Source organism: Variovorax sp. GW821-FHT06D12 (assembly GCF_059419205.1).
Window position 1 is genome coordinate 109736 of the sequence record NZ_JBWKRI010000003.1, and the last position, 219400, is coordinate 329135.

The 219400-nt window shown below is 69.1% G+C and carries 219 protein-coding genes, 1 tRNA gene and 1 pseudogene (2 of these 221 cut by a window edge); 123 read left to right on the top strand and 98 right to left on the bottom strand.

The window, feature by feature from the left end; translation table 11 throughout:
- From ugpC to ugpB, 4 genes are all read right to left on the bottom strand, one after another.
- Positions 1–369, bottom strand: partial view of a sn-glycerol-3-phosphate ABC transporter ATP-binding protein UgpC gene (gene ugpC / locus AC07SQ_RS11160; protein ID WP_062474484.1) — the 5' portion only. 639 nt of this gene lie to the left of the window's left edge; the window shows 369 of its 1008 coding nt (coding positions 1–369); it begins with the start codon at positions 367–369; its stop codon lies off the left edge, out of view.
- Positions 370–509: 140 nt separating this feature from the next.
- Complete coding sequence (gene ugpE / locus AC07SQ_RS11165) at positions 510–1361, bottom strand: sn-glycerol-3-phosphate ABC transporter permease UgpE (protein WP_062474482.1); 852 nt, start codon at positions 1359–1361, stop codon at positions 510–512.
- A 39-nt stretch (positions 1362–1400) separates the two neighbouring features.
- On the bottom strand, positions 1401–2282 hold the full coding sequence (gene ugpA / locus AC07SQ_RS11170) for a sn-glycerol-3-phosphate ABC transporter permease UgpA (RefSeq protein ID WP_062474481.1): 882 nt from the start codon (positions 2280–2282) through the stop codon (positions 1401–1403).
- Between the two features lie 98 nt (positions 2283–2380).
- Complete coding sequence (ugpB, locus tag AC07SQ_RS11175; protein WP_070063600.1) at positions 2381–3691, bottom strand: sn-glycerol-3-phosphate ABC transporter substrate-binding protein UgpB; 1311 nt, start codon at positions 3689–3691, stop codon at positions 2381–2383.
- A 227-nt stretch (positions 3692–3918) separates the two neighbouring features.
- Between ugpB and serA the strand changes: the two genes are divergently transcribed.
- The 3 genes from serA to AC07SQ_RS11190 all read left to right on the top strand — a co-directional run bounded on the left by serA (position 3919) and on the right by AC07SQ_RS11190 (position 9593).
- Positions 3919–5151 carry a phosphoglycerate dehydrogenase gene (serA, locus tag AC07SQ_RS11180; RefSeq protein ID WP_070063599.1) on the top strand — a complete coding sequence of 411 codons (1233 nt, stop codon included), beginning with the start codon at positions 3919–3921 and terminating at the stop codon, positions 5149–5151.
- Positions 5152–5280: 129 nt separating this feature from the next.
- Positions 5281–9159, top strand: coding sequence for a DUF3683 domain-containing protein (locus tag AC07SQ_RS11185; protein ID WP_495271179.1), 3879 nt, complete (start codon positions 5281–5283; stop codon positions 9157–9159).
- Entirely contained in the window at positions 9156–9593 is a 438-nt protein-coding gene (locus AC07SQ_RS11190; protein WP_307696266.1) for an HIT family protein, read from the top strand. The genes AC07SQ_RS11185 and AC07SQ_RS11190 overlap by 4 nt, the downstream gene beginning before the upstream one ends.
- 15 nt (positions 9594–9608) lie before the next feature.
- On the opposite strand, the gene AC07SQ_RS11195 is transcribed toward AC07SQ_RS11190, so the two are convergent.
- Positions 9609–10406, bottom strand: a complete 798-nt coding sequence (locus AC07SQ_RS11195) for a hypothetical protein (protein WP_495271178.1) — start codon at positions 10404–10406, stop codon at positions 9609–9611.
- 106 nt (positions 10407–10512) lie between these two features.
- Between AC07SQ_RS11195 and AC07SQ_RS11200 the strand changes: the two genes are divergently transcribed.
- The 16 genes from AC07SQ_RS11200 to AC07SQ_RS11275 all read left to right on the top strand — a co-directional run bounded on the left by AC07SQ_RS11200 (position 10513) and on the right by AC07SQ_RS11275 (position 24306).
- Positions 10513–10926, top strand: a complete 414-nt coding sequence (locus tag AC07SQ_RS11200; protein WP_495271177.1) for a gamma-butyrobetaine hydroxylase family protein — start codon at positions 10513–10515, stop codon at positions 10924–10926.
- 168 nt (positions 10927–11094) lie between these two features.
- Positions 11095–11826 (top strand): bifunctional demethylmenaquinone methyltransferase/2-methoxy-6-polyprenyl-1,4-benzoquinol methylase UbiE, encoded by a 732-nt coding sequence (gene ubiE, locus AC07SQ_RS11205; RefSeq protein WP_056578284.1) that lies wholly within the window; start codon positions 11095–11097, stop codon positions 11824–11826.
- Between the two features lie 41 nt (positions 11827–11867).
- Positions 11868–12872 carry a Tim44 domain-containing protein gene (locus tag AC07SQ_RS11210; protein ID WP_495271176.1) on the top strand — a complete coding sequence of 335 codons (1005 nt, stop codon included), beginning with the start codon at positions 11868–11870 and terminating at the stop codon, positions 12870–12872.
- Positions 12873–12929: 57 nt separating this feature from the next.
- Complete coding sequence (locus tag AC07SQ_RS11215) at positions 12930–13487, top strand: ubiquinone biosynthesis accessory factor UbiJ (RefSeq protein ID WP_495271175.1); 558 nt, start codon at positions 12930–12932, stop codon at positions 13485–13487.
- On the top strand, positions 13484–15049 hold the full coding sequence (gene ubiB / locus AC07SQ_RS11220; RefSeq protein ID WP_495271174.1) for a ubiquinone biosynthesis regulatory protein kinase UbiB: 1566 nt from the start codon (positions 13484–13486) through the stop codon (positions 15047–15049). The genes AC07SQ_RS11215 and ubiB overlap by 4 nt, the downstream gene beginning before the upstream one ends.
- A 19-nt stretch (positions 15050–15068) precedes the next feature.
- The gene (locus AC07SQ_RS11225; protein ID WP_495271173.1) at positions 15069–16517 is read left to right on the top strand and encodes a high affinity choline transporter 1; all 1449 of its coding nucleotides are present in this window, start codon (positions 15069–15071) and stop codon (positions 16515–16517) included.
- Between the two features lie 106 nt (positions 16518–16623).
- The gene (locus tag AC07SQ_RS11230) at positions 16624–16965 is read left to right on the top strand and encodes an FmdB family zinc ribbon protein (protein WP_495271172.1); all 342 of its coding nucleotides are present in this window, start codon (positions 16624–16626) and stop codon (positions 16963–16965) included.
- 14 nt (positions 16966–16979) lie between these two features.
- Positions 16980–17612, top strand: coding sequence for a DUF502 domain-containing protein (locus AC07SQ_RS11235; protein ID WP_062477045.1), 633 nt, complete (start codon positions 16980–16982; stop codon positions 17610–17612).
- Positions 17613–17649: 37 nt separating this feature from the next.
- The gene (gene aspS / locus AC07SQ_RS11240; RefSeq protein WP_495271171.1) at positions 17650–19455 is read left to right on the top strand and encodes an aspartate--tRNA ligase; all 1806 of its coding nucleotides are present in this window, start codon (positions 17650–17652) and stop codon (positions 19453–19455) included.
- Between the two features lie 7 nt (positions 19456–19462).
- Entirely contained in the window at positions 19463–19939 is a 477-nt protein-coding gene (nudB, locus tag AC07SQ_RS11245; protein WP_495271170.1) for a dihydroneopterin triphosphate diphosphatase, read from the top strand.
- Entirely contained in the window at positions 19936–20709 is a 774-nt protein-coding gene (locus AC07SQ_RS11250; protein ID WP_487847824.1) for an endonuclease/exonuclease/phosphatase family protein, read from the top strand. Before nudB ends, AC07SQ_RS11250 begins: the two co-directional genes overlap by 4 nt.
- Positions 20710–20782: 73 nt before the next feature.
- Positions 20783–21514: a GTP cyclohydrolase I gene (folE, locus tag AC07SQ_RS11255; protein ID WP_062477056.1), complete on the top strand. Its 732-nt coding sequence runs from the start codon at positions 20783–20785 to the stop codon at positions 21512–21514.
- Between the two features lie 3 nt (positions 21515–21517).
- Complete coding sequence (locus AC07SQ_RS11260; protein ID WP_062477059.1) at positions 21518–21940, top strand: BLUF domain-containing protein; 423 nt, start codon at positions 21518–21520, stop codon at positions 21938–21940.
- Between the two features lie 16 nt (positions 21941–21956).
- Positions 21957–22838, top strand: coding sequence for a DMT family transporter (locus AC07SQ_RS11265; RefSeq protein ID WP_369631685.1), 882 nt, complete (start codon positions 21957–21959; stop codon positions 22836–22838).
- 13 nt (positions 22839–22851) lie between these two features.
- The gene (locus tag AC07SQ_RS11270) at positions 22852–23676 is read left to right on the top strand and encodes a DUF429 domain-containing protein (RefSeq protein ID WP_495271169.1); all 825 of its coding nucleotides are present in this window, start codon (positions 22852–22854) and stop codon (positions 23674–23676) included.
- Between the two features lie 135 nt (positions 23677–23811).
- Entirely contained in the window at positions 23812–24306 is a 495-nt protein-coding gene (locus AC07SQ_RS11275; RefSeq protein ID WP_062477068.1) for a BON domain-containing protein, read from the top strand.
- 80 nt (positions 24307–24386) lie between these two features.
- Here AC07SQ_RS11275 and AC07SQ_RS11280 read toward each other — a convergent pair whose 3' ends face one another.
- From AC07SQ_RS11280 to AC07SQ_RS11300, 5 genes are all read right to left on the bottom strand, one after another.
- Positions 24387–24899, bottom strand: a complete 513-nt coding sequence (locus AC07SQ_RS11280) for a hypothetical protein (protein WP_495271168.1) — start codon at positions 24897–24899, stop codon at positions 24387–24389.
- Positions 24886–25269, bottom strand: coding sequence for a hypothetical protein (locus tag AC07SQ_RS11285; protein WP_495271167.1), 384 nt, complete (start codon positions 25267–25269; stop codon positions 24886–24888). Before AC07SQ_RS11285 ends, AC07SQ_RS11280 begins: the two co-directional genes overlap by 14 nt.
- Positions 25270–25318: 49 nt before the next feature.
- Complete coding sequence (locus tag AC07SQ_RS11290) at positions 25319–25693, bottom strand: hypothetical protein (RefSeq protein WP_062477074.1); 375 nt, start codon at positions 25691–25693, stop codon at positions 25319–25321.
- A gap of 54 nt (positions 25694–25747) precedes the next feature.
- The gene (locus tag AC07SQ_RS11295) at positions 25748–25912 is read right to left on the bottom strand and encodes a DUF1328 domain-containing protein (protein WP_070063586.1); all 165 of its coding nucleotides are present in this window, start codon (positions 25910–25912) and stop codon (positions 25748–25750) included.
- A gap of 205 nt (positions 25913–26117) precedes the next feature.
- Positions 26118–27488 (bottom strand): CHASE3 domain-containing protein, encoded by a 1371-nt coding sequence (locus AC07SQ_RS11300; protein WP_495271166.1) that lies wholly within the window; start codon positions 27486–27488, stop codon positions 26118–26120.
- Positions 27489–27618: 130 nt separating this feature from the next.
- On the opposite strand from AC07SQ_RS11300, the gene AC07SQ_RS11305 reads away from it, so the two are divergent.
- Positions 27619–28251, top strand: a complete 633-nt coding sequence (locus AC07SQ_RS11305) for a response regulator (RefSeq protein WP_007837167.1) — start codon at positions 27619–27621, stop codon at positions 28249–28251.
- Positions 28252–28258: 7 nt separating this feature from the next.
- On the opposite strand, the gene AC07SQ_RS11310 is transcribed toward AC07SQ_RS11305, so the two are convergent.
- A complete protein-coding gene (locus AC07SQ_RS11310; protein WP_062477080.1) occupies positions 28259–28663 on the bottom strand; it encodes a response regulator in 405 nt (134 codons plus the stop codon).
- Between the two features lie 257 nt (positions 28664–28920).
- Here AC07SQ_RS11310 and AC07SQ_RS11315 point away from each other — a divergent pair, with 257 nt between their 5' ends.
- Positions 28921–30942: an AsmA family protein gene (locus tag AC07SQ_RS11315; protein ID WP_495271165.1), complete on the top strand. Its 2022-nt coding sequence runs from the start codon at positions 28921–28923 to the stop codon at positions 30940–30942.
- A 28-nt stretch (positions 30943–30970) separates the two neighbouring features.
- Here the strand turns inward: AC07SQ_RS11315 and AC07SQ_RS11320 are convergent, their stop codons facing one another.
- From AC07SQ_RS11320 to gpmA, 3 genes are all read right to left on the bottom strand, one after another.
- Complete coding sequence (locus AC07SQ_RS11320; protein ID WP_495271164.1) at positions 30971–31735, bottom strand: HesA/MoeB/ThiF family protein; 765 nt, start codon at positions 31733–31735, stop codon at positions 30971–30973.
- A gap of 83 nt (positions 31736–31818) precedes the next feature.
- Positions 31819–33261 carry a S41 family peptidase gene (locus tag AC07SQ_RS11325; protein ID WP_062477129.1) on the bottom strand — a complete coding sequence of 481 codons (1443 nt, stop codon included), beginning with the start codon at positions 33259–33261 and terminating at the stop codon, positions 31819–31821.
- A gap of 123 nt (positions 33262–33384) precedes the next feature.
- Positions 33385–34128 carry a 2,3-diphosphoglycerate-dependent phosphoglycerate mutase gene (gpmA, locus tag AC07SQ_RS11330; RefSeq protein WP_013543140.1) on the bottom strand — a complete coding sequence of 248 codons (744 nt, stop codon included), beginning with the start codon at positions 34126–34128 and terminating at the stop codon, positions 33385–33387.
- 105 nt (positions 34129–34233) lie between these two features.
- Here gpmA and AC07SQ_RS11335 point away from each other — a divergent pair, with 105 nt between their 5' ends.
- From AC07SQ_RS11335 to nadA, 6 genes are all read left to right on the top strand, one after another.
- Positions 34234–34617, top strand: coding sequence for a rhodanese-like domain-containing protein (locus AC07SQ_RS11335; RefSeq protein ID WP_370681259.1), 384 nt, complete (start codon positions 34234–34236; stop codon positions 34615–34617).
- A gap of 20 nt (positions 34618–34637) precedes the next feature.
- Positions 34638–34898, top strand: coding sequence for a glutaredoxin 3 (gene grxC, locus AC07SQ_RS11340; RefSeq protein WP_062477087.1), 261 nt, complete (start codon positions 34638–34640; stop codon positions 34896–34898).
- Positions 34899–35026: 128 nt separating this feature from the next.
- Positions 35027–35491, top strand: coding sequence for a protein-export chaperone SecB (gene secB, locus AC07SQ_RS11345; RefSeq protein WP_056578332.1), 465 nt, complete (start codon positions 35027–35029; stop codon positions 35489–35491).
- 28 nt (positions 35492–35519) lie between these two features.
- Positions 35520–36554, top strand: a complete 1035-nt coding sequence (locus AC07SQ_RS11350) for an NAD(P)H-dependent glycerol-3-phosphate dehydrogenase (RefSeq protein WP_495271163.1) — start codon at positions 35520–35522, stop codon at positions 36552–36554.
- Positions 36555–36575: 21 nt separating this feature from the next.
- Positions 36576–37454 carry a carboxylating nicotinate-nucleotide diphosphorylase gene (gene nadC, locus AC07SQ_RS11355; protein WP_495271162.1) on the top strand — a complete coding sequence of 293 codons (879 nt, stop codon included), beginning with the start codon at positions 36576–36578 and terminating at the stop codon, positions 37452–37454.
- A 6-nt stretch (positions 37455–37460) separates the two neighbouring features.
- Complete coding sequence (nadA, locus tag AC07SQ_RS11360; RefSeq protein WP_495271161.1) at positions 37461–38576, top strand: quinolinate synthase NadA; 1116 nt, start codon at positions 37461–37463, stop codon at positions 38574–38576.
- Positions 38577–38586: 10 nt separating this feature from the next.
- Here the strand turns inward: nadA and AC07SQ_RS11365 are convergent, their stop codons facing one another.
- The 7 genes from AC07SQ_RS11365 to AC07SQ_RS11395 all read right to left on the bottom strand — a co-directional run bounded on the left by AC07SQ_RS11365 (position 38587) and on the right by AC07SQ_RS11395 (position 44180).
- Positions 38587–38949 carry a 6-carboxytetrahydropterin synthase gene (locus AC07SQ_RS11365; RefSeq protein WP_062477101.1) on the bottom strand — a complete coding sequence of 121 codons (363 nt, stop codon included), beginning with the start codon at positions 38947–38949 and terminating at the stop codon, positions 38587–38589.
- A 40-nt stretch (positions 38950–38989) separates the two neighbouring features.
- Entirely contained in the window at positions 38990–39628 is a 639-nt protein-coding gene (gene queE, locus AC07SQ_RS11370; RefSeq protein ID WP_495265159.1) for a 7-carboxy-7-deazaguanine synthase, read from the bottom strand.
- Positions 39625–40467, bottom strand: a complete 843-nt coding sequence (gene panC, locus AC07SQ_RS11375; protein WP_495271160.1) for a pantoate--beta-alanine ligase — start codon at positions 40465–40467, stop codon at positions 39625–39627. The genes queE and panC overlap by 4 nt, the downstream gene beginning before the upstream one ends.
- 19 nt (positions 40468–40486) lie before the next feature.
- Positions 40487–41392, bottom strand: a complete 906-nt coding sequence (gene panB / locus AC07SQ_RS11380) for a 3-methyl-2-oxobutanoate hydroxymethyltransferase (protein ID WP_495271159.1) — start codon at positions 41390–41392, stop codon at positions 40487–40489.
- Positions 41393–41464: 72 nt separating this feature from the next.
- Positions 41465–43048, bottom strand: a complete 1584-nt coding sequence (gene nadB / locus AC07SQ_RS11385; RefSeq protein ID WP_495271158.1) for an L-aspartate oxidase — start codon at positions 43046–43048, stop codon at positions 41465–41467.
- Between the two features lie 20 nt (positions 43049–43068).
- On the bottom strand, positions 43069–43905 hold the full coding sequence (locus AC07SQ_RS11390) for a segregation and condensation protein A (protein WP_056578351.1): 837 nt from the start codon (positions 43903–43905) through the stop codon (positions 43069–43071).
- A gap of 68 nt (positions 43906–43973) precedes the next feature.
- The gene (locus AC07SQ_RS11395; RefSeq protein ID WP_062477114.1) at positions 43974–44180 is read right to left on the bottom strand and encodes a DUF3460 family protein; all 207 of its coding nucleotides are present in this window, start codon (positions 44178–44180) and stop codon (positions 43974–43976) included.
- Between the two features lie 39 nt (positions 44181–44219).
- Between AC07SQ_RS11395 and AC07SQ_RS11400 the strand changes: the two genes are divergently transcribed.
- A complete protein-coding gene (locus AC07SQ_RS11400; RefSeq protein WP_062477116.1) occupies positions 44220–44723 on the top strand; it encodes a hypothetical protein in 504 nt (167 codons plus the stop codon).
- A gap of 8 nt (positions 44724–44731) precedes the next feature.
- Here the strand turns inward: AC07SQ_RS11400 and AC07SQ_RS11405 are convergent, their stop codons facing one another.
- Positions 44732–46411, bottom strand: a complete 1680-nt coding sequence (locus tag AC07SQ_RS11405; RefSeq protein WP_062477119.1) for a SulP family inorganic anion transporter — start codon at positions 46409–46411, stop codon at positions 44732–44734.
- A 134-nt stretch (positions 46412–46545) separates the two neighbouring features.
- Here AC07SQ_RS11405 and AC07SQ_RS11410 point away from each other — a divergent pair, with 134 nt between their 5' ends.
- Entirely contained in the window at positions 46546–48258 is a 1713-nt protein-coding gene (locus AC07SQ_RS11410) for a hydrogenase maturation protein (RefSeq protein WP_495271157.1), read from the top strand.
- 7 nt (positions 48259–48265) lie between these two features.
- Here AC07SQ_RS11410 and AC07SQ_RS11415 read toward each other — a convergent pair whose 3' ends face one another.
- The 4 genes from AC07SQ_RS11415 to AC07SQ_RS11430 are packed head-to-tail and all read right to left on the bottom strand — an operon-like array spanning position 48266 to position 51445.
- The gene (locus AC07SQ_RS11415) at positions 48266–48490 is read right to left on the bottom strand and encodes a hypothetical protein (RefSeq protein ID WP_307696242.1); all 225 of its coding nucleotides are present in this window, start codon (positions 48488–48490) and stop codon (positions 48266–48268) included.
- A complete protein-coding gene (locus AC07SQ_RS11420; RefSeq protein ID WP_495271156.1) occupies positions 48477–49676 on the bottom strand; it encodes a CaiB/BaiF CoA transferase family protein in 1200 nt (399 codons plus the stop codon). Before AC07SQ_RS11420 ends, AC07SQ_RS11415 begins: the two co-directional genes overlap by 14 nt.
- Positions 49673–50647: a Bug family tripartite tricarboxylate transporter substrate binding protein gene (locus AC07SQ_RS11425; RefSeq protein ID WP_369631702.1), complete on the bottom strand. Its 975-nt coding sequence runs from the start codon at positions 50645–50647 to the stop codon at positions 49673–49675. The genes AC07SQ_RS11420 and AC07SQ_RS11425 overlap by 4 nt, the downstream gene beginning before the upstream one ends.
- 42 nt (positions 50648–50689) lie before the next feature.
- Positions 50690–51445 (bottom strand): enoyl-CoA hydratase/isomerase family protein, encoded by a 756-nt coding sequence (locus AC07SQ_RS11430; protein WP_495271155.1) that lies wholly within the window; start codon positions 51443–51445, stop codon positions 50690–50692.
- A 58-nt stretch (positions 51446–51503) separates the two neighbouring features.
- On the opposite strand from AC07SQ_RS11430, the gene AC07SQ_RS11435 reads away from it, so the two are divergent.
- On the top strand, positions 51504–52175 hold the full coding sequence (locus AC07SQ_RS11435; protein ID WP_495271154.1) for a GntR family transcriptional regulator: 672 nt from the start codon (positions 51504–51506) through the stop codon (positions 52173–52175).
- A 20-nt stretch (positions 52176–52195) separates the two neighbouring features.
- Here AC07SQ_RS11435 and metG read toward each other — a convergent pair whose 3' ends face one another.
- Entirely contained in the window at positions 52196–54292 is a 2097-nt protein-coding gene (gene metG / locus AC07SQ_RS11440) for a methionine--tRNA ligase (RefSeq protein WP_354343040.1), read from the bottom strand.
- Between the two features lie 226 nt (positions 54293–54518).
- On the opposite strand from metG, the gene AC07SQ_RS11445 reads away from it, so the two are divergent.
- The 5 genes from AC07SQ_RS11445 to AC07SQ_RS11465 all read left to right on the top strand — a co-directional run bounded on the left by AC07SQ_RS11445 (position 54519) and on the right by AC07SQ_RS11465 (position 57987).
- Entirely contained in the window at positions 54519–55550 is a 1032-nt protein-coding gene (locus AC07SQ_RS11445) for an isocitrate/isopropylmalate dehydrogenase family protein (protein ID WP_495271153.1), read from the top strand.
- A gap of 23 nt (positions 55551–55573) precedes the next feature.
- On the top strand, positions 55574–56299 hold the full coding sequence (locus tag AC07SQ_RS11450) for a phosphodiester glycosidase family protein (protein WP_495271152.1): 726 nt from the start codon (positions 55574–55576) through the stop codon (positions 56297–56299).
- 41 nt (positions 56300–56340) lie between these two features.
- Entirely contained in the window at positions 56341–57042 is a 702-nt protein-coding gene (locus AC07SQ_RS11455; RefSeq protein ID WP_495271151.1) for a YceH family protein, read from the top strand.
- Between the two features lie 85 nt (positions 57043–57127).
- Positions 57128–57583, top strand: a complete 456-nt coding sequence (locus tag AC07SQ_RS11460) for a hypothetical protein (RefSeq protein WP_495271150.1) — start codon at positions 57128–57130, stop codon at positions 57581–57583.
- A gap of 44 nt (positions 57584–57627) precedes the next feature.
- Positions 57628–57987: a hypothetical protein gene (locus AC07SQ_RS11465; RefSeq protein ID WP_307696232.1), complete on the top strand. Its 360-nt coding sequence runs from the start codon at positions 57628–57630 to the stop codon at positions 57985–57987.
- Positions 57988–58014: 27 nt separating this feature from the next.
- On the opposite strand, the gene AC07SQ_RS11470 is transcribed toward AC07SQ_RS11465, so the two are convergent.
- Positions 58015–58488 (bottom strand): Lrp/AsnC family transcriptional regulator, encoded by a 474-nt coding sequence (locus AC07SQ_RS11470; protein WP_495271149.1) that lies wholly within the window; start codon positions 58486–58488, stop codon positions 58015–58017.
- A gap of 91 nt (positions 58489–58579) precedes the next feature.
- Here AC07SQ_RS11470 and AC07SQ_RS11475 point away from each other — a divergent pair, with 91 nt between their 5' ends.
- The 3 genes and pseudogenes from AC07SQ_RS11475 to AC07SQ_RS11485 all read left to right on the top strand — a co-directional run bounded on the left by AC07SQ_RS11475 (position 58580) and on the right by AC07SQ_RS11485 (position 62234).
- Entirely contained in the window at positions 58580–59761 is a 1182-nt protein-coding gene (locus AC07SQ_RS11475; protein ID WP_495271148.1) for a M20 aminoacylase family protein, read from the top strand.
- Between the two features lie 28 nt (positions 59762–59789).
- Positions 59790–60962, top strand: a pseudogene (locus tag AC07SQ_RS11480) (diaminopropionate ammonia-lyase); the annotation flags it as partial.
- 66 nt (positions 60963–61028) lie between these two features.
- Complete coding sequence (locus AC07SQ_RS11485; protein WP_495271236.1) at positions 61029–62234, top strand: M20 family metallo-hydrolase; 1206 nt, start codon at positions 61029–61031, stop codon at positions 62232–62234.
- A 32-nt stretch (positions 62235–62266) separates the two neighbouring features.
- On the opposite strand, the gene AC07SQ_RS11490 is transcribed toward AC07SQ_RS11485, so the two are convergent.
- Complete coding sequence (locus AC07SQ_RS11490; RefSeq protein ID WP_495271147.1) at positions 62267–63472, bottom strand: patatin-like phospholipase family protein; 1206 nt, start codon at positions 63470–63472, stop codon at positions 62267–62269.
- 107 nt (positions 63473–63579) lie between these two features.
- Between AC07SQ_RS11490 and apbC the strand changes: the two genes are divergently transcribed.
- The 4 genes from apbC to tsaA all read left to right on the top strand — a co-directional run bounded on the left by apbC (position 63580) and on the right by tsaA (position 66590).
- Complete coding sequence (apbC, locus tag AC07SQ_RS11495) at positions 63580–64671, top strand: iron-sulfur cluster carrier protein ApbC (protein WP_062478984.1); 1092 nt, start codon at positions 63580–63582, stop codon at positions 64669–64671.
- A 75-nt stretch (positions 64672–64746) separates the two neighbouring features.
- Positions 64747–65697, top strand: a complete 951-nt coding sequence (locus tag AC07SQ_RS11500; protein WP_139700229.1) for a LysR family transcriptional regulator — start codon at positions 64747–64749, stop codon at positions 65695–65697.
- Between the two features lie 51 nt (positions 65698–65748).
- Positions 65749–66096 (top strand): winged helix-turn-helix domain-containing protein, encoded by a 348-nt coding sequence (locus AC07SQ_RS11505; RefSeq protein ID WP_062478989.1) that lies wholly within the window; start codon positions 65749–65751, stop codon positions 66094–66096.
- Positions 66093–66590, top strand: coding sequence for a tRNA (N6-threonylcarbamoyladenosine(37)-N6)-methyltransferase TrmO (gene tsaA, locus AC07SQ_RS11510; RefSeq protein ID WP_495271146.1), 498 nt, complete (start codon positions 66093–66095; stop codon positions 66588–66590). Before AC07SQ_RS11505 ends, tsaA begins: the two co-directional genes overlap by 4 nt.
- Here the strand turns inward: tsaA and AC07SQ_RS11515 are convergent.
- Both AC07SQ_RS11515 and AC07SQ_RS11520 read right to left on the bottom strand, forming a co-directional pair.
- Complete coding sequence (locus AC07SQ_RS11515) at positions 66551–67231, bottom strand: nitroreductase family protein (protein WP_492741186.1); 681 nt, start codon at positions 67229–67231, stop codon at positions 66551–66553. The two genes, tsaA and AC07SQ_RS11515, sit on opposite strands and share 40 nt — an antisense overlap.
- Positions 67228–67467, bottom strand: coding sequence for a hypothetical protein (locus tag AC07SQ_RS11520; protein WP_070061480.1), 240 nt, complete (start codon positions 67465–67467; stop codon positions 67228–67230). The genes AC07SQ_RS11515 and AC07SQ_RS11520 overlap by 4 nt, the downstream gene beginning before the upstream one ends.
- 115 nt (positions 67468–67582) lie before the next feature.
- Here AC07SQ_RS11520 and modB point away from each other — a divergent pair, with 115 nt between their 5' ends.
- The 6 genes from modB to fdhD all read left to right on the top strand — a co-directional run bounded on the left by modB (position 67583) and on the right by fdhD (position 73473).
- A complete protein-coding gene (modB, locus tag AC07SQ_RS11525) occupies positions 67583–68272 on the top strand; it encodes a molybdate ABC transporter permease subunit (protein ID WP_062479002.1) in 690 nt (229 codons plus the stop codon).
- Positions 68273–68300: 28 nt separating this feature from the next.
- Positions 68301–69050 carry a molybdate ABC transporter substrate-binding protein gene (gene modA, locus AC07SQ_RS11530; RefSeq protein ID WP_307586203.1) on the top strand — a complete coding sequence of 250 codons (750 nt, stop codon included), beginning with the start codon at positions 68301–68303 and terminating at the stop codon, positions 69048–69050.
- Complete coding sequence (locus AC07SQ_RS11535) at positions 69047–69838, top strand: ABC transporter ATP-binding protein (RefSeq protein ID WP_495271145.1); 792 nt, start codon at positions 69047–69049, stop codon at positions 69836–69838. Before modA ends, AC07SQ_RS11535 begins: the two co-directional genes overlap by 4 nt.
- Positions 69839–69918: 80 nt before the next feature.
- Positions 69919–72261, top strand: coding sequence for an FdhF/YdeP family oxidoreductase (locus tag AC07SQ_RS11540; protein WP_495271144.1), 2343 nt, complete (start codon positions 69919–69921; stop codon positions 72259–72261).
- Entirely contained in the window at positions 72258–72548 is a 291-nt protein-coding gene (locus AC07SQ_RS11545) for a hypothetical protein (RefSeq protein WP_495271143.1), read from the top strand. Before AC07SQ_RS11540 ends, AC07SQ_RS11545 begins: the two co-directional genes overlap by 4 nt.
- A gap of 19 nt (positions 72549–72567) precedes the next feature.
- The gene (fdhD, locus tag AC07SQ_RS11550) at positions 72568–73473 is read left to right on the top strand and encodes a formate dehydrogenase accessory sulfurtransferase FdhD (protein ID WP_495271142.1); all 906 of its coding nucleotides are present in this window, start codon (positions 72568–72570) and stop codon (positions 73471–73473) included.
- On the opposite strand, the gene mnmH is transcribed toward fdhD, so the two are convergent.
- Genes mnmH through AC07SQ_RS11575 form a run of 5 tightly spaced genes read right to left on the bottom strand, consistent with a single transcriptional unit; the run spans position 73410 to position 77841 of the window.
- A complete protein-coding gene (gene mnmH, locus AC07SQ_RS11555) occupies positions 73410–74477 on the bottom strand; it encodes a tRNA 2-selenouridine(34) synthase MnmH (protein ID WP_495271141.1) in 1068 nt (355 codons plus the stop codon). The two genes, fdhD and mnmH, sit on opposite strands and share 64 nt — an antisense overlap.
- Positions 74478–74512: 35 nt before the next feature.
- Positions 74513–75310: a phosphonate ABC transporter, permease protein PhnE gene (gene phnE / locus AC07SQ_RS11560; RefSeq protein ID WP_495271140.1), complete on the bottom strand. Its 798-nt coding sequence runs from the start codon at positions 75308–75310 to the stop codon at positions 74513–74515.
- Positions 75307–76143 (bottom strand): PhnE/PtxC family ABC transporter permease, encoded by an 837-nt coding sequence (locus AC07SQ_RS11565; protein ID WP_369644444.1) that lies wholly within the window; start codon positions 76141–76143, stop codon positions 75307–75309. Before AC07SQ_RS11565 ends, phnE begins: the two co-directional genes overlap by 4 nt.
- Positions 76140–76964: a phosphonate ABC transporter ATP-binding protein gene (locus tag AC07SQ_RS11570; protein ID WP_495271139.1), complete on the bottom strand. Its 825-nt coding sequence runs from the start codon at positions 76962–76964 to the stop codon at positions 76140–76142. The genes AC07SQ_RS11565 and AC07SQ_RS11570 overlap by 4 nt, the downstream gene beginning before the upstream one ends.
- 13 nt (positions 76965–76977) lie before the next feature.
- A complete protein-coding gene (locus tag AC07SQ_RS11575; RefSeq protein WP_062469048.1) occupies positions 76978–77841 on the bottom strand; it encodes a putative selenate ABC transporter substrate-binding protein in 864 nt (287 codons plus the stop codon).
- A 111-nt stretch (positions 77842–77952) separates the two neighbouring features.
- On the opposite strand from AC07SQ_RS11575, the gene selD reads away from it, so the two are divergent.
- The 3 genes from selD to AC07SQ_RS11590 all read left to right on the top strand — a co-directional run bounded on the left by selD (position 77953) and on the right by AC07SQ_RS11590 (position 83282).
- Positions 77953–79032 carry a selenide, water dikinase SelD gene (selD, locus tag AC07SQ_RS11580; RefSeq protein ID WP_062469051.1) on the top strand — a complete coding sequence of 360 codons (1080 nt, stop codon included), beginning with the start codon at positions 77953–77955 and terminating at the stop codon, positions 79030–79032.
- A 160-nt stretch (positions 79033–79192) separates the two neighbouring features.
- Positions 79193–81709: an ABC transporter permease gene (locus AC07SQ_RS11585; RefSeq protein WP_495271138.1), complete on the top strand. Its 2517-nt coding sequence runs from the start codon at positions 79193–79195 to the stop codon at positions 81707–81709.
- Positions 81710–81815: 106 nt separating this feature from the next.
- The gene (locus tag AC07SQ_RS11590; RefSeq protein WP_159274914.1) at positions 81816–83282 is read left to right on the top strand and encodes an AAA family ATPase; all 1467 of its coding nucleotides are present in this window, start codon (positions 81816–81818) and stop codon (positions 83280–83282) included.
- Positions 83283–83321: 39 nt separating this feature from the next.
- Here AC07SQ_RS11590 and AC07SQ_RS11595 read toward each other — a convergent pair whose 3' ends face one another.
- The 3 genes from AC07SQ_RS11595 to AC07SQ_RS11605 are packed head-to-tail and all read right to left on the bottom strand — an operon-like array spanning position 83322 to position 84861.
- Positions 83322–83645, bottom strand: a complete 324-nt coding sequence (locus AC07SQ_RS11595) for a type II toxin-antitoxin system RelE/ParE family toxin (RefSeq protein WP_495271137.1) — start codon at positions 83643–83645, stop codon at positions 83322–83324.
- A complete protein-coding gene (locus AC07SQ_RS11600; protein WP_070061494.1) occupies positions 83642–83914 on the bottom strand; it encodes a type II toxin-antitoxin system Phd/YefM family antitoxin in 273 nt (90 codons plus the stop codon). Before AC07SQ_RS11600 ends, AC07SQ_RS11595 begins: the two co-directional genes overlap by 4 nt.
- A 44-nt stretch (positions 83915–83958) precedes the next feature.
- On the bottom strand, positions 83959–84861 hold the full coding sequence (locus AC07SQ_RS11605; protein WP_495271235.1) for a LysR family transcriptional regulator: 903 nt from the start codon (positions 84859–84861) through the stop codon (positions 83959–83961).
- 128 nt (positions 84862–84989) lie between these two features.
- Here AC07SQ_RS11605 and AC07SQ_RS11610 point away from each other — a divergent pair, with 128 nt between their 5' ends.
- On the top strand, positions 84990–86516 hold the full coding sequence (locus tag AC07SQ_RS11610; protein WP_495271136.1) for an MFS transporter: 1527 nt from the start codon (positions 84990–84992) through the stop codon (positions 86514–86516).
- Positions 86517–86535: 19 nt separating this feature from the next.
- Here AC07SQ_RS11610 and AC07SQ_RS11615 read toward each other — a convergent pair whose 3' ends face one another.
- On the bottom strand, positions 86536–87435 hold the full coding sequence (locus AC07SQ_RS11615) for a LysR family transcriptional regulator (RefSeq protein WP_495271135.1): 900 nt from the start codon (positions 87433–87435) through the stop codon (positions 86536–86538).
- Between the two features lie 126 nt (positions 87436–87561).
- On the opposite strand from AC07SQ_RS11615, the gene AC07SQ_RS11620 reads away from it, so the two are divergent.
- Genes AC07SQ_RS11620 through AC07SQ_RS11635 form a run of 4 tightly spaced genes read left to right on the top strand, consistent with a single transcriptional unit; the run spans position 87562 to position 90075 of the window.
- Positions 87562–88320: an SDR family oxidoreductase gene (locus AC07SQ_RS11620; RefSeq protein ID WP_495271134.1), complete on the top strand. Its 759-nt coding sequence runs from the start codon at positions 87562–87564 to the stop codon at positions 88318–88320.
- Between the two features lie 36 nt (positions 88321–88356).
- Positions 88357–88857, top strand: a complete 501-nt coding sequence (locus AC07SQ_RS11625; RefSeq protein ID WP_495271133.1) for a DUF1097 domain-containing protein — start codon at positions 88357–88359, stop codon at positions 88855–88857.
- Positions 88858–88907: 50 nt separating this feature from the next.
- Positions 88908–89801, top strand: a complete 894-nt coding sequence (locus AC07SQ_RS11630) for an SDR family NAD(P)-dependent oxidoreductase (protein WP_495271132.1) — start codon at positions 88908–88910, stop codon at positions 89799–89801.
- Between the two features lie 49 nt (positions 89802–89850).
- Complete coding sequence (locus AC07SQ_RS11635; protein WP_495271131.1) at positions 89851–90075, top strand: SlyX family protein; 225 nt, start codon at positions 89851–89853, stop codon at positions 90073–90075.
- Positions 90076–90183: 108 nt separating this feature from the next.
- On the opposite strand, the gene trhA is transcribed toward AC07SQ_RS11635, so the two are convergent.
- From trhA to cyoA, 8 genes are all read right to left on the bottom strand, one after another.
- On the bottom strand, positions 90184–90882 hold the full coding sequence (gene trhA, locus AC07SQ_RS11640; protein WP_495271130.1) for a PAQR family membrane homeostasis protein TrhA: 699 nt from the start codon (positions 90880–90882) through the stop codon (positions 90184–90186).
- Between the two features lie 62 nt (positions 90883–90944).
- A complete protein-coding gene (locus AC07SQ_RS11645) occupies positions 90945–91508 on the bottom strand; it encodes a response regulator transcription factor (protein ID WP_354343088.1) in 564 nt (187 codons plus the stop codon).
- On the bottom strand, positions 91505–92902 hold the full coding sequence (locus tag AC07SQ_RS11650; RefSeq protein WP_495271129.1) for an ATP-binding protein: 1398 nt from the start codon (positions 92900–92902) through the stop codon (positions 91505–91507). Before AC07SQ_RS11650 ends, AC07SQ_RS11645 begins: the two co-directional genes overlap by 4 nt.
- Positions 92886–93710: an SURF1 family protein gene (locus tag AC07SQ_RS11655; RefSeq protein ID WP_495260772.1), complete on the bottom strand. Its 825-nt coding sequence runs from the start codon at positions 93708–93710 to the stop codon at positions 92886–92888. The genes AC07SQ_RS11650 and AC07SQ_RS11655 overlap by 17 nt, the downstream gene beginning before the upstream one ends.
- Positions 93710–94132, bottom strand: a complete 423-nt coding sequence (gene cyoD, locus AC07SQ_RS11660; RefSeq protein ID WP_062469089.1) for a cytochrome o ubiquinol oxidase subunit IV — start codon at positions 94130–94132, stop codon at positions 93710–93712. Before cyoD ends, AC07SQ_RS11655 begins: the two co-directional genes overlap by 1 nt.
- Positions 94129–94770 carry a cytochrome o ubiquinol oxidase subunit III gene (cyoC, locus tag AC07SQ_RS11665; protein WP_495271128.1) on the bottom strand — a complete coding sequence of 214 codons (642 nt, stop codon included), beginning with the start codon at positions 94768–94770 and terminating at the stop codon, positions 94129–94131. Before cyoC ends, cyoD begins: the two co-directional genes overlap by 4 nt.
- Positions 94763–96769, bottom strand: a complete 2007-nt coding sequence (gene cyoB, locus AC07SQ_RS11670) for a cytochrome o ubiquinol oxidase subunit I (RefSeq protein ID WP_070061503.1) — start codon at positions 96767–96769, stop codon at positions 94763–94765. The genes cyoC and cyoB overlap by 8 nt, the downstream gene beginning before the upstream one ends.
- Position 96770: 1 nt before the next feature.
- Entirely contained in the window at positions 96771–97796 is a 1026-nt protein-coding gene (gene cyoA, locus AC07SQ_RS11675; protein ID WP_062469097.1) for a ubiquinol oxidase subunit II, read from the bottom strand.
- Between the two features lie 190 nt (positions 97797–97986).
- Between cyoA and AC07SQ_RS11680 the strand changes: the two genes are divergently transcribed.
- The gene (locus AC07SQ_RS11680; protein ID WP_095743978.1) at positions 97987–99327 is read left to right on the top strand and encodes an MFS transporter; all 1341 of its coding nucleotides are present in this window, start codon (positions 97987–97989) and stop codon (positions 99325–99327) included.
- A gap of 79 nt (positions 99328–99406) precedes the next feature.
- The gene (locus AC07SQ_RS11685) at positions 99407–100075 is read left to right on the top strand and encodes an HAD family hydrolase (protein ID WP_070061505.1); all 669 of its coding nucleotides are present in this window, start codon (positions 99407–99409) and stop codon (positions 100073–100075) included.
- Positions 100076–100103: 28 nt separating this feature from the next.
- On the opposite strand, the gene AC07SQ_RS11690 is transcribed toward AC07SQ_RS11685, so the two are convergent.
- The 5 genes from AC07SQ_RS11690 to AC07SQ_RS11710 form a co-directional block, all read right to left on the bottom strand.
- A complete protein-coding gene (locus AC07SQ_RS11690; protein ID WP_495271127.1) occupies positions 100104–101105 on the bottom strand; it encodes an isopenicillin N synthase family dioxygenase in 1002 nt (333 codons plus the stop codon).
- Positions 101102–101845 carry an amino acid ABC transporter ATP-binding protein gene (locus AC07SQ_RS11695; protein WP_070061507.1) on the bottom strand — a complete coding sequence of 248 codons (744 nt, stop codon included), beginning with the start codon at positions 101843–101845 and terminating at the stop codon, positions 101102–101104. The genes AC07SQ_RS11690 and AC07SQ_RS11695 overlap by 4 nt, the downstream gene beginning before the upstream one ends.
- Positions 101842–102552, bottom strand: coding sequence for an amino acid ABC transporter permease (locus AC07SQ_RS11700; RefSeq protein ID WP_056578437.1), 711 nt, complete (start codon positions 102550–102552; stop codon positions 101842–101844). Before AC07SQ_RS11700 ends, AC07SQ_RS11695 begins: the two co-directional genes overlap by 4 nt.
- A 13-nt stretch (positions 102553–102565) precedes the next feature.
- Positions 102566–103261, bottom strand: a complete 696-nt coding sequence (locus tag AC07SQ_RS11705) for an amino acid ABC transporter permease (RefSeq protein WP_056578440.1) — start codon at positions 103259–103261, stop codon at positions 102566–102568.
- A gap of 121 nt (positions 103262–103382) precedes the next feature.
- Complete coding sequence (locus tag AC07SQ_RS11710; protein WP_307586262.1) at positions 103383–104210, bottom strand: ABC transporter substrate-binding protein; 828 nt, start codon at positions 104208–104210, stop codon at positions 103383–103385.
- Positions 104211–104401: 191 nt separating this feature from the next.
- Between AC07SQ_RS11710 and fabV the strand changes: the two genes are divergently transcribed.
- The 4 genes from fabV to AC07SQ_RS11730 all read left to right on the top strand — a co-directional run bounded on the left by fabV (position 104402) and on the right by AC07SQ_RS11730 (position 109504).
- Positions 104402–105598, top strand: a complete 1197-nt coding sequence (gene fabV, locus AC07SQ_RS11715) for an enoyl-ACP reductase FabV (protein WP_495271126.1) — start codon at positions 104402–104404, stop codon at positions 105596–105598.
- A 26-nt stretch (positions 105599–105624) separates the two neighbouring features.
- Positions 105625–106044, top strand: a complete 420-nt coding sequence (locus AC07SQ_RS11720; protein ID WP_056578450.1) for a group II truncated hemoglobin — start codon at positions 105625–105627, stop codon at positions 106042–106044.
- Between the two features lie 31 nt (positions 106045–106075).
- A complete protein-coding gene (locus AC07SQ_RS11725) occupies positions 106076–107299 on the top strand; it encodes an NAD(P)/FAD-dependent oxidoreductase (RefSeq protein ID WP_495271125.1) in 1224 nt (407 codons plus the stop codon).
- Between the two features lie 141 nt (positions 107300–107440).
- Positions 107441–109504, top strand: coding sequence for a bifunctional 2',3'-cyclic-nucleotide 2'-phosphodiesterase/3'-nucleotidase (locus AC07SQ_RS11730; RefSeq protein ID WP_495260894.1), 2064 nt, complete (start codon positions 107441–107443; stop codon positions 109502–109504).
- Positions 109505–109528: 24 nt separating this feature from the next.
- Here the strand turns inward: AC07SQ_RS11730 and AC07SQ_RS11735 are convergent, their stop codons facing one another.
- Entirely contained in the window at positions 109529–110188 is a 660-nt protein-coding gene (locus AC07SQ_RS11735; RefSeq protein WP_159274894.1) for a Smr/MutS family protein, read from the bottom strand.
- A complete protein-coding gene (radC, locus tag AC07SQ_RS11740; RefSeq protein WP_062469128.1) occupies positions 110188–110865 on the bottom strand; it encodes a RadC family protein in 678 nt (225 codons plus the stop codon). Before radC ends, AC07SQ_RS11735 begins: the two co-directional genes overlap by 1 nt.
- A 107-nt stretch (positions 110866–110972) precedes the next feature.
- Between radC and AC07SQ_RS11745 the strand changes: the two genes are divergently transcribed.
- The 5 genes from AC07SQ_RS11745 to AC07SQ_RS11765 all read left to right on the top strand — a co-directional run bounded on the left by AC07SQ_RS11745 (position 110973) and on the right by AC07SQ_RS11765 (position 114885).
- Positions 110973–111416, top strand: a complete 444-nt coding sequence (locus tag AC07SQ_RS11745; RefSeq protein WP_062469447.1) for an FKBP-type peptidyl-prolyl cis-trans isomerase — start codon at positions 110973–110975, stop codon at positions 111414–111416.
- Positions 111413–112381, top strand: coding sequence for a 4-hydroxy-3-methylbut-2-enyl diphosphate reductase (gene ispH, locus AC07SQ_RS11750; RefSeq protein ID WP_307696205.1), 969 nt, complete (start codon positions 111413–111415; stop codon positions 112379–112381). Before AC07SQ_RS11745 ends, ispH begins: the two co-directional genes overlap by 4 nt.
- 5 nt (positions 112382–112386) lie before the next feature.
- Positions 112387–113343 (top strand): threonine/serine dehydratase, encoded by a 957-nt coding sequence (locus tag AC07SQ_RS11755; RefSeq protein WP_435889030.1) that lies wholly within the window; start codon positions 112387–112389, stop codon positions 113341–113343.
- Positions 113344–113406: 63 nt separating this feature from the next.
- A complete protein-coding gene (gene serS, locus AC07SQ_RS11760; RefSeq protein WP_062469134.1) occupies positions 113407–114738 on the top strand; it encodes a serine--tRNA ligase in 1332 nt (443 codons plus the stop codon).
- A 57-nt stretch (positions 114739–114795) separates the two neighbouring features.
- Positions 114796–114885 (top strand) — tRNA-Ser (locus AC07SQ_RS11765).
- 60 nt (positions 114886–114945) lie between these two features.
- Here the strand turns inward: AC07SQ_RS11765 and AC07SQ_RS11770 are convergent.
- The 6 genes from AC07SQ_RS11770 to flgA form a co-directional block, all read right to left on the bottom strand.
- Complete coding sequence (locus AC07SQ_RS11770) at positions 114946–117960, bottom strand: transglycosylase domain-containing protein (RefSeq protein ID WP_495271124.1); 3015 nt, start codon at positions 117958–117960, stop codon at positions 114946–114948.
- Positions 117961–118531: 571 nt separating this feature from the next.
- A complete protein-coding gene (locus AC07SQ_RS11775) occupies positions 118532–119365 on the bottom strand; it encodes a winged helix-turn-helix transcriptional regulator (protein ID WP_495271123.1) in 834 nt (277 codons plus the stop codon).
- Positions 119366–119489: 124 nt separating this feature from the next.
- Positions 119490–119924 carry a YadA-like family protein gene (locus tag AC07SQ_RS11780; protein WP_495271122.1) on the bottom strand — a complete coding sequence of 145 codons (435 nt, stop codon included), beginning with the start codon at positions 119922–119924 and terminating at the stop codon, positions 119490–119492.
- Positions 119925–119933: 9 nt separating this feature from the next.
- Positions 119934–120389, bottom strand: a complete 456-nt coding sequence (locus AC07SQ_RS11785; RefSeq protein ID WP_495271121.1) for a flagella synthesis protein FlgN — start codon at positions 120387–120389, stop codon at positions 119934–119936.
- Positions 120386–120682 (bottom strand): flagellar biosynthesis anti-sigma factor FlgM, encoded by a 297-nt coding sequence (gene flgM / locus AC07SQ_RS11790; protein WP_159278104.1) that lies wholly within the window; start codon positions 120680–120682, stop codon positions 120386–120388. Before flgM ends, AC07SQ_RS11785 begins: the two co-directional genes overlap by 4 nt.
- A gap of 96 nt (positions 120683–120778) precedes the next feature.
- On the bottom strand, positions 120779–121477 hold the full coding sequence (gene flgA / locus AC07SQ_RS11795) for a flagellar basal body P-ring formation chaperone FlgA (protein WP_495271120.1): 699 nt from the start codon (positions 121475–121477) through the stop codon (positions 120779–120781).
- 221 nt (positions 121478–121698) lie between these two features.
- Here flgA and flgB point away from each other — a divergent pair, with 221 nt between their 5' ends.
- The 19 genes from flgB (at position 121699) to AC07SQ_RS11890 (ending at position 141851) form a co-directional block, all read left to right on the top strand.
- A complete protein-coding gene (flgB, locus tag AC07SQ_RS11800; RefSeq protein ID WP_159274363.1) occupies positions 121699–122106 on the top strand; it encodes a flagellar basal body rod protein FlgB in 408 nt (135 codons plus the stop codon).
- Positions 122103–122498: a flagellar basal body rod protein FlgC gene (gene flgC / locus AC07SQ_RS11805; RefSeq protein WP_062469232.1), complete on the top strand. Its 396-nt coding sequence runs from the start codon at positions 122103–122105 to the stop codon at positions 122496–122498. Before flgB ends, flgC begins: the two co-directional genes overlap by 4 nt.
- A gap of 44 nt (positions 122499–122542) precedes the next feature.
- Positions 122543–123229 carry a flagellar hook assembly protein FlgD gene (locus AC07SQ_RS11810; protein ID WP_495271119.1) on the top strand — a complete coding sequence of 229 codons (687 nt, stop codon included), beginning with the start codon at positions 122543–122545 and terminating at the stop codon, positions 123227–123229.
- Between the two features lie 82 nt (positions 123230–123311).
- Positions 123312–124526: a flagellar hook protein FlgE gene (flgE, locus tag AC07SQ_RS11815; RefSeq protein ID WP_095747489.1), complete on the top strand. Its 1215-nt coding sequence runs from the start codon at positions 123312–123314 to the stop codon at positions 124524–124526.
- Positions 124527–124539: 13 nt separating this feature from the next.
- Complete coding sequence (locus tag AC07SQ_RS11820; protein ID WP_070061529.1) at positions 124540–125286, top strand: flagellar basal body rod protein FlgF; 747 nt, start codon at positions 124540–124542, stop codon at positions 125284–125286.
- A gap of 23 nt (positions 125287–125309) precedes the next feature.
- Positions 125310–126092, top strand: coding sequence for a flagellar basal-body rod protein FlgG (flgG, locus tag AC07SQ_RS11825; RefSeq protein ID WP_062469245.1), 783 nt, complete (start codon positions 125310–125312; stop codon positions 126090–126092).
- Complete coding sequence (locus AC07SQ_RS11830) at positions 126092–126787, top strand: flagellar basal body L-ring protein FlgH (RefSeq protein ID WP_095946601.1); 696 nt, start codon at positions 126092–126094, stop codon at positions 126785–126787. Before flgG ends, AC07SQ_RS11830 begins: the two co-directional genes overlap by 1 nt.
- Positions 126787–127908 carry a flagellar basal body P-ring protein FlgI gene (locus tag AC07SQ_RS11835; RefSeq protein ID WP_495271118.1) on the top strand — a complete coding sequence of 374 codons (1122 nt, stop codon included), beginning with the start codon at positions 126787–126789 and terminating at the stop codon, positions 127906–127908. The genes AC07SQ_RS11830 and AC07SQ_RS11835 overlap by 1 nt, the downstream gene beginning before the upstream one ends.
- A gap of 10 nt (positions 127909–127918) precedes the next feature.
- Positions 127919–128911, top strand: coding sequence for a flagellar assembly peptidoglycan hydrolase FlgJ (gene flgJ / locus AC07SQ_RS11840; RefSeq protein ID WP_495271117.1), 993 nt, complete (start codon positions 127919–127921; stop codon positions 128909–128911).
- 70 nt (positions 128912–128981) lie between these two features.
- A complete protein-coding gene (locus tag AC07SQ_RS11845) occupies positions 128982–130547 on the top strand; it encodes a methyl-accepting chemotaxis protein (protein ID WP_495271116.1) in 1566 nt (521 codons plus the stop codon).
- A 7-nt stretch (positions 130548–130554) separates the two neighbouring features.
- Entirely contained in the window at positions 130555–130836 is a 282-nt protein-coding gene (locus AC07SQ_RS11850) for a hypothetical protein (protein WP_495271115.1), read from the top strand.
- 190 nt (positions 130837–131026) lie between these two features.
- On the top strand, positions 131027–132607 hold the full coding sequence (locus AC07SQ_RS11855) for a methyl-accepting chemotaxis protein (RefSeq protein WP_495271114.1): 1581 nt from the start codon (positions 131027–131029) through the stop codon (positions 132605–132607).
- Between the two features lie 16 nt (positions 132608–132623).
- Positions 132624–134246: a methyl-accepting chemotaxis protein gene (locus AC07SQ_RS11860; RefSeq protein WP_495271113.1), complete on the top strand. Its 1623-nt coding sequence runs from the start codon at positions 132624–132626 to the stop codon at positions 134244–134246.
- Positions 134247–134262: 16 nt separating this feature from the next.
- Positions 134263–134787 (top strand): chemotaxis protein CheW, encoded by a 525-nt coding sequence (locus tag AC07SQ_RS11865; RefSeq protein ID WP_070061536.1) that lies wholly within the window; start codon positions 134263–134265, stop codon positions 134785–134787.
- Positions 134788–134797: 10 nt separating this feature from the next.
- On the top strand, positions 134798–136516 hold the full coding sequence (locus tag AC07SQ_RS11870) for a methyl-accepting chemotaxis protein (protein WP_159274371.1): 1719 nt from the start codon (positions 134798–134800) through the stop codon (positions 136514–136516).
- 123 nt (positions 136517–136639) lie between these two features.
- Entirely contained in the window at positions 136640–138592 is a 1953-nt protein-coding gene (gene flgK, locus AC07SQ_RS11875) for a flagellar hook-associated protein FlgK (RefSeq protein WP_495271112.1), read from the top strand.
- A 34-nt stretch (positions 138593–138626) separates the two neighbouring features.
- On the top strand, positions 138627–139838 hold the full coding sequence (gene flgL / locus AC07SQ_RS11880; RefSeq protein WP_495271111.1) for a flagellar hook-associated protein FlgL: 1212 nt from the start codon (positions 138627–138629) through the stop codon (positions 139836–139838).
- Between the two features lie 146 nt (positions 139839–139984).
- On the top strand, positions 139985–140608 hold the full coding sequence (locus tag AC07SQ_RS11885; protein ID WP_495271110.1) for a pentapeptide repeat-containing protein: 624 nt from the start codon (positions 139985–139987) through the stop codon (positions 140606–140608).
- Between the two features lie 184 nt (positions 140609–140792).
- The gene (locus AC07SQ_RS11890) at positions 140793–141851 is read left to right on the top strand and encodes a hypothetical protein (RefSeq protein WP_495271109.1); all 1059 of its coding nucleotides are present in this window, start codon (positions 140793–140795) and stop codon (positions 141849–141851) included.
- 23 nt (positions 141852–141874) lie between these two features.
- On the opposite strand, the gene kdsA is transcribed toward AC07SQ_RS11890, so the two are convergent.
- A complete protein-coding gene (gene kdsA / locus AC07SQ_RS11895; RefSeq protein WP_495271108.1) occupies positions 141875–142726 on the bottom strand; it encodes a 3-deoxy-8-phosphooctulonate synthase in 852 nt (283 codons plus the stop codon).
- A gap of 169 nt (positions 142727–142895) precedes the next feature.
- On the opposite strand from kdsA, the gene AC07SQ_RS11900 reads away from it, so the two are divergent.
- A complete protein-coding gene (locus tag AC07SQ_RS11900; protein WP_495271107.1) occupies positions 142896–143498 on the top strand; it encodes an SMI1/KNR4 family protein in 603 nt (200 codons plus the stop codon).
- 10 nt (positions 143499–143508) lie between these two features.
- On the opposite strand, the gene AC07SQ_RS11905 is transcribed toward AC07SQ_RS11900, so the two are convergent.
- Positions 143509–144366 (bottom strand): LysR family transcriptional regulator, encoded by an 858-nt coding sequence (locus AC07SQ_RS11905; protein ID WP_495271106.1) that lies wholly within the window; start codon positions 144364–144366, stop codon positions 143509–143511.
- Between the two features lie 82 nt (positions 144367–144448).
- Between AC07SQ_RS11905 and AC07SQ_RS11910 the strand changes: the two genes are divergently transcribed.
- On the top strand, positions 144449–144826 hold the full coding sequence (locus AC07SQ_RS11910; protein ID WP_159278087.1) for a tautomerase family protein: 378 nt from the start codon (positions 144449–144451) through the stop codon (positions 144824–144826).
- 135 nt (positions 144827–144961) lie between these two features.
- Here AC07SQ_RS11910 and AC07SQ_RS11915 read toward each other — a convergent pair whose 3' ends face one another.
- Complete coding sequence (locus AC07SQ_RS11915; RefSeq protein WP_495271105.1) at positions 144962–146146, bottom strand: alpha/beta fold hydrolase; 1185 nt, start codon at positions 146144–146146, stop codon at positions 144962–144964.
- A gap of 238 nt (positions 146147–146384) precedes the next feature.
- Here AC07SQ_RS11915 and AC07SQ_RS11920 point away from each other — a divergent pair, with 238 nt between their 5' ends.
- Both AC07SQ_RS11920 and AC07SQ_RS11925 read left to right on the top strand, forming a co-directional pair.
- Positions 146385–147440 (top strand): sensor histidine kinase, encoded by a 1056-nt coding sequence (locus tag AC07SQ_RS11920; protein ID WP_495271104.1) that lies wholly within the window; start codon positions 146385–146387, stop codon positions 147438–147440.
- Complete coding sequence (locus tag AC07SQ_RS11925; protein WP_495271103.1) at positions 147437–148231, top strand: LytR/AlgR family response regulator transcription factor; 795 nt, start codon at positions 147437–147439, stop codon at positions 148229–148231. The genes AC07SQ_RS11920 and AC07SQ_RS11925 overlap by 4 nt, the downstream gene beginning before the upstream one ends.
- 39 nt (positions 148232–148270) lie before the next feature.
- Here AC07SQ_RS11925 and AC07SQ_RS11930 read toward each other — a convergent pair whose 3' ends face one another.
- From AC07SQ_RS11930 to fliF, 14 genes are all read right to left on the bottom strand, one after another.
- Positions 148271–149152, bottom strand: coding sequence for a hypothetical protein (locus AC07SQ_RS11930; protein ID WP_495271102.1), 882 nt, complete (start codon positions 149150–149152; stop codon positions 148271–148273).
- A 110-nt stretch (positions 149153–149262) separates the two neighbouring features.
- Positions 149263–150060: a flagellar biosynthetic protein FliR gene (fliR, locus tag AC07SQ_RS11935; RefSeq protein WP_495271101.1), complete on the bottom strand. Its 798-nt coding sequence runs from the start codon at positions 150058–150060 to the stop codon at positions 149263–149265.
- Positions 150057–150326 carry a flagellar biosynthesis protein FliQ gene (gene fliQ / locus AC07SQ_RS11940; RefSeq protein WP_062469313.1) on the bottom strand — a complete coding sequence of 90 codons (270 nt, stop codon included), beginning with the start codon at positions 150324–150326 and terminating at the stop codon, positions 150057–150059. Before fliQ ends, fliR begins: the two co-directional genes overlap by 4 nt.
- Positions 150323–151081, bottom strand: coding sequence for a flagellar type III secretion system pore protein FliP (gene fliP, locus AC07SQ_RS11945; protein ID WP_495271100.1), 759 nt, complete (start codon positions 151079–151081; stop codon positions 150323–150325). Before fliP ends, fliQ begins: the two co-directional genes overlap by 4 nt.
- Positions 151078–151560, bottom strand: coding sequence for a flagellar biosynthetic protein FliO (gene fliO / locus AC07SQ_RS11950; RefSeq protein WP_495271099.1), 483 nt, complete (start codon positions 151558–151560; stop codon positions 151078–151080). Before fliO ends, fliP begins: the two co-directional genes overlap by 4 nt.
- Positions 151557–151985: a flagellar motor switch protein FliN gene (gene fliN / locus AC07SQ_RS11955; protein WP_062469325.1), complete on the bottom strand. Its 429-nt coding sequence runs from the start codon at positions 151983–151985 to the stop codon at positions 151557–151559. Before fliN ends, fliO begins: the two co-directional genes overlap by 4 nt.
- The gene (gene fliM / locus AC07SQ_RS11960) at positions 151978–152979 is read right to left on the bottom strand and encodes a flagellar motor switch protein FliM (protein ID WP_095946623.1); all 1002 of its coding nucleotides are present in this window, start codon (positions 152977–152979) and stop codon (positions 151978–151980) included. Before fliM ends, fliN begins: the two co-directional genes overlap by 8 nt.
- Positions 152980–153009: 30 nt before the next feature.
- Complete coding sequence (fliL, locus tag AC07SQ_RS11965) at positions 153010–153525, bottom strand: flagellar basal body-associated protein FliL (protein WP_070061553.1); 516 nt, start codon at positions 153523–153525, stop codon at positions 153010–153012.
- A gap of 116 nt (positions 153526–153641) precedes the next feature.
- Complete coding sequence (locus tag AC07SQ_RS11970; protein ID WP_495271098.1) at positions 153642–154973, bottom strand: flagellar hook-length control protein FliK; 1332 nt, start codon at positions 154971–154973, stop codon at positions 153642–153644.
- A gap of 19 nt (positions 154974–154992) precedes the next feature.
- Positions 154993–155451: a flagellar export protein FliJ gene (gene fliJ, locus AC07SQ_RS11975; RefSeq protein ID WP_062469337.1), complete on the bottom strand. Its 459-nt coding sequence runs from the start codon at positions 155449–155451 to the stop codon at positions 154993–154995.
- On the bottom strand, positions 155448–156875 hold the full coding sequence (gene fliI / locus AC07SQ_RS11980) for a flagellar protein export ATPase FliI (RefSeq protein WP_495271097.1): 1428 nt from the start codon (positions 156873–156875) through the stop codon (positions 155448–155450). Before fliI ends, fliJ begins: the two co-directional genes overlap by 4 nt.
- Positions 156876–156879: 4 nt before the next feature.
- A complete protein-coding gene (fliH, locus tag AC07SQ_RS11985; protein WP_495271096.1) occupies positions 156880–157653 on the bottom strand; it encodes a flagellar assembly protein FliH in 774 nt (257 codons plus the stop codon).
- On the bottom strand, positions 157640–158641 hold the full coding sequence (fliG, locus tag AC07SQ_RS11990; protein WP_062469343.1) for a flagellar motor switch protein FliG: 1002 nt from the start codon (positions 158639–158641) through the stop codon (positions 157640–157642). Before fliG ends, fliH begins: the two co-directional genes overlap by 14 nt.
- Complete coding sequence (gene fliF, locus AC07SQ_RS11995; protein ID WP_495271095.1) at positions 158634–160334, bottom strand: flagellar basal-body MS-ring/collar protein FliF; 1701 nt, start codon at positions 160332–160334, stop codon at positions 158634–158636. The genes fliG and fliF overlap by 8 nt, the downstream gene beginning before the upstream one ends.
- 280 nt (positions 160335–160614) lie before the next feature.
- Between fliF and fliE the strand changes: the two genes are divergently transcribed.
- The 24 genes from fliE to AC07SQ_RS12115 all read left to right on the top strand — a co-directional run bounded on the left by fliE (position 160615) and on the right by AC07SQ_RS12115 (position 184586).
- A complete protein-coding gene (fliE, locus tag AC07SQ_RS12000; protein WP_495271094.1) occupies positions 160615–160932 on the top strand; it encodes a flagellar hook-basal body complex protein FliE in 318 nt (105 codons plus the stop codon).
- A 166-nt stretch (positions 160933–161098) separates the two neighbouring features.
- A complete protein-coding gene (locus AC07SQ_RS12005; protein ID WP_095744079.1) occupies positions 161099–162745 on the top strand; it encodes a flagellin N-terminal helical domain-containing protein in 1647 nt (548 codons plus the stop codon).
- A gap of 163 nt (positions 162746–162908) precedes the next feature.
- The gene (locus tag AC07SQ_RS12010) at positions 162909–163274 is read left to right on the top strand and encodes a flagellar protein FlaG (protein WP_139700351.1); all 366 of its coding nucleotides are present in this window, start codon (positions 162909–162911) and stop codon (positions 163272–163274) included.
- A 54-nt stretch (positions 163275–163328) separates the two neighbouring features.
- Positions 163329–164777 carry a flagellar filament capping protein FliD gene (gene fliD, locus AC07SQ_RS12015; RefSeq protein WP_495271093.1) on the top strand — a complete coding sequence of 483 codons (1449 nt, stop codon included), beginning with the start codon at positions 163329–163331 and terminating at the stop codon, positions 164775–164777.
- Between the two features lie 14 nt (positions 164778–164791).
- On the top strand, positions 164792–165211 hold the full coding sequence (gene fliS / locus AC07SQ_RS12020; RefSeq protein ID WP_495271092.1) for a flagellar export chaperone FliS: 420 nt from the start codon (positions 164792–164794) through the stop codon (positions 165209–165211).
- Positions 165211–165576 (top strand): flagellar protein FliT, encoded by a 366-nt coding sequence (locus AC07SQ_RS12025; protein WP_223301366.1) that lies wholly within the window; start codon positions 165211–165213, stop codon positions 165574–165576. Before fliS ends, AC07SQ_RS12025 begins: the two co-directional genes overlap by 1 nt.
- A 31-nt stretch (positions 165577–165607) precedes the next feature.
- Positions 165608–166834 (top strand): flagellar hook-length control protein FliK, encoded by a 1227-nt coding sequence (fliK, locus tag AC07SQ_RS12030; RefSeq protein WP_495271234.1) that lies wholly within the window; start codon positions 165608–165610, stop codon positions 166832–166834.
- A complete protein-coding gene (locus AC07SQ_RS12035) occupies positions 166831–167115 on the top strand; it encodes an EscU/YscU/HrcU family type III secretion system export apparatus switch protein (protein ID WP_062469365.1) in 285 nt (94 codons plus the stop codon). The genes fliK and AC07SQ_RS12035 overlap by 4 nt, the downstream gene beginning before the upstream one ends.
- A 350-nt stretch (positions 167116–167465) precedes the next feature.
- Positions 167466–167834: a flagellar transcriptional regulator FlhD gene (gene flhD, locus AC07SQ_RS12040; RefSeq protein WP_370680118.1), complete on the top strand. Its 369-nt coding sequence runs from the start codon at positions 167466–167468 to the stop codon at positions 167832–167834.
- Positions 167831–168421 carry a flagellar transcriptional regulator FlhC gene (gene flhC / locus AC07SQ_RS12045; RefSeq protein ID WP_070061562.1) on the top strand — a complete coding sequence of 197 codons (591 nt, stop codon included), beginning with the start codon at positions 167831–167833 and terminating at the stop codon, positions 168419–168421. The genes flhD and flhC overlap by 4 nt, the downstream gene beginning before the upstream one ends.
- Before the next feature lie 62 nt (positions 168422–168483).
- On the top strand, positions 168484–169344 hold the full coding sequence (gene motA, locus AC07SQ_RS12050) for a flagellar motor stator protein MotA (protein WP_495271091.1): 861 nt from the start codon (positions 168484–168486) through the stop codon (positions 169342–169344).
- 13 nt (positions 169345–169357) lie between these two features.
- Positions 169358–170266, top strand: a complete 909-nt coding sequence (gene motB, locus AC07SQ_RS12055) for a flagellar motor protein MotB (RefSeq protein ID WP_139700362.1) — start codon at positions 169358–169360, stop codon at positions 170264–170266.
- Positions 170267–170318: 52 nt separating this feature from the next.
- Complete coding sequence (gene cheA, locus AC07SQ_RS12060; protein WP_495271090.1) at positions 170319–172331, top strand: chemotaxis protein CheA; 2013 nt, start codon at positions 170319–170321, stop codon at positions 172329–172331.
- Positions 172332–172353: 22 nt separating this feature from the next.
- Positions 172354–173640, top strand: a complete 1287-nt coding sequence (locus tag AC07SQ_RS12065) for an EAL and HDOD domain-containing protein (RefSeq protein WP_495271089.1) — start codon at positions 172354–172356, stop codon at positions 173638–173640.
- Positions 173641–173698: 58 nt separating this feature from the next.
- On the top strand, positions 173699–174559 hold the full coding sequence (locus AC07SQ_RS12070; RefSeq protein ID WP_223301367.1) for a CheR family methyltransferase: 861 nt from the start codon (positions 173699–173701) through the stop codon (positions 174557–174559).
- Positions 174556–175149: a chemoreceptor glutamine deamidase CheD gene (gene cheD, locus AC07SQ_RS12075; RefSeq protein ID WP_062469392.1), complete on the top strand. Its 594-nt coding sequence runs from the start codon at positions 174556–174558 to the stop codon at positions 175147–175149. The genes AC07SQ_RS12070 and cheD overlap by 4 nt, the downstream gene beginning before the upstream one ends.
- 2 nt (positions 175150–175151) lie before the next feature.
- Positions 175152–176243: a protein-glutamate methylesterase/protein-glutamine glutaminase gene (locus AC07SQ_RS12080; RefSeq protein WP_495271233.1), complete on the top strand. Its 1092-nt coding sequence runs from the start codon at positions 175152–175154 to the stop codon at positions 176241–176243.
- Positions 176244–176280: 37 nt separating this feature from the next.
- Positions 176281–176673: a chemotaxis response regulator CheY gene (cheY, locus tag AC07SQ_RS12085; protein ID WP_056582361.1), complete on the top strand. Its 393-nt coding sequence runs from the start codon at positions 176281–176283 to the stop codon at positions 176671–176673.
- Positions 176670–177314 carry a protein phosphatase CheZ gene (gene cheZ / locus AC07SQ_RS12090; RefSeq protein ID WP_095744087.1) on the top strand — a complete coding sequence of 215 codons (645 nt, stop codon included), beginning with the start codon at positions 176670–176672 and terminating at the stop codon, positions 177312–177314. The genes cheY and cheZ overlap by 4 nt, the downstream gene beginning before the upstream one ends.
- Positions 177315–177448: 134 nt before the next feature.
- Complete coding sequence (gene flhB / locus AC07SQ_RS12095) at positions 177449–178591, top strand: flagellar biosynthesis protein FlhB (RefSeq protein ID WP_495271088.1); 1143 nt, start codon at positions 177449–177451, stop codon at positions 178589–178591.
- Positions 178588–180696, top strand: coding sequence for a flagellar biosynthesis protein FlhA (flhA, locus tag AC07SQ_RS12100; protein WP_495271087.1), 2109 nt, complete (start codon positions 178588–178590; stop codon positions 180694–180696). Before flhB ends, flhA begins: the two co-directional genes overlap by 4 nt.
- Positions 180693–183017, top strand: a complete 2325-nt coding sequence (gene flhF / locus AC07SQ_RS12105) for a flagellar biosynthesis GTPase FlhF (RefSeq protein WP_495271086.1) — start codon at positions 180693–180695, stop codon at positions 183015–183017. Before flhA ends, flhF begins: the two co-directional genes overlap by 4 nt.
- Before the next feature lie 5 nt (positions 183018–183022).
- Positions 183023–183826: a MinD/ParA family ATP-binding protein gene (locus AC07SQ_RS12110; protein ID WP_495271085.1), complete on the top strand. Its 804-nt coding sequence runs from the start codon at positions 183023–183025 to the stop codon at positions 183824–183826.
- 25 nt (positions 183827–183851) lie between these two features.
- On the top strand, positions 183852–184586 hold the full coding sequence (locus AC07SQ_RS12115; protein WP_139704662.1) for an RNA polymerase sigma factor FliA: 735 nt from the start codon (positions 183852–183854) through the stop codon (positions 184584–184586).
- A gap of 6 nt (positions 184587–184592) precedes the next feature.
- Here the strand turns inward: AC07SQ_RS12115 and AC07SQ_RS12120 are convergent, their stop codons facing one another.
- The 5 genes from AC07SQ_RS12120 to AC07SQ_RS12140 all read right to left on the bottom strand — a co-directional run bounded on the left by AC07SQ_RS12120 (position 184593) and on the right by AC07SQ_RS12140 (position 190900).
- The gene (locus AC07SQ_RS12120; RefSeq protein WP_495271084.1) at positions 184593–185456 is read right to left on the bottom strand and encodes an isocitrate lyase/PEP mutase family protein; all 864 of its coding nucleotides are present in this window, start codon (positions 185454–185456) and stop codon (positions 184593–184595) included.
- Positions 185457–185485: 29 nt separating this feature from the next.
- On the bottom strand, positions 185486–186676 hold the full coding sequence (gene prpF / locus AC07SQ_RS12125) for a 2-methylaconitate cis-trans isomerase PrpF (protein WP_495271083.1): 1191 nt from the start codon (positions 186674–186676) through the stop codon (positions 185486–185488).
- A gap of 2 nt (positions 186677–186678) precedes the next feature.
- On the bottom strand, positions 186679–189273 hold the full coding sequence (acnD, locus tag AC07SQ_RS12130; RefSeq protein ID WP_495271082.1) for a Fe/S-dependent 2-methylisocitrate dehydratase AcnD: 2595 nt from the start codon (positions 189271–189273) through the stop codon (positions 186679–186681).
- Positions 189274–189335: 62 nt separating this feature from the next.
- Entirely contained in the window at positions 189336–190493 is a 1158-nt protein-coding gene (gene prpC, locus AC07SQ_RS12135) for a bifunctional 2-methylcitrate synthase/citrate synthase (RefSeq protein ID WP_495271081.1), read from the bottom strand.
- Entirely contained in the window at positions 190490–190900 is a 411-nt protein-coding gene (locus AC07SQ_RS12140) for an acyl-CoA thioesterase (protein WP_495271080.1), read from the bottom strand. The genes prpC and AC07SQ_RS12140 overlap by 4 nt, the downstream gene beginning before the upstream one ends.
- A gap of 120 nt (positions 190901–191020) precedes the next feature.
- Here AC07SQ_RS12140 and AC07SQ_RS12145 point away from each other — a divergent pair, with 120 nt between their 5' ends.
- Positions 191021–192448 carry a short-chain fatty acyl-CoA regulator family protein gene (locus AC07SQ_RS12145; RefSeq protein WP_095744097.1) on the top strand — a complete coding sequence of 476 codons (1428 nt, stop codon included), beginning with the start codon at positions 191021–191023 and terminating at the stop codon, positions 192446–192448.
- Between the two features lie 12 nt (positions 192449–192460).
- Here AC07SQ_RS12145 and AC07SQ_RS12150 read toward each other — a convergent pair whose 3' ends face one another.
- The 4 genes from AC07SQ_RS12150 to AC07SQ_RS12165 form a co-directional block, all read right to left on the bottom strand.
- Entirely contained in the window at positions 192461–193918 is a 1458-nt protein-coding gene (locus tag AC07SQ_RS12150; protein WP_495271079.1) for an efflux transporter outer membrane subunit, read from the bottom strand.
- On the bottom strand, positions 193918–197082 hold the full coding sequence (locus AC07SQ_RS12155) for an efflux RND transporter permease subunit (RefSeq protein WP_495271078.1): 3165 nt from the start codon (positions 197080–197082) through the stop codon (positions 193918–193920). Before AC07SQ_RS12155 ends, AC07SQ_RS12150 begins: the two co-directional genes overlap by 1 nt.
- A gap of 9 nt (positions 197083–197091) precedes the next feature.
- On the bottom strand, positions 197092–198318 hold the full coding sequence (locus tag AC07SQ_RS12160; protein WP_495271077.1) for an efflux RND transporter periplasmic adaptor subunit: 1227 nt from the start codon (positions 198316–198318) through the stop codon (positions 197092–197094).
- 206 nt (positions 198319–198524) lie between these two features.
- The gene (locus AC07SQ_RS12165; RefSeq protein ID WP_495271076.1) at positions 198525–199475 is read right to left on the bottom strand and encodes a LysR substrate-binding domain-containing protein; all 951 of its coding nucleotides are present in this window, start codon (positions 199473–199475) and stop codon (positions 198525–198527) included.
- A gap of 182 nt (positions 199476–199657) precedes the next feature.
- Between AC07SQ_RS12165 and AC07SQ_RS12170 the strand changes: the two genes are divergently transcribed.
- On the top strand, positions 199658–201022 hold the full coding sequence (locus tag AC07SQ_RS12170) for an amidohydrolase (RefSeq protein WP_495271075.1): 1365 nt from the start codon (positions 199658–199660) through the stop codon (positions 201020–201022).
- On the opposite strand, the gene AC07SQ_RS12175 is transcribed toward AC07SQ_RS12170, so the two are convergent.
- The gene (locus AC07SQ_RS12175) at positions 200998–201939 is read right to left on the bottom strand and encodes a LysR family transcriptional regulator (RefSeq protein ID WP_495271074.1); all 942 of its coding nucleotides are present in this window, start codon (positions 201937–201939) and stop codon (positions 200998–201000) included. The two genes, AC07SQ_RS12170 and AC07SQ_RS12175, sit on opposite strands and share 25 nt — an antisense overlap.
- Positions 201940–202083: 144 nt before the next feature.
- Between AC07SQ_RS12175 and AC07SQ_RS12180 the strand changes: the two genes are divergently transcribed.
- Positions 202084–203286 (top strand): MFS transporter, encoded by a 1203-nt coding sequence (locus tag AC07SQ_RS12180; RefSeq protein ID WP_495271073.1) that lies wholly within the window; start codon positions 202084–202086, stop codon positions 203284–203286.
- A 64-nt stretch (positions 203287–203350) separates the two neighbouring features.
- On the opposite strand, the gene AC07SQ_RS12185 is transcribed toward AC07SQ_RS12180, so the two are convergent.
- Positions 203351–203752, bottom strand: a complete 402-nt coding sequence (locus tag AC07SQ_RS12185) for a phage holin family protein (RefSeq protein ID WP_062482043.1) — start codon at positions 203750–203752, stop codon at positions 203351–203353.
- A gap of 198 nt (positions 203753–203950) precedes the next feature.
- On the opposite strand from AC07SQ_RS12185, the gene shkS reads away from it, so the two are divergent.
- The gene (gene shkS / locus AC07SQ_RS12190; protein WP_070061585.1) at positions 203951–205366 is read left to right on the top strand and encodes a surface-behavior sensor histidine kinase ShkS; all 1416 of its coding nucleotides are present in this window, start codon (positions 203951–203953) and stop codon (positions 205364–205366) included.
- Positions 205367–205515: 149 nt separating this feature from the next.
- Here the strand turns inward: shkS and AC07SQ_RS12195 are convergent, their stop codons facing one another.
- The 8 genes from AC07SQ_RS12195 to AC07SQ_RS12230 form a co-directional block, all read right to left on the bottom strand.
- On the bottom strand, positions 205516–206118 hold the full coding sequence (locus AC07SQ_RS12195) for a LuxR C-terminal-related transcriptional regulator (RefSeq protein WP_056578680.1): 603 nt from the start codon (positions 206116–206118) through the stop codon (positions 205516–205518).
- Positions 206119–206194: 76 nt separating this feature from the next.
- Complete coding sequence (locus tag AC07SQ_RS12200; protein ID WP_495271072.1) at positions 206195–207526, bottom strand: tryptophan--tRNA ligase; 1332 nt, start codon at positions 207524–207526, stop codon at positions 206195–206197.
- A gap of 17 nt (positions 207527–207543) precedes the next feature.
- A complete protein-coding gene (locus AC07SQ_RS12205; RefSeq protein ID WP_062482125.1) occupies positions 207544–208215 on the bottom strand; it encodes a site-2 protease family protein in 672 nt (223 codons plus the stop codon).
- 43 nt (positions 208216–208258) lie between these two features.
- Positions 208259–208894, bottom strand: a complete 636-nt coding sequence (locus AC07SQ_RS12210; protein ID WP_095744107.1) for an L-threonylcarbamoyladenylate synthase — start codon at positions 208892–208894, stop codon at positions 208259–208261.
- A 16-nt stretch (positions 208895–208910) separates the two neighbouring features.
- Positions 208911–209888, bottom strand: coding sequence for a DMT family transporter (locus AC07SQ_RS12215; RefSeq protein WP_307694629.1), 978 nt, complete (start codon positions 209886–209888; stop codon positions 208911–208913).
- The gene (locus AC07SQ_RS12220) at positions 209885–210742 is read right to left on the bottom strand and encodes a 3',5'-nucleoside bisphosphate phosphatase (RefSeq protein WP_495271071.1); all 858 of its coding nucleotides are present in this window, start codon (positions 210740–210742) and stop codon (positions 209885–209887) included. Before AC07SQ_RS12220 ends, AC07SQ_RS12215 begins: the two co-directional genes overlap by 4 nt.
- A 120-nt stretch (positions 210743–210862) precedes the next feature.
- Positions 210863–212437: a GMC family oxidoreductase gene (locus AC07SQ_RS12225; protein ID WP_495271070.1), complete on the bottom strand. Its 1575-nt coding sequence runs from the start codon at positions 212435–212437 to the stop codon at positions 210863–210865.
- A gap of 9 nt (positions 212438–212446) precedes the next feature.
- Entirely contained in the window at positions 212447–213433 is a 987-nt protein-coding gene (locus AC07SQ_RS12230) for a Bug family tripartite tricarboxylate transporter substrate binding protein (RefSeq protein ID WP_495271069.1), read from the bottom strand.
- Positions 213434–213540: 107 nt separating this feature from the next.
- Here AC07SQ_RS12230 and AC07SQ_RS12235 point away from each other — a divergent pair, with 107 nt between their 5' ends.
- A complete protein-coding gene (locus tag AC07SQ_RS12235) occupies positions 213541–214485 on the top strand; it encodes a LysR family transcriptional regulator (protein WP_159274417.1) in 945 nt (314 codons plus the stop codon).
- 29 nt (positions 214486–214514) lie between these two features.
- Here AC07SQ_RS12235 and AC07SQ_RS12240 read toward each other — a convergent pair whose 3' ends face one another.
- Positions 214515–215549 carry a transporter gene (locus AC07SQ_RS12240; RefSeq protein ID WP_307694625.1) on the bottom strand — a complete coding sequence of 345 codons (1035 nt, stop codon included), beginning with the start codon at positions 215547–215549 and terminating at the stop codon, positions 214515–214517.
- Positions 215550–215743: 194 nt separating this feature from the next.
- Between AC07SQ_RS12240 and ppk2 the strand changes: the two genes are divergently transcribed.
- The 4 genes from ppk2 to AC07SQ_RS12260 form a co-directional block, all read left to right on the top strand.
- Positions 215744–216670: a polyphosphate kinase 2 gene (gene ppk2, locus AC07SQ_RS12245; protein ID WP_172438226.1), complete on the top strand. Its 927-nt coding sequence runs from the start codon at positions 215744–215746 to the stop codon at positions 216668–216670.
- Between the two features lie 49 nt (positions 216671–216719).
- Complete coding sequence (locus AC07SQ_RS12250) at positions 216720–217754, top strand: extracellular catalytic domain type 1 short-chain-length polyhydroxyalkanoate depolymerase (RefSeq protein WP_495271068.1); 1035 nt, start codon at positions 216720–216722, stop codon at positions 217752–217754.
- A gap of 72 nt (positions 217755–217826) precedes the next feature.
- Positions 217827–219263, top strand: a complete 1437-nt coding sequence (locus AC07SQ_RS12255) for an MFS transporter (RefSeq protein WP_495271067.1) — start codon at positions 217827–217829, stop codon at positions 219261–219263.
- A gap of 45 nt (positions 219264–219308) precedes the next feature.
- A protein-coding gene (locus tag AC07SQ_RS12260) for a nucleotide pyrophosphohydrolase (RefSeq protein ID WP_495271066.1) crosses the window boundary here: on the top strand, positions 219309–219400 show its start. The gene runs 232 nt beyond the window's last position; only the first 92 of its 324 coding nucleotides appear in the window; its start codon is at positions 219309–219311; its stop codon lies off the right edge, out of view.

A 219400-nucleotide genomic window follows, 5' to 3' on the forward strand; every position in this document is an offset into this window, starting at 1 on the left:
CTTGGCGGCCTTGTCGACGCGCACCTTGATCTCGGCCGTCGGCACCTTGGCGATCTTCAGGCCGTAGGCCATGTTCGCGAACACGCTCATGTGCGGGTACAGCGCGTAGTTCTGGAACACCATGGCGATGTCGCGCTCGGAGGGCTCGAGCTGGTTCACGACCTTGCCGCCGATGCAGATTTCGCCGGCCGAGATTTCCTCCAGGCCCGCGACCATGCGCAGCAGCGTCGACTTGCCGCAGCCCGAAGGGCCGACGATGACGATGAATTCGTGGTCGGCGATCTCGGCGCTCACGCCGTGGATGACCTGATTGGCTTTCGGCCCGTGGCCGTAGCGCTTGATGACGTTGCGTAGGGAAAGTGCAGCCATGTTCTTCTCGATTTCGACCTCTATCTCGAGGCACTGTTATTTCCAGAACCACCGCGGAACCGGCTTTGCCGGGCCGCTGGTGGTGCCCCCGGTAGGGGGTTGGCGAAGCGACACGAAGTGCGCGAAGCCTGGGGGCGAGCCTATTTCTCGGTATCAACAAGGCCCTTGACGAACCACTTTTGCATCAGGATCACCACCAGCGCGGGCGGCAGCATCGCCAGGATGGCGGTGGCCATCACGACGTTCCATTCGTTCTGTCCGTCGCCGCCGGCAATCATCCGCTTGATGCCGACCACCACGGGGTACATGTCTTCGCTCGTGGTCGCCAGCAGCGGCCACAGGTACTGGTTCCAGCCGTAGATGAACTGGATCACGAACAGCGCCGCGATCGAGGTCTTGGACAGCGGCAGCAGCACGTCGAAGAAAAAGCGCATGGGGCTCGCGCCATCCATGCGCGACGCTTCGGTGAGCTCGTCGGGCACCGTGAGGAAGAACTGGCGGAACAGGAAGGTCGCCGTGGCCGACGCGATCAGCGGCACCGTCAGGCCCGCGTAGGTGTTCAGCATGTTCAGGTCGGACAGCACCTTGTAGGTGGGCAGGATGCGCACCTCCACCGGCAGCATCAGCGTCACGAAGATGGCCCAGAAGCAGATCTTCTTGAACGGGAAGCGGAAGTACACGATGGCGAAGGCCGACAGCAGCGAGATGGTGATCTTGCCGATGGCGATGACCATGGCCGTCACGAAGCTCACCCACATCATGTGCGCCACCGGGGCGTTGGAGCCCGCGCTGCTCTCGCGCCCGAACAGCGCGCCCTTGTAGCTGTCGACGATGTTCGAGCCGGGTGTCAGGGGCATCGGCGCCTGCACGATCTCCTGGGCCGTGTGCGTGGACGCCACGAACGCCAGGTAGAGCGGGAAGGCGACGATGAACACGCCCAGGATCATGATGACGTGGGCCAGGATGCCCTGCGTGCCGCGTTTCTCAACCATGCTGCGCTCCGCCGAATTCGATTTTTTCTTGTTGCTTCATCAGTACTGCACTTTCTTCTCGACGTAGCGGAACTGGATGACGGTCAGCGCCACCACGATCACCATCAGCACCACCGACTGCGCGGCCGAGCCGCCCAGGTCCAGGCCCTTGAAGCCGTCGTGGTAGACCTTGTAGACCAGGATGGTCGTGTCCTTGCCCGGGCCGCCCTGCGTGGCCGCATCGACGATCGCGAAGGTGTCGAAGAAGGCGTAGACCACGTTGATCACCAGCAGGAAGAAGGTGGTGGGCGACAGCAGCGGGAACTGCACGGTCCAGAAGCGGCGCCACGGGCGCGCGCCGTCGATGGCCGCGGCCTCGATCAGCGACTTCGGGATCGACTGCAGCCCGGCCAGGAAGAACAGGAAGTTGTACGAGATCTGCTTCCACACCGAGGCCATCACGATCAGCGTCATGGCGTGGCCCGAGTCGAGCAGGTGGTTCCAGTTGATGCCGATCTTGCCCAGGGCATAGGCCACCACGCCCAGCGAGGGCGAGAACATGAAGACCCACAGCACGGCCGCCACGGCGGGCGCCACGGCGTACGGCAGGATCAGCATGGTCTTGTAGAACATGCCGCCGCGCACGATGCGGTCGGCGAACACGGCCAGCATCAGCGACAGGCTGATGCCGATGCCGGCCACCAGCACCGAGAACAGCGCGGTGGTCTTGAACGACTCGGCATAGGCCGGGTCGTCGAACAGGTGGCGGAAGTTGTCGAACCCGACGAACTCGACCGACGTGCCGAACGCGTCCTGCTGCTGCAGCGACTGCAACAGCGCCTGGCCGGCCGGCCAGAAGAAAAACACGAGGATCACCGCCATCTGCGGTGTCAGCAGCAGCCAGGGCAACCAGCCCGAGCGAAAGAAAACGCGTTTTTCCATGAAGCCCCTACATAAAAAATCCCGCCCGGCGCACCCTGGAAGAAGGGCGTGCGGGGGCGGGCGATATTAGCCGGACACGGAGCCCGGATCTTCAATCGTTAGCTTTTGTTCGCCTTTTGGAAGCGTTCGAGCTGTTCGTTGCCGCGGGTCACGATCGAATCGAGGGCTTCCTTGGCCGTCTTCTTGCCGCCCCAGACCTGTTCGAGCTCTTCGTCCTCGATGGCACGGATCTGCACGTAGTTGCCCAGGCGGATGCCGCGGCTCTTGTCGGTGACCTTGCGGATCATCTGCGTCACGGCCACGTCGGTGCCGGGGTTCTGCTTGTAGAAGCCCGATTCTTCGGTGAGCTTGTACGAGGCGGTGGTCACCGGCAGGTAGCCGGTGCGCTTGTGGCTGGCGGACTGCACTTCAGGCGTCGAGATGAAGCTGAAGAACTTGGCCACGCCCTTGTACTCGGCGGCCTTCTTGCCCGACATGACCCACAGGCTGGCGCCGCCGATCACGGTGTTCTGCGGTGCGCCCGGCACGTCCGGGTAGTAGGGCAGGGGGGCCAGGCCGTAGGCGAACTTGGCGTTCTTGGCCACGTTGCCGTAGAAGCCCGACGACGTGTTGATCATGGCGCACTCGCCCGACACGAACGAGGCCTCGGGCACGTTGCCACGGCCCTTGTAGATGAACAGGCCCTGCTTGGACATGCTGGCCAGGTTCTCGATGTGGCGCTGGTGCAGGGGCGAATTCACCTTCAGGCGCGCGTCCAGGCCCTGCAGGCCGTTGGCCTTGCTGGCGAACTCGACGTTGTGCCAGGCCGAGAAGCTCTCGACCTGCGTCCAGTTCTGCCAGGCCGTGGTGAACGGGCACTTGTGGCCGCTGGCCTTGAGCTTGGCGGCGGCGGCCACCACTTCGGGCCAGGTGGCGGGCGCCTTGTCGGTGGGCAGGCCGGCGGCCTTGAAGGCGTCCTTGTTGAAATAGAAGATGGTGGTGGAGCTGTTGAACGGGAAGCTCAGCATCTGGCCGTTGGGGGCGGTGTAGTAACCGGCCACGGCGGGGATGTAGGCGGCCGGGTCGAACTTCTCGCCCGCGTCCTTCATGACCTGGCCGACCGGAATGACGGCGCCCTTGCTGGCCATCATGGTGGCGGTGCCCACTTCGAACACCTGCAGGATGTGCGGCGCGTTGCCCGAGCGGAAGGCCGCGATGGAGGCCGTCATGGATTCGTCGTAGGTGCCCTTGAAGGTCGGGACGATCTTGTATTCCTTCTGGCTCTCGTTGAACTGCTTGGCCAGGTCGTTGACCCACTCGTTGTTGACGGCGGTCATGGAATGCCACCACTGGATCTCGGTCTGGGCCTGGGCTGCATTGAACAGCGTGGCGGCCAGCGCCGATGCCAACGCGAGCGTCTTGAATCGCATGAAGACTCCTGAAGGGAAAAAATGGAAAGCGCGAATGCTAGGGCATGTGCGTGACACAGCCGCGTCACATTGGGGCACGGACCGAAGGGTTCCTCCAATCGGGGAAACCCCTTTGGCGTCAAGCCCGGCGCGGGTTGCGGGCCTCATGCTGCGCTGCACCATGCTAGCATCGCCCTCCCTTTTTTGGCCTAGCTTGTCGCCATGGCCGGGGCTTCCTTGAGTACGTCATGAGCAGCAAAACCTCCCTCGACAAAAGCAGGATCAAGTTCCTTTTGCTCGAAGGCATCCACCCCTCGGCCGTGGAGGTGCTGCGCGCCGCCGGCTACACCAACATCGAGTCGCTGCCGGGTGCGTTGCCCGACGCCGAACTCAAGGCCAAGATCGCCGACGTGCACTTCGTGGGCATCCGCTCGCGCACCCAGCTGACGGCCGAGGTGTTCGCCGCCGCGCACAAGCTGGTGGCCGCCGGGTGCTTCTGCATCGGCACCAACCAGGTCGACCTCGAGGCCGCCCGCGAGCACGGCGTGGCCGTGTTCAACGCGCCGTATTCCAACACCCGCTCGGTGGCCGAGCTGGTGCTGGCCGAAGCCATCCTGCTGCTGCGCGGCGTGCCCGAGAAAAGCGCCGTGGCGCACCGCGGCGGCTGGCTCAAGTCGGCCGAGAACGCCTTCGAGATCCGCGGCAAGACGCTGGGCATCGTGGGCTACGGCTCCATCGGCGCGCAGCTGTCGGTGCTGGCCGAGGCGCTGGGCATGCACGTGGCCTTCTACGACGTGGTCACCAAGCTGCCGCTGGGCAACGCGCGCCAGGTGCGCGAGCTGCACCAGCTGCTGGGCCAGAGCGACATCGTGACCCTGCACGTGCCCGAGACCCAGGCCACGCAATGGATGATCGGCGCGGCCGAGATCGCCGCCATGAAGCCGGGCGCCATTTTGCTGAACGCCTCGCGCGGCACCGTGGTCGAGATCGAACCGCTGGCCGAGGCCCTCAAGAGCAAGAAGCTGCTGGGCGCCGCCATCGACGTATTCCCGGTCGAGCCGCGCACCAACAAGGACGAGTTCCAGTCGCCGCTGCGCGGGCTGGACAACGTGATCCTCACGCCGCACATCGGCGGCTCGACCATGGAGGCGCAGGCCAACATCGGGCTCGAAGTGGCCGAGAAGCTGGTCAAGTACAGCGACAACGGCACCTCGACCTCGTCGGTCAACTTCCCCGAGGTGGCGCTGCCGGCACACCCCGGCAAGCACCGCCTGCTGCACATCCACCGCAACGTGCCGGGCGTGCTGTCCGAGATCAACAAGATCTTCTCGGACAACAACATCAACATCTCGTCCCAGTTCCTGCAGACCAACGAGAAGATCGGCTACGTCGTGATGGACATCGACGCCGCCTCGTCCGACCTGGCGCTGGAAAAGCTGGCGAAGGTGGGCGGAACGATCCGCAGCCGCGTCCTGTTCTGAGCCCGCCGGGGCCCCTGCGGGCCCCGCGATAGGGAATAGCGGCCGGGCACGGCAAAGCCCCCGGGGCCTGCCCTAAAATCGACCCCCCGGCTACTTGGGCGCGCAGCGCCTGGCCAAGGGCCCCACCCGATGAATGCTCCGACCGCGTTGAATACGCTGTTGTCACAGGCCGCAGAGCCTGTACGACTGCGCGAGATCCCCTACAACTACACCAGCTTCTCCGACCGGGAGATCGTGATTCGCCTCCTGGGCGAACGCGGCTGGGACCTGCTGCAGACCCTGCGCGCCGAGCGCCGCACCGGCCGATCGGCGCGCATGCTCTACGAGGTGCTGGGCGACATCTGGGTGGTGCAGCGCAACCCCTACCTCGTCGACGACCTGCTCGACAACCCGCGCCGCCGCGGCCAGCTGGTCGACGCCCTGCGCCACCGCCTGGGCGAGGTGCAGAAGCGCCGCACCCCCGACAGCGACCTGCCGCGCGACCAGCTGGTGGGCGAGCTCACCGGGCTCGTCAGCCAGGCCGTCGCCGCCTTCGACGACACCTTCCGCGACGTTGCCGCGCTGCGCCGCAAGGCCACCCGCGTGCTGGGCCGGCTCACGGCCAAGGACAACATCAAGTTCGACGGCCTCTCGCGCGTGTCGCACGTGACCGACGCCACCGACTGGCGCGTCGAGTACCCCTTCGTCGTGCTGTGCCCCGACACCGAGGCCGAGATGGCCCTCTTGGTCAAGGGCTGCATCGAGCTGGGCCTGACCATCATTCCGCGCGGGGGCGGCACCGGCTACACCGGCGGCGCGATCCCGCTGACCTGGAAGAGCGTGGTCATCAACACCGAGAAGCTCGAGGCCATGACCGAGGTCGAGCACGTCGCGCTGCCCGGCCTGGCCGCGCCCGTGCCCACCATCTGGACCGAGGCTGGCGTGGTCACGCAGCGCGTGGCCGACGCGGCCGAGCGCGCGGGCTTCGTGTTCGCGGTCGACCCGACCTCGGCCGAGGCTTCGTGCGTCGGCGGCAACGTCGCCATGAACGCCGGCGGCAAGAAGGCCGTGCTCTGGGGCACGGCGCTGGACAACCTCGCCTCGTGGCGCATGGTCACGCCGCAGGCCGAATGGCTCGAAGTGACCCGCATCGGCCACAACCTGGGCAAGATCCACGACGCCGAGAGCGCCGTGTTCGAGCTGCAGTACTACGCCGCCGACGGCAAGACGAAACTGCGCACCGAGCGCCTGGACATTCCCGGCAAGACCTTCCGCAAGGAAGGCCTGGGCAAGGATGTGACCGACAAGTTCCTCTCGGGCCTGCCGGGCATCCAGAAAGAGGGCTGCGACGGCCTCATCACCAGCTGCCGCTGGGTGGTGCACAAGATGCCGGCGCACACGCGCACCGTGTGCCTCGAGTTCTTCGGCAACGCCAAGGACGCGGTGCCCAGCATCGTCGAGATCAAGGACTTCATGTTCGCCGAGCAGAAGCGCTCGGGCGTGCTGCTGGCCGGCCTCGAACACCTGGACGACCGCTACCTGAAGGCCGTGGGCTACGCCACCAAGTCGAAGAAGCACGGCGGCCTGCCCAAGATGGTGCTGTTCGGCGACATCGCCGGCGACGACGCCGACGCGGTGGCGCGCGTCACCTCGGAAGTGGTGCGCATCGCGAACTCGCGCAGCGGCGAAGGCTTCATTGCCATCAGCCCCGAGGCGCGCAAGAAATTCTGGCTCGACCGCAAGCGCACGGCCGCCATCAGCAAGCACACCAACGCCTTCAAGATCAACGAAGACGTGGTGATCCCGCTGCCGCGCATGGCCGAGTACAGCGACGGCATCGAGCGCATCAACATCGAGCTGTCGCTGCAGAACAAGCTGGCGCTCACCGACGCGCTCGAAGCCTTTCTCACGCGCGGCAACCTGCCGCTGGGCAAGACCGACGACGCGCACGAGATTCCGGCGGCCGAGCTGCTGGAAGACCGCGTGGCGCAGGCCGTGGCGCTGGTGCACGAGGTGCGCGCGCTGTGGGCCGGCTGGCTGCAGAACGTCGACTCGCTGTTCCCGCAACTGCAGGACCACACGTTGCGCGCGAGCTGGAAGACCCAGCTGCGCCAGCCGCTGCAGGAGATTTTTTCGGGCGCCGAGTTCGGGCCGATCCTGACCGAGTGCACCGCCATCCACAAGCAGGTGCTCAAGGGCCGCGTGTGGGTCGCGCTGCACATGCACGCGGGCGACGGCAACGTGCACACCAACCTGCCCGTCAACAGCGACAACTACGAGATGCTGCAGACCGCGCATGCCGCGGTGGTGCGCATCATGGCGCTGGCACGCAGCCTGGACGGCGTGATCTCGGGCGAGCACGGCATCGGCATCACCAAGCTCGAGTTCCTCACCGACGAAGAGCTGCGTCCGTTCACCGAGTACAAGGCCCGGGTCGACCCCGAAGGCCGCTTCAACAAGGGCAAGCTGCTGCGCGCGCCCGCGGGGCAGGCGCAGACCCTGCACGCCGACCTGACCAACGCCTACACGCCGAGCTTCGGCCTCATGGGGCATGAGTCGCTGATCATGCAGCAGAGCGATATCGGCGCCATCGCCGACAGCGTGAAAGACTGCCTGCGCTGCGGCAAGTGCAAGCCGGTGTGCGCCACGCACGTGCCGCGCGCCAACCTGCTGTACAGCCCGCGCAACAAGATCCTCGCGACCTCGCTGCTGGTGGAAGCCTTCCTCTACGAGGAGCAGACCCGGCGCGGCATCAGCATCAAGCACTGGGAAGAGTTCGAGGACGTGGCCGACCACTGCACCGTGTGCCACAAGTGCCTCACGCCGTGCCCGGTGAAGATCGACTTCGGCGACGTGTCGATGAACATGCGCAACCTGCTGCGCAAGATGGGCCAGAAGAGCTTCCGTCCCGGCAACGCGGCCGCGATGTTCTTCCTGAACGCGACCAACCCGCAGACCATCAAGGCGGTGCGCGCGGGCATGGTGGGCGTGGGCTTCAAGGCGCAGCGCCTGGCCAACGACCTGCTGAGCCGCCTCGCGAAGAAGCAGACCGGCGCGCCGCCGGCCACGCTGGGGCCCGCACCCATCAAGGAGCAGGTGATCCACTTCATCAACAAGAAGATGCCGGGCAACCTGCCGAAGAAGACGGCACGCGCGTTGCTCGACATCGAAGATGCGGACTACGTGCCGATCATCCGCAACCCGAAGACGACCACCTCGGAAACCGAGGCGGTCTTCTACTTCCCGGGGTGTGGCTCGGAGCGGCTGTTCTCGCAGGTCGGCCTGGCCACGCAGGCGATGCTCTGGCATGCGGGCGTGCAGACGGTGCTGCCACCGGGCTACCTGTGCTGCGGCTATCCGCAACGCGGCAGCGGCCAGTTCGACAAGGCCGAGAAGATGATCACGGACAACCGCGTGCTCTTCCACCGCGTCGCCAACACGCTCAACTACCTCGACATCAAGACGGTGGTGGTGAGCTGCGGCACCTGCTACGACCAGCTGCAGGGCTACCAGTTCGACAAGATCTTCCCGGGTTGCCGGATCATCGACATCCACGAGTACCTGCTCGAAAAAGGCATCACCCTGGCCGATGCGGGCGGTGGCGGCTACCTGTACCACGACCCCTGCCATTCGCCGATGAAGCAGCAGGACCCGATGAAGACCGTGAAGGCGCTGGTCGGCGACAACGTGCTCAAGAACGACCGCTGCTGCGGCGAGTCGGGCACGCTGGGCGTGTCGCGGCCCGACATCTCGACGCAGATCCGCTTCCGCAAGGAAGAAGAGCTGAAGAAGGGCGAAGCCGCGCTGCGCGACGCCGGCAAGGTCGGCGCGACCGACAACGTGAAGATCCTCACCAGCTGCCCGAGCTGCCTGCAAGGCCTCTCGCGCTACGGCAACGACCTGAACAACGGCCTGCTCGAAGCCGACTACATCGTGGTCGAGATGGCCAACAAGCTGCTCGGCGACGACTGGATGCCGAACTACGTGGCGGCCGCCAACCAGGGCGGCATCGAGCGGGTGCTCGTATGACGGCGGTGGCGGGTTGCCCGCTGTGCGACGCGCCCGGCGGGCGTGTCGTGTTCGAAGGCGCGAAGCTGCGCGTCATCCATGCGCAGGAAGAAGGCTTTCCGGCCTTCTACCGCGTGGTGTGGCAAGACCATGCGGCGGAGTTCTCCGACCTCGACGCGGCCGACCGCGTGCTGTGCATGGAAGCCGTGGTGCGCGTGGAGCAGTGCCTGCGCGACGCGCTGGCGCCCACCAAGCTCAACATCGCCGCGCTCGGCAACATGGTGGCGCACCTGCATTGGCACGTGATCGCGCGCTTCGACTGGGACAGCCATTTCCCCGGTTCGGTCTGGGCTGCCGTGCAACGGACCGCGCCAGCCGAGCGGCTGGCCGCCGTGCAGGCGTTGCTGCCGCAGGCGGAGGCGGACATGGTCCGCCGGCTCGCGACGCTGGCCTGAGGCCTTCGCTTTTTCTTAGTTGGCCGCGGCGGTGCGCGTCGCGCTGCCTGCCTTGCGGTCCGCGCAGGCCTGTTTGAATTCCGGCGTGGCGCGCGTTTCCTTCGAGAAGCGCTTCGAGGCCACGCTGCCATCCCTGCACACGCGATCGAGCTCTGCCTGCGCGCTCTTGTTGCCCGCATGTGCGGCGTGGGCCAGCAGGCGCACCGCGTGGAAGGGCAGTGCGCCCGAGCTGCCAGACGACGCGGTGGTGGTTGCTGGCTGTGGTGTTGCTGCGGCCTTGACGGGTTCGGCTGGCAGCGTGCGTGCCGTGCCCGCAGAGGTCGGCATGCGCTCGACGGCGGTGAAGTCGCCGTTCTTGCCAGCGCGCTCGACCATCTGCCGGTAGCTGTCCATCATGAACGACGTGTCCTTGGGCGTGAGCTCCTTCGCCGGCTTGGCAAGGTAGGCCGCGACCTCGGGTGGCAGCGCGGCGTTCACGGTGCTCAGTTCATGCGCGCCGCCGAAGCCGCGCGAGCCCGCTTGGGCGGCATGTGCTGCGTCGTCGCCCAGCGCCATCGCGCCCTTCGCGGCCACGCCGGTTGCGCCCTCGGCCGCCACCGCACCGGCGCCGACCGCCGCGCCCTTGCCCGCCACGCCGGCCGCCTTGCCGGCCGCCTTGCCGGCGGTCGCGGCCTTGCCTGCTGCCTTACCGATCAGGCTCCAGAAGGCATGGGCGGGCGGGGCGAGGGCGGCGCCCGCGAGCGCGGTGCAGAGAACGAGGGCGGCCCGGTTCGAGCGTGACAGGAGGAGGGGAAAGCGTGTGCGTGACGGCATGCGGCAATGCTAAGCGCAGGCCGCCCGCACGCCGCAGCGGAGCGCGCGGCATACTGCGCGAGTCCTCTCCCTTTTCTCTTTTTCTCTTCTTCCGAACGGATTCCCCATGGCAGGTTTGCAAGCCGGCGCGCCGACGCCCCAATCGATCACCGTGCATGGCCAGTCGCGCGTGCTCGAAGTCGGCTTCTCGGACGGCGCCACCTTCCGCATCCCCTTCGAGCTGATGCGCATCTACTCGCCGTCGGCCGAGGTGCAGGGCCACGGCCCGGGGCAGGAAGTGCTGCAGACCGGCAAGCGCGACGTCGATCTGGTCGGGCTCGAGCCGGTGGGCAACTACGCGGTGCAGCCGGCCTTCAGCGATGGCCACAACTCCGGCATCTACACCTGGAGCCTGCTGTACGACCTGGGCTCCCGGCAGGCTGAGCTGTGGGCCGACTACGAGCGGCGCCTGGCCGCGGCCGGCGTGGACCGCGATGCGCCGATGGCCGACAAGGGCGGCAGCGCCTGCAGCAGTCACTGAGCGCGAGACCGAGGGTAAACATACCCTGTTGCTATTGAAAAGATAGCCTTACACATAGCAAAGACGCGCGTTGCGGCGGCCCTCCGTTGGAGGAAAAAGCAACAAATGTCCGCCGTGCCCGCGGGGTCGTCGCCTTGAAGGAATGCCTTCCGGCCTAACATCCAGCGCATGAGTACAACCCACTTCGGCTTCGAGAAAGTCGACGAAAGCGAGAAGGCGCAACGCGTTCGCGGCGTCTTCGACTCGGTGGCCTCGCGCTACGACATCATGAACGACCTGATGTCGGCCGGACTGCACCGGGCCTGGAAGGCCTACACCGTGATGGTCGCGAACGTGGGCGAAGGCTCGCGCGTGCTCGACATCGCGGGCGGCACCGGCGACCTCGCGCTCGCCTTCTCCAAGAAGGTCGGCGCCACGGGCCAGGTGGTCCACACCGACATCAACGAAGCCATGCTGCGCACCGGCCGCAACCGCCTGCTCGACGCCGGCGTGGTGCTGCCCACCACGGTCTGCGACGCCGAGAAGCTGCCCTTTCCCGACGACCACTTCGACGTGGTCACCGTGGCCTTCGGTCTGCGCAACATGACGCACAAGGACGTCGCCCTCAAGGAGATGAACCGCGTGCTCAAGCCGCGCGGCAAGCTGCTGGTGCTCGAGTTCTCGAAGGTTGCGAAGCCGCTCACGAAGGCCTACGACTGGTATTCGTTCAACGTGCTGCCGCGCCTGGGCAAGCTCGTGGCCGGCGACGACGCGAGCTACCGCTACCTGGCCGAATCGATCCGGATGCATCCCTCGCAAGAGGAGCTCAAGACCCTCATGAAAGAGGGCGGTTTCGGACATGTGGACTATCACAACATGACGGGGGGAATTGCTGCCCTCCATGTTGGAATCAAGTGTTGATCACGATGACGACGCGAATTTTTCGCTCAAGAGGAGACGGCATGAAGAGTTTGGGTTCTTTGTTCTTGGCAGCAGCACTGGTGCTGGTGAGCGTTCAGGCGGAAGCTGCTCGCATGGGTGGCGGCAAGTCCGTCGGTCGCCAGTCGTCCAACGTGACGCAGCGCCAGGCCACGCAGCCCGCGGCCCCCGCGCAGCAGAACGCGACCAATGCGGCGCCCAAGCCCGCAACGCCCGCCGCCGCTGCACCGAAGCGTCCGTGGGGCGCAATGCTCGGCGGCCTCGCCGCCGGCCTGGGCCTGGCATGGCTCGCGAACTCGCTGGGCCTGGGTGCCGGCTTCGCCAACATCCTGCTGATCGCGCTGCTGGCCTTTGCCGCGCTCGCGGTGTGGCGCATCTTCAAGGCGCGCTCGGCCGCGTCGTCGGGCAACGCCAACCGGCAGGGCGCTTTCGCCTTCCAGGGCGCTGGCAGCCCCGCCGATGCGCGCGCACCGGCCCAGTACAGCCCGGCCAACGTCGGCAACGACGCCTCGGCACGGCCGTGGGAGCGCAACGCCACCGCGTTCGATGCCGCACCGGCATCGCACGGCAGCAGCCTCTCGGCCGCGGGTGCCGCAGCCGGCGGCAGCATGATCGGTTCGGCACTGGCCGGTTCGCAGTCCTGGGGCATCCCCGCGGGCTTCGATGCCGACGGTTTCCTGACCGCTGCCAAGCGCAACTTCGTGACCCTGCAAGACGCCTGGGACCGCGCCGACGTGTCGATGCTGCGTTCCATGATGACCGACAGCATGGTCGAAGAGATCCGCACGCAGCTGGCCGACCGCGCCAGCCACACGGGCGGTGCGCTCAACAAGACCGAAGTCGTGATGCTCGACGCCAAGCTGCTGGGCATCGAAGAGCTGCCCGACGCCTACATGGCGAGCGTGGAGTTCTCCGGCATGATCCGCGAAGACGCCTCGGTGGGTCCCGCCCCATTCCGCGAAGTCTGGAACATGACCAAGACCGGCAGCGCCGGCTGGCTCGTCGCAGGCGTGCAAGCGCTGCAATGACAAAAACCTGAGCCGCGGCCGTCAACCGGCCGTAGCACTGACGGGATAATGGGGACCATGGCTACACCATCGTCCCCTTTTTCTTTGCTCGGCGACCTGTTCAACCGCATCGGCGAACGCCTGCAACCGCCGGCCTGGGCCGTCCACGAGATCCAGCACCGCGCGGTCCTGTTCCTGAACCACGTGCTGCAGCAGGAGCCTGAAGCGCAGCAGCGGCTGCTGCGCCAGCAGGGCCGGGTGGTGCGCTTCCAGTGGCGCTTCGTGACGATGGAACTGGTGGCCACGCCGGCCGGCCTGCTCGACTTGGCACCTGCCGGCTCCACGCCCGAACTCACGCTCACCGTGATCGATGACTCCCCCCTCGACATCGCCCGCGCCACGCTGCGCGGCGACAAGCCCTCCGTGCAGATCGTTGGCGACGTGCAACTCGCGGCCGAGGTCAACTGGCTGGTCGACCACGTGCGCTGGGACGTCGAGGACGACCTGGCCCGCGTGATCGGCGACGTGCCCGCGCACACGCTGGGCAACGGCGTGCGGCGCGTGGTCGGCGCGCTGCGCCAGTTCGTCGGCGACCGCTCGGCCCGTGCCGGCGGTGCGGCGGGCCACGCCGAATGAGTCGCTTCTATCGCGGCCTGTTCATCGTCTGGGTCGCACTGCGCTATGGCCTGGACGAGCTCGTGCTCACGAGCTTCCAGAAGCCCTGGCTGCGCGTGGTGGCGCGCATCGTCTCCATCGGACGCAACCTCGACGCGCCGCGCGGCCAGCGCTTGCGCGAGGCGCTGGAGCGGCTGGGCCCCATCTTCGTGAAGTTCGGCCAGGTGCTGTCCACGCGGCGCGACCTGCTGCCGCCCGACATCGCCGACGAGCTGGCCTTCCTGCAGGACCGCGTGCCGCCGTTCCCCTCGGCGGTGGCGGTCGCGACCATCGAGCGCGCCTTCCGCCGCCCGGTGAGCGACGTGTTCGTGCAGTTCGACGAAACACCCATCGCCAGCGCCTCGATCGCGCAGGTGCACTTCGCGACCATCCGCACCAACCAGGGCGAGATCCGCGACGTGGCGGTGAAGGTGCTGCGCCCCAACATGCGCGGCGTGATCGAGAAGGACCTGGCCCTGATGGCCATGATGGCCGGCTGGATCGAGAAGCTCTCGCCCGACGGCAAGCGCCTGAAGCCGCGCGAGGTGGTCGGCGAGTTCGACAAGTACCTGCACGACGAGCTCGACCTCGTGCGCGAGGCCGCCAACGCCGCGCAGCTGCGCCGCAACATGGCCTCGCTCGACCTGGTGCTGATCCCCGAGATGTTCTGGGACTTCTGCCACCCCGAAGTCATCGTGATGGAGCGCATGAACGGCGTGCCCATTGCCCAACTCGACAAGCTGCGCGCCGCCGGCGTCGACATTCCCAAGCTCGCGCGCGACGGCGTGACGATCTTCTTCACGCAGGTGTTTCGCGACGGCTTCTTTCACGCCGACATGCACCCGGGCAACATCCAGGTGAGCCTGGCGCCCGAGACCTTCGGGCGCTACATCTCGCTCGACTTCGGCATCATTGGCACGCTCACCGAGTCCGACAAGGAGTACCTCGCGCAGAACTTCGCGGCCTTCTTCCGGCGCGACTACAAGCGCGTGGCCGAGCTGCACCTGGAAAGCGGCTGGGTGCCCCAGGGCACGCGCATCGACGAACTCGAGGCGGCGATCCGCACCGTGTGCGAGCCCTACTTCGACCGGCCGCTGAAGGAAATCTCGCTGGGCATGGTGCTGATGCGCCTGTTCCAGACCTCGCGCCGCTTCCACGTCGAGATCCAGCCGCAGCTGGTGTTGCTGCAGAAGACCCTGCTGAACATCGAGGGCCTGGGCCGCAGCATCGACCCCGAGCTCGACCTCTGGGCCACGGCCAAGCCCTTCCTCGAGAAGTGGATGATCGACCAGATCGGGCCGAAGAAGCTGTTCCAGCAGCTGCGCGCCGAGGCGCCGCGCTACGCGAAATTGCTGCCGCAATTGCCGCGTTTGCTGCACGATTTCCTGGAAAATCGGCCGCCCGATCACCGCCGCGAGTTGCAGGAGCTGCTAGCCGCGCAGAAGCGCACCAACCGGCTGCTGCAGGCCATCCTCTATGGCGGCATCGGATTCGTCCTGGGGTTGCTCGCCATGCAAGTGCTGGTGCGCGTGCGTTTGTTCTAGAGGCTGGAGGAGTTTCGCCGTGTTGTTGACGCTGGTCATCGTCTATCTGCTGGTCACCATCGCCATCGGCCTGTATGCGGCCAAACGGGTGAAGAACACCACCGACTTCGCGATCGCGGGGCGGCACCTGCCGCTGTTCATGATCATCACGACCACCTTCGCGACCTGGTTCGGGTCCGAGACGGTGCTCGGCATCCCGGCCAAGTTCATCGAGGGCGGCCTGAGCGGCGTGGTCGAAGACCCGTTCGGCGCGGGCACCTGCCTGATCCTGGTGGGCCTGTTCTTCGCGGGCAAGCTGTACCGCATGACGCTCTTGACCATCAGCGACTACTACCGCGAGCGCTACGGCCGCAGCGTGGAAGTGGCCTGTTCGCTGATCATCATGCTGAGCTACCTGGGCTGGGTGTCGGCGCAGGTCACGGCGCTGGGGCTGGTGTTCAACGTGCTGTCGGCCGGCGCCATCAGCATCCCGCTGGGCATGGTGATCGGCGTGGTCTCGATCCTGGCCTACACGCTGTTCGGCGGCATGTGGTCGGTGGCCGTGACCGACTTCATCCAGATGATCATCCTGGTCGTCGGCCTTGCGGTGATCGCGATGTTCGCGGGCGACATGGCCGGCGGCGCCGACAAGGTGGTGGCTTTCGCGGTCAGCAAGGACCTCTTCAAGTTCTGGCCCGAGCCCAACTGGCACGACATGGTGTTCTTCTTTGCCGCGGCCATCACGATGATGCTGGGCTCCATTCCGCAGCAGGACGTGTTCCAGCGCGTGATGTCGGCCAACAGCGTCAAGGCCGCGACCCGCGGGCCGGTGATCGGCGGCGTGGCCTACATCCTGTTCGCCCTCGTGCCGATGTTCCTGGTGGCCAGCGCGCTGCTCATCATGCCGGAGGAGGTCGCCGTGCTGCTGAAGGAGGATCCGCAGAAGGTGCTGCCCACGCTGGTGCTGCAGAAGATGCCCTTCGTGATGCAGGTGCTGTTCTTCGGCGCGCTGCTGTCGGCCATCAAGTCGACCGCCTCGGCCACCCTGCTGGCGCCCAGCGTCACCTTCACCGAGAACATCTGGCGCCAGTTCCGTCCGGCCGGCACCGACCGCGAGAACCTGATGACCATGCGCATCACGGTGCTGCTGTTCAGCGCCGCCGTGCTGGCCTACGCGATCCGCATGCAGGGCACGCCGATCTACGAACTGGTGTCGGGCGCCTACCAGGTGCCGCTGGTCGGGGCCTTCGTGCCGCTGGTGTGCGGCCTTTACTGGCGCCGCGCCACCACCCAGGGCGCCATCGCCTCGATCGTGGGGGGCATCGGCGTCTGGCTGCTGTTCATGGCGATGCCCTGGGGTACCGCCTTCCCGGCCCAGCTGGCGGGCGTGCTGTCCTCGTTCGGGGGCATGGTCATCGGCTCGCTGCTGCCGCAATGGATAGCGAACACTCACACGCCGCACCGCCTTCTGGCGACCGAGCCGGCCTGACGGCGGGCCGGGCCGCGCCCCCACGGCCCCCTGCGGGCGGGGGCGCCCCTATAATCGAGGGCTTTGCGAGCGGCAGCTGCGTCGCTCATTCCCACCCCGATTTCCCATGCCCATTTACGCCTACAAGTGCAGTTCCTGCGGCTTTGCCAAGGACGTTCTGCAGAAGATGTCGGACACGCCGCTCTCGGTGTGCCCGGAATGCGGTGCGAGCGCATTTGAAAAGCAGGTCACGGCCGCCGGCTTCCAGCTCAAGGGCTCGGGCTGGTACGTGACCGACTTCCGCGAGGGCGGCGGCAAGAAGTCCGAGGCCGCCACCGCGCCCGCTGCGTCCGGCGACGGTGCCAAGTCGGCCGACGCTTCTTCTTCGTCCCCCGCCTCCAGCCCCGCACCGGCGCCCGCTCCCGCGTCGGCCCCCGCTGCAACGGCTGCCGCCAAGAGCGGCGACTGACGGAACCCTCTCCCATGTCCGCCCTGCGCAAATGGTTGTTCTCCGGCTTGCTGGTGATCGTTCCGCTGTTCATCACCCTGGCGGTGCTGAAGTGGATCATCGACACGCTCGACCAGACGCTGTGGGTGCTGCCGGGCGCATGGCAGCGCTGGCTCTACGACAACAACATCCGCGGGCTCGGTGTGCTGCTCACGCTGGCCATCCTGCTGGTGGTCGGTGCCATTGCGAGCAACTTCGTCGGCAAGCGCCTGCTCGGCTGGGGCGACGCCGTGGTGCGCCGCATTCCGGTCGTGCGCTCGATCTACTCGAGCGTCAAGCAGGTGTCGGACACGCTGTTCTCCGAGAACGGCAACGCATTCCGCACGGCAGTGCTGATCCAGTGGCCGCGCGAGAGCGTGTGGACCATTGCCTTCGTGACCGGCGCGCCGGGCAACGAGGTGGCCGAGTACCTGGGCAGCGAGGAATTCCTCAGCGTCTACGTGCCGACCACGCCCAACCCCACGGGCGGCTACTTCGTCATGCTCAAGCGCAGTGACTGCGTCGAACTGAAGATGAGCGTGGACGAAGCGCTCAAGTACATCGTCTCGATGGGCGTGGTCGTTCCAGGCGGCCCCTCCTCGGTGGCGATCAAGCCATCCAACTCATAAAAACGAACGCGCCACGACGGCGCCGGAAGTCATCTCTATGGCCATGCGTACTCACTATTGCGGTCTTGTGACCGAAGCCCTGTTGGGCCAGACCGTCACCCTGTGCGGGTGGGTCAACCGTCGCCGCGACCACGGCGGCGTGATCTTCATCGACGTGCGCGACCGCGAAGGCTATGTGCAGGTGGTGTGCGACCCCGACCGCGCCTCGACCTTCGCCGTGGCCGAGAACCTGCGCAACGAGTTCTGCGTGCAGATCACCGGCCTGGTGCGTTCGCGTCCCGAAGGCACGACCAACGACAGCCTCAAGAGCGGCAAGATCGAAGTGCTGTGCCACGAACTGAAGGTGCTGAACCCGTCGGTCACGCCCCCGTTCCTGCTGGACGACGACAACCTGTCGGAAACCACCCGCCTCACGCACCGCGTGCTCGACCTGCGCCGCCCGGCCATGCAGCGCAACATGATGCTGCGCTACAAGGTGACGATGGAAACGCGCAAGTTCCTCGATGCCAACGGCTTCATCGACATCGAGACGCCGATGCTGGGCAAGTCCACGCCCGAAGGCGCGCGCGACTACCTCGTGCCCAGCCGCGTGCACGACGGCAGCTTCTTCGCGCTGCCGCAGTCGCCCCAGCTGTTCAAGCAGCTGCTGATGGTGGCCGGCTACGACCGCTACTACCAGATCGTGAAGTGCTTCCGCGACGAGGACCTGCGCGCCGACCGCCAGCCTGAATTCACGCAGATCGACATCGAGACCTCGTTCCTCGCCGAAGAGGAAATCCGCGAGATGTTCGAAGGCATGATCCGCAATGTGTTCCGCAACGCCGCGGACATCGACCTGCCGGTGTTTCCGACCATGAGCTACGCCGACGCGATGTTCAAGTACGGCTCGGACAAGCCCGATCTGCGCGTGAAGCTCGAGTTCACCGAACTCACCGAGCTGATGAAGCGCGTCGAGTTCAAGGTGTTCTCCAACGCCGCCACCATGGCCGGCGGCCGCGTCGTCGCACTGCGCGTGCCCGGCGGCGGTGCCGAGGGCGGCCTGTCGCGCGGCGAGATCGACGCCTACCAGGAGTTCGTGAAGATCTACGGCGCCAAGGGCCTGGCCTACATCAAGGTCAACGACGCAGCCGCCGGCCGCGACGGCCTGCAAAGCCCGATCGTCAAGAACCTGGACGACGCCACGCTGGCCGAGATCATCGCCCGCACCGGTGCGCGCAACGGCGACATCCTGTTCTTCGGCGCCGACAAGGAAAAGGTCGTCAACGACGCCATCGGCGCGCTGCGCGTGAAGATCGGCCACAGCGCCTTCGGCAAGAAGGCGGGCCTGTTCGACGACCGCTGGGCACCGCTGTGGGTGGTCGACTTCCCGATGTTCGAGTTCGACGAGGAAGGCCAGCGCTGGAGCGCCGTGCACCACCCGTTCACCGCACCGAAGGACGGCCACGAAGACCTCATGGACACCGCGCCCGAGAAGTGCATCGCCAAGGCCTACGACATGGTGCTCAACGGCATCGAGATGGGCGGCGGTTCGGTGCGTATCCACCGCGAGGAAGTGCAGAGCAAGGTGTTCCGCGCGCTCAAGATCAGCGCCGAGGACGCGCAGCTCAAGTTCGGCTTCCTGCTGGACGCGCTGCAGTACGGCGCGCCGCCGCACGGTGGCATCGCCATCGGCCTGGACCGCCTCGTCATGCTCATGACCGGCGCCGAGTCGATCCGCGATGTGATCGCCTTCCCCAAGACCCAGCGCGCGCAAGACCTGCTGACGCAGGCGCCGAGCCCGGTCGACGAGAAGCAGCTGCGCGAACTGCACATCAAACTGCGCAACACGCCGCAGGCGGCCTGATGCAGCCATGACGACCGGCACCCGGCCCTGGAAGATCCCGGAGTCGGTGCTGGTCGTGATCCACACGCCGGCACTCGATGTGCTGCTCATCCGGCGTGCGGATGCCGAGTCCGACTTCTGGCAGTCGGTCACCGGCAGCAAGGACGCCCTCGACGAGCCGCTCGCGCTCACGGCCGCCCGCGAGGTCGCCGAGGAAACCGGCATCCAGTGCGGCGAGGGCACGCCGCTGGCGTCGCAACTGGTCAACTGGCAGCTGCGCAACGTCTACGAGATCTACCCGGGTTGGCGCGCGCGCTACGAACCCGGCATCACCCACAACACCGAGCACCTGTTCGGCCTGTGCGTGCCCGAACGCCTGACGCCCGTGCTCGACCCGCGCGAGCACACCGACTGGCAATGGCTGCCGTACCACGAGGCGGCCGACGCCTGCTTTTCCCCGTCGAACGCCGAAGCCATTCTGTTGCTGCCAGAATTTGCGCGATGAACCCACCGGCCGCCGCAGCAGCAGCAACGCAGAACCTCCGGGTCGCGACCTACAACATCCACAAGGGTGTGCAGGGGATCGGGCCGGCGCGTCGGCTCGAAATCCACAACCTGGGCCATGCCATCGAGCAGCTCGATGCCGACATCGTCTGCCTGCAGGAAGTGCGCAAGATGAACCGCCAGGCCGCTGCACGCTTTCCGCGCTGGCCCGAGCTGCCGCAGGCCGACTTTCTGGCGCCCGAGGGCTACACGGCCGTCTACGAGACCAACGCCGTCACGCGCCACGGCGAGCACGGCAACGCGTTGCTCACGCGCTGGCCGGTGATTCGCACCGGCCACCAGGACATCTCCGACCACCGCTTCGAGCAGCGCGGCCTGCTGCATGCCGTGATCGACGTCGAAGGGCGCCGGGTGCACGCGATCGTGGTGCACCTGGGGCTCATCAAGGGCAGCCGCGTGCGGCAGGTGGCCCGGCTGCGCGAGTTCATCGAACGCGAGGTGCCGGCCGACGAGGCCGTGGTGGTGGCCGGCGACTTCAACGACTGGGGCGCGCGCATGCGCTACGCCATGAACGCCATGGGCCTGCGTGACACCAGCGACCTGCGCGGCCCGCGCACGCTCACATACCCGTCGCGCCTGCCCGTGACGCAACTCGATTTCGTCTATGGTCGCCAGCTCGAACCGCTGGCCTGCAACGTGCCGCGCGGCCCGATCTGGGCCCGCATGTCCGACCACCTTCCGCTGGTAGCCGACTTCGCGCTACCTAATTGATAGCATTGCTCCGAGAAGGGGCGGGCGTTGCAGCCCGAATCCCCTGGGGCCATTCACTGGTACGATCCCCGCCATGCTGAGGAAAACCGACGTCGAACCGCTTCCCGATCGAAAAGACGATGACGAGGGCACCCCCGTCTCCGTCAAGATCCGCGAGCGACTGAATGCAGCGCGCAAGCGTTTCAACGCCAACGACAACATCGCCGAGTTCATCCAGCCAGGCGAGCTGGAGTCGCTGCTCGACGAGGTCGAGGTCAAGATGAAGGGCGTGCTCGAGAGCCTGGTCATCGACGTCGAGAACGATCACAACACCGACAACACCGCGCGCCGCGTGGCCAAGATGTACCTCAACGAGGTGTTCCGCGGCCGCTATGTGCCGGCACCTCCGCTCACCGAGTTTCCCAATGCCGAGCACCTGAACGAGCTGATGATCGTCGGCCCGATCACCGTGCGCAGCGCTTGCTCGCACCACTTCTGCCCGATCATCGGCAAGCTGTGGATCGGCGTGATGCCCAACGAGCACACGAACGTGATCGGCCTGTCGAAGTACGCGCGCCTGGCCGAATGGGTCATGGGCCGTCCGCAGATCCAGGAAGAAGCCGTGGTGCAACTGGCCGACCTGATCCAGGAAAAGACGCAGCCCGACGGCCTGGCGCTGGTCATGGAGGCCGAGCACTTCTGCATGGCCTGGCGCGGCGTGAAGGAAATGGACAGCAAGATGATCAACTCCGTCATGCGCGGCGTGTTCCTGAAAGACCCGAGCCTGCGTCGCGAATTCCTCTCCCTCCTGCCACGAAAGAGCTGAGCCATGCTGGTCCGACTTCTCTATGCCAGTCGCGCCGTCGATACCAGCCCCGAGGCCATCGAGGCGATCCTCGCGAAATCGCGCACGCACAACCCGGCCTGCGGCATCACGGGCATCCTCTGCTACGGCGCCGGCACCTTCCTGCAGGCGATCGAGGGCGGGCGCGACGCCATCAGTGATCTCTACGGCCACATCCAGCGCGATCCGCGCCACAAGGACGTGGTGCTGCTGCACTATGAAGAAATCTCCGAGCGCCGCTTCGGCGGCTGGACGATGGGGCAGGTCAACCTCTCCAAGCTCAACGCCTCGACGCTGCTGAAGTACTCCGAGAAGCCCGAGCTCGACCCGTACAAGGTCTCGGGCAAGGTCTCGCTCGCGCTGCTCGAAGAACTGATGGCCACCGCGGCCATCGTCGGCCGCCACTGATCCCGGTTCGACCGGGGTGCCCCTTTCCGCTTTCGCACTGATCCTGCTGGCCGGGGTCATCCATGCCAGCTGGAACATCGCCGCCAAGAAGGCGAACGGCGATTCGCGCTTCGCGTTCCAGAGCGGCGTGTTCATGGCCGTGGTGTGGGCGCCCGTGGGCATCACCCTCGGCTGGAGCGTCGTGCCGACCTGGGGCACGAAGGAGTGGGCCTTCATCGTGCTGAGCGGCGTGCTGCACGTCTTCTATTACGTCGTGCTGCTGCGCGGCTACCGCAAGTCCGATCTCACGGTGGTCTACCCGCTGGCGCGCGGCTCGGGGCCGCTGCTGTCGTCGCTGGTGGCGATCCTGTTCCTGGGCGAGAAGATCAGCCTCGTCGGCGTGGCCGGCATCTTCGGCGTGGTGCTCGGCGTGTTCCTGGTGGCCGGCGGCCCGCGCCTCTTTCACAAGAAGCACGACCCGGTGCAGCGCGAGCGCGTGCACAAGGGCATGCGCTACGGCGTGCTGACCGGCGCCTTCATCGCGGCCTACACGGTCACCGACAGCTACGCCGTCAAGTTCCTCGCGATGTCGCCGATCCTGCTCGACTACATGAGCAACTTCGTGCGCCTCGTGCTGCTGCTGCCCGCCGCGCTGCAGGACCGCGCGACCACCGCGCGCATGTGGCGTGAGCAGTGGAAGTACGCGCTGCTGGTGGCGGCGATCAGCCCCGTCTCGTACGTGCTGGTGCTGTACGCGGTGCAGCAGGCGCCCATCTCGCACGTCGCGCCGGCGCGCGAGGTGTCGATGCTGTTCGCCGCGCTGATCGGCGGGCACCTGCTGCGCGAAGGCGACCGCATGCTGCGGCTGCTGGGCGCGCTGTTCATCGCGGCCGGCGTGATCGCGCTCGCACTGGGTTGACCGAAGGCGGGCGATGCTCTTCGGCTGCGATTTCTCGAGCGCACCGACCGCCCGCAAGCCCATCGTCGTGGCCGTCGGCGAGATGGCCGGCCCGGACGTCGTCGCGCTGACCGGTCTGCACCGCTTCGCCACGCTCGACGCCTGGGGCCAGTGGCTCGACAGCAGCACGCCCGCCTGGGTCGGCGGGTTCGACTTTCCCTTCGGCCTGCCGCGCGAACTGGTCGAGCACCTGCAGTGGCCGACCGCGTGGGACGCGCTGATCGCCCACTACGCCGGCCTGAGCCGCGCCGAGATCCGCGACACCTTCGCCGCCTTCTGCGCGGCGCGTCCGGTCGGCGGCAAGTTCGCGCACCGTGCGACCGACGCGCCGGCCGGCTCGAGCCCGTCGATGAAGTGGGTGAACCCGCCCGTCGCCTACATGCTGCATGCTGGCGTGCCGCGCCTGCTCGCCGTCGGCGCCACCTTGCCGGGCCTGCACACGGGCGCGCACAAGGAGCGCATCGCGCTGGAGGCGTATCCCGGCCTGCTGGCCCGCGAGCTGATCGGCCGGCGCAGCTACAAGAGCGACGACCTCGCGCGCCAGTCGCCCGAACGCGAAGCCGCGCGCGCCGACCTGCTGGCCGCGCTGGAATCCGGGCGCACGCGGCTCGGCCTGCGCCTCCAACTCACGGCCGCGCCGCGCGACGGGCTGCGCGCCGACGCCAAGGGCGACGAGCTCGACGCCGTGCTGTGCCTGCTGCAGGCCGCCTGGGCCCGGCAGCGCGCCGGCAGCCCGGGGCCTGGCTACGGATTGCCGTTGTCCATGGACCCGCTCGAAGGCTGGATCGTCAGCGCCTGAGCCGCCTGCCGTCGCTTGCTTGTCCTACAGCGCTTCGGGCCTGCGGCGACACCCGGGCGCGGGCGGCGGGGACTAGATTGACTGGCGTGGACCAAGCCGGTCCATGTACCCATTCCGACCGCAGGAGGATTTCCCATGACAACGTCGAACCGTTCCCTCGCTCCCTTTGCCACCTCGCGCACCTGGCTCGCCGTGCTCGCAGCCGGCGCCGCGCTGACCCTGGCCGCCTGCGACAAGCCGGGCAACCAGACGGCCGGCGAGAAGCTCGACAGCGCCGTCGCCAAGACCGAGCAGGCGGCCTCCGATGCCAAGGCCAAGACCGAACAGGCCGCGGCCGACGCCAAGACCGGCATGGCCGGCGCCACGGCCGATGTGAAGGAAGCCGCCAAGGACGCCACCGCCGCCGTGACCGCCACGGTCGACGATGCCGCGATCACCGCCTCGGTCTCGGCCGGCCTGGCCAAGGACCCGGACCTGAGCGCGATCAAGATCGACGTCGACACCAAGGGCGGCGCCGTGAGCCTCAAGGGCCCGGCCCCGACGGCCGCCGCCAAGTCGCGCGCCGAGGAGATCGCCAAGGCCGTGCAGGGCGTGAAGTCGGTGAACAACCAGCTCGAAGTGAAGGGCTGACCGGCCCTTGCGCCGCGCCCAGCAAAAAGCCCGGTTCGACCGGGCTTTTTCTTGTCTGCATGCCACGCGTTGGCGTGACGTCAGGGCGGGTCTTGCCGAGGCGGCCGCGCAGGCTTCTGCAGCAGCGTGTTGACCAGGTCGGCCACGTCGGAGGTCTTGAGCACCGCCGCGATCACGGCCGTGGCCGAGAGCAGCCGCCAGGGCCGCACGAGCACCAGCAGCGAGCCCGTGGCGGCCGCGGCGGCCATGAGCTTGACGGGCTCGGTGCGGGCGTAGTGTTCGAGCAGGGGGCGGGCCAGTTGGCCGGCCGCGTGCGCGGGATGGCGGCGCCACCAGCGCTGCACCACGCCGCGCGCCATCGCGCTCCAGACGTTGTGGCGGCGCCCCGGCGAGGCGGGTGGCGCATCGCCGGCGTCGGTGTGTGCGTATTCGAGATCGTCGTCGGCGTCACCGGCGGCCAAGGCGCGATGGGGCGCCGGTGCATCCGGCTCGCCGCCGTTCAGTTGCCGCACGAGCGCGCGGCGCGACAGGGCCAGCCGCTGTTGCGGCGTGAGTTGCGGTGCGGCAGGGCGGCGGGGATCAGGGCTGCTCATGGCGGGCTCCGGCGGCATGCAGCGCGTCGAGGTCCGCGGCCAGCTGGGCACGCAGATCGTCGAAGCCGTAGTTCGGACTCGGGCGGGTGGCGATCCAGGTGCAGATCGCCGCGATCACCACCGCCACGGCAGGCACGGCCACCAGCACCCAGTGGAAGCTGCCGTGCAGCACGCCGAGCAGCACGGCCACGCCGATCAGCCCGAGGGCGAGCACGGCGGTGGCCACGGCCAGGACGCTCGCGACCAGTCGGGCAACCAGGCCGCGTCCCGCCACGGCACTCTCCTGCCGGACAAGGGCTGCGTAGTTGGCGATGTGATCGGCAATGAGCTCCGGGTGCCCGAGCACCGTCGAGAAGATCGGATGAAGCATGTGCGAGGGTGGTCGGGCGGGGGCGGTCGGTCAGTGGCGATGCAACGGATCAGTAGTCGTCGCGGTTGCGGCGGCTGGCCAGCACGATCAGTGCCGTGATGGCGGCGCCGGCAGCGGCGGCCAGCAGCACCGAGCGCACGGGCTGGTCGGAGATGTAGCGGCCGGTCACGTCGGCGGCCTGTTCGATGCGGCGGTGCGCGCGGGCGCTGGTGGTCGAAGCGGCGTCGAGGCCGCGCTGCACGGCTTGCTGCACGCGTGCGGCCAACTGCTCGACACCCGGTTCGGCGTCGCGGCGCAGTTCGCGGACCTTTTCGCCCGCCGCATTCACCGCGTTCTGAGCGTAGGCGCGGGTGGTTTCGGCCGCTTCCTGGGCGGTCTGGCGCACGTCGTCGGCGAGTTGCGAAGGGGTCTTGGTCGTGTTCATGGGAGAGTCCTTTCCGGGAAGATGAAATGCGGGAGCCTGTGGATCGTAACTACGCTACTTGCGTCGTAGCAAGCCGGCCAGGAAGCTGGCGATGGCGAGCACGGCAAAGATGATGAAAAGGACCTTGGCGATCCCCACCGCGCTGGCGGCAATGCCACCGAAGCCGAACACGGCAGCGATGAGTGCGATGACCAGAAATACCACGGCGTAGTGCAGCATGCGGAACTCCTTCGAGGCTTCCCTCTTTGTGGTTTGAAACCATGCATCCGGGCGCATCGCTGAAGACGCGGCCCGGTGCCGGATGACACAGGACCCACCTTAAGGGCAGGGCCGCATCGGCCCTGTCAGCGACCGGGGCGGGGGTGCGTAGGAGGCGACCGAGTCGCCGCAGGCCCCGGGGCGTGAAGAAATGCCAGCGCCTGCGTCAGGCACCGCGCGACGCGGGGGTGTCGGGGCTCGCCGGCGTGCCGGCCTGCGGTGTCGGCTTCACCACCGGCAGCATCGCGGTGAGCCGCGTGCCCTGGCCGGGCGCCGAGGTGATGGTGAGCTTGCCGCGCGCCGCCTCGACCCGGTGGCGCATGCCCGCCAGGCCGTGCGTCGACGGGCGCATGCGCTGCGCGTCGAAGCCCTTGCCGTTGTCGGCCACTTCCACGATCACGTGGTTGGCGTAGTTCTTCAGCACGATGGTGGCTTCGCTTGCCTCGGCGTACTTGCCGATGTTGGTCAGGCTCTCCTGCACCATGCGGTAGATCGTGAGCTGGCGCGATTCGTCCATGCTCACGGGCTCCAGCGCCATCTCGATCTCCAGCCCCGAGCGCTCCCCGAACTCGCGCCCCAGGATTTCCAGCGAGGCGACCAGCCCGAGGTTGGAGAGCGACGAAGGCCGCAGGTCCTCGATGATGCGGCGCTTCAGTGCGATGCCGCTGTTGAGCAGCTCGGTCAGATGCTGCAGCCGCTGGATCGCGTCGGGCGAGTCGGCCAGGCGCGACTTCAGCCGCGCCACGTCGAGCTTGGCGGCCGTGAGCAGCGAGCCCAGCTCGTCGTGCAGCTCGCGCGCCAGGTAGCCGCGCTCGGTCTCGCGCACGTCCTGCAGGTGGGTGGCGAGTTCGGCCAGCGAGGCGGTGCGCTCGCGCACCTCGTCTTCGAGGGCGTTGCGTTCGCGTTGCAGCGCTTCCTGCTGGCGCTCGCCCACGGAGCGCAGCGCGTGCGTCTGGCGCAGGTACAGGAAGAAGGCGATCAGCGCCGCGAGCGCCACGATGCCGGTGCCGACGCGCGCCAGCTGCAGCGACTTCATCACCTGCAGCTGGCCAGCCTGCAGCGTCGCGTTGCTGGTCTTCACCAGCTCGTTGGCCGTGGCGCGGATGGCTTCCATCTCCTCGCGGCCGACGTCGGTGGTCATGACGAACTTCCAGGCGTCCTCGTTGCCCTCGTGGCGCAGCCGCACGCTCATGTCCATCTCGGCGATCTTGCGCAGCACGTGCTTGGACAGCTCGGACAGCTGGGTGCGCTCGGCCGGGCGTTCGGCGTACAGCTGGCGCAGCGTGGCCAGGTTGCCGTCCACCTGCTTGACCGCGATGTCGTAGGGCTGGCGGTAGGCGGCTTCGCCCGTGAGCAGGAAGCCGCGCTGGCCGGTTTCGGCGTCCAGCATGTTCTGCAGGATCTGGTTGAGCGTGCCGCGGATCTGCTGCGCCTCGTCGATGTCCGCCAGGGCGCGGCTCGATTGCCGGTATCCTGCCTCGTTGATGCCCACGAGGGCCAGCGCGGCCAGCGCCGCGAGCAACAGGCTCACGGCCATTTTTTGGGGGGCTAACCAGTGCATGACACCCTTAGGGTCGCATTCAATGCAACTTCGTGAATAATTGATAACAATCAGGGACCGGCATGCTGCGGCTTCCAAAGCTGCGGCACAACGACGAAAGTAACAGATGATCAAAATTGGAATTGTGGACGACCACGCCATCGTGCGATCGGGCCTCCGGCAGTTCTTCTCCGAGCACGTGGACCTGCGCGTGGCGGGCGAGGCAGCGAGCGGCCGTGAAGCCATCGAGCTGGTACGCACCACCGAACTGGACGTGCTGGTGATGGATCTCTCCATGCCGGGACAAAGTGGTATCGATGCACTCGCCATGATCCGCGCCAAGGCGCCGGACGTGGGCATCCTGATCCTCAGCGGCTACCCCGAGGAGCACTACGCGATGAACCTGATCCGTCAGGGCGCCAGCGGCTACCTCAACAAGGAGTGCGATCCGATCGAGATCGTGAACGCCATTCGCACCATCTCGCTGGGCCGGCGCTACATCACGCCCGCTGTGGCCGAACTGCTGGCCCGCCAGCTCGACCGCAAGGACGACGCCGCGCCGCACGAGCAGCTCTCGGAGCGCGAGTTCCAGGTCTTCCTGAAGCTGGCCAAGGGCGAGACCGCCGGCGACATCGCCAAGACGCTGTCGCTGTCGGTGAAGACGGTGAGCACCTACCGCACGCGGCTGATGGAGAAGATGAACCTGTCCTCCAACAGCGACCTGACCTACTACGCGCTGAAGAACAAGCTCATCGATTGAGCTGCGCCTAGGCATCGCCGGGTGCGGACCGCAGCGCGGCGGCCTGGCGGATGCAGAAGTCGACCAGTGCGTCGATCTCGTTCGACTTGTCGAACACCGCGTCGACCCCGAACTCGGCGCAGCGGCGCCGGATGTCGGGCGTCGCATAGTTGCTGAGCACCACCACCTTCTGGCCGGGCTTGCGCGACTGGCAGGCCTGAAGGATGCCCAGGCCGCTTCCCTGCTTGAGAAAGAGATCGACGATGGCCAGGTGCCACTCGTCGGCATGGTCGTGCAGCCAGTCGCGCGCGTGCTGCTCGGTTTCCGCAAAGCCCACGACCGTGGTGCAGGTGAGCTCTTCCAGAGTGCCGATGAGGTTTTCACGGATCGTGGGGTTGTCTTCGACAACGTAGGTCTGCAATCTGGAATCCATGCCGAACCGCGCTTCCTCTGAGGTGGGCAGGTGCTCGTGTCCAAGCGCCCTGCGGAGGAGAGAGCCTGCCCATGGACATTGAGGCTTTCCCGCAGCGGATCATGCAGGGTTCAAGGGCCGCGCGTTGTAGGCGGGTTCTGACGCATGTGCAGGCGGCTGTCTCCACGCCGCCTCGCGCCCGCCCGTAGGCCAAGCCGCACGGGGTCTGCGGCCCGCCGCCGACCCGGTTCGGGTGCGCATCCGGGTAAGAATCGACCATGGCAACCCAATCCCTTCGCACCCGGCCGCGCTGGCAGAAGCTGCTGGCGGCCTTCGTGCTGCTGGTCGCCGTCCTGCTGACCGCGTTCGCGCTCCTCGTGGCCTTCTTTCCGTGGGACACGCTGCGCGAGCCGCTCAACCGCTTCGTGAGCGAGAAGACCGGGCGCAAGTTCGAGATCACCCGCCGGCTCGACGTGGACCTGGGCTGGAAGGCCGCCACCATCCACTTCGACGGCATCGAGTTCGCCAACCCCGACTGGGCGCGCGACCCTTACCTGGTGAAGGCCGAGCGCGCGAGCTTCGAGATCCGCCTGTGGCCGCTGATCGACAAGCGGGTGGTCATTCCGAGCCTGGCGCTGACCGCGCCCACCGTCGGCCTGCAGATGGAATCCGATGGACGCCGCACCTGGGCCTTCGGCAAGGACACCTCCGACACCGGCACCGTGCCCACCATCGGCCTGATCCAGGTCGACAAGGGCGCCGTCGACTTCCTGGCCGCGCACCTTGGCGTCGACGTGCATGCCGACCTGGACTACGACAGCAACCGCGGCGAGCTGCCGCTGCACTACCGCATCAAGGGTCGCTACAAGGGCCAGCCGCTCACGGCCGACGGGCGCACCGGCAACGTGCTGCAGATCAACGCCGCGGGCGCGCCGCCGTTCCCGCTCGAGATCAACGCCGCCGCCGGCCAGACCCGGCTCAAGGCCAATGGCACGGTGGCCCAGCTCGCGGGCTTCGACGGCATCGACGCCACCTTCCAGATCAAGGGCCAGACGCTGAGCGCGCTGTACCCGCTGCTGGGCATCGTGCTGCCGCAGACCCCGCCCTATGCGCTGAGCGGCGGGCTGCGCAAGCGCGGCAAGCTCTGGGAGGCGGCGGGGCTCAACGGCCGCCTGGGCCTGTCGGACATCGGCGGCGACATGGCGTTCGACCAGGCCGGCAAGGTGCCGCGCCTGTCGGGCACGCTGCGCTCGCGCGTCATGGACATGGACGACCTCGGCCCGCTGATCGGCCTGCCGCCCACGGCGCGCTCCGCCAACGCGGTGGAAGGCGTGGCGCCGGTCGCCTCGGCCCAGCCCAAGCGCCCGCCCGGCGGCAAGGTGCTGCCGACCACGCCGTTCGACTTCGGGCGGCTGCACGCCATGAACGCCGACGTCGCCTACACGGCCGAGCGCATCCGCAACGTGCGCGAGGTGCCGCTGGACCGCGGCAGCGTCAAGATCCGGCTGACCGACGGCGTGCTGTCGCTCGACCCGCTCGACCTGGGCGTGGCCAACGGCAAGCTCGTGGGCGCGATCCGCATCGACGCCACCAAGACGCCGGCCGACATCCGCGCCTCGCTCGACGTGCGCGGCCTGCGGCTGGCGCGGCTCATTCCCAAGCTGGAGAACTCGGGCAACAGCGTCGGCCGGCTCGACGGGCGCATCAACCTGTCGGGCGCCGGCAATTCGGTGGCCAGCTGGCTCGGCGGCGCGTCGGGCGACATGGCGGTGCTGTCGGGCCGCGGCCAGTTCGGCAACCTGATGCCCGTGTTCGCGACGCTGGTGGGCGGCGACATCCTGAAGTTTCTGCTGCGCGGCGACCGCGACGTCGAGCTGCGCTGCGCGGCGCTGGCCTTCGACGTGAACAAGGGCGTGATGAACGGGCGCACGCTGGTGCTGGACACCACCAACGCCGTCTTCACCGCCACCGGCCAGGCCAACCTCGCGACCGAGACGCTGGACTTCGTGATCCGGCCCGAGCCCAAGAGCGCGAGCTTCCTGTCGCTGCGCACGCCACTGGTCGTGAGCGGCACCTTCGGCGCGCCCAAGGGCGGCGTCGAGATCGGGCCGCTGGCCGGCCGCGGCCTGGCGGCGCTGGCGCTGGGCGCCATCAACCCGCTGCTGGCGCTGGCCGCGACCATCGAGACCGGCCCCGGCGAGAACGCCGACTGCACGGGCGTGCTGGCGCTGGCGAACCGGCCCACGGCCGGGGCCGCCGCGCGCGGTGCGGCGCGGGCCAAGGGGGCTCGCCAGCCTTAACGAAAGAAAGAAGAGGGCAGGCGGGCGCTCAGGCGCCGGCCTGGGGCCGCTGCGCGCAGACGCTGCAGTGCGGGTCGCGCGAGACGCGCAGCGTGTCGAAGCCGGTGCTGCGCCCGTCGAACATCAGCAGCTTGCCCGCCAGCGACGGGCCGATGCCGGCCAGCAGCTTGAGCGCCTCGCTGGCCTGCAGCGTGCCGATGGTGCCGACCACCGGGCCGAACACGCCGAGCACCGCGCAGCGCGTTTCCTCGAAGCTGGCCTCGGGTGGGAACAGGCAGGCGTAGCAGGGGCAGGCCGCGTCGCGCGTGTCGTAGACGCTCAGCTGGCCGTCGAAGCGGATCGCCGCGCCCGCCACCAGCGGTTTGGCATGCGCCACGCAGGCGCGGTTCACGGCCTGCCGGGTGGCGAAGTTGTCGCAGCAATCGACCACCACGTCGGCCTCAGCCACGAGCCGCGACAGCAGCGCCTCGTCGGCGCGCACGGCGTGGGTCTCGATGGCGATGCCGGGGTTGATGTCGCGCATGGCCTGCGCGGCCGATGCGACCTTGGGTTGGCCCACTCGCGCATGCGTGTGAGCGACCTGCCGCTGGAGATTGGTGAGATCGACCTCGTCGTCGTCGACCAGCACGATGTGGCCGACCCCCGCTGCCGCGAGGTACAGCGCCACCGGCGAGCCCAGCCCGCCGGCGCCGATGACGAGCACCCGCCCGGCACTGACGCGCGCCTGGCCGTCGATGCCGAATTCTTCGAGGAGGATGTGCCGCGAATAGCGCAGCAGGTCGTGATCGTCCATGCGCGCCTGCCTGGGCCTGTGCGGGGGAGGGGAAAACGCCGGTAGCGCGAACCGCACGGGTGCGTGCGGCCCGCTCGCCGGGATCAGTTTTCCTTCTTCTCGTCCTTGTTGTCGACGATGACCTGCGTCTTGCTGACGAGCACCGGCTGGCCCTTCAGGCGGTTGAGCGCCTGCACCAGCGGGAAGTCCTTGTCGGTGCCGAACTCGGGCACCTTGCGGTCCTGCGGCGGCTTCTTGGCTTCTTCCTCGAGGCGCTTGCGGGCTTCGTCGCGGGCCTTTTCACGCTCCGGGTCTTTGACCTCGGGGCCCTGGCCGCTGGCCAGGTGCTTCTCGAGGTCGGCCTCGCGCATGCGCAGGGCGGCGAAGGGGCTGCCCTCGGCGCTTTCGTCGACCAGCACGTTGGGCACGATGCCCTTGGCCTGGATCGAGGTGCCGCTGGGCGTGTAGTAGCGCGCGGTGGTGATCTTCAGGCCGGTGTCCGGGCCGAGCGGGCGCACGGTCTGCACCGAGCCCTTGCCGAAGGTCTGGCTGCCCATGATGGTGGCGCGCTTGTGGTCCTGCAGCGCGCCGGCCACGATCTCGCTGGCCGAGGCCGAGCCTTCGTTCACCAGCACCACCAGCGGCACATTCTTGAGCGCTGCCGGCAGGTTGCGCAGCGGGTCGCTGCCCGAGCGGCGCTGGTAGTACTCGGGCGCCGCCTTGTAGATCGACTTGCTTTCGGCCAGCTGGCCGTCGGTGGTGACCACCGTGACGTTCTCGGGCAGGAAGGCCGCCGACACCGCCACGGCCGCGTCGAGCAGGCCGCCTGGGTCGTTGCGCAGGTCGAGCACCAGGCCCTTGAGGTTCGGGTCTTCCTTGTAGAGCTCCTCGATCTTCTTGACGAAGTCGTCGACCGTGCGCTCCTGGAACTGCGACAGGCGGATCCAGCCGTAGCCCGGCTCGATCATCTTGCCGCGCACCGACTGGGTACGGATTTCCTCACGCGTGATCGTGACCGGGAAGGTGCGGCTCTCGTCCTTGCGGAAGATGGTCAGCAGCACCTTGGTGTTGGCCTCGCCGCGCATGCGCTTGACGGCTTCGTTCAGCGACAGGCCGCGCACGGCCGTGTCGTCGATCTTGGTGATCAGGTCGTTCGGCTTCAAGCCGGCGCGGAAGGCCGGCGAGCCTTCGATGGGGGAGACGACCTTGATGAGGCCGTCTTCCTGCGAGATCTCGATGCCCACGCCGACGAAGCGGCCCGTGGTGCCCTCGCGGAATTCCTTGAAGGACTTCTTGTCGAAGTACTGCGAGTGCGGATCGAGCCCGGCGACCATGCCCGAGATGGCGTCCGAGATGAGTTTCTTCTCGTCGACCGCCTCGACATAGTCGCTCTTGACCATCCCGAAGACGGCCGCGAGCTGCTGCAATTCCTCGAGCGGAAGCGGCGCGAGCGAACCCCGCGCGACCGTCTGCAGCGAGACGGTGGTCAGGACGCCAGCAACGGCGCCGGCGGCGACCCAGCCGGTGATCTTCAGTTTCTGGCCCATCATGAGTGAAATGTCCTGTATGTCGACGGCTGTCGAACCAATATACACAGCTTGGAAGCAAATTGCCTGCCGGGGTTCCACGGAGGAACCGGCAGGCGGGGTTTTCTTCTTTTGCTTACGTCTTCAGCCCTTGCCCTGCGAAGCCACCGCGGCGGCGGCCTTTTCGGCGGCCGCGGCATCGCCCAGGTAGTAGTGGCGCAGGGGCTTGAGGTCGTCGTCCAGCTCGTACACGAGCGGGATGCCGTTCGGGATGTTCAGGCCGACGATGGCGTCGTCCGAGATGCCGTCCAAGTACTTCACCAGTGCGCGGATCGAGTTGCCGTGCGCGGCCACGACCAGGCGGCGGCCAGTGCGGATGGCCGGGGCCATCGATTCGTTCCAGAACGGCAGCACGCGCGCCACCGTGTCCTTCAGGCATTCGGTCAGCGGGATCTGTTCGGGCGACAGCTTGGCGTAGCGCACGTCGGAGCGCTCGCTGCGCGGATCGTCGGCTTCCAGCGGCGGCGGCGGGGTGCTGTAGCTGCGGCGCCAGACCAGCACCTGCTCGTCGCCGTACTTCTTGGCCGTTTCGGCCTTGTTCAGGCCCTGCAGGCCGCCGTAGTGGCGTTCGTTGAGGCGCCAGGAGTGCACCACGGGCAGCCAGGTGCGGTCGAGTTCGTCGAGCGTGTGCCAGAGGGTGCGGGTGGCGCGCTTGAGCACGCTGGTGTAGGCCACGTCGAAGTCGTAGCCCTCGGCCTTGAGCAGCCGGCCGGCCTGCTTGGCCTGCTCGACGCCGGTTTCGGTCAGGTCGACGTCGGTCCAGCCGGTGAAGCGGTTTTCGAGGTTCCAGGTCGATTCGCCGTGGCGGATCAGTACCAGTTTGTGCATGTCGGAGGCCTTTGGCAGCGCGTGGGAAAACCAGCATTCTAAAATCCCGGGTTTGCCATCCAAGGAACCCCCGTGAAATTGATCGAATTCGTCACCGCGAACTGGATGCTGATCCTGATGGCGCTCACCTCGGGCGGCATGCTGGCCTGGCCGATGCTCCGGGGTGCGGGCGGCGGCACGCTCACGGCCCAGGGCGCCGTGCAGCTCATCAACCGCGAACGCGCGGTGCTGGTCGACGTGCGCGAACCCGAAGAATTCGCGACCGGCCACATGATCGGCGCCAAGAACGTGCCCCTGAACCTGCTGGACGAGAAGCTGGCCAGCACGGTCAAGAACAAGAACGTGCCGCTGCTGCTGGTGTGCGCCACCGGCGCCCGCGCCCAGCGCGCCGTGGCCACGGCCAAGAAGCTCGGCTACGAGCAGGCCCAAGCGGTGGCCGGCGGGCTCAAGGCCTGGAAAGAGGCTAACCTGCCGGTTGAAAAAGCCTGATTGTTCCCAAGGTAGAGCGCATGCAAGCCGTCAAGATGTACACCACCGCCGTCTGCCCGTACTGCACGCGTGCAAAGCAGATCCTCAAGGCCAAGGGCGTCGAGCAGATCGAAGAGATCCGCATCGACACCGACCCGCAAGCCCGCACCACCATGATGGAGATCACCCAGCGCCGCACGGTGCCGCAGATCTTCATCGGCGACACCCACGTGGGCGGCTGCGACGACCTCATGGCCCTGGACAGCCGCGGCGGACTCGTTCCGTTGCTGCAAGGCGCCTGAAGCCCCGCGCGGCCGGGCGTCACGAAAGTGCGCGGGCCGTCGGGCGATAATCGTTTGTTCCCTCATCTGCAGCCCGCTGCGGGACCCTCTCCCCGGCGGGCATTGTTTTGATCCTCGAAAGTTCAGCCATGGCCGACCAGCAAGCCCAAGATCCCGTGTTCCAGATCCAGCGCGTCTACCTCAAGGACCTGTCGCTCGAACAACCCAACTCGCCCGCGATCCTGCTGGAGCAGACGCAGCCCACCGTCGACATCCAGCTCGGCGTGGACGCCCAGCCCGTGGCCGACGGCATCTTCGAGATCACCGTGTCGGCCACCGTGCAGACCAAGATCGAAGACCGCACCGTGTTCCTGGTCGAAGCCAAGCAAGCCGGCATCTTCGAGATCCGCAACCTGCCGGAAGACCAGATGGGCCCGATCCTGGGCATCGCCTGCCCGCAGATCGTCTACCCGTACCTGCGCGGCAACGTCGCCGACGTGATCCAGCGCGGCGGCTTCCCGCCCGTGCACCTGGCCGAAATCAACTTCCAGGCCATGTACGAGCAGCAGCAAGCCCAGGCCGCCGGCCAGGCTGCCCCCACCCTGGCCCAGTAAACCGGCCGCACGACGCCGCCAGCGCACGATGAAGATCTGCGTTCATGGCGCCGGTGCCTGGGGCACGGCCGTCGCAGTCAACGCGGCGGCCCGCCACGAGGTCACCCTCTGGGCGCGCGACGCCGCCCAGGCCGACGCCATGTCGGCCGCGCGTGAAAACACCCGCTACCTTCCCGGGCTGGCCCTGCCGGCCTCGCTGGCCGTGCGCGCGGGCGACATCGCCCAGGCGCAGGCCGGGGCCGACCTCGTCATCGTGGCCACGCCCATGGCCGCCCTGCGCGAACAGCTGATCGCCCTGCGCGGCACCAGCGCCCAGGTGGCGTGGCTGTGCAAGGGTGTCGAGCCCGCGCTCGATGCCTCTCCCACCGCCTACGGCCTGCTCGCCCATGAGATCTGGGTCCAGGTCGCCCCTGAATTGAAGGCAGGCGTGCTCAGCGGCCCCAGCTTTGCGCAGGAGGTCGCCGAAGGGCGCCCGACCGCGCTGGTGGCCGCCAGCCCGCACGCCGGCGTGCGCGATGCGCTGGTCGACGCCTTCCATGGCCCGGCCCTGCGCGTGTACGCCAACGACGACATCGTCGGCGTCGAAGTCGGCGGCGCCGTCAAGAACGTGCTCGCCATCGCCACCGGGCTGTGCGACGGCCTCGCGCTCGGGCTCAACGCCCGCGCGGCGCTGATCACCCGCGGCCTGGCCGAAATGACCCGTTTCGGCTTGGCGCTCGGCGCCCGCGCCGACACCTTCATGGGCCTGTCGGGCCTGGGCGACCTCGTGCTGACCGCCACCGGCGACCTGTCGCGCAACCGCAAGGTCGGGCTGCTGCTGGCCCAGGGCCGCACGCTCGCGCAGGCCGTCGATTCGCTGGGCCACGTGGCCGAGGGCGTGTACTGCGCCCGCACCGTGGTGCAGCGCGCGCGCGGCCTGGGCATCGAGATGCCCATCGCCGAAGGCGTGGTCGCGCTGCTCGACGGCCAGGTGAGCCCGCGCGACGCCGTCGCGGCGCTGACCGGGCGCGACCCGGTGCCGGAATCGGTGCAAGCCGGTTCGGCTCCCCGCCACTCCTCCTGAAAAATTAGAGATTCCAGAGACATGAGCCCTCGCTTTGATTTCTCGGCGTCGGCCGTCGCCGCGCTGGCCGAGTCCGACGTCGCCCGCGCCCTGCAGGAAGACGTCGCCGACGGCGACCTGACCGCCTCGCTGGTCGACGCCTCCCGCACCGCCCATGCCCGCGTGCTCGCACGCGAAACCGCCGTGGTGTGCGGCGCGCCCTGGGTCGAGGCCACCGTGCGGCGGCTCGATCCACAGGCGCGCATCACCTGGCTGTGCGGCGAGGGCCAGCGCTGCGCCGCCGACCAGCCCGTGCTCGAAATCGAAGGCGGCGCCCGCGCGCTGCTGACGGCCGAGCGCACCGCGCTCAACTTCCTGCAGCTGCTGAGCGCCGTCGCCACCAAGACCGCGCTGTATGCCGACGCCGTGAAGGGCACCCGTGCCCGCATCGTCGACACCCGCAAGACCCTGCCGGGCCTGCGCCTGGCGCAGAAGTACGCGGTGCGCACGGGCGGCGGGCTGAACCACCGCATCGGCCTGTACGACGCGGTGCTCATCAAGGAAAACCACATCGCCGCGGCCGGTGGCGTGGCCGCCGCCCTGCGCGCGGTGGCGCCCGTGGCCGCGCAGGCCGCCTTTGTCGAGGTCGAGGTCGAGACCCTGGCCCAGCTGCAGGAAGCGCTGGACGCCGGCGCCCGCATGGTGCTGCTCGACAACATGGACCTGCCCACGCTGCGCGAGGCCGTGCGCCTGAACGACGCCGTGGGCGACGATCGCAAGGCCGTGCTCGAGATTTCGGGCGGCGTCACGCTCGACGGCCTGCGCGCCCTGGCCGAGACCGGTGTCGACCGGATCTCGATCGGCGCGTTGACCAAGGACGTGAAGGCCATCGACTACTCGATGCGCTTCCTGAACCACTGAACCGCCATGACGACCGCTTCCGTCATCGATGTCGACTACGAACAGCCCGCGCAAGGCGCGGTCTGCGACACGCGCCACGCCTGGGCCCGCGTGCCCCCCGAGCCTTCGCCCGATGAACGCGTCGCGCTGAAGGACCGCATCCGCCGCCTGCTGCGCGAGCGCAACGCGGTGATGGTGTCGCACTTCTACGTGCACCCCGACCTGCAGGACCTGGCCGAGGAGACCGGCGGCATCGTGAGCGATTCGCTCGAGATGGCGCGCTTCGGCCGCGACCACGCCGCCACCACGCTGGTGGTGTCGGGCGTGCGCTTCATGGGCGAGACCTCGAAGATCCTCTCGCCCGAAAAGCGCGTGCTGATGCCCGACCTGGACGCCAACTGCTCGCTCGACCTGGGCTGCCCGGTCGACGCCTTCAGCGCCTTCTGCGACGAGCATCCCGACCGCACCGTGGTGGTCTACGCCAACACCAGCGCGGCCGTGAAGGCGCGTGCCGACTGGCTCGTCACTTCCAGCTGCGCGCTCGACGTGGTGAACGCATTGCATGCGGCCGGCCAGAAGATCCTCTGGGGCCCAGACCGCCACCTGGGCGACTACATCCGCCGCCAGACCGGCGCCGACATGGTCAGCTGGAACGGCGCGTGCATCGTGCACGACGAATTCAAGGCGCTCGAACTCGAGCTGCTCATGAAAGAACACCCGAAGGCCAAGGTGCTGGTGCACCCCGAGTCGCCCTCGGATGTGATCGCGCTGGCGCATGCGGTGGGGTCCACCTCGGCGATCCTGAACGCGGCGCAGCGCTTCGACGCGACCGAGTTCATCGTCGCGACCGACACCGGCATGCTGCACAAGCTGCGCACGCTGAACCCCGGCAAGACCTTCATCGAAGCGCCCACGGCGGGCAACGGCGGCACCTGCAAGAGCTGCGCGCACTGCCCGTGGATGGCGATGAACGGGCTGGTCGAACTGGCGAATGCGCTGGAAACCGGCGCGGGTGAGATCCACGTCGATCCGGCACTGGGCGTGCGCGCGCGCGTGCCGATCGATCGCATGCTGGCGTTCACCGCCGGACTGAAGAACGGCCAGACGCCGGGCAGCCTGGTGGCCGGCATCGGCGCGGCCTGACCGACAGCGGCTAGAACTCCACCGTACAGCTGTCGCCGAGCGCCTCGCGCCACACGCGCACGCGCGCCAGCGACGGCCGCAGGTCGGGCAGCGCGTCGGCGATGAACACGCACAGGTTTTCCAGCGTCGGCGGATGCAGCCCCGGCACGTCGTCCAGCAGGTGGTGGTCGAGCTGCTCGCGCACGTCCTCGAGCCGGCGGCGCAGCAGGCCCAGGTCGATCACCATGCCCGTCACCGGGTCGCGCTCGCCCGCCAGCCACACCTCCGCGTGATACGTGTGGCCGTGAATACGGCGGCTGCCTTCGACCTCGATCTCGCGTTTGAGCGTGTGGGCGGCGTCGAAGAAGAAGCGTTGGCTGATGGTGAAGCGCATCGTCAAAAAAGAAACTCGAAACTAAAAAGGGGCCGCTGCGTCAGCGGATGCCCGTGATCTTGTGGGTCTGCACGCTCAGGCGCCACACCGGCTGCTTCATGCATTCGGCGATGCACAGCTCGGTGTTGGCGAGCCGGTCGGGCCCGTCCATCGGCTGCAGGAAGCGGTGCGTGAATTCGCCGGTGCGTGCCATCGCATCGAGGTCAATGCCGGCTTGCGGCCACACCAGCTTCAGCTCCTGGCCGCGCTGCTGCACCCACGGCGCGCCAGCCTTGGGGCTGATGCACAGCCAGTCGATGCCGGCGGGCGCGACGACCGTGCCATTGCTCTCGACCGCGATGCGGAAGTGCCGCGTGTGCAGCGCGTCGACCAGCGCCGCATCGACCTGCAGCAGCGGCTCGCCGCCCGTGAGCACGACCAGCCGGTGCGCGGTGTCGCCGGCGGGCCATTGCGCAGCGATGGTGTCGGCGAGCTGGTCGGCGCTCTTGAACTTGCCGCCCAGCGTGCCGTCGGTGCCGACGAAGTCGGTGTCGCAGAAACGGCAGACGGCCGTGTCGCGGTCTTCCTCGCGGCCGGTCCAGAGGTTGCAGCCGGCGAAGCGGCAGAACACGGCCGGCATGCCGGCCTGGCCGCCTTCGCCCTGCAGCGTGTAGAAGATTTCCTTGACGCTGTAGGTCATGTGGCGAGCGGCGTGTCGATTTCGAGGTTGTCGATGAGCCGCGTGCTGCCCAGCCGCGCGGCGGCCAGGGCCACGAGCGCATCGCCGGGTTGCGGCGCCTGCAGGTCGGCGCGGCGGCGCAGCACCACGTAGTCGGGCTGCCAGCCGCGCTGCGCGAGCGACTGCATGGCACGCGCCTCGAGGGCGGCCACGTCGCGCTCGCCGGCGCGCACGGCCTCGGCCATGGCCCGCAGCGCCTGCGACAGCTGCACGGCCTCGGCGCGCTCGGTGGCGCTCAGGTAGCCGTTGCGCGAGGAGAGCGCCAGGCCGTCGTCGGCGCGGAAGGTCTCGCCGCCGACGATCTCGATGGGCAGCGCGAACTGCCGCACCATGTGGCGGATCATCATGAGCTGCTGGTAGTCCTTCTTGCCGAACACGGCCACGCGCGGCTGCACGCACTGGAACAGCTTCATCACCACCGTGCACACGCCGATGAAGAAGCCCGGGCGAAAGTGCCCTTCGAGCAGGTCGGCCAGCGCCGGGTCGGGGTGCACCTTGCAGGTCTGGGGCTCGGGGTAGAGCGCCTTCTCGTCGGGCGCGAACAGCACGTCGCAGCCGGCGGCGCGCAGCTTCTCGCAGTCGCTGTCCCAGGTGCGCGGGTAGGTGTCGAAGTCTTCGTGCGGCAGGAACTGCAGGCGGTTCACGAAGATGCTCGCCACGGTGGCGTCGCCCAGCGGCTTGGCCTGGCGCACGAGCGCGAGGTGGCCCTCGTGCAGGTTGCCCATGGTGGGCACGAAGGCGGGGCGCTGGCTGGAAGACAGGTGCTGGCGCAGTTCGTCGATGGTCTTGGCGATGTACATGGTCGGTGTCCTTCTGTGCTTACCAGGCGTGGAGCCGGTCGTCGGGGAAGCTGCCGTTCTTCACGGCCTGCACGTAGGCCTGCAGCGCGGGCAGCACGCCCGGCGCATCGGCCATGAAGTTGCGCACGAACTTCGGCATCTTCCCGAGGTTGATGCCCAGCATGTCGTGCAGCACGAGCACCTGGCCCGCGGTGGCCTTGCCGGCGCCGATGCCGATGGTGGCGCAGTGTTTCAGCTCCGTGGTGAGTTCGGCGGCCAGCGCGGCCGGCACCATCTCGAGCACCAGCATGGCGGCGCCCGCGTCCTGCAGCGCGTGGGCCTGCTGCTTGAGCAGCGCGCCGGCGGTGTCGCCCTTGCCCTGCACGCGGTAGCCGCCGAGCGCGTGCACGGTCTGCGGCGTCAGGCCCAGGTGGGCGCACACGGGAATGCCGCGCTCGACCAGGAAGCGCACGGTCTCGGTGGTCCAGCCGCCGCCTTCGAGCTTGACCATGTGCGCGCCGGCCTGCATCAGCACGGTGGCGCTACGAAGAGCCTGCTCGCGCGATTCTTGATAACTGCCGAAGGGCAGGTCGGCGATGAGCCAGGTCGTGCCCTGCACGCGGCGCAGGCCGCGCGAGACGCTGTCGGTGTGATAGCGCATGGCTTCCAGGCTCACGCCCACGGTGCTGTTCAGGCCCTGGCAGACCATGCCCAGCGAGTCGCCGACCAGCAGGCAATCGATGCCGGCCGCGTCGGCCATGGCCGCAAAGGTGGCGTCGTAGGCGGTGAGCATGGCGATCTTCTCGCCGCGCGCATGCATGTCGGCCAGCCGCGGCAGGCTCACGGGCTTGCGCTGCGCCAGGGGCGAGGCGGGCGGCAGCGTGCCGTAGGGCGAGGCGGGCGGGGCTTCGGACGGTGGGGTGGGGGGGGTAGGGGTGTTCGACATGGTTGGCTTTCTCCCTGCGGGCGTCGGTGGCCGGGCATCCTGAGGGTGATCGAAAGGTGACGAAGGGTGGGCTCAGTCGACCGGCGGCACCAGCACGGTGGGTGCGGTGGGCTCGGCCAGCGAAGGGTAATCGCGACTGAAATGCAGGCCACGGCTCTCGTGGCGGGCCTGCGCGGAACGCACGATCAGCTCGGCCACCTGCACCAGGTTGCGCAGCTCGAGCAGGTCGCGCGTGACGTGGAAGTTCGCGTAGAACTCCTGGATCTCGGCCTGCAGCAGCGCGATGCGATGGCTCGCACGCTCCAGGCGCTTGTTGGTGCGCACGATGCCGACGTAGTCCCACATGAAGCGGCGCAGCTCGTCCCAGTTGTGGGAGATGACCACGGCTTCGTCGGCGTCGGTGACGCGGCTTTCGTCCCAGGCGGGCAGCGCGGCGCGTTCGCGCGACGGCGCTTGCGCAATGGCGTTGGCCGCGGCGCGCGCGAACACCATGCACTCGACCAGCGAGTTGCTGGCCAGCCGGTTGGCGCCGTGCAGGCCGGTGCAGGCGGTTTCGCCGATGGCATACAGGCCCGGGATGTCGGTGCGACCGGCTAGGTCGCTGAGCACGCCGCCGCAGGTGTAGTGCGCGGCGGGCACCACGGGAATCGGCTCGCGCGTGATGTCGATGCCCAGCTCCAGGCAGCGCGCCAGGATGTTGGGGAAGTGTTCCTTCAGGAACGCGGGCGGTTGGTGCGAGATGTCGAGGTACACGCAGTCCAGGCCGTGCTTCTTCATCTCGAAGTCGATGGCGCGGGCCACCACGTCGCGCGGCGCGAGTTCGGCGCGCTCGTCGTGCTTCGGCATGAAGCGCGTGCCGTCGGGCAACTTGAGCAGGCCGCCTTCGCCGCGCACCGCCTCGCTGATCAGGAACGACTTGGCGTGCGGGTGGTACAGGCAGGTCGGGTGGAACTGGATGAACTCCAGGTTCGACACCCGGCAGCCCGCGCGCCAGGCGGCGGCAATGCCGTCGCCGGTGGCGGTGTCGGGGTTGGTGGTGTACAGGTACACCTTGCCCGCGCCGCCGGTCGCCAGGATGGTGTGCGGCGCGCGGAAGGCCAGCACCTCGTCGGTCTCGTCGTCCAGCGCGTACAGGCCCTGGCAGGACGGATCGGCCAGCCCGAGCTTGGTGCCGGTGACCAGGTCGACCAGCGTGTGGTGCTCGAACAGCGTGATGTTGGGCGTGCGGCGCACGCGCTCGATCAGCACCTGCTGCACGGCCGCGCCGGTGGCGTCGGTCACGTGCACGATGCGGCGCTGGCTGTGGCCGCCTTCGCGCGTCAGGTGCAGGTCGCCGCCTTCTTCCGAAAAGGGCACGCCCAGTTCGCGCAGCCAGCCGATGGCCTGCGGCGCGCCCTCGACCACGAAGCGCGTGGCCTCGGGGTCGCACAGGCCGGCGCCGGCGACCAGCGTGTCTTCCACGTGGGCGTCGAAGCTGTCGCCCGCCGCCAGCACGGCCGCGATGCCGCCCTGAGCCCAGGCGCTGGAGCCGTCGTTCAGCGCGCGCTTGGTGAGCACGGCCACGCGGTGCGTGGGGGCCAGGTGCAGCGCGGCGGAGAGGCCTGCGAGGCCGCTGCCGACAATGAGGACGTCGAAGTCGCGAACGGCGGAAGTCACAGGCGTGGGAACCGGTTGGGTCAGGCCGGCGAGTAGGCCAGTCGGACGTAGATGGGGGCGAAGGCCTCGGCCTGCGTGATGTCGATCAGCGTTTCTTTCGCGAGCTCGAGCATCGCGATGAAGGTGACGATGAGCACCGGCACGCCGCGCGAGACGTCGAAGAGCTTCTCGAACTCGACGAAACGCTGGCCCTGCAGGTGGCGCAGCACGATGCTCATGTGCTCGCGCACGTTGAGTTCTTCGCGCGAGATCTTGTGGTGCTGCACGAGCTTGGCGCGCTTCATGATGTCGGCCCAGGCGTCGCGCAGCTCGACCACGTCGACGTCGGGAAAGCGCGGCTTGATCGACTGCTCGATATAGACCTGGGCCTTCCAGAAATCGCGCCCGTAGGTCGGCAGCGCGCTGATGGCGGCGGCCTGCAGCTTGGTCTGCTCGTACTCCATGAGCCGTCGAACCAGCTCGGCGCGCGGGTCTTCGGCCTCTTCGCCGTCGGCCACCTTCTTGGGCGGCAGCAGCATGCGCGACTTGATCTCGATCAGCATCGCGGCCATCAGCAGGTACTCGGCCGCGAGCTCGAGGTTGGTCTGGCGGATCTCGTCGACGTAGCTCAGGTACTGCCGCGTCAGGCCCGCCATCGGGATGTCGAGGATGTTGAAGTTCTGCTTGCGGATCAGGTACAGCAACAGGTCCAGCGGGCCCTCGAAGGCCTCCAGGAAAACCTGCAGCGCCTCGGGCGGGATGTACAGGTCCTTCGGCATCGCGAACAGCGGCTCGCCGTAGAGCCGGGCCAGGGCGACCTGGTCGACGACCTCGGGCATGCTGGCCACGATCGTGCCGTTGTCCTCGTCTGCGCTCATGAGGAGGTTGCTATCAACTTAATAGCTGTGCGCGCAGGCTGGGCGGCGGGATGCCGGGTGGGCACCATTCACTTGGGTTGGGTCTGGTAGACGTACGGCTGCATCGGCACGCGCGCTTCGCTGTACTCCTCGAGCAGGCTGCGGTCGAGGTGCTTGTCCCACAGCAGGGCGCGGCCGGCGCGCTGTTCGGCCTCGAGCGTCGGCTTCTTTTGCTTCATCTCCTCGATGAAGTTCGTGATCTCGGAGGTGTAGTGGGGGCGGCGGAAGATGGACATAGACTGGACCTTTATCGCTCGAATTTTACCGGGGACGGCATGCAACGATTTCAGAAGGGCCGGATCGGCCTCGTGGCAGGACTGCTGGCGGCGCTGATCGGGCTCGCGGGCTGCGATCCGCAGCGCATCAGCGAACTCGAAGAAGGCGTCTCGACCGAGGCCGACGTGCGTGCGCGTTTCGGCGAACCCGAGAACGTCTGGGACGTGCCCAACGGCCGCGTGCTGGAGTTCAACCGCCAGCCGCAGGGCCAGAAGAACTACATGATCACCATCGGCGCCGACGGCAAGATGAGCGCGCTGCGCCAGGTGCTCACGCCCGAGAACTTCGCCAAGGTGCAGCCCGGCATGATGATGGAAGACCTGCGCAAGCTGCTGGGCAAGCCGGCCAAGGTCACGCCCTATGCGCTCAAGCGCGAAACCGAATGGGAATGGCGCTGGGTGCAACCACCGAATTCGTCGATGGTCTTCACCGCCACGCTGAACGACGACCAGCGCGTGGTGCGCAGCGGGTCGTCGCCTGATCGGGGCACCGAGGCGCCGTAACGCGGCGATCAGGCGCCGTGCGACGCGCCGGGCTGGCCCGTCGTCAATTCCTCGGCAAAGCCCGAGCGCTCCAGCACCTCGAGCGGCTGCGGCTGCAGCGACTCGATGCGCAGCAGCCCGTCGCGCGCCAGCACCGCCCGGTGCAGCTGCCGCAGCGCATCGACGCCGGTGGCGTCGATGTAGATCAGGTGCGTGGCGTCCAGCACCAGCGTCATGCCGCGCGGCGCGCGCTCCGCGGCGTTCACTGCTTCGTCGAGCTTGGCCGCTGCGCCGAAGAACATCGCGCCGTACAGCCGGTAGGTGAGCACCGGCGGCTGCAGCGTCACCAGCTCGACGCTGAACAGCCCGCTCATGCGCCGGATGAAGAGCGCGCACGCCAGCACGATGCCCACCTGCACCGCCACCGTGAGGTCGAACACCACCGTGAGGAAGAAGGTGCCGAGCATCAGCAGGCGGTAGTGGCGGCTGAAGTGGCGCAGCTGGCCGGGTGTGAACTCGCGCCATTCGCCCATGTTCAGCCCCACGAACACCAGGATGCCCGCCAGCACCGCGAGCGGCACATGGCGCGCCAGCGGCGCTGCCAGCAGCACCACGACCAGCAGCGTGACCGCATGCACGATGCCCGCAATGGGCGAGCTGCCGCCGGAGCGGATGTTGGTCACGGTGCGCGCGATGGTGCCTGTGGCCGGCATGCCGCCGAAGAAGGGCGTGACCAGGTTGGCGATGCCCTGCGCCATCAGCTCCTGGTTGGGGTCGTGGCGCGGCTGGCCGCTGACCTGGTCGGCCACGCGCGCGCACAGCAGCGACTCGATGGCGCCGAGCAGCGCGATGGTCAGCGTCGGCGTCACCAGCTGCTTGACGGTCTCCCACGAGAAATCGGGCAGCGCGAAGGCCGGCACGCCCTCGGGAATGCCGCCGAAGCGCGTGCCGATGGTCTCCACCGGCAGCGCGAAGCCCCACGACACCAGCGTGAGCGACACCAGCGCGACGATCGGCCCCGGGATGCGCCCGACGATCTGCACCGGGCGCGTCTGCACCCAGCGTCCGCCCACGCGCTGCACCGCACGCGCCAGCGCCGAGTCGCCGCGAAACAGCCGCGACCACGCCAACAGCCCGAGCACGCAGGCCAGCCCGAGCGCGAAGGCGTGCGGGTTGAAGGTGTCCAGCCGCAGCGCCATCGCGTGCAGCTGCGAGAACACGTCGGCCGGCATGCGCTCCACCGTGAGGCCCAGGAGGTCTTTCAGCTGCGACAGCAGGATCAGCACCGCGATGCCGTTGGTGAAGCCCACCACGATCGACAGCGGCACGAAGCGCACCAGCCGCCCGAGCCCGAACAGCCCCGCCATGAACAGCAGCACGCCCGCGCAGGCGGTGGCGATCAGCAGGTTGGCCACGCCGTAGCGCTCGACGATGCCGTAGACGATCACGATGAAGGCGCCCGCCGGGCCGCCGATCTGCACGGCCGAGCCGCCCAGCAGCGAGATCAGGAAGCCCGCGATGATCGCCGTCCAGATGCCGGCCTCGGGCTTGAGCCCCGAGGCGATGGCAAAGGCCATGGCCAGCGGCAGCGCCACGATGCCCACCGTGGCGCCCGCGCCGAGGTCCCCCAGGAACCGCCCCCGGTCGTAGCCGGCCATCGTGTCCAGCAGGCGGGGGCGAAAGCGGGTGAGGTTCAGCGGCGACGACATGTGCGGTCATTGTGGCCCGGCCGTCGCGGCGGCCCCGCGATTTCCCGGCGGTGAGTACTTTCAGTCAGCTTATCGGCGGCGAGGCTGAAAGATACATTTTTGACGTTTAGAAACAAACGTCAATGAGGTCGCCCATGCACATCCTGCTCGTCGCGAGTGCGTTCAACAGCCTCACGCAGCGCGTGCTGGCCGAGCTCCAGGACCGGGGCCACACCGCAGGCATCGTGCTGGCGCTCGGCGACGACGAGGCGCTGCGTGAAGCGGTGCGCCAGCACGCGCCGGCGCTCGTCATCGCGCCGATGCTGACCACGGCGATCCCCGAGGACGTCTGGCGCGCCCACATCTGCCTCATCGTGCACCCGGGCCCGCCCGGCGACCGGGGCCCGTCCTCGCTCGACCGGACGCTGCAGGGCGGCGTCGACAGCTGGGGCGTCACCGTGCTCGAAGCCGTGGCCGAGATGGACGCGGGCGATGTCTGGGCCTGGTCGCCGCTGAAGGTGCCGCCGCAGGCCGGCAAGAGCGACCTGTACCGCGGCGAGGTGGCCGATGCCGCCGTCGACGCCGTGCTGCTGGCCGTCGAGCGCTTCGCCTCGGGCACCTACAAGCCGAAGCGGCAGAAGGCGGCCGACCTCGCCGCCGGCTGGCGGCCCTTCATGAAGCAGGCCGAGCGCCGCATCGACTGGGCCACGCAGACCACCGAATCGGTGCTGCGGCAGCTGCGCGCAGCCGATTCGCAGCCCGGCGTGCTCGACGAGCTGCTGGGTGCGCCGTGGTACCTGCACGGCGGCCATGCCGAGGACGAACTGCGCGGCACGCCCGGCGAACTGATCGCCACCCGCGCCGGCGCCGTCTGCCGCGCCACCGTCGACGGCGCGGTCTGGCTCACCCAGCTGCGGCCCTGGCGCGAGCCGGGTTCCGGTTTGCCGAGCTACAAGCTGCCGGCCGTCGAGGCGCTGGGCGCGCGGCTGCCCGCCGGCCTGCCCGAGGTGGCCGCGCCGCTCGAGTTGCCCGCTGGCCGCCGCACCTGGACCGACATGCGTTACAGCGAGCACGGCGCTGTCGGCGTGCTGAACTTCTCGTTCGCGGGCGGGGCCATGAGCACCGCGCAATGCCGGCGTCTGCTGGCGGCTTACCGCTTCGCCAGCACCCGCCCAACGTCGGTGCTGGTGCTCGGCGGGCTGCGCGACTTCTTCTCCAACGGCATCCACCTGAACGTGATCGAGGCGGCGGCCGATCCGGCCGAGGAGTCGTGGGCCAACATCCACGCGATGAACGACCTGGTCGAGGCCGTGCTCACCACCACCGACCGCCTCACCGTGGCCGCGCTGGGCGGCAATGCCGCGGCCGGCGGCGTGATGCTCGCGCTCGCGGCCGACGAGGTGTGGTGCCGCGACGGCGTAGTGCTCAACCCGCACTACAAACTCATGGGCCTGCATGGCTCCGAGTACTGGACCTACAGCCTGCCGCGCCGCGTGGGCGCCGACGAGGCCGCGCGGCTCACGCAATCGGCGCTGCCCGTGAGCGCCAAGCGCGCGGTGGCGCTGGGCCTGGCGCAGCGCGTGCTGCAGGCCGCGCCGGAAGAGCTGGGTGACGAGGTCGGCCGGCTGGCCGCGCAACTGGCGGCATCGCCGGACCTGGCCGCGCGCCTGGCGGACAAGCAGGCGGCGCGTGTGCGCGACGAGGCGGTCAAGCCGCTGCAGGCGTATCGCGACGAGGAGCTGGCGCACATGCGGCGCAATTTCTTCGATCCCGCCGAGCCGCACGCGGCGCTGCGTTCGGCCTTCGTGCGCAAGGAAAAGGCACAGCACACGCCCGCGCACCTCGCGGCGCTGGGCTTGCCGCGCTGAACGGCCCTCAGTCCTTGCTGTCGGGAATCACCGCGTCGGCCGCCGCGCCCACGGCCTTGCCGGTGATGCGCGCGGTGCCGATGGCGGCATCGGCCGCGAGGCCGACTGCGCCGGCGCCCACGCTCACGGCCGTGCTCGCGACGCTGACCACCGCGCAGCCGCTCAGCAGCAGCGCACTCGCGAGGCCGAGCGCGGAAAGGACGAGGGGGCGGAGGCGGTCACTGCGTTGCATGGGCGGATTCTGCACCCGCAGCGCTGGATCGGGCGAGCGACGCCAGGATCGCCTCGCGGTCCTGGTCCAGCCGTGGCGGTTGCCGCCGCACCTGCGTGCGCAGCCCGCCGACGTGCACCGGGTTGCCCGCCACCGTGAGCGGCTGACCGCCCTGCGTGCGCACCTGCACCAGCATCTCGCGCGCCTGCACCTGCGGGTCGTTCACCACTGCGGCCACGTCGTTGTACTCGCCGGTGGGGATGTTGTGCTGCATCAGCAGCGCCTGCCAGTGCGCGCAGGGCGCGGTCGACAGGCGCTCTTCGAGCAGTTGCTTGAGCGCCTCGTGGTGCTGGCAGCGCGCCGGGTTGGTGGCAAAGCGCGCGTCCCCGGCGAGCGCGGGCAGCTCGAGGGCAGTGCACAGGCGCTGGAACAGCGTGTCGTTGCCTGCCGCGATCACGAACCAGCCGTCGGCCGCGCGGAACACGTCGAAGGGCGTGATCGACGGATGCCGCGAGCCGATCGGCCCCGGCGCGCGGCCCTCGGCCTCCATGCGCGAGATCGCGTTCTCGAGCAGCGCGACCTGGCAGTCGAGCATGGCCACGTCGACCCGGTCCCCCAGCCCGGTGCGTCCGCGCTGCAGCAGCGCGGCCTGCGTGCCGACGGCCGCGTACAGCCCGGCGCCGAGGTCGCCGATCGACACGCCCACGCGCGTCGGCGGCGCGCCCGGGTGGCCGGTGAGGCTCATGATGCCGCCCATCGCCTGCACCACCATGTCGTAGGCGGGGCGCCTGCTGTAGGGCCCGGTCTGGCCGAAACCCGAGACCGAGGTGAACACCAGTTTCGGAAAACGCGCGTGCAGCGTCGGCCAGTCGTAGCCCAGCTTTTCCATCGTGCCGGGCCGGAAGTTCTCGACCAGCACGTCGGCCGTGGCCAGCAGCTGCTCGAAGACCGCGCGGTCGGCCGGCGCCTTCAGGTCGAGCGCGATCGACTCCTTGTTGCGATTGACCGACATGAAGTAAGCCGAGTCGCCCTCGACGAAGGGGCCGATCTGCCGCGCGTCGTCGCCCAGGCCGGGTTGCTCCACCTTGATGACGCGCGCGCCCAGGTCGGCGAGCAGCAGCGTGCAGTACGGGCCCGCGAGCACGCGCGTGAGGTCGATGACGGTGAAGCCCTGCAGCGGGCCTGCCTTGGGTGCGTGCGCGGTCATTCGACGCTCGCGCCCGAGCGCTCGGTGAGTTCCTTCGACTTCGCGCCTTCGGCCAAGGCCCAGGCACGGAATTCGGCGAGCGACTTCGACGGCGCCGACTCGTTGCCCGACTTCTCCATCCGCGCCTTGACCTCGGGGTCGTTCAGCGCCGCCACGCTGGCGTCGAACAGCTTCTGAGCCACCTCCGGCGGCAGGCCGGCCGGGCCGAAGAGGCCGAACCAGAAGGTGTAGTCGTAGCCTTTCACGCCGGCCTCGGCCACGCTGGGCACGTCGGGAAAGAGCGGCGAGCGCTGGCCCGAGGTGACGGCCAGCACGCGCAGCTTCTGGCCCTGCGCCATCGGCAGCACCGAGGGCGGCGTGCCGAAGGTGAGCTGCACGTCGCCCGCGGCCACGGCCTGGATCGACGGCGCGCCGCCCTTGTACGGCACGTGCAGCATCTGCACGCCGGCCGCCTTCTCGAACGAGAGGCCCGCCAGGTGCGTCACCACGCCGGCGCCCGACGACGAGTACGCCAGCTTGCCGGGGTTCTGCCGTGCCTCGGCGATCAGCGCCTGCACGGTCTTGGCGCTCACGTCCTTGTTCACCGCGAGCAGCATCGGCGCGGAACTCCAGCGCGAGATCGGCACGAAGCTCCTGGCGCCGTCGTACTTCACGCTCTTGTAGAGCAGCTTGTCGCTGCCGTAGAGGTTGGCGCTGCCCAGCAGCAGCGTGTAGCCGTCGGGCGCGGCGCGCGCGACCTGGTCCGACGCGATGGTGGTGCCGGCGCCCGGCTTGTTGTCGATGACGATCGGCTGGCCGAGCAGCTTGCCCAGCTTGTCGCCGACGATGCGTGCCACCGTGTCGGCGCCGCCGCCGGCGGGGAAGCCCACCAGCAACGTGATCGGGCGCGAGGGGTAGGTGTCGGCCAGTGCGCCGGCCGAGGCCAGCAGCGCGGCGGCGGCGAACGAGAGGGCTCGCAGTTCTTGCTTCATGGGTTTGTCTCCTGGGTCTTGTGTAGGGAAGGGCGGGCGCGCTCAGCGGCCCTGGAACACCGGCGTGCGCTTCTCGCGCCAGGCCCGGCCGCCCTCGGCGAGGTCTTCGGAGGCGACGGTGCGCTGCACCTCGCGCGAGATCGCGGCCGCGTCGGCGGTGCCGCGCGCGATCTGGTTCAGGTGCTTCTTCATGCCCAGCAGCGCCAGCGGCGCCATGCCGGCGAGCACGGTGCGCAGGCGCTGCACCTCGGCGTCGAGCGCGGCGGCGTCGTTGACCAGCTGCGTGAGAAAGCCGCAGTCGCGCATGGCGGCGCCGTCGAGCTTCTCGGCGGTGAGGAAGAGGCGCTTGGCCGTGTCCAGCCCCAGCCGCGACACGTAGCGTTCCATGCCGCTCTGGTAGTAGTGCAGGCCGAGCCGCGCGGCCGGCATGAACATCTCGGCGCTGCGGGCGCCCACGCGGAAGTCGCAGGCCAGCACGAGGTCTGTCGCGCCGCCGTAGACGCCGCCATGCACCGCCGCGATGGTGACGGCGCGGCAGTTTTCGAACACATCGACCATCTCGCCGAAGCTGCGGCCCTCGGTCTGGCTCTGGGTGGCCACCTCTGATATATCAAACCCGCTGCAGAAGTACTTGCCCTCGGCGCGCAGGACGAGCACCAGCACCTCGGGCGTGCGGTTCACTGTGTCCACATGCTGGATCAGCACGGGAAGATCGTCCGGCGTGAGCTTGTTGGCGGCCTGGGGACGGTGCAGCGTCAGGTAGGCCACGTGGCCGTCGATCGCGAGGGTGGGAGACATTGATGTACCAAACAGATGAATTGATATATCTGTAAGGTTAGCTAATATCCAGATCGCCATGCAACCCGCGAAAACCCTCGACACCCACAGCCTGCAGGACCGCATCCGCGCCCGGCTCGAACAAGACATCCTGGGCGGCGTGCTGTCGCCCGGCATGGCCATCGACGAAAAGGCCCTGGCCCTGAGCTTCAACACCTCGCGCACGCCGGTGCGCGAGGCGCTGCTGCTGCTCAGTGCGCGCGGGCTGGTCGACATCGTTCCGCGCACCGGCATCTACGTGCGCCAGCTGCGGGCGAACGAACTGGTGGCGATGATGGAAGCGCTCGGCGAGCTCGAAGGCGTGCTGGCGCGCCTGGCCGCGCTGCGCATCGGCCCGGCGCTGCGCGAGGAGTTGCTGCGCGCACTGGCCGGCACCGCCGCGCAGGCGCAGGCGGACGACGCCGAGGCCTACCAGCAGGCCAACGCCGTGCTGCACGACGTGATCTACCGCGCCAGCGGCAACCCCTTCATCGTGGAGCAGGCGCAGACCGTGCGGCTGCGCATCTCGGCCTACCGTGGGCGGATGTTCGAGAAGCCCGGCCGGCTCGCCGCTTCACAGCGGGAGCACGAACGGGTGGTCGAGTGGATTCTCAAAGGCCACGCGGACAACGCCGCGGAGGCGATGCGCGACCACATCTCGGTGGGCGGCAAGGTGTTCGCCGACCTCGTGTTGAACAACAAGTTCGGCTAGTTCTTCTTTGCGTGGTCGGGTCAGCGCACGCGCATGCCCGGCGTCGCGCCCGCCCAGGGCTCGAGCACGTGGATGCCCGGGTGGGCCTTTTCGTCGCCGTGGCTCGCGGCCAGCACCATGCCTTCGCTGACGCCGAACTTCATCTTGCGCGGCGCGAGGTTGGCGACCAGCACCGTGAGCTTGCCCACGAGCTGCTCCGGTTGGTAGGCCGAGGCGATGCCGCTGAACACGTTGCGCGTCTTGCCTTCGCCCGCGTCGAGCGTCAGGCGCAGCAGCTTGGTCGAGCCCTCGACCTTCTCGCAGGCCACGATCTTCGCGATGCGCAGGTCGATCTTCGCGAAGTCGTCGATGGTGATGGTCGGCGCGATGGCTTCGCCGCCGGGCAGTTCCTGCGCTTCGGTGGCGACGGGTGCGGCAGCCGCGGCTTCGGGCACGTCGAACAGCTTGTCGACCTGCTTGGGGTCGGCGCGCTGCATCAGGTGCTTGTAGTCGCCGATGGCGTGGCCGGCCGGCAGCGCCTGCGCGGCGTCGGCCCAGGTCAGCGGCGCGATCTTCAGGAAGGCCTCGACGTTCACGGCCAGCGCCGGCAGCACCGGCTTCAGGTACAGCGTGAGCAGGCGGAAGGCCTCGATGCACACCGTGCACACGTCGTGCAGGCGCGCCTCGGCGCCTTCCTTCTTGGCCAGTTCCCAGGGCTTGTTCTGGTCAACGTACTCGTTCACCTTGTCGGCCAGCGCCATCACCTCGCGCAGCGCGCGGGCGTAGTCGCGACCGTCGTACAGCGACTGCACCTGCGTGGCGGCGGCACGCAGCGTGGACAGCAGCGTTTCGCCGTCGGCCGACACCGCGCCCAGCTGGCCGCCGAAGCGCTTGCCGATGAAGCCGGCCGCGCGGCTGGCGATGTTGATGTACTTGCCCACGAGGTCGCTGTTGACGCGCGCCACGAAGTCGTCGGGGTTGAAGTCAATGTCCTCGTTGCGGCCGTTGAGCTTGGCGGCGATGTAGTAGCGCAGCCATTCGGGGTCGAGCCCGATCGACAGGTACTTGAGCGGGTCGATGCCGGTGCCGCGGCTCTTGCTCATCTTCTCGCCGCTCACCGTCAGGTGGCCGTGCACGTACACGGCGTTGGGCGCCTTGCGGCCGCTGAAATGCAGCATCGCGGGCCAGAACAGCGTGTGGAAGGTGATGATGTCCTTGCCGATGAAGTGCACCTGCTCCAGCTCGGGGTCGGCCATGTACTCGGTGTACGAGATGCCGTCGCCGCCCAGTTCGATGCAGCGCTTGTCCAGCAGGTTCTTCAGCGAGGCCAGGTAGCCCACGGGCGCGTCGAGCCACACGTAGAAGTACTTGCCCGGCGCATCGGGGATCTCGATGCCGAAGTAGGGCGCGTCGCGGCTGATGTCCCAGTCGCCCAGGCCGCCCTTGCCTTCGTCGTCCTTGTAGAGCCACTCGCGGATCTTGTTCTGCACCTCGGGCTGCACGTGGCCGGGGGCGGCGGTCCATTCCTTCAGGTAGGCCTCGCAGCGCGGGTCCGACAGCTTGAAGAAGAAGTGCTCCGAGCTGCGCAGCTCGGGCTTGGCGCCCGACAGCGCCGAGTACGGGTTGATCAGCTCGGTGGGTGCGTACACGGCGCCGCACACCTCGCAGTTGTCGCCGTACTGGTCCTTCGAATGGCAGTTGGGGCACTCGCCCTTGATGAAGCGGTCGGCCAGGAACATGCCCTTGGCCGGGTCGTAGAACTGCTCGACGCTCTTGGTCTCGATGAGGCCGTTGGCGCGCAGGTCGCGGTAGATGTCCTGCGCCAGCTGGTGGTTCTCGGGCGCGTCGGTCGAGTGCCAGTTGTCGAAGGCGATGTGGTAGCCGTCGAGGTAGGGCTTGCGGCCCGCGGCGATCTCGGCCACGAAGGCCTGCGGCGTCACGCCGGCCTTGTCGGCCGCGATGGTGATGGCCGCGCCGTGCGCGTCGTCGGCGCACACGAAGTTGACGTCGGCGCCATTCATTCGCTGGTTCCGCACCCAGATGTCGGCCTGGATGTATTCCATCATGTGGCCGATGTGGAACTTGCCGTTGGCATACGGCAGGGCGGTGGTGACGAAGAGCTTGCGCGGGGCGGACATCGGGGAGGGCGCTTTCGGGAGTGACGAACGGAAGGGGCGCGGGGCCCGTGGAGGCGGCCAGGGGCCGCGTCCGGGAACCGGGCATTTTAGGCGGCCCGTCCCGCGGCCGCCGCCATGGGGCTGCTCACCCCGCTGGCGGGGTTCCCGGAGTGACCCCGAAGGCCGCGGGGGTGTCGCCCGTGCGACGTATGCTCGCAGCCTCTTTACTGAAAGTGAGCCGCCGCCGATGACCACCTCGATCCCCGCAACCCTCATCCCCGGCGACGGCATCGGCCCCGAGATCGTCGACGCGACCCTGGCGGCGCTCGACGCGCTGAAGGCGCCTTTCGTGTGGGACACCCAGATCGCCGGCCTGGGCGGCGTCAAGGCCTCGGGCGACCCGCTGCCCAAGGCCACGCTGGACAGCATCCGCAGCACCCGCCTGGCGCTCAAGGGCCCGCTCGAAACCCCCTCGGGCGGGGGCTACCGCTCGTCGAACGTGCGCCTGCGCGAGGAGTTCCAGCTGTACGCCAACCTGCGCCCCGCGCGCACCATCATCCCGGGCGGGCGCTACGACAACATCGACCTGACCGTGGTGCGCGAGAACCTCGAGGGCCTGTACATCGGCCACGAGCACTACGTGCCCATCGACGGCGACCCGCACGCCGTGGCCATGGCCACCGGCGTCAACACCCGCAAGGGCAGCCGCCGCATCCTCGAATACGCGTTCGACACCGCCGTGGCCACCGGCCGCAAGAAGGTCACGCTGGTGCACAAGGCCAACATCATGAAGGCGCTCACCGGCATCTTCCTGGAGACTGGCCTGGACCTGTACGAAGAGAAGTACAAGGGCCAGTTCGAGCTCGACACCGTGATCATCGACGCCTGTGCGATGAAGCTGGTGCTCAACCCCTGGCAGTTCGACATGCTGGTGACCACCAACCTGTTCGGCGACATCCTCTCGGACCTCGTGGCCGGCCTGGTCGGCGGCCTGGGCATGGCGCCCGGCGCCAACATCGGCACCAACGCCGCGATCTTCGAGGCCGTGCACGGCTCGGCGCCCGACATCGCCGGCAAGGGCATCGCCAACCCGACCGCGCTGCTGCTGGCGGCCGCGCTCATGCTCGACCACGTCAAGCGGCCCGAACTGGCCACGCGCCTGCGCACCGCCATCGACCAGACGCTCAACCTGGACAACGTGCGCACCGGCGACCTCGGCGGCAGCGCCGGCACGGCGGCCTTCACGAAGGCGCTGGTCGCGCGCATCCACGGCGGCTGAGAAAAGCAGACAGTGCAGGTCGCATGAAAAAACTGCTGCTGCCTGCGCTGGTCTTCCTGCTCGCCGGCCTGGCGTGGTCCGCCGCCGGCGCCGTGGACGCGCCGCCGCGCTACACCGTCGTCAAGGTCGACCTGCGCACCGAAAAACTCGCGCTGTTCCTGAACGACGACACCGGTGCCGCCTTCAAGCGCTTCGACCGGCTCGAGGCCTGGCTGAAGGCGCGCAACAAGCAATTGCTGTTCGCGGCGAACGCCGGCATGTACCACGCCGACTTCGCCCCCGTCGGCCTGCTGGTGCGCGAAGGCCGCGAGGAAGCACCTTTGAACCTGGCCGACGGCGTCGGCAATTTCTTTCGCAAGCCCAACGGCGTGTTCCTGGTGACGGCCGAGGGGCCGCGCATCGTCGAGGCGTCGGAGTACCCGGCGATCGCCGCGAAAGGCGGCGTGCAGCTGGCGACCCAGTCGGGCCCGCTGCTGCTGCGCCACGGCGCGGTGCACCCGGCACTCATTCCGAATTCGGATTCGCGCAAGACCCGCAACGGCGTGTGCGTGTCGGGCACCACCGCGGTCTTCGTCCTCGCCGAGACGCCGGTGAATTTCTACGACTTCGCGCTGTACTTGCGCGATGTGCTGCATTGCCGCGACGCGCTGTACCTCGACGGCACCGTGTCGGCGATCTATTCGAAGACACTGCAGCGCAACGACTTCGTGCGCGATCTCGGGCCGATGCTGGCCGTGGTGGCGCCCTGAGGCCCGGTTGCCTTTTCACTTCTGCCCTTTCTCCCAGAGCCATGTCCACACCGCTGCCCGTCCTGTCCCTCCTTGAAACCCGCGTGCTCGGTGTGCTGGCCGAAAAGCAGCGCACCGTGCCCGACAGCTACCCGCTCACGCTCAACTCGCTGGTGTCGGGCTGCAACCAGAAGACCAGCCGCAACCCGGTGCTCGAACTCAGCGAGTCGCAGGTGCAGGCCGCCATCGACAGCCTGAAGGGCTACAGCCTCGTGGCCGAGACCAGCGGCGGGCGCGCCTTCCGCTACGAGCACAACATCGACCGCGTGCTGCGCATTCCGTCGCAGTCGGTCATCCTGCTCACCGTGCTGATGCTGCGCGGCCCGCAGACCGCCGGCGAACTGCGCATCGCCTGCGACCGCATGCACAACTTCGCCGACATCTCGTCGGTCGAGGGCTTTCTCAACGAACTCGCCGAACGGCCGGCCGGCGCGCTGGTGGTGAAGCTGGCGCGCCTGCCGGGCGCGCGCGAAAGCCGCTGGGCGCACCTGCTGAGCGGGCCACCGGCGGAAGAGGTGGCGGGGCCGGGGACATCGGGCGACGGTGCCTTCGCCACGAACGGCGATTCGCTTGGCGAGGTTGCGGCGCTCAAGGCCAACGTGGCGCGGCTGGAGACCGAGGTGGCATCGCTGAAGGCGCTGCTGGGGCGCGTGTGCTCGGAACTGGGCATTTCTCCTGACGCGCCGGACGTACCCGAGGCCTGATCCTCCCGCTTCACAAAGGCTTCATCCAGGCCGCACATTCGCCGCCTACCGTCGGACCCATTGCGAACCCAATGGAGCTCCGACCATGGACCACGGACAAACAGCCGCCTGGCGCGACCCCGCGCCCTTCGACGACATCACCCGGCGCCTGCTGGGCGGGCTGGCAGCACTCGCTGGCATCGCCAGCCTCTACGCCTTCTTCTGGTGGGCCGCCTCGGCCACCGGCTTCCTGCTGTTCGACGGCTGGTGGCACACCTGGCGCGGCCTGGGCACGGCCCTCGCGTTCCGCGACGCCGACTCGGCGTTCTACCTGCTGAGCTGGACGCTGTCGGTCGTCGGCGGCGCGATCGGCTGGGTCGCGCTGGTCGCGCTCGCCGTGACCCACCGGCGCGGCTGGCGCGCGGTGCCGATGTGGATCAAGGCCGGCTGCCTGCTCGGCGCGGTCGCAGGGCTGGCCTTCGAACCCGGGCGGCTGCTGGCGCTGGCGCCGATCGTCGGCGCGGTGCTGCTGATGCTGCGGTCGATGGTGCCGGCGCGTTGAGCCCATCGGCTATCGTCGGCTTCCACGTCGTTCGCGGGAGCCGCATGACCTACGCCTGTCCCCATTGCCGCCAGCCGGGCATCGCCGCCATGGCCAAGCGCTGGTCCAGCCGCGAAACGCCTGCGGCGTGCGGGCGCTGCGGCAAGCTCTCGCATGTGCTGGCCAGCACCTCGAGCGGGATCGGGGTGGCGGGCCTGCTGATCATCGTGCTGTCGGGCATCGCCGCAGCCGCATGGGACATGGCGCCGCTGCTCTTGCTTGGCGTGGGCCTGGCGGTGGCCAACAACTTCCTGGCCTGGCGCCGCGCCAGGCTGTGGCCGATCTCGAAGGAAAGCGCCGACAGCGCCAAGAAGGCCGGCTGGTTCGTCCTGGGCCTGCTGGCGCTGTTCGGCCTGGGCTCGTGACGCTGCGCGCCGCCTGAGCCCGCGCGCTCAGCGCTCTGCCGACACCGGCACATCCAGGCTCACCTTCACCGGGTCCATCGTCACCAGCGTGCGAAAGCGCTTGACGTTGTTGCTCTGGAAAAACAGCTGGCGGGTGAGCGCCGTGTACTGCGCCATGTCGCGCACCACGCACACGAGGATGAAGTCCCACTCGCCCGTCACGTAGTAGCACTGCTGCACCTGCGGGCAGTCGCGAAAGCTTTGCTTCATGGCGTCGAGCCGTTCGATCTGCTCGCTTTCGGCCTCGACTTCGACCACGATGGTGAGCGGGTGCCCGAGCGCGGCGGGCGACAGCACGGCGCCGTGGCGCTGGATCACGCCCTCGTCGCGCAGGCGCTTGAGCCGTCGGTTCACCGCCGCCGTCGACAGGTGGATGCGCTCGCCCAGTTCGCCCTGTGAGAGGCGGCTGTCGGCCTGGATCAGTTCGAGCAGGCGCAGGTCGAGGGCGTCGAGGGGTGTCATGAGAAGAAAGGGCAGGCTTCGCGCAAAAACGTTGCGTGGTAGTGGCTCATTTTGCGCACCTGTCCCGCTGCGTTGTCAATAGCATCTCGCCATGAAGTTTCCAGACGCACCCCTGCGCGACCAGCTGGCCGGCTGGCGGCACCAGCTGCATGCGATGCCCGAGACCGGCTTCGAGGAGGCGAAGACCTCGGCCTTCATTGCCAACGCGCTGCGGGCGCTGGGGCTCGAGGTGCACACCGGCATCGGCGGCACCGGGCTGGTCGCCAGCCTCACGGTCGGCAGCGGAACCGGCGTGATCGGCCTGCGCGCCGAGATGGACGCGCTGGCCATCACCGAACTGGCGACCGAGCGGCCCTACGCCTCCGGCACGCCCGGGCGCATGCACGCCTGCGGCCACGACGGCCACATGGCGATGGTGCTCGGCGCCGCGCAGCTGCTGCGCGAGCGGCGCGATTTCGACGGCACCGTGCGCTTCATCTTCCAGCCCGCCGAAGAGCACGGCCGCGGCGCCCGCGCCATGATGGACGACGGCCTGTTCGAACGCTTTCCGGTCGACGAGATCTACGGCCTGCACAACATGCCCGGCCTGCCCGCCGGCACCTTCGCCACGCGCGCGGGCGGCCTGATGGCGAGCGAGGACAACTTCGTCATCCACATCCACGGCCGGGGCACGCATGCCGCGCGGCCGCACATGGGCATCGACCCGATCGTGATCGGCGCGCAGATCGTGCTGGCGCTGCAGACCATCGTGTCGCGCACGCTCGACCCCGGCGCGCAGGCCGTGGTGTCGTGCACCGAGTTCATCACCGACGGCATCCGCAACGCGATTCCGTCGAACGTGGTCATCAAGGGCGACACGCGCAGCTACGACCCGACCGTGCAGCGCATGCTCGAGACGCGCATGCGCGAGATCAGCGAAGGCATCTGCCGCATGCACGGCGCGGAGTGCACGTTCAGCTACACGCACGAGTTCGCGCCCACCGTGAACTGGGCCGAATGCGTGCCGACCGCGGTGGCCGCCGCGACGGCCGTGGTGGGCGCCGGGAAGGTCGACGCCAACGTCGCGCCGATGATGATCTCGGAAGACTTCGGCGCCTTCCTGCGCGCCGTGCCGGGCGCCTTCGTCTTCCTGGGCAACGGCGCCGAGGGCGAGCCCGGCGGCACGCCGCTGCACAACGGCCGCTACGACTTCAACGACGCGGTGCTGACCACGGGCGCGCGCTACTTCGCGCAGATCGTGCGCCAGCGGCTTCCCGTGCGCACCGCCGCCTGATCCATTCTTCTTTTCCGGTTTTCTTCCCATGCTCTTCGCCAACCCTCACGCGCAACGGCGCGGCTACGACGCGGCCCTGCAGGCCGTCATGAACATCGCACGCGGCCGCGAGAGCCGCCAGTGGCTGTCCACCTGGGACCGGCTCTCGCCGCAGCCGACGCCGGCGTGGCCGCTGCCCCGGCTCGCGGCGCAACTGGGCATCGCGCAGGTCGTCGTGAAGGACGAATCGCGCCGCTCCGCGCTCGGCAGCTTCAAGGTGCTGGGCGCGCCCGTGGCCTTGCTGCGGCTCGTGCTGCGCCGCTGGCCCGAGCGGGGCTGGACACCGGCCGACCTGTTCGCGGGCCGGCACGCCGAGGCGCTGCGCGACTTCGTCGTCATCAGCGCGACCGACGGCAACCACGGCCGCGCATTGGCCGCGGCGGCGCAGAGCATGGGCTGCCGCTGCGTGATCGTGCTGCACGCGCAGGTCAGCGAGGAGCGCGAGGCGCCCATCGCCGCGCTCGGCGCCGAGATCGTGCGTATCGCGGGCAACTACGACGCCTCGGTCGAGGAGGCCGCGCGCCTGGCCAGGGTGAACGGCTGGGAGGTGGTCTCCGACACCTCCTACGAAGGCTACGAAGAGATTCCGCGCGACGTGATGCAGGGCTACGGCATCCTCGTCGACGAGCTGCTCGAGAACACCGCGCCCGGTGCGCCGTGCCCCTTCACCCACGTCATCGTGCAGGGCGGCGTCGGCGGGCTCGCGGCCGGCGTGGCGAGCCATTTCTGGGAGCGCTACGGCGCCGCGCGGCCGACCTTGATCGTCGTCGAGCCCGAGCAGGCCGACTGCCTGCTGCAGAGCGCGCGCAGCGGCCGGCCCGACCGCGCCACCGGCAGCGTCGATTCGGTGATGGCGGGGCTGGCCTGCGGCGAGACCTCGCCGCTCGCGTGGCGCTTCCTGCAGCCCTCGGTCGACCTCTTCATGACCGTCACCGATGCCGACGCCGAGCACGCCATGCGCACCTTCGCCACCGGCGAGGCGGGCGACGTGCCGGTGCTGGTCGGCGAATCCGGCGCGGCCGGCCTGGCCGCGCTGCAGGTGCTCGCGGCCGACCCTGAACTGGCGCGTGCCGCCGGCCTCGACGCCAGCTCGCGCGTGCTGCTGTTCAGCACCGAAGGCGCGACCGCGCCCGGCGTGTACCGCACGCTGACCGGCCGCACGGGCGAAAAAGTCGTGGCAGCGCAGACGCAATGGCTGCAACGCGAAGGCATCGCCGAGGCGGCGCTGATGGCGCGCATCGACGCGCACGCCGCCATCGGCGCGACGGCGCAAGGCGGCGTCTGCCGCATCGCGCTCACCGACGCCGACCGCGCGGGCCGCGACCGGCTCGTGCAATGGATGCGCGACCTGGGCCTCACCGTGCGCATCGACCGCATCGGCAACATCTTCGGCATCCGCCCCGGCCAGCTGCCCGATGCCCGACCCGTGATGACCGGCTCCCACATCGACACCGTCGCCACGGGCGGGCGCTACGACGGCAACTACGGCGTGCTGGCGGGCCTGGAGGTGGTGCGCTGGCTCAACGAACGCCAGCGCCAGACGCTGCGCCCCTTCGTGGTCGCGGCTTTCACCAACGAGGAGGGCGTGCGCTTCATGCCCGACATGATGGGTTCGCTGGTGCATGCGGGCGGCCTGGCGCTCGAGGCGGCGCTCGACACCGTCGCCACCGACGGCGCGCGGCTGGGCGACGAACTCGCGCGCATCGGCTACGCGGGCGACATGGCCTGCGGCGTGCTGGTGCCGCATGCGTTCGTCGAACTGCACATCGAGCAGGGCCCGGTGCTGGAGGCAGGGGGCGTCACCATCGGCGCGGTGGCCGACCTGCAGGGCATCTCGTGGCAGGAGATCGTCGTCACCGGCCAGTCGAACCACGCGGGCACCACGCCCATGCACCTGCGCCACGACGCCGGCTACTGCGCCGCCGCCATCGCGGTGTTCGTGCGCGAGCTGGCGCGCCGCTACGGCGGCAGCCAGGTCGCGACCGTCGGCGCGATCGACCTGCACCCCAACCTCATCAACGTGATCGCGGCGCGTGCCACGCTCACGGTCGACCTGCGCAACACCGACGAGGCGACGCTGAAGGACGCCGAAGGAGAGTTGGCCGACTACCTGCGGCAACTCGAAACTACCGAAGGCGTGACCATCGAAGCCCGCACGCTGGCGCGCTTCGAGCCGGTGCAGTTCGATGAACGGCTGGTGCGCCTCGTCGAGGCCAGCGCGCACGCCCGCGGCCTGAGCCACCGCCGCATGACCTCGGGCGCGGGCCACGACGCACAGATGATGGCGCGCATCGCGCCCGCCGCCATGGTCTTCGTGCCGAGCGTGCGCGGCATCAGCCACAACCCGAAGGAGCACACGGCGAGCGCCGACCTGGCGCAGGGCGCGAACGTGCTGCTGGACGTGGTGCTGGGGCTGCTGGACGAGGCGGACTGAGGGACAGGGGGCTCAGCCGGCCGCGTGCGCTGTCACTTCGGCACCCACCCGAAGAACCGCAGCACCTCGTCGCGCTGGCGCATCGCGTCCGCGCGCCCCAGCGCCATGAGCTCGCGCGTGTAGGCCGACTCGAACAGCAGGTAGCTCGCGAGCGCGCCGCCCTTCACGTCGGCGGCGACCTTCGAGCCGCCCAGCAGGTGCCGCACGGCGCCCGGCAGCGCGTCGACGTGGCGCGCCGCGATCATGTCGATGCGCTCCGACGGCGAGATCACCAGCAGGTCGAGCGGGCGCAGCGTGCTCGCCGCGCGTGCCTCTTCGGGAATGAGGCCCAGCGTGTGGTTGATGCGGCGCAGGCGCTCGATGTCAACCGCCAGCGCATCCAGAAAGATGCTCGACAGCGCATGGCCGGCGATCTGCGCCATGGTCGGGTAGCCGCTGTGGGTGTTGGGCGCATCCTCGTCGCGCGGCTCGTGCATGCGGCCCGCGCCGATCACCACGATGCGCTGCGCGCCCAGGTGGATCGCCGCCGCGATGGGCGCCGACTGGCGCATCGAGCCGTCGCCGAAGTACTCGGTGTGGCCGGGCGGCATGGGCAGCGCCGTGGCCGGGAACACGAAGGGAATGGCCGACGAGGCCATCAGGTGCGCGTGCGTGATGCGGTCGCGCACCGACAGGCGCTGCGAGCGCACCCAGGGCTCCATCGGCACGGCCGCCTCGAAGAAGGTCACGTGCTCGCCCGAGCTGTAGCTCGACGCCGTGACCGCCAGCGCCTGCACGTGGCCCTGCTGCATGAGCTGCGGCAGGCGGTCCAGCGGTACCAGGCGTTGCAGCAGGCCGGCCAGCGGGGAGTTGTCCAGCAGCGACTTGGGCTTGATGCGCATCCAGTTGGCCGCAAAGCGCCCCAGCCCGAGCAGCATGCGCCAGCGCGCGCCGCTGCCGAGCACCGAGAGCGAGTCGGCGCGGTAGATCTGCTCGGCGCGGAACTCGCCCCAGACCTGCGCGATGTGCGCGACCACGCGGTCGAAGTCGTCGGCGCCGCAGGCCAGCGCCGCGGCGTTGATGGCGCCGGCCGAGGTGCCTGTGATGATCTGGAACGGGTTGCCGCCGCCGATGGCCGCACCCGCCGCCACGGCGTCGCGCCGGATCTCGGCGATGGCTTCGAGCACGCCGACCTGGTAGGCGGCGCGGGCGCCGCCGCCTGTCAGCAGCAGGCCGGTGGCGGGGCTTGTCTCGGGCATTGCGTCGGTGTCTTTTCTTCTTCGGCGTTTTTCGGACGGGAAATGAGCGCGTCCCGGTACGGGCTTGGCGGGCGGAATAGACTACCCGCCATTCAGGAGTTTGATCAATGGCACTCACCCCCGACGGGCTCATGGACGCACTCAAGAGCGTCACGGACCCTAACACCGGCAAAGAATTCGCAGCGACCCGCTCGCTCAAAAACCTGCAGATCGCCGAGGGCGATGTCTCGTTCGACCTCGAACTCGGCTACCCCGCCAAGAGCCAGCACGCGGCCATCCGCAAGTCGCTGGTGGCCGCGGCCAAGGCCGTGCCGGGCGTGGAGAACGTGTCGGTCAACATCGTCACCAAGGTCATCAGCCATGCGGTGCAGCGCGGCGTGCAGCTGATGCCCAACGTGCGCAACATCGTGGCGGTGGCCTCGGGCAAGGGCGGCGTGGGCAAGAGCACCACGGCCGCCAACCTGGCGCTGGCGCTGGCCGCCGAGGGCGCCAGCGTGGGCCTGCTCGACGCCGACATCTACGGCCCGAGCCAGCCCATGATGATGGGCCTGGACGGACGCCCCGAGAGCATCGACGGCAAGAATATGGAGCCCAAGGAGCGCCACGGCGTGCAGGTGATGTCGATCGGCTTCCTGGTCGACGCCGACCAGGCCATGATCTGGCGCGGCCCCATGGCCACGCAGGCGCTCGAGCAGCTGCTGCGCCAGACCAACTGGAAAGACCTCGACTACCTGATCGTCGACATGCCGCCGGGCACCGGCGACATCCAGCTCACGCTGAGCCAGCGCGTGCCGATGACCGGCGCGGTGATCGTCACCACGCCGCAGGACATTGCGCTGCTCGACGCGCGCAAGGGCATCCAGATGTTCGAGAAGGTCGGCGTGCCGATCCTGGGCATCGTGGAGAACATGGCGGTGCACATCTGCTCCAACTGCGGCCATGCCGAGCACATCTTCGGCGCCGACGGCGGCAAGAAAATGGCGGCCGAGTACCAGATGGCCTACCTGGGCGCGCTGCCGCTGGACATCAACATCCGGCTGCAGGCGGACAGCGGGGCGCCCACGGTGGTGTCCGATCCCGACGGCGAGGTGGCCGGGCTCTACAAGGCCGTGGCGCGCAGCGTGGCGGTGGGGATCGCGGAGAAGGCGAAGGACTTCTCGGCGAAGTTCCCGACGATCTCGATCAGCAAGAACACCTGAGGCCGAGGCGGGGCAGGGCGAGGGCCTGTGCAGGCGCCCCGAACGAGAGCCCCAAGAAGAAAAAGGACGCACGCAATGAACCTGCTCGCCTCGATGCGCTACCTCGTCGCACTCAGCGAGCACAAGCATTTCGGCCGCGCCGCGCAGGCCTGCCACATCACGCAGCCGGCCCTGTCCAACGCGCTGCGCGCGCTGGAAGGCGAGTTCGGCGTTGTCATCGTCAAGCGCTCCCGCGTGTACGTGGGCCTCACGCACGAAGGTGAGCGCGTGCTGGCCACGGCGCAGCGCATGCTGCGCGACAACGAGGTGCTGCTGCAGGAGCTGCGCAGCGAGGCCGGCGACCCGCGCGGGCGGCTGCGCATGGCCGCCGTGCCCACCGCGATCCCGATGCTGTCGCGCTTTGCCGCCATGCTGCAGCAGCGCCATCCGGGCATCGTGCCGGCCGTGCTCTCCATGAGCTCGCAGGAGCTGGAAACGGGCCTGGAGAATCTCTCGGTCGACCTCGCCCTGGGCTACACCGAGCGCATGCACCTGCCGGGCGTCAAGCTCAAGGCCTGGCCGCAGAGCATCGAACACTACTTCCTGCTGCGGCGCGCGAAGAAGCCCTCCGCCGACCGGCTGCGCATCGGCCGCCCCATCGCCTGGGCCGAGGCCGGCAAGCTGCCGCTGTGCCTGCTCACGCCCGACATGCACAACCGCGCCATCATCGACCAAGCGCTGCGCGAGGCTGGCGTGGCCGCGGTGGCGCCCGCCATCGAGACCAACTCGGTGCTCACGCTCGCGCTGGCCGTGAGCGCGGGCACCGTCAGCAGCGTGCTGCCCGGCGCCATGGTGGCGGCCGTGCGCAGCCACCGCGAACTGGAGGCGCTGCCGCTGGTGGCGCCCGAGGTGCGCACGCCCATCGGCTTCATGACGCAGGAGGGCGTGCGGCCCGCGCGGGCGCTCGATGCGGCGCTGGCCTTCTTGCAGACGCCCGAATGGCAGGCGCAGGCGCGCCAGCACAGCGGCGCGCTCGACGCCGCGTAGCCCGGCCCACGGGTGCCGACGGCACCTGGATGGTTTACCCTTCGCGCCATCATGAAATCCAAAGCCCAGTTCCGCCTGCGCATCTACCGGGACGACACCATCGCCATCGGCCCCGGCAAGATCGCCGTGCTCGAAGCCGTGGCCGAGACCGGTTCGATCTCGGCGGCGGCCCGCCTGCTCGGCATGTCGTACCGCCGCGCGTGGATGCTGATCGACGAGATGAACCAGACGCTGGCCTCGCCGGCCGTGAACACCGCCGCCGGCGGTTCGCGCGGCGGCGGCACGGCGCTCACGCCCGTGGGCGAGGACATCGTGAAGCGCTACCGCGCCATCGAGAACGCTGCGCGCCTCGCGACGGCGGCGGACGTTCGCGCGCTCACGCGCCTGCTGGCCCCATGAACGCCGCCGACATCGATCCCGTCGTCTGCCGCCCGGTCGGCATCGTGCGCAGCCGCTTCACCGAAACCTCGGGCATGCCCATCCAGACAGCCGGCGCACCCGACGAAGTGGGGCGCCTGGAGGTGTTCACCGAGTTCGCGCCGGGGCTGCGCGACATCGAAGGCTTCGACTACCTGATCCTCGTGACGCACCTGCACCGCTGCGCGCACGAGCGGCTCGAGGTGGTGCCCTTTCTCGACGACGCCACGCACGGCGTGTTCGCCACGCGCGCGCCCGCGCGGCCCAACCGGCTGGGCCTGTCGATCGTGCGGCTCACGGCGGTGGAGGGCACGACGCTGCATTTCAGCGGCAACGACATGATCGACGGCACGCCCGTGCTCGACATCAAGCCCTACGTGCCGCGCTTCGACGTGCGCGAGACCGAGCGCGTGGGCTGGTTCGGCGCGCGGCTCGATCAGCTGCCGCGCACGCGCTCCGACGGCCGGATGGACTGATCGCCGTCGGCTGACGCCTCGCCGGCCGCGCCCGGCAGCAGGTCGCCCTGCCAGCACGACCACACGTCCTGCGACAGCGTCTCGCGCGCCTGCGGCGGCGCCTCGCGGATCGTGCCCATGCTGATGAACCCCGCCAGGTACTCGCCCGGCTGCACGCCGACCTGGCGCACCAGCGTCTCGTCGAAGCAGCGCTCGCCGCTGAGCACGATGGCGCCGTAGCCCAGTTGGTGCGCGGCAGCCAGCAGGTTGCCCAGCGCCGCGCCGGCGCCCAGCCACTGCTCGCGCGCGGGGATCTTGCTGCGCTCGCGTGGCGACACCACGAAGCCCAGCAGCAGCGGCGGGCGCGTGGCGTGCTCGCGGGCGCGCCGCAGGTCGGTCGGGCTGGCGAGCGGATCGCGGCGCAGCTTTTCCTGTTCGAAGCACCAGGCCAGCGCCTCGCGGTTCTGCGGGCGGAACTCGATCACGCGCCACGGATGCAGCCCGCCGTGGTCGGGCGCGCGCAGGCCGGCCTGAAGGATGGCGTCGAGTTCGTCGGGGTTCGGGCCGGGCGATTGCAGCCGCCGCGGCGACACCGAGCGCCGCGTCAGCAGGACTTCGAGGATGCGTTCCGCACCCGTCATGTGGCGCCACATGGTGGTCATTGCTCGCGCCGGTCGGTCCATGCGGCGCTGCGGCGCAGCACCTCGCCGATGTCCTGCGCGTCGCCCGGCGCCACCAGGAACGACTGGCTCTCGCCGCCCGGCGCAATGATCGACAGCACGAAGCCGCCGGCGTCCAGCGTGCGCTCGATGCGCCATTCGTGCACCTGCGTCACATGGCGAAGCTCGGGCCTGCCGGAGGTCGAGCGGACAACGGTGTCATGAGGGGAAAGGCGCATGGGGCGGATGGACAAAGTCTCCAACGCTGTATTCGCCAGTATATGAAGACCGGCGCATCCGTGCATCCCCGTGGGAACCAGAAGGCCGCTCATGTAACAATTACGCCGTATCTCAATGAACACGACGACCACCTCTTCGCTGATCGCCACCACCGACTGGTCGCCGCTGGTCCTGTCGCTGCAGGTCGCGGCGGTCGCGACCTTGCTGGCGCTGGTCGCGGGCGTGGCGCTGGGCTGGGTGTTCGCGCGCAAGCAGTTCGTCGGCTCGGGCGTGCTCGAGGCCGTGTTCATGCTGCCGCTGGTGCTGCCGCCCACGGTGATCGGCTACGCCATCCTGGTCGCGGCGGGGCGCCGCAGCCCGCTCGGCGCCTGGCTGCGCGAGCACTTCGACTACACCATCATCTTCAGCTGGCACGGCGCCGTGGTGGCGTCGGCCGTGGTCGCGCTGCCGCTGGTGCTCAAGTCGGCCAGCGCCGCGTTCTCGAACGTCGACCGCTCGCTCGAAGCCGCCGCGAGCACCTTGCGCCAGTCGCCGTTCTCGGTGTTCCTGCGCGTCACGCTGCCGCTGGCCTGGCCCGGCATCCTGGCCGGCACGCTGCTCGCGTTCGCGCGCGCCATGGGCGAGTTCGGCGCCTCGCTGATGGTGGCCGGCTCCATTCCCAAGCAGACCCAGACCCTGTCGATGGCCATCTACGACGCCGTGCAGGCCGGCCACGACGACCTGGCGCTGCTGCTGGTGGTCGTCACGTCGGTGCTGTCGATTGCCGTGCTGGTGGTGTCGAACCGCTTCTTTTCGCTTCGTTGATCCCCCCTTTTTCCAGGAGACTGTGCCCATGCGTCCGTTGCGTCTTTTGTCCGTCGTGCTTGCCCTGGCCCTGCCGCTTGCGGCCGCCGCGCAGCAGATCACCGTGTCCGCCGCCGCGAGCCTGACCGATGCGTTCAAGGAAATCGGTCCCAAGTTCGAAGCCGCCAAGGCGGGCAGCACCGTGCGCTTCAACTTCGCGGCCTCGGGCGTGCTGCTGCAGCAGATCGGGCAGGGCGCGCCGGTCGACGTGTTCGCCAGCGCCGACCAGGAGACGATGAACCGCGGCAACGACCAGAAGCTCATCGACACCGCCACCCGCAAGGACTTCGTCACCAACAGCCTCGTGCTGGTCGAGCCTGCGCAGGGCGCCGTCGGCCTGAAGTCGCTGCAGGACCTGAGCGGTGCGAACGTGAAGAAGATCGCCGTCGGCAAGACCGCCACCGTGCCGGTCGGCCGCTACACCAAGCAGGTGCTGGACAACGCCAAGCTCTGGACCGCGCTCGAACCCAAGTTCGTGCAGGCCGACAGCGTGCGCCAGGTGCTCGACTACGTGAGCCGTGGCGAGGTCGAGGCGGGCTTCGTGTACCGCACCGACGCGGCCGTGGCCGGCGACAAGGTCAAGGTCGCCTTCACGCCCACCGGCCACACGCCCGTGACGTACCCCATCGCCGTGGTGGCCGAGAGCAAGCAGAAGGCGCTGGCCGGCGACTTCATCGCCTTCCTCGCGACACCGGCCGCGCAAGAGGTGCTCACGCGCTACGGTTTCGGCAAGCCATGATCGATGTCGATCTGCAGCTCACGGTGAAGGACGGGGCCCGGCGCTTCGACCTCGCTGTGCGCTTCCAGACCGACGTTCCCTTTGCTGCGCTGTATGGCCCCTCGGGGGCCGGCAAGTCGCTGACCCTGCAGGCCATCGCTGGCCTGCTGCATCCGTCGGCGGGCCATGTGCGGCTCGATGGCCGCACGCTGTACGACGCGGCGCAGCGCATCGACGTGCCCGCGCCGGCGCGCCGCATCGGCTACCTGTTCCAGAACTACGCGCTGTTCCCGCACCTCACGGTGCGCGAGAACGTGGCCTTCGGGCTCACCGCGTGGCACCGCCGCACGCTGCCGGCCCGCGACGCCGAGCGCGTGCAGGCGCTGCTGGCCAGCTTCGGCCTCGCCGCGCTGGCCGACAGCCGGCCGCAGAAACTCTCGGGCGGCCAGCAGCAGCGCGTGGCCCTGGCGCGCGCACTGGCCTGCGAGCCGCAGGTGCTGCTGCTCGACGAACCCTTTGCCGCGCTCAACCCCATGCTGCGCGCCGAGCTGCGCAACGAGCTGGCGCAGGTGCGCAAGCAATGGGGCATCCCGGTTTTGATGATCACGCACGACATCGAGGACGTGCTCGCGCTGGCCGACGTGGCCTTTGTCTACAAGGACGGGCAGGTGGTGCGGGAGATCGACCTGCACAACGCCGAGAGCCGCGACTTTGCGCTGCGCGAGATTGCGGGGGTGCAGGAGGTCGAGGAGACGCCACTGCGCAGCAAGCTGCGGGGTTTGCTGATGGGTGGCGCGCGCGAGGCCTGAGCCTTCGTCATTTCCATTTTGAATCGCCGCATGTCGCGATTCAATTTGACGCCACGCCCCCACAGGCCAACACTGCCGCCATGAGCGAGCAGAAGATCGAGTTTTACAAGGGCCCCGCCGGTGGCTGGGGCGCGTTGCGCAGCGTGACGAATGCGCTGCTGCGGCAGGACATTCCGGTCAAGGGCGCGAAGACGCTGCTCTCGGCCAACCAGCCCGACGGTTTCGACTGCCCCGGCTGCGCCTGGCCCGACCGCAACCATGCCTCGACCTTCGAGTTCTGCGAGAACGGCGTGAAGGCCGTGGCCGCCGAGGCCACCGCGCGGCGCGCGGGCCCGGAGCTGTTCGCGAAGCACACGGTGGCCGAGCTGGCGCAGCAGAGCGACTTCTGGCTCGAAGACCAGGGCCGGCTCACGCACCCCATGGCCTACGACGCGGCCAGCGACAAGTACGTGCCCATCGACTGGGACGACGCCTTCGCGCGCATCGCGCAGCACCTGAACGCGCTGCCCGACCCGAACCAGGCCATCTTCTACACCTCGGGCCGCGCGAGCAACGAGGCGGCCTTCCTGTACCAGCTGTTCGTGCGCGAGTACGGCACCAACAACTTCCCCGACTGCTCGAACATGTGCCACGAGCCCAGCGGCAGCGGCATGCGACCGCAGCTGGGCGTGGGCAAGGGCACGGTCACGCTGGAAGACTTCGAGAAGGCCGACGCGATCTTCATCTTCGGCCAGAACCCGGGCACCAACCACCCGCGCATGCTCGGCGAGCTGCGCGCGGCCTCCAAGCGCGGCGCGCGCATCGTGAGCTTCAACCCGCTGCGCGAGCGCGGGCTGGAGCGCTTCGCCGATCCGCAGGACAAGCTCGAGATGGCCACGCTGGGCTCCACGCCGATCAGCACGCACTACTTCCAGCTGCGCGTGGGCGGCGACTTCGCGGCGGTGAAGGGGATGATGAAGCACGTCATCGAGCGCGAAGACGCGGCGGTGGCGCGCGGCGAGCCTTCGGTGCTCGACCACGCATTCATCGCCGAGCACACCCTGGGTTTCGAGGCGCTGGCCGACGACCTGCGCGCCGAATCGTGGCCGCTGCTGGCGCAGGAGTCGGGCCTGAGCGAAGCGCAGATCCGCGCGGCGGCCGACGTGTACCTGGGCGCGAAGCGCGTCATCGCCTGCTGGGGCATGGGCATCACGCAGCACCAGCATTCGGTGGCCACGATCCAGATGATCGGCAACTGGCTCATGCTGTGCGGCCACATGGGCCGCGAAGGCGCGGGCGCCTGCCCGGTGCGCGGCCACAGCAACGTGCAGGGCGACCGCACCATGGGCATCTGGGAAAAGCCGCCGGCCGCGCTGCTCGACCGGCTGCAGCAGGTGTTCGGCTTCGAGCCGCCGCGCCAGAACGGCGTGGACACGGTCGAGGCGATCCAGCTCATGCTCGACGGCAAGGGCAAGGTGTTCTTCGCGCTGGGCGGCAACTTCGCGGCGGCCACGCCCGACACCTACCAGACCTGGAAGGCGCTGCAGCAGTGCGACCTCACGGTGCACGTGACGACCAAGCTCAACCGCAGCCACATCATCCACGGGCGCGAGGCGCTCATCCTGCCGTGCCTGGGCCGCACCGAGATCGACATGCAGGCCAACGGTCCGCAGGGCGTGACGGTCGAAGACTCTATGAGCATGGTCCACATCTCGATGGGCATCAACCCGCCGGCGTCGGAGCACCTGCTGTCCGAGCCCGCTATCGTGGCGCGCCTGGCCGCGGCCACCATCGGCGCGCGCAGCAAGACGCCGTGGCTTTGGCTGGTGGAAGACTACGCCCGCATCCGCGACAAGATCGAAGCCGTGTTCGACGACTTCAAAGACTTCAACGCGCGCGTGGCGCATCCGGGTGGCTTCCGCCTGCGCAACACGGCGAGCGAGCGCGTGTGGGCCACCGCGTCGAAGAAGGCCGTGTTCTTCACGCACGCCGTGCCGCTGGACACGCACGCGCACCGGGCCCGCGCGCGCTTCGCGTCGCAGCGCGACACGCTGGTGTTCACGCTGCTCACCACGCGCTCGCACGACCAGTACAACACCACCATCTACGGCATGGACGACCGCTACCGCGGCGTGTTCGGCCAGCGCCGCGTGGTGTTCATCCACGCCGACGACATCCGCCAGCTCGGCATGAAGGACGGCGACTGGGTCGACATCCAGACCGTGTGGAGCGACGGGCAGGAGCGGCGTGCCGACCGCTTCAAGCTGGTGGCCTACGACATCCCGCGCGGCAACCTCGCGGCCTACTATCCCGAGACGAACCCGCTGGTGCCGCTGTCGTCGGTGGCCGAGAACGCGGGCACGCCGACCTCCAAGTCGATCCCCGTGGTGCTGTCGCTGCATGTGGCGCCGGTCGCGGCGGAGGCCGACGCCGTGGCGGCATGAGCAGCGAAGCATTCGACGCCGACGCCTTTTCCATCGCGATCCTGCGCGCGCTCGCTGAAGCCCCGGGCGAGGGCGGCATGTCGCTGCCGCGCCTGGGCAAGCGGCTGGGGCAGGGCGCGAGCGTGGTCATGCGCCAGCTCACGCTGATGGGCGATGCCGCGCTGGGAGGCGTGCCCGGACCGGGCTGGGTGCGCGTGGTGCAGCTGGACGATCGCTGGGTCGCGCACCTCACCGACGCCGGGCGCGCGGTGGTCGACAGCCTGCCGGCTGACGAACACTCCGACTGAGCGGACAATGGCCGCGGCCATGACAGACACCCCCGAACCCGACGCCCTGCCGCCCCTCGCGCGGCATGCCGTGCACGTCTTCGGCGAGCGCGGCCTCGCGCCCGAAGGCGTGGTGCGCGACGACACGCTGGCCGCCGAGGTGCCGGTGGCGCTGGTGTTCAACGGCGTCTCGCACGCGGTGATGATGGCCACGCCACAAGACCTCGAAGCCTTCGCGCTGGGCTTTGCGCTCAGCGAAGGCATCCTCGACAGCGCTGCCGATTGCCGCGGCATCGACGTGCGAACGGTCGAGGCCCTCGATGCGGGCCTGCCCGAAGGCATGCCGGGCATCGAGGTGCAGCTCGAAGTGTCCACGCGCAGCTTCGAACGCCTGAAGGACCGGCGCCGCAGCCTCGCGGGCCGCACCGGCTGCGGCGTGTGCGGCGTCGAAAGCTTCGCGGGGCTCGACCTGTCGCCGCAGCGCGTGCCGCCGCGCGACTGGATCGAACGCATCGACCTCGCCACCGTGCTGCGCGCCTTCGCCGCCATGCCGCCGCGCCAGGTGCTCAACGCCGAAGCCGGCGCGATCCACGCGGCAGCCTGGGCCACGGTGGACGGCGAACTCACCGACCTGATGGAAGACGTGGGCCGCCACAACGCGCTCGACAAGCTGCTCGGCGCGCTGGCGCGTGCGAATCGGCTGCAGGAGCCAGGCTTCGTGCTGATGTCCAGCCGCGGCAGCCACGAGCTGGTGCGCAAGTGCGCGCGCCTGGGCATCGCGGCGATGGCGACCATCTCGGCGCCGACCGCGATGGGCGTGCGCATGGCCGAGCTCAGCGGCCTGCGGTTCTGGGGGCTGTGCCGCGCGCCGCGCGGCGTGCTTTACGCCGACGGGCTCGGGTCGCCGAGCGCCAGCACCGCGTCGGCCACGGCCTCGATGCCCTGATCCGAGAGGTCGGTCGACCCCACGCGCTGGCGCTTCGTCCACGCGCGAAAGTGCGTCTCCTGCGACTTCTGGTAGTGCGGGTCGTAGTGCAACGACATCAGCTCGGCGAACAGGTGCGGCAGGTCGGCCTCGTGGGCCCACTGCTGCCAGCGCGTCACCGTTTCCTTGCCCTGCAGTTCCTTGAGCACGCCCATCTTCTCGGCGAGCGCCGCGCGGTCGTCGCCCAGGTAGGCGTAGTCGCGCAGCAGGTAGGCCAGCCGCGCCTCGAGCGTGGCCTCCACCTCGATGCACGGCGCGGCGCGCATCTGCGCCACGAGCGACAGCGGCAGCGACAGCCGCCCGATGCGCACGCTCTCGCCCTCGACATACAGCGGGCGCGAGAGGTCGATGGCTTCGAGCACGGTCGCGATGCGCGTCTCGAACTGCTTTTGCGAGGGCTGCGGCACGCCCGGCAGCGCGCCGAGCAGCGAGCCCTTGTGGTTGGCGAAGTCTTCGAGGTCGAGCACCTGCGCGCCGCGTTCGGCCAGCGCGTGCAGCACGCGCGTCTTGGCGCTGCCGGTGGCGCCGCAGACCACGCGCAGGTCGAGCTGCGGCGTCAGCGCGTCGAGCTGCGAGATCACGTGCCGGCGAAAGCTCTTGTAGCCGCCCGCGAGCTGCTGCGCGTCCCAGCCCACGAGCCGCAGCCAGGTGACCATCGAGCCGCTGCGCATGCCGCCGCGCCAGCAGTAGACCAGCGGCTTCCACTTCTCGGGCCGGTCGGCCAGCGTGTCGCGCAGGTGCGTCGCGATGTTGGCCGCGACCATCGCGCCGCCGATGCGGCGCGCCTCGAAGGCGCCGGTCTGCACGTAGACCGTGCCGACGATGTGGCGCTCCTCGTCGTTGAGCACGGGGCAGTTGATGGCGCCGGGGATGTGGTCGAGCGCGAACTCGGCGGGCGAGCGGGCGTCGATGATCGAATCGAAGGCGTGGCGGTCCGCCACCCGAACGGGCTGGCGATGACTCATGGCTGAAGGGACCTCATGCCGCCATTGTCGGCCACTCAGGCGTAGGCGGGACCTAGGCCTTTTCGCAAGCGAGCACTCGCCAAGTCGACAAAGGTGACCAGCACGAACATGGCGATCAGCACCGTCATCGCCTGCTGCTGCTGGAAGATCGACAGGTGGAAGTACAGCAGCTGGCCCAGCCCGCCGCCGCCCACGAAGCCCAGCACGGCCGCCATGCGGATGTTCATTTCCCAGCGGTAGAGCGTGTAGGCCACCCACTGCGGCAGCACGATCGGCAGGCCGGCGTAGCTGAAGGCGGCGACCGGGCCGGCGCCCGAGAGCGCCAGTGCCTGCTCGGGCTCGCGCGGCGCGTTCTCCAGTGCTTCGGCGAAGAGGCGCCCGAGCACGCCGGTCGTGTGCAGCGACAGCGCCAGCGCGCCCGCGAACGGCCCGATGCCGGCGGCCAGCACCATCAGCGCGGCCCACACCAGCTCGGGCACGCTGCGCAGGAAGTTGAGCACGAAGCGCGCGCCATGGCGCAGCGGCCCGCCGATGCGCCCCGACGCCGGCAGCGCGAGCACGGCGCCCGCCATGGCGGCCAGCACGGTGCCCAGCGCCGACACGGCCAGCGTCTGCAGCGCGCCGTGGCCGACCTTGGCCAGAAATTCGGGCGACACGTCGGGCGGGAAGAACTCGGCGATGAACTTGCCCATGAGCTGGAGCGATTCGGCCGAGCCCAGCGCGCCGTAGTCGATGCCTAGGTAGACGAAGCTCGCGACCACGGCCGCGGCGATCAGTCCCACGGCGAGCCAGCAGCGCAGGCACAAAGGAGGGCGTGGCGGCAGCGTCGTCATGCCAGGAGCTTTCGCAGCGCGTTGCTCAGCATGTCCGCCAGCAGCACGAGCGCGAGGAACACCAGCAGGATGCTGCTGGCCTCGCCGCCGTTGAGCATCTTCATCGACTGGTCCATGAGCTGCCCGAGGCCGCCCGCACCCACGAAGCCCATCACCACCGAGGCGCGCACGGCGCATTCCCAGCGGTACACGGTGTACGAGGCCAGCTCCTGCGCCGTGTGCGGCAGCAGGCCGTAGCACAGCGCCGCGAGCCGGCCGCTGCCGCTTTCGAGCAGGGCGCGCGCGGGGCGCGTGTCGGTCGATTCGAGGATCTCGGCGTAGACCTTGCCCAGCATGCCGCCGTAGGTGATGGCCAGCGCCAGCACGCCGGCCGCAGGGCCGAGCCCGAGCGCGCGCACGAACAGCAGCGCCCACACGATCTCGGGAATGGCGCGCAACACCATCAGCAGCCAGCGCGCTGCTTGGCGGACGATGCCGGCCTGCACGCGACCGGGGCCGGGGCCGATGCGCGAGATGGAGAGCGCGCGCGTGGTCACGAAGCCCAGCGGCGCGCCGATCAGCAGCGCCATGGCCGTGCCGGCCGTGGCCATGGCCAGGGTCTCGAGCGTGGCCTTGGCGAGCAGCGCGAGAAAGGCGGGCGAGCTGTCGGGTGGAAAAAAGCCCGCAAGAAAACCGCCGATGACGGCGAGGTTGCCGCTGCCGAACAGCGCCCAGGGCTTGAATTCGGAGAGCGCGAGCATTGGCCACGCAACGGCCAGTGCCGCGAGCCAGCCGGCCAGGCGGCGGCCCGCGTGCGGATCGCGCAGGGCGGGGCGGGCGAGTGTCGCCGTCACGGGCAGTCCGGCCGGTGGAAGGTTGGCTCGGCGGTGCCGGCCACCGGCGCGACCGGCAGCGGCCCTTGCGTCGCCACGCCGCCTTCGCTCGCATAGAGCGCCTCGAGCAGCGCCGGCGTCACCTCGGCGGCCGGCAGGTCGAAGGCGACCTGCCCGTCGCGCATGCCCACGATGCGCGGAAACCAGCGCAGTGCCAGATCGACCGCGTGCAGCGACGCGACCAGCGTGGCGCCGGTCGATTCGCTCTGCGCCACCAGCTGGCCCACGGCCGCGTGCGCCAGCGTGGGGTCGAGCGCCGACACCGGCTCGTCCGCCAGCAGCAGCGCGGGGCGCTGGTACAGCACGCGCGCGATGCCCACGCGCTGCAGCTGGCCGCCCGAGAGGCGGTCGCAGCGGTCGAACAGCCGGTCTTCGAGCGCGAGCCGGGCCAGCGCCGCGTGCGCGCCCGCGATGTCGGACGGGTAGAAGAGCGAACCCAGCGCGCGTGCCGTCGACCACTGGCCGAGCCGGCCCGCGAGCACGGCCGTGACCACGCGCAGGCGCGGCGCGATCGGCGGGGCCTGGTGCACGGTGCCGATGCGCGCGCGCAGCTGCTTGAGCGCACGCGCCGACAACTGCCACGGGCGCTGGCCCAGCGCCTGCACCTGGCCTTCGCCGGGCCGCAGCGCGGCGCCGAGCACGCGCAGCAGCGTGGTCTTGCCCGCGCCCGAGGGCCCGATGACCGCGATGCGCTCGCCGTCGCGCGCGGCCAGCGTCACGCCGGCCAGCGCGCGCTGGCCGTTGGGGTGCACCACGCCCGCGCTGTCGAGCGAAAAACTCATCCGCGCATTCCGCTCACTTGATGAGGCCGGCCGACTTGCCCGCCGTCTCGATGCCGTCGTAGTTCGACGACTTGGTGGGAATGAACTTGCTCGCGCGCTGCAGCGCCATGATCTCCTTGTGCGCCGGGTTGGCCGGGTCCAGCTTCAGGAAGGCGTCGGTCAGCTTCTTCGTCACGGCGGCGTCCAGGCCCGGGCGCACGGTCCAGTTGTAGTCGTAGTAGGTCGGCGTGGTGGCCAGCACGCGCACCTTGGCGGCGTTGGGGTTCTTGGCCTCCACCAGCTTGTCCCACACCGAGGCGTTGAGCACGCCCGCTTCGGCGCGCGAGGCGGCCACGAAGGCCACGGTGGCGTCGTGCGCGCCCGAGAACGCGACGGTCTTGAAGTCCTTCTCGGGGTTGATGCCGGCCTGCAGCAGGAAGTAGCGCGGCATCAGGCTGCCCGAGGTGGATGAGGGCGCGCCGAAGGCGAAGGTCTTGCCCTTCAGGTCGGCCAGCGTCTTGGCGGGGCTGTCGATCGGCACGATGAACTTGCTGGTGAACACCTCGTCTTCCGCGCGCTGCACGATCGGCACCGCGCCGCCGTTGGTGCGGATGCGCGCCTGCACGAAGGTGAAGCCGCCCAGCCAGGCCAGGTCGATCTTGTTCGTCGCCAGGCCTTCGACCACGGCGGCGTAGTCGGTCACGGGCGTGAACTGCACGTCCATGCCGGTTTCCTTCTTCAGGTAGTCGCCCAGCGGCGTGAACTTGCGCTGCAGCTCGGTGGGCGCCTCGTCGGGAATGGCCGACACGCGCAGCACGCCCTGGGCGAAGGCGCCCACGGCGGTGAGGGACAGGGCCAGCGCGAGCGCGAGCCGGGACACGGTTTGTTTCGTTTGCATGGTGTGATGACGCGTTCAGTGGAAAAAGAAAAGGGTGTGTCGGGGCACTCGGGCAGACGGCGGTGCGGGCTTCGATAATCGCGGCTTGTTCCATTCGACCGACCCGCTGCCATGATCGAAGCCGCACCTTCCAAGCTCCTGAATCCGTTGGCGCCGCTGCGGCTCACCAGCTTCTCGCATGGGGGCGGCTGCGGCTGCAAGATCGCGCCGGGCGTGCTGTCGCAGATCCTCAAGAACCATGCGGGCGGGCTGATTCCGCCCGAGCTCATGGTCGGCATCGAGACCGCCGACGACGCGGCAGTCTACCGGCTCAACGACGAGCAGGCGCTGATCGCCACCACCGATTTCTTCATGCCCATCGTGGACGACCCCTACGAGTTCGGCCGCATCGCCGCGACCAACGCGATCAGCGACGTCTACGCGATGGGCGGGCGCCCGATCATGGCGCTGGCGCTGGTCGCCATGCCGATCAACCAGCTGCCGGTGGAAGTCATCGCCGAGATCGTGCGCGGCGGGCAGGACGTGTGCCGCGCGGCCGGCATTCCCATTGCGGGCGGCCACACCATCGATTCGGTCGAGCCGATCTACGGGCTGGTCGCGATGGGGCTGGTGCACCCCAAGCGCGTGCGGCGCAATGCCGACGCGCAGGCGGGCGACGTGCTGGTGCTGGGCAAGCCGCTGGGCGTGGGCGTGCTGTCGGCGGCGCTCAAGAAGCAGCAGCTGTCCGAGGCCGGCTACCGCCAGCTGATCGAGAACACGACCAAGCTCAACACGCCCGGCATCGCGCTGTCGGCGCTCGACGGCGTGCATGCGCTGACCGACGTCACCGGCTTCGGCCTGGCCGGCCACGCGCTCGAACTCGCGCGCGGCGCGGGGCTCGCGGCGGTGGTCGAGTGGTCGCGCGTGCCGCTGCTCGACAACGTGATCGCCATGGCCGGCGGCGGGCTGGTCACCGGCGCGTCGGGCCGCAACTGGGCGGGTTACGGCGCTGATGTGCAACTGCACGAGGGCCTGCCGGCCACCGCGCAGGCGCTCATGACCGACCCGCAGACCTCGGGCGGCCTGCTCGTGAGCTGCGCGCCCGAGGCGGTCGAGGCGGTGCTGGAGATCTTCCGCAACGAAGGCTTCGGGCAGGCGGCGGTCATCGGCCGCGTGGAAGCTGGCGCGCCGGGTCTCGTCGTGCTGCCCTGAGCCGGGGCGCCGCCGGGCGGGTGGGGTCGTCATCGACACGCGCTCCTTCGTTTTTTCGCATCGTGCGACAGGTCCGCGCAGCGGGCAACACCTGGCGGCCCCTTCATTCAATAACCCTTGAGTCCGCCGGTGCCGGTAGGCGTCGGCTATCGTTCGCGCCATGAACGCTTCCCTTCGCCTTGGCTGGCGCACGTTCTGGCGCGACCTGCGCGCCGGCGAGCTGCGCCTCTTGATCGTGGCCGTGGTGCTGGCCGTGGCCGCGCTCACGGCGGTCGGCTTCTTCGCCGACCGATTGCAGGGCGGGCTGCAGCGCGACGCGCGCCAACTGCTGGGCGGTGACGCGGTGGTCGTGAGCGACAACCCGACGCCCGAAACTTTCATTGCACAGGCGAAGTCGCTGGGCCTCGCGGGCACCGGCACCTTCGGCTTTCCCACCATGGCGCGGGCCGAAGAGGCGCAGGGCGGCGCCAGCAAGCTCGTGGCCCTGAAGGCCGTGACGCCGGGCTACCCGCTGCGCGGCAACCTGCAGACGGCCACCACGGCCGAGGGCGCGGGCACCGTGACGCGCGACGTGCCGGCGTCGGGCGAGGTCTGGGTCGATGCCTCGCTGCTCGACTCGCTGGGCCTGAAGGTCGGCGACACGCTGCTGCTGGGCGACACCGGCCTGCGCGTGGGCCGCGTGATCACGCTCGAGCCCGACCGGGGCGCGGGCTTCATGAGCTTTTCGCCGCGCGTGATGCTCAACCAGGCCGACGTGGCGCGCACCGGCCTCGTGCAGCCGGCCAGCCGCGTGGGCTACCGCTACGCCGTGGCGGGCGACGACGCCGCCGTGAAACGTTTCACCGAATGGGCCGACGCCACCATCAAGAAGGGCGAGCTGCGCGGCGTGCGGCTCGATTCCTTCGAGGGCGGCCGGCCCGAGATGCGCCAGACGCTGGACCGCGCCGAGAAATTCCTGAGCCTGGTCGCGCTGCTCGCCGCGCTGCTGTCGGCCGTAGCCGTGGCGCTGGCGGCGCGCGGCTTCGCGGCCAGCCACCTGGACGACTGCGCCATGCTGCGCGTGCTGGGCCAGAGCCAGCGCACCATCGCCGCGGCCTACGCCTTCGAGTTCGCCGTGATCGGCACCGTGGCCAGCGCGATCGGCGTGGCCATCGGCTTCGCCGTCCACTATGTGTTCGTGCTGCTGCTGGCCGGGCTGGTCGAGACCGCCTTGCCCGCCGCCACGCTGTGGCCCGTGGCCTTCGGCCTGGGCATGGGGCTCACGCTGCTGTTCGCCTTCGGCCTGCCGCCGGTGCTGCAGCTGGCGCGCGTGCCGCCGCTGCGCGTGATCCGCCGCGACGTGGGCGGGCTCAAGCCCGCGTCGCTCGCCGTGCTCGGCATCGGCGTGGCGGGCTTCGCGGCGCTGCTGATGGCGGCCAGCAGTGACCTCAAGCTGGGCCTCATTGCGGTCGGCGGCTTTGCCGGTGCCGTGGCCGTGTTCGCGCTGCTGAGCTGGCTCGCCGTGAAGGTGCTGCGCCGCAGCGTCAGCGAGACCACCGCGCCGCGCTGGCTGGTGCTGGCCACGCGGCAGATCTCGGCGCGCCCGGCCTACGCCGTGGTGCAGGTCAGCGCGCTCGCCGTGGGCCTGCTGGCGCTGGTGCTGCTGGTGCTGCTGCGCACCGACCTCGTGGCGAGCTGGCGCAAGGCCACGCCGCCCGATGCGCCCAACCGCTTCGTCATCAACGTGATGCCCGAGCAGAGCGAGGCGTTCCAGAAGACGCTGCGCGACGCGGGCGTCGCCAAGTTCGACTGGTACCCGATGATCCGCGGCCGGCTGGTGGCGATCAACGACAAGCCCGTGACGCCCGACGACTACACCGAGGACCGCGCCAAGCGCCTGGTGGACCGCGAGTTCAACCTGAGCAACAGCACCGAGGCGCCCGCGCACAACAGCGTCACCGCCGGCGCCTGGACGCCCGAGGCGAAGAACGAGGTGAGCGTGGAAGAAGGCCTGGCCGAGACGCTCGGCCTGAAGCTGGGCGACACCCTGCGCTTCGACATCGGCGGCATGCAGAACGACGCGCGCATCACCTCGCTGCGCAAGGTCGACTGGGGCTCGCTGCACGCCAACTTCTTCGTGATGTACACCGTGGCCTCGCTGGCCGACGTGCCCGTGACCTACATGGGCGCCTTCCGCGCGCCCGAGACGCGCGGCTTCGACAACGCGCTGGTGCGCAGCTTTCCCAACGTGACCAACGTCGACATGAGCGCCACCATCAACCAGGTGCAGCGCGTGCTCGACCAGGTGGTGCGCGCGGTCGAGTTCCTGTTCGGCTTCACGCTGGCGGCCGGGCTCGTGGTGCTGTTCGCCGCCGTCACCGCCACGCGCGAGGAACGTGCGCGCGAGTTCGCCGTGATGCGCGCCGTGGGCGCGCGCGCCAGCCTGCTGCGGCAGGTGCAGCGCGCCGAGCTGGTGGGCGTCGGCCTGCTCGCGGGCTTCCTGGCGAGCATCGTGGCCTCGGTGATCGGCTGGGGGCTGGCGCGCTACGTGTTCGAGTTCACCTGGACCGCCTCGCCGCTCGTGCCGGTGGCGGGCGCGCTGGCCGGCGCGGTGCTGGCGCTGGCGGCGGGGTGGTGGGGCCTGCGCGATGTGCTGCGCCGGCCGGTGGTCGACACGCTGCGCCGCGCGGCCGAGTAGGGCTGCGCAGCCCCGTACAGTTTTTTTCTTCCGCGATCGGCAGGACGGGGCCGGGGATGCAATACATTCCCCGGCCCCGTATTCAATTCAGAAGAGAAATTCCTGCATGCGCTTGGCGTCATTCCAGATCACCAACTATCGCTCGATCCACGACAGCGGCTCCATCGATTCCTCCCAGATCACAGCGATCCTCGGCCGAAATGACAGCGGCAAGTCGAACCTGCTGCGCGCGTTGCACAGCCTGAACCCGACCGACGGGCTCACGGCACTCAGCCCCATCAAGGACTTTCCGCGGCACCGCCGCCTGGACGAATGCACCGACGACACCCCGGTGGTGCACACGCGCTGGGACCTCGACGCCTCCGAACAGCTGGCACTCGCCGCCATCCTGCCGCGCGCGGCCGGCGTGCGCCAGGTCACGGCCGGTCGCGGCTACGGCGCCACGCGCACGACCGGCTTCGAGGGTCTGGGCCCGCTGTCGATCGACGTGAGCGACATCAAGGCCAAGGTGCGCAAGATCGTGCCCGCCGTGAAGGCCGCGGCCGAGAAGGTCGCCGACGAGTTGAAGGCGCCGCTCGAACAGGAGGCCGACGCCTTCGACGCCGCCATGATCCCGAGCCCCGACTTCGTCAAGTGGTCGGCTGGCGCGCTGCTGGCGCTGCAGGCGCTGCGCCAGGCGCTGGCCACGGCCGGCGCCGAGATCGCCGACAAGCAGGCGCAGATGCTGACCGAGCTCGAGGAGCTGGCACGCACGATCGACAACGACCAGCCCGCGCTGGCCCGCGCCCGCGCCTGGGTGCTGGAGAAACTGCCGCGCTTCATCTACGTCGAGGACTACGCCTCGCTGCCCGGCCGCCAGAACATCGCCGAGTACCTCACGCGCAAGGGCTGGGGCGAGCGCACGGCGGGCGAGCGCAATTTCGAGAAGCTGTGCCAGGTGGCGGGGCTCGATCCGCAGCAGCTGCAGGACCTGCTGGCGAAGAACGACCTGGCGACGCGCAATCAGTTGGTGAACCGGGCGGGCTCGGTCGTCACGTCGGAAATCCGCCGCGTGTGGAAGGACCGTGAACTCAAGGTCCGCTTCAACCTCGACGGGCAGCACCTGGAGACGCTGGTGTCCGACCCCAACGCCGCCTACGAGGTGGAAGTGAACCTCGACGAACGCAGCCGCGGCTTCCAGTGGTTCTTCTCGTTCTACGTCGCGTTCTTCGCGGACACGAAGGGCGCGGCCGATGCGATCCTGCTGCTGGACGAGCCCGGCCTGCACCTGCACGCGCATTCGCAGGCCGATCTGCTGGCGCACCTAGAGCACGACTTCGCCAACCAGATCCTCTACACGACGCACTCGCCGTTCATGGTGCCGACCCACCGGCTCGACGCGGTGCGCACGGCCCGCATGAGCGAGGCCGCCGGCACGACGGTGAGCAACAAGGCCGAGGGCGATGTGCGCACGCTGTATCCGTTGCAGGTGGCGCTGGCGCTGAGTCAGGCGAAGCCCGTGGCGCCTGTCGAGGCACCCGCCGTGACTGTCGGCGAACAGGCGGAGCGTCAGCTGGTGGAAGCGGCGGCGTAGGCGTACGCCGGGCGTCTCAGGCCGCGTGCTGCATCGGGCTCACACGGCGCCAACGAGGCGCCGCATGAGCACGCCCTTCAGGTCCCTGCGCGTGTCGCAGACGACGTGGATGTAGGCGGTGTCCAGTCGCACCTCGTAGATGATGCGGTTCATGCCCGAGATGACCTGCCGGTACTGGGCCGCGTTCAGGTCTTCCAGTTCCTCGGGAATCCGGCCTGCCTGGGGATGGGCCGCGATCATCGCGACGGATTGCTTGATCTTTGCGTAGCTCGCCGCCCAGGTGTCCGCGCCGAAGTTCTTGAGCAGGTAGCGCCTCAGGTCCTTCAGGTCGGCTTCGGCGGACCGCAGGAACACCACCTTCATGGGGCGTCTTCTTGGTCCAGGTCGGCGAACACATCGTCCGCGGACCGGAACTGGCCCTGTTCGATTTCGCGGTTGCCGAGTGCCAGCACTTTCAGCAGCGCGAGGGTCGCTTCCTGCTCTTCGAAGGAGCGGACATCCATCACCACGAGCTTGGCTTCGCCGTTCTGTGTGATGACCAGAGGCTCGCGGGTGTCCGAGAGGGTCTTCACGATGTCCGCGGCATGGCTCTTGAGATAGCTGATGGGTTTGACCTGCGTGGAGAAGTTCATGGGGTTCACCTGTGGTTGTCGATCGGACCGATTATGGTCTGAATTCAGTCTTTCGATGTTTCCGAGCCATCGTCCCTGAACATGTGTTCACTCGCGAAGTCGACAAACGCCCGCACCTTCGGCGACAGCTGCCGGCTCGACGGCCACAGCGCCGAGAACTGCCCCTGCCGCACGAGGTGCGCGGCCAGCACGCGCTGCAGCTCGCCACGGCGCAGCGCGTCGCGCGCCAGGAAGTCGGGCATGTACGCAATGCCCAGGCCCGCGACGGCGGCGCCCAGCATGGCTTCCATGTTGTTGCAGACCAGGCCCGGCGGCAGTTGGGGCGGCAGGCCGGGCAGGTCCCAGTCTTCGATCTTTCCGCCGGTCACGAACTTGTAGCGCAGGCAGCTGTGGCGGGCGAGGTCGGCCGGCACCTGCGGCACGCCGTGCTGCGCCAGGTAGGCCGGCGAGGCCGCGAGCACGAAGCTGAACGGGCCGAGCCGGCGCGCCACGAGCTGTGAGTCGACCAGCTCGCCGCTGCGGATCGCCACGTCGACGCCCTCGGCCACCACGTCGACCAGCCGGTCGTTGAAGTCGAGGTCGAGCTCGATCTCGGGAAAGCGCGCCTTGAACGCCGGCAGGATCGGCAGCAGAAAGCGGTAGCCGATGGTCGGCAGGCTCACGCGCAGGCGGCCGCGCGGTGTGGCGACGGCGTCCTGCAGCATGGCGCGCGCATCGCCGAGCTCGTCGAGGATGCGGCGGCAGCGCTCGTGGAACATCGCGCCCTCGGCCGTGAGCCGCACCTGCCGCGTGGTGCGGTGGAACAGCCGCACGCCCATCTGCGCCTCGAGCCGCGCGACGTTCTTGCCCACGGCCGAGGCCGAGATGCCCAGGTCGCGACCCGCCCGCGCAAAGCTCTGCAGGTCGGCCGCCCGCACGAAGGATTCGAGTCCGCTGAAGCTGTCCATGGGCTTGATTGGCAACCTGGGGTTGGCAGTGTGAGGAGCTGAGGGCCTATTTTCGTTTCATTGAATCCTTTTTATCTTCGCTTCACGCATTTCCTTCCTTTTCCTTCTCCCGCGTGAAAGCCCTCCCGATGTCCTCCTCCGATTCCAACAAGGCCTGGCTGCTCGCCGCCGTCTGCCTGGCCGCGCTCGGCATGCCGCTGAGCTTCACCGGCCCGGCCGTGGTGCTGCCCGCGATCCGCGACGCGCTGGGCGGCACGCCGGTGCAACTCAACTGGGTCACCAACGCCTTCATGCTGAGCTTCGGTGCCACGCTGATGGCGGCCGGCGCGCTGGCCGATGCGTACGGGCGCAAGCGCGTCTTCCTTCTGGGCCTGGCGGTGGTGGCGCTAAGCAGTGCGCTGCTGACGCTGGCGCCGGGCATCGTCGCCTTCGACCTCGCGCGCGCCGTGCAGGGGCTGGGCTCGGCAGCCGCTTTCGCAGCCGGCACGGCCGCGCTGGCGCAGCTGTTCGACGGGCCGGCGCGGCTGCGGGCGTTCAGCCTCATCGGCACCTCGTTCGGCGTGGGGCTGTCGTGCGGATCGATCCTCTCGGGCTGGCTGGCCGACACCGTCGGCTGGCATGCCGTGATGCTGAGCCCCGGCGCCGTGAGCCTCGTCGCGCTGGGCCTGGCCGCGCCGCGCATGCGCGAGTCGCGCAACCCGCAGGCGATGGGGCTGGACGTGCCGGGCACGCTGAGCTTCACGGCCGCGCTGAGCCTGCTGACGCTGGGCGTGCTGCAGGCGCCCGACAGCGGCTGGGGCAGCCCGTGGGTGCTCGCGGCGCTGGCCGGCGCGCTGGCCATGGGCGCGGCCTTCATCGCCATCGAGCGGCGCGTGGCGCATCCGATGCTCGACCTGTCGCTGTTCCGCTTTCCGCGCTTCGTCGGCGTGCAGCTGCTGGCCGCGGCGCCGGCCTACGGCTTTGTCGTGCTGCTGGTGCTGCTGCCGATCCGCTTCATCGGGCTCGAAGGGCGCAGCGCGCTGGAGGCGGGCGGCTTCATGTTCGCGCTGTCGGGGCCGATCCTCGTGGTGCCGACGCTGGCCGCGTGGCTCGCGCACCGCTTCTCGGCGGGCGTGATTTCGGCGGTGGGACTGTTGGTGTGCGCGGCGGGGCTCGTGTGGCTCGCCCGCTGCGCGCCGGGCACGCCCTTGCACGGCCTCGTGGGCCCGCTGCTGCTGATCGGTGCGGGCATCGGCCTGCCGTGGGGGCTGATGGACGGCCTGGCCGTGAGCGTGGTGCCGCGCGAGCGGGCGGGTATGGCGTCGGGCATCTTCAACACGGTGCGCGTCGCGGGGGAGGGCATTGCGCTGGCGCTGGTGGCGGCGGGGCTCACGGCGCTGGTGGCGCTGCAGCTGAAGGCGTCGTCGTCGCCTTCGTCCGTGGCGGTGTCGCAGGCGGCGCAGCGCGTGGCGACGGGCGACATGGCGCAGGCGCTGGCTTTGCTGCCGGGCATGGATCGCGCGGCGCTGCTGCATGCGTATGGCGCCGCGTTCGCGACGCTGCTGTGCGTGCTGGCTGGGGTGACGGTGCTGACGGCGGTGGTGGTGTTTGCATTCCTGCGCGGCGATGCGCCGTCACATCACCCGGAGGCGACGTTGGAGTGCCCGGTTTCCTGAAGCATGTCGGGCGCGGTGCTCAGCCCTGCGCGGTGTCTTCTGCGAAGAGACCGCGCAGCCACTGCGTGAACACCCGCACCCGCGACGACAGCTGCCGGTTCTGCGGATACAGCACCGACACCGGCATCGGCGGCGGCGCAAAGCCCGGCAGCACCGCCTGCAGGCGCCCGTCCGCCAGCTCGGCCGCCACGCGGTAGCGCGGCACCTGCACCAGCCCGAGGCCCACGACGGCGGCGCCCGTGTACAGGTCGGCGCCTGTGACTGACACGGTGGCGGCCAGCTGCACGGGGCGCACCTGACCGTCGACCGTGAACTCGAGCGGCAGCGGCTTGCCCGTGCTGCTCGACACGTAGTGCACCGCGCGGTGCGAAGCCAGCGCGGCCAGGTCGGCGGGCTCGCCGTGCGCCGCGAGGTAGCCGGGGCTCGCCACCGTCACCTGCGGCAGCAGCGCCACGCGCTGCGCGACCAGTGACGAGTCCTGCAGCGGGCCGGCGCGCAGCACGCAGTCGACGCCTTCGCGCACCAGGTCGACCAGCCGGTCGTCCTCGCCGATGTGCAGCTGCAGGCCCGGATGGCGGGCGAGGAAGGCGGGCAGCGCCGGCACCACGAAGTGCCGCGCCAGCGTGCCCTGCAGGTTCACGCGCAGCAGGCCCTGCGGCGCCGCGTGGGTGAAGGCGCCCTCGGCCTCTTCCACGTCCGCCAGCAGTCGCACGCAGCGCTGGTAGTGGGCCTCGCCGTCCTGCGTGAGGCGCACGGTGCGCGTGGTGCGCTCGAGCAGCCGGGCGCCCAGGCGCGATTCGAGCCGCTGGATCAGCGTGGTGAGGGTGGCGCGCGGAATCTGCAGGTCGTCCGAGGCCTGCGTGAAGCTCTGGCGCTCGGCGATGCGCACGAAGGCCTGCATTTCCTGGAAGCGGTCCATGGGGTCGCCCTTCGTGCCTATTGTTTAAGTAAATGGAATTTTATTGTCGAATGGGTGCTGATTATCTTTTGGGTGGAATGGCCGACCATCCGTTTCGTCCACTCACCACCCCCAAGGAATCGCGCCATGAACACCATCGCCACTTCTGCTTCGCTGCCCACCCGCGTCGCCCTCGTCACCGGCGCCTCGCGCGGCATCGGCGCCGCCATCGCCCGCCGGCTCGCTGCCGACGGTTTCGCCGTCGCCGTCAACTACGCCGCGGGCGCCGTGCCGGCCGAAGCGCTGGTCTCTGAACTGAAGGCCACCGGCGCCCGCGCCCTCGCGGTGCAGGCCGACGTGGCGAACGCCGACGCGGTGCGCGTCATGTTCGACACCGTCGAAGCGCAGCTCGGCCCTGTCGACGTGCTGGTCAACAACGCCGGCGTGCTCCAGACCGCGCCGCTGGCCGCACACAGCGACGCGCTCTACGACCACACCTTCGACATCAACGTGCGCGGCACCTTCAACACCCTGCGCGAGGCGGCGACCCGGCTCGCCGAGGGCGGGCGCATCGTCAACTTCTCGAGCACCACGCTCGCGCTGCACATGCCGGGCTACGCGATCTACAACGCCACCAAGGCGGCGGTCGAGGCCTTCACGCACGTCTTCGCCAAGGAACTGCGCGGCCGACGCATCACGGTGAACGCCGTGGCGCCGGGCCCGGTCGCGACCTCGCTGTTCCTGGACGGCAAGACCGACGAGCAGATCCAGGCCTTCGCCCAGATGCCACCGCTGCAGCGCCTGGGCCAGCCGGAAGACATCGCCTCGGTGGTGTCGTTCCTGGCGGGGCCGGACGCGGGGTGGGTCAACGGACAGGTGCTGCGGGCCAACGGCGGCGTGGCCTGAGCGGTGGCCTCTCACGACATCCACGGAGCACGCACCATGCATCCGCCTTCACCCCGCGCGGCCACCCCGCGCTTCTTCAGCCTCGCGTACACGGCGTTCACGGCCGCCGCTGCGGTGGTGGCCGCCGCCGCCTCGGCGATGGCGCTCGTGCTCGAACTGCCCGTGTGGGCGATGTTCGTCGGCTGGGTGGCGTTCTACACCCGCGGCGCCACCGCACGCGACGGCGTGTTCAACCTCGTCTGCGTGAGCCTGGGCCTGCTGATCGGCAAGGGCGCGGCGCTCGCCATCGCCGCGCTGGCCCCGATCGCGGGCGCCGCGGCGCTGCCGGTGGTGGTGCTGTTCGTGGCGCTCCTCGTGGTGTCGATGCGCAGCGTGCCGCGACTGAACAACCTGCTGTGCTACTTCCTCGGGCTGATCGCGTTCTTCGCGGTCCACCAGCCCCCTTCGCTGTCGCTGTTCGCCACGCTGGCCGGCGCGGCGGCACTCGGGTCGATGGCGGCGTGGGTGGCCCACCTGCTGCAGCGCCGCGTGCGCTGACCACCGGACTTTCCTTTCTTCCCTCTCACCTTCATTCAAGGCGTTCCATCATGCAATCCGTCATCCTCGTCACTGGCGCCGGCTCCGGCATCGGCAAGCTCAGCGCGCAGGCGCTCGCCGAAGCGGGCCACATCGTCTATGCCTCCATGCGTGACATCGCGGGCCGGAACAAGGCGCGCGCGGCCGAGCTGCGTGCCCTGGCCACGGCCCAGGGGCTTCAGCTGCATCCGATCGAACTCGATGTGCTGTCGCAGGCCTCCGCCGATGCCGCCGCGGCGACCATCGTCCAGGCGCAGGGCCGCCTCGATGTGGTGATGCAGAACGCGGGCCATCTCGTGGTCGGGCCGACCGAGGCCTTCACGCCGGAAGACATCACCCAGGTGTTCGACACCAACGTGCTCGGCGCCCAGCGCGTGAACCGCGCGGTGCTGCCATACCTGCGCCAGCAGGAGTCGGGGCTGATGCTGTGGATCAGCAGCACGACCACCAAGGGCGGCTTTCCGCCGTTCATGGGCCCGTACGGCGCGGCCAAGGCGGCCATGGATTCGCTGGCGGTGACGCTGGCCTACGAGATCGCGCGCTTCGGCATCGAGACCTCGATCGTCGTGCCGGGCGCGTTCACCCGGGGCACCGATCACTTTCCGAGCGCGGGCAAGCCCTCCGACGCGGCCATTGCCGCCGCCTACAGCCGCTATGACGGCGTGATGGACCGCATCGGCGAGCGCCTGTCCGCCCTCACGCCCGAGCATGCCGATCCGCAGGCCGTGGCCGACGACATCGTGCGCATCGTGGGCCTGCCGGCGGGCACGCGGCCGATGCGTTCGCTGATCGACTTCGTGGGCGACGGCGCGGCCGAGGTCTTCGAGGTGTCGGAGCGCGTGCGCATCGACTTCGCCCGGCGCATCGGCATGGGCGACCTGCTCGAGGCGAAGGTCCGGCGCTGAGCGGGGCGCTGTCAACAAGAAGCGGTGGATCTTCCTGTCCAATAGCGGCATGGAACATTCATCGAACGACGTGACAGAGCGCCTGAACGACCTCGAGATCAAGTCGAGCTACGCCGAAGACCTGCTCGAGCAGCTGAACATGACGATCTACCGGCAACAGCAGCAGATCGACAGCCTGATCCTGCAGGTCGCGCAACTCAGGCTGCAAAGCCAGAACGCAGGGCAGGATGGGGGCGCACGCAACCTGCGCGACGAGCTCCCGCCCCATTACTAATCACTCCCCCAGGCTTCGCGCACTTCGTGTCGCTTCGCCAACCCCCTCGCCGGGGGCAACACCGGCGGCCCGGCAAAGCCGGTTCCACGGTGTTTCACGAAGGATCGGTCAGCCGTGCGCGTGCCACAGCACGGCGAAGAAGTGGCAGGTGCTGCCGGCCAGCACGAAGAGGTGCCACACCGAATGCGCGTAGCGCACCTTGTTGTCGAACAGGAACACCACGGCCCCGGCCGTGTAGAACAGCCCGCCGGCCACGAGCCAGGCCAGCCCCGCCGATGACATGCGCTCGTACAGCGGCACCGCTGCCATCAGCGCCATCCAGCCCATCGCCACGTACAGGCCGGTCGACCACAGCGGGTGCTGCAGGCGGTTGAACAGCTTGGCGCCCACGCCCAGCACGGCGGCGGCGGTGATGGCGCCGAACAGCGTCCAGCCCCAGGGCCCGCGCAGCACGCCGAACAGGAAGGGCATGTAGCTGCCCGCAATGAACAGGTAGATGGCCGCGTGGTCGAGCCGGTTGAACCAGGCCTTGGCGCGGCCGATCGGCAGCGCGTGGTACAGCGTGGAGATCAGGTACAGCACGATGGCCGTGCCCGCGAAGAGCGAGGCGCCCACCACGGCCGCGGCCTGGCCCTTCTGGGCGGCGCTGTAGACCAGGATCGGCAGCGAGGCGATCGCCAGCAGCAGGCCCAGGCCGTGGCTCAGGGCGTTGAAGAGCTCTTCCATCGCGGTCTGGTCGCGCGCGGCGGTTTTCTTCGCGGTGGTGGAACGGGCGGGCTGCAGCTGCAGCGGCGGGCTATTCGTCATCAGGAACAGAGCCTCCGGGATCGGTGTTGGTTCCGCAAAAATCGCGAAACCGGCAGATCATGTTACTTGACCTGCTGTTTGCCGAGTTTGCGTGCCAATGTGCGCCGATGCATGCCAAGCCGGCGCGCGGTTTCCGAGATGTTGAAGCCGGTCTCGGCCAGCATTTCGTGGATGCGCTCCCACTCCAGCGTCTTGATCGAGGTGGAGCGGTTGGTCAGTTCGACCTCGGTGGTGCCGGCGGCGCGGCCGAAGGCGGCCTCGATGTCGTCGGTGTTCGAGGGCTTGGCCAGGTAGTGGCAGGCGCCGAGCTTGATAGCCTCGACGGCGGTGGCGATGCTCGCGAAGCCGGTGAGCACCACGATCAGCATTTCGGCGTCGTGCCGGTGCAGCATCTGCACGCAGGCCAGGCCCGAGGCCTCGCCGTTGAGCTTCAGGTCGACCACGGCGTAGCCGGGCGAGGGGCCGTCGCCTTCCTCGAGCAGCGCTTCCACCTCCTCGAGGTTGCGCGCATGCAGCACCACGTAGCCGCGCCGCTCGAAGGAGCGGGCGAGCGTGCGCGCGAAGGCCTCGTCGTCCTCGACGATGAGCAGCTGGCGGACTTCGGCGGTGTCGGGGGTGGGCGTCATGGGCTGGTGGGGGCCTTGGGGGCGGCGGTGTCCGCGAGGGCGGTGGCGGTGTCGTCTTCGTCCTCTTCGAGCACGATGGCCGCCAGCGGCAGCGTGATGATCACGATGGCGCCGCCCTCGGGGCGGTTGCGCACGGCGACGCGTCCGCCCAGGGTGCGCGCCACGTTCACGACCAGGAACAGGCCGAGCCCGCCGCCGGGCCGGCCCTTGCTCGACTGGTAGGGCTTGCCGAACTCCGCGAGGATGGCCGGCATGAAGCCGGGGCCCGCGTCGGTGACGGTGATGGTGAGCGCGTCGGCGTCGTGCGTGGCTTCCAGGCGCAGCCAGTGCGGCGAGGCCTCGAGCGCGTTGTCGAGCACGTTGCACACCATCTGCTTGATGGCCGAGTCGGACACCATGGGCAGGTCCTGCCCGAACAGGTTCTCGTAGTCGAACTCCTCGACCGGGCGCGTGGTGCGCCATTCTTCTACCAGGTCGTCCAGGAAGGTGCGCACGGTGGTTTCCTCGGACGACTCGCCGCGCGTCTCGCCGGCCGACAGCAGGATGCCGCTCACGATGCTCTTGCAGCGCTGGATCTGCACTTCCATCTCGGCCACTTCCTGCAGCAGCTCGGGGTCGGAGCTGAAGTGCGGCAGCCGGCGCCAGTCGCCCAGGATCACGGCCAGCGTGGCCAGCGGCGTGCCCAGCTCGTGCGCCGCGCCCGAGGCCAGCAGGCCCATGCGCACGATGTGTTCTTCTTCGGAGGCGCGCTGGCGCAGGTCGGCCAGCCGCGCGTCGCGCACGCGCAGGTTGCGGCTGATGCGCGTGATGAAGACCACCAGCAGCGCGGCATTGAGCGCAAAGCACACCAGCATGCCCTGCACGTAGGGGCTCCACAGGCCGCGGTCGTGGTCCAGCGGCAGCGGCAGCGGGCGCGAGAACAGCGCCAGGCCCGCGAAGCACAGGCCGGTGATGACCACGATGGTCCAGGTCGACCAGGCCTTGAGCAGCACCGCGCCCAGGATCACCTGCAGCAGGTACAGAAAGACGAAGGGGTTGGTGGCGCCGCCGCTGAGGTACAGCTGGGCCGTGAGCGTGGCCACGTCGACCAGCAGCGCGACGAACAGCTCTTCGTTGGTCACGCGGCCATGGATGCGCAGGCGCAGCAGGCTCACCATGTTGAACAGCGCGAGGCAGGTGAGCACCTGCAGCATGTGGTTCAGCGGCAGGCGGATGCCGAAGCCGTAGTGCACCACGAGGATGGTGGCCACCTGCCCGACCACGGCGAACCAGCGCAGCTGGATCAGCTGCTGCATGTTCTGGTGGCCGATGGCGTTGTCCAGGCTCGCGACGCCCGCGCGCGGGGCGTGCAGCTCGCCGGCCACCGCGACGAGCTTGTCAGTCGCGGCGGGCATCGGCGGGGTCGGGGCGTGCGGCGTCGGCATGCGGTGCATTTTCGCCGCTACCGTCTTGCGATGCCCGTCGGCGCCGGTCGTCGCGCCACACGAACCCGTAGGCGCCGAGCACCATCAGCGCCAGCCCGTACCAGGTGAGGGCGTAGACGAGGTGGCTGTTGGGGAAGGCGATGACCGTCAGGCCGCCCGCCGGCCACGTGGGCGTGGCCTGTGCGGGCGCGGGCCCGGCCTCGGCATCGACGAAGTAGGGCGCCACGTCGGCCAGGCCGCGCGCGGCGGCAATGGCCTGCACGTCGCGCGAGAACCAACGGTCGGCCGCGGGGTCGTTCGTGCGCAGGAAGCCGCCCTTGGGTTCGGTCAGGCGCAGCAGGCCGGCCACGGTGGTGTCGCCCTGGGGCTCGGGCGCGGTGCGCGCCGCGCGTTCACGCGCTTCAGGCGGCACGAAGCCGCGGTTGACGAGCACGACGCTGCCGTCGGCGCTGCGCAGCGGGGTCAGCACCCAGAAGCCGGCCCCGAGCCGGGTGCTGGCCTGCACCAGCGCTTCCTTGTCATGGAGGAACGTGCCGCGAAGGCGCACGTGCCGGTATTCGTCGTTGGCCGCGTTGACCGTGGGCCATTCGGGTCGCGCCGGCGCGTCGGCGGCCGGGGCGTGCACGCGCTGGTCGACGCGGGCGATGAGATCGAGCTTCCAGGCCCTGCGCTCGACCTGCCAGGTGCCGAGCGCAAGAAAGCCGGCAAAGGCCAGGAGGGCGCAGACCGCCAGCGCCGCACGCGTGACAACGGAGCGCGGGCGGGCGGCCGGGGCCATCAGGGCATGTTCTTCATGTCGTGGACCATGGCCGGCATCATGTTGGTGTTCATGTGATACATGACCCACAGCGAACCGGCCAGCGTGATGACCACGAGCACCAGCGTGAAGATCAGCGCCAGCATGTTCCAGCCGCCTTCGGACTTGGCGTCCATGTGCAGGAAGTACACCATGTGGACCACGATCTGCACCACGGCGAAGCCGAGGATGACGAGGGCGGTGGTGCTCGGGTTGGCGATCACCTTGCCCATCACGAGCCAGAACGGGATCGCGGTCAGGATCACGGCCAGCACGAAGCCGGTCATGTAGCCCTTGAAGGTGCTGTGGCTGACCGGGCCGTCGTCGTGGTGGTCGCCGTGACCGTGGCTGTCGTGTGCGCCGTGGCCGTGCGCGGCGGTGGCGGTGTGTGCGGGGGCGCTCATGCCATCGATCCCATGAGGTAGACAAAGGTGAAGACGCCGATCCACACGACGTCCAGGAAGTGCCAGAACATCGACAGGCACATCAGGCGGCGGCGGTTGGCGGCGGTGAAGCCGTGCTTGGGCAGCTGGACCATCAGCACGACGAGCCAGATGATGCCGAAGCTCACGTGCAGGCCGTGCGTGCCCACCAGCGCGAAGAACGACGACAGGAACGCGCTGCGCTGCGGGCCGGCGCCTTCGTGCAGCAGGTGCGCGAACTCGTACAGCTCCAGGCCGATGAAGCCCAGGCCCAGGAGGCCCGTGATGCCCAGCCACAGCAGCACGCCGCCCATGCGCTTGCGCTGCATCTCGAGCATCGCGAAGCCGTAGGTGATCGACGACAGCAGCAGCAGCGAGGTGTTCATCGCCACCAGCGGCAGGTCGAACAGGTCGGCGCCCGAGGGGCCGGCCGCGTAGCTGCGGCCCAGCACGCCGTACACCGCGAACAGGCAGGCGAAGATGAGGCAGTCGCTCATCAGGTAGAGCCAGAAGCCCAGCAGCGTGCCGTTCTCGGGGTGGTGGTCCTCGTTGCGGACGTGGAACAGGTCGAACGCCGGTGCGTTCGCGTTCCGGGAGGGGTGGGCGGTGGTATCAGACATGGGCGGTGGCCAGCAGGCGCGTGCGTGCTTCTTCGGTGCGAACGACTTCTTCCGCGGGGATGTAGTAGTCGCGCTTGTAGTTGAAGGTGTGGGCGATGATCGCGACCATCATGGCCACGAAGCCGATGCCGGCCACAAGCCACATCTGCCAGATCAGGGCAAAGCCGCACACCGCGCTCAGCGCCGCGATGACGAAGCCGGCGGCCGTGTTCTTGGGCATGTGCACGGGGCTGAAGCCGTCCAGCGGACGCTGGTAGCCGCGGGCCTTCATGTCGGTCCAGGCGTCGTTGTCATGCACGCGCGGCGTGAACGCGAAGTTGTAGGCCGGCGGCGGCGACGAGGTCGACCACTCCAGCGTGCGGCCGTTCCACGGGTCGCCCGTGGTGTCGCGCAGCGACTCGCGGCGAATGAAGCTCACCACCAGCTGGATCAGGAACGAGGCGATGCCCAGCGCGATCAGCACGGCGCCGAAGGCGGCGACCTGGAACCAGATCTGCAGCGACATGTCCTGGAAGTGGCTCATGCGGCGCGTGACGCCCATCAGGCCCAGGATGTACAGCGGCATGAAGGCCATCCAGAAGCCGACGATCCAGAACCAGAACGAGCACTTGCCCCAGAACGGATCCAGCTTGTAGCCGAAGGCCTTCGGGAACCAGTAGGTGATGCCCGCCAGCATGCCGAACAGCACGCCGCCGATGATCACGTTGTGGAAGTGGGCAATCAGGAACAGGCTGTTGTGCAGCACGAAGTCGGCCGGGGGCACGGCCAGCAGCACGCCGGTCATGCCGCCGATCACGAAGGTGATCATGAAGCCGATGGTCCACATCATGGGCAGCTCGAAACGGATGCGGCCGCGGTACATGGTGAAGAGCCAGTTGAAGATCTTCGCCCCTGTGGGGATCGAGATGATCATCGTCGTGATGCCGAAGAACGAGTTCACGCTGGCGCCGGAGCCCATGGTGAAGAAGTGGTGCAGCCACACGAGGTACGACAGGATCGTGATCACGACCGTGGCGTACACCATCGAGGCGTAGCCGAACAGGCGCTTGCCCGAGAAGGTGGAGACCACTTCCGAGAAGATGCCGAAGGCCGGCAGGATCAGGATGTACACCTCGGGGTGGCCCCAGATCCAGATCAGGTTCACGTACATCATGGCGTTGCCGCCCATGTCGTTCGTGAAGAAGTTGGTGCCGACATAACGGTCCAGCGACAGCAGGGCCAGCACGGCCGTGAGCACCGGGAAGGCGGCCACGATCAGCACGTTGGTGCACAGGGCGGTCCAGGTGAAGACGGGCATCTTCATCATGGTCATGCCGGGCGCGCGCATCTTCACGATGGTGGCCAGCAGGTTCACGCCCGAGAGCAATGTGCCCACCCCCGCGATCTGCAAGGACCAGATGTAGTAATCGACCCCCACGTCAGGACTGAACAGGATGCCCGACAGCGGCGGGTACGCCAGCCAGCCGGTCTTGGCGAACTCGCCCACGAACAGCGAGGCCATCACGAGGCCGGCGCCGAAGGTGGTCATCCAGAAGCTGAAGTTGTTCAGGAACGGGAAGGCCACGTCGCGCGCGCCGATCTGCAGCGGCACCACGAAGTTCATGAGGCCCGTGACCAGCGGCATCGCCACGAAGAAGATCATGATCACGCCGTGGGCGGTGAAGATCTGGTCGTAGTGGTGCGGCGGCAAGAAGCCCGCGTTGTCGCCGAAGGCGACGGCCTGCTGGGCCCGCATCATCAGTGCGTCGGCGAAGCCGCGCAGCAGCATCACCAGGCCCAGGATGATGTACATGATGCCGATCTTCTTGTGGTCGATGCTGGTGATCCAGTCATTCCACAAGGTGCCCCACAGCTTGAAGTAGGTCACGGCGCCCAGCAGCGCCAGGCCGCCCAGGATCACGGCCGCGAAGGTCACGAGCAGGATGGGCTCGTGAAGGGGAATCGCCTCCCAGGAGAGGCGGCCGAAGACGAGCTTCGTCAGGTCTAGGTTCTGCAACATCTTAGTCTTCGGTGGTGCACATCGCGGTGACGTACTTGCGCTTGGGCGTGTCGAGGGAGTCGGCCTGCCAGGCCTGCTTGGTGGCGACGTTGAAGGCGCCGGGCTTGCCCAGGCCGCCGTCGGCGTCGATGGCCATCATTTCCTTCATGCACATCTTGTTGCGGTCGACGCACAGGTTCAGGATGGCGTCGTACAGGGCCGGGTCGACCGCGGCGTAGTGGCGCACGGGCTCGCGCTCGCTCGGCACTTCGAGCTTCTTGTATTGCTCGCGGGTCAGTTCGCCCTCTTTGCCGGTCTTGACCTTGGCCACCCACTGGTCGAAGCCGTCATGGCTCAGGCCGTGGAACTTGAAGCGCATGCCCGAGAAGCCCGCGCCGCTGTAGTTGGCGGAGAAACCGTCGAACTCGCCCGGCTTGTTGATCACCGCGTGCAGCTTGGTCTCCATGCCCGGCATGGCATAGATCTGGCCGGCCAGCGCGGGGATGAAGAAGGAGTTCATGACCGACGAGGCCGTGATCTTGAAGCTGATCGGGCGGTCCACCGGGGCGGCCAGCTCGTTCACCGTGGCGATGCCCTGCTCGGGGTAGATGAAGAGCCACTTCCAGTCCAGCGCCACCACCTCGACCACCAGCGGCTTGGTTTCGGCGGGAATCGGGCGCTGCGCGTCCAGGCGGCTCAGCGGGCGGTACGGGTCCAGCGTGTGGGTGCTGATCCAGGTGATCGCGCCCAGCGCGATGATGATCAAGAGCGGCGCGGCCCAGATCGCCAGCTCGAGCTGCGTGGAGTGGTCCCAGTCGGGGCTGTAGGTGGCCTCCTTGTTCGACTGGCGATAGCGCCAGGCAAAGAAGATGGTCAGGGCGATCACCGGAATGATGATGATCAGCATCAGCACCGTGGAGACGACGATCAGGCGTCCCTGCTGGTTGGCGATGTCGCCGGAGGGGTTCAACAGCACCGTGTTGCAGCCCGCCAGGAAAATGGCGGAAAGCAGCAGAAGTGCTCGGCGAAGGGTCTTGAGGATGTGCATGCCGGGAGAGGAAAGTGCGAAGGCCGCGCAAAAATGACCCTGCAATCTACGCCGCCCAAGGGATTCCGCCTATTGGACGTTTTGTCCTATGGCGGTAAACGCAATTCGGTGAGACGCTACAGGGTGTCCAGAATTTCCCCTGTGTCGTGCCCCGGCATGACACCCGAATTACAGCCAGCCAGCTAGCAAGATGACGACGTCCAGCATCAGTCCACCAGGCGCCCAGCCTGTGTCGCACCCGACCGAAGGCGGCGCCCGCGCCGCAGACGCCGACCATTCGCACATCGCCCCGGGCGAGATCGCGGTCGGCGTGGTCATCGGCCGCGCCTCCGAGTATTTCGACTTCTTCGTCTACGGCATCGCCTCGGTGCTGGTGTTCCCGGCGGTGTTCTTTCCGTTCGAGCAGCGCCTGGAAGGCGTGCTCTGGGCCTTCGTGATCTTCTCGTTCGCCTTCATCGCGCGCCCCTTCGGCACCGTGATCTCGATGGCGATCCAGCGGCGCTTCGGGCGCGAGACCAAGCTGACCATCGCGCTGTTCCTGCTGGGCACCTCCACCGCCGGCATCGCCTTCCTGCCGGGCTACGCGAGCATCGGTTTCACGGCCATCGTGCTGCTGTCGATCTTCCGCTTTGCCCAGGGCCTGGCGCTGGGCGGCTCGTGGGACGGCCTGCCGTCGCTGCTGGCGCTGAACGCACCGCCCAACAAGCGCGGCTGGTACGCCATGCTGGGCCAGCTGGGCGCACCGCTGGGCTTCTTCCTGGCCAGCGCGCTGTTCGCGTACCTGTATTCCAGCCTGCCGCTGGCCGACTTCCTCGACTGGGGCTGGCGCTACACCTTCTACGTGGCCTTCGCCATCAACGTCGTGGCGCTGTTCGCGCGCCTGCGCCTGGTGGCCACCGACGAGTACGCGCGCCTGCTCGAAGAGCGCGAGCTGCAGCCCACCAGCGTGGTCGAGTTGACCCGTTCGCAGGGCGCCAACCTGCTGATCGGCGCGTTCGCCGCGCTGGCCAGCTACGCGCTGTTCCACCTGATCACGGTGTTCCCGCTGTCGTGGATTTCGCTGTACTCCGACCAGTCGATCACCGAGTTCCTGATCGTGCAGATGGTCGGCGCGGTGTTCGGCGCCATCGGCATCGTGGCCTCGGGCCTGATCGCCGACCGCATCGGCCGTCGCTTCACGCTCGGCGGCCTGGCCGCCATGATCGCCGTGTTCAGCGGCTTCGCGCCCACGCTGCTCGACGGCGGGCGCATCGGCCAGGACATCTTCATCGTGCTGGGCTTTGCGCTGTTGGGCCTGTCGTACGGCCAGGCGGCCGGCGCCGTGACCTCCAACTTCGCGCCCAAGTACCGCTACGTGGGCGCGGCCCTCACGGCCGACCTGGCCTGGCTGATCGGCGCGGCCTTTGCCCCGCTGGTCGCCCTGGGCCTGTCGGCGCACTTCGGCCTGGCCTTCGTGAGCATCTACCTGCTGTCGGGCGCGCTCGGCACGCTGGCGGCGCTGGGGCTGAACCGGGCGCTGGCGCGGGACTGACCGGCAGCGTTTCTCGAACGAAGGGGCCGATGGCCCCTTTTTTCATGGCCACCGCGTCGCTCGCTTAGGATTCGCCTCGATGTTCACCGCCGCCATTTTTGACATGGATGGGCTGCTGATCGATTCGGAGCGCCCCATCATGGCCGCCTGGATCGCCGCGGCCCGCACGCTCGATGTCGAGCTTTCGCACGCCCAGTACCTGCAATGCGTGGGGCTGGCGATGAGCGAGTCGAAGCAGATCCTTGCGGCGCTGCTCGGCGGCCCCGCCGCCTACCAGCACGCGGCGACGCAGGTGACCGCCGCGCTGCAGTTGGAACGCGCCGACGGCGACGCCCGGCCGCTCTTTCCCATCAAGCCCGGCGCGGCCGAGCTGCTCGCCGCCTTGCGCGGGCGCGGCACGCGCTGCGCGGTGGCCTCGTCGTCCACGCGCGGCCAGATCGCGGCCTGCCTGGGCAGCCTCGACGTGCTCCACCATTTCGAGGCCTTCGCGGGCGGCGACGAAGTGGCGCGCGCCAAGCCCGACCCGGCGCTGTACCGCCTCGCGGCCGAGCGCCTGGGCGTGGACCCTGCGGAATGCGTCGCCTTCGAGGACAGCGAGAACGGCGCCAAGGCCGCGCTGGCCGCCGGGATGCGCGTGGTGGTGGTGCCCGACCTCAAGCACCCGCCCGAGGCGATCGTCGCGCAGGCCTTCCAGGTGCTCGATTCGCTGCACGACGCGATGCCGCACGTGCCGCGCTGGTTTCCCTGACGAAGTCAGGGCCCGTGTTCAGTTCAGTTCAGAGCACTTCGTCCCGCAGCTGCGGGAACACCTTCGACACCTTGGCCAGCAGGTAGTCGCCGTAGCGGCCGCTGAAGGCGTGCACGTTGGCGCGGTCCCAGCGCTCGGCGCTGTCGTCCAGCGCGTCGGCACCGGCCAGGCCTTCGATGCGCTGCACGCGGGCCTCGAAGTTCGGGTCGAAGAACAGCGGGAACGACAGCCGGTCGCGGCCCGAGGTGTTGCGCTTCACGCGGTGCGGGGTCGACTTGTAGAGCCCGCCGGTCATGCGGTCGAGCATGTCGCCGATGTTGCAGACGAAGGCGCCGGGCACCGGCGGCGCATCGATCCAGCCGCCCGGCGTGTGCACCGCGAGGCCGCCCACGGTGTCCTGGTGCAGGATCGTGAGCAGGCCGTAGTCGGTGTGCTCGCCCACGCCCCATTGCACGTCCAAGCCCTCGGGCACGGCCTGCGTCGGGTAGTTGAAGAGGCGGAACAGGATCAGCGGGTCGCCCGTGTAGCGCTCTGCAAAATAGTCCGCGGGCAGGCCGAGGCTCAGCGCGATGCCTTCCATGAGCCGGTGGCCCAGCTGCGTGACGGCGTCCATGTACGCGAGGATGGTCTCGCGAAAGTCCGGCACGTCGGGAAAGAGGTTCGGCCCATGCACCGGCGTCTTCGCCTGCACCAGCGGGTGGTCGGCGGGCAGCTCGGTGCCCAGGTACAGGCCTTCCTTCCAGTCGGGCCGGCCCGAGGTCAGCTCGCCGCCGCGCGGGAAGAAGCCGCGCCAGGCACGGCCGCCCAGGGCCATGCGCCATTGCATCTTGGTTTCTTCGGGCAGGTCGAAGAACCGGTGGCTCAGGTCTTCGAGCCGCTGGATCAATGCGGCGTCGACACCGTGGCCTGTGACGTAGAAGAAACCGTGCGCGCGGCAGGCGTCGCCGATCTGCGCCGCCACGCGTTCGCGTTCGGGCGCGCCGGCCACGAGCGGCGCGACGTCGATGAGGGGGAGGGAGGAGTCGGTCATGCGTCTCTCGAAAAAGGCGAACGGATGTCGGACAGGAACTGCTGCGCACGCGGGTGCTGCGGGCGGTTGAAGAAATCGTCGGGCGTGGCGCGTTCGAGCACCTGGCCCTGGTCCATGAAGAGCACGCGGTCGGCCACCTCGCGCGCGAAGCCCATCTCGTGCGTGACGCACACCATGGTCATGCCGTCGCGCGTGAGGTCGCGCATCACCAGCAGCACCTCGCCGACCATCTCGGGGTCGAGTGCGCTGGTGGGCTCGTCGAACAGCATCAGCGGCGGCTTCATGGCGAGCGCGCGCGCAATGGCCACGCGCTGCTGCTGGCCGCCCGACAGCTCGCCGGGCCACGCGTTGGCCTTGTTCGCGAGGCCCACGCGCTCCAGCAGCGCCATCGCGCGTTCGTCGGCCTCCTTGCGCGACAGGCCGTGCAACTGCATCGGCGCCATGGTGCAGTTCTGCAGCACGCTCAGGTGCGGGAACAGGTTGAACTGCTGAAAGACGAAGCCGATGCGCGAGCGGAACGCGTTCACGTCCAGGCCCGGCGCGTGGATGTCCTGCCCGTCGAGCGTGATGCGGCCCGACTGGATCGGCTCCAGCCGGTTGAAGGTGCGGATCAGCGTCGACTTGCCCGAGCCCGAGGGCCCGCACACCACGACCACCTCGCCCTTGTGGATGGTCTCGGTCACGTCGACCAGCGCGTGGTAGCTGCCGTACCACTTGTTGACTTGTTGGAGTTCGATCATGCGGGCACCTTGAGGGTGGCGGCGGGAAGGCCGCGGCGCGCGAGCCGGCGCTCCAGCCAGTAGGCGAAGCGCGAGAGGCCGAAGCACAGGATGAAGTAGGTCAGGCCCAGGATCAGGTAGATCTGCGCCGGCTTGGTGAACACCTGCGTGTTGATCTGCGTGGCGATGAACGACACCTCGGCCAGCCCGATGATGTAGCCCAGCGAGGTCTCCTTGATGGTCGAGACGAACTGGTTCACCAGCGAGGGCAGCATGCTGCGCAGCGCCTGCGGCAGCACCACGAGGCGCATCGCGCCGAAGTAGCTCAGGCCGAGCGCGCGCGCGGTTTCCATCTGCCCGCGCGGCAGGCCCTGGATGCCGGCGCGCACGATCTCGGCGAGGTAGGCGGCATCGAAGATCACCAGCGCGATCAGCATGGTGGTGAACTGGTCGGTCTTCACGCCCGTGACGCTGGGCAGGAAGAAGTAGGCCCAGAAGATCACCATCAACAGCGGCAGGCCGCGCACCACGAACACCAGCGCCGTGACGGGCCAGCGCACGCAGCGCCAGGGGCTCACGCGCGCCAGGCCGAGCACGATGCCCAGCGGCAGCGCGAGCACCAGCCCGCACGAGGCCAGCAGCAGCGTGAGCACCAGGCCGCCGAGCGGGCCGTTGGGATACTGCCCAATGAGAAAGTAGACCCAGTAGTCGTTGATGATTTCGAGCATCAGCGCACCGCCTTCAGATCGTCCGCACCGGGAAGCGGTGGTGGTACCAGGTGGCGAGCCCGGTGATGGCCAGCGACACCGTCAGGTACGCCGCGCTCGCGAACGCGAACGACTCGAAGCTGCGGAAGGTCGCGCTCTCGACCTGCCCGGCCTGGTACATCAGCTCGGCCACGCCGATCACGGTGGCGATCGATGTGTTCTTCCACAGGCTCAGCGTCTGCGAGATGAGCGGCGGCACGGTCACGCGCAGCGCCTGCGGCAGCACCACGCGGCGCATGGTGGCCAGGAAGCTGAAGCCCAGCGCGCGGCCAGCCTCGAACTGCACGGCCGGGATCGAGCGGATGCCGCTGCGGATGTCCTCGGCCATGAAGGCGGCCGTGTACAGCGACAGCGCCACGATCGCGCTGTAGGCCTCGATGTGGCCTTCATAGAGCCAGGTCTTGAGGCCCTCGGGCAGCAGCTCGGGCGCGCCGAAATACCAGAACAGCATGTGGGCCAGCAGCGGGATGTTGCGGATCGATTCCACGTACGCAAAGCCGAGCCAGCGCAGCGGCGCCAGCGGCGAGAGCCGCAGCAGCGCCACCACCAGCGCCAGCGGCAGCGCGAAGACGAGCGAGACCGCGAGCAGCTGCAGCGACAGCCACAGGCCCGCGACCAGCATGTCGTGGTACTGGCCGGTCAGCAGCAACGAATAGTCGAACAGGGGCATGGGAAACGGGGGGCACGGCGAAAGGCGCCGGGGCGCACATGGTACGCATGCGGGCCGTGCCGCTCAAAAGCGAAGGGCGGGTCGCATGGCGGCCCGCCCCTGGTGTGCCGAGCGTGGGGGCTCAGTCGATCTTGTCGGTCTCGAGCTTGAAGTCGCGCGTCTGGAAGCCTGATGCCGTGCTCGGGCCGTACCACTTGAGGAAGATCTTCTGCGCTTCGCCCGACTTCTCGAGTTCACGCAGCGTGTCGTCCACCACCGTCTTCAGGCCGCTCTCGCCCTTCTTGATGCCGATGGCCAGCGACTCGGTGCTCAGGTTCTGCTTGAGCACCACGTACTGCGCCTTCTGCGGGCCCAGCTTGGCGTAGCTGCGCAGCAGCGCGGCCTCGTCGTCCACGTAGCCCACGCCCTTGCCCTGCTGCAGCGCCTGGAAGGCCTGCTGGCTGGTGTCGAAGGTCACGACCTCGGCGGTGGGCACGGCCTTGCGGATGTTGGGTTCCTGCGTGCCGCCGCGGATGGTCAGCACCTTCTTGCCGCCGAGCTGCGGTACGTCGGTGATGCCGCTGGTCTTCTTCACGATGGCCTTCTGGCCGGTGACGAAGGTGGTGAGCGAGAAGTCGATCTGCGCCTCGCGCTCCTTGTTGTGCGTGAGGCCGGCGGCCACCAGGTCCACGTGGCCCTGCTGCAGCTCGGGAATGCGCGCGGCCACGGCGATCTGCTTGAGCACCGGCTTCACGCCGATCTTCTTGGCGATGGCGTTCACCAGGTCGACCTCGTAGCCGACGATCTGGCGCGTCTTCGGATCGATGAAGGTGGCGGGCTCGTCGGTGCCGAGCACTCCGACCACGAGTTCGCCCTTCTTCTTGATGTCGGCGAGCTGGTCCGCATGGGCGGCAACGCCGGTCAGCAGGGCGGAAGCGGCAAGGGCCGCGGCAAGCAGGGTGTGGCGCATGGTGGGGATCGTCCTCTCTCCAGAGTGAAATTCAGGCCGGAACCATATCAATAAAACCCAAGATTATTAAATCGTCAATCGACATATGCATATGGGGCTGATGAATCGGCCTGTTGCCGGCTGGGTTAAATTCGCGACGCCGCGACGTGCCCCGCCGCCGTCCCCCGAATGTCTTACCGAGCGAGCTTTTCATGATCATCCAACCCCGCGTGCGCGGCTTCATCTGCGTCACCACCCACCCCGTGGGCTGCGAAGCCAATGTCCGGCAACAGATCGACTACGTCAAAGCCAGGCCCCCCATCGCGGGCGGCGCCAAGCGCGTGCTGGTGATCGGCGCGTCCACCGGCTACGGCCTGGCCGCGCGCATCACCGCGGCCTTCGGCTGCGGCGCCGACACGCTGGGCGTGTGCTTCGAACGCGCGGGCAGCGCGACCAAGCCCGGCTCGCCCGGCTGGTACAACACCGCCGCCTTCCACCGCGCCGCCACGGCCGAGGGGCGCTACGCGAAGACGATCAACGGCGACGGCTTTTCCGACGCGGTGAAGCAACAGGCCATCGAGACCATCCGCGCCGACCTCGGCCAGGTCGACCTCGTGGTCTACAGCCTGGCCGCGCCGCGCCGCACGCACCCCAAGACGGGCCAGGTCTTCAACTCCGTGCTCAAGCCCATCGGCAAGGCCGTGACGCTGCGCGGCCTGGACACCGACAGCGGGACCGTGAAGGAATCGGTGCTCGAGCCCGCCACGCAGGAAGAGATCGACAACACCGTCGCCGTCATGGGCGGCGAAGACTGGCAGATGTGGATCGACGCGCTGCAGCAGGCCGGCGTGCTGGCCGACGGCGCCAAGACCACGGCCTTCACCTACCTGGGCGAGCAGATCACGCACGACATCTACTGGAACGGCTCCATCGGCGCCGCCAAGAAGGATCTGGACGAGAAGGTGCTGGACATCCGCGCGCAGCTGGCGGCCAAGGGCGGCGACGCGCGCGTGTCGGTGCTGAAGGCGGTGGTCACGCAGGCCAGCTCGGCCATTCCGATGATGCCGCTGTACCTGTCGCTGCTGTTCAAGGTGATGAAGGCCGAAGGCACGCACGAGGGCTGCATCGAGCAGGTGCACGGCCTGTACGCCGACAGCCTGTACGGCGCCACGCCGCACCTGGACGACGAAGGCCGCCTGCGGGCCGACTACAAGGAACTGGCACCGCAGGTGCAGGCGCGCGTGCAGGAACTCTGGCCGCAGGTCACCGACGCCAACCTCGATGAGTTGACCGATTTCGCGGGCTACAAGACCGAGTTCCTGCGCCTGTTCGGCTTCGCCGTCGACGGCGTGGACTACACGGCCGACGTGAGCACCGATGTGGGCATTCCCGATCTGATCCAACTCTAGAGCGCCCCGAGGGGATACTCCCGCCCATGCAGATTCAAGACAAACCGCCCGCCGGCACGCCCTTCGAGTGGATCGGCGGCGAGCCGAAGGTGGAGGCGCTGGTCGAGCGCTTCTACGACCTGATGGACCTCGAGCCGGCCTACGCGCAACTGCGCGCCGTGCACGGCACCGACCTGGACAACGCGCGCCAGCGCTTGTTCTGGTTCCTCTGTGGCTGGCTCGGCGGGCCCGCCCATTACACCGACCGCTTCGGCCACCCCATGCTGCGCGCGCGGCACCTGCCGCAGGCCATCGGCGGCCACACCATCGGCATCAAGGAACGCGACCAGTGGCTGGCCTGCATGGACCAGGCGATGGGCGAGACCGGTGTGCCTGAAGACCTGCGCGCACGCTTGCGCGACTCCTTCTTCAAGACCGCGGATTGGATGCGCAACCGCGGTGAGTGACCCGACAACGATTCCCGAAAGACTGTTCTCCATGAATTCCATCGTCATCATCGGCGGCGGCCACGCCGCGGCCCAGCTCTGCGCGGGCCTGGCGGAAGCCGGGCAGGGCGCGCGCGTGCACCTGGTCTGCGAAGAGGCCTGCGAGCCGTATCACCGCCCGCCGCTGTCGAAGGCCTTCCTCAAGAGCGCCGACGAAACCACGCAGCCGCACAAGGCTGCCGACTGGTACCGCGAAGCGGGCATCACGCTGCACCTGGGCGACGCCGCCGTGGCCATCGACCGCGAGGCGCACACCGTCACGCTGCGCTCGGGCGCGGTGCTGCCGTGGGAGCGCCTGGTGCTGGCCACCGGCACGCGCGCACGCCAGATGCCTGGCCTGCAGGCCGGCCTCGAAAACGTGGCGAGCCTGCGCGCCGCCGACGAGGCGCAGCGCCTGCGCACACGGCTGGCGGATGCGCAGCAGGTCACGGTGCTGGGCGGCGGCTTCATCGGCCTCGAAGTGGCAGCCACCGCGCAGGCGCTGGGCAAGCGCGTACAGGTGATCGAATGCGCGCCGCGCCTCTTGGGCCGCGCCGTGTCGCCCGAGCTGTCGGCGCATGTGCTCGCCACGCACCGCGCGGCCGGCATCGACATCGTGCTGGGTGCGCAGACCGGCGCCTTCGAGGTCGTGGGCGACCGGCTCGTGTCGGTCGAGGTCAACGGCGTGAAGCAGCCGAACGACCTGCTGCTGCTGGGCATCGGCGCCGTGCCCGAGACCGCGCTCGCGCAGGCCGCGGGCCTCGAGTGCGCCGACGGCATCGTGGTCGACGGCCACATGCAGACCAGCGCGGCCGACGTGCTCGCGGTGGGCGACTGCACGCGCTTCCCCGACCGCCGCGCGGGCCGCGCGCTGCGGCTCGAATCGGTGCAGAACGCGAACGACCAGGCGCGCACGGCCGTGGCCACGCTGACCGGCGCCGCACGCGATCACGACGCGGTGGCGTGGTTCTGGTCCGACCAGGGCGGTCTGCGCCTGCAGATGGCGGGCCTCATGCCGGCCGAAGGCACGCCGGGCCTGGTGAGCGTGCGCCGCGCGGGGCCGAAGCCCGAGGCGTTCTCGCTGTTCCACTACGTCGACGGCCAGCTCGTGTGCGTCGAATCGGTGAACGCGCCGGTCGATCACATGATGAGCCGCAAGCTGCTCGAAGCGGGCCGCAGCCCCGCGCCCGAGGCGGTGGCGGACGCGGCGGTACCACTAAAGAATCATCTGGCGTAACTGCTGTCGCAACGGCGCTGCACGGCAGGCCCGGATTCACCGGTCTGTCACCCGGCTTTCGGAGACTGGCCTTCCTCATATCCGCAGGGAGACCTCTCGATGAACAACGCAGTGGCCGCGTCGCTGGCGCGCCTCGCCCCCATGTCCACCTGTGCCGCCGTCCTGGCCGCCGTGCTCACCGCCTGTGGCGGTGGCAACGGAGGCGGCACCACGTTCCCCCCGATCGTTCCGCCTCCTGCACCCGCGCCGGCCCCGGCGCCCGTGGCCGCCGGCACGCGCACCACGGTCGCGCTGCTCGAAACGACCGACCTGCACTTCAACGTGCGCAGCTACGACTACTTCAAGCTCGCCGAAGACAAGTCGTACGGCTACGAGCGCACCGCCACGCTCATCAACGCCGCGCGCAAGGAGTTCGCGAACACGATGCTGTTCGACAACGGCGACACCATCCAGGGCACCGCGCTGGCCGACTACGAAGCGCTGGTCAGCCGCATCCCGTGCACGCAGCCGCTGTCGATGTACAAGGTGATGAACGCCACCGGCTACGACGCCGGCACACTGGGCAACCACGAGTTCAACTACGGCCTGGACTTCCTCAACCAGGTGCTCGGCGGCGGCCTCGATGTCGAGGGCGTGGACGGCAGCAAGAAGTGCGCGGGCCCGAGCTTTCCGATGGTGGTGGCCAACGTGCACAGCCTCAAGAGCGGCAAGCCGCTCGTGGCGCCCTACACCATCGTCACCAAGCAGTTCACGGCCACCGCGCCGGACGGCAAGAGCGTGACGGTGCCGGTGAAGGTCGGCGTGATCGGCTTCACCACGCCCGGCATCATGAACTGGGACAAGCGCTTCCTTGAAGGCAAGCTGCGCACCGAAGGCGCGGTCGAGGCGGCCAAGCGCTACGTGCCCGAGCTGCGCGAGAAGGGCGCCGACATCGTGGTCGCGCTGCAGCACGGCGGCCTCGATGCCTCGCCGTATTCGCCGACGATGGAAAGCCCGGGCCTGTACCTGTCGAAGGTGCCCGGCATCGACGTGCTCATGATGGGCCACCAGCACGGCCTGTTCCCCGACCGCGGCGCCAAGCCCGGCTACACGCAGCCCGGCGTGGACAACGCCGCCGGCACCGTCAACGGCGTGCCGGCCGTGATGCCCAGTTCGTGGGGCAAGGCGCTGGGCCTCGTGAAGCTAGAGCTCGTGTGGGACGGCAAGGCCTGGGGCGTGGACAAGACCAAGACGCTGGTCGAGGCACGCTCCACGCAAACCGGCAAGGACGGCGCGGGCAAGGCCGTGTACGTCGATGCCGACCCGAGCGTGGCGCCGCTGGTCGACACCCAGCACCAGGCCGCGATCGACTACGTGAAGACGCCGATCGGTAGCACCGACTTCCGCATGAACACCTTCTTCGCCGACGTGGGCGACCCGGGCGCGATCCAGATCGTGAACCAGGCCCAGGCCGACTATGTGAAGACCTACATCCAGGCCAGCCTGCCGCAGTACGCGGGCCTGCCGGTGCTGTCGGTGAGCGCACCCTTCAAGTCGGGCTTCGAAGGCGGGCGCGACTACACCGACGTGGCCGTGGGCAACCTGGCGATCTTCAGCGCGGCCGACCTGTACCTGTACCCGAACACGGTGTACGCGGTGAAGGTGACGGGTGCCGAGATCAAGGGCTGGCTCGAAGCCGCGGCCAAGCGCTTCAACAGGATCGACCCGGCGCTCACGACCGACCAGCCGCTGATCAGCACCTTCCCGGGCTACAACTTCGACATGTTCACCACGCCCGACATGCAGTACGAGATCGACGTGACGCAGGCCGTGGGCAGCCGCATCAAGAACCTCATGTACCTGGGCGCGCCCATCGACCCGGCGAAGGAGTTCGTGATTGCCACGAACAACTACCGCGCGACCAGCGGTGCGAGCTTCATTCCGGCGCTGGACGGGCGCGCGACGATCTACGCCTCGCCCGATGCGAACCGCGACGTGCTGATCGCGTACATCAAGGCGAAGAAGACGATCACGCGCGCGGCCGACGGCGCGGCGCGCAGCTGGCGCTTCACCAAGGTGACGACCGCGGGCAACGTGACGATCACGTCGGGCCAGGGGCAATTGAGCGCGGCCACGGACGCGGGGTTGACGAACATCTCGCTGCTGAAGGCGGACGATGAAAGTGGCAAGGGCCGCTCGGTCTACAAGGTCGATCTGAGCAAGTAAGGGCAGGGCCCGTGCGGCGCCGTGTCAGCGCCGCACGGGCGCCAGCAGCACCACCAGCGCCCCGGCCCCGCCTTCGGCCGGCTTGGCCTGCACGAAGGCGATCACCTCGTTCTTCTGGATCAGCCAGCGCTGCGTCTTGGTCTTGAGCACCGGCTGCTTGCCGGGCGAGCCCAGGCCCTTGCCGTGCACCACGCGCACGCAGCGCAGCCCCTGCTTGTGGGCGTTGCGGATGAAGCCGCCGAGCGCCTCGCGCGCCTCGTCGCTGCGCAGGCCGTGCAGGTCGACCTGCCCCTGGATCGCCCAGTCGCCCTTGCGCAGCCGCGCCGTGATGTCGGTGCCGATGCCGGGGCGGCGAAAGCTCATGGCGTCGTCGACGTCGAGCAGCGTGGTCACGTCGAACTCGTCGGACAGCGACTCGCGCAGCACGCGCTGCTCGTCGAGCTGGTGCTGAAACGGAATGGGCGCGGGCGGCTCGGGCGCGAGCGCCACGGCGGCCTTGCGGCGCAGCGGCTCGGTGGCGCCGATGGCGCGCGTGAACAGGTCTTTCTCGGCGGCGCGCTTGCGCTCGGCCGCGGCGCGCGCGGCAGCCTCCGCGGCCTCGCGCTCGCGGGTTTCGGCGAGCACGCGCTGCACCTGCTTGAGGTCGGCCAGGTTCTTCAGGGCCGGGGGACGGGAAGAAGCCATCAGAGCAGCCCCCGTTCCGCCATCGAGAAGCTCTGGCCCGGGCTCACGATGACGTGGTCGAGCACGCGCACGTCGACCAGCGCCAGCGCGGCGCGCAAGGTTTGCGTGAGCGATTCGTCGGCGCGCGAGGGCTCGATGCTGCCGCTGGGGTGGTTGTGGGCCAGCACCACGGCCGCGGCCTGGTGGTGCAGGGCGCGGGTGACGACCTCGCGCGGGTAGACGCTGGTCTGCGTGAGCGTGCCGCGAAACAGCTCCTCGAGCGTGAGCAGGCGGTGCTGCACGTCGAGGAAGAGCACCGCGAACACCTCGTGCGGGCGCGAGCCGATGTGCATCTGCAGGTACTGCTTGACCGCCTCGGGCGAGTCGAACACCGTGCGCTCCTTCAGGCGCTCGCCCATGGCGCGGCGCGCCAGTTCGAGCACCGCCGTGAGTTCGGAGCGCTTGGCGCTGCCGCCCATGCCCTTGACCGCCTTGAGGTCATCGGGCGCCGTGTGCAGCAGCCCCGACAGCCCGCCGAAGCGCTCGAGCAGTTGCTGGGCCAGCTGGAGCACGTTCTTGCCGGCCACGCCGGTGCGCAGCAGCAGCGCCAGCAGCTCGGCGTCGGCCAGCGCGGCGGCGCCCCGCGCGATGAGCTTTTCGCGCGGCCGGGCGTCGAGAGGGAGATCCTTGAATGCCATGAAACCCTGCTGAAACCTGGGCCGGGGCGAGGTGTTGCCCCGATCCTTAAAATGAGGGCCAGTTTATCGGGACACCTCCCTCGTCTTTGCCCACCTTCGCTGCACCCATGTCCCAAGTTGTGACTTCCGGCTCCTTCCTGACCCTGCACTACCGGCTGGCCGGTCCGGCGGGCGACATCATCAACACCTTCGCCGACAAGCCCGCCACGCTGTCGCTGGGCACCGGCGAGCTCTCGCCGGCCATGGAGCAGCGCCTGATGGGCATGGAAGAGGGCGCGCACGCCACCTTCGAGCTGCCCGCCGGCGAGGCCTTCGGCGAACGCAACCCCGACATGCAGCAATGGGTGGCGCGCAAGCTGCTGGCCCAGATGGGCGACCCCGACGAGCAGTACGCCGTCGGCGATGTGGTGCAGTTCCCCACGCCCGACGGCTCGGGCAGCTACGCGGGCGCGGTCGTCGAGTCGAACGAGACCGGCGTGCGCTTCGACTTCAACCACCCGCTCGCGGGGCAACCGGTCACCTTCGAAGTGAAGCTGATCGGCGTGCTATGAACCCGAACATCGAGGAAGTCCTCCTGGCCGAGCCGCGCGGTTTCTGCGCCGGCGTGGACCGCGCCATCGAGATCGTCGAGCGCGCCATCGCCAAGTTCGGCGCGCCGATCTACGTGCGCCACGAGATCGTGCACAACACCTACGTGGTGAACGAGCTCAAGGCCAAGGGCGCGATCTTCATCGAGGAGCTCTCCGACGTGCCGCCCGGCTCCACGCTGGTGTTCAGCGCACACGGCGTGAGCAAGGCCGTGGAGCAGGAGGCGCGCGACCGTGGCTTCTCGATCTTCGACGCCACCTGCCCGCTGGTGACCAAGGTGCACGTCGAGGTGGCCAAGCTCGCCAAAGAGGGCTACGAATTCATCATGATCGGCCACAAGGGGCACCCCGAGGTCGAGGGCACGATGGGGCAGCTGTCGAGCGGCATCCACCTCGTGGAGGACGTGGCCGACGTGGCCAACGCCTCGCCGCTGCAGACCGAGAAGCTCGCCGTGGTCACGCAGACCACGCTCAGCGTGGACGACGCCGCGGAGATCGCCGCCGCCGTGCGCGCGCGCTTCCCCAACGTGCGCGAGCCCAAGCAGCAAGACATCTGCTACGCCACCCAGAATCGCCAGGACGCGGTGAAGATCATGAGCCCACAGGTCGACCTCGTGATCGTGGTCGGCAGCCCCACCAGCTCCAACAGCAACCGCCTGCGCGAGCTGGCGCAGCGCCTGGGTACCGAGAGCTACATGGTCGATTCGGCCGACGAGCTCAAGCCCGAATGGTTCGAGGGCAAGTCGCGCATCGGCCTCACCGCCGGCGCCTCGGCGCCCGAGGTGCTGGTGCACGAGGTGATCGAGCGCGTGCGCGCCTTCGGTGCCGTGTCGGTGCGCAAGATGGACGGCATCGAGGAAACCATCAAGTTCCCGCTTCCCAAGGGCCTCAAGCTCGACGACATCCCGCCCCCTGGGCACATCTCCTGAACATCATGAAAAACACCGATTGGCGCCCCGACATCGAGAGCGCCTCCCGCAGGCTGGGCGAACGCGCCGGCCATTTCCTGCGTGAAACGCCGCTGTGGAAGCTGCCGGCCGCCGCCCTGGGCGTGGCCGCGCCCGGCGCCGAAGTCTGGCTCAAGCTGGAGCACATGCAGGTCAGCGGCAGCTTCAAGGCCCGCGGCATGATGAACCGCCTGCTGGCCAACGACATCCCCGCCGCGGGCGTGATCGTGGCCTCGGGCGGCAACGCCGGCATTGCCACGGCGGCCGCCGCCAAGGCGCTGGGCGTGCCCTGCCAGGTGTTCCTGCCGGGCGTGTCGCCCGAAGCCAAGCGCGCGCGCCTGCGGGCGCTGGGCGCCGAAGTGGTCGTGGTCGGCGAGCTGTACCCCGACGCGCTGGCCGCCTGCCTGGCGCGCCAGAAGGAAACGGGCGCCTTGCTCACGCACGCCTACGACCAGCCCGAAGTGGTGGCCGGCGCCGGCACGCTCGGCCGCGAGATCGAGGCGCAGGGCGGCCTGCCCGACGCCGTGCTCGTGAGCGTGGGCGGCGGCGGCCTGATCGGCGGCCTGGCCGGCTGGTTCGAGCAGCGCGCCCGCGTGGTGGCGCTCGAGCCCGAAAAGGCCCCGACGCTGTTCCGCGCCCGCGAGGCCGGCGAGCCGGTCGACGTGGACGTCGGCGGCATCGCGGCCGATTCGCTCGGCGCGCGCCGCATCGGCGCCATCGCCTGGGAGATCACCCAGCAGCAGGTGCGCGACGCGCTGCTGCTGTCCGACGACGCCATCCGCGCCGCCCAGCAGTGGCTGTGGAAGGAGCTGAAGCTCGCCGTGGAACCGGCCGCCGCGCTGCCGCTGGCGGCGCTGCAGACCGGCGCCTACGTGCCGCGCGAGGGCGAGAAGGTGTGCCTGATCATCTGCGGGGCGAACGTCGATCCGGCCACGGTCGCCTGAGTCGCCGCAGGCGTGCGAGCGGGGAGGGCGGGCGCGGGCCGGGCGCCCACCTAAAATCTCCCCATGCTCGACATCACCCTGCTCCGTAAAGACCTGGCCTCCGCTGTGGCCGGCCTCGAAAAACGCAAGAAGAACCAGCCCTACCTCGACGTCTCGGCGTTCACCGCGCTCGAGGCCGAGCGCAAGACGCTGCAGACCCGCACCGAGGAAATCCAGGCGCGCCGCAACACGCTGAACAAGCAGATCGGCCCGCTCAAGGCCAAGGGCGAGTCGGTCGACGCGCTCATGGCCGAGGTCAACGCGCTCAAGGCCGAGCAGGAATCGCAGTCCAAGCGCCTCGAGGAAATCCAGCCCGAACTGCACGCGCTGCTGCTGGCCGTGCCCAACCTGCCGCACGCCAGCGTGCCGCTCGGTGAAGACGAAGCCGGCAACGTCGAGATGCGCCGCTGGGCGCCCCAGGGCGGCGCCGGCGCCAACGCCACGCCGCTGGCCTTCGCGCCCAAGGACCACGTCGACCTCGGCGCGCCGCTGGGGCTCGATTTCGAGATGGGCGCCAAGCTCTCGGGCTCGCGCTTCACCGTCATGAAGGGCCCGATCGCCCGCCTGCACCGCGCGCTGGCCCAGTTCATGGTCGACCTGCAGACCGAACAGCACGGCTACACCGAGTGCTACGTGCCCTACGTGGTCAACGCCGCCACGCTCAGCGGCACCGGCCAGCTGCCCAAGTTCGAAGGCGACCTGTTCGCCGCGAAGAAGGGCGGCCAGGACGGCGAGCCCGCGCCCGACCATTCGGCGCTGTACCTCATCCCGACCAGCGAAGTGCCGCTGACCAACTTCGTGCGCGACGAGGTCGTGCCCGAGGCGCAACTGCCCATCAAGCTCACGGCCCACACGCCGTGCTTCCGTTCCGAAGCCGGCAGCGCCGGGCGTGACACGCGCGGCATGATCCGCCAGCACCAGTTCGACAAGGTCGAGATGGTGCAGATCGTGCACCCCGAGAAGAGCTACGACGCGCTGGAGCAGATGACCGGTCACGCCGAAGCCGTGCTGCAGGCGCTGGAGCTGCCGTACCGCGTGGTGCTGCTGTGCACCGGCGACATGGGTTTCGGTTCCACCAAGACCTACGACCTCGAGGTGTGGCTGCCCGCGCAGAACACGTACCGCGAGATCAGCTCGGTGTCGAACTGCGAAGCCTTCCAGGCGCGCCGCCTGCAGGCCCGTTTCAAGAACGCCCAGGGCAAGAACGAGCTGGTGCACACCCTCAACGGCTCCGGCCTGGCCGTGGGCCGTGCGCTGGTCGCTGTGCTTGAGAACCACCAGAACGAAGACGGCTCGATCAATGTGCCGGCGGCGTTGCGTCCGTACCTCGGCGGCCTCGAAGTTTTGCGCGGTTGAAGCGCAGGGCGTCAAAAGTCAGATTTTTCTGGCTATAATCTGAGGCTCGACAGCACCGGAGAGGTGGCAGAGTGGTCGAATGTACCTGACTCGAAATCAGGCGTACTAGCGATAGTACCGAGGGTTCGAATCCCTCCCTCTCCTCCAGATTCAAGCCCCTGTAGCAGCCCTGCTACAGGGGCTTTGTCTTTGGGCCGCCCATGCGCCTCATGGCGCCCGCTGCGGCCCCCCGCACCCCCTGCGCTGCAGCACCGGCAGCAACTGCGGCCCCAGCGACTTCAGTAGCTGGGTCGGCAGCGCGCTCGTGAACCGATAGCGAGCGGCATGGGGTTCGCGCACATACGCCAGGATGGTGCCGAAGTAGCGGTCGCCGATCACGAACACGAAGGTGGCCGAGCGGCTGATCTTGCGCTCCGAGAGCACCCGTCCGCCGCGGCCGGTGTGTCCGTAGCGATGGTCGCCGGTGCCGGTCTTGCCGCCGATCTCGAGGGCGCGGCCGCTCTCGTCCACCAGCGCGCCTTTCAGCCGCCGTGCGGTGCCGTCGTTCACCACCTCGACCAAGGCACGGCGCACCGTGGCAGCCACCTCGGCGGGCAGCACCTGCTGCGCGCTCGCATGGCGCGGCTCCAGCCGCGTCTCGTAGGGCGTGTCGCGCGCGAAGTGCAAGGCGCCGACCCGTTGCGTGGGCAGCCGCACGCCGTCGTTCGCGAGGATGCCCATCAGCTCCGCCAGGGCGGCCGGCCGGTCGCCCGACGCGCCGATCGCGCTCGCGTAGGACGGCGTCAGCGATGCGAAGGGGTAACCCACGCGCTGCCATGAGCGATGGATCTGTGCAAAGGCGTCGAGCTCGATCAGCTCGCGCAGGCGCCTGTCCTGCGCGCTCTTGTGGCGTGTCTTGAAGAGCCAGGCGTAGACCTCCTGGCGTTCGCGCGTGCTCGCGTCCAGCACCTCGGTCAGCGAGGCGCCGGGGTGGCGCCGCAGGTAACCGACCAGCCAGAGTTCCAGCGGATGCACGCGCGCGACGTAGCCGCGATCGGCCAGCGACAGGCCGGCGTAGGTGCGGCGCAGCGCCCCCAATGCGCGCGGCGAGTCGGCGCCGCGGCCCAGCCGCTGCACCAGGAGCGCGTCGAGCCGTGCGTCGTCGGCCTCGGGCTCGATCGTGAAGAGCACGCTCGCCAGGCGCGGTGCTGATGGCCTCAGGCCGCGCAGCAGCAGCGCTTCGGCGTCCGCGGCCGGCAGGTGCTGGTACTTGCGATGGAAGCGGGTGAGGAAGGCCGAGCCTTCGCGGTCGGCAAAGCGTGCGAGCAACTCGCGCCGGCCCGGGTCGGCAGGGTCCTTCAGCAGGCGCTCGGCGCCCGACGCACCGCCGAACATGCGGTGGCGCACCAGATCGCGCATCAGGCGGATGAACACCAGGTTGACCGAATGCTTGAAGCCTTCGCGCACCGTCATCGAACTGCTGTTGCGTGAGCGCTCGAAGTTCTCGAACTGGTGCAGGCCGCCGCCGGTGAAGAAGGCCTCGCCCGGGTTCGCCGAGTACTTGCGCTCCATCGCCGCCTCCAGCATCGGCGCAAGACGCCGATCCTTGGTGCGCAGGAGGTACTGCCGCGCCCACGTGCCCAGCGGGTCGCGCGGGTTCGGCGCCAGCGCCGACAGCTGGGCCGGGCTCAGGTCGACCCAGCCCGCGTGCAGCTCGGCCACGAGCTCCAGGTAGCTCACCAGGGTGCGCAGCTTGGCGGTCGAGCCCAGGTCCAGCCGCGCGCCCTGGTTCACGTCGAACGGCTGGTCGATGTTGTCGGCCTGGATGCGCAGCAGGTTGCTCCCGGCGCTGCGCTCGAACAGCGTGAAGCTGTAGATCAGCGGGCTGGGGTCGGCGCCCGGGTCGAGCATGTGGGAGCCGACTAGCCCCGCGGCCTTCGTCGCGGCGGGCGTGCGCAGCCCGGCCAGCACGCGCGCCACCAGCGCTTGCGCTTCGCCGTCCAGGCTGGTTTCGGCCTCGAGGTCGAGGCGCTCCAGGTCGTAGGCCCGCGGCACGTCGAGCAGCGTGGCGATGTGGGTGCGCAGCGCGGTCGCGGCCTTGCGCTGCACGAAGTCGGGCCGGGGCGTCGGCGGCAGCGGTGGCTGCAGGTGCAAGGACAGCGGCAGCGCCGCGTCGCGCAGCGTGGGCGAGATCAGGCCGGCCTCGGCCATCAGCCGCAGGTAGCTGTCGGTCAGCCGCGCCAGGCTGGCGCCGTCGCCGAGCAGGTGCTGCGACGGGCGGCGCTGCGCGATCATCAGCGACAGCGCCTGCTTGAAGGCCTCCGCCTGCTGCCGCAGCGCCTCGTCCGTGGGCGCTGCCGCCTCTTCCGCCTGGTCGGCGAGCAGGCGGTTGATTTCACCGAAGTCGCGCCCGTACCAGGCCCACAGGCCGTCGCCCAGCCCGTGCACCTCGCCCATGCCCGGGCGCGCGGCCAGCGGCACGGTGTCGAGGTAGTCGACGACGATCTGGCGGCGCCGCGCCTGCGTGTCGTCGCCGTCCTGGTAGGCGCGCAGCGAGGCTGACGCCATCTGGCGCAGCTTGTCGCCGACCGACCCGGTGCGGCCCTGCGGCGAATGGCGGTACTTCTCGAGCTGGGTGGCCAGCGTGCTGCCGCCCGTCGCCGTCTGGCCCAGGCCGACCGCGCGCAGCGCCTGCTCGAGCGCCGCCTTGGCGAAGCGTTCCGGATCGATCGCGGGGTTGCGCTGCAGCGGCTGCGCGTCCAGCAGGTGGCGGTCCTCGACGAACAGCAGGGCGCTCACCAGCAGCGGCGGCACCTCCTCGAAGCGCTCGTAGGCGCGCTGGGGCACGCGGGTGTGCAGCAGCGCCGTGTCCCGGCAGTCGCGCACGGTCAGGCCGGCCTGGTTTTTCTCGCGGTAGGGCGCGAAGAGCCCGTAGTCCTGCAGCTCGAGCAGCCGCGGCGACATGCGGGCCTGGCGGGTGACGACATAGCCCTGCGGCGCCAGGCGCTCGATGTAGCCCGGCAGCTGGTGGTAGCCCAGCCGCTCGTCGTAGGGCCCGGTCCGGGGAAAGCGGATGGCGTCGCTGGCACCGTCTTCGACGCTGAAGCGGGCGCCCTCGGCCAAGTCGCGCCACAGGGCCGATTGCAGCCGGGACGTCTTCAATTCGTCCAGCACGAACAGGGCAAACCCGCCTCCCACGGCGAGTCCCGCGCCGATCCAGACAAGCTTCTTGAACCAAGTCATGCTCTGCCTCGCGAACAGTCCACACCATGGGTTCGTCAGTGACGATGATGCGCTTTTTGAGGCGATTTGGCTTGCGTGCGACGGCGCAATCGGCCGGAGTCATGCACTTCCGCCGTGCGGCAGAAGAGGTACCTCGACACACATGGCGCATGTCGATCTGCACGGACGTGCGGATCTATCTCAGGGCGAACCGACCTGCTAACCCTTCACGACCCCGGACACCCCACTAGTCGTCGGAATCCTGCGGGCCCGCCAGCAGCCCGAGCACCAACCCGCCGAGGACGATGGCCAGGGCAAGAATCAGCGATGCCTCTGCGAGTAGTCTCATGGTGTCCTGCAATGAATCTCCCCCTCACGATGTGGCCTGCCATTGAACGTGCGTTCACTGACTGGCGGCTGAGTGCGGAAGCAGAAGGGTTTTGTGCGGGGCTTCAGCCTGTCTTCAGGTAAGGCGCGGATACTGGCGGCGACGGTCTTCTGGCGTTGGTAGAGGACGCTTCGGCACCCGCCCTTCGGGGTGGTTCCTCGAGGCCGGAGGTCGTCACGGTTTTTTCGTCGCGCGGGCGCATGTTCAGGCCCGCGCGCTCTCGCCGAGCCACACGGGCTCGTTCGAGGTGTCCGGGAAGTCCGCGGTGTCGATCAGCGGCGCCTCGTCGACGTCCGACGCGCGCCGCGCGGCCGGCGCCATGTGCCGCAGCTCGTAGCCGCGCCCATACACCGAGACCAGCACGAACTCGCCGCCCTTGTGCAGCGACAGCTTGCGGCGGATGCTGGCCACGCAGCAGTCCAGCGTGCGGCTCGTGCGTTCGATGCGCGCATCCACCCACAGCGAGGCCAGCAGCCAGTCGCGCTCCAGCAGCCGGCCGGCGTTGCGAAACAGCAGCAGCGCCAGTTCGAACTCGCGCGGCTTCAGGCGCACCTCGGTGCCGTGGCACACCACCACGCGGCGCTCGCCCAGGAACTGGTAGTCGCCGAAGCACGCGGCCGTGGCGTGCGGCTGCAGCAGCGTGCGGTTGCGCCGCAGCGATTCGCGCACGCGCAACTCCACCTCGAACTCGTCGACGGGCAGCACCGCGAAGTCGATGCTGGTGCCCTGCGTCTCGCCGCCCGCGGCCGACAGCACGTCGACCAGCAGGTCGCGCTGCGAGGCGCGCGCCACCAGGAAGATGGGAATGCGCAGCGCGCGGCACATCGCCGTGAGGATCGGCCAGGCGCCTTCGTCCTTCAGCACCACCAGCAGCAAGCCGAACTGCAGGCCCTGGGTGATCGCCAGCAGGAAGTCCGTGCTGTCGTCGAAGCACACGGGCTCGCAGCCCATCAGGCGCAGGCGGTTGCCCCAGCCGGCCTGCTGCGCCTCGTCGCAGCCCACCATTGCGATGCGGCGCGCGCCCTGCTGCGCGGCCATCACGCGCGGACTCCCCGGCGTGCGACCTTCTCGTAGCGGGGCGTTGGCGTGGAAGGAGAGGTCTTCATGTCGGTGGCATCCATGCGAAGGTGGTGAAGGGCGTCCCGGGGCGATGGCATGAGGGTCAGGGGCGGGCGGCGCTGGTGCTGCGCGGCAGCTTCCAGCCGATGCCCGCGTTGAAGCCCCACTCCCGGCCCGTGCTGGACACGCCCATGCCCCAGGCCATGTCGCCGTCGCCCGACGTGCGCTTGAAGCCCAGCGCCGCGGCCGTGTAGCCCTGGTAGGTGCCGAAGGCCAGGCCGAGGGACTGTTCGCCCGGCCGGTACGTCGGCACGTAGGCGGCCGACATCGCGATGGCCATGGCCGCGCCCGAGTAGGCGATGCGCGCCGTCTCGCCGACGGCCGCGCGCACCGGGTGCAGCTGGCCCAGGTTGATGGCGTCGTCCGGGCGCACGGCGGGCGCCAGTTCGAAGGCATGGGCGCCGGCGCACGCGAGCCACAGCATCAGCACCCACAGGATCGCGGTGCGTCGGGGGGCGAAACGTGCGAACGCGTTCACGGCTGCTGTTCAGCCGGCGGCCAGCCGGGTGCCCGCGCCGGCCTGCGTCTTGCGCACGCCGTCGGGGCCGTAGAAGGGTTGGGCGCGGGCCTGCAGGAAGTGCAGCGCCTGCTGCGTGAAGTCCAGGTGCGCGTACACCAGCGTGCCGTTGTGCAGGTTGCGGTTGCGCGCGTCTTCGGCGAGCGCGAGCAGTTCGCGCCAGGCCTGGTGCGTGGGTTCACCGCCTGCTGCAGCGGCGGCATCCGCGCCCGCACGACCGGGCCCGAAGCCCCGCGCCGCCTGCAGCGATTCGCGCTGCCGGTCGAGTTCGGCCATGCGGTCCAGCAGCGCGGTCTTGCGGCCGGCGATGCCGTTCAGTGCGTCGAAGACGCTGTCCGACATGGCCTGCGCCTCTTCGTCCAGCACCACGAGAAACTCCCCGATGCAGCCCGCTTCCGCGCGCAGGTGCGCCAGCAAGGTGCTCATGCCTGGCCCTTCGGTGCGAGCAGCTCGCGCACGCTGGCCAGCAGGCCGTCGGCGATGCGCTCGGGGCGGATCTCGTAGCGGCCGGCGCGGATGTCCTCGCGGATCGCGGCCACGCGCGCGGCGTCGAAATCGCTGCCCCCCACGGCGGCGGGCATCGCATGGACGAGGGCGGAAACGGGCGCCGCTTCCTTCGGGCGCTGCACGGCCTCGGCGGGCGTCGACGGAGCCGGCGCGCCGGGTGCGGGCGTGCGGTGCAGGGGCGTGGCCGAAGGGGCGGTGGGATCGATTTTCAAGGTGATTCCTCAGGGGCTGACCCGTATATCGGCAGCCGGTGCAAGAACTTTAGGAAGGGCGTGCATGAAGTGAAGCCTGCGCAAACGCGGCGGCTGCTACTGCACCAGCCGGACCTGTCCTTCCTCGTCGGCCACGCCGCGAATCACCCGGCCGTCCAGCGTCCTGGCCTGCACCACCGCGCCCACCGCGGCGCCGCTCAGGGCCTTGGCCTCGGTGCTGACGACAAAGCCCGGCCCCTGCGCCACCACCTTCACGGCCTGGCCCTGCTGGATCACGGCGACGCCGCGCAGCAGCTCCTTGCGGATCGGAGCGCCGGGCGCGACGCGGTTGGCGCTCACCACCCCGACCAGTTCGGCCGCGCTGGTGACCACCGAGCGCGGCAGCCGCGTGAGGTCGCCGGTGCGCTCGACCACGTCGCCGGCGCCCAGCGTCCGGCCCGCGTCGATGGCGCGCGCCGCCACCAGGTAGCGGCCTTCCACCGCGACACGTGCCTGCACGAAGCGTGTCCACGGCCGCTCGGCATGGCAACGCACGCCCACCGAGATACGGCCCCACGGCGTGACGCCCGGCGGCAGGAACACCTCGGGCGCTTCGCACGCAGGCAGGGCCTCGGTGCCGCGTCCTTCGAGGCTGACCGTCACCTTGCCCGGCAGGCCGGCGCTTTGCACCTGGAGGTAGGTCTCGACCGCCTTCGCGGCCACGTCGCTTGCCATCGCGCCGGTCGACATCGCGCACGACAGCCCCACCGCGCAGGCGGTGCGCAGCAGGCGTTGGCGAAGCGGCGAGAGGGTCATCGAAGGCGAAAGAAGAGGGCCAGAAAAATGAGGGCGCCGGTGCAGATAAGCCGCAACCGGCGCCCCTGGATTCTTATGAATTCGCCCCGCCGGCGAAGGTGCGAGCAGCAGGCGAAACCCCCCTTTGTTCGGGCGATTGCCAACGCGCCGCATGCATAGACTTGCTTTCCATCGGTCGCTGCGCCCCGTGCACTGGCGACGCCTCAACAGATGGAACAAAGATGATCGACAAGCTGGATGCGGCGTTTCGCTTCCACCGCGAAGCGCTCCATCTCCGGGCCCAGCGCCAGGAGGTGCTCGCGGCCAACATCGCCCATGCCGACACGCCGAACTACAAGGCGCGCGACTTCGACTTCGGCGCGCGCCTGAGCGACGCCGTCGAGCGCGGCCGCGCCGCATCGTCGGTGTCGATGGCCACCACCTCGTCGCGCCACCTCGCGGGCCAGGCGCAGGCCACGGCCGGCGACGACCTGCTGTACCGCGTGCCGCACCAGTCCAGCCTCGACGGCAACACGGTCGAGATGGACGTCGAGCGCGTGGCCTTCGCCGACAACGCGCTGCGCTACGAGTCGAACCTGACCCTCATCAACGCCAAGATCAAGTCGCTCCTGTCGGCGGTACAGCCATGAACATCTTCGACGTGGCGGGCTCCGCCATGACCGCGCAATCGCAGCGCATGAACGTGACCGCGAGCAACCTCGCCAACGCCGAGAGCGTGGCCGGCCCCGACGGCCAGCCCTACCGCGCCAAGCAGGTGGTGTTCGAGGTGGCGGCCTCGGGCCGGCGCGACATCGGCGGCGTCAAGGTGGCCGGTGTCATCGAAGACCCGTCGCCCGCGAAGCTGGTGTTCGACCCCAAGAGCCCGCATGCCAACGCCGAAGGCTACGTGGCGATGCCCAACGTCAACGTGGTCGAGGAGATGACCAACATGATCTCGGCCTCGCGCAGCTACCAGGCCAACGTCGAGGTGCTCAACACCGCCAAGACGCTGATGGTCAAGACGCTGACCATCGGCCAGTAACCCACGCACGCACACGCGCCTCCCGCAGGAAGAACACCGACCCCATGGCCCTTTCCGACACCTCGTCCATCAGCGGGCTGAACGCGCCCACGGCGGCGAACAGCAACAACAACGTGTCCGGCGCCGACAGCGAGCAGCGCTTTCTCAAGCTGCTCGTCACGCAGCTGAACAACCAGGACCCGCTCAACCCGATGCAGAACGCCGAGCTGACCTCGCAGCTCGCGCAGATGAGCACCGTGAGCGGCATCGAGAAGCTCAACGCCACGCTCTCGGGCCTGGTCAACCAGACCGGTGCCAACCAGCTGCTGCAGGCCACTTCGCTCATCGGCTACAACGTGCTGTCGCCCGGCGACGTGCTCACCACCAAGAAGCCCGAAGACGGCAAGGACCCCGCCACGCAGGCCTTCGCCGTGCAGCTGCCGGGCACCGCCGCCGACGTCGAGATCAAGATCGTCGACAGCACCGGCAAGGTGATCCGCACGCTCGACGCGGGCGCCATGAAGGAAGGCGTCAACGCCGTCACCTGGGACGGCAAGGACGACCTGGGCGTGGCGGTGCCACCGGGCGCCTACCGCTTCACGGTCGATGCCAGCAACAACGGCACCACCGTGAAGGCCACCGCGCTCACCTTCTCGCAGGTGGCCGCCGTGAAGCAGGGCGCCGGCGGCGTCACGCTGGAACTGGCCTCGGGCGCCAGCATCGGGCTGGGCGACGTGCGCCTGTTCCTCTGAGCTTTCGTCTTCGTCTTCGGCGTGGCCCGTGCGGGCCGCGCCCTTCGCACTCTTCTTCCTCGCACCGAACAAGGACCCCCTCATGAGTTTCTCCCAAGGCATCAGCGGACTCGGCGTGGCCGCGGCCAACCTCGACGTCATCGGCAACAACATCGCCAACTCGGGCACGGTGGGCTACAAGTCGGCCGCCGCCACCTTCCAGGACGTGTACGCCGGCTCGCGCGTGGGCCTGGGCGCCTCGGTGTCGGGCGTGACGCAGAACTTCACGCAGGGCGTGACGCAGTCGAGCACGCGCCCGCTGGACGTGGCCATCCTCAACGGCGACGGCTTCTTTCGCCTGGCGAGCCCCAGCGGCGAGGTCTTCTACTCGCGCAACGGCCAGTTCACGCGCGACAAGGACGGCTACATCGTCAACGCGCAGGGCCTGCAGCTCACCGGCTACGGCGCCAACGCCAGCGGCGGCATCAGCGGCGGCACGCCGGGCCCGATCCAGGTGCAGGGCGGCATGATGCCGCCCAAGCCCACGGCCAACATCGACGCGCAGTTCAACCTCGACGCGCGCAGCACGGTGCCCGCCAAGACGCCGTTCAACCCCACCGACGCGGCCACCTACAACTACCCGAACGCCATCGGCCCCATCTACGACTCGCTGGGCAACCCGCACGACGTGGCCGTGTACTTCGTGAAGACCGCGGCCAACACCTGGAACGTGTACGGCACCTCCGACGGCGCGCCGCTGAACGGCGGCGCCGCGCTGTCCAACGTCACGTTCGACGCCAAGGGCGTCATGACCGCACCGGCCTCGGGCGCGTTCAACATCGGACCGCTCACCTTCACCAACGGCGCCTCGCCGCTCACCGCGTCGGTCGACCTCACGGGCACCACGCAGTTCGGCAGCGCCAACGGCATGAGCAAGCTGGGCCAGGACGGCTACAAGTCGGGCGAGCTCACCGCGTTCTCGATCAACCCCGACGGCACCATCACCGGCAAGTTCTCCAACGAGCAGACGCGCCTGCTGGGCCAGGTCGTGCTGTCGTCGTTCGCCAACCCGAACGGCCTGGAGCCCAAGGGCAACAACGTGTGGGCCGAGACGCAGGCCTCGGGCAACGCGCTCACCGGCACGCCGGGCGAAGGCACCAAGGCCGGCTCGCTGGCCTCGGGCGCGCTGGAGTCGTCCAACGTCGACCTGACCTCCGAGCTGGTGAACCTCATCGTCGCGCAGCGCAACTACCAGGCCAATGCGCAGACCGTGAAGACGCAGGACCAGGTCATGCAGACGCTCATGAACATCCGCTGATCGGGAGCACTTCGTGGATCGAATGCTGTATGTCGCCATGAGCGGCGCCAAGCAGGCCATGGAGCAGCAGGCCGTGGTCGCCAACAACATGGCGAATGTCTCGACGCCGGGTTTCCGCGCGCAGATCGCGACCTTCCGCGCCGTGCCCGTGGTCGGCGAGGAGGCGCCCACGCGCGCCTTCGTGGCCGCCACCACGCCCGGCGCCGACTTCACGCACGGCCCGCTCACGCAGACCGGCCGCGCGCTCGACGTGGCCGTGGGCGGTGAAGGCTGGCTGGTGGTGCAGGCGGCCGACGGCAGCGAGGCCTACACGCGCGTCGGCAACCTGCAGATCGGCGCCGACGGCCAGCTCACGACGATGGGCGGTCGCCCCGTGGTGGGCGACAACGGCGCACTCACCGTGCCGCCGGGTTCGGCCGTGAGCATTGCCTCGAACGGCCTCGTGGGCTCGCGCGACGCGGCCTCGACCACGCTCACTGGCATCGCCGAGGTGGGCCGGCTCAAGCTGGTCAACCCGCCCGTGACCGACCTCGTGCGCGGCGACGACGGCCTGTTCCGCATGCGCGCCGACCTGCCGCCGGCCGAGGCCGACGAGGCCGTCACGCTCATCTCCGGCGCCATCGAGGGCAGCAACGTGCAGCCGGTCGATGCCATGGTGGCCATGATCGCCAACGCGCGCAGCTTCGAGATGCAGATGAAGTCGCTGCAGACCGCCGACATCAACGCGCAGACCGCCAACAAGCTGCTGGCCTACGGCTGACTCTCTTCCAGGAACTCCTTTCAATGATCCGCTCCCTCTACATCGCCAAGACCGGCCTGGACGCGCAGCAGACGCAGCTCGACGTGGTCTCCAACAACCTGGCCAACGTCGGCACCACCGGCTTCAAGCGCAGCCGCGCCGTGTTCGAAGACCTGGTCTACCAGAACCTGCGCCAGGTCGGCGGCCAGAGCTCCGACCAGACGCGCCTGCCCTCGGGCCTGCAGGTGGGCACCGGCGTGCACGTGGTCGCCACCGAGCGCATCCACTCGCAGGGCAACCTCACCAAGACCGACAAGCCGACCGACGTGGCCATCAGCGGCAGCGGCTTCTTCCAGGTGCTGATGCCCGATGGCACCACCTCGTACACGCGCGACGGCTCGTTCCAGACCGACCGCGACGGCCAGCTGGTCACCGCCAGCGGTTTCCCGGTGCAGCCGGCCATCACCATCCCGGCCAACGCCACCAGCATCACCGTGGGCCGCGACGGCATCGTGTCGGTGGTGCAGGCGGGCGGCACCAACACCGTGCAGGTCGGCCAGCTGCAGCTCGCGACCTTCGTCAACCCGACGGGCCTGCAGAGCCAGGGCGAGAACCTGTACGCCGAGACCGACGCCTCGGGCGCGCCCAACCAGGTGAACCCCGGCGTGGACGGCGCGGGCACGCTGAGCCAGGGCTATGTGGAGGCCTCCAACGTCAACGTGGTGGAAGAACTGGTCAACATGATCGCCACGCAGCGCTCGTACGAGATCAACAGCAAGGCGGTCCAGACCTCGGACCAGATGCTGCAGCGCCTGGCCCAGTTGTGATGCGGGCGGGGGTGCGTCTTCTTCGCCGGGCGGCGGCGCTGCTGCTCGCCACCGCGCTGGCCGCCGGCTGCGCGCAGGTGCCGCGCGAGCCGCTGGTGCACCAGCCGATGACGGCGCGCGCCGACCAGTACGCGGCGGTGCAGGCGCGGCGCGCTCCCGGTGCGATCTTCCAGGACGGCCCCGGCGCCAACGCGCTGTTCGAAGACCGCCGTCCGCGCAACGTCGGCGACATCCTCACCATCCTCATCAGCGAGAAGGTCAATGCGACCAAGAACTCGGGCGCCAACGCCAGCCGCACGGGCAACACGACCAGTGTGTTCGCGGCCATTCCCAAGCTCATCGGCGGCCTGCTCGACGGGCAGGAGACCAAGCTGTCGGGCACCAACACGCTCAACGCCAAGGGCGGCGCCAACGCCAACAACACCTTCAACGGCGTGATCACCGTCACCGTGACCGACGTCATGGCCAACGGCAACCTGCTCGTGAGCGGAGAGAAGCAGATGGGCATCAACCAGGGCACCGAGTACATCCGCTTCTCGGGCGTGGTGAACCCGCGCACCGTGTCGGGCAACAACACCGTGCCCTCGACGCTGGTGGCCGATGCGCGCATCGAGTACTCGGCCAAGGGCTACATCGACGAAGCCCAGCACATGGGCTGGATGCAAAGAATTTTCCTGAACGTGATGCCGTTCTGATGACACACCTCCAGGCTTCACCTACTTCGAATCGCTGGCGCATCGCGGCGCTGTGCGCGCTCCTGTTCATCGCGCCCGCGCATGCGGAACGGCTCAAGGAACTCGCCAGCATCCAGGGCGTGCGCGACAACCCGCTCATCGGCTACGGCCTCATGGTCGGCCTGGACGGCACGGGCGACCAGACGATGCAGACGCCGTTCACCACCCAGAGCCTGAACAACATGCTCCAGCAGCTGGGCATCACGATCCCGCAGGGCGTGAACATGCAGCTGAAGAACGTGGCGGCCGTGATGGTGACGGCCACGCTGCCGTCGTTCGCGCGGCCGGGCCAGAACATCGACGTCACGGTGTCGTCGATGGGCAATGCCAAGAGCCTGCGCGGCGGCACGCTGCTGATGACGCCGCTCAAGGGCGTGGACGGCGCGACCTACGCGGTGGCGCAGGGCAACATGGTGGTGGGCGGCGCGGGCGCCGCGGCCAACGGCAGCAAGGTGCAGGTCAACCAGCTGAGCTCGGGGCGCATTCCCGCCGGCGCGCTGGTGGAGCGCACGGTCGAGGCGCCGGTGGGCGCGGAAGGCTCGTTCACCCTCGAGCTGAACCGCTCCGACTTCGGCACCGCGCAGCGCGCCACGGACGCCATCAACCGCCAGTTCGGCGCCGGCACTGCCGAAGCCATGGACGCGCGCGTGATCCGCGTGCAGGCGCCCGAGCCGCAGCGCCGCGTGGGTTTTCTCGCGCAGCTGCAGGAGCTCGAGGTCACGCCCACGCAGGCGGGCGCGCGGGTGGTGGTGAATGCGCGCACGGGCTCGGTCGTGATGAACCAGGCGGTGCGCGTGAAAGACTGCGCCATCGCGCACGGCAACCTGTCGGTGGTGATCAACACCGAGCCGGTGATCAGCCAACCGGGCGCGTTCTCGGGCGGCAGCACGGTGGTGGCGCAGACCTCGCAGATTTCCGTCAACCAGGGCGGCGGCGCGATCCAGATGGTGCGCGGCGGCGCCTCGCTGGCTGATGTGGTCAAGGGGCTGAACAGCCTGGGCGCCAACCCGCAGGACCTGGTGTCGATCCTGCAGGCCATGAAGTCGGCCGGCGCCTTGAGCGCCGAGCTCGAGATCATCTGAGGCCGCAGGCATGACCATCTCCGCCAACACAGCATGGACCGGCGCCGACGCGGCCAGCCGCAGCGGCGCGCTCGACCAGCGTTTTGCGCTCGACGTGCAGGGCGTCGATGCGCTGCGGCGCACCGTGCGCACCTCGCCCGAAGAAGGCCTGCAGCAGGTCTCGCGCCAGTTCGAGGCCTTGTTCATGAACATGGTGCTCAAGAGCATGCGCGAGGCGACGCCTTCGAGCGGCCTGCTCGACAGCCAGGACCAGAAGGTCTATTTGTCGATGTTCGACCAGCAGCTCACGCAGAACCTCTCGGGGCGCGGCGTGGGGTTGGCCGAGGCGATGCTGGCGCAGCTGCGGCGGCAGATGCCTTCGGCGGCGCCCGAAGCCGACGAGGGCACAGGCACGCGGCCGATGTCGCTGGAGCCGCCCCCCGGCCTGCCGTACGGCCCGCGCGCGGGCATTCCCATCGGCTCGTCGCCCGGCGCGCGCGTGTCGACCGCGGCCGACCTTGGCGTCTATCAAATGAAGAACGGACCCGCACCGGCGGCGAACGCCTCGCTGCAAGGCCAGGTCGATGCGTTCGTGGACCGCATGGGCGCTTCGGCACAGGCGGCCAGCGCCGCCAGCGGCGTGCCCGCGCCGCTGATCCTGGCGCAGGCCGCGCTCGAATCGGGCTGGGGCAAGCGCGAGATCCGCGCCGACGACGGCACGCAAAGCTTCAACCTCTTCGGCATCAAGGCCGACAAGGGCTGGAAGGGCGCCACGGTCGAGACCACCACCACCGAATACATCGACGGCGAGCCGCAGAAGGTGCGCGCGAAGTTCCGCGCCTACGCCTCGTACGAGGAGGCCTTCACCGACTACGCGCGCTTCATCACGCGCAACCCGCGCTACGCCAACGTGCTGGCGACTGCCGACCCGGCCGAGGCCGCGCACGGCCTGCAGCGCGCGGGCTATGCCACCGACCCGAAGTACGGCGAGAAGCTGGTTCGCATCATGCAGAAGTTCGGCTGAGCCCTTCGCACAGCCTGACTGCCCGGACCCGAGAACAACGACACGAGAGGCCCCGAGAGGAGACAAGCGAATGACGATAAAGAACTGGACGATCGGAATGCGGCTGGGCGCCGGCTTTGCGCTGGTGCTGGCGCTGCTGGTGGCCGTGGCGGGCATCGGCGTGCTGCGGCTGCAGGGCGTGGGCGAGGCCACGCAGGACATGGCGTCGCGCACCCTGTCGAAGGAGCGCCTGGCCACGGCCTGGCAGTTGGGCACGGCCACCAACAGCGTGCGCACCTTCTCGCTGCTCAAGAGCGACGACGCGCAGGTGCAGGCCTACCTGCAAAAGCAGATCGCGGCCACCAGCGCCACGATCTCCGAGACGCAGAAGGCGCTCGAGGCGCTGCTCGTGTCGCCGGAAGAGCTGGCGTTGAGCGCCGACATCCAGAAGCGGCGCGGCGAGTACATCGCGCTGCGCCAGCAGATCCTCCAGCTCAAGACCGAAGGCCGCAAGGACGAGGCCGCGACGCGCACCGACACGCAGCTGCTGCCGATGCTCGACGGCTACGACGCGGGCATCCGCGCCATGGTGGCGCACCAGCAGAAGCACATCGACAGCACCGCCGCCGCCATCGACGCGCAGTACCGCGCGGGCCTCCTCTACATCGTCGCGCTGGCCGTGGCCGCGCTCGCGCTGGGCGCGGTGCTCGCATGGATGCTCACGCGCAGCATTGCCGATCCGGTCGCCGAGGCGCTGCTGATCGCCGAGACCGTGGCCTCCGGCGACCTGAGCCAGGAGTTCGAGACCGAACGCGGCGGCGACTTCGGCCGGCTGCTGCGCGGCATGGGCGAGATGGAAGACACGCTCACCGACCTCGTGACGCGCATCAAGGCCTCGACCGATTCGATCGCGGTGGCGTCGCGGCAGATCGCGGCGGGCAACCAGGATCTGTCGTCGCGCACGGAAGAGCAGGCGAGTTCGCTGGAGCAGACGGCGGCGTCGATGGAGGAACTGACCTCGACGGTGAAGCAGAACGCGGACAACGCGCGGCAGGCGAACCAACTGGCCGTCTCTGCTTCGGAAGTCGCTGTGAAGGGCGGCGCCGTGGTGTCGCAGGTCGTGGACACGATGGGCTCGATCAACGCCTCGTCCAGGAAGATCGTGGACATCATCGGCGTGATCGATGGCATCGCATTCCAGACCAACATCCTGGCGCTGAATGCAGCGGTTGAAGCCGCACGCGCTGGTGAGCAAGGTCGCGGCTTCGCAGTCGTGGCTTCTGAAGTCCGCAGCCTCGCCCAACGCTCCGCCGCAGCAGCCAAGGAAATCAAGACCCTCATCGGCGACTCGGTGGAAAAGGTCGAAGAAGGCAGCAAACAAGTCGCAGAAGCCGGCCGCACGATGGAAGAGATCGTGGGCAGCGTCAAGCGCGTGACCGACATCATGGGCGAGATCACCGCCGCGAGCCAGGAGCAGACCTCGGGCATCGAGCAGATCAACCAGGCGATCTCGCAGATGGACCAAGTCACGCAGCAGAACGCGGCGCTGGTCGAGGAAGCCTCGGCCGCGGCGCAGTCGCTGCAGGAGCAGGCCGGCGCCCTGGTGGAGGCCGTGAGCACCTTCAAGCTCGACGCCGACGAAGCCGTTGCGGCCTGAACACCCCGTGTCCACGCATTTCCATCCGAAAGCCCTGCGCCGCGTCGGCGTGGGCTTCGCCGCATTGCTCCTGCTGCTGGCCGTGGCGCTCTTCCTCGGCTTCCATGTCGGCACCGGCTGCGCCTGGGCGCTCCATGCCGTGTGGGCGTTGGCCGGCGCCGCCTGCCTGACGGGCCTGGGTCTCGCGGGCTTCGCGGCGCACGCACGGGCCCGTGCAAGCCACCACGACGCCAAGGTCGCCGAGCGGCTGGACCGGGTGTTCCAGCACGTCAACGCCACCGACGCCTGACAGAGAACGCATGCGCCCGCGCCCCGATCCGCGCCTTTCTTTAGAAAAAAGACTCAAGTCTGGCGGCGCGCTGCCGATAACAGGGAGACGGGGTGGCGCAGGCCGCTGCCCCGCCATGCCGTCATGTCATGCCGGTGGCCCGCCGCGCGATGCGGCCACCGTCCCCCGTTATTGAAGGAAGAGAAGCGCAATGAGTTTGAAGGATCTGAAAATCGGCACCCGCCTGGGGCTCGGCTTCGCGGTGCTGCTGCTGCTGATGGCATTCATTGCGGGCACCGGCGTGCTGCGCCTCACGAACGTGGGGCAGGCCACCGACGAGATGGTGCAGGGCGCGCTGGTCAAGGAACGGCTGGCGGCGGAATGGCTCAGCTTGCTCAAGTCGAACACGGTGGCCAACTACGCGATGGTCAAGACCACCGACCCCGAGGTGGCGGCCTATTTCGCCAAGCTCCAGGCGGCGGGTTCGGCGCGCATCACGCCGGCGCAGAAGCAGCTGGAAGCCATGCTCGCCACGCCGGAAGAAAAGGCGCTCTATGCCGCGGTGGTCGCGGCGCGCGTCGTCGTGCTCGAGACCGTGGGCACGCTCAACAAGCTCAAGGACGAGAAGAAAGTCGACGAAGCCAATGCGCTGGTCGACACCAAGTTCAGCGCGGCGCTCGCCGTCTACGCCGGCGCCGTCGAAAACCTGGCCAACCACCAGCGCGAGAAGATCGACGCCGCCGCCAAGGGCATCGCGGCCGACCACACCGAGGGCCGCACCACGCTGCTCGTGCTGTCGGCCATCGCGCTGGCGGTGGGCGCGCTGTTCGCCTGGCGTCTCACGCTGGGCATCGTGCGCCCGCTGGGCCATGCGCTCGAAGTGGCCGAGACCGTGGCCGCCGGCGACCTGAGCGCGAACATCCGCGTGGACAGCCGCGACGAAGCGGGCCAGCTGATGCAGGCGCTGAAGGACATGAACGCGAATCTCGCGAAGGTGGTGGGCGAAGTGCGAACGGGCACGGAGACCATTGCCACGGCCTCGGGGCAGATCGCTTCGGGCAACCAGGATTTGTCGTCGCGCACGGAAGAGCAGGCGAGTTCGCTGGAGCAGACGGCGGCGTCGATGGAAGAGCTGACCTCGACGGTGAAGCAGAACGCGGACAACGCGCGGCAGGCGAATCAGCTGGCCGTCTCCGCTTCGGAAGTCGCAGTGAAGGGTGGCGCTGTCGTGTCGCAGGTCGTAGACACGATGGGCTCGATCAATGCATCTTCCAAGAAGATCGTCGACATCATCGGCGTGATCGATGGCATTGCATTCCAGACCAACATCCTGGCACTGAACGCGGCGGTTGAAGCTGCTCGTGCGGGTGAACAAGGCCGAGGCTTTGCCGTCGTGGCTTCCGAAGTCCGCAGCCTCGCCCAACGCTCGGCCGCCGCTGCCAAGGAAATCAAGACCCTGATTGGCGACTCCGTGGAGAAGGTCGAAGAGGGCAGCAAGCAAGTCGCCGAAGCCGGCCGCACGATGGAAGAGATCGTGGGCAGCGTCAAGCGCGTGACCGACATCATGGGCGAGATCACCGCTGCGAGCCAGGAACAGACCTCGGGCATCGAGCAGATCAACCAGGCGATCACGCAGATGGACCAGGTGACGCAGCAGAACGCGGCGCTGGTCGAAGAAGCCTCGGCCGCCGCGCAGTCGCTGCAGGAGCAGGCGGGCAGCCTGTCGCAGGTCGTCGGCGTGTTCCGCCTCGGCGGAAGCAGCGCCCACAGCAACGCGCTGGCCCTGGCTTGAAGGCGACGCACCGGCCATGCGTGTCAACCTGCCCGTCACCGACATCGAATACGAACTCTCGAAGGAAGAGGCCCTGGTGTCCCGCACCGACCTCAAGGGCCGCATCACCTACGTCAACCCGGCCTTCGTCGCGGCCAGCGGCTTCACGGCCGGCGAACTGCTGGGCAAGGCGCACAACATCGTGCGCCACCCCGACGTGCCGCCCGAGGCCTTCGCCGACCTGTGGCGCACGCTCGACCAGGGCCTGCCCTGGACCGGGCTGATCAAGAACCGGCGCAAGAACGGCGACTTCTACTGGGTGCTCGCCAACGTCACGCCGATCCGCCACCAGGGCCGCGTGGAGGGCTACATGTCCGTGCGCAGCCGTCCCGCGCGCGACGATGTGGCGGCCGCCGATGCGCTCTACCGCCGCATGCGCGAGGGCGAGGCCAAGGGCCTCGAGCTGCTGCAGGGCGAGGTGGTGCGCAGCGGCTGGACGCGTCCGCTGGCGCGGCTGCGCCGCATCCCGGTGCGGCGCCGCGTGTTCGGCGTGACCGTCGCGGCGGCGGCGCTGTCAGCGGGCCTGGGCGCGATGGGCTGGATGGAAGCGTCCCGTCTGGCCGCTGCGTCCGGCGCGCACAGCTGGCTGCCCACCGCCGTGGCAGCGGGCAGCCTCGGCGCCGCGCTGGCGTGGCTGGGCCTGGGGGCGTTCCTCGGGCGCACGGTGTTCCGTCCGCTCGACGAAGCCATCGAGGTCGCACGCACCATCGCCGGTGGCGACCTCGTGCGCTTCACGGTGCGGCCTGGCGACGAGATCGCGGGGCTGCTGCGCGCGCTGAACCAGATGAGCGCCAACCTCTTCGCGATCGTCGCGGACGTGGGCGCGAACGTCGCGGGCGTGATGTCAGCGTCGAGCCAGATCGCCTCGGGCAACGAAGACCTGTCCTCGCGCACCGAGCAGCAGGCCAGCTCGCTGGAGCAGACGGCGGCATCGATGGAAGAGCTGACCTCGACCGTGAAGCAGAACGCGGACAACGCGCTGCAGGCGAACCAGCTGGCCGTGTCCGCGTCCGAAGTGGCGGTGAAGGGCGGTGCCGTGGTGTCGCAGGTCGTGGACACGATGGGCTCGATCAACGCCTCGTCGAAAAAGATCGTCGACATCATCGGCGTGATCGACGGCATCGCGTTCCAGACCAACATCCTGGCGCTGAACGCGGCCGTGGAAGCCGCGCGCGCGGGCGAGCAGGGCAAGGGCTTCGCCGTGGTCGCGTCGGAAGTGCGCAGCCTCGCGCAGCGCTCGGCCGCCGCCGCGAAAGAAATCAAGACGCTCATCGGCGACTCGGTGGAGAAGGTCGAAGAAGGCAGTAAACAGGTCGCCGAGGCCGGCCGGACCATGCAGGAGATCGTCGGCAGCGTGAAGCGCGTGACCGACATCATGGGCGAGATCACGACCGCGAGCCAGGAGCAGACCTCCGGCATCGAGCAGATCAACCAGGCCATCGCGCAGATGGACCAGGTGACGCAGCAGAACGCCGCGCTGGTCGAGGAAGCGTCGGCCACGGCGCAGTCGCTGCAGGAACAGGCGGAGGGCCTGGTCAGGGCCGCAGGGGTATTCAGGACCGGGGCGGGCGAGGGTGCCGGCGCCCGGGATGCGTATTGAACGAGGAGAAGAACACATGTTGAACAACACCAGAGACACATCACCGCGATCGAATGGCGCGGCGCCGTCCGCGTCCACCGTGGCCAACCGCCTGGAGGTCGTGACCTTCAAGCTCGGCGACGAGGAATATGGCATCGACATCCAGAAGGTGCAGGAGCTGCGCGGCTACGACGCCGTGACGCGCATCGCGAACGCGCCGGACTACATCAAGGGCGTGGTCAACCTGCGCGGCATCATCGTGCCGATCATCGACATGCGCATCAAGTTCGAGCTGGGCGCACCCACCTACGACCAGTTCACGGTGGTGATCGTGCTGAACATCTCGGGCCGCGTGGTGGGCATGGTGGTGGACAGCGTGTCCGACGTGATCACGCTCACGGCCGAGCAGATCAAGCCGGCGCCCGAGATGGGCTCGGTGCTCGACACCGACTACCTGATCGGCCTGGGCACGCTGGACGAACGCATGCTGATCCTGGTGGACATCGACCGGCTGATGTCCAGCGAAGAAATGGGCCTCATCGAAGCCGCCGCCACCGTTTGAGGACCACCCCATGACATTCTTTTCGAACCTTCGCATCGGCACCCGCCTGACCCTCGCCTTCGCCATCGTGCTGGGGCTGACGCTCATTTCCAGCGCGGTGGGGCTGATGTCGGCGCACAAGAACGCCGAAGCCACGCGCATCATGATGCAGAGCCCGCTGGCCAAGGAGCGGCTCATTTCCGACTGGTACGTGCTGACCTACTCGGCCATCGCGCGCACCTCGATGATCGCGCGCACCACCGACGAGGCGCTGCCGATGCTGTTCGCCGACGTGATCTCCGAGAGCGTGAAGAAGGGCAGCGAGACCATGGCCAAGGTCGAGGCGCTGCTGGTCACCGACGAGGAGAAGGCGACCTACAAGTCCATCGTCGAGCTGCGCGCCAAGTACCAGGCCGCCAAGGACGAGGTGACCCGCGCCAAGGCCAGCGGCAACACGGTCGAGACCGTGCGCGCCTACCAGCTGTCGTTTCAGCCGGCCGCCAAGGCCTATGAAAACCGCGTGCTCGAGCTGCTGGCCATCGAACGCCGCGCCATCGACGACATGAGCCACGCCATCGACGCGGCAAATGCGAAGAGCTTCAACCTGCGTTTGCTGCTGACGGCGCTCACGGTGCTGCTGGGCGGCCTGTTCGCCTTCTTCATCTCGCGCAGCATCGTGCGCCCGCTGGCCAAGGCCGTGGGCGTGGCCGAGACCGTTGCGGCCGGCGACCTGAGCGCGAACATCCGCGTGGACAGCCGCGACGAGACGGGCCAGCTGATGCAGGCGCTGAAGGACATGAACGCGAATCTCGCCAAGGTGGTGGGTGAAGTGCGAACGGGCACGGAGACGATCGCCACGGCCTCGGGGCAGATCGCTTCGGGCAACCAGGACCTGTCGTCGCGCACGGAAGAGCAAGCCAGCTCGCTGGAGCAGACGGCGGCATCGATGGAAGAGCTGACCTCGACGGTCAAGCAGAACGCGGACAACGCGCGGCAGGCGAACCAGCTGGCCGTCTCCGCTTCGGAAGTCGCGGTGAAGGGTGGGGCGGTCGTGTCGCAGGTGGTGGACACGATGGGCTCGATCAACGCGTCGTCCAAGAAGATCGTGGACATCATCGGCGTGATCGATGGCATCGCATTCCAGACCAACATCCTGGCGCTGAACGCCGCTGTTGAAGCGGCTCGTGCGGGTGAACAAGGCCGAGGCTTTGCCGTCGTGGCTTCCGAAGTCCGCAGCCTCGCGCAACGCTCCGCAGCCGCCGCCAAGGAGATCAAGACCCTCATCGGCGACTCGGTGGAAAAGGTCGAGGAAGGCAGCAAGCAAGTCGCAGAAGCCGGCCGCACGATGGAAGAGATCGTGGGCAGCGTCAAGCGCGTGACCGACATCATGGGCGAGATCACTGCGGCGAGCCAGGAACAGACCTCCGGCATCGAGCAGATCAACCAGGCGATCACGCAGATGGACCAGGTGACGCAGCAGAACGCGGCGCTGGTCGAGGAAGCCTCGGCCGCCGCGCAGTCGCTGCAGGAGCAGGCCGGCGCCCTCGTGCAGGCCGTGAGCGTCTTCAAGCTCGACGCGAACGCGGTCGCAACGACCCGCGCCAGCTTCACGCGCATCACGCCGATTCCCAAGCCGCCGAAGCCGACGCCCAAGCCGCGCGCCAAGGCGCTGCCCACGCGCCGCGAACCGAGTGGCGCACCGCAGCTCGCCATGGCCGGCGACGCCAAGGGCGACTGGTCGGAGTTCTGAGCCAGGCGCAATGACACCGCGCGCCCTCAACTTCGGGCGCGCGCTGCCGATAACCATGGGGAGGCATCGCGTGATGCCGCTCCCCCACACCCCTTTGACAGGTAAAGCCTTATGTCCGGAAGCATGTTCTACACAGGTCTGAGCGGCCTCGCGGTCGCCCGCACCGCGCTGATGACCACGGCCCACAACACCGCCAACGTGTACACGGCCGGCTACAGCCGCCAGATCGCGCAGATCGCCTCGGCCGGCGGCATTGCCAGCGGCTCGGGCTTCATCGGCTCGGGCGCCAACGTGACGACCGTGTCGCGCAGCTACGACCGCTACCTCACGGCGCAGCTGGCCACCGCGCAGTCGCAGTCGGCCGCGCTGGCCACCAACGGCGTGCAGGTCAACCGCATCGACCAGCTGCTGGCCGACAAGACCTCGGGCATCGCGCCGCTGATGCAGAGCTTCTTCACCAGCGTGCAGGGCGTGGCCAACACGCCGGCCGACCCGGCGGCGCGCCAGCAGATGATCAGCGCGGCGCAGTCGCTGGCCAGCAAGTTCCGCGCGACCGACCAGTACCTGTCGGACCTGAACACCTCGGTCAACGAGCAGATCGTGGGCAGCGTGAGCCAGATCAACACTTACGCGGCCAAGATCGCCAGCCTGAACCAGCAGATCAGCCAGATGAGCGCGGTGGCCGGCGGCCAGGCGCCGAACGACCTGCTCGACCAGCGCGACCAGCTCGTGAGCGAACTGAGCCAGGTGGTCGACGTGCGCGTGCTGCAGCAGGACGACGGCAAGTACAACGTGTTCATCGCCACCGGCCAGTCGCTGGTGGTGGGCGACCATGCCTCCAAGATGGCGGCGGTGACCTCGTCGGCCGACCCCACGCGCCAGGTGGTGGCGCTGTCGGGCTTTGCCGGCAACACCGTCGAGCTCGACGACAGCGCCTTCACCGGCGGCGTGCTCGGCGGCCTCATGGCCTTCCGCAAGGACACGCTGATCCCCACGCAGAACGCCATCGGCCGGCTCGCCATGTCGGTGGCCGACGCGGTGAACGCGCAGCACAAGCTGGGCGTGGACCTGAACGGTGCACTGGGCCAGAACTTCTTCTCGCAGGCCGTGCCGGGCACCATCGCCAATGCCGGCAACGCCGGCAACCTCGAGCTCGGCGCCACGCTGACCGATGCGTCCAAGCTCACGACCAGCGACTACAACGTGAGCGTCACCGACGTGGGGGGCACGCTCACCTACACGGTCACGCGGCTCTCGGACAAGACGCCGATGGGCAGCTTCACCACCTTCCCGATCAGCTTCGACGGCGTGAGCCTCACGGCTGCGAGCGGCACGGCGCAGGCCGGCGATTCGTTCCTGGTGCAGCCCACGCGCACCGGCGCGCGCGACCTCGAGGTGCTGGTGCGCGACCCGGCCAAGGTGGCCGCCGCCTCGCCCGTGATCACCGGCAACACCGCGGGCAACAAGGGCAGCGGCGCACTGGGCGCCGCCACCGTCGATGCCGCCTACCCGGGCTCGCCGCTGGCCGGCAACGTCACGCTGAGCTTCAACGCGGGCACCGGCACGCTGTCGGGCTTTCCGGCCGGCTCGGCCGTGACCGTCACGCGCGCCGACGGCACCGCCACCAGCTACCCGGCCGGCACGCCCGTGCCCTACACGGCCGGCGCGAAGATGAGCTTCGACGGCATCACCGTGGCCATGACGGGCGCGCCCGCGCAGGGCGACACCTTCACCATCGGCAAGAACACCGGCGGCGTCTCCGACGGCGGCAATGCGCTGCTGCTGGGCGCGCTGCAGCGCAAGACCACCATGTCGAACGGCACCGCGACCTTCAACGGCGCCTACTCGCAGCTGGTGAGCGACGTCGGCAACCGCGCCATGTCGATCAAGGTGGCCGCCGTCACGCAGGACAGCGTCACCGGCCAGATCAAGGCCAGCCAGCGCGCGATTTCGGGCGTGGTGCAGGACGAGGAAACCGGCAACCTGCTGATGTTCCAGCAGATGTACCAGGCCAACGCCAAGGTGATCCAGACCGCCTCGGCCATGTTCGACGCCATCCTCGGCATCCGCAGCTGATCGTTCACCCCCCGCACAGATTCCAGGACCCGCGATGCGCATCAGCACCCAATCCTTCTACGAACAGAGCCTGCAGTCGATGGGCCTGCAGCAGCAGAAGCTGTTCAAGGTCCAGCAGCAGCTGGCGACCAACTCCAAGTTCCTGACGGCCGGCGACGATCCGGTGGGCGCGGCGCGCGCGCTCGGCGTGAGCCAGACGCTGGCGGAGGGCGCCCAGTTCGCCACCAGCCGCCAGCGCGCGGCGCTGGCGCTGTCGACCGAAGAGAACGCGCTCAATTCGGTGACGGCGATCCTGCAGCACGTGAAGACGCTGGTCGTGCAGGCCGGCGGCGGCGGCCTGTCGGACGCCGATCGCGGCTCGCTTGCCACGGCCATCCAGAGCAGCCTGGAGCAGCTCGTGGGCGTGGCCAACAGCGACAACGGCAGCGGCCAGTACCTGTTCGCCGGCTTCAAGAGCGGCAGCCCGCCCTTCGTGATGGCTGCCGGCGGCGGCGTGCAGTACGTGGGCGACCAGGGCGAGCGGCTGATGCAGATCGACGTGGCGCGCCAGATGTCGACCTCGGACGACGGCCGCAGCATCTTCCAGTCGGTGCAAGGCGGTGCGGGCTACGTGACCTCGGGCTCACCTGCCAACATCGGCTCGGGCGTGTTCGGCGCCGTGAGCATCACCGACGCCACCGCACCGAACTACGGCAAGGACTTCACCATCCGCTTCACCGGCACCGACTACACGGTGATGACGAAGGACACGCCGCCGGTCGTGGCCGCGAGCGGCCCGTTCACCGCCGGCACCCCGATCTCGTTCGGCGGCGTGCAGATCGCGATCAGCGGCACGCCGGCCAACGGCGACAGCTTCGACGTGTCGACCGCGCAGAACGCCGGCACCGACATCTTCGCGGCCTTGGGCGAGCTGGTGACAGCGCTGCGCGCACCGCTCAATGGCGGCGGCGCGGCGGCCCAGGCGCAGCTGCGCAACGCCTTGAGCACCGCCAACGTGAAGGTCACGAACGCGCACGACAACGTGCTCACGGTGCTGTCGTCGGTGGGCTCGCGCCAGGTCGAGCTGCAGGCGCTCGACAGCGCGGGTGCGATGAACAAGCTGCAGGAAGAAAGCTACCTGTCGTCGATCGAGGACCTCGATCCGTACACGGCGATTTCCGAGTTCTATCAGCGGCAGTCGTCGCTGCAGGCGACGCAGATGACGTTTGCCAAGCTGAACAGCATCTCGCTTTTCAACTACCTGTGAGGGTGGGGTGGCCAGCGGCTGCGTGCTGGCCACTGGAGGGGAAGCCGATCGTCGCGATGGACGCGGGCAGAATGCGTCGGCTGGCTGCCGTCGGTCGTCCGCCTGGCAGCCGCGCACCACCCCCACCTTCCTCGGAGAATCGATCCATGGCCGAACGTGCATATGGGGCACCGGCACCTGCGACCCGGACCACGCTGGCTGGAGAGCGCTGGTACGGCAAAGACATCGACCGGCAAACCTACACCGCCGTCCTGTTCAGCGATCTCGACCTCACGGAGGCCAGGAACACCGGCTCGGTGTTCACCGACTGCACGTTCCGGAGCGCGCGCTTCAATTCGTCGGTCCACACGGATGCGGCTTTCGTCAATTGCACGTTTGTCGCCTGCAAGTTCTTCGACGCCAGCTTCATCGATTGCAAGTTCATCGGCAGCATGTTCGACGGCTGCATGTTCGAGGTGATGAAGGCGGTCGGCGGCGACTGGTCGTTTGCCGGCCTCCCGGGGGCGGACCTGCGCAAGGCGTCGTTCCATGGCACACGGATGCGAGAGGTCGACCTCACGGGTGCACGATGCGACGGCGGCGTGCTTCGCGATGTCGATCTGTCGGGGGCCTGGCTGCACAGCGTCAACCTCTCGCGCTGCGACCTGCGCGGCAGTGACCTGAGCGCACTCGAACCGCAGCACGTACAGCTCCAAGGCGCAGTCATCACCGCCGTGCAAGCCTTGACCATCGCCGAGGCGCTGGGAATGGACGTCAGGCCGGAGGAATAGAAGCGAGACATCGCGGGTGCGATGAACACGAGGTAGGAAGCACGCTGCCTGCCGTTGGCGTGGGATTGCTTCTCCACCTGCGTTTTGCGAGGCGGGCCACCGGTTCCCGTGGCCTCCCACAAAAGCGGTATTTCGTTTGCGAATCGTCGGGCTAGATTCAGGCGCCATCCTGGAGGAGAAAAGCATGCCGATCGTTCGCACCCTGGCCCTGAGCGTCTTCCTGCTGGGCACGGCCTTGCCCGCCCTGGCCGCGAACGACGGCACCGACAGCCATTGCGTCGTCGGCAAGGACAGCACGCTTTTCAACCAGTGCAACTACAGCGTCGACGTCGGCTTCTGCGTCGAGAACCCGCGGCAGACCAAGCACTTCTTCGACAGCTCCGAGGCCTTCCAGTGCCCCAACGGCGGACTCAGCACGCTGGGCCCCGGCAAGAAGGAGGGCAACCTCCTGCACGGCACCGTGCACTGGTGGGCCTGTGCGACCAAGCACCGGGGCACGGGCCGGTGGCGGTACGTGGAGGGGCGAGGCTACCGGGGGTACTGCTTCTCCGAGAAGGACGCGAAGGCCGCGAATCCGGCGCCCTCACAGCGAACGCGCGCCTCATCTGAAGAATGCAAGGCGCTGCAGCAACGCGCCACGCAGGCCTCGGGCCCCGGCGCGGACCGCGTCCACAACTACACGATGATCGAGTACCTCGATCGCAGCTGCGGCAACCTGACACCCGAGGACCGCGCGGCCACGCGCAGGGTCTATCAGCAGGAGTACGTGCGGCTCGTTTCGGAATGCAGGTATTCGGGCGCCAGGAACTGCGACTCGGCTGCCATGCCGAACGAGGCCGCGGCGCCGGAACGCCCGACGGTTCAGGCGGGCAGCGTCCCCGCGGCGAGAGCATCCTCGCGCAGCGAACCCTCCGTGGACATGCTGATGTCGCGCTGCTCGGACGCCCTGCGGACCGCCATCGACACCTTCTATCAATCGGAGGTGGAGGCCGACCGCTACTACCGCCGCACGCACACCGGGTCTCGCGAGCGGGTGCAGGGCTGGATGACGGAAAAAGCCAGGGTCGAATACGCCGCAGGCGCGCTGGCCGTTCCGCCCCAGTCGCTGGCCGAGTACCACGCCGGGGCGCTGCAGGAGGCGGCGAGCCGGACCCGGCCGATGGGCAATGGCCTGCACGATCCCCATCGCGAACAGGCGCTGCTGCGGGCCTGCTACATGAAGGCGCGCCTCGACAGCCGCTAGAGGCCCCTGCGGGAGCGTCCCGCTCAGGCGCGGATGTGCAAGGGCGCGAACGACTTCACCAGGTCGTCCAACGCCTTCAGCTGCGTGAGGAAAGGCTCCAGCTGGTCCAGCGGCAGGGCGCTGGGACCGTCGCATTTCGCTTGTGCCGGGTCGGGATGCGCTTCGAGAAAGAGGCCCGCCAGGCCCACTGCCAGGCCCGCACGCGCCAGTTCGGCCACCTGCTCGCGTCGTCCGCCGGAGGCGATGGCGTTGGCCTCGCGCTGCTGTAGGGCATGGGTCACATCGAAGATGACCGGCAGGTTCCCGGTGACCTTCTTCATGGTGCCGAAGCCGAGCATGTCCACCACCAGGTTGTCGTAGCCGAAGCAGGTGCCGCGGTCGCACAGGATGACGGAGGAATTCCCCGCCTCCTTGAGCTTCTCGACGATGTTGAGCACCTGCGTCGGGCTCAGGAACTGGGGCTTCTTGACGTTGATGACCTTGCCGGTTTGGGCGAGCGCGACGACCAGGTCGGTCTGGCGCGCGAGAAACGCGGGCAGTTGCAGGACGTCCACCACTTCGGCGACGGGTTTCGCCTGCCAGGGCTCGTGCACGTCGGTGATAACGGGCACGCCGAACGCCGCCTTGACGGCCTCGAAGATCTTCAGGCCCTCTTCCAGGCCGGGGCCCCGGTAGGAATGGATGGACGAGCGATTGGCCTTGTCGAAGCTCGCCTTGAAGACATAGGGAATGCCGAGCTTCTGCGTGACCCGGACGTATTCTTCCGCGGCACGCAGGGCCATGTCTTTCGACTCGAGGACGTTCACGCCGCCGAACAGGACAAAGCCGTTGCTGTTGCTGACGTGGATGGCGGGGGTGATGGCGACGGTGGTCAAGGCGAGCTCCTCTGAAGTGTCTGTTGCCCCGCATTCTCGCGGTTCGGCTCCTGGCCCAGAATGGCCCCCTGGCCACCTACGGCCTGAACCTGCCTGGCCGATAGGGACGGTGCACGACCTCGACGCGGGGCCGGTGCGCCGTGATCCGCGTTAGGCTGCAGCGAAAGCCATGAAAGTACTTTTCCCCAATCCCTTTGGCCGCGCACCGGCCTCCGCGCAGGCGGTCGACGCGCTGCAGCGCCGCCTCGGTTTCTCGAACGCCTACGCCGCCTTCCTGCGAACCCAGAACGGCTTCTCCCTGTACGAGATGGAACAGGCCGGCGACATCGCTGCCTATGTGCAGCCAGACGGCACGGCGAGCAGCGCGTCGCACGCCAACTTCCGGGTGCTCAACAGCTTCGGCGCATCGGACCCCCACTGCGACCTGGAGACGCTGCAGGCCGAGAGCCTGCTGGCCGCCTGGTTTCTGGACATCGGCAGCGACCCGGCGGGCCACCCGTTCGTGGAGGTGCTGCACGGCCGGCACAAGGGCCGGATCGCCAGCCTCGACCACGACCTCTTTGCAGGCAAGCTGGACACGCAGGAGTTTCTTGCCGAGATGGAACTGGCCCACCTCCCATCGCTCAGCCTGGACGCGCAGGCCGATGCGCTGTGCGACGAGGCGCAGGGCCTGGTGTGGTTCCACGCCAGGGACATGCAATCCTTCCTGGACCACTGCATCCACTGCGACGACGATTTCTGGGGCTTCGTGGTGGACGAACGCGCGCCCTGACGCGGTCGGATCAGTTTCTCGCCACGCTCCTGAACGCCGCAGACAGTGCGTCCACGGCCTCCCGCGCCCGACCCTCCCGGACCCGGGAGTGCAGCAGGACGGGCAGGCGCGGCAGGTCGGGCAGGCCCAGCTTGGGCCCTACGTCGACGCAGCCCAGGGGCAACATGCGCGGCGCCAACGCCGCGACGCCCAGTCCGGCCACCACCGCCGCCGCCACGGCCGCGACGCCGCCCCCCACAAACACCTCGGTCCACGGGATGCCGGCCGTGTCCAAAAGCTGCTCCGCCAACGCGCGCACGCCGCAGGGCTGCGCCATCGTGGCCAGCGGCAGGGGCTCACCCACGCGGTGCTGCCAGCCTGCGGCAGCGAACCAGCCGAAGCGCTCCTGTGCCAGAAGCTTTCCGTCCGTGCGTCCGGCATGCAGCCGGACGATGACCGTGTCGAGTTCCCGTCGGTCGTAGCTCTGGAGCAGATCGCCCGACGAGCCGATCCGGATATCGATCAGCAGCTGCGCGTCTTGCGCGTTCATGCGGGCGATCAGCGCGGGCAACTCCGGTCCTGCCACGTGGTCGCTGATGCCGATGGTCAGCCGCTGGCGGGCGCTCGCAAAGGCCGCCAGCGTGCGATCGTGGACCGCCAGGAGTTCCCGGGCATGTCCCAGGAAGGCGGCACCGCGCGCTGACAGCTCCACGTGCCGCGGTGTGCGCTCCAGAAGCCGGCAGCCCAACCTGTCTTCCAGGCGTTTCAGTTTCAGGCTGATCCCTGCCTGCGTGGTCTGCATGACTTCCGCGGCGCGCGTGAAGCTGCCCAGCTCGGTGATGCGAACGAAGGCCTGAACGGCGTCGAGATCCAGCGGGCGATCAGTCATGACAAAAGATTGTTATTGAGATAAGTATCAATAGCAAATCCGAATACATAACATCCGCTGTTCCAAGATGACCGGAGTAGCGATGCCCACCATTCACATCTCGATGCGCGCGGGAAAGCCAGAGGCCTACCGGCAGGCGATCTTCGACAGCCTCTATCGCGCCCTGCGCGACACGTTGAACGTGCCGCAAGACGATCAGTTCATGACGATCACCGAGCACGAGGCCGCCAACTTCCGATATGGGGGCGCCTTCGGCGTCGCGCGCAGCGACGATCTCCTGTACATCCAGATCACCGTTTTCAACACGCGCACCGCGCAGCAGAAGAAGGCGCTGTTCCAGCGCATCGCGCAGCTGCTGGCCGAGAGTCCGGGGATACGTCCGGAGGACGTGTTCGTGACCCTGGCCGATGCACCCAAGGAGAACTGGTCCGTCGGGCATGGGCTGGCGCAATTTGCCTGAGGAATGGCTGCTTCAGCCTCCAAAAGAAAGCCTGCATCCATCGCGCGATTCCAGAAAACTGGCGGACGGAATTTGAAAGAGGCCGGCGTCCTCTTCCCGACCGGACGCTGACTGACAACGCCACAGACCGCGCGCCTACTTCGCCAGGAGCGATGCAATCGCCGGCCCGGCCAGGCCGATGGTGGCACCCAGTGCATCGGCGTGGCCATTGGGACTGTTCATCTCGACATACTCTGCCGGCGTGCCTTGCGCCTTGAGGGTCTCCACGGCGCGTTTGGACAGGAGCGGCGGAAAGATCTGGTCCGAGCTGATGCCCACGAACAGCGACCTGGCCTTGATGCGTTCCGGTTTGGCGCTGGGCAGCTGCAAGGCCTTCAGCGTGTACAGCCAGCTGTTGGCGTCCATGCCCTTGGCACGCGCTTCGCCGATCTTCTCGAGGGTGGCATCGACCGCAAACTGGTTCGCGGCCGCTTCGCCGGGGTTCTTGCCCGGGTCGGCCCACTTCTGACCGAAGGCCTTGTCGGCCCAGGCGAAGCTGAGCGCGTCGAGCGTGACCAGCCGCATGGCCTGCGTCATGCCCGCCAGCGGCTCGGCCTTGCCGTGGTAGTCGCCGTGGGACCAGTTCGGGTCCAGCCGCACGGCCGCGCCCCACGAGCTCATCTTGGCGATGGCGTAGGCCGGGCTGTCGACGCCAGGTCCCACGATGGACACCAGGCGTTGCACGCGCTCCGGGTAGGCCGAGGCCCATTCCACCGACATCCAGGCGCCGGCCGACGCGCCGGCCACGGCGTAAATGGTTCGAATGCCCAACGCATCGAGCAGGGCCTTCTGCACCTCCACCGTGTCCCGCGCAGCCAGCACCGGGAAGCGCGGGCCATACGGTTTGCCGGTGGCGGCGTCGATGCTGGCCGGGCCGGTGCTGACGACGGTGGCCGATGCGCGATTGGGGTTGGACAACGCGTCGGTTGCGATGACGAAGAACCGATCGGTGTCGATCGGCAGGCCGGCGCCGATGATCGTGTCCCAGTAACCCGGCGCGGCGTCGCTCGCCGCATACCGGCCGGCGGCGTGCGAGGTGCCGGTGATGAAGTGATTGATGAGGATCACGTTGTCTCGCGCCGCATTCAGGCGGCCATAGGTTTCATAGCCGATGCGCACGCCCTTGATGACCTGGCCGTTCACGGTCGTGTAGGTGGGCAGGTTGAACACCTGCTTTTCCACGATGCCGTCGAAGGCCTGTGCGTTCGTCGTGACGAGGGCAGCACAGACGGCGGCCGCGGCGCAAAGCAGCGTGTTCGAAAGAGAAGAAGATCGTTGCATGGGAACTCCCGGGTGGTGAGGCCCGCACTGTCGGCGGCCGCTGCCAGGCGCGCATCCGGTTTGGCGCCCAAACGCCCGGTGGAGGGCATCAACGGTTGTGAGGCGGCACCGAGCGGTCGCCGTTCGGTCCCCTCAAACGACGGCTCGAGGACAAACTCGCCCCCACGGGCCCTCGATCGGTGGCGGCATGGCGTGCCAACCTCTACAGTGGCGCGATGCATGCAGCCGACGGCCACCCGTGATTCGCGTTGATTCACCGATTCCCGCCCACTGGCTGGGCGCCGCGCGGCTGACGGCCGGCGCGTTCCTGCTGTGCGCGATCGCGGCCGGGCTGCTCTTCTGGGCCGCTCCTGCACTCGAAACGCCGGCGCGCCTGTTCGTCTTCGTCGAATGTGTCGGCATGGTGTTCGTTGCGTGCGTCGCGGTGCTGGGCCGCTTTGGACGGCTGCGGCGAATGCAGGCGCTGCCCCGTTGGCTTCTGACCGGCGCGATCGCCATCCCGACGGGGTACTTCGGCGGTCACCTGGTCGCGCTCCTGATCCTGGACGAACCGATCGGCCGCGTCGTGGGTCATGACAGCGACTACATGGTGGCGTTCGCCTTCGGCCTGGTGCTGGCCCTGTTCGTCCTCTACGTCGCCGCGACGCGTGACCAGCTTGCCAAGGAAGCGGTCGCCCGATCCGACGCCCAGCGCCTGGCCACCGAATCGGAACTGCGGCTGCTGCGCGCGCAACTCGAACCCCATATGCTGTTCAACACGCTGGCGACTCTGCGCTCGCTCGTCGACGAAGACCCGCGACAGGCCGAGCGCATGATCGACCAGCTGATCGTCTACCTGCGCAGCACGCATGCAGCGTCACGCGACGAGGTGACGACGCTGCAGTCGGAGTTCGCCCAGCTGAGGGCGTACCTCGACATCATGTCCTTGCGCATGGGGCCCAGGCTGGCCTACCGGCTCGACTTGCCCGCCGAGCTGGAGCGGATCGCCATCCCGCCGATGCTGTTGCAGCCGCTGGTCGAGAACGCCATCAGGCACGGCCTGGAGCCGAAGTTGGGCGCAGGTGGCGTCGAAGTGCTGGCACGTTCGATCGAGGGCGGCATCGAGGTCGCTGTGGACGATTCCGGTCTGGGCTTGTCGCCGCACCTGCCCGCTTCGGGTGGCGACGAGGTCTGCGGGGCCGGACTGAAAAATGTGCGTGATCGCCTCCAGACCCGCTATGGCTTGCGTGCGTCCCTGTCTCTGCAAGCGCGATCGCCGTGCGGCGTTCGCGCGGTCGTGAGGATTCCATCGTGAGCGCGTGGCGCGGCGTGATTGCCGAAGATGAACCGGTGCTGTCGCGAACACTGCAGCGCTTGTTGCACGAAGCCTGGCCCGAGTTGGAGATCGTGGGCGTCGCCGACGATGGCCTGAAGGCGATCGAACTGGCCCAGACCCTGGCGCCCGATGTGATGTTCCTGGACATCAAGATGCCGGGCAAGACAGGCCTGGAAGTCGCCGAGGCCGTCGCTGACGAGTGGCCCGACGACCAGGTCGAACCACTCTTCGTCTTCATCACCGCGTACGACAACTTCGCGATCTCGGCGTTCGAGCATGCGGCGATGGACTACATGCTCAAGCCGGCGACGCTCGAACGCCTGCAGGTCTGCGTGCAACGCCTGAAGCAAAGGTTGCACGAGCGCGCCCGGACACCGGCGGCTGGTGGCATGGCGGCCCTGATGGAGCGCGTGCAGTCGATCACCGATCCGGCGGACGCGCCCGAAAAGATCAAGGTCATCCGCGCCGGCGTCGGCAACACCGTGCGGATGATTCCGGTCTCGGAGGTGATCTGCCTGGAAGCCACCGAGAAGTACGTCAATGTCGTCACGGCCCAGGGCGAGGCGCTGGTGCGCATGAGCCTGCGCGATCTGGTGTCGCGGATCGACGCCACCGACTTCACGCAGGTGCATCGCGGCGTGCTCGTCAACATCCACAGCATCGTGAGCGCCACCCGCGACGAGAACGGGCGCTACAGCCTGTCCGTGAGGGGCCTGGCGCGATCGCTCAAGGTCAGCCGGGCGTTCGGGCATCTGTTTCGCGCGATGTAGTGGCAGCGGGTTCGTGGATGGCCGGGGCCACGGTCGGGCTCATCGTCTCGGGGCGCGCAGCCTCGCAATGCCGAAGCCCAATGCCACCGCGACGCACAAGAAGGCCAGCACGGCCAGCCAGGTGGATTGGGTGAAGTAATAGGCGCCCAAGGCCGCACCCGCCGCCACGAAGGCGCCCAGCCATTCCAGGGCGGGGTCGAGCCAGCTCTTGGCCGCGTGCGCCTTGGGTTCCGCGAACGCGCGATCGTGTTCGTCGATCTGCTGTGTTGTTGTCGGCGATCTGCGGGCCTTCCGTTGTCGCGGGTCGGGGAAGTGTTCTCGCACCGCCGGCGTGGGCCAGGCGCCATCGCTGGATGACGCGAGGCCGCTCAAGGTCCAGACCGGGTCCGCATCGTGCCTCGCAAGATCCGACATCAGGCTTTCGAGCGCCTTGCTGTCGTGGAGACCGTCGATGTCCCCAAGATCGGCGCGCAGCCATGGCTCGGCGTCGGCCGCATCTGGCAAGCCGGAGGTGCGCAGCAGGAGGTAGTCCCCGAAGTGCTGCGCAATCAGTGCTTCAAAGGACGCGTAGATCGGGCGGTAGCGCTCTCCGACGGCGCCGAGGATCGCTTCACGCCGTGTCGCCAGCCGCGCAACCGCTGCGGCCTTGTCAATGACGAGGTAGGGATAGGTCGCGTCGGCGCCGAAATCCTCCAGGCATTCCTCCCGGTCGACGGCCGAGGCTTCGTCGTCGATGTCGTATTCGTCGAGGAAGCGCGCGTACCGGATGTCGCTGGTGCTGAAGAGTGCCCGCCAGAACAGCGGGAAGAACGCGTTGGCCTCCAGCTCGGCGCCGTCGCCGAAGAAGCTGCGCCATTCGTTGCGGCTGCCTTCCGGCATCCGGGGCAGGGAGGAGCTGGACAGATAAATGGGGTGTGACATGCGCGACCTTCCGTGTTGCGGCCGGAATCATCTTAGTGGGAGCGGCGCGCCATTCCGTGACCCTGCTGTCATTCGAACCAGTGGACTGGCCGCAAGCACAGGTCCAGCCCTCAGCGCCGCAACCCCTGCGTGAACCGCAGCATGTTCGAGAGCGACTCCGCGAACCGCGGCTCCAGGAACGCCGCCAGGTGCGGCATCAGCAGCTGCAGCATCACCAGCCCCGCCAGCAGCGTCAGCGGAAAGCCCACCGCGAAGATGCTGAACTGCGGCGAGGCGCGGTTCAGGATGCCCATGGCGAGGTTGAGCGTGAGCAGCGCGGTGATCAGCGGCAGCGCCAGCAGCAGGCCGCTCGCGAAGATGTCACCGCCCGCGAGCACGAGGAACATCCAGCCGCCGGCCGCCAGCGGTGCGTCGGCGATGGGCAGCGTGTGGAAGCTCGCGGCCAGTGCCTCCAGCATGAGCAGGTGGCCGTCCAGCGCCATGAAGATCAGCATCGCCAGCATGTTCAGCAACCGCGACACCACCATCGTGCTGCCGTGGCTCATGGGGTCGAAGAAGGACGCGAACGACAGCCCCATCTGCAGGCCGATGTACTCGCCCGCGGCCAGCACGGCGGTGAACACGAGCCGCATCGAGAAGCCCATGGCGGCGCCGATCAGCACTTGCTGCACAAGAATCCAGAGGCCGCCTGCCGACACCACGGGCACTGCGGGCAGTGGCCCGATCGTGGGCGAAATCACCAGCGTCAGCACGGCGGCGATGCCGACCTTCACCTGCCGCGTCGCCCAGGGCTCGCCGAACACCGGCGCCGTGGAGACCATGGCCAGCATGCGAACGAAGGGCCAGAGAAAGGCCACCAGCCAGGCCTCGAGCTGGCCCGAGGTGACGGAAAAAACCGAGGGCGTCACGCCAGCATCTGCGGGATGCTGGCGAACAGGGCGCGCATGTAGTCGAGCATGCGGTCGAGCATCCACGGCCCGGCGATGACCAGCGTCGCGAACACCGCGAGCAGCTTGGGAATGAAGGACAGCGTGGCCTCGTTGATCTGCGTGGCCGCCTGGAAGATGCTGACCACCAGGCCGATCACCAGTGCCACCAGCAGCAGCGGCGCACCCAGCAGCAGCGAGATTTCCATGGCCCGGTGGCCCATGGTCATGACGGATTCGGGCGTCATAAGTAGAAGCTCTGCGAGAGCGCGCCGATCAGCAGCTGCCAGCCGTCGGCCAGCACGAACAGCATCAGCTTGAAGGGCAGCGCGATGGACGCGGGCGGCACCATCATCATGCCCATCGACATCAGCACGCTCGCCACCACGAGGTCGATGATGAGAAAGGGAATGAAGATGGTGAAGCCGATCTGGAACGCGGTCTTCAGCTCGCTGATGACGAAAGCCGGCAGCAGGATGCGCAGCGGCACGTCTTCGGGCCCCTGCATCTCGGGCGCCTTGGCGAGCCGCGCGAACAGCGCCAGGTCGGTCTCGCGCGTCTGCTTGAGCATGAAGGTCTTGAAGGGCGCGATGCCGCGCTCCAGCGCTTTTTCGGCGCTGAGCTTGCTTTCGGAGAAGGGCACGTAGGCGTCGGTGTAGGCCTTGTCGAACACCGGCGACATCACGAAGAAGGTGAGGAACAGCGACAGCCCCACCAGGATCTGGTTGGGCGGCGAGGTCTGCGTGCCGATGGCGGTGCGCAGCAGGCCCAGCACGATGAGGATGCGCGTGAAGCTGGTCATCGACAGCAGCAGCGCGGGCAGGAAGGTGAGCGAGGTCAGCAGCACCAGCGTCTGCACGCTCAGCGACCAGGTCTGGCTGCCGCCGGGGCCCGGCGTGCTGGTGAGGCCGAGCAGGCCTTGGGTCCACGCGGCGGCGGGCAGCGTGGCGGCGAGCAGCAGCAAGGCGGTGCGCAGGCCGCGGTGCAGGGCGGGGCGCGTCATGGCGCGGTACGCGTTTTGCCCGCGAGGGAATCGCGCAGCTTCTGGGCGAACAGGCCCACCGGATTTTGTGCAGGCGTAGGCGTTGCAACGGAAGGCGTTGCCTGGGCCGGCAGCGTGTGCAGCGTGCGGACCTGGCTGTTGGTGACGCCCAGCACCAGCCACTGGCCGGCCACGTCCACCACGACCACGCGCTCGCGCGGGCCGACCATGGCGGTGGACACCACCTTCACCACCTGGCCGCCGCCCAGCCGCTGCAGGCCGAAGCGCCGCGCCAGCCACGCGCACAGGAAGATCAGGCCGACGACCGCCGCCATGCCGAAGCCCGCCTGCAGCAGGCCCGCCCCGCCGACCGCGGCGGGCGGCGCGGCTTCGCGCACCGGCGTGGGCACGGTGGGCAAGGCCGCATGCGCCGCATGCAGGCCCAGCGCCAGCAGCGCGGCGCCCCGCGCAAGCAGCGAAGACACCCGCGCCAGGCTCATGCGCGCGCGAGCTTCTGCATGCGCTCGGAGGGCGTGACGATGTCGGTCAGGCGGATGCCGTACTTCTCGTTCACCACCACCACCTCGCCCTGCGCAATGAGGTAGCCGTTGATCAGCACGTCCAGCGGCTGGCCGGCCAGGCCGTCGAGCTCGACCACCGAGCCCTGCGACAGCTGCAGCAGGTTCTTGATGGTGATGCGCGTGCGGCCGATCTCGGCGGTGAGCTGCACCGGCACGTCGAGCACGCGCGCGATGTCCACGGGCGTGGCGGACGATGCTGCCGGTGCGTCCTGGATCTGCTGGAAGACCTGCGCCGTTGCGGGAGCCACGGCCGGGTCGGGCGCGGGGGCGCTCGCCGCGGTCTGCTCGGCCAGTGCGCTGGCCCAGTCGTCCGCGTCGCTGGCGGCAGAGGTGTTGTCAGTCATGGTCGTTCTTCGAATCGCTGTCTTGGTGGGAGATCATGTGTTGCACGCGCAGGGCGTAGCGCTCGTTGGAGGTGCCGTAGCCGCAGGCCATCACGGGCACGCCGCCGACCTTGGCGACCACCGTCGCCGGCAGCTCGATGGGAATCACGTCGCCCACGCGCAGCTTCATCACCTCGCCCAGCGTCGAGGGCATGGTCACGAAGTCGGCGGTGAGCTCGACGTCGGCGGCCTGCATCTGGCGCGACATCTGCGTGACCCAGCGCTTGTCGACCTCGACCTCGTCCTGGATCGGGTTGGACAGCAGGTCGCGGATCGGCTCGATCATCGAGTAGGGCAGGCACACATGCAGAAAGCCGCCGATGGGGCCGAACTCGATCTGCAGCGTGGTGTTGATCACCACCTCGTTGGGCGCCACGATGTTGGCGAGCTTGCCGTGCATTTCGGCGCGCACGTAGTCGAAGGCCAGCGGATACACCGGCTGCCACGCGTCGCCGTAGCACTGCAGCGACAGGTCGAGCAGGCGCTTGATGATGCGCTGCTCGGTGCGCGTGAAGTCGCGCCCTTCCACGCGCACGTGGTAGCGCCCGTCGCTGCCGAACAGGTTGTCCACCACGAGGAACACCAGCTTCGGGTCGAACACGAAGAGGGCGGTGCCGCGCAGCGGCTTCATGTGGACCATGTTGATGTTCGCGGGCACCGGCAGGTGCCGCACGAACTCGCCGAACTGCTGGATCTGCACCGGCCCCACCGAGATGTCGGGGCTGCGGCGCATGAAGTTCAGCAGCGCGCTGCGCAGGCCGCGCGCAAAGCGGTCGTTGATGACCTCCAGCGTGTGCATGCGGTTGCGCACCACGCGGTCGGGCGCACCGAGGTCGTAGGCCGGCAGGCCGTCGGGCGGCGGCGCGGGCGCGGCGGCCTGGTCGAGGTCGCCGCCGGTGACGCCCTGCAGCAGCGCATCGACCTCGTCCTGGGAGAGCACCTGTTCATACGCCATGGATCGCGGGTCCGCAAACGGGCATCGTCGTCACTGCACGACGAAGGAGTTGAAGGACACGCTCGCAATGCCCAGCTCGGGCAGGCCCTCGGCCAGCGGTGCGTTCAGCGCGCTGTGAATCTCCGTGGCCAGCCGGGCCTTGTCTTCCGAGGTGACCAGCGATTCGGGCGGGCGGTTCGACAGCAGCACCAGCAGGCGGCTGCGCAGCTCGGGCATGAACTCGACGATCTGCGCCTTGGCCTGCTCGTCGCGCAGCTTCAGCGCCAAGCCGATCTGCAAAAAGCGCGAGCGGCCTTCGGACTGCAGGTTGACGGTCAGCGGCTCGAGCATGAGGAAGATGGGTTTCTCGGGCACCGGCGCCTTGGCCGTCTCGGCGGCGGCATGCTCGGTGAAGCGCGGAAGCACGAAGACGTAGGCCGCCGCGCCGGCCGCGGCCAGGCCGAGGACGGCCACGAGCCCGATCAGCAGTTTCGAGGTGCGGCGCGAGGCCGGCGGGTCGGTCGCGACCGACGCAGCCGCGGTGGCGGCGGGAGAAGAGGTAGCCATGGTGAAACGGTGGACGGGTCCGATCTATTCTTTGCGAAGTCGCCCGCCGGCGAACGGCCGAACAAGCGCACAAAGGCGCTTCACATCCGTTCATTGCGGGAGGCGGAGGGGCGGTTTCAGGCGAAGGTGTCGACGCCCGGGCCCGTGCGTGGGGTGGCAACGGGGCGGGGTGCCGCCGTTGCCGGGCGGGCGATGTCGGTGGCAGCGGAAGTGCCCTGCGGTCGCCATGCGCCCTGTCGCTGGTGTTGTTGCTGCTGTTGCTGCGCGAACGCCGCGTCCTGCCCGAACGGCGCGCGCGTGTCCGCGCCGACCGAGGTCTGGCCCAACGTGATGCCCTGTTCCGACAGGCTGGTGCGCAGCTGCGGCAGCGCAGCCTCGACGGCCTTGCGCACGCTCTCGTGCGCCGACACGAACGCGGCCTGCGCCTGGTGCTCGCCGACCGACAGCGTGACCTTCAACGGGCCGAGGCCGGCGGGGTTGAGGTTCAGCTCGGCCGTGTGCGTGCCGCCGAGGCTCATGCGCGCGAGCTGCTGGCCGAGTGCGGGCGCCCATTTCTCGCTGCCGACTTCGGGGGCGAGCGTGTGCACGGCGGGGCGTGCGACGGGGCTTTCGGTTGTGCGGTCGGTGGCCGTGGCGGTGGGCTGTTGCAGCGCGAACGGCGCGATGGATGGCGCCGCTGCGTCGTCGCCCGTGGAGCCGGCCGACACTGCGACGACGGGGGCGGCGTCCGCCGTCGCGGGTTTCGCCTCGCCGGCAGGCTGGGCTTGCGCAGCGGCTGCGAGTTGTTCGGTGGTGGTGGCACTCACGGTGCGCGGTGCACCCGCGCGGCCCGGTGCGGCGGTGCCGACGGGTGGGCCGGCAGGTGCGGCGGCCGGCTTCTTGCCATCGACAGCCATCGGCTGCGCGGCCACGGCGGCGCGCACGATCTCGTACAGCGAAGGCGGTGCTGCGTTGTCGGCTTCGGGCGTCGCGCTTTGTGCGGCGGCAGTGGCGGTGGGCGCGGAAGCGTCTTCGGTGGCGATGGCGGGCGCGGGCGTGGCGGCGGCTTCGCTGCTCAGGCGGACCGTGCTAGCAGGCAGGCCGGCTTGCGCGTCAGGCGTGACCGGCGCCAGCGAAGTTTCTGGCGTACCGCTGCCCTGCGTGGTCGCACCTCCAGCAAGCACCAATGCCTGTTGCGGCGTGACGGCGGCTGCGAGAAAGGCGAGGTCGGGCTCCGCAGGCTGCGCGTCCCGGATCTCTTCCGCAAGGTCCGTCTTGCGCAGCGGCTTGGCATCCGCCACCACGGTATCGGCATCCGACGCCTTCTCGGCCTGGCTCGCACGCGAACGTTCGAGCGCGGCACCGAACGCGCGGCCCTGCGCTTCGTCGGCACTGCGGCCACGTGCGCCGCCCTGCGCCACCGGCGAGGTGGCGGCAGGCGTGACGGTCGGCGGGATCATGGGAGGCATGTCGGTTCCTGGGGGAGATTCAGTGGGTGGGGTGCGAGGCGCGGTCGAAGAACTGGCGGGCGGCACGTTCGTCGCTGTCGCGCTGTTCGCGCTTGGCCTGCGCCATCAGCTCCTGCGCACGCACGCGATCGGCCAGTGTGTCGAAGGAGCTGAGGCGGCGCTTCTCGCGCTGCCAGTCGGTGCGGCCCCGGTCGAGCTGGTGTCCGGCCCGCTCGGCGATGGCGCGCTGCTGCGCGATCGCGTGGTCGAGCGTGCCGAGGAAGTTGCGGTAGTTGCGCCACTGCGACGACGGCAGGCCGCCGCGCATCAGCGTGTCGAGTTGCGCGTGGTAGTCCTGGCGGTACTGCAGCAGCAGCTCGAGCTTCTGCTGCGCGCTCAGGTGCGCGCTCTGCAGGGCGCCCAGGCGGCGCGCGGCGTCGTCGGTCTGGCTCTGCGCCAGGTCGATGAGCATGCCGAGGGGAAGCTTGCTGCTGCTCATGGGCGTCCTGACGGAGGTGTGTGGGTGAACAGGCTGTCCATGTGGGCGATGGCCTCCTCGTAGCCGGTGCGTTCGTGCATCGACTGCTGCAAAAAGGCCTCGATGCGCGGGTACATCGCGATCGCCTGGTCCAGCTGCAGGTCGTGCCCGGGCGCGTAGGCGCCCACGCTGATCAGGTCGCGGTTGCGCTGGTAGCGCGACAGCATCTGCTTGAAGCGGCGCACGGTGTCGAACTGCGCGGGCGAAATCAACGACGTCATCGCGCGGCTGATCGAGGCCTCGATGTCGATGGCCGGGTAGTGCCCCGCTTCGGCCAGCGTGCGCGAGAGCACGACGTGGCCGTCCAGGATCGCGCGCGCCGAATCGGCGATCGGGTCCTGCTGGTCGTCGCCTTCGGACAGCACGGTGTAGAAGGCCGTGATCGAGCCGCCGCGCCCCTGCGCATCGCGCGCACCGTTGCCGGCGCGTTCCACCAAGGCAGGCAGCCGCGCGAACACCGAAGGCGGATAGCCCTTGGTGGCGGGCGGCTCGCCCACGGCCAGCGCGATCTCGCGCTGCGCCATCGCATAGCGTGTGAGCGAATCCATGATGAGCAGCACGTCCTTGCCCTGGTCGCGAAAGTACTCGGCCAGGCAGGTGGCGTAGGCCGCGCCCTGCAGGCGCAGCAGCGGCGAGTTGTCGGCCGGCGCGGCCACCACCACGGCGCGGGCCAGGCCTTCTTCGCCCAGCGTGTTCTCGATGAAGTCCTTCACCTCGCGACCGCGTTCGCCGATGAGGCCGACCACGATCACTTCGGCGCTGGTGTACCGCGCCATCATGCCCAGCAGCACGCTCTTGCCCACGCCCGAGCCGGCGAACAGGCCCATGCGCTGGCCGCGGCCGACGGTGAGCATCGCGTTGATGGCGCGCACGCCCACGTCGAGCACCGAGTCGATGGCCGCGCGCGACAGCGGGTTGATTGGCGGCGCCGCCAGCGGCACCTGGCGCGCCACGTCGAGCGGGCCCAGCCCGTCGAGCGGGCGGCCGGCCGCATCGACGACGCGGCCCAGCATGCCTTCGCCCACGGGCAGGCGCTTGGTGTGGGCGTCGCCGGTCGCACCGGGCTCGCGCAGGCCGGGCCGCGCGAACACGCGCGCGCCGGGCAGCAGGCCCGCCACCTCGGTCTGCGACATGAGGAAGAGACGGTCGCCCGCGAAGCCCACCACTTCGGCTTCGGCATGGCGCTGCGGATGGCCGGGCGGCAGTTCGATGAGGCAGTCGCTGCCCACGGGCAGTTGCAGGCCCACGGCCTCGAGCACGAGACCGACGGCGCGCGTGAGGCGGCCCGAGGCGGTGGTGGTCGTGCTGCGGGCGACGTCGGCGCGCGCCTGTTCCAGCACGGCGCGCACGCTGTTCAGATGAGGGTTGGTGGGCGCGGTCTGCATCGGCTCAGGAAGCGTCGCCACGCAGCGCCGCACCCACACGCTCCCAGCGCGTGGCCAGGCTGGCGTCCAGCTCGCCGGTGGCCGACTGCACGCGGCAGCCGCCACGCGCCAGGCTGTCGTCGGCGCGCAGCTGCCAGCCGGCCGCCTCGATCTCGCTGCCCAGGCTGTTCTTCACCAGCGCGATGTCGTCGGGGTGCAGCAGCAGGCGCGGTTCGCCGCGCAGCGCGGGTTCGGCGTGCAGCAGGTCGCGCACCAGCGGAAGCACCCACTCGGGCTCGGCCTGGTAGGTGCGGTGCACCACCTGGCGCGCCACGTCGAGTGCGAGCGCGAGCACGGTCTCGGCCAGTTCGGCTTCGGCGCCGCGCAGCGCTTCGGGCAGCGAGCGGGCGAGCGCGCGCAGGCGTTCGGCGTGCACGCTGGCGGCGGCGAGGCCGGTGGCCAGGCCTTCGGTGTGGCCGACCTGGCGGCCTTCGGCCAGCCCGGCGGCGCGGCCCTCGGCTTCGCCCGCGGCGCGCGCCTCCTTGCGGATGCGGGCCAGCTCGGCGAGGTCGACCTTGGGCGCGGGAGGCGCAGGCGGTGGAGAAGGGCGCTGCGCCGTGTGACGCGAGAGCGCCGTGCCCGACGGCGCCTTGCCATCGAGCGTGCCCATCTCCCAGCGCTCCCACGCCGACAGCGCCGGGGTGCCGGCACCGGCCTGGCGCGCGGCCGCGTGGATGGCGGCGAGGCGCTCGCGCGAACTGTTGGAGGCGCCGAAGGCGCCGGGGTCAGACGAAGTCATCGGTGCCAGGCGCCGCGATCACGATCTCGCCGGCGTCCGCCAGGCGGCGGGCGACCTGCAGGATGGCCTTCTGTTCGGTCTCGACCTGCGACACGCGCACGGGACCGCGCAGCTCCATGTCCTCGCGCAGCGTCTCGGCCGCGCGCTGCGACATGTTGCTGAGGAACTTGTCGCGCAGCTCCAGCGGCGCGCCCTTGAGCGCGATGATGAGCGAGTCGCTCTCGATGTCCTTGAGCAGGCGCTGGATGCTGCGGTCTTCCAGGCCCAGCAGGTTCTCGAACACGAACATCTCGTCGACGATGCGCTGGGCCAGCGCCTCGTCCTGCTCGCGCACATGGGCAATGGCTTCTTCTTCCACCGTGGTGCTCATCAGGTTGACGATCTCGGCCGCGGTGCGCACGCCGCCCAGGCGGCTGCGGCGCAGGCCCTGGCCCGCGAGCATCTCGGTCAGCACCTCGGTGAGCTCGTTCAGCGCCGAAGGCTGCACGCCGCCGAAGGTGGCCACGCGCATGATCACGTCGTGGCGCAGGCGCGCGGGCAGCTTCTCGAGCACCTCCGACGCCTTCATGCGGTCCAGGTGCACCAAGAGCGTCGCAAGGATCTGCGGGTGCTCGTCGCGGATGAGCTCGGCCACCTCGCCGGCCTCGAGTTCGTTCAGGCGCTCGATGCCGCCGTGCGGCTCGTCGGGCTGCAGGATGTCTTCGAGCAGGTTGCTCGCGCGGTCGTCGCCCAGCGCCTTCTTGAGCACGGCGCGGATGTAGCTGGTCGAGCCCAGGTGCAGCGCCGACAGCTGCTCGGTCTCCTGGCGGAACTCGGCCAGCACCGAGGCCAGCTCGTCGCGCGACACCGCGCTCAGCTTGGACATGGCCAGGCCCAGCGCCTGCACCTCGGAGGTGGGCAGCAGGTGCAGCGCGGCGGCGGCGCGGTCTTCGCCCAGCGCCATGAGCAGGATGGCGCTCTTGCGGGTGCCTGCTTCGCTGCTAGTCATCGGTGTGCATCCAGTGCTGGATCAGGGCGGCCACGAGCTTGGGGTCCTTGTCGGCGGTCTGCTGGGCGTAGTCCATGTCGGCCTTCTGGCGTGCGGACTCGCGCTGCTGCAGTGTTTCTTCGGGCTCGGCCGGGGCCGTGCCGGTGGGGGCCACGGCTGTTGCATCGGCCACGGGTTGCGCGGGCGGCTGCGCGGCCAGGTGCCGGCGCATCAGCGGGCGCCCCACGGCGAACCAGGCGAACAGCGCGAGCAGGCCGATGAGCAGGTAGGGGACCAGCGTCTTGCCGAACGCGAGGGTGTCGCGGTCGCGCCAGAACGGCACGTCGGGCGCGGGGGCGGCGTCGCTCTCGCCATCGCGGGCGAAGGCGCTGTTGACCACGTTGAGCGAGTCGCCGCGTTCCTGGCTGAAGCCCATCGCTTCCTTGGCGAGGTTGCGGATCTGCTCCAGCTCGGCCGGCGCGAGCGCGCGGGCGCTGGTCTTGCCGGCGGCATCGACCGTGTCGCGGTGGTTCACCACCACGGCGACCGACAGGCGCTTCACGCCGCCGGCGGCCTGCTGCACGTGGCGGATGGTGCGGTCGAGCTCGTAGTTGGTCGTGACGTCCTTGCGCGTGTTGCTCGGGCCAGCCGGTGCGGCGGTGGGTGATGCGTTCGGCGTGTTCGGTGCGCCCGGCGCATTCGGCGGCTTGGGCGCGGTGATCGGCGCCGTCGGGTTCACCGGCGGCTGGTTCGATAGCGCGCCCGGCACGCCGCCCGGTGGCGCACCGTTGTGCTGCGCCGATTCGCTCGACTGCTGGCTGCGGATCGCGGCCTGCGCCGGGTCCTGGTTGGGCCGGTATTTCTCGTCGGTGTGCTCCACCACCGAGAAGTCGATCTCGGCCGCGACCTGCGCGCGCACGTTGCTCGCGCCCACCAGCGGCTGAAGAATGGCTTCGATGCGGCGCACGTAGCCCTGCTCGATCTCCTGCGCGTACTTGAGCTGGCTCACGTCCAGCCCCTGGCTGGTGCCGCGCGCCGACGACAGCAGGTTGCCGCGCTGGTCGACCACCGTGACGCTCTTGGCGTCCAGGTCGGGCACGCTGCTAGACACCATGTGCACGATGGCGCTCACCTGGCCTTCGTCGATGCTGCGCCCGCGCATCAGCGTGAGCACCACCGAGGCCGAGGGCTTCTTCTGGTCGCGCACGAACAGCGACGGCTTGGGCAGCGCCAGGTGCACGCGCGCGGCCTCGATGCTGCCGATCGATTCGATGGAGCGCGCCAGCTCGCCCTCGAGCCCGCGCTGGTAGTTGACCTGTTCGGCGAACTGGCTGGTGCCGAACTTCTGGTTGTCCATCAGTTCGAAGCCCACGCCGCCGGCCTTGGGCAGGCCCTGGGCCGCGAGCTTCAGCCGCGTCTCGGCGACCTTGTCGCCCGCGATCAGGATCGCGCCGCCGCCCTCGGCGAACTTGTAGGGCACGTTCATCTGCTGCAGCGACGCGATGATCGCGCCGCCGTCGCGGTCCGACACGTTGGTGTAGAGCACCTTGTAGTCGGGCCCGCGGCTCCACAGGAAGAAAGCGGCCGCCACCGTCGCCAGCGCCGCGGCGCCAAGGATCAGCGGCAGTCGGGGCTGCGCGCGCATGCGCTCCAGCATCGGGGGCAGGCCGTTGGCGCCCGCCGTCAGGCCGCCCGTGGGCGCGGCCGTGCTCATCGGCGCGCCTTCGCCGGGGCCGTTGCGCCGCGCGGGGCCGGCGCCGGTGTGAGAGAGGGAATTCGGTGTTGGGATGTCATGCCGGTGGCCGGCGACGTCGTGCGCGGCCTGTGGTTTCGCGAACGATTGTCAGCAGGCGATGGGGAATTCGATCGGTCGAACAGCCGGGGGTTTTGCCCTCAGTTGCGCGTTTGAATGGGGGTCTTCCCTTGATACGCTGCCTGCCGGTTGGAGCGCTCGCGCGCTCCGTGTCAAGTCAGCTGGAAGTGAACTTTTCCCCATGTCCATCAATGCCATCGAATCCGTCCTGCAGCAGATGCGCGCCACCGCGCTCGCCAGCGGCATGGGGCCCACGACGACTGCGCCGGCCGGCGCGGGCGGCTTCGCGGCCGAGCTGCAGCGCTCGCTCGCCAACATCAGCGGTGCGCAGCAGCAGGCCTATGCGCAGGCCGAATCCTTCGAGCTGGGCAAGCCCGGCGTGGCGCTCAACGACGTGATGGTCGACCTGCAGAAGGCCGACGTGGCGTTCCAGACCGGGCTGCAGGTGCGCAACCGGCTGGTGACGGCCTACCAGGAAATCATGAGCATGCAGGCATGACGAGGCAGGGGGCGGCAACGTAGAACTTTTTTCGTTGCGGCCCTAAAGGTTTGCGGACACCCGCCGATATCCCCTTCAACGATGGCTTGAGTCTCACCGTGGAAGCGGGTCCAGCGTTACGGCCGATGGCCGGAGTCCACAACCTTTTGTCAATCAGGAGTCGAACATGGCGCAAGTCATCAATACGAACAGCCTTTCTCTTCTCACGCAGAACAACCTCAACAAGTCGCAATCGGCCCTGAACACGGCCATCGAGCGCCTGTCTTCCGGCATGCGCATCAACAGCGCCAAGGACGACGCCGCCGGCCAGGCCATCGCCAACCGCTTCACCGCCAACATCAAGGGCCTGACGCAAGCCGCGCGCAACGCCAACGACGGCATCTCGATCGCGCAGACCACCGAAGGCGCGCTGACCGAAGTCAACAACAACCTGCAGCGCATCCGCGACCTGTCGGTGCAAGCCGCCACCGGCACCAACTCGGCCACCGACCTGGACTCGATCCAGTCGGAAATCGGCCAGCGCCTGGACGAAATCAACCGCGTGTCGGAGCAGACCCAGTTCAACGGCGTGAAGGTCCTGTCGGCCAACGCCGGCAAGCTGACGGTGCAAGTGGGTGCGAACGATGGCGAAACCATCGACATCGACCTGCAGGAAATCAGCGCCAAGACCCTGGGTCTGGAAAGCTTCAACGTGAACGGCACGGGCACGCTGAACAAGGCCGCCACCAAGGACGACCTGACGCTGGCTGGCGCTGTCGCCAACGGCGCACCGGTCAACGGCACGCAGAAGTACGACGTCACGGCCACCAACACGCTGGCCACGCGCAGCCAGCTGCTGGCGGGCGCCAAGGCGGGCGACTCGGTCGTCACCGCAGGTTCCACCTACACCTACAACGCTGCGAAGTCCGCCTTCACCTTCGGTGAAACGGGTCGCACGAACGCTGCCACGATCGCTTCGCTCCAGCCCGCAGCGGGCGCGAGCAAGACCGCCACGGTCACCATCGGCGGCAACTCGCTGGACGTGAAGATCGACAGCGCTGGCACCATCACGGCGACCGACGGCTCCGCGCTGTGGGTGGACACGGCTGGCAACCTGACGCAGAACAACGCAGGCGGTACGGGTACGGCAGCCACGCTGACCAGCCTGACCACCAGCATGGCGGCTGCTGCCGGCACGGGCGGCACCATCAAGGTCGGCGGCACCACCTACACGGCCACTGCCGGTGCAGCCAACTTCGACGTGACCGGCGACGAAATCTCGGCCGCTGCGCTGAACGACAAGCTGGCCGCGGGTGCTGGTACCGCCGTGTTGGCATCGACCATCGGCGGCGTGGCAGGTGTCACGATCACTGCTGGCGGCACGGTTGCTGGCGCCTACGTGGGCGCCGACGGCTCGCTCGGCAACTCGCTCACCACCGTGTCGACCTACAGCGTGCACAGCAACGGCGCAGTGACCGACGGCGCTGGCAATGCGGTCTACGCCGATTCGGCCAAGGCTGGCGCCTTCACGCTGAACGCCCGCAGCGGCAAGACCTCGACGGTCGACCCGCTCAAGGCCCTGGACGCCGCCCTGTCCAAGGTCGACAAGCTGCGCTCCTCGCTGGGTGCGGTGCAGAACCGTTTCGACTCGGTGATCGCCAACCTCGGCACCACCATCACCAACCTGTCGTCGTCGCGTTCGCGCATCGAAGACTCGGACTACGCCGTGGAAGTGTCGAACATGACGCGCGCGCAGATCCTGCAGCAAGCCGGTACCTCGGTGCTGGCACAGGCGAACCAGACCACGCAAGGCGTGCTGTCGCTGCTGCGTTGATTCGCTGAGACCACCGGGCGCCCCTCGCGAGGGCGGCGCCCGGTGTCTTGCTTTTTTGCTCGCAGGCCTTCGGGGCGACCCGAAGCCGCCTGCGTTGTCCTGTGCGGCCACGCTGGTGGCGAGGCCGCACAGGACAACGAACTCCAGAAGAAGAACGCAGACCATGTCCCAGCCCGTACCCGCCGCCTCCGCCGTGGAAAGCCCCTGGCTGCAGCAACTGCTCGCCGGCCGCACCGGCGGCGCCGCTGCGGCCGCCGCCGAGGCCACCGCACTGCGCAAGGCCGAGGCCGAGGTCGAAGAGGCGACACCGGTGCAGATCGAGATGGCGGTGAAGTCCGTCAACGCCTCGCTGGAAAGCCGCTCGATCAGCCTGCAGTTCGAGGTCGACCGCGACACCGACAAGCTCATCGTCAAGGTGGTCGACCGCAGCAACGGCGAAGTCATTCGCCAGATTCCGACCGAAGAGGTCGTTCGCATCGCCAAGGTCATGGACCGGCAGGCCGGGCTTCTGGTGAGCCAGCAAGCCTGATCACGACCCGCTCCAGACCTCTTCATTTCATTCGCATTTCAGGACACCCCCGACATGGCATCGATCAGCAGCATCGGCGTTGGCGCCAACCTTGACCTGGGCGCATTGCTCACCCAGCTGCAGACCGCGGAGAACCAGCCGCTGGTGGCCCTGAAGGCCAAGCAGACCAGCTACAACAGCAAGCTCTCGGCCTACGGCACGCTGCAAAGCGCGCTCACCGGCATCCAGGCGGCTGCCAAGAAGCTGGGCGACCCGGCGCTGTTCCAGGCCATCACCGGCACACCGAGCGTGAGCGGCATCCTGGCGGCGAGCGGCACCGACCCGCGCTCGGTCGGCACCTATGCCATCGACATCTCGCAGCTGGCGCAGGCGCAGTCGGTCATCGCGAAGGGGCAGGCCAGCACTACCGCCGCGATCGGCAGCGGCAAGATCACCATCGACTTCGGCAAGGTTTCCGGCGGCACGCTGGACCCGGCGACCGGCCAGTACACCGGCGCCACCTTCGACAAGGACGCGACGCGCACGGCCAAGCCGATCACCATCGATGCGACCAACAACACGCTGGGCGGCATCCGCGATGCGATCAACGCGGCCAACGCGGGCGTGTCGGCCACCATCGTGAACGACGGCAGCGGCACGCCCAACCGGCTGGTGCTCACCTCCACGCAGACCGGCGAGGCCTCGGCCATGCGCATCTCGGTGGACGGCGACGCCGCGCTGCAGAACCTGCTGGGCAACGACCCCGCCGGCACGCAGAACCTGAAGCAGACCGCCGCGGCGCAGAACGCCAAGCTCACCGTCAACAACATCGCCGTCACCAGCACGAGCAACTCGGTGACCGACGCCATCCAGGGCACCACGCTCACGCTGGTGCAGACCGGCAAGCTCAGCCTGGTGATGAAGGCCAACACGACGTCGGTGAAGACGGCCATCACCGATTTCGTGAAGGCCTACAACGCGCTGCAGAGCACCGCGAAGTCGCTCACGGCCTTCGACACCGACGCCAAGGCCGCCGCGCCGCTGGTGGGCGACTCGACCTTGCGCAACCTGCAGACGCGCATCCGCCAGGCGCTGGTCGCACCGCAGGTGGGCGGCCCGAACGACCTGAAGGTGCTCACGTCCATCGGCATCTCGTTCCAGAAGGACGGCACGCTGGCGATCGACAACGACAAGCTCGACAAGGCCATCGACACCAACCTGGAGGGCGTGGCGAAGCTGTTCTCCAGCGGCACCGGCAGCACCGCCGGCTACGGCAAGCAGCTGACGGCGCTGGTCGACGACCTCACCGGCACCAAGGGCGCGCTCAAGGTCGCCACCGACGGCGTCACGAGCTCGCTCAAGCAGCTGGACACCCAGTACACCGCGATGAAGGAGCGCGCGGACGCGACGGTGGAGCGCTATCGCAAGCAGTTCGTGCAGTTGGACGTGGCGATGAACAAGATGAACGGCACGCTGAAATACCTCGCGCAGCAGTTCGACGCGATGAACGCCAGCAAGGGCTGAGGACAGGAAGCGACATGTACAGCTCTCACCACTCCCGCACCGGTGCCGGCGTCTACGCGCGCGTCGGTGTGGAGACGCGCGCCATGAGCGCATCGCCGCTGCAACTGATCCACATGCTGTTCGACGGCGCGAAGACCGCCATCGGCGCGGCGCGCCTGCACATGACGGCCGGTGACATCGGCGCCAAGGGGCAGGCGATTTCGAAGGCCATCAACATCGTCGACAACGGCCTGAAGGCCAGCCTCGATGCCGAGGCGGCCGGCGAGGCCGGCGGCGACATCGTCGGCAACCTCTCGTCGCTGTACGACTACGTGGTGCAGCGCCTGCTGCTGGCCAACCTGCGCAACGACGTGCAGGCGCTGGACGAGGTCGACCGCCTGCTCGACCACCTGGCGTCCGCCTGGCGCGAGATCGACGACAGGCCTTCCAACTGATGATGCAGAGCGTGACCTGGGGGCAGGAACAGATGGCCGTGCGCAGCGAGATCGTCCATTGCTACGAGCAGCTGGCCGCGTGCATCTCGACGATGCTGGCGCTGGCCCGTGCCAAGGAATGGGGGCAACTGCCCGAGCTGGAAGCGCGGTGCTCGGCGTCGGTCGAGCGCCTGAAGGCGATCCAGCCGCTGGCGTCGCTGGAGCCCGCGCAGCGCGACCTGGTGCTGCGCCTGCTCGAGCGCATCTGCACCGAGCAGGCCGAGCTGTCGGGACTCATCAAGCCGCAACTCGACGACCTGATCCGCCGCATGGATTCGCTCAACCACCAGAAGAACCTGGGCAAGGCCTACGGCCTCGCGCACTGACGCGCGACCACAGGACAACACCACCGTGGCCATGCTGGGACTCACCGGACTGATCGACGCACTGAGGGCCGCGCGCCTGACGCCGCCGCTCGACCTGCTCGGCCTGCGGCCCGAGACCACGGTGGGCGCGCCCGGTGCGGCGGTGGCCGTGCCGAAGACCGCGAACGACGTGCGCCTGCCGTCGCGCGCGGCGTTGGACCGGCTGGTGCCTTCGGGCGCGTCCGGTGGCGAGGTGGCTGCGCCGCCCGCTGGCGGCGCGCCGCCTTCGATCGATACCCGCCTGTCGCTGGCCGCGCGCGTGATCGGCGCGGTGCTGGCCGACCTGCAGGCCGCGCCGGGGCCGGTGCGGGGCGAGGCGCCGTTGCTGCTGCCCGTCGCGCGCCAGGGCACGAACACCGCGGCACTCGCGGGCACGCTGGCGCAGACGGTGGCGGACAGTGGGCTCTTCTACGAATCGCACCTCGCCGAATTCGCGGCCGGCACGCGCACGCTCGCGCAGATGGCGCGGGAGCCGCAGGCGCGCTGGGCGAGTCCGGTGATGGTGGCGACGACACCAATGACGGCAGCAGGGCAGGGCGTGGTGGCTGCGGCGACAGCGCTGGCTGCGGTCGATGTTGCAACGCCGCCCGCGCCGAATGCTCAGGCGCAGGCCTCGCAGGTCGACGCGCCCCAAGCAGAGATCGCACAAGCTGCGCGTGGGACTGCGCGCAGCGAAACCGCCGCCGCGCCCGCACCGGATGCGGCGCGCGTGCAGGCGGCCTACGGCCTCTCCGATGCCGCGCCGGAAATGCCCGCGCCCCGCATCGCAGAACACGCGCGCGCTGCGGCCGACGTCGCCAGCACGCCGGCCCCGCGCAGCGCCGAAGTGATCCATCCGCAAGCGGTCACCGTCGTGCACCAGCAGCTCGACCTGCTGGCCAGTGCCGCCTTCCGCTGGAGCGGCCACGCCTGGCCCGAGGTGCCGATGGCGTGGACCATCGAGGAAGAGCCCGCCAACCCAAGCGCACGCAAAGGCGAACCCGCCGAGGAAGAAGCCGCGCGCCGCTGGTCGACCACCGTGTCGCTCGTGCTGCCGCGCCTGGGCGAGGTCGACCTGCGCCTGAGCCTGAGCGGCCCGACCGTGCAGGCGCAGCTGCAGGCGCGCGAGCACGCCACCGTGGCCCGCCTGCGCGGCGACGCCGGCCGGCTCGCGCAACGCTTCGAGGCGGTCGGGCTTCAGCTGCAGCAGCTGCAGGTCACGGAGAAGGCGGTGGCATGACCGATGACCTTCGCAACCGCCACAGCGCCGTCGTGCTCTCGCATGCGGACACGCGCAAGGCCCCCGTCGTCGTCGCCAAGGGCTATGGCGTGGTGGCCGAATCGATCCTGCGCGAGGCGCGCGCGCACGGGCTCTACGTGCATGCGTCGGCCGATCTCGTGAAGCTGTTGATGCAGATCGACCTCGACCGCCAGATCCCGCCGCAGCTGTACCAGGCGGTCGCGGAAGTGATGGCCTGGATTCACCGGCTGGAGGGCGGCGCCGAGGCTGCGGCGCCTTGATCGGCGGTTGTTCTATGGAAAGTCATTGACCTATTGAAAGACCCTGAATAAAGCCGCCGATTAACGCTCGGTCGCGTTCGATAGTCTTTATAAATTCAATTGGCGAGGGGATTGCCAATTGCCGGAATACGCACGCTCGTAACAATTGCTTGCGCTCCGTGACCTCGCGTCGGTGCCAAGACTGAAACCGCTTCCCCAGAGGGAGGCCTGAAGCCTTCCATCGGAAACCGCGTCAAAACCATTTTACTTTTTGGTCTACTTTGTCTTCGAAGTGTAAATAAGTGTGTATATAATGTATACATGTTGGATGGACGTGCGGAGTCGACATGGAATCGGAAATGGAAGTAGACGTGGAAAATTGCAATGTCAACGCAGGCGGCGTGATTTCGAAGGAAATCGGCGAGATCAATCTGGCCTACATGCTGCTCGCGCAGAAGCTCGTGAAGCGGGACCGGGCGGAAGCCATGTTCCGTCTCGGCGTGGGGCGCGAGCTGGCCGATCTGCTCATGAACATGTCGCTCAGCCAGATCGTGAAGCTGGCCGCGTCCAACTTCCTGCTGTGCAGCTTCCGCCTGGACGACCGGCCCATGTTCGCGGTGGTCGGCGAGGGCAAGGAGCCCGCGCTGCAGCAGGCCCACATGTCGATCCTGATGAGCGCGCGCCAGGCCCAAGCCCAAGCCCAGCCGCAGATGCGCAAAGCAGGTTCGGCCAGCGCATGACTGCCAAGAGCATCCTGGGCGAGGTCCGGCAGGTGCAGCTCGCGGTCGAGCTCATCGGCCTGGGTGCGCGCCTGCAGTTCCTGGAGGCCGTGGTCGCGCTCAGCCGCGAGCGCCTGATCCGCCTGTACAAGGAACTCAAGGGCGTCTCGCCGCCCAAGGGCCTGCTGCCGTTCTCCACCGACTGGTACATGACCTGGCTGGCCAACATCCACTCGTCGATGTTCTACAACATCTACCGCTTCATGCGCGACGAGGCCGGCGAGGGCGAGCTGCCCGCGCTCATCAAGGCCTACCGCCTGTACGCCGAGCAGGTCGAGTCGCAGGGCAGCGAGGTCGTGCTCGACTTCACGCGCGCCGAGACCATGGTGCGTTTCTTCGACAGCGACATGCTGCAGCTGAGCCCGTGCAGCCGCTGCGGCGGCCACTTCGTGGCGCATGCCCACGACCACAAGCACGGCTACGTGTGCGTGCTGTGCCGCCCGCCTTCGCGCGCGGGCAAGGCACGCAAGCCCAAGCTCGAACCGGTGCGCCGCGGCGGCCTCATTGCCGGCGGCCCGGTGCTCGACATCGGCGGCGCCGTCTCGTGAAAGTGCCCCGGCGCCCGGCGCGGGTTTTTTGTTTTGGACGCCTCAGGGCATAGGGGAAGCGCGTGCTGGTACTGGTGGGATATCTGGTGGTGATCGGCGCCGTCTTCGGCGGCTACGGCCTCATGGGCGGGCATTTCGGCGTGCTGTTCCAGCCCGTGGAGTTGCTCATGATCGGCGGCTCCGCGCTCGGCGCGTTCATCGCGGGCAACAACGGCAAGACCATCAAGGCGACCATCCGGGAGCTGCCGCTCCTGCTGCGTTCCTCGAAGCACAACCGCCAGCTCTACATGGACCTGCTGGCGCTGCTGTACGAGCTGCTCGCCAAGGCCCGCAAGGAAGGCATGATGAAGCTCGAGTCCGATGTGGAAGCGCCGGAGCAAAGCGAGATCTTCGGCCGCTACCCGAGCATCCTGGCGCACGAGGGCATCACCGTGTTCCTGTGCGACTACCTGCGCCTGGTCATCAGCGGCAACACCGACGCCCACGAGATCGAGGCCCTCATGGACCACGAGATCGACACCATCCGCCACGAGGCGGCCGTGCCCGGCCACAGCCTCTCGCGCGTGGGCGACGCGCTGCCCGCGCTGGGCATCGTCGCGGCCGTGATGGGCGTGGTGCATGCGCTGGGCTCGGCCCACCTGCCGCCGTCGGAAATGGGTGCGCTCATCGCACACGCCATGGTCGGCACCTTCCTGGGCGTGCTGCTGGCTTATGGCTTCGTGTCTCCGCTGGCCTCGCTGATCGAGCAGAAGGTCGAGGAGGGCATGAAGATCTACCAGTGCGCCAAGGTCACGCTGCTGGCCAGCCTGAACGGCTACGCGCCGCAGCTGGCTGTGGAGTTCGGCCGCAAGGTGCTGTTCTCGACCGAGCGCCCCTCGTTCACCGAGCTGGACGACCACGTGCGCGAAGTCAAGGCACGCTGATTCCCCGACGGCCATGAGCGACGCGAAGCCCCGCATCATCATCAAGCGCGCCCACGGCGGCGGGCACGGCGGCGGCCATGCGGGCGGCGGCTGGAAGATCGCCTACGCCGACTTCATGACGGCCATGATGGCCTTCTTCCTCGTGATGTGGCTGCTGTCGATCTCCAGCCCCAAGCAGCGCGAAGGCATTGCCGAGCACTTTCGCATGCCGCTGCGCGTGGCGCTGGCCGGCGGCGACAAGAGCAGCATGAGCACCAGCATGATCCCCGGCGGGGGCGCCGACGTGATGCATGCCGAGGGCGAGGTGCGCCACACCGAGGCCGACAGCGAGGACGCGGCCGACGCCAGCCGCCTGGCCGAGATGAAGAAGAAGCTCGACGAGCTGATCGAGAAGAGCCCGGTGTTCCAGCAGTTCCGCTCGCAGATCCTCATCGACATCACCACCGAAGGCCTGCGTCTGCAGATCGTGGACAGCGAGAACCGCCCGATGTTCGAGCTGGCCAGTGCCCGCGTGGTGCCGCACATGCGCGCCATTCTTCGCGAGCTGGCGCCCGTGCTCAACGGCTTGCCCAACAAGCTCACGCTGTCGGGCCACACCGACGCCATCGTCTACACCAACGATCGCGCGTACGGCAACTGGGAACTCTCGGCCGACCGCGCCAACGCCTCGCGCCGCGAGCTGGTCACGGGCGGCATGACCGAGGACAAGGTGCTGCGCGTGATCGGCCTGGCCGACAGCATGCACCTGGACCGCGCCGACCCGCGCAACCCCATCAACCGCCGCATCAGCATCATCCTGCTGAACCACCGCACGCAGGAGCGCATCGAGCGCGAGAACAGCAACGACGCCGGCGCCACGCGCATCGGCCTGCCGCCACCGGCCGCGCAGGCGCGCACGGCGGCAGGGCACACGGCGGGATAACAAGAACAAGGAAGCGGCCTCGCGCAAAAGTGCGGGCCCCGGAGCACCACAGATGGACCTCAGTCAATTCACCCAGGCCTTCTTCGTCGAAGCCATCGAGCTGCTGGCGGAGATGGAGCAGCTCTTGCTCGACCTCGACGTCGAGGCGCCCGACGGCGAGCAGCTCAACGCCATCTTCCGCGCGGCGCACTCCATCAAGGGCGGCGCGGCCACGTTCGGTTTCACCGCCTTGACCCACACCACGCACGTGCTCGAAACGCTGCTGGACAGGGCCCGCCACGGGCAGCTGCACCTGAGCGCTCCGATGATCGATGCCTTTCTGGAAACGAAGGACGCCTTGCAAGAACAACTCACCGCCTACCAGGCCGGCAAGGAGCCGGACGCCGAGAGGGTCGCCCACATCTGCGGCGTGCTGCAGCAGCTGGCGATGGAGAACAATGCCGCCGCCGCACCGGTGCCGGCACCCGCGCCCGCACCGGCGCCTGTCGTGCAAGCCGCTGCGCCGGCCGAGGAAGGCGGCAGCAGCGACGGCGTGCTGGTCGTGCGCTTCGCGCGCCTGTCCGACAGCGAGTGCGAGCTGCTCGCCGGCGAGCTGGCCAACCTGGGCACCGTGCTGACGCGCACGCGCAGCAACGACCAGCTGACCGTGCGGCTGGCGACCACCTGCGACCCCGACGACATCGTGGCCGTGTGCTGCTTCGTCATCGACGAATCGCAGATCGACATCACGCGCGAAGTGGCCGACGTTGCCGAACCTGTGGTCGCAGTTGAAGCACCGGTCGTGCAGCCACCTGCCGCACCAGCACCGGTCGCCGCCGCGCCCGTGCCCGCCAGCGCCAAGGAATCCAGCTCCATCCGCGTCGATGTCGAAAAGGTCGACCAGCTCATCAACCTCGTGGGCGAGCTCGTCATCACGCAGTCGATGCTCACGCAGGCCGCGACCGTGCTCGACCCCGTGGCCTACGAGCGCTTCCTGAGCGGCCTGGGCCACCTGGAGCGCAACGCGCGCGACCTGCAGGAATCGGTGATGTCGATCCGCATGATGCCGATGGACTACGTGTTCAGCCGCTTTCCGCGCGTGATCCGCGACGTGAGCGCCAAGCTCGGCAAGCAGGTGCGCCTGGACACCTACGGCAAGGAGACCGAGCTCGACAAGGGGCTCATCGAACGCATCGTCGATCCGCTCACGCACCTGGTGCGCAACAGCCTGGACCACGGCATCGAGGCCCCCGAGGTGCGCCTGGCCAAGGGCAAGGACGCCACCGGCCAGCTGCTGCTGTCGGCGCAGCACCACGGCGGCAACATCGTGATCGAGGTGAGCGACGACGGCGCGGGCCTGAACCGCGAGCGCATTCTCGACAAGGCGCGCCAGCAGGGCCTGCCGGTGAGCGACGCCATGCCCGACGAAGAGGTGTGGCAGCTGATCTTCGCGCCCGGCTTTTCCACGGCCGAGCAGGTCACCGACATTTCGGGGCGCGGCGTGGGCATGGACGTGGTCAAGCGCAACATCCAGGAGATGGGCGGCCATGTCGAGATTCATTCGCGCGGCGGCCAGGGCACGTCCACGCGCATCGTGCTGCCGCTCACGCTGGCCATCCTCAACGGCATGTCGGTGCGCGTGGGCAGCGAGGCCTACATCCTGCCGCTGAGCTACGTCATCGAGTCGCTGCAGCCGCTGCCGGAGCACCTGCACTCCATCACCGCCGACGGCCACGTGATCCGCGTGCGCGGCGAGTACCTGCCGCTCATCGAGCTGCACCGCGTGTTCGACGTGGCCGGCGCGCAGACGCAGCCCACGCAGGGCATCCTGGTGATCGTGCAGGCCGACGACAGCCGCTTCGCGCTGCTGGTCGACGAGCTGCTCGGCCAGCACCAGGTGGTGGTGAAGAACCTGGAGACCAACTACCGCAAGGTGCCGGGCATCTCGGCCGCCACCATCGTGGGCGACGGCAGCGTGGCCTTCATCGTCGACGTGGGCGCGATGCCGCGCATCCAGCGCGCGCAGGCCGCCAGCGCGGCGGCCCTGGCGGGCGCGGCGCGCCGCACCGACGCGTTGGCTTCCTGAGCCCGACGCGAGGGACGGCCGCATGAGGTTCGATTTCTTCCGGCGCCCCGGCGTCGACGGCAACGGCGCGCAAGCCGACACAACGCCCGCCATCACGCCCGCAGTCGGTGCCGACGGCCACGTGGCCTACGCCATGCTGCTCGACGGCAAGCGCCGCGTGGTCGGCTACCGCATGGCCTGGCGCGCGGCCGGGCAGGGCACCGACGCGGGTGCGGCGGCTGGCGTCAAGGCGCTCATGGACACGCTGGGCCTGCACCTGAACCCGGGCGGCCACGGCTGGCTGCTGGGCGGGCAGATGGTGTTCGTCGACGTCACGGTCGATGCGCTGTTCCAGAGCGAGCTGCAGTCGCTGCCGCCGCGCAACGTCGTGCTGTGCATGAAGGCCGACGAGCTGATGGACGCCGACATGCGCTCCATCCTGCTGTTCCTGCGCGAGCAGGGCTTCGGCTTCATGCTGTGCGGTGGCATCGCGCTGCCGGACGACGACGAGCTGCGCGCCATCGTCACGCACCGCGAGGTGTTGCCCTCCCTGCTGGCGGACGTGTCGCCCACCGGCCCGGCGCCCATCGCCGCGCGCGTGGCGAGCTGGGCCGAGTTCGAGGCCTGCGCCGCGCGCGGCGTGCAAGTGTTCGTCGACGGCGCCGTGCGCCTGCCGCCGGCGCGCGACAGCGCCGATGCGCTGCAGCCCGAGTCGCAGCTCATCGTGCACCTGATGCAGATGATCCTGCGCAACGAGGACGTGCGCGCCATCGAGGGCGCGCTCAAGCACGACGCCGCGCTCACCTACCGGCTGCTGCGCTACATCAACTCGCCCTCGGTCGGGCTGGCGGTGGAGATTCACTCGCTGCGCCATGCGGTCGCCATGCTCGGCTACTCGCCGCTGTACCGCTGGCTGTCGCTGCTGCTGGCCACCAGCAACAAGGTCAGCTCGCCCTTCATGATGAAGAAGGCCATCCTGCGCGGGCGTTTCGTCGAGCTGATGGGGCAGGGCATGCTGCCGCCCAGTGAGGCCGACAACCTGTTCGTCGCGGGCATGTTCTCGCTGCTCGACCAGCTGCTGGGCGTGCCGATGGAAGGCGTGCTGCGCAAGGTGCAGCTCACCGAGGCCGTGCAGCAGGCGATTCTGTCGCGCAGCGGCGTCTATGGCCCCTTCGTGGCCCTGGCCGAAAGCTGCGAGACCGACGACGGCCGCGCGGCGCGCCTGTCGGAGGCGCTCTTCCTGAGCGCCGCGCAGGTCAATGCCGCGCAGCTGTCGGCGCTGGTGTGGGCGCTCGACGCCGGCCCCGCCGTGACCGCGCCGCCCGCCTGACCCCCGGAAATGCAAGGCTTTTGCGCGTCTGATCGGCCGATTGGAAACGGCGGTTTCCGTGACCATTGAAAGTCACGCTTCCAGGCTGGCTGTGACGACCGAGTTCCACTTTACCGACCACGACTTTTCCAGAATCCGGACCCTCATCCATCGCCGCGCCGGCATCGCCCTGGGCGAGCAGAAGCGGCAGATGGTGTACAGCCGGCTGTCGCGGCGCCTGCGCGAGCTGCAGCTGCCGGCGTTCGCGCCGTACCTGGACCAGCTCGAGGCGCGCCACGACGGCGACGAGTGGCAGCTGTTCATCAACGCGCTCACCACCAACCTGACCTCGTTCTTTCGCGAGGCGCACCACTTTCCCACGCTGGCCGACCATGTGCGCAAGCGCCCGGGCCCGGTCACCGTGTGGTGCGCCGCCGCCTCGACGGGCGAGGAGCCGTACTCGATCGCCATCACGCTGATGGAAGCGCTGGGCGAGCGCGCGGGTTCGGCCCGCGTGATCGCCAGCGACATCGACACCGCGGTGCTGGCCAAGGCCGCCACCGGCGTCTTCACCACCGAGCAGGTGCGGCGCCTCTCGCCCGAGCGGCTGCGGCGCTTCTTCAACAAGGGCACCGGCACCAATGCCGGCAAGGTGCGCGTGCGCCCCGAAGTGGCCACGCTGGTGAAGTTTTCGCGCGTCAACCTGCTGGACAGCGCCTGGTCGGTGAAGGAGCCGGTGGACGCGATCTTCTGCCGCAACGTGATGATCTATTTCGACAAGCCGACGCAGAAGAAGGTGCTCGACCGCTTCGCGCCGCTGCTCAAGCCGGGCGGCCTGCTGTTCGCCGGGCATTCCGAGAACGCCTCGCTCGTCAACCCGGCCTTCCGCCCGCTGGGGCAGACGGTGTACGAGCTGTCGCGCACGCCGGGCACCGCATGAGCCTGGCGAGCCACCACTACTTCGACCGCGATGTCGGGCGCATGGCCGTCAAGCTGCTGCCCTCCGAGTACTACGTGACCACCGACCACACCGTGCTGAGCACCGTGCTCGGCTCCTGCGTGGCCGCCTGCCTGCACGACGCGCAGGCCGGCGTGGCCGGCATGAACCACTTCATGCTGCCCGACGACGGCGAGCCCGGTGGCGGCTCGATGCGCTACGGCGCCTTCGCCATGGACGTGCTGGTGCGCGAGCTGGTGCGCGCGGGCGCGCGGCGCGAGCGGCTGCAGGCCAAGGTGTTCGGCGGCGGCGCCGTGCTGGCCGGCATGACCACGCTCAACATCGGCGACCGCAACGCCGACTTCGTGCTGCGCTACCTGGAGGCGGAACGCATCGAGGTGGCGGCGCAGGACCTGCGCGGGCCGCACGCACGCCGCGTGTGCTTCCTGCCCGAGAGCGGCAAGGCCGTGGTGCGCCGCCTGCGCGCGCAGACCGAGGTGCTGCGGGTGCGCCGCGACGAAGGCGAGCTGCTGCGCCGGCTGTCGGTGCCCGCCGCGCCGCACGAGATCGACAGAACCAAAGGAAGCCGGTGAGCCTGCCAAGCAAGAAAAAGATCAAGGTGCTCTGCGTCGACGATTCGGCGCTGATCCGCAGCGTGATGAGCGAGATCATCAACAGCCAGCCCGACATGACCGTGGTCGGCACCGCGGCCGACCCGCTGGTGGCGCGCGACCTCATCAAGGTGACGAACCCCGACGTGCTCACGCTCGACGTGGAAATGCCGCGCATGGACGGGCTGGAGTTTCTCGAGAAGCTCATGCGCCTGCGGCCGATGCCCGTGGTCATGGTGTCCTCGCTCACCGAGCGCGGCTCGGAGATCGCGCTGCGCGCGCTGGAGCTGGGTGCCATCGACTTCGTGACCAAGCCGCGCCTGGGCGTGCGCGACGGCCTGCTCAACTACACCGAGCTCATCGCCGGCAAGATCCGCACGGCCGCCAGCGCGCGGCTGCTGCCCGCGCGCCCAGCGGCCACGGCGGCACGTACCGCCCACGAGGCCGCGCCCGAGGCGCTGCTGCGCAGCCCGCTGCTGAGCACCGAGAAGCTGCTGATCATCGGCGCCTCCACCGGCGGCACCGAGGCCATCCGCGAGGTGCTGCAGCCGCTGCCGCCCGATGCGCCCGCGGTGCTCATCGCGCAGCACATGCCGGCCGGCTTCACGCGCTCCTTCGCGCAGCGCCTGGACGGCCTGTGCCGCATCCGCGTGAAGGAGGCGGAGCAGGGCGAGCGCGTGCTGCCGGGCCATGCCTACATCGCGCCGGGCGGCTTTCACCTGTCGCTGGCGCGCAGCGGCGCCAACTACGTGGCGCACCTGGACCAGGAGCCGCCCGTGAACCGCCACCGGCCGTCGATCGACGTGCTGTTCGATTCGGCCGCCAAGCACGCGGGCAAGAACGCCATCGGGATCATCCTCACCGGCATGGGCAAGGACGGCGCCGAGGGCCTGCTGCGCATGCGGCGCGCGGGCGCGCACACGCTGGCGCAGGACGAGGCCAGCTGCGTGGTCTTCGGCATGCCGCGCGAGGCGGTGGCGCTGGGCGCGGTGGACGAGGTGTCGCCGCTGAACGAGATCAGTCGCCGCGTGATGGCGCACCTTCGCACGTTCGGTGAACGTGCGAACCGGGTATGACGAGTTTGAACAACGACCTGTGGAGCTGGAAAAAATCGTGATCGACAAGAGCATCAAGATCCTGGTGGTGGATGACTTCCCGACCATGCGGCGCATCGTGCGCAACCTGTTGAAGGAGCTGGAGTTCCTCAACGTCGACGAGGCCGAGGACGGCGTGGCCGGCCTGGAGAAGCTGCGCGGCGGCAGCTTCGGCTTCGTGGTCTCCGACTGGAACATGCCCAACATGGACGGCCTGACCATGCTGCAGACCATCCGCGCCGACCCCGAGCTGAAGACGCTGCCGGTGCTGATGGTCACGGCCGAAGCCAAGAAGGAAAACATCGTCGCGGCCGCGCAGGCCGGCGCCAACGGCTACGTGGTGAAGCCCTTCACCGCGGCGACGCTGGAAGAGAAGATCACCAAGATCTTCGAGAAGCTGGCCAAGGCATGAGCCAGGACACCCCCGGCGCTGCAGACGCCACCAACAACACCACCGAGGAACTGCTGGGCCGCATCGGCCACCTGACGCGCCAATTGCGCGAAGGCCTGCGCGAGCTGGGCCTGGACAAGCAGGTGGCCAAGGCCGCGCAGGCCATTCCCGATGCGCGCGACCGCCTCAACTACGTGGCGGCCACCACCGAGCGGGCGGCGCACCGCGCGCTCAACGCCATCGACGTGGCGCAGCCGCTGCAGGAAGCCCTGGCCACCGACGCCAAGGCCCTGACGCAGCGCTGGGACCAGTGGTTCGAGAACCCGATCGAACTCGACCAGGCGCGCGAGCTCGTGCTGGACACGCGCGGCTACCTGAACGACGTGCCCCAGCGCGCCAGCGCCATCAACACGCAGCTCATGGAGATCCTGATGGCGCAGGACTTCCAGGACCTCACGGGCCAGGTCATCAAGAAGATGATGGAAGTCGTCAACGACGTCGAGACGCAGCTGCTGCAGGTGCTGATCGACAACTCGCCGCCCGAGAAGCGCCACGAGGCCGTGCAGAGCCTGCAGAACGGGCCGCAGGTGAAGCCCGGCAACCCCGACGCCGTGACCGACCAGGCGCAGGTCGACGACCTGCTCGAAAGCCTCGGTTTCTGAGCCGCTTGCAGCCTGCTTGATTGGCCGAATTGCAGGGCGATACCGGCCCTGATCGGCAGATTGTTCCGCACCACCGGATCCAATAATTTGGTTCTGGGCAAGGCGTACTTCGCCAGTGCTGGTTCGGAGCATGAATGGCTGAGGAAAGCGATCTCGAGAAAACGGAACCCGCCTCCGAGCGGCGCCTGGAGAAGGCGCGCGAGGAAGGCAACGTGGCCCGTTCGCGCGAGCTCACCACCTTCGTCATGCTCGCCACCGCGAGCGCCGGCCTGTGGCTGGCGGCCGAGTCGCTCGGCGCGAGCCTGAGCGGCGCGCTGCGACGCGGCCTGCAGTTCGAACGCGCCAGCGCCTTCGACCCTGCGCACATGCTCTCGCAGAGCGGGCTCATGGTGCTGCATGCACTCATCGCCATCGGGCCGCTGTTCGCCATGATGGTCGTGGCCGCCGTGGCCGCGCCGCTGATGCTCGGCGGCTGGATGTTCTCCGGCAAGGCCGTCGCACCGAACTTCGGAAAACTCAATCCCCTGGCCGGCATCGGCCGCATGGTCTCGGCGCAGGCGCTGGCCGAACTCGTGAAGGCGCTGGCCAAGTCGGCGCTGATCGGCGGCGTGGCGTGGTGGGTCATCGTGGACGACATCGAGGCCGTGATGGCGCTCATGTCGCAGCCCGCGCACGAGGCGCTGCCGCATGCACTGGTGCTGGTGGCCAAGCACTGCGCGCTCATCGCCGCCACGCTCTTCCTCGTCGCGCTCGTCGACGTGCCGTTCCAACTCTGGAACTACTACCGCAAGCTGCGCATGTCGCGCGAGGACGTGCGCCAGGAGCACAAGGAAAGCGAAGGCGATCCGCACATCAAGGCGCAGATCCGCCGGCAACAGCAGCAGATGGCGCGCCGCCGCATGATGGCCGAGGTGCCCAAGGCCGACATCGTGCTCACCAACCCGACGCACTTTGCCGTCGCGCTGCAGTACCTGGACAGCGACATGCGCGCACCGCGCGTGGTCGCCAAGGGCACCGAGCTGGTGGCCGCGCGCATCCGCGAGATGGCCAAGGAGCACAAGGTCGCGATCCTCGAGGCGCCGCCGCTCACGCGCGCGCTGTACCGCCACACGAAGCTGGGCGAAGAGATTCCGGCGGGGCTGTACACCGCCGTGGCCGAGGTGCTGGCCTGGGTGTACCAGCTCAAGCGCTGGAACAGCGAGGGCGGCGAGGCGCCGCGCACGCCGACCGACCTGCCGGTGCCGGCCGACCTGCAGTACTCGCCGGCGGTCGCATGAACGGATTGAACGACCTGATGCGCCTGCCGGCGCGGATCTTCTCCGGCTCGCAGTTCAAGGGGCTGGCGGGCCCGATCCTCATCATTCTCATCCTGAGCATGATGGTGCTGCCGCTGCCGCCCTTCCTGCTCGACCTGCTGTTCACCTTCAATATCGCGCTGTCGGTGATGGTGCTGCTGGTGAGCATGTACACCATGAAGGCGCTGGACTTCGCGGCCTTCCCGGCGGTGCTGCTGTTCTCGACGCTGCTGCGCCTGTCGCTCAACGTGGCCTCCACGCGCGTGGTGCTGATGCACGGCCACACCGGGCCCGACGCGGCCGGCAAGGTGATCGAGGCCTTCGGCCACTTCCTGGTGGGCGGCAACTTCGCGGTGGGCGTGATGGTGTTCATCATCCTCGTGCTCATCAACTTCATGGTGATCACCAAGGGCGCGGGCCGCATCGCCGAGGTGGGCGCGCGCTTCATGCTCGACGCGATGCCGGGCAAGCAGATGGCGATCGACGCCGACCTCAACGCCGGCCTGATCGGCGAAGAGATCGCCCGCAAGCGCCGCGCCGAGGTGGCGCAGGAGGCTGACTTCTACGGCTCGATGGACGGCGCCAGCAAGTTCGTGCGCGGCGACGCGATCGCGGGCCTGCTGATCATGGTGATCAACATCATCGGCGGGCTGGTGGTCGGCATGCTGCAGCACGGACTCGACTTCTCGACCGCCGGCAAGACCTACACGCTGCTGGCCATCGGCGACGGCCTGGTGGCGCAGATTCCGGCGCTGGTGATCTCCACCGCCGCCGGCGTGATCGTCTCGCGCGTGACCACCGACGAGGACGTGGGCAGCCAGCTCACGGGCCAGCTCTTCTCCAACCCGCAGGTGCTGTTCCTCACGGCCGGCATCGTCGGTCTGCTGGGCATGATCCCGGGCATGCCGAACCTGGCTTTCCTGCTCATCGCGGGCGGCCTGGTATGGCTCGGCAAGCGGCTGGTGCAGCGCAAGCCGCAGGCGGCCGCGCAGCAGGCCGCCGCGGCCGCCGCCACGCAGGGGGCAGGCGTGCCCGCATCGGCCGAGCAGGCCGAAGCCACCTGGGACGACGTGGCCATGGTCGATCCGCTGGGCATGCAGGTCGGCTACCGGCTCATCCCGCTGGTGGACCAGTCGCAGCAGGGCGAGCTGCTGGGCCGCATCAAGAGCATCCGCAAGAAGATCGCGCAGGAGCTGGGCTTTTTGGTGCCGGTGGTCCACATCCGCGACAACCTGGAGATCAAGCCCAACGCCTACATCATCAGCCTGAAGGACGTGGAGATCGGCCGCGGCGAAGCCTTTCCCAACCAGTGGATGGCGATCAACCCCGGGCAGGTGACGGGCACGCTGACCGGCACGCCCACGCGCGACCCGGCCTTCGGCCTGGAGGCCACCTGGATCGACGCCAGCCTGCGCCAGCAGGCGCAGGTGTACGGCTACACCGTGGTCGATGCCTGCACCGTGATGGCCACGCACCTGAACCACCTGATCCACACCCACGCGGCCGAGCTGCTGGGCCGCCAGGAAGTGCAGCAGCTGCTCGACCAGATCGCCAAGACCGCGCCCAAGCTCACCGAAGACCTGGTGCCCAAGGTGCTGTCGCTGAGCACGCTGCACAAGGTGCTGCAGAACCTGCTCGACGAAGAGGTGCCGATCCGCGACATGCGCACCATCCTGGACGTGATGGCCGAGCACGCGCCCACGGTGAAAGACCCGACCGAGCTCACCACGCTCACGCGCCTGGCGCTGGGCCGCGCCATCACGCAGCAGCTGTTCCCGGGCGACGAAGAGATGCAGGTGATCGGCCTGGACGGCTCGCTCGACAGCGTGCTGCAGCAGGCCCTGAACAACAGCAGCGGCATCGAGCCGGGCATTGCCGACAACCTGCTCAAGCAGGCGCAGGCCGCCATGGTGCGCCAGGAGCAGATGGGGCTGGCGCCGGTGCTCGTCGTGCAGCACGCGCTGCGCGTGCTGCTGTCGCGCTTTTTGCGGCGCAGCCTGCCGCAGCTCAAGGTGCTCTCGCACGCCGAGATCCCTGACGCCCGGACCATCAAGATCACCGCCGCCATTGGAGGACGAGCCGTTTGAATCCACAGACCGACGTGCGCACCACCGCACGCAAATTCGTCGCCGCCACCGGCCGCGAGGCCCTGCGCCTGGTGCGCGAATCGCTCGGCGCCGAGGCCATCGTGCTCACGCACCGCGCCACCGCGCAGGGCGTCGAGATCGTCGCCATGGCCGAGGGCGATGTGCAGCAGACCGTGCAGGCCGCGGTGCCCGCAGCCGCACCTGCCACGGCCGCATCCGCCGACCCCACCGTGCTCAGCGAACTCCATTCGATGCGCGGCATGATCGAGGAACAGCTCGCCAGCGTGGTCTGGAGCGACAGCCAGCGCCGCGACCCGGTGCGCGGTCGCCTGCTGCGCACGTTGCTGGGCGCGGGCTTCAGCGCGCGCCTGTCGAAGGCCATGCTCGAGAAGCTGCCCACGGGCCAGAGCTACGCCGACGGCATGGCCTTCGTGCGCTCCGAACTCGTGCGCGCGGTGCCGGTGCATGAAGACGAAGACGCGCTGTTCGCGCAGGGCGGCGTCTATGCCTTGATGGGCCCGACCGGCGTCGGCAAGACCACCACCACCGCCAAGCTGGCCGCGCGCTGCGTGATGCGCTTCGGCGCCGACAAGCTCGCGCTCGTCACCACCGACAGCTACCGCATCGGCGCCTACGAGCAGCTGCGCATCTACGGCCAGATCCTCAACGTGCCGGTGCATGCCGTGAAGGACGCGGCCGACCTGCAGCTGGTGCTGCACGACCTGCGCGACCGCCACATGGTGCTCATCGACACCGTCGGCATGAGCCAGCGGGACCGCGCCGTGCCCGAGCAGATCGCCATGCTCGGCAGCAGCCAGCGGCCGGTGAAGCGGCTGCTGCTGCTCAACGCCACCAGCCACGGCGACACGCTCAACGAGGTGGTGCACGCCTACCGCCAGGGCCATGCGCTGGCGGGCTGCATCTTCACCAAGGTCGACGAGGCCACCCACCCGGGCGCGCTGATCGACACCGTGATCCGCCACCGCCTGCCGGTGCACTACATCTCGGGCGGCCAGAAGGTGCCCGAGAACCTGGTGCGCGCCGACCGCGCGCAGCTGATCGACAGCGTGTTCCAGCCGCGCCAGCACAGCCCGCTCTTCGTGCCGGCCGAGGCCGACCTGCCCGACGAGGCCGCACCTTCGCCGCAAGCGCAGGGCGAGACCGATCGCCTGCGCTTGCGCTACCAGAGCCTGATCCGCGCGATGGCGCACGACGCGCAGGAGCTGGCGACGACCGCCGGCGCACTGGCCGGTGCGCACATCGGCTTCGATGGCGCACGCACGCTGTGGCGTCAGGCCGGTGACGAGGCCGTCGATGCCAAGGCCGTGCTGCACGATCTGTCCGCGTTCGCGCGCGGCGAGGTGGCTGCGGGTTGCGACACCCATGTGCTCGCGCTGGCCGGGCAGGTCGGCCTGCGTGCGACCGACAGCGGCGACGCCTACGTGTGCCACGGCAGCCTGCTGCTGTCGGACCGCAGCGGCCTGCCGCTGGCGGCACCGAACCAGTGGCTTTCGACTGCTGCGGCGCGCCAGGCGGCCGCACCGGGCCAGCGTCAGGCGCAGTGGCTGCAGCAACAGGATTTCGGCAAGCGCCTCGTGCATGTGCTGGGCAAGCCGCCCGCGGTCGAACAGATGCTGGCGTGGCAGGCCGAGGGCTCGAAGTGGCTGGCGCGCGCGCCCGGCGGCACGGCCGTGACGGACGCGCACACCGGCGCCGCGACCACGCTCGCGCGCCTGGCCTTCGCATTCGACGACACGACCGAGCGGCCCGTGCGCTATCGCGGCAAGGCCGCGCTGCAATGCGAAGCGCAGGTCGAGGTGTTGCCACGTACCGCGCTCGACCGCGACACCCTGCCCACGCTGCGCTGCGTGGCCGTGCGCGTGGTCGACGCGCGCAGCCGCAAGCTGCTGTCGCACACCTGCGTGCTCACCAACCTCGGTGCCGAGGTCGACACATCGCAGCTCGCGCAATGGCAGGGCTGGGCCGCCGACGCCGAGCCGTGCTTCCGCCTGCTGCGCGACGGCGTGCAGCTCGTGGGCGGCATGGGCGAGCCCGGCGATCCGCACATGATGAAGCGCCTGCTCGTCGCCGGCCAGGTCACGACCACTGTGTGGCGCCTGCTGCAGGCCGAGGGCGAATGGGCCGACCGCACGCGCCTGCTGCTGGGCCAGCTCACGGGCCGCGCCCCGCGCGCCGGCCGCGCGCTGACGGGCGGCGCGCTGTACGCGGGCGTGGGCAAGCTGTTCCTGCTGCTCGATGCACTGGGCACCGAATCGGCAGGGCCCGCCCAAGCGCCGCGCGCGCTGGAACGCCAAGGCTGAAGGTCATGAGCGCACGCGTCACGGACCAGGCCGACGGGCTGCGCCGGCTGCTCGGGCAGGCGCCGGTGCGCGTCGTCGCGGTGGCGGGCATGGGCCCCGGCGCGGGCGCGACCACGGCTGCGATGAGCCTCGGCGCGGCGCTGGCGCAGCAGGGCAAGGACGTGCTGCTGCTCGATGAACATCACGCCAAGGTGCGCTCGGCGTGCGACGTGTGGGCGCTCGGTCCGCGCGGCACGCTGGCCGATGTGGCGGGGCGGCGGTTGCGCATCGACCAGGCCGCTGCGAGCGCGGTGTGCGGCGTGCAGGTGCTGCCCGCATCGCCCGGCGCGACCGTCGACCCGCGCGTTCTGTGGCCGCGCGGCATCGTGCTCGTCGATGCGGCCTTCGACGACGAAGGCTGCCTGTCGCCGCTGGCGCAGGGCGCCGACGAACTGCTGCTGGTGCTGCAGCCGCACCCGGCGGCCATCACCTCGGCCTACGCGGGCATCAAGCGCCTGCACAGCGCGCATGCACTGAAGCAGCTGCGCTTCCTGCTCAACGGCGTGGCCGATGCGGGCACCGCGCAGCAGGTCATGCACAACCTCGCGCAGGCCGCCAGTCGCTACCTCGCGCTGTCGCTGCTGCCCGTGGGCTGGGTGCGCACCGACCCTTGGCTGGCTGATGCGGCGCGGCTGCGCCAGACCGTGGTCGAGGCCTTTCCGGCCAGCGCGGCGGCGGTCGATTTCCGCGCCATCGCCGACGACATGGGCCGCTGGACCTGGCGCACGCCCGCGCGGCCGGCCGTGTTCCCGCAGGCGCTCGCGGCCTGAGGCACGACCACGAGGACGGACGGCCGTGTACACCGCACAGGGCACCATCGAGAAATCGCATCTGCTGGAACAGCACCAGCCGCTGGTGCGCCGCATCGCGCTGCAGATGATGGCGCGGCTGCCGGCCAGCGTGGAGCTCGACGACCTGATCCAGGCCGGCATGCTCGGCCTGCTCGATGCGTCGAGCCGCTACCAGGACCACCGCGGCGCACAGTTCGAGACCTTCGTCAGCCAGCGCATCCGCGGCGCCATGCTCGACGAACTGCGTGCCAGCGACTGGGGGTCGCGTGGGCTGCGCCAGTCGGCGCGCGGCATCGAGAAGGCGATCCAGGCGCTGGGCCATCGGCTGGGCCGCGCGCCCACCGAAGGCGAGATCGCGAAGGAGCTGAAGGTCGACCTGGAGACCTACCAGTCGATGCTGCAGGACATCCAGGGCTGCCAGCTGCTGTACGTGGAAGACTTTGCCAAGGGCGACCCCGACAACCCCTTTCTCGACCTGCATGCGCAGGAGGCGCGCAAGGGGCGCGGCGACTTCGACGATCCGCTGGCGCGCCTGCTCGAAAGCGGCTTTCGCCACCAGCTGGTGGACGCCATCGGCGCGCTGCCCGAGCGCGACCAGCTGCTGCTCAAGCTCTACTACGAGGAAGAGCTGAACCTGCGCGAGATCGGCGCGGTGCTCGAGGTGAGCCAGTCGCGCGTGTGCCAGCTGCACGGCCAGGCGGTGAGCCGCCTGCGCGCGAAGCTGAAGGACTCTCTGTAGAGAACCTTAGCTGGCGTAGCGCGCGTCGAGCGCATCGAGCTCGGGCTTGCGCACCAGCCGCTGCCGCTCGGCGAAGGGCGCGACCAGCGCCGGGTCTTCGTCCATGCGCCGCGTGTCGCGCAGCACCGTGAGCGCCTTCTGCATGCCGGCCAGCGCGCCCTGGAGCGCGGCGTTGGCGTACAGCACGATGCCGTAGCCCAGGCCGCCGAGTTCCTCGGCGCCGAAGATCGGTGTCTTGCCGCCGATCACCATGTTCATGAGCTGAGGCTTCGCCAACCGCTGCGGCAGAGCGCGGATCTCGTCGGCCGTGGTGACGGCTTCGACGAACAGGATGTCGGCGCCAGCCTCGCTGAACTTCTGCGCGCGCTCGATCGCGGCCTCGAAGCCCAGCGTCGCCGCCGCGTCGGTGCGGGCCATGATGAGCAGGTCGGGGTCGGTGCGGGCATCGACGGCGGCCTTGATCTTGTTCACCGCTTCCTCGGTGGAGATCACCTCCTTGCCCGAGAAATGGCCGCAGCGCTTGGGCGCGACCTGGTCCTCGAACTGGATGCAGTCGGCGCCCGCGCGCTCCAGCACGCGCACCGTGTGGCGCACGTTCAGTGCATTGCCGAAGCCGGTGTCGGCATCGACGATCAGCGGCAGGTTCACGGCGTCGCGGATGCGTGCCGTGTGGTCGGCGATCTCGTGCAGGCCCATGAAGCCCTGGTCGGGCAGGCCGAACCACATGTTGGTGACGCCCGCGCCGGTGACGTAGATGGCGTCGAAGCCCAGGTCTTCGATGACGCGGGCCGACAGCGCGTTGAAGGCGCCCGGCACCAGCACGCCGCGGCGGGCCTCGGCCAGGGAACGGAGGGTCTTGCGAGTCGACATCGGGATTTCCTGTGAATGGATCTGAAAGCTCAAAGGGTGTCGCCGGGCACACGGACCCAGCCTTCCATCAGTACGCGGGCGCTGCGGCTCATCACCGCCTTGGTCACCTGCCACTCGCCCTCGACCTGGCTGGCCTGCGCGCCCACGCGCAAGGTGCCCGAGGGGTGGCCGAAGCGCACGGCCTCGCGCGCGCCGCCGCCGGCCGCGAGGTTCACCAGCGTGCCGGGAATGGCGGCGGCCGTGCCGATGGCCACGGCCGCCGTGCCCATCATGGCGTGGTGCAGCTTGCCCATCGACAGCGCGCGCACGAGCAGGTCGATGTCGCCGGCCGCCACGGCCTTGCCGCTCGACGCGGTGTAGCCCGCGGGCTTGGCCACGAAGGCGACCTTGGGCGTGTGCTGGCGGCTGGCCGCTTCGTCGAGCGTGCGGATGAGGCCCATGCGCAGCGCGCCGTGCGCGCGGATGGCCTCGAAGCGGGCGAGCGCGGTGGCATCGCCGTTGATCGCGTCCTGCAGCTCGGTGCCGGTGTAGCCGAGGGCGTCGGCGTTCACGAAGACGGTGGGGATGCCGGCGTTGATCATCGTGGCCTGCAGCGTGCCGAGGCCGGGCACCTCCAGGGCGTCGACGAGGTTGCCGGTCGGGAACATCGCGCCGCCCGCGCCGTCTTCCTCGGCGGCGGGGTCCATGAACTCGAGCTGCACTTCGGCCGCGGGGAAGGTCACGCCGTCGAGTTCGAAATCGCCGGTCTCCTGCACCGCGCCGCCGGTCATCGGCACGTGCGCGATGATGGTCTTGCCGATGTTGGCCTGCCAGATGCGCACGACGGCCACGCCGTCGCGCGGCACGCGAGCCGCATCGATGAGGCCGTTGCTGATCGCGAACGGGCCCACGGCCGATGAGAGGTTGCCGCAGTTGCCGCTCCAGTCGACAAAGGGCCGGTCGATCGACACCTGGCCGAACAGGTAGTCCACGTCATGGCCGGGCCGCTCGCTCTTCGAGAGGATGACGGTCTTGCTGGTGCTCGACGTCGCGGCGCCCATGCCGTCGATCTGCTTGCCGTAGGGGTCGGGGCTGCCGATCACGCGCAGCAGCAGCGCGTCGCGCGCCGGGCCCGGCACCTGCGCCGCCTCGGGCAGGTCCTGCAGGCGGAAGAAAACGCCCTTGCTGGTGCCGCCGCGCATGTAGGTGGCGGGGATCTTGATCTGCGGAAGGTGCGGCATCGTCAGTCGGCTTTCGTGGCGGCGAGGAAGTCTTGTGCGAAGCGCTGCAGCACCCCGCCGGCTTCGTAGATGGAGACCTCTTCGGCGGTGTCGAGGCGGCAGGTCATGGGCACGTCGAGCCGTTCGCCATTGCGGCGGTGCACGACCAGCACGAGGTCGGCGCGCGGGGTGCGCGCACCGGTCACATCGTACGTTTCGGTGCCATCCAGGCCTAGCGTGAGGCGGTTGATGCCGGGCTTGAACTCGAGCGGCAGCACGCCCATGCCGATCAGGTTGGTGCGGTGGATGCGCTCGAACCCTTCGGCCGCGATCGCTTCCACGCCGGCCAGCCGCACGCCCTTGGCGGCCCAGTCGCGCGACGAGCCCTGGCCGTAGTCGGCGCCGGCCACGATGATCAGCGGCTGCTTGCGCAGCATGTAGGTCTCGATGGCCTCCCACATGCGCATCACCTCGCCCTCGGGCTCCACGCGCGCCAGCGAACCGGCGCGCACCGTGCCGTCGGCCTTGCGCACCATCTCGTTCTTCAGCGTGGGGTTGGCAAAGGTGGCGCGCTGCGCCGTGAGGTGGTCGCCGCGGTGCGTGGCGTAGGAGTTGAAGTCTTCCTCGGGCAGGCCCATGCGCTGCAGGTACTGGCCGGCCGCGCTGTCGAGCAGGATCGCGTTCGACGGCGACAGGTGGTCGGTCGTGATGTTGTCCGGCAGGATCGCCAGCGGGCGCATGCCCCTCAGCGTGCGTTCGCCGGCGAGCGCGCCTTCCCAGTACGGCGGGCGGCGGATGTAGGTGGAGGCGGGGCGCCAGTCGTACAGCGGCGCGACCTGCTCGCCGGTGTCGGGCTGGATCGCGAACATCGGTTCGTACACCTGGCGGAAGTGCGCGGGCTTCACGCTGGCCTTGACGATGGCGTCGATTTCTTCGTCGCTGGGCCAGAGGTCCTTCAGGCGGATCTCCTGGCCGTCGACGACGGTGAGCACGTCCTTCTCGATGTCGAAGCGCACGGTGCCTGCGATGGCGTAGGCCACCACCAGCGGCGGCGAAGCCAGGAAGGCCTGCTTCGCATACGGGTGGATGCGCCCGTCGAAGTTGCGGTTGCCCGAGAGCACGGCCGTGGCATACAGGTCGCGATCGACGATCTCCTGCTGGATGGCCGGGTCGAGCGCGCCCGACATGCCGTTGCACGAGGTGCAGGCATAGGCGACCACGCCGAAGCCCAGCTGTTCGAGCTCGCGCATCAGGCCGGCATCTTCCAGGTACAGCGTGACCGCTTTCGAGCCCGGCGCCAGCGAAGTCTTGACCCACGGCTTGCGCGTGAGCCCCGCGCGGTTGGCGTTGCGCGCGAGCAGGCCCGCGGCGATCACGTTGCGCGGGTTGCTGGTGTTGGTGCAACTGGTGATGGCCGCGATGATCACGGCGCCGTCGGGCATCTGGCCGGGCACTTCGTCCCACGGCGCGGCGATGCCGCGCGCCGCGAGGTCGGCCGTGGCGACGCGCGCATGCGGGTTCGACGGGCCGGCCATGTTGCGCACGACCGTCGACAGATCGAACTGAAGTACGCGCTCGTACACGACCTCGCTCAGCGTGTCGGCCCACAGGCCTGCCTGCTTGGCATAGACCTCGACGAGGCGCACCTGCTCGTCGGCGCGGCCCGTGAGGCGCAGGTAGTCGAGCGTCTGCGTGTCGATGGCGAACATCGCGGCGGTGGCGCCGTACTCGGGCGCCATGTTGGAGATGGTCGCGCGGTCGCCCAGCGTGAGGCTGGCCGCGCCTTCGCCGTGGAACTCCAGGTACGCGCCCACCACCTTCGCCGCGCGCAGGAACTCGGTGAGCGCCAGCACGACGTCGGTGGCGGTGATGCCCGGTTGCGGCCGGCCCGCCAGGCGCACGCCGACGATGTCGGGCAGCCGCATCCACGAGGCGCGGCCCAGCATCACGTTCTCGGCCTCGAGCCCGCCCACGCCGACGGCGACCACGCCCAGCGCATCGACGTGCGGCGTGTGGCTGTCGGTGCCGACCAGCGTGTCGGGGTAGGCCACGCCGTCCTGCGCATGCACGACGGGCGACATCCGCTCCAGGTTGATCTGGTGCATGATCCCGTTCCCCGGCGGGATCACCTCCATGTTGCGGAAGGCCCGTTTCGTCCATTCGATGAAGTGAAAGCGGTCTTCGTTGCGCCGGTCCTCGATGGCGCGGTTCTTCGCGAAGGCATCGGGGTCGAAGCCGCCGCACTCCACCGCCAGCGAATGGTCGACGATGAGCTGCACCGGCACCACCGGGTTGACCTGCGAGGGGTCGCCGCCCTGTTCGGCGATGGCGTCGCGCAGGCCGGCCAGGTCGACCAGCGCGGTCTGGCCCAGGATGTCGTGGCAGACCACGCGCGCGGGAAACCACGGAAAGTCATGGTCGCGCCGGCGCTCGATGAGCTGCGTGAGGCTCTGCACGAGGATCGCCGGGTCGCAGCGGCGCACGAGGTTCTCGGCATGCACGCGCGCGGTGTAGGGCATCGGGGCCCAGGCGCCGGGACGGATCGCCTCGACGGCTGCGCGCGCATCGAAGTAGTCCAGCGCGGTGCCGGGAAGGTTCTTGCGGTAGTCGGTGTTCATGGGGGGCGCTTGTCGCTCGGCACCCGCGCGCAGGCACGGGCGCTTTTCTTCTTCTCGTGTTTTTACTTCCGATCCTGGATCGGCGCGAACTTCAGGTCTTCGGGGCCCGTGTAGTTGGCGCTCGGCCGGATGATCTTGTTGTCGATGCGCTGCTCGATGATGTGCGCCGCCCAGCCCGAGGTGCGCGCGATGACGAACAGCGGCGTGAACATGGCGGTGGGCACGCCCATCATGTGGTAGCTCACGGCGCTGAACCAGTCGAGGTTGGGGAACATCTGCTTCACGTCCCACATCACGGCCTCGAGCCGCTCGGCGATGTCGAACATCTTGGTCGAGCCGGCCTCCTGCGACAGCGTGCGCGCCACGCCCTTGATGACCACGTTGCGTGGGTCGCTCACGGTGTAGACCGGGTGGCCGAAGCCGATCACGACCTCCTTGGCGGCGACGCGGCGGCGGATGTCGGCCTCGGCCTCGTCGGGTGCGTCGTAGCGCTTCTGGATCTCGAAGGCGACCTCGTTGGCGCCGCCGTGCTTGGGGCCGCGCAGCGCGCCGATGGCGCCGGTGATGGCCGAGTACACATCGGAGCCCGTGCCCGCGACCACGCGCGCCGTGAAGGTCGAGGCGTTGAACTCGTGCTCGGCATAGAGGTTGAGCGAGGTGTGCATCGCGCGCTCCCATTGCGCGCTGGGCTTGCGCCCGTGCAGCAGGTGCAGGAAGTGCGCGCCGATGGAGTCGTCGTCGGTCTCCACCTCGATGCGCCGGCCCTGCGTGGACCAGTGGTACCAGTACAGCAGCATCGAGCCGAGCGAGGCCATCAGGCGGTCGGCGATGTCGCGCGCGCCGGGCAGGTTGTGGTCTTCCTTCTCGGGCAGCAGGCAGCCCAGCGACGAGACGCCGGTGCGCATCACGTCCATCGGGTGCGCGCTGGCGGGCAGTTGCTCCAGCGCCTCCTTCAGGCTCGCGGGCAGGCCGCGCATGGCCTTGAGCTTGGCCTTGTAGGCACGCAGCTCGGCGGCCGTGGGCAGCTTGCCGTGCACCAGCAGGTGCGCGATTTCCTCGAACTCGCAGACCTCGGCGATGTCCAGGATGTCGTAGCCGCGGTAGTGCAGGTCGTTGCCCGTGCGGCCGACGGTGCACAGGGCGGTGTTGCCGGCGGTCACGCCCGACAGGGCGACGGATTTCTTGGGCTTGAAGCCGGCGGGGGTGGCGGTGTCGTTCATGCGGGTTCCTTGTCTGTGGGCACGGTGTGCAGGTAGGCGTTGCGCAGGCGCGCGGGACGGCCGCGACCGTCGACGGCCACCATCTCGAACAGGCCTTTCAGCGAAGGGCGGGCTTCGCCATCGGGCGGCTCGGCCGCGCCGGTGACGCAGACCGTGAGCGAGCTGCGCCCGGCGCGCGTCACCCAGGCCCGCAGGCGCAGCACGTGGCCGACGGGCACGGGCGCGAGGAACTGCGCGTCGCCCAGGCTGGCCATCACCACGTCGGATTTCGCGAAGGCGCGCGCGGCGAGGAACGCGGCCTTGGACATCAGCAGCAGGGCGTTGCCGCCGAACAGCGTGCCGTAGTGGTTGGCGTGCTCGGGGAACACGATGTCGGTCAGCTCGATGGCGGCGGATCGGTTTGGCATGCTTCGCAATTTACGCAATCGAACCTCCATAATGAAGGCCTGAATTGGCGAATCATTGCGAATGAAGACGGCTGATTTTGCAAATATTGCGAATATCGCAAAGACCCACGAGGTGACCCGATGAGCAAGACCTTCATGGGCGTGCGCCTGCGCACGCTGCGCGCCGAACGCGGCCTCACGCAGGTGGCGCTGGCCCAGATGCTGGGCCTGTCGCCGAGCTACCTGAACCAGATCGAGCAGAACCAGCGCCCGCTCACCGTGGCGGTGCTGCTGCGCATCAGCAAGACGCTTGGCGTCGACGTGCAGCAGTTCTCCGAAGACGAAGAGGCGCGGCTCGTGGCCCGCATGCGCGAGGCGCTGGCGGACAACCCCGGCGGCGAGGCGGTTGCGCTGCCCGAGCTGCGCGAGGTGGCGTCGCAGATGCCGGCCGTGGCGCGCGCGCTGCTCGCCTTGCACCGCCGCCACCAGGAGGCGCAGGAGCGGCTGGAGCTCATGGCCGCCGAACTCGGCGACGGGCGCGGCGACATCTCGCGCAGCCGGCCCATGCCCTTCGAGGTGGTGCGCGATTTCTTCTTTGCCCACCAGAACCATTTCGATCCGCTCGACACCGCCGCCGAATCGCTCGCCGCCGAGGCCCGTGCGAACGGCGGACCGCTCGCCGAATGGCTCCAGCAGCGGCTTCTTTCGGCCCACGGCGTGCGCGTGGTGCCGGGCGACGAAGGGGAGGGCGCGCTCGACAGCCAGCGCCGCTACGACCCCGCCCGCCGCGTGCTGCGCCTGTCGGCGGGCCTGGAGCCGGGCCAGCAGGCCTTCCAGCTGGCCACGCAGCTCGCGCTGCTGGAGCAGGCCGCGCTCATCGAGTCGCTGGTCGTGCAGGCCGATTTCGGCGACGCCCCGGCCCACGCGCTCGCGCGCATCGGGCTGGCCAACTACTTCGCGGCCGCCGTGCTGCTGCCCTACGGTCCGTTCCTGCAGGCGGCCGAGGCGCTCCGCTACGACATCGACCTGCTCGCGCGCCAGTTCGGCGTCGGCTTCGAAACCGTGTGCCACCGCCTGAGCAGCCTGCAGCGCCCGGGCGCGTCGGGCGTGCCCTTCTTCTTCATCCGTGTGGACCGGGCCGGCAACATCTCCAAGCGGCAGTCGGCCACGCACTTCCACTTCTCGAAGACCGGCGGCACCTGCCCGCTGTGGAACGTGTACGAGGCCTTCGCGCAGCCCGGGCGCGTGCTGCCGCAGCTGGCGCGCATGCCCGACGGCCGCGCCTACCTGTGGATCGCGCGCACCGTGTCGCACGGCCAGCGCGGCTTCGGCTCACCGAGCAAGACCTTCTCGATCGGCCTGGGTTGCGACATCCGCCACGCCCCGCGCCTGGTCTACGCCAAGGGCCTGGACCTGAAGGACCCCGACGTGCCCACGCCCATCGGCATGGGCTGCAAGGTGTGCGAGCGCGTGGCCTGCCCGCAGCGGGCCTTCCCGTTCATCGGTCGGCCGCTGGATGTGAACGAGAACGAAAGCCGGTTCACGCCGTATGCGGTGGCGGGGGCGTAGGGCGGTGGTGCGTCAGTCGCCTTGCGCGGGTTGTTGTGCGCCGGACGCCTCGCTCCATCCACCCCCCAGCGCCTTGTAGATCGCCAGCCGGTTCGTCTGCTCCGTGAGCTGCAGGCCGATCAGCGTCTGCTGCGCCGCATAGTCGCTGCGTTGCGCGTCCAGCACGTCGAGGTAGTTGGCGGCGCCGCTCTTGAAGAGCGACTGCGAGAGCGCGAAGCTGCGCGCGGTGGCGGCGCGCAGCGAGCGCTGTGCGTCGAGGCGCTCGGCCAGCGTGCGGCGTTCGGCCAGGGCGTCGGCCACTTCGCGGAAGGCGGTCTGCACGGCCTTCTCGTAGGTGGCGATCTGGATCTTCTGCTGCGCCTGCGCCACCTGCAGGTTGGCGCGGTTGGCGCCGCCGTCGAAGATCGGCACGCTGATCGACGGCGCGAAGCTCCAGGCCTTGCTGCCGCTCGCGAACAGGCCCGAGAGCGTGCTGCTCGCGGTGCCGGCCGAGGCGGTGAGCGCGATGCGCGGGAAGAAGGCCGCGCGCGCCGCGCCGATGTCGGCATTGCTCGCGCGCAGCGCGTGCTCGGCGGCGCGCACGTCGGGCCGCTGCTGCAGCACGTTCGACGACAGGCCGGCCGGGGGCACGAGCAGCTGTGCCACGTCGGCGGTCGTCGCGGCGGTCGGCAGCAGTTCGGGCGGCGGCGTGGCGCCGACCAGCAGCGCGAGCGCGTTGCGGTCCTGCTCGACCTGGCTGTCGAAGGCCGCGGCGTCGGCGCGCGCGGCATCGACGGTGCTCTGCGCCTGCGCCAGCGCCAGGCCCGACTGCGCGCCGAGCGCGTGGCTGCGCTGCACCAGCTCGAAGGACTTGCGCTGGCTCTCGAGCGTGCCGCGCGCCAGCTGCAGGCGCTGCTCGTCGGCGGCCAGTTGCAGCCACGCCGTGGCGACGGAGGCCACGAGGCTGATCTGCGTGCTGCGCTGCGTCTCCTCGGTCTGGAAGTAGCCCTGCAGCGCCGATTCGCCGAGGTTGCGCACGCGCCCGAACAGGTCGAGCTCGTAGGCCGTCATGCCGAGGTTGGCGCTGTACTGCGAGGCGATGCGCGATTCGCCGCTGGTCGACAGGCTGCCCGGCGTGCGCGAGCGCGTGCCGGCCGCGCCTGCGTTGACGGTGGGGAACAGGTCGGCCCGCGCAATGCCGTACTGGGCGCGCGCACGCTCGATGTTGAGCGCCGCCACGCGCAGGTCGCGGTTGTTGGCGAGCGCGAGCTCGATCACGCCCTGCAGCTGCTTGTCGACGAAGAAGTCGCGCCAGCCGATGTCCAGCGGCGTGGCCGTGGCGACGCCGGCCGAGGGCAGGGTCGATGGCACGGGCGAGGCGGGCGTTTCGTACGCGGGCGCGAGGTTGATGCAGCCCGAGAGCACGACCGAGGCCAGGGCGGCGCAGGCCAGTGCGCGCAGGGGAAGGCGGGGCAGGAGAGTGCGCGTCATCACTGGGCTCCCTGTTCCGCGGGCAAGGCATCCGGCGGCGTTTCGGCCGGCTTGCGGCGGCCTTCCAGCCAGCCGCGGATCATCGCGAAGAACAGCGGCACGAAGAAGATGCCCAGCGCCGTGCCGACCACCATGCCGCCCAGCACCGCGGTGCCGATCGACTGGCGCCCCCCCGCGCCCGCGCCGGTGCCGATGGCCAGCGGCAGCACGCCGAAGCCGAAGGCCAGCGAGGTCATGAGGATGGGGCGCAGCCGCAGCCGCACGGCCTCCAGCGTCGCCTCGATCACGCCCTTGCCCTGCTCCTGCAGCTGCTTGGCGAACTCGACGATCAGGATCGCGTTCTTCGACGACAGCCCCACCGTGGTCAGCAGGCCGACCTGGAAGTACACGTCGTTGCTCAGGCCGCGCAGGCTGGTGAACAGCAGCGCGCCGACGATGCCCAGCGGCACCACCAGGATCACCGAGAACGGCACTGACCAGCTTTCGTACAGGGCCGCAAGGCACAGGAACACGAACAGGATCGAGATGGCGTAGAGCACCGGCGCCTGCGCGCCCGACAGGCGCTCCTGGAACGAGGCGCCGGTCCATTCGTAGCCGATGCCGGCGGGCATCTGCTTCATGACTTCGTCGACGGCGGCCATGGCGTCGCCCGAGCTCACGCCCGGTGCGGCATCGCCGACGAACTCGTAGCTGGGGCTGCCGTTGTAGCGCTGCAGCTGCGGCGAGCCATACGTCCAGCGCGAGCTGGAGAACGCCGGGAACGGCACCATCTGGCCCAGGCTGTTGCGCACGCTCCAGCGGTCGATGTCGGTGGGCAGCATGCGAAAGGCCGTGTCGCCCTGCATGTACACGCGCTTGACGCGACCGTTGTCCAGGAAGTCGTTGATGTAGGTGCCGCCCATGGCGCTCGACAAGGTGCTGTCGATGTCGGACGTGGCCAGGCTGGCCGCGCCGGCGCGCGCGTCGTCGATGTCCACCGCGAACTGCGGCGTGTCGTCCAGGTTGTTGCTGCGCACGTTCGCCACCTCGGGGCGCTTGGAGAGCAGGTCGATGAGCTGGTCGCGCGCCTTCACCAGCGCGTCGTGGCCCAGCCCGTTGATGTCCTTCAGGTGGAAGTTGAAGCCCGCGTTGGCGCCGAGGCCGCGCACTGCCGGCGGCAGCAGCACGAAGATGCGCGCGTCGCGGATGGTCGAAAGTTCCTTGTTGGCGCGCCGCGCGAGTTCGGCGGCCGACTGGCCGGCGCCTTCGCGCTCGGCCCAGTCCTTCAGCTTCACGAAGGCGCGCGCCGAGCTCTGGTCGCCGTTCTGCCCGGTGATGACGTTCACGCTCACCACCTCGGGCTGCTTGGTGAAGTAGTCCTGCATCTGCGTGACCACCGGCTGCAGCCGCGCGTCGGACGCGCCCGGCGGCAGCGTCACCTGCACCTGCAGGAAGGCCTGGTCTTCATCGGGCAGGAAGGAGGTGGGCAGGCGCATGAACAGCAGCGCCATCACGGCGGCGATCAACAGGTACACCACCAGGCTGCGCTTGCCGCGCCGCACGATGCCGCCGACGATGCCCTGGTAGCGGTCGGCGCCTTGGTCGAAGCGGCGGTTGAAGCCCGCGAAGAAGCGGTCGACCGCGCCCAGCACGCCCTTGCGCGGGGCTGCGTGGCCGCCCTTGGCGACCGGCTTGAGCAGCGTGGCGCACAGCGCCGGCGTGAGCGTGAGTGCCACGAACACCGACAGCGCCATGGCCGAGACGATGGTGATCGAGAACTGGCGGTAGATCACGCCGGTCGAGCCGCCGAAGAAGGCCATGGGGATGAACACGGCCGACAGCACCAGCGCGATGCCCACGAGCGCGGGCGTGATCTCGGCCATCGACTTGCGCGTGGCCTCCTTGGGCGACAGGCCCTCTTCGTGCATCACGCGCTCGACGTTCTCCACCACCACGATGGCGTCGTCCACCAAGAGGCCGATGGCCAGCACCATGCCGAACATGGTGAGCGTGTTGATCGAGTAGCCCGCCACGGAGAGCACGCCGAAGGTGCCCAGCAGCACCACCGGCACGGCAATGGCCGGGATCAGCGTGGCGCGGAAGTTCTGCAAAAAGATGTACATCACCAGCACGACCAGCACCATGGCCTCGGCCAGCGCCTTCACCACCTCGTCGATCGACGCGCTCACGAAGGGCGTGGTGTCGTAGCTCACGAAGGTCTGCATCTGGTTGGGAAAGAGCGGCTGCAGTTCGGCCACCTTGGCCTTCACGGCCTCGGCCACCTGCACCGCGTTGGCGCCGTCGGCCAGCACGATGCCCATGCCGGCGCCCGGGCGTCCGCCCAGCACCGAGCGCACCGTGAGGTTCTCGGCGCCCAGCTCGACACGCGCCACGTCGCGCAGGCGCACCACGGCGCCGTCGGGCGTGGCGCGCAGCACCACGTTCTCGAACTCCTCGACCGTCTTCAGCTTGCTGCGCGCCGTGATGGTGGCGTTGAGCTGCTGCTGCGCACCGGCCGGCAGCGCGCCGAGCTGGCCGGCCGAGACCTGCGCGTTCTGCGCGGTGATGGCGTTGCCCACGTCGGAGGGCATGAGCGCGTACTTGCGCAGCTTGTCGGGGTCCAGCCACAGGCGCATGGCGTAGCCGGTGCCCAGCGTCTGCACCTCGCCCACGCCGTCGACGCGGCTGATGACGTCGACCAGGTTGCTGCTGATGTAGTCGCCCACGTCCACCGCCGAGGCGCTGCCGTCGCCGGAGAACATCGAGACGATCAGCAGGAAGTCGTTGCCGCCCTTGGTGACGGTGACGCCGCGGCTTTGCACCTGCTGCGGCAGGCGCGACATGGCCTGCTGCAGCTTGTTCTGCACCTGCATCTGGGCCACGTCGATGTTGGTGCCCGCGTTGAAGGTGAGCGACAGGCGCGCCACGCCCGACGAGTTGCTGGTCGACTGCATGTACAGCAGGTTGTCCAGCCCCTTCATCTGCTGCTCGATGACCTGGGTGACGGAGTCTTCGACCGTCTTGGCCGAGGCGCCGGTGTAGGTGGCGTTGATGGACACGCGCGGCGGCGCGATGTCGGGGTACTGCTCCAGCGGCAGCGTGCGGATGGCCATCAGGCCGGCGAGCATGACGACGATGGAAAGCACCCACGCGAAGATGGGGCGGTCGATGAAGAACTGGGCCATGGCGGGGCCTCAGCGCGCGAGGGTGGCGGAGGTGGCGTCGGGCGTGGCGCTCGCGACGGCAGCGCCGGCCGGCCTGGCGCCCAGGTCGACCGTGCGCACCTTGTCGCCCACCTTCACGCGCTGCGAGCCTTCCATGAGCACGCGGTCGCCCGCGGCCAGGCCGTCGATCACCTGCCAGCGCGTGCCGATGGCACGGCCGATGCGGATGGGCCGCTTCTGGACCTTGTCCTCGGCATCGATCACCAGCGTGGAGGCGCTGCCGTCGGGCGCGCGCGTGACGGCCTGCTGCGGCACCAGCAGCGCGGCGTCGTTCACGCCTTCCTGCAGCACGGCGCGCACGTACATGCCGGGCATCAACAGCTTGTCGGGGTTGGGCACCACGGCGCGCAGCGTGACGCTGCCGGTGCCGGCATCGACCGTCACGCCGCTGAAGGTGAGGCGCCCGGCGTGCGGGTAGGGGCTGCCGTCTTCCAGCAGCAGCTGGATGCGCGCCTCGGCCTCGCTGGCGCGCTGCAGCCGGCCGCTGGCCAGCTCGCGCTTGAGGCGCAGCAGCTCGCTGCTGGACTGCGTGACGTGCACGTGGATCGGGTCGAGCTGCTGCACGGTGGTCATGGCCGCCGCCTGGTTGGCTGTGACCAGCGCGCCCGGCGTGACGGTGGACAGCTCGGCCCAGCCGGTGATCGGCGAGGTGATGCGCGTGTAGCCCAGCTGGATGCGCGCAGTCTGCTCGGCGGCGCGCGCCACGCCGAGGTCGGCCTCGGCCTGCTGCTCGGCGGCCTGGGTCTCGTCGAACACCTGGCGGCTGATGGCGTCGATCTTCACCAGCTCGGCATTGCGCTTGGCCACGGTGCGGGCCGTGGCCAGGGCCGACTCGGCCTTGCGCACGCTGGCCTGCGCGCTGGCGTGGGCGGCCTGCAGCGAGGCCGGGTCGAGCTGGTAGAGCACCTGGCCGGCCTTGACCTGCGAGCCTTCGGTGAAGAGCCGCTCCTTGAGGATGCCGCCGACCTGCGGGCGGATCTCGGCGATCACCGGGGCCGCGGTGCGACCGGGCAGCTCGGTGCTCAGGGCCAGCACCTCGGACTTGAGCGTGACGATGCCGACTTCTTTTGCCGGGGCGTTGGCCGCCTTGGCTGCGCCGGGGGCCTCCACATTGGTGCGCGAGCACCCCGCGAGGGCGGCGGCGATGCACAGGGCCGTGAGGAGCGGGGCGGAGCGGGAGGCAAAGTGGACGGGCATGGACAGGCAGAAGTAACGAAAGCCAAAGATGGAGCGGGCTCGCGCCGTCGAGTTCAATGCCGCGGCGCGGGGGCGGCGAACTTTACAGAGCGGAAACCGTGCCATGTCCGGAGGGGACTGGCGGGTGGCGTCGAGTGTGCGGCCCCACAGTTAAGCGGGTGTGAAGCGGGACATTGCCCGCATGAAAAACCCGCCTGAAGCGCTCTCTATGGCTTCTTCTTCGCCTGCGCGACCAGGAAATCGACCAGCAGCTGCAGCGGGCCGACCTCGTTGTCGGTGCGGTAGAGGATGCCCAGCGGCGCGATGGGCGCGTTCATGCGCAGCGGCAGCTCGGCCACGGCCGCGCGGTCGAGCTGGTCGAGCACCGTGCGCGGCACCGGCACCACCACGTCGGGCTGCGAGAGCAGGGCGCGCACCAGCTGCGGCGTGAGCACCTGGATGGCATGCGGGCGCGGCACGATCCGCTCGGCGGCCCAGGCGGCCTCCATCACCTGGCGCACCGCGAAGTGCGCGGGCGGCAGCACCCAGCGCGAATCGGCGAGGTCGCGCAGCCGCAGGCGCTTGCGCTGCACGGCCGGGTGGCCGATGCCGGCGATGACCACCACCTCGTCGCTGCGCAGCGGCACGAAGCGGTGAGCGTCGGGCACGCGCGCCGGCTGGCGCAGCAGCACGGCGTCGAAGGCGCCCGCGCGCAGGCCGATCGTGAGCCGCTCGATGTTGCCTTCCTCGATGAACAGGCGCAGCTTGGGGTGTTGGGCATGCAGCAGGTTCAGCGCGGGCTGCAGCACGCTGGCGATGGCCGCCTCGATGGCGCCGATGCGCAGCGCGCGCGTCTCCTGCGCGGCCAGCGCCGCGAGGCCGTCGCTGGCCACCTGCATGGCGTCGATCACCATGCGCGCGTGCAGCGCCAGCAGGCGCCCGGCCTCGGTGATGCGCATGCCGCGCGCATGGCGCTCGAACAGCGGCGTGTCGAGCAGGCCCTCGACCTCCTGCAGCATCTGCGTGGCCGCCGGCTGGCTGATGTGGATCGCCTCGGCCGCGCGGCGCAGGTGCGAGTGCGCGGCCAGCGCGTCGATGAGCTTCAGGTGGCGCAGGCGCAGGCGCGCGAGCAGCCGCTCGTGCAGCACGGAGGAGGGTGTAGGCGTGTCGGCAGCCATCGATAGGCAATCATTATCAGTCGATGCAAAAGCGATTAGACGCCAATCGGCGGCCTTCCTACGCTCACGGGGTCGGGCGGCAGACAAGGGCGCATCGGCTGCCGGCCCGACGGGGCCGTGCGGACGAAGGGCTCCCGCCCGACGGGTCCTTCCCTTTCTTGCTTTTCTCACAACACATCACCATGTCCCACCGATTCCGTCCGGCCACGCGCCTGTGCCTGCCCATCGTCCTTGCCGTCTCGTCCCTGTGCGCTTCGGCGCAGGAGGCGCCTGCTGCGGCCACGCCGCCCGCACCGGCCGCCGCCGTGCCGCTGTACCCGCTGATCGCCGAGCGTTCCAAGGCCATCGAGCAGAAGGTGATCGACTGGCGCCGTGACATCCACCAGCACCCCGAGCTGGGCAACCAGGAAAAGCGCACCGCCGCGCTGGTCGCGGCCCACCTGAAGGCGCTGGGCTACGAGGTGCGCGAGGGCGTGGCCGTCACCGGCGTGGTCGCCACGCTGCGCGGCGGCAAGCCCGGCCCGGTGGTGGCGCTGCGCGCCGACATGGACGCGCTGCCCGTGAAGGAACAGGTCGACGTGCCCTTCGCCTCCAAGGCGCGTGCCCAGTGGGGCTTCGCCACGGTCGACGTGATGCATGCCTGCGGGCACGACGGCCACGTGGCGATCCTCATGGGCGTGGCCGAGGTGCTGGCCTCGATGAAGGCGCAGCTGCCCGGCACCGTGAAGCTGATCTTCCAGCCGGCCGAAGAAAAACTGCCCAATGCCGAGATCGGCGGCGCGCGCCGCATGCTGGCCGAAGGCGCCTTCGACGCGCCCAAGCCCGACGCGGTGTTCGGCCTGCACCTGGTCTCGGCCCTGAACACCGGGCAGATCGGCTACAAGAGCGGCCCCATCACCGCGAGCTCGGACACCTTCAAGGTCAGCGTGAAGGGCCGCCAGACGCACGGCTCGCAGCCCTGGAGCGGGGTCGACCCGATCGTGCTGGGCTCGCAGATCGTGCTGGGCTTCCAGACCATCGCGAGCCGCCAGGTCAACGTGACCAAGGAGCCCTCAGTGTTGAGCGTGGGCACCTTCAACGCAGGCACGCGCTACAACATCATTCCCGACTCGGTGGAGATGAGCGGCACGCTGCGCACCTACGACGACGAGATGCGCCAGTTCATCATCAAGCGCATGGGCGAGACCGCCTCGCACATCGCGCAAAGCGGCGGCGGCACGGCCGAGGTCCGCGTCGAGGCCGACGGCTACGCCCCCACCGTGAACGACCCGGCCCTGACCGCGAAGATGGTGCCCAGCCTGCAGCGCGTGCCCGGTGCGACGCCGATCGTGATCCCGAAGGGCACGGGCGGCGAAGACTTCTCGTTCTTCGCGCAGAAGGCGCCCGGCCTGTTCGTGATGATCGGCGCCACGCCGCCCGGCCGCGACGCGAACAAGGCCGAGCCCAACCACTCGCCGCGCTTCTTCGTCGACGAGGCCAGCCTGCTGATCGGCGTGCGCACGTTGTCGCAGCTGACGGTGGACTACATGGCGGGCGCGCAGCGCTGACCTGCGCGAATCGGCTGCTCCAGCGCATCCGAAAGCGGAAACAGGTGCTGCGCGATGAAGTCCACGAACACACGGATCCTGGGCGACAGCTGCCGGCTCGACGGCCACAGCACGTGAAAGATCATGTGTTCGCGGTTGTGGTCGTCCAGCACCGTGACCAGGCGGCCCTGTTCCAATTGCTGGCGCACGGCGATCTCCGGCACGCAGGCAATGCCCAGCCCCTGCTCGGCAAAGCAGACCTGCGGATCGAGCGTGTTGGTCACCATGCTGGCCGGCAGGTCGACAGGGGGCGAGCCGGCCGCGAGGCCCAACGGCCACACGTCCAGCTTGCCGGTGCTGGGAAAGCGATAGAGCAGGCAGGCGTGGCTTGCCAGGTCTTGCGGTTCGCGCGGCACGCCGGCCCGGCGAAAGTAGGCCGGCGCACCGACGATCACCTTGCGGCACGAGCCGATGCGGCGCGCCATCAACCGTGAATCGCTGGGCTCGCCGGTGCGGATGACCGCGTCGAAGCCTTCCTCGATGACGTCCACCAGCCGGTCGGCGTAGTCGATGTCCAGTTCGATGTCGGGGTAGAGCCGCTTGAATGCCGCCAGCTTGGGCATGAACAGCGTGCCCACCGACGGCAGGCTGATGCGCAGCTTGCCGCGCGGCGCGCTCTGTGTCTGCAGCAGCTCCGCTTCGGCCGATTCCACCTCGCAGAGGATGCGCCGGCAGCGCTCCAGGAACAGCGCGCCTTCCGGCGTCAGGTGGACGGTGCGCGTGGAGCGATGGAACAGCCGCACGCCCAGCCGTTCTTCGAGCCGCACGATGGCCTTGCTGACGGCCGAGGCCGAGATGCCCAACTGCTGCCCCGCGGCCGTGAAGCTGCGCGTTTCGCCGGCGCGAACGAAGACGTTCAGCGAACCCAGGTTTTCCATGGAGCGACTTTGATTGATGACTGGAGAGTCATATGTATTTGAAACTTTAGCCCATTTTTCATTGATGCATTCCCGCCCACACTGCGGTGAACGCCAGCGCGGGCCACCCGGCCAACGCGGGCACAGACGATGGAAAACAACTGAATGACCACCACAACCGCCACCGGGGGCGAGCGCACTGAACGACTGCCCGTGGCCGCCTTGCTGGCCCTGTCGATGACCGGCTTCCTGGCACTGCTGACGGAAACGATGCCGGCCGGCATGCTCTTGCGCATCAGCCAGGACCTGGGCGTGTCGGAAGCGCTCGCGGGCCAGTTCGTGACCCTCTATGCCATCGGCTCGCTGGTTGCGGCCATTCCGCTGACGGCGGCGACGCTGGGCTGGCGGCGCCGACCGTTGCTGATCGCGGCGCTGGTCGCCGTGCTGGCCTTCAACACGCTCACGGCGCTGACGTCGAGCTATGCAGTCGCGCTGGTTGCGCGTTTCATGGCCGGCATGGCGGGCGGCTTGATCTGGGGGATGCTGGCGGGCTATGCGCGGCGCATGGTGCCCGAGCACCTCAAGGGGCGCGCGCTGGCAGTGGCCGGGCTGGGGGCACCGCTGGCGTTGTCGCTGGGCGTGCCGCTGGGGACGTTGATGGGCGCCACGCTGGGCTGGCGCACCGCGTTCGGCGGCATGTCGCTGCTCACGCTGGTGGTGATGGCCTGGGTCTTCCTGCAGGTGCCCGACTATCCGGGGCAGACGGCCGAAAAGCGCGCGCCGGTGCGCCGGATCTTCGTCACGCCCGGCGTGCGACCGGTGCTGGCCGTGCTTGCGCTGTGGGTGCTGGCGCACAGCATTCTCTACACCTACGTGATGCCGTTCCTGGCGCCGGCCGGCCTGTCCGATCGGGTCGATGCGGTGCTGCTGGTCTTCGGCGTGGCATCGCTGGCCGGCATCTGGATCAGCGGGCTGCTCATCGACCGCATGCTGCGCTCGCTGGTGCTGCTCGCCCTCGCGGGCTTTGCGCTGGCGTCGCTGGCCCTGGGCGTCGCCGGCACGCAGCCGGTGGTGGTCTATGTCGCGGTGGCCGCGTGGGGGCTGACCTTCGGCGGCTCCGGGGCCTTGCTGCAGACCGCGTCGGCCGAAGCAGCCGGCCCCGGCGCGGACGTGGCGCAATCCATCCTCGTCACGGTGTGGAACATCGCCATCGCGGGCGGCGGCATCGTCGGTGGCGTGCTGCTGGAGACATCGGGCGTCGGCGCTTTTCCATGGGCACTGCTGGTGCTGCTGCTTCCCGGCCTTCTGATTGCCTGGGCATCGCGTGCGCACGGGTTTCCCACGAAGCCGCACCGGTCGTCCAACTGATTCCGAAGGGCGCGGAGCATTTCGCGCGCACGGGTGGGGCCCGCGAGAAAAGCGGGGGGCTCGCTCAGAGCCAGTTGCCGCCCTGCGGCATCTGGATCTGCTCGGCCGGGTCGCCACCCGTCACGAACGAGCCGATGACGATGCTCAGCAGCGAGACGAAGATGCTCGCGAACAGCGCGGTCCAGAAGCCCGACACCTTGAAGCCCTTCACCAGCGCCGCCACCAGCAGGATCATCAGCGCGTTGATGACCAGCAGGAACAGGCCGAAGGTCAGCAGCGTCAGCGGCAGGGTCAGGAAGATCAGCAGCGGCTTGACGATGGCGTTGGCCAGCCCGAGCAGCAGCGCCGACACGATCAGCGCCGAGGTGCTGTCGAACTTGAGTCCCTTGAAGAGATGGCTGGCGACCCACAGCGAGATGCCGGTGATGGCCCAGTGGACGAGGAAAGGGGTGATGTTGTTCAGCATGGCGTGCGGTGTGTGTCGGCAGCCCGCATGGTAAACGGGGCGTCGCGGCGGACCGCTGCGCGGGGCGGGCGGATTTTCTGCGGTTACTTCCCGAAACCATGGCCGACAGGCCGTTAAGATCGCGAACTTCCGGCGTCTGCGCAGGCGCCTGTCTCCATCTTTCTCTGGTTTGGCCGAATCCACCACGGTCATGCATCCATGGCGAATGCGTCGATCGCAAGCGTGACACCCGCTCCGGCGTCGGCCGACGAGGCCGAGTCGTGGGTGCGCGGAGAACTCATCCGCAGCCTGATGCGCTCGGCGCGCGGCTCCTACCTCGTCTCGGCGGCGCTCATGCCCGCCATGGTCGGCCTGAGCTGGGGCCACGTGCCCCGCTGGGAGCTGCTGACCTGGCTGGCCGCCGGCATCATCGCCACCGCCTGCCGGGCCTGGGGCGCGCGCGTGTACGCCGTGCGCTATGCCGGGCGTAGCGCGGTCGCGCAGCAGCAGTTCACCGACCGCTACGGCTTCGTGTGGAGCACCAGCGCGGTGGTCTGGGGCTGCTCGGTGCTGCTGTTCTTCGAGCGCACGCCGCAGGTCAACCAGTTCATGAGCTGGCTCATCGTGGCCGGCGTGGGCACCTTCCCGCTCAACGGGCTGGCGCTGCACCCGCCGCTGCTCAAGCGCTACGTCAACACGCTGTTCATCACCATGCTGGGCGCGGTGCTGGTGCGCCTCGTGGCCGTCACCATGCAGCACCCGCATTTCCAGTACGGCTACCTCATGCCGCTGCTGCCGGCGCTGCACTGGTTCCTGCTGCTGCGCGCCGGCCGCAACATCCATGAGACCGCGCGCAACAGCCTGGAGCTGCTGTTCCACAACCACATCCTGATCAAGTCGCTCACGCAGCAGCGGCAGGCGGCGGTGTCGGCCGTGGCCATGAAGAACCGCTTCCTGGCCAGCGCCGCGCACGACATGCGCCAGCCCGTGCTGGCGCTGTCGCTGTACGCCGACTGGCTGCGCAACGAGCCCGAGCTGGTGCTCGAACTGGCCCCGAAGATCGTGCGCGCCACCCATGCGGTGAACGCGCTGTTCGACTCCATGTTCGACCTGGCGCGCATCGACGCGGGCCAGGTGCGCCTGCACATCGAGCGCGTCGACGTGGCCGAGCTGCTGCACGACCTGGAGCTGCAGTACCGCCCCGTGGCTGAGAGCCGGGGGCTGGACTTCCGGGTGCACGTGACCGAGGGCTCGTTCCTCACCGACCCGATCCGCGTGCGCCGCATGATCGGCAACCTGCTCGCCAACGCCATCAAGTACACGACCGAAGGCGGCGTGCTGCTGGCTGCGCGCCAGACCCGCGAGGGCATGCGCGTGGAGGTGTGGGACACCGGCATCGGCATCGCGCCCGAGCACCTGCGCGACGTGTTCCTGGAGTTCTACAAGGTCGCCGACCATGCCGGCACCTCCGACGGCTTCGGCCTCGGCCTGGCCATCGTGGCGCGGCTGTCGCACGTGCTGGGCCACCCGGTCAGCGTGCGCTCGCGCCTGGGCAGCGGCAGCGTGTTCCGCGTGGCGCTGCACGACGCCGACGAGGCGGTGGCGCAGGCGCGGGTGAGTGCGTCGGGCGGCTGAGCACGAGAGCGACGCGCCCATAAAAAAAACCGCGCTGTTGCGCGGTTTTTTCCTTCCAGTAACACCGAGGAACCGGCTCTGCCGGGCCTCAGGTGTTGCCCCCTGCAAGGGGGAGGGAGAAGCGACACGAAGTGCGCGAAGCCTGGGGGTTAGCCAGAGAGCAATCCATTCGTCCGTGCATAGTGCAAGGCCTGCGTACGGCTCTTCACGCCCAGACGGCGGAACAGGCGCCACAGATGCACCTTCACCGTGTGTTCGCTGATCTCCAGGTCGGTCGCGATGTCGCGGTTGCTCATGCCCTTGTCGAGCATGGCGATCAGCTGGGTCTGGCGCTTGGAGAGCTTGCCGCTGTTGGCGGCCGGCATCTCCTCGGTGTCGTCTTCCGATCCGGCCATCAGCAGGCCGCGCAGGGCGGCTGCCAGCTCGTTGGAGCTGGCCGACTTCTCGATGTAGGTATCAGCGCCAGCCTCGATGCAGGCGTCTTCCATGTCGGCGGCCGGGGCTGCCGAGTACACGGCGATCGGCACGTTCGGGTAGACCTGCTTGACCGCGATCACGCCCGAGACGCCATTGGTGTCCGGCAGCTTCAGGTCCAGGCAGAAAAGAGTGGGCGCGCCACGCTGCTGGACCGAACTGGCGAGCTTGTCGAGCCGCTCGAGCTCGACGATGTTCTCGGCGGGGCGCAGGCGACGCAGGACCATCACGATCGCGTCGCGCATCAGGGGGTGGTCGTCGATGACATAAATGCTCATGTTTTCTTCCTTTGTGATCGCACCGTCTTCTCTCTTGTCACACCCGCCGGCGGATGGCCCGCGGGTTGTTGCCGGATCAATGTCCCTGGGTGGTGGACGTTGCCTCCGCCAGTGCCTCCAGCGCCTCGGTGGCGGCGCGAGCCTGTTGCGCGTCGACCGGTTCGAGCTGCGCGGCCAATGCCGTGAGCGCCGCGCCGCGTTGCGCCTGCAAGTCGGCGATGGTACGGCCGGCTTCCTGCGGTGACGCGAATCCACGGCTTTGCAAAAGGGTTTCGCCGCGCGCATCGAGCAGCTTGAAATAGAACAGGCCGTCGGCCTTCTCGCGGTATTGCTTGAAGCTGGGCTTTGCCACCTTGGCGGCCTTGGTACCGGCGCCGTCGCGGCCCGCCGCGAGGTTGCGCAGGCCGACCGCATGGCGCAGCGAGGTCATGAGGGGGCGCGACAGCTTGCGCGCCTTCTCGGCGCCCAGCAGCAGGATGCGCTCGATCTCGGCCGGGTCGTTCATGAGCGCCTCGTAGCGCGCGCGCAGCGGCGCCACTTCGCGGTCGATGCGCTCGAACAGCACCTGCTTGGCGTCGCCCCAGGCGATGCCGTCGGCATACGCCTTGCGCAGCGCTTCGGTTTCCTCGGCGCTGGCGAAGGCCTGGTAGATCTGGAACAGGGCCGAGCCCTCGGTGTCCTTGGGCTCGCCGGGCGCGCGCGAGTCGGTGACGATGCTGGCGATCTGCTTTTGCAGCTGCGCGCGCGGCGCGAACAGCGGGATCGTGTTGTTGTAGCTCTTGCTCATCTTGCGGCCGTCGAGGCCGGGCAAGGTGGCGACCGCATCGTCGATCTCGGCGTCGGGCAGCGTGAAGTGCTCGCCGTACTGGTGGTTGAAGCGCTGCGCCATGTCGCGCGCCATCTCGATGTGCTGCACCTGGTCGCGTCCCACGGGCACCTTGTGGGCGTTGAACATCAGGATGTCGGCGCCCATCAGCACGGGGTACATGAACAGGCCCGCCGTCACGTCGGCGTCGGGCTCTTCGCCCTTGGCGACGTTCTTGTCGAGCTGGGCCTTGTAGGCATGCGCGCGGTTGAGCACGCCCTTGCCGGTGACGCAGGTCAGGAACCAGGTGAGCTCGGTGATCTCGGCGATGTCCGACTGGCGATAGAAAGTGACGCGTTCGGGGTCGAGGCCGCAGGCCAGCCAGCTGGCCGCAATTTCGAGCGTGGAGCGCTGGATGAGCGCGGGCTCCTGCACCTTGATGAGTGCGTGGTAGTCGGCCAGGAAGAAGTAGCTCTCGACGCCGGCCGCGACGCTCTGGCGCACCGAGTGGCGGATGGAGCCGACGTAGTTGCCGAGGTGGGGCGTGCCCGACGGCGTGATGCCGGTCAGGACGCGCAGGGGAGCTGGAGAAGACGAAGCCATGTGACGGAAGGAGAAACTTAGAGCAGCATTGCCTTGAGCGGCGTGATGAGCAGGTTGACCACGAAGTAGCCGGCATCCATCAGCGGGCGCAGCCAGTAGTTGCTGACGATGCCGGCGAGCACCAGCGCCATCACGATGAAGAAACCGTAGGGCTCGATGCGCGCCAGGAAATTCTGCGCCGGGCCGCTGGGCAGCAGGCCGGCCAGCACGCGGCCGCCGTCGAGCGGGGGCAGCGGGAACAGGTTGAAGGCCCACATCACGAGGTTGACCAGCACGCCGCCCTGGCACATCTTGATGAAAAAGGTTTCACTGACGCCGGCCGCGACGATCACGATGAGCAGCACGGCCCACAGGATGGCCTGGATGAAGTTGGAGGCTGGGCCCGCGAGCGCGACCCACACCATGTCGCGCTTGGGATGGCGCAGGCGGTTGAAGTTGACCGGCACCGGCTTGGCATAGCCGAACAGGAAGGCGCCCGAGGTCGCGAAGTACAGCATCAGCGGCATCAGGATGGTCCCGATGGGGTCGATGTGCTTCATGGGGTTGAGCGTCACGCGGCCCATCATGGCGGCAGTGTTGTCCCCGAAGTGGCGCGCCACGTAGCCATGCGCCGCTTCGTGCACGGTGATCGCGAAGATCACCGGCAGTGCGTAAATCAGGACCGTCTGTATCAGATTGGAAATATCCACTGCGCGATTGTGTCAGAGAGGAATGGGGCGGCCGAGCCGTTCGTCAGAGGCCAAGCACCGCGAGCGCACCCCGGCCCTGGCGCACCACGACCGGGTCGTCGCCCGTGCCCATGGGCGTGAGGTCGACCACGGTGGTCGGCTGCGACGGGCAGGCGCCGGCGTCGATGACGGCGCCGATCTGCTTCTCGAAGCGCTCGCGGATTTCCTGCGCGTCGTTCAGCGCCTCGGTTTCGCCGGGGGCGATGAGGGTGGTGGCCAGGAGCGGCGCGCCGTGCAGCTCCAGCAGCTCCAGCAGCACCTTGTGGTCGGGCACGCGCAGGCCGATGGTCTTGCGCTGCGGATGGCTCACGCGGCGCGGCACTTCCTTGGTGGCTTCGAGCAGGAAGGTGTAGGGCCCGGGCGTGGCGGCCTTGAGCAGGCGGTACTGCTTGTTGTCGACGCGCGCGTAGTTGGCCAGCTCGCTCAGGTCGCGGCACAGCAGCGTGAGGTGGTGCTTGTCGTCGACCTGGCGGATGCGGCGCAGCTGGTCGACCGCGTCCTTGTCGTCCAGGTGGCAGGCCAGCGCGTAGCTGGAGTCGGTGGGCACCGCCACGACCTCGCCGCGCGCGAGCAGCGCCACGGCCTGCTTCAGCAGGCGCTGCTGGGGGTTTTCGGGGTGGACTTCGAAGTACTGGGCCATGGTGAATTGCTCCTGATCAGGATTCCGCCGGTTCGATCGGCACGCGCCGCTCGCGCACGGTGAGCCACGCGCCGGCGGCGCCGCACACGGCGATCATCGCCATGCCGATCAGCGAGAAGCGGTCGGGCACGTGAGAAAAGATGAGCCAGCCGCCCAGCATCGCGAAGGCGATCTGCGCGTACAGGTACGGGGTGAGGGTGGACGCCGGCGCGCGCTGGTAGGCCAGGATCAGCATGAAGTGTCCCACCGTGCCCATGAAACCCATGAGGCACAGCAGCGCCCACCATTCCCACGAGGGCAGGGCGGTCCAGGCGAAGGGCACGGCCACCGAGGCCAGCAGCGTGCCGACCCAGCCTGTGTAGAAGTGCATGGTCAGCGGGTTCTCGGTCTGCGCGAGCTTGCTCGTGAGCACCTGGAACCAGGCGTTGGTCAGCACCAGTCCCAGCGGCAGCAGCACGGCCCAGCTGAAGCTGCCGCCGCCCGGTCGCAGGATGACCAGCGTGCCGATGAAGCCGCCGGCCACCAGCGTCCAGCGCAGCGGCGACACCTGCTCCTTGAGCGTGGTGGCCGCCAGCAGCGTGATCACCAGCGGCGCGATCAGCACGATCGACGTGAACTCGGCCAGCGGCATGTAGCGCAGGCTCAGGAAGGCAAAGAGGCTCGAGCCCAGCAGCAGCGCCCCGCGCAGCGCCTGGTAGCGCGGGTGCTGCGTGCGCAGCAGGGCCGTGCCGCGCAGCGGCAGCAGCACCAGCGTGGTGGCCACGGCCTGGAAGGCATAGCGGAACCACACGCCCATGAGGATCGGCACGGCCAGGGTCGAGTACTTGGTGGCGGTGTCGAGCGTGGCGAAGCAGGCCACCGCCAGGATGACCAGCCCGATGCCCGCGAGGATGCGTTCGGATTCGGTGCGGCGGCGGGTTTGCGCTGCGGCGCGTGCCTGGGCCAGCGCGGCGGTGGCCGCGCTGTCGATGCCGGGCCCGGGGCTCTGGCTCACTGCTGGATGCGGTGGCCGAGCAGTTCCCACACCGGCGTGAGGCTGCCGGGCAACGGTGGCAGCTTGCCGAGATCGCAGTGGCTCTCGTCGGGGCTGTGGAAATCGCTGCCGCGCGAGGCGGCGAAATCGAACTCGAGCGCCTTGTCGGCGTACTCGACGAACTCGGCCGGCGTGTGGCTGCCCGTGACGACCTCGATCGCCTGGCCGCCGTGCGCCTTGAATTCGAGGAACAGCGCGTACTCCTCGTTGGCCGTGAACTTGTAGCGGCCCGGGTGCGCGATCACGGCCATGCCCTTGGCGGCGGTGATCCAGTGCACGGCGTCCTTCAGCGAAGCCCAGCGGTGCGGCACGTAGCCCGGCTTGCCTTCGGTGAGGAACTTGCGGAACACCTCGGGGGTGTCGCGGCAGTGGCCCTGCTCGACCAGGAAGCGCGCGAAGTGCGTGCGCGAAATGAGTTCGGGGTTGCCGACGAACTTGAGCGCGCCTTCGTAGGCGCCGTGGATGCCGACCTTGGCCAGCCCCTCGGACATTTCCTGCGCGCGCTTGCCGCGACCACCGCGCGTGTCGTACAGGCCCTGCGACATGGCGGCGTCGTCGGGGTCGAAGCCCAGGCCGACGATGTGCACGGTTTCGTTCGCGAAGGTCACCGAGATCTCGGTGCCCGTGAGGTAGCGCATGCCGTTTTCGCGCGCAGCCGCGGCGGCGCGGTGCTGGCCGCCGACCTCGTCGTGATCGGTCAGGGCCCAGAGTTCCACCCCGTTGGCCGCCGCGCGGGCGGCCAGCTCTTCGGGCGTCAATGTGCCGTCGGAGACCACGGAGTGGCAGTGAAGATCGGCATTGAGAGTAGAAGACACCGGCCGATTCTAGGCGCTCTCGCCCGCCGACACCGGCGTGTGGATGCTTCGCTGTGCTACTAGATAAATAGCATTAACCTCATCGCCCAAGCGGCTTGGCGCGTGCCGTCCTGTGGCCGCTCAGGCGCGCAGGTCGTGCCTGACGAGGTCGGCGGCGCGCTCGGCGATCATGATGATCGGCGCGTTCGTGTTGCCCGACACCAGCCGCGGCATCACCGAGCCGTCCACCACGCGCAGCCCTTGCAGGCCATGGACCCGCAGGCGGGCATCCACCACCGCGGCGCCGTCATCGGCGGGGCCCATGGCGCAGGTGCCCACCGGATGGAAGATGCTGCCGCCGCGGCGGCGCACCCAGTCCAGCAGCTGCGCGTCGCTGGCCAACGCGGGCCCGGGCTCGTGCTCCTGCGCCAGGTAGCGCGCCAGCGGCGGCGCGGCGGCGATCTCGCGCATCTTGCGCACCAGCCGCACGGCCAGCGCGCGGTCGGCTTCGTGCGACAGGTAGCGCGGCTGGATCGACGGCGCCGCCAGCGGATCGGCCGAGCGCAGCATGATCTCGCCGCGGCTGTGCGGGCGCAGCAGGCAGGCCGACAGCGTCACGCCCGGGAACGGATGCGGCGGCTGGTGCGGCCGCTCGAAGCTCACCAGCCCGAAGTGGATCTGCGCATCGGGCCACCCCGCGGCGTCGTCGCCCGCCGCAAAGAAGGCGCCGGCGCGGTAGACGCCGCCGTTCAGCGCGCCGCCGCGCGTCAGCAGGTAGCGCATGAACTCGCGCGCGCTGCGCCAGCGGCTGTGGGCGATGTCGTTGAGCGTCTCGATGCCCTGGCAGCGGTAGCTGGGCCGCACCTGCAGGTGGTCCTGCAGGTTGCGGCCCACGCCCTCGAGCGGCGCCACCACCGGCAGGCCCAGGCGGCCCAGCAGCCCGGCCGGCCCCACGCCCGAGAGCTGCAGCAGCTGCGGCGACTGGATGGCGCCGGCGCTCAGGATCACCTCGTGCCGCGCCGAGACGCGTTCGGCCTTGCCGTCGCGCACGCACTCGACGCCGACGGCACGCCGCCCCTCGAAGCACACGCGGGTCGCCTGCGCGCCCGACAGCACGCGCAGGTTGGGCCGGCCCCGCGCCGGCGCCAGGAAGGCCCGCCCGGTGTCCATGCGCCGGCCGTGGCGCGTCGTCATCCGGAAGTAGCCGGCGCCGCTGTTGTCGCCGCCGTTGAAGTCGGCCGTGGGCGCGATGCCGGCGTGCGCCGCCGCGGCGATGAAGGCATCGGACAGCGCATCGCGCGGCAGCGCGGACACCCACAGCGGCCCATCGGCCGCGGGCTGCGACCGGTCGAAGTAGGGGCGCACGCTGTCCCAGTCCCAGCCCGGGTTGCCCAGGGCGGCCCACTGGTCGTAGTCGGCGCGGTGGCCGCGCAGGTACAGCATGCCGTTGATGAGGCTGGAGCCGCCCGGCCCCCGCCCGCGCGGCCAGGGCAGGCGGCGCTGCGCCATGTCGGGCTCGGGGTCGGTCTCGAAGCGCCAGTCGTGCCGGGGGTGGCCCACCGTCTTGAAGTAGCCGATGGGAATGCGCAGCCACGGGTTGCGCGAGGGGCGCCCCGCCTCGACCAGCACCACCTGCAGCGCGGGGTCTTCGCTCAGGCGGGCGGCCAGCACGCAGCCCGCCGAGCCGCCCCCGACGATCACGATGTCCGCCTGCATCGTGCGTGCTCAGTCGGCCTTGATGCCGGCGTTGCGGCCCAGGCGCAGCCACTTGTCCGACTCGGCCGCCAGCACGGTGCGAAAGCGCGCCGGCGTCATCGGCTCCGGCTCGAGCGCCAGCGTGGCCAGGCGATCGCGCACCTCGGGCGCGGCCAGCGCCTTGGCGAGCGCATCACTGAGCCGCTCGACGATTTCGCGCGGCGTGCCGCTGCGCACCGTCATGCCGTCGAAGGAGCGCAGCTCGAAGCCCGCGTAGCCCTGCTCGATCATCGTGGGCACGGCCGGCAGGGCGGGCAGGCGGTGCGCGCCGGTCACCGCGAGCGCGCGCAGCTTGCCGGCCTGGATGTGGGGCAGCGCCGCCGACGCGGTCAGGAACATGGTGTCCAGGCGCCCGGCCAGCAGGTCGCCCACCGCCATCGGGAACTGGTTGTACGGCACGTGCGTGAGCTGGCTGCCGGTCTGCTGGGCGAACAGCGCGCCGGCCAGGTGCGCCGGCGTGCCGTTGCCGCCGGAGCCGAAGCTCAGCGTGCCCGGCCGGGCCTTGGCCGCGGCCTCCAGTTCGCGCGGCGAGCCCAGCGCCGAGGCGGCGGGCGCCACCAGCACGTTGTAGCTCCAGGCCGTCATGCCGACCGGCTCCAGGCTCTTGAGAAGGTCCAGCGACTGGCCCGGGAACAGCAGCGGCGCCACCAGCGAGGCCGACGACAGCATGTAGACCGTGTAGCCGTCGGCCGGCTGGCGCAGCACCTCGCCCAGGCCCACGGTGCCGGCCGCGCCCGGCCGGTTCTCGACGAACACGGTCTGGCCCAGTCCGCCGGCCATGCGCTCGGCCACCACGCGGCCCGCCACGTCCGCCGGCGTGCCGGGCGCCCACGGCACGATCAGGCGCACGGGCCGGGACGGGTACGCCTGGGCCGCGGCGCCGGCGGGCAGCAGGCCGGCCAGCAGGGCGGCGGCCATGAGGGCGGCGCAAAGGGATCGCTTCGTCGGTTCGGTCATCGCGGGTCTCCGGGGTGCCAGGGCGGTGGGCGGATTCTGGGCAGGCCGGGGGAGGGCGACAAATGAGAAATCCGAGCGTACTCATACCGTTGCCGATATAAATGGCCATGGCCTCCTTCCTGGAACGAAACCTCACGCTGCGCCAGCTGCGGCTGCTCAGCCAGCTGGGCCGCACGCTCAGCCTGAGCAAGTCGGCCGAGCTGCTCAACACCACCCAGCCCGCGCTGTCGCGCACGCTGGCCCAGCTCGAGGCCACGCTGCAGGTGCGCCTGTTCGAGCGCACCACCAAGCGCATCGCGCCCACGGCGGCGGGGCTGAGCATGGTCCGGCACGCCGACCGCGTGCTGGGCGAGCTGATGCTGGCCGAGGAGTCGCTGCGCGACCTGCGCGTGGGCGTGAGCGGCGAGTTGCGCCTGGGCGTGCTGCCCGTGTTCTCAGCGCAGCGGCTCGCGGCTGCGCTGCTGCAGGCCTCGCAGATGCTGCCCCACGTGCGCCCGATGGTGCAGACGCTGGAGATCGAGGACCTGCACGGCGCGCTGCAGGACGGGCGCATCGACCTCATGCTCGCGCACGCGGAGTGGACGGTCGACCTCAACCGCGTCGAGGTCACGCCGTTGTACGAGGAGTTCAGCAGCATCGTGGCGGCGCCGCGGCACCGGCTGGCGCTCAAGCGCGCGCCGACCTGGGCCGAGGCCGCCAACGAGCGCTGGGTGCTGCCGCCGCACCGCACGCCGCTGCGGCCCAAGCTGGACCGCATGCTGTCGGTGCACCGCCGCCCGGGCGGCCCGCATCCGGCCGACATCCAGGCCGACTCGGCCCCGCTCGCGCTGCACCTCGTGCGCAGCTCGGGCCTGCTGTGGGCCACTGCCAACCATTACGCCGAAGACTTCGAGCGGCGCGGGCTCGTGCGCCGCATCGCCATGCCGGGCGAACTGCTGCGCGGCCCCATGTGCGCCTTCCGCCTGCGCAGCGAGGCGATGAACACGCCCACGCGCGTCTTCCTGCAATGCATGCAGGACGCGGCCGCCGCGCCGCTGCCGCCGTCGGACTGACCGGGCGGGCGGGCGGGTGCTGTGGCGCCTCAGCGCTTCTTGCGAAAGGCCGTCCAGGCGGCCACGGCGGTGAAGCTGGCGACGATCGCCACCACGATCCAGAACCCGTGCTTGTGCTCCGCCAGCGGAATGCCGCCCACGTTCATGCCGAACAGGCCGGCCAGGATGTTGATCGGCAGCGCCAGCACCGTGACCACCGTCAGCACGAACAGGCTGCGGTTGTTGTCCTCGTTGACGTTGGCGGCGATTTCTTCCTGCAGCAGCTTGATGCGCTCCTGCAGCGCCTGCATGTCGCGCAGCACCACCGAGAACTCCTCGGTCGAGCCGCGCAGCTCCTGCACGTCGGGCTCGGCCATCCAGGCCGGCGGGCCCTGCAGCAGGCGGAACAGCGCGGCCGGCTCGGGCGCCAGCAGCCGCTGCAGCCGCACCAGCAGCCGGCGCAGCACGCCCAGCCGCGCGCGCTTGTGGTCCAGGCGCCCGGCCAGCAGCTCGTCTTCGATGCGGTCGATGCGCGAGGTGACGCCGCGCACGATCTTCACCAGCACGTCGGCCTGCGCGCGCAGCAGGTGCTCGAGCAGCTCGGTGCTCGAGCGCGGCGCCTCGCCCGCCTTCACGGCCGTGCGCAACGCGTCGACCGAGCGCAGCGGCTTGGTGCGCGCCGTGACCACCAGGCGCGGGCCGACACTGATCCACAGCGTCGAAATGTCCGAGGGCTCGAAGCTGAACTCGAAGTGCACGTCGTTGATGACCGCGATCAGCGAGTCGTCGGCGCGCTCGATGCGCGTGGAGGGCAGGCCTTCGTGCAGCGTCTCGTAGAAGGTGTCCGACAGGGCGGCGTGCCGCACCAGCCAGCGTTCGGCGTGCGCATGGCTCAGGTTGAAGTGCAGCCACACGTAGGCGTTGCTGTCGCCGAGCTGGCCGGCATCCGCCAGCCACGCGGCGGCCTGCGCCGAATCGATCGCCCGCGCGGGTTCCGGCGCCGCGGCGTCGAACAGATAGCCGCAGATCAGCCCGGCTTCGTCGCCGCCATAGGACTGCGCGGCGAGGTCATGAAATACCGACAAGGTGCGTGGTCAGAAAAGACGTGTGAACAGGCAGACGCCCGTTTGGCGGGCTGCCAGCGTGCCCCGGATGGTGTTCGTGCCATGTGACAACGGCGTGTCGGCTTACAGAAAACAGCCGCAAAACCGTCACGCCGCCGTCATGCGGCGGGTGCAGCATGCTTTTTGTCTACCCGCCACTCTTGCCCCTTTTCATCATGCTGACGAGCGCACTTCCCGACCACGAAGACCTGATGCAACGCATCGCCCGCGACCTGATCGACAGCTACGACGAAGAGCTCGAACTGGAGATCGAAGACCGCAACCTCGACGGGCTCGACCCCGGCTCGGCCGCGTCTTCCGTGTCCGACAAGGCGGCGCGCCAGGCCTATTTCAAGGAGCTCTTTCGCCTGCAGGGCGAGCTGGTCAAGCTGCAGGACTGGGTGCAGCACAGCAAGCAGAAGGTGGTCATTCTTTTCGAAGGCCGCGACGCGGCGGGCAAGGGCGGTGTCATCAAGCGCATCACCCAGCGCCTGAACCCGCGTGTGGCCCGCGTGGCCGCGCTGCCCGCGCCCAACGACCGCGAGCGCACCCAGTGGTATTTCCAGCGCTACGTGGCGCACCTGCCGGCGGCCGGCGAGATGGTGCTGTTCGACCGCAGCTGGTACAACCGCGCCGGCGTCGAGCGCGTGATGGGCTTTTGCAGCGACGACGAGTACGAGGAGTTCTTCCGCACCGTGCCCGAGTTCGAGAAGATGCTCGTGCGCTCGGGCATCAAGGTCATCAAGTACTGGTTCTCCATCACTGACGACGAGCAGCACATGCGCTTCCTGGGCCGCATCCACGACCCGCTCAAGCAGTGGAAGCTCAGCCCCATGGACCTCGAGAGCCGCCGCCGCTGGGAGGAATACACCAAGGCCAAGGAGATCATGCTGGAGCGCACCCACATCCCCGAGGCGCCGTGGTGGGTGGTGCAGGCCGTCGACAAGAAGAAGGCACGCCTGAACTGCATCAGCCACCTGCTGGGCCAGCTGCCCTACCAGGAAGTGGCGCACGCGCCGGTCGAGCTGCCGGCGCGGGAGCGGCATGATGACTACCTTCGCCAGCCCGTCCCCGCCAGCATGATCGTCCCGGAAATCTACTGAAGGCTTCGCGGCCGTTTGGCCGCCCGGCGCTTTGCCTGCACACTGCGCCATGGCCCGTCGCTCCACCGCTTCTTTCTTCGCCCGCGCCTATGAGCGCAACCTGAAGGCGCTCACCAAGCTCACGCTGAGCAACGGCAAGCGCGTGGCCGGCCAGGTGCAACGCGCGACCGCCAAGCGGCTCAAGCCGCCGCCCGGCAAGGGCGATTGGATCAGTGGCATGGCGATGGGCGCGGGTGGGGCGCGCGGCTATCACCTGTTCCGTCCGGCCGACCTGGTGCTGCAGCCCGGCGAGAAGCTCCCGCTCATGGTCATGCTGCACGGCTGCGGCCAGACCGGTCGCGACTTCGCGGCCAGCACGCGCATGAACGCGCTCGCGGTGCGCCAGCGCTTTCTCGTGCTCTACCCCGAGCAGGACCGCATCGCCCATCCGCAGGGCTGCTGGAACTGGTACGAGCGCCGCTCCGGCAAGGCCGACGCCGAGGCCGCCACGCTGATGGCCGCCGTCGACCAGGCCTGCATGCTGTACCCCGTCGACCGCGATCGCGTGGCCGTGGCCGGCCTGTCGGCGGGCGCGAGCATGGCGGCGCTGCTGGCCACGCGCTACCCGAACCGTTTTCGCGCGGTGGTCATGCACTCGGGCGTGGCGCCCGGCGCCGCGAAGTCGTCGGCCACCGCGCTCGGCGCCATGCGTGGACAGCACGTGCCGCCGATGCCCGTCACCGCGGTCGGCAAGGCCATGGGCGCGGCGGCCGTCTTCACGACGCTGCCGCCGATGCTGGTGCTGCACGGCGACGCCGACGCCGTGGTGGCGCCCAGCAATGCCATGAGCAGCGCGGCCGTCTGGGCCACCGCCGTGGGCGCGCACGCGGGCATGGCGCGTGACCTGCAACGCGGCCAGCGCCGCGCCATGCGCGTGACCGACTTCAAGCGCCAGGGCCGCACCCTGGTCACGCTGTGCGAGATCGCGGGGCTCGGCCACTCGTGGAGCGGCGGGTCGCGCGGACAGCTGTTCAGCGACCCGCTCGGGCCCGACGCCACCCGCATGACCTGGGCCTTTGTGTCCGCGCAGTTCGACAAGCGCTGAGCGCGCGGCGCCCTGCGCGCATGACCTCGCAGGTCATTGCCGCGATGCCGGCCGGTGCCGACAGTGGGGGCCATGATCTCGTCGAACCCTGCCGTTTCTTCTGCCCCATCGATCACGTCCGCCACACCGGGCCGGCTGGGCCTGTGGGTCATGCTCAGTGGCACCTTCCTGGTGGTGCTCGATTTCTTCATCGTCAACGTCGCGCTGCCATCGATGCAGCACGACCTGCAGGCCAGCGCGGGCACGCTGCAGCTGGTGGTGGCGGGCTACGGCCTGGCCACTGCCGCGGGCCTGGTCACGGGCGGGCGGCTGGGCGACCTGTTCGGCCGGCGCCGCATGTTCATGCTCGGCCTGCTGCTGTTCACGCTCGCCTCGGCCGCCTGCGGCGTGGCGCCGAACGCCGGGCTGCTCGTGGCCGCGCGCCTGCTGCAGGGCCTGGCCGGCGCGCTGCTGCAGCCGCAGGTGCTCGCGATGATCGGCCTGGCCTACGCGGGCGAAGACCGGACGCGCGCCTTCGCGGCCTACGGCCTCACGCTGGGCCTGGCGGCCACGCTGGGGCAGCTGGTGGGCGGCGCGCTGATCCATGCCGACCTCGCGGGGCTCGGCTGGCGCAGCTGCTTTCTCATCAACGTGCCCATCGGCCTGCTGGCGCTCGTGCTCGCGCCGCGCGTGGTGCCGCCACTGGCGCAGGGCCGGGGCGACAGCCGGCTCGACCTCGCCGGCATGGCGCTGGTCGCCGCCGGTTCGGTGGCCGTGGTGCTGCCGCTGGTCGAAGGGCGCCAGCAGGGCTGGCCGCTGTGGAGCTGGCTGTGCCTGGCCGCCGCCGTGCCGCTGTGGGGCCTCTTTGCGGGGCAGCAGCGCCGCCTTGCGGCACGCGGCGGTGCGCCGCTGGTGGCGCCGGTGCTGCTCGCCAACCGCCGCTTCGTGACCGGGCTGCTCACCACGCTGGCGTTTTACGCGGGCAACGCCTCGTTCTACTTCGTGCTCGCGCTCTACCTGCAACAGGGGCTGGCATTGGGGCCGCTCAGCTCGGGCATCGTCTTCACCGCGCTGGCCATCGGCTTCTTCGCGACCTCGATGGCCGGCGCCCGCATCGCCCGCCGCTTCGGCGGCACGCCCCCGATCGCGCTCGGCGCCCTCGTGCTCGCGGCGGGGCATGCGTTGCAGTGCGCCAACGTGGCCGGCTGGCCGGGGCACGCGCATGTCGTGGCGTGGATGGTGCCGCTGCTGTTCGTGCAGGGCGCGGGGCTCGGCATGGTGATGGCGCCCCTGGTGTCCACCGTGCTGGCCGGCCTGCCGCCGCAGCACGCGGGCGTGGCTTCGGGCGTGCTGTCGATGGTGCAGCAGGCGGGCAATGCGCTGGGGGTGGCGTTGGTGGGGATCCTGTTCTATGGGCAGTTGGGGGGCGAGGGGGACTACACGGCAGCCTTCGGTGTGGCGTTGGTCTATCTGATGGTGTCGGCGCTGCTGGTGGCGGTGCTGCATGGGCGGGGAAGTCGCATGGCGTAGCCGGGCGGCCATGCCAAACTCGCGGCAGACCCCCGCAGGATTGACATGGCCACCGAACTTCAAGCACTGACCCAGGCCTTGCGCGACTTCGCACAAGCCCGCGACTGGGAGCAATTCCACTCCCCCAAGAACCTCGC

What these genes read in the sequence shown, in the direction of transcription:
- ugpE (WP_062474482.1), bottom strand. Translation starts at nt 1,361, where the DNA reads ATGGTTGAGAAACGCGGCACGCAGGGCATCCTGGCCCACGTCATCATG.
- ugpA (WP_062474481.1), bottom strand. Translation starts at nt 2,282, where the DNA reads ATGGAAAAACGCGTTTTCTTTCGCTCGGGCTGGTTGCCCTGGCTGCTG.
- ugpB (WP_070063600.1), bottom strand. Translation starts at nt 3,691, where the DNA reads ATGCGATTCAAGACGCTCGCGTTGGCATCGGCGCTGGCCGCCACGCTG.
- serA (WP_070063599.1), top strand. Translation starts at nt 3,919, where the DNA reads ATGAGCAGCAAAACCTCCCTCGACAAAAGCAGGATCAAGTTCCTTTTG.
- AC07SQ_RS11185 (WP_495271179.1), top strand. Translation starts at nt 5,281, where the DNA reads ATGAATGCTCCGACCGCGTTGAATACGCTGTTGTCACAGGCCGCAGAG.
- AC07SQ_RS11190 (WP_307696266.1), top strand. Translation starts at nt 9,156, where the DNA reads ATGACGGCGGTGGCGGGTTGCCCGCTGTGCGACGCGCCCGGCGGGCGT.
- AC07SQ_RS11195 (WP_495271178.1), bottom strand. Translation starts at nt 10,406, where the DNA reads ATGCCGTCACGCACACGCTTTCCCCTCCTCCTGTCACGCTCGAACCGG.
- AC07SQ_RS11200 (WP_495271177.1), top strand. Translation starts at nt 10,513, where the DNA reads ATGGCAGGTTTGCAAGCCGGCGCGCCGACGCCCCAATCGATCACCGTG.
- ubiE (WP_056578284.1), top strand. Translation starts at nt 11,095, where the DNA reads ATGAGTACAACCCACTTCGGCTTCGAGAAAGTCGACGAAAGCGAGAAG.
- AC07SQ_RS11210 (WP_495271176.1), top strand. Translation starts at nt 11,868, where the DNA reads ATGAAGAGTTTGGGTTCTTTGTTCTTGGCAGCAGCACTGGTGCTGGTG.
- AC07SQ_RS11215 (WP_495271175.1), top strand. Translation starts at nt 12,930, where the DNA reads ATGGCTACACCATCGTCCCCTTTTTCTTTGCTCGGCGACCTGTTCAAC.
- ubiB (WP_495271174.1), top strand. Translation starts at nt 13,484, where the DNA reads ATGAGTCGCTTCTATCGCGGCCTGTTCATCGTCTGGGTCGCACTGCGC.
- AC07SQ_RS11230 (WP_495271172.1), top strand. Translation starts at nt 16,624, where the DNA reads ATGCCCATTTACGCCTACAAGTGCAGTTCCTGCGGCTTTGCCAAGGAC.
- AC07SQ_RS11235 (WP_062477045.1), top strand. Translation starts at nt 16,980, where the DNA reads ATGTCCGCCCTGCGCAAATGGTTGTTCTCCGGCTTGCTGGTGATCGTT.
- aspS (WP_495271171.1), top strand. Translation starts at nt 17,650, where the DNA reads ATGGCCATGCGTACTCACTATTGCGGTCTTGTGACCGAAGCCCTGTTG.
- nudB (WP_495271170.1), top strand. Translation starts at nt 19,463, where the DNA reads ATGACGACCGGCACCCGGCCCTGGAAGATCCCGGAGTCGGTGCTGGTC.
- AC07SQ_RS11250 (WP_487847824.1), top strand. Translation starts at nt 19,936, where the DNA reads ATGAACCCACCGGCCGCCGCAGCAGCAGCAACGCAGAACCTCCGGGTC.
- folE (WP_062477056.1), top strand. Translation starts at nt 20,783, where the DNA reads ATGCTGAGGAAAACCGACGTCGAACCGCTTCCCGATCGAAAAGACGAT.
- AC07SQ_RS11260 (WP_062477059.1), top strand. Translation starts at nt 21,518, where the DNA reads ATGCTGGTCCGACTTCTCTATGCCAGTCGCGCCGTCGATACCAGCCCC.
- AC07SQ_RS11270 (WP_495271169.1), top strand. Translation starts at nt 22,852, where the DNA reads ATGCTCTTCGGCTGCGATTTCTCGAGCGCACCGACCGCCCGCAAGCCC.
- AC07SQ_RS11275 (WP_062477068.1), top strand. Translation starts at nt 23,812, where the DNA reads ATGACAACGTCGAACCGTTCCCTCGCTCCCTTTGCCACCTCGCGCACC.
- AC07SQ_RS11280 (WP_495271168.1), bottom strand. Translation starts at nt 24,899, where the DNA reads ATGAGCAGCCCTGATCCCCGCCGCCCTGCCGCACCGCAACTCACGCCG.
- AC07SQ_RS11285 (WP_495271167.1), bottom strand. Translation starts at nt 25,269, where the DNA reads ATGCTTCATCCGATCTTCTCGACGGTGCTCGGGCACCCGGAGCTCATT.
- AC07SQ_RS11290 (WP_062477074.1), bottom strand. Translation starts at nt 25,693, where the DNA reads ATGAACACGACCAAGACCCCTTCGCAACTCGCCGACGACGTGCGCCAG.
- AC07SQ_RS11295 (WP_070063586.1), bottom strand. Translation starts at nt 25,912, where the DNA reads ATGCTGCACTACGCCGTGGTATTTCTGGTCATCGCACTCATCGCTGCC.
- AC07SQ_RS11300 (WP_495271166.1), bottom strand. Translation starts at nt 27,488, where the DNA reads ATGGCCGTGAGCCTGTTGCTCGCGGCGCTGGCCGCGCTGGCCCTCGTG.
- AC07SQ_RS11305 (WP_007837167.1), top strand. Translation starts at nt 27,619, where the DNA reads ATGATCAAAATTGGAATTGTGGACGACCACGCCATCGTGCGATCGGGC.
- AC07SQ_RS11310 (WP_062477080.1), bottom strand. Translation starts at nt 28,663, where the DNA reads ATGGATTCCAGATTGCAGACCTACGTTGTCGAAGACAACCCCACGATC.
- AC07SQ_RS11315 (WP_495271165.1), top strand. Translation starts at nt 28,921, where the DNA reads ATGGCAACCCAATCCCTTCGCACCCGGCCGCGCTGGCAGAAGCTGCTG.
- AC07SQ_RS11320 (WP_495271164.1), bottom strand. Translation starts at nt 31,735, where the DNA reads ATGGACGATCACGACCTGCTGCGCTATTCGCGGCACATCCTCCTCGAA.
- AC07SQ_RS11325 (WP_062477129.1), bottom strand. Translation starts at nt 33,261, where the DNA reads ATGGGCCAGAAACTGAAGATCACCGGCTGGGTCGCCGCCGGCGCCGTT.
- gpmA (WP_013543140.1), bottom strand. Translation starts at nt 34,128, where the DNA reads ATGCACAAACTGGTACTGATCCGCCACGGCGAATCGACCTGGAACCTC.
- AC07SQ_RS11335 (WP_370681259.1), top strand. Translation starts at nt 34,234, where the DNA reads ATGCTGATCCTGATGGCGCTCACCTCGGGCGGCATGCTGGCCTGGCCG.
- grxC (WP_062477087.1), top strand. Translation starts at nt 34,638, where the DNA reads ATGCAAGCCGTCAAGATGTACACCACCGCCGTCTGCCCGTACTGCACG.
- secB (WP_056578332.1), top strand. Translation starts at nt 35,027, where the DNA reads ATGGCCGACCAGCAAGCCCAAGATCCCGTGTTCCAGATCCAGCGCGTC.
- AC07SQ_RS11350 (WP_495271163.1), top strand. Translation starts at nt 35,520, where the DNA reads ATGAAGATCTGCGTTCATGGCGCCGGTGCCTGGGGCACGGCCGTCGCA.
- nadC (WP_495271162.1), top strand. Translation starts at nt 36,576, where the DNA reads ATGAGCCCTCGCTTTGATTTCTCGGCGTCGGCCGTCGCCGCGCTGGCC.
- nadA (WP_495271161.1), top strand. Translation starts at nt 37,461, where the DNA reads ATGACGACCGCTTCCGTCATCGATGTCGACTACGAACAGCCCGCGCAA.
- AC07SQ_RS11365 (WP_062477101.1), bottom strand. Translation starts at nt 38,949, where the DNA reads ATGCGCTTCACCATCAGCCAACGCTTCTTCTTCGACGCCGCCCACACG.
- queE (WP_495265159.1), bottom strand. Translation starts at nt 39,628, where the DNA reads ATGACCTACAGCGTCAAGGAAATCTTCTACACGCTGCAGGGCGAAGGC.
- panC (WP_495271160.1), bottom strand. Translation starts at nt 40,467, where the DNA reads ATGTACATCGCCAAGACCATCGACGAACTGCGCCAGCACCTGTCTTCC.
- panB (WP_495271159.1), bottom strand. Translation starts at nt 41,392, where the DNA reads ATGTCGAACACCCCTACCCCCCCCACCCCACCGTCCGAAGCCCCGCCC.
- AC07SQ_RS11390 (WP_056578351.1), bottom strand. Translation starts at nt 43,905, where the DNA reads ATGAGCGCAGACGAGGACAACGGCACGATCGTGGCCAGCATGCCCGAG.
- AC07SQ_RS11395 (WP_062477114.1), bottom strand. Translation starts at nt 44,180, where the DNA reads ATGTCCATCTTCCGCCGCCCCCACTACACCTCCGAGATCACGAACTTC.
- AC07SQ_RS11400 (WP_062477116.1), top strand. Translation starts at nt 44,220, where the DNA reads ATGCAACGATTTCAGAAGGGCCGGATCGGCCTCGTGGCAGGACTGCTG.
- AC07SQ_RS11405 (WP_062477119.1), bottom strand. Translation starts at nt 46,411, where the DNA reads ATGTCGTCGCCGCTGAACCTCACCCGCTTTCGCCCCCGCCTGCTGGAC.
- AC07SQ_RS11410 (WP_495271157.1), top strand. Translation starts at nt 46,546, where the DNA reads ATGCACATCCTGCTCGTCGCGAGTGCGTTCAACAGCCTCACGCAGCGC.
- AC07SQ_RS11415 (WP_307696242.1), bottom strand. Translation starts at nt 48,490, where the DNA reads ATGCAACGCAGTGACCGCCTCCGCCCCCTCGTCCTTTCCGCGCTCGGC.
- AC07SQ_RS11420 (WP_495271156.1), bottom strand. Translation starts at nt 49,676, where the DNA reads ATGACCGCGCACGCACCCAAGGCAGGCCCGCTGCAGGGCTTCACCGTC.
- AC07SQ_RS11425 (WP_369631702.1), bottom strand. Translation starts at nt 50,647, where the DNA reads ATGAAGCAAGAACTGCGAGCCCTCTCGTTCGCCGCCGCCGCGCTGCTG.
- AC07SQ_RS11430 (WP_495271155.1), bottom strand. Translation starts at nt 51,445, where the DNA reads ATGTCTCCCACCCTCGCGATCGACGGCCACGTGGCCTACCTGACGCTG.
- AC07SQ_RS11435 (WP_495271154.1), top strand. Translation starts at nt 51,504, where the DNA reads ATGCAACCCGCGAAAACCCTCGACACCCACAGCCTGCAGGACCGCATC.
- metG (WP_354343040.1), bottom strand. Translation starts at nt 54,292, where the DNA reads ATGTCCGCCCCGCGCAAGCTCTTCGTCACCACCGCCCTGCCGTATGCC.
- AC07SQ_RS11445 (WP_495271153.1), top strand. Translation starts at nt 54,519, where the DNA reads ATGACCACCTCGATCCCCGCAACCCTCATCCCCGGCGACGGCATCGGC.
- AC07SQ_RS11450 (WP_495271152.1), top strand. Translation starts at nt 55,574, where the DNA reads ATGAAAAAACTGCTGCTGCCTGCGCTGGTCTTCCTGCTCGCCGGCCTG.
- AC07SQ_RS11455 (WP_495271151.1), top strand. Translation starts at nt 56,341, where the DNA reads ATGTCCACACCGCTGCCCGTCCTGTCCCTCCTTGAAACCCGCGTGCTC.
- AC07SQ_RS11460 (WP_495271150.1), top strand. Translation starts at nt 57,128, where the DNA reads ATGGACCACGGACAAACAGCCGCCTGGCGCGACCCCGCGCCCTTCGAC.
- AC07SQ_RS11465 (WP_307696232.1), top strand. Translation starts at nt 57,628, where the DNA reads ATGACCTACGCCTGTCCCCATTGCCGCCAGCCGGGCATCGCCGCCATG.
- AC07SQ_RS11470 (WP_495271149.1), bottom strand. Translation starts at nt 58,488, where the DNA reads ATGACACCCCTCGACGCCCTCGACCTGCGCCTGCTCGAACTGATCCAG.
- AC07SQ_RS11475 (WP_495271148.1), top strand. Translation starts at nt 58,580, where the DNA reads ATGAAGTTTCCAGACGCACCCCTGCGCGACCAGCTGGCCGGCTGGCGG.
- AC07SQ_RS11485 (WP_495271236.1), top strand. Translation starts at nt 61,029, where the DNA reads ATGGCGCGCATCGACGCGCACGCCGCCATCGGCGCGACGGCGCAAGGC.
- AC07SQ_RS11490 (WP_495271147.1), bottom strand. Translation starts at nt 63,472, where the DNA reads ATGCCCGAGACAAGCCCCGCCACCGGCCTGCTGCTGACAGGCGGCGGC.
- apbC (WP_062478984.1), top strand. Translation starts at nt 63,580, where the DNA reads ATGGCACTCACCCCCGACGGGCTCATGGACGCACTCAAGAGCGTCACG.
- AC07SQ_RS11500 (WP_139700229.1), top strand. Translation starts at nt 64,747, where the DNA reads ATGAACCTGCTCGCCTCGATGCGCTACCTCGTCGCACTCAGCGAGCAC.
- AC07SQ_RS11505 (WP_062478989.1), top strand. Translation starts at nt 65,749, where the DNA reads ATGAAATCCAAAGCCCAGTTCCGCCTGCGCATCTACCGGGACGACACC.
- tsaA (WP_495271146.1), top strand. Translation starts at nt 66,093, where the DNA reads ATGAACGCCGCCGACATCGATCCCGTCGTCTGCCGCCCGGTCGGCATC.
- AC07SQ_RS11515 (WP_492741186.1), bottom strand. Translation starts at nt 67,231, where the DNA reads ATGACCACCATGTGGCGCCACATGACGGGTGCGGAACGCATCCTCGAA.
- AC07SQ_RS11520 (WP_070061480.1), bottom strand. Translation starts at nt 67,467, where the DNA reads ATGCGCCTTTCCCCTCATGACACCGTTGTCCGCTCGACCTCCGGCAGG.
- modB (WP_062479002.1), top strand. Translation starts at nt 67,583, where the DNA reads ATGAACACGACGACCACCTCTTCGCTGATCGCCACCACCGACTGGTCG.
- modA (WP_307586203.1), top strand. Translation starts at nt 68,301, where the DNA reads ATGCGTCCGTTGCGTCTTTTGTCCGTCGTGCTTGCCCTGGCCCTGCCG.
- AC07SQ_RS11535 (WP_495271145.1), top strand. Translation starts at nt 69,047, where the DNA reads ATGATCGATGTCGATCTGCAGCTCACGGTGAAGGACGGGGCCCGGCGC.
- AC07SQ_RS11540 (WP_495271144.1), top strand. Translation starts at nt 69,919, where the DNA reads ATGAGCGAGCAGAAGATCGAGTTTTACAAGGGCCCCGCCGGTGGCTGG.
- AC07SQ_RS11545 (WP_495271143.1), top strand. Translation starts at nt 72,258, where the DNA reads ATGAGCAGCGAAGCATTCGACGCCGACGCCTTTTCCATCGCGATCCTG.
- fdhD (WP_495271142.1), top strand. Translation starts at nt 72,568, where the DNA reads ATGACAGACACCCCCGAACCCGACGCCCTGCCGCCCCTCGCGCGGCAT.
- mnmH (WP_495271141.1), bottom strand. Translation starts at nt 74,477, where the DNA reads ATGAGTCATCGCCAGCCCGTTCGGGTGGCGGACCGCCACGCCTTCGAT.
- phnE (WP_495271140.1), bottom strand. Translation starts at nt 75,310, where the DNA reads ATGACGACGCTGCCGCCACGCCCTCCTTTGTGCCTGCGCTGCTGGCTC.
- AC07SQ_RS11570 (WP_495271139.1), bottom strand. Translation starts at nt 76,964, where the DNA reads ATGAGTTTTTCGCTCGACAGCGCGGGCGTGGTGCACCCCAACGGCCAG.
- AC07SQ_RS11575 (WP_062469048.1), bottom strand. Translation starts at nt 77,841, where the DNA reads ATGCAAACGAAACAAACCGTGTCCCGGCTCGCGCTCGCGCTGGCCCTG.
- selD (WP_062469051.1), top strand. Translation starts at nt 77,953, where the DNA reads ATGATCGAAGCCGCACCTTCCAAGCTCCTGAATCCGTTGGCGCCGCTG.
- AC07SQ_RS11585 (WP_495271138.1), top strand. Translation starts at nt 79,193, where the DNA reads ATGAACGCTTCCCTTCGCCTTGGCTGGCGCACGTTCTGGCGCGACCTG.
- AC07SQ_RS11590 (WP_159274914.1), top strand. Translation starts at nt 81,816, where the DNA reads ATGCGCTTGGCGTCATTCCAGATCACCAACTATCGCTCGATCCACGAC.
- AC07SQ_RS11595 (WP_495271137.1), bottom strand. Translation starts at nt 83,645, where the DNA reads ATGAAGGTGGTGTTCCTGCGGTCCGCCGAAGCCGACCTGAAGGACCTG.
- AC07SQ_RS11600 (WP_070061494.1), bottom strand. Translation starts at nt 83,914, where the DNA reads ATGAACTTCTCCACGCAGGTCAAACCCATCAGCTATCTCAAGAGCCAT.
- AC07SQ_RS11605 (WP_495271235.1), bottom strand. Translation starts at nt 84,861, where the DNA reads ATGGACAGCTTCAGCGGACTCGAATCCTTCGTGCGGGCGGCCGACCTG.
- AC07SQ_RS11610 (WP_495271136.1), top strand. Translation starts at nt 84,990, where the DNA reads ATGTCCTCCTCCGATTCCAACAAGGCCTGGCTGCTCGCCGCCGTCTGC.
- AC07SQ_RS11615 (WP_495271135.1), bottom strand. Translation starts at nt 87,435, where the DNA reads ATGGACCGCTTCCAGGAAATGCAGGCCTTCGTGCGCATCGCCGAGCGC.
- AC07SQ_RS11620 (WP_495271134.1), top strand. Translation starts at nt 87,562, where the DNA reads ATGAACACCATCGCCACTTCTGCTTCGCTGCCCACCCGCGTCGCCCTC.
- AC07SQ_RS11625 (WP_495271133.1), top strand. Translation starts at nt 88,357, where the DNA reads ATGCATCCGCCTTCACCCCGCGCGGCCACCCCGCGCTTCTTCAGCCTC.
- AC07SQ_RS11630 (WP_495271132.1), top strand. Translation starts at nt 88,908, where the DNA reads ATGCAATCCGTCATCCTCGTCACTGGCGCCGGCTCCGGCATCGGCAAG.
- AC07SQ_RS11635 (WP_495271131.1), top strand. Translation starts at nt 89,851, where the DNA reads ATGGAACATTCATCGAACGACGTGACAGAGCGCCTGAACGACCTCGAG.
- trhA (WP_495271130.1), bottom strand. Translation starts at nt 90,882, where the DNA reads ATGACGAATAGCCCGCCGCTGCAGCTGCAGCCCGCCCGTTCCACCACC.
- AC07SQ_RS11645 (WP_354343088.1), bottom strand. Translation starts at nt 91,508, where the DNA reads ATGACGCCCACCCCCGACACCGCCGAAGTCCGCCAGCTGCTCATCGTC.
- AC07SQ_RS11650 (WP_495271129.1), bottom strand. Translation starts at nt 92,902, where the DNA reads ATGCCCGCCGCGACTGACAAGCTCGTCGCGGTGGCCGGCGAGCTGCAC.
- AC07SQ_RS11655 (WP_495260772.1), bottom strand. Translation starts at nt 93,710, where the DNA reads ATGGCCCCGGCCGCCCGCCCGCGCTCCGTTGTCACGCGTGCGGCGCTG.
- cyoD (WP_062469089.1), bottom strand. Translation starts at nt 94,132, where the DNA reads ATGAGCGCCCCCGCACACACCGCCACCGCCGCGCACGGCCACGGCGCA.
- cyoC (WP_495271128.1), bottom strand. Translation starts at nt 94,770, where the DNA reads ATGTCTGATACCACCGCCCACCCCTCCCGGAACGCGAACGCACCGGCG.
- cyoB (WP_070061503.1), bottom strand. Translation starts at nt 96,769, where the DNA reads ATGTTGCAGAACCTAGACCTGACGAAGCTCGTCTTCGGCCGCCTCTCC.
- cyoA (WP_062469097.1), bottom strand. Translation starts at nt 97,796, where the DNA reads ATGCACATCCTCAAGACCCTTCGCCGAGCACTTCTGCTGCTTTCCGCC.
- AC07SQ_RS11680 (WP_095743978.1), top strand. Translation starts at nt 97,987, where the DNA reads ATGACGACGTCCAGCATCAGTCCACCAGGCGCCCAGCCTGTGTCGCAC.
- AC07SQ_RS11685 (WP_070061505.1), top strand. Translation starts at nt 99,407, where the DNA reads ATGTTCACCGCCGCCATTTTTGACATGGATGGGCTGCTGATCGATTCG.
- AC07SQ_RS11690 (WP_495271127.1), bottom strand. Translation starts at nt 101,105, where the DNA reads ATGACCGACTCCTCCCTCCCCCTCATCGACGTCGCGCCGCTCGTGGCC.
- AC07SQ_RS11695 (WP_070061507.1), bottom strand. Translation starts at nt 101,845, where the DNA reads ATGATCGAACTCCAACAAGTCAACAAGTGGTACGGCAGCTACCACGCG.
- AC07SQ_RS11700 (WP_056578437.1), bottom strand. Translation starts at nt 102,552, where the DNA reads ATGCTCGAAATCATCAACGACTACTGGGTCTACTTTCTCATTGGGCAG.
- AC07SQ_RS11705 (WP_056578440.1), bottom strand. Translation starts at nt 103,261, where the DNA reads ATGCCCCTGTTCGACTATTCGTTGCTGCTGACCGGCCAGTACCACGAC.
- AC07SQ_RS11710 (WP_307586262.1), bottom strand. Translation starts at nt 104,210, where the DNA reads ATGCGCCACACCCTGCTTGCCGCGGCCCTTGCCGCTTCCGCCCTGCTG.
- fabV (WP_495271126.1), top strand. Translation starts at nt 104,402, where the DNA reads ATGATCATCCAACCCCGCGTGCGCGGCTTCATCTGCGTCACCACCCAC.
- AC07SQ_RS11720 (WP_056578450.1), top strand. Translation starts at nt 105,625, where the DNA reads ATGCAGATTCAAGACAAACCGCCCGCCGGCACGCCCTTCGAGTGGATC.
- AC07SQ_RS11725 (WP_495271125.1), top strand. Translation starts at nt 106,076, where the DNA reads ATGAATTCCATCGTCATCATCGGCGGCGGCCACGCCGCGGCCCAGCTC.
- AC07SQ_RS11730 (WP_495260894.1), top strand. Translation starts at nt 107,441, where the DNA reads ATGTCCACCTGTGCCGCCGTCCTGGCCGCCGTGCTCACCGCCTGTGGC.
- AC07SQ_RS11735 (WP_159274894.1), bottom strand. Translation starts at nt 110,188, where the DNA reads ATGGCTTCTTCCCGTCCCCCGGCCCTGAAGAACCTGGCCGACCTCAAG.
- radC (WP_062469128.1), bottom strand. Translation starts at nt 110,865, where the DNA reads ATGGCATTCAAGGATCTCCCTCTCGACGCCCGGCCGCGCGAAAAGCTC.
- AC07SQ_RS11745 (WP_062469447.1), top strand. Translation starts at nt 110,973, where the DNA reads ATGTCCCAAGTTGTGACTTCCGGCTCCTTCCTGACCCTGCACTACCGG.
- ispH (WP_307696205.1), top strand. Translation starts at nt 111,413, where the DNA reads ATGAACCCGAACATCGAGGAAGTCCTCCTGGCCGAGCCGCGCGGTTTC.
- AC07SQ_RS11755 (WP_435889030.1), top strand. Translation starts at nt 112,387, where the DNA reads ATGAAAAACACCGATTGGCGCCCCGACATCGAGAGCGCCTCCCGCAGG.
- serS (WP_062469134.1), top strand. Translation starts at nt 113,407, where the DNA reads ATGCTCGACATCACCCTGCTCCGTAAAGACCTGGCCTCCGCTGTGGCC.
- AC07SQ_RS11770 (WP_495271124.1), bottom strand. Translation starts at nt 117,960, where the DNA reads ATGACTTGGTTCAAGAAGCTTGTCTGGATCGGCGCGGGACTCGCCGTG.
- AC07SQ_RS11775 (WP_495271123.1), bottom strand. Translation starts at nt 119,365, where the DNA reads ATGGCCGCGCAGCAGGGCGCGCGCCGCATCGCAATGGTGGGCTGCGAC.
- AC07SQ_RS11785 (WP_495271121.1), bottom strand. Translation starts at nt 120,389, where the DNA reads ATGAGCACCTTGCTGGCGCACCTGCGCGCGGAAGCGGGCTGCATCGGG.
- flgA (WP_495271120.1), bottom strand. Translation starts at nt 121,477, where the DNA reads ATGACCCTCTCGCCGCTTCGCCAACGCCTGCTGCGCACCGCCTGCGCG.
- flgB (WP_159274363.1), top strand. Translation starts at nt 121,699, where the DNA reads ATGATCGACAAGCTGGATGCGGCGTTTCGCTTCCACCGCGAAGCGCTC.
- flgC (WP_062469232.1), top strand. Translation starts at nt 122,103, where the DNA reads ATGAACATCTTCGACGTGGCGGGCTCCGCCATGACCGCGCAATCGCAG.
- AC07SQ_RS11810 (WP_495271119.1), top strand. Translation starts at nt 122,543, where the DNA reads ATGGCCCTTTCCGACACCTCGTCCATCAGCGGGCTGAACGCGCCCACG.
- flgE (WP_095747489.1), top strand. Translation starts at nt 123,312, where the DNA reads ATGAGTTTCTCCCAAGGCATCAGCGGACTCGGCGTGGCCGCGGCCAAC.
- flgG (WP_062469245.1), top strand. Translation starts at nt 125,310, where the DNA reads ATGATCCGCTCCCTCTACATCGCCAAGACCGGCCTGGACGCGCAGCAG.
- AC07SQ_RS11830 (WP_095946601.1), top strand. Translation starts at nt 126,092, where the DNA reads ATGCGGGCGGGGGTGCGTCTTCTTCGCCGGGCGGCGGCGCTGCTGCTC.
- AC07SQ_RS11835 (WP_495271118.1), top strand. Translation starts at nt 126,787, where the DNA reads ATGACACACCTCCAGGCTTCACCTACTTCGAATCGCTGGCGCATCGCG.
- flgJ (WP_495271117.1), top strand. Translation starts at nt 127,919, where the DNA reads ATGACCATCTCCGCCAACACAGCATGGACCGGCGCCGACGCGGCCAGC.
- AC07SQ_RS11845 (WP_495271116.1), top strand. Translation starts at nt 128,982, where the DNA reads ATGACGATAAAGAACTGGACGATCGGAATGCGGCTGGGCGCCGGCTTT.
- AC07SQ_RS11855 (WP_495271114.1), top strand. Translation starts at nt 131,027, where the DNA reads ATGAGTTTGAAGGATCTGAAAATCGGCACCCGCCTGGGGCTCGGCTTC.
- AC07SQ_RS11860 (WP_495271113.1), top strand. Translation starts at nt 132,624, where the DNA reads ATGCGTGTCAACCTGCCCGTCACCGACATCGAATACGAACTCTCGAAG.
- AC07SQ_RS11865 (WP_070061536.1), top strand. Translation starts at nt 134,263, where the DNA reads ATGTTGAACAACACCAGAGACACATCACCGCGATCGAATGGCGCGGCG.
- AC07SQ_RS11870 (WP_159274371.1), top strand. Translation starts at nt 134,798, where the DNA reads ATGACATTCTTTTCGAACCTTCGCATCGGCACCCGCCTGACCCTCGCC.
- flgK (WP_495271112.1), top strand. Translation starts at nt 136,640, where the DNA reads ATGTTCTACACAGGTCTGAGCGGCCTCGCGGTCGCCCGCACCGCGCTG.
- flgL (WP_495271111.1), top strand. Translation starts at nt 138,627, where the DNA reads ATGCGCATCAGCACCCAATCCTTCTACGAACAGAGCCTGCAGTCGATG.
- AC07SQ_RS11885 (WP_495271110.1), top strand. Translation starts at nt 139,985, where the DNA reads ATGGCCGAACGTGCATATGGGGCACCGGCACCTGCGACCCGGACCACG.
- AC07SQ_RS11890 (WP_495271109.1), top strand. Translation starts at nt 140,793, where the DNA reads ATGCCGATCGTTCGCACCCTGGCCCTGAGCGTCTTCCTGCTGGGCACG.
- AC07SQ_RS11900 (WP_495271107.1), top strand. Translation starts at nt 142,896, where the DNA reads ATGAAAGTACTTTTCCCCAATCCCTTTGGCCGCGCACCGGCCTCCGCG.
- AC07SQ_RS11905 (WP_495271106.1), bottom strand. Translation starts at nt 144,366, where the DNA reads ATGACTGATCGCCCGCTGGATCTCGACGCCGTTCAGGCCTTCGTTCGC.
- AC07SQ_RS11910 (WP_159278087.1), top strand. Translation starts at nt 144,449, where the DNA reads ATGCCCACCATTCACATCTCGATGCGCGCGGGAAAGCCAGAGGCCTAC.
- AC07SQ_RS11915 (WP_495271105.1), bottom strand. Translation starts at nt 146,146, where the DNA reads ATGCAACGATCTTCTTCTCTTTCGAACACGCTGCTTTGCGCCGCGGCC.
- AC07SQ_RS11930 (WP_495271102.1), bottom strand. Translation starts at nt 149,152, where the DNA reads ATGTCACACCCCATTTATCTGTCCAGCTCCTCCCTGCCCCGGATGCCG.
- fliQ (WP_062469313.1), bottom strand. Translation starts at nt 150,326, where the DNA reads ATGACGCCCGAATCCGTCATGACCATGGGCCACCGGGCCATGGAAATC.
- fliP (WP_495271100.1), bottom strand. Translation starts at nt 151,081, where the DNA reads ATGACGCGCCCCGCCCTGCACCGCGGCCTGCGCACCGCCTTGCTGCTG.
- fliO (WP_495271099.1), bottom strand. Translation starts at nt 151,560, where the DNA reads ATGAGCCTGGCGCGGGTGTCTTCGCTGCTTGCGCGGGGCGCCGCGCTG.
- fliN (WP_062469325.1), bottom strand. Translation starts at nt 151,985, where the DNA reads ATGACTGACAACACCTCTGCCGCCAGCGACGCGGACGACTGGGCCAGC.
- fliM (WP_095946623.1), bottom strand. Translation starts at nt 152,979, where the DNA reads ATGGCGTATGAACAGGTGCTCTCCCAGGACGAGGTCGATGCGCTGCTG.
- fliL (WP_070061553.1), bottom strand. Translation starts at nt 153,525, where the DNA reads ATGGCTACCTCTTCTCCCGCCGCCACCGCGGCTGCGTCGGTCGCGACC.
- AC07SQ_RS11970 (WP_495271098.1), bottom strand. Translation starts at nt 154,973, where the DNA reads ATGCCTCCCATGATCCCGCCGACCGTCACGCCTGCCGCCACCTCGCCG.
- fliJ (WP_062469337.1), bottom strand. Translation starts at nt 155,451, where the DNA reads ATGAGCAGCAGCAAGCTTCCCCTCGGCATGCTCATCGACCTGGCGCAG.
- fliI (WP_495271097.1), bottom strand. Translation starts at nt 156,875, where the DNA reads ATGCAGACCGCGCCCACCAACCCTCATCTGAACAGCGTGCGCGCCGTG.
- fliH (WP_495271096.1), bottom strand. Translation starts at nt 157,653, where the DNA reads ATGACTTCGTCTGACCCCGGCGCCTTCGGCGCCTCCAACAGTTCGCGC.
- fliG (WP_062469343.1), bottom strand. Translation starts at nt 158,641, where the DNA reads ATGACTAGCAGCGAAGCAGGCACCCGCAAGAGCGCCATCCTGCTCATG.
- fliF (WP_495271095.1), bottom strand. Translation starts at nt 160,334, where the DNA reads ATGAGCACGGCCGCGCCCACGGGCGGCCTGACGGCGGGCGCCAACGGC.
- fliE (WP_495271094.1), top strand. Translation starts at nt 160,615, where the DNA reads ATGTCCATCAATGCCATCGAATCCGTCCTGCAGCAGATGCGCGCCACC.
- AC07SQ_RS12005 (WP_095744079.1), top strand. Translation starts at nt 161,099, where the DNA reads ATGGCGCAAGTCATCAATACGAACAGCCTTTCTCTTCTCACGCAGAAC.
- AC07SQ_RS12010 (WP_139700351.1), top strand. Translation starts at nt 162,909, where the DNA reads ATGTCCCAGCCCGTACCCGCCGCCTCCGCCGTGGAAAGCCCCTGGCTG.
- fliD (WP_495271093.1), top strand. Translation starts at nt 163,329, where the DNA reads ATGGCATCGATCAGCAGCATCGGCGTTGGCGCCAACCTTGACCTGGGC.
- fliS (WP_495271092.1), top strand. Translation starts at nt 164,792, where the DNA reads ATGTACAGCTCTCACCACTCCCGCACCGGTGCCGGCGTCTACGCGCGC.
- AC07SQ_RS12025 (WP_223301366.1), top strand. Translation starts at nt 165,211, where the DNA reads ATGATGCAGAGCGTGACCTGGGGGCAGGAACAGATGGCCGTGCGCAGC.
- fliK (WP_495271234.1), top strand. Translation starts at nt 165,608, where the DNA reads ATGCTGGGACTCACCGGACTGATCGACGCACTGAGGGCCGCGCGCCTG.
- AC07SQ_RS12035 (WP_062469365.1), top strand. Translation starts at nt 166,831, where the DNA reads ATGACCGATGACCTTCGCAACCGCCACAGCGCCGTCGTGCTCTCGCAT.
- flhC (WP_070061562.1), top strand. Translation starts at nt 167,831, where the DNA reads ATGACTGCCAAGAGCATCCTGGGCGAGGTCCGGCAGGTGCAGCTCGCG.
- motB (WP_139700362.1), top strand. Translation starts at nt 169,358, where the DNA reads ATGAGCGACGCGAAGCCCCGCATCATCATCAAGCGCGCCCACGGCGGC.
- cheA (WP_495271090.1), top strand. Translation starts at nt 170,319, where the DNA reads ATGGACCTCAGTCAATTCACCCAGGCCTTCTTCGTCGAAGCCATCGAG.
- AC07SQ_RS12065 (WP_495271089.1), top strand. Translation starts at nt 172,354, where the DNA reads ATGAGGTTCGATTTCTTCCGGCGCCCCGGCGTCGACGGCAACGGCGCG.
- cheD (WP_062469392.1), top strand. Translation starts at nt 174,556, where the DNA reads ATGAGCCTGGCGAGCCACCACTACTTCGACCGCGATGTCGGGCGCATG.
- cheZ (WP_095744087.1), top strand. Translation starts at nt 176,670, where the DNA reads ATGAGCCAGGACACCCCCGGCGCTGCAGACGCCACCAACAACACCACC.
- flhB (WP_495271088.1), top strand. Translation starts at nt 177,449, where the DNA reads ATGGCTGAGGAAAGCGATCTCGAGAAAACGGAACCCGCCTCCGAGCGG.
- flhA (WP_495271087.1), top strand. Translation starts at nt 178,588, where the DNA reads ATGAACGGATTGAACGACCTGATGCGCCTGCCGGCGCGGATCTTCTCC.
- AC07SQ_RS12110 (WP_495271085.1), top strand. Translation starts at nt 183,023, where the DNA reads ATGAGCGCACGCGTCACGGACCAGGCCGACGGGCTGCGCCGGCTGCTC.
- AC07SQ_RS12120 (WP_495271084.1), bottom strand. Translation starts at nt 185,456, where the DNA reads ATGTCGACTCGCAAGACCCTCCGTTCCCTGGCCGAGGCCCGCCGCGGC.
- prpF (WP_495271083.1), bottom strand. Translation starts at nt 186,676, where the DNA reads ATGCCGCACCTTCCGCAGATCAAGATCCCCGCCACCTACATGCGCGGC.
- acnD (WP_495271082.1), bottom strand. Translation starts at nt 189,273, where the DNA reads ATGAACACCGACTACCGCAAGAACCTTCCCGGCACCGCGCTGGACTAC.
- prpC (WP_495271081.1), bottom strand. Translation starts at nt 190,493, where the DNA reads ATGAACGACACCGCCACCCCCGCCGGCTTCAAGCCCAAGAAATCCGTC.
- AC07SQ_RS12140 (WP_495271080.1), bottom strand. Translation starts at nt 190,900, where the DNA reads ATGCCAAACCGATCCGCCGCCATCGAGCTGACCGACATCGTGTTCCCC.
- AC07SQ_RS12145 (WP_095744097.1), top strand. Translation starts at nt 191,021, where the DNA reads ATGAGCAAGACCTTCATGGGCGTGCGCCTGCGCACGCTGCGCGCCGAA.
- AC07SQ_RS12150 (WP_495271079.1), bottom strand. Translation starts at nt 193,918, where the DNA reads ATGACGCGCACTCTCCTGCCCCGCCTTCCCCTGCGCGCACTGGCCTGC.
- AC07SQ_RS12155 (WP_495271078.1), bottom strand. Translation starts at nt 197,082, where the DNA reads ATGGCCCAGTTCTTCATCGACCGCCCCATCTTCGCGTGGGTGCTTTCC.
- AC07SQ_RS12160 (WP_495271077.1), bottom strand. Translation starts at nt 198,318, where the DNA reads ATGCCCGTCCACTTTGCCTCCCGCTCCGCCCCGCTCCTCACGGCCCTG.
- AC07SQ_RS12165 (WP_495271076.1), bottom strand. Translation starts at nt 199,475, where the DNA reads ATGGCTGCCGACACGCCTACACCCTCCTCCGTGCTGCACGAGCGGCTG.
- AC07SQ_RS12170 (WP_495271075.1), top strand. Translation starts at nt 199,658, where the DNA reads ATGTCCCACCGATTCCGTCCGGCCACGCGCCTGTGCCTGCCCATCGTC.
- AC07SQ_RS12175 (WP_495271074.1), bottom strand. Translation starts at nt 201,939, where the DNA reads ATGGAAAACCTGGGTTCGCTGAACGTCTTCGTTCGCGCCGGCGAAACG.
- AC07SQ_RS12180 (WP_495271073.1), top strand. Translation starts at nt 202,084, where the DNA reads ATGACCACCACAACCGCCACCGGGGGCGAGCGCACTGAACGACTGCCC.
- AC07SQ_RS12185 (WP_062482043.1), bottom strand. Translation starts at nt 203,752, where the DNA reads ATGCTGAACAACATCACCCCTTTCCTCGTCCACTGGGCCATCACCGGC.
- shkS (WP_070061585.1), top strand. Translation starts at nt 203,951, where the DNA reads ATGGCGAATGCGTCGATCGCAAGCGTGACACCCGCTCCGGCGTCGGCC.
- AC07SQ_RS12195 (WP_056578680.1), bottom strand. Translation starts at nt 206,118, where the DNA reads ATGAGCATTTATGTCATCGACGACCACCCCCTGATGCGCGACGCGATC.
- AC07SQ_RS12200 (WP_495271072.1), bottom strand. Translation starts at nt 207,526, where the DNA reads ATGGCTTCGTCTTCTCCAGCTCCCCTGCGCGTCCTGACCGGCATCACG.
- AC07SQ_RS12210 (WP_095744107.1), bottom strand. Translation starts at nt 208,894, where the DNA reads ATGGCCCAGTACTTCGAAGTCCACCCCGAAAACCCCCAGCAGCGCCTG.
- AC07SQ_RS12225 (WP_495271070.1), bottom strand. Translation starts at nt 212,437, where the DNA reads ATGCAGGCGGACATCGTGATCGTCGGGGGCGGCTCGGCGGGCTGCGTG.
- AC07SQ_RS12230 (WP_495271069.1), bottom strand. Translation starts at nt 213,433, where the DNA reads ATGACCGAACCGACGAAGCGATCCCTTTGCGCCGCCCTCATGGCCGCC.
- AC07SQ_RS12235 (WP_159274417.1), top strand. Translation starts at nt 213,541, where the DNA reads ATGGCCTCCTTCCTGGAACGAAACCTCACGCTGCGCCAGCTGCGGCTG.
- ppk2 (WP_172438226.1), top strand. Translation starts at nt 215,744, where the DNA reads ATGCTGACGAGCGCACTTCCCGACCACGAAGACCTGATGCAACGCATC.
- AC07SQ_RS12250 (WP_495271068.1), top strand. Translation starts at nt 216,720, where the DNA reads ATGGCCCGTCGCTCCACCGCTTCTTTCTTCGCCCGCGCCTATGAGCGC.
- AC07SQ_RS12255 (WP_495271067.1), top strand. Translation starts at nt 217,827, where the DNA reads ATGATCTCGTCGAACCCTGCCGTTTCTTCTGCCCCATCGATCACGTCC.